This is a genomic window from Paenibacillus pedocola, from assembly GCF_031599675.1.
Classification (GTDB): Bacteria; Bacillota; Bacilli; order Paenibacillales; family Paenibacillaceae; genus Paenibacillus_AQ; species Paenibacillus_AQ pedocola.
Genome location: NZ_CP134223.1, coordinates 3,805,381 through 4,036,066 on the forward strand (window position 1 = coordinate 3,805,381; position 230,686 = coordinate 4,036,066).

General features: G+C 48.8%; 229 protein-coding genes, 1 tRNA gene and 2 pseudogenes (2 of these 232 running past the window's edge). 35 read left to right on the forward strand and 197 right to left on the reverse strand.

The genetic code is table 11. From position 1 onward, the window contains the following. From QU597_RS16700 to QU597_RS17180, 97 genes are all read right to left on the reverse strand, one after another. Nucleotides 1-1,223: the 5' portion of a DEAD/DEAH box helicase gene (locus QU597_RS16700; protein ID WP_310829044.1), read on the reverse strand. The gene continues 370 nt to the left of window position 1, outside the view; 1,223 of the gene's 1,593 nt are visible here — the first part of the coding sequence; it begins with the start codon at nucleotides 1,221-1,223; the stop codon falls past the left edge of the window. A 232-nt stretch (nucleotides 1,224-1,455) separates the two neighbouring features. Continuing rightward, a complete protein-coding gene (gene pduL, locus QU597_RS16705; RefSeq protein ID WP_054941021.1) occupies nucleotides 1,456-2,028 on the reverse strand; it encodes a phosphate propanoyltransferase in 573 nt (190 codons plus the stop codon). 186 nt (nucleotides 2,029-2,214) lie between these two features. Next, entirely contained in the window at nucleotides 2,215-3,174 is a 960-nt protein-coding gene (locus tag QU597_RS16710; RefSeq protein ID WP_310829045.1) for a dipeptidase, read from the reverse strand. 149 nt (nucleotides 3,175-3,323) lie between these two features. After that, the gene (locus QU597_RS16715) at nucleotides 3,324-3,584 is read right to left on the reverse strand and encodes a stage V sporulation protein S (RefSeq protein WP_019910496.1); all 261 of its coding nucleotides are present in this window, start codon (nucleotides 3,582-3,584) and stop codon (nucleotides 3,324-3,326) included. A 200-nt stretch (nucleotides 3,585-3,784) separates the two neighbouring features. Then, a complete protein-coding gene (locus QU597_RS16720; RefSeq protein ID WP_054941023.1) occupies nucleotides 3,785-4,579 on the reverse strand; it encodes a TIGR00282 family metallophosphoesterase in 795 nt (264 codons plus the stop codon). Nucleotides 4,580-4,681: 102 nt separating this feature from the next. After that, on the reverse strand, nucleotides 4,682-6,223 hold the full coding sequence (gene rny / locus QU597_RS16725) for a ribonuclease Y (protein ID WP_054941024.1): 1,542 nt from the start codon (nucleotides 6,221-6,223) through the stop codon (nucleotides 4,682-4,684). Nucleotides 6,224-6,530: 307 nt separating this feature from the next. After that, entirely contained in the window at nucleotides 6,531-7,265 is a 735-nt protein-coding gene (locus QU597_RS16730) for a regulatory protein RecX (RefSeq protein ID WP_310829046.1), read from the reverse strand. A 109-nt stretch (nucleotides 7,266-7,374) separates the two neighbouring features. After that, the gene (gene recA / locus QU597_RS16735) at nucleotides 7,375-8,439 is read right to left on the reverse strand and encodes a recombinase RecA (RefSeq protein WP_279306737.1); all 1,065 of its coding nucleotides are present in this window, start codon (nucleotides 8,437-8,439) and stop codon (nucleotides 7,375-7,377) included. A 299-nt stretch (nucleotides 8,440-8,738) separates the two neighbouring features. Next, on the reverse strand, nucleotides 8,739-10,028 hold the full coding sequence (locus QU597_RS16740; protein ID WP_310829047.1) for a competence/damage-inducible protein A: 1,290 nt from the start codon (nucleotides 10,026-10,028) through the stop codon (nucleotides 8,739-8,741). Nucleotides 10,029-10,072: 44 nt separating this feature from the next. Then, a complete protein-coding gene (gene pgsA, locus QU597_RS16745) occupies nucleotides 10,073-10,660 on the reverse strand; it encodes a CDP-diacylglycerol--glycerol-3-phosphate 3-phosphatidyltransferase (RefSeq protein ID WP_206100543.1) in 588 nt (195 codons plus the stop codon). A 154-nt stretch (nucleotides 10,661-10,814) separates the two neighbouring features. After that, nucleotides 10,815-11,306: a YajQ family cyclic di-GMP-binding protein gene (locus tag QU597_RS16750; RefSeq protein WP_025704683.1), complete on the reverse strand. Its 492-nt coding sequence runs from the start codon at nucleotides 11,304-11,306 to the stop codon at nucleotides 10,815-10,817. Between the two features lie 220 nt (nucleotides 11,307-11,526). Next, a complete protein-coding gene (locus QU597_RS16755; protein ID WP_167347618.1) occupies nucleotides 11,527-11,688 on the reverse strand; it encodes a hypothetical protein in 162 nt (53 codons plus the stop codon). Nucleotides 11,689-11,770: 82 nt separating this feature from the next. Continuing rightward, complete coding sequence (locus QU597_RS16760; protein ID WP_310829048.1) at nucleotides 11,771-12,766, reverse strand: helix-turn-helix domain-containing protein; 996 nt, start codon at nucleotides 12,764-12,766, stop codon at nucleotides 11,771-11,773. 82 nt (nucleotides 12,767-12,848) lie between these two features. Further along, nucleotides 12,849-13,616, reverse strand: a complete 768-nt coding sequence (locus tag QU597_RS16765; RefSeq protein WP_082451853.1) for a DUF3388 domain-containing protein — start codon at nucleotides 13,614-13,616, stop codon at nucleotides 12,849-12,851. Between the two features lie 131 nt (nucleotides 13,617-13,747). Then, the gene (locus QU597_RS16770) at nucleotides 13,748-14,008 is read right to left on the reverse strand and encodes a DUF3243 domain-containing protein (RefSeq protein ID WP_054941027.1); all 261 of its coding nucleotides are present in this window, start codon (nucleotides 14,006-14,008) and stop codon (nucleotides 13,748-13,750) included. A 142-nt stretch (nucleotides 14,009-14,150) separates the two neighbouring features. After that, complete coding sequence (ymfI, locus tag QU597_RS16775; protein ID WP_310829049.1) at nucleotides 14,151-14,918, reverse strand: elongation factor P 5-aminopentanone reductase; 768 nt, start codon at nucleotides 14,916-14,918, stop codon at nucleotides 14,151-14,153. Beyond that, the gene (gene yfmH, locus QU597_RS16780) at nucleotides 14,918-16,198 is read right to left on the reverse strand and encodes an EF-P 5-aminopentanol modification-associated protein YfmH (RefSeq protein WP_310829050.1); all 1,281 of its coding nucleotides are present in this window, start codon (nucleotides 16,196-16,198) and stop codon (nucleotides 14,918-14,920) included. The genes ymfI and yfmH overlap by 1 nt, the downstream gene beginning before the upstream one ends. A 2-nt stretch (nucleotides 16,199-16,200) precedes the next feature. Next, on the reverse strand, nucleotides 16,201-17,439 hold the full coding sequence (gene yfmF / locus QU597_RS16785) for an EF-P 5-aminopentanol modification-associated protein YfmF (protein ID WP_310833343.1): 1,239 nt from the start codon (nucleotides 17,437-17,439) through the stop codon (nucleotides 16,201-16,203). A gap of 210 nt (nucleotides 17,440-17,649) precedes the next feature. Beyond that, nucleotides 17,650-18,504 carry a spore cortex-lytic enzyme gene (sleB, locus tag QU597_RS16790; protein WP_310829051.1) on the reverse strand — a complete coding sequence of 285 codons (855 nt, stop codon included), beginning with the start codon at nucleotides 18,502-18,504 and terminating at the stop codon, nucleotides 17,650-17,652. A 179-nt stretch (nucleotides 18,505-18,683) separates the two neighbouring features. Continuing rightward, nucleotides 18,684-21,335, reverse strand: a complete 2,652-nt coding sequence (locus tag QU597_RS16795) for an FtsK/SpoIIIE family DNA translocase (RefSeq protein WP_310829052.1) — start codon at nucleotides 21,333-21,335, stop codon at nucleotides 18,684-18,686. Between the two features lie 89 nt (nucleotides 21,336-21,424). Continuing rightward, the gene (locus QU597_RS16800) at nucleotides 21,425-21,640 is read right to left on the reverse strand and encodes a YlzJ-like family protein (RefSeq protein ID WP_310829053.1); all 216 of its coding nucleotides are present in this window, start codon (nucleotides 21,638-21,640) and stop codon (nucleotides 21,425-21,427) included. Beyond that, nucleotides 21,637-22,395: a ClpP family protease gene (locus tag QU597_RS16805; RefSeq protein ID WP_310833344.1), complete on the reverse strand. Its 759-nt coding sequence runs from the start codon at nucleotides 22,393-22,395 to the stop codon at nucleotides 21,637-21,639. Before QU597_RS16805 ends, QU597_RS16800 begins: the two co-directional genes overlap by 4 nt. A gap of 275 nt (nucleotides 22,396-22,670) precedes the next feature. After that, nucleotides 22,671-24,350, reverse strand: coding sequence for a ribonuclease J (locus tag QU597_RS16810; RefSeq protein WP_236330926.1), 1,680 nt, complete (start codon nucleotides 24,348-24,350; stop codon nucleotides 22,671-22,673). Between the two features lie 569 nt (nucleotides 24,351-24,919). Continuing rightward, a complete protein-coding gene (gene dapA, locus QU597_RS16815) occupies nucleotides 24,920-25,795 on the reverse strand; it encodes a 4-hydroxy-tetrahydrodipicolinate synthase (RefSeq protein ID WP_310829054.1) in 876 nt (291 codons plus the stop codon). Nucleotides 25,796-25,810: 15 nt separating this feature from the next. Then, complete coding sequence (gene dapG / locus QU597_RS16820) at nucleotides 25,811-27,031, reverse strand: aspartate kinase (protein WP_236330933.1); 1,221 nt, start codon at nucleotides 27,029-27,031, stop codon at nucleotides 25,811-25,813. A 134-nt stretch (nucleotides 27,032-27,165) separates the two neighbouring features. Then, nucleotides 27,166-28,059 (reverse strand): dipicolinate synthase subunit DpsA, encoded by an 894-nt coding sequence (dpsA, locus tag QU597_RS16825; RefSeq protein WP_310829055.1) that lies wholly within the window; start codon nucleotides 28,057-28,059, stop codon nucleotides 27,166-27,168. Between the two features lie 127 nt (nucleotides 28,060-28,186). After that, complete coding sequence (locus QU597_RS16830; protein ID WP_054941035.1) at nucleotides 28,187-28,783, reverse strand: dipicolinate synthase subunit B; 597 nt, start codon at nucleotides 28,781-28,783, stop codon at nucleotides 28,187-28,189. Then, complete coding sequence (gene dpsA / locus QU597_RS16835) at nucleotides 28,784-29,680, reverse strand: dipicolinate synthase subunit DpsA (protein WP_310829056.1); 897 nt, start codon at nucleotides 29,678-29,680, stop codon at nucleotides 28,784-28,786. 263 nt (nucleotides 29,681-29,943) lie between these two features. Beyond that, nucleotides 29,944-30,390 carry a dUTP diphosphatase gene (gene dut / locus QU597_RS16840; protein WP_310829057.1) on the reverse strand — a complete coding sequence of 149 codons (447 nt, stop codon included), beginning with the start codon at nucleotides 30,388-30,390 and terminating at the stop codon, nucleotides 29,944-29,946. Then, nucleotides 30,368-31,633, reverse strand: coding sequence for a M16 family metallopeptidase (locus QU597_RS16845; protein WP_310829058.1), 1,266 nt, complete (start codon nucleotides 31,631-31,633; stop codon nucleotides 30,368-30,370). The genes dut and QU597_RS16845 overlap by 23 nt, the downstream gene beginning before the upstream one ends. A gap of 81 nt (nucleotides 31,634-31,714) precedes the next feature. Next, nucleotides 31,715-32,701, reverse strand: coding sequence for a polysaccharide deacetylase family protein (locus tag QU597_RS16850; RefSeq protein ID WP_310829059.1), 987 nt, complete (start codon nucleotides 32,699-32,701; stop codon nucleotides 31,715-31,717). A gap of 257 nt (nucleotides 32,702-32,958) precedes the next feature. Next, on the reverse strand, nucleotides 32,959-35,061 hold the full coding sequence (gene pnp / locus QU597_RS16855) for a polyribonucleotide nucleotidyltransferase (RefSeq protein ID WP_310829060.1): 2,103 nt from the start codon (nucleotides 35,059-35,061) through the stop codon (nucleotides 32,959-32,961). 298 nt (nucleotides 35,062-35,359) lie between these two features. Then, nucleotides 35,360-35,629, reverse strand: a complete 270-nt coding sequence (gene rpsO, locus QU597_RS16860) for a 30S ribosomal protein S15 (protein WP_019910460.1) — start codon at nucleotides 35,627-35,629, stop codon at nucleotides 35,360-35,362. 149 nt (nucleotides 35,630-35,778) lie between these two features. Next, on the reverse strand, nucleotides 35,779-36,726 hold the full coding sequence (locus QU597_RS16865; protein ID WP_310829061.1) for a bifunctional riboflavin kinase/FAD synthetase: 948 nt from the start codon (nucleotides 36,724-36,726) through the stop codon (nucleotides 35,779-35,781). Nucleotides 36,727-36,764: 38 nt separating this feature from the next. After that, the gene (truB, locus tag QU597_RS16870) at nucleotides 36,765-37,679 is read right to left on the reverse strand and encodes a tRNA pseudouridine(55) synthase TruB (protein WP_310829062.1); all 915 of its coding nucleotides are present in this window, start codon (nucleotides 37,677-37,679) and stop codon (nucleotides 36,765-36,767) included. After that, complete coding sequence (locus QU597_RS16875) at nucleotides 37,676-38,653, reverse strand: DHH family phosphoesterase (RefSeq protein WP_310829063.1); 978 nt, start codon at nucleotides 38,651-38,653, stop codon at nucleotides 37,676-37,678. Before QU597_RS16875 ends, truB begins: the two co-directional genes overlap by 4 nt. A gap of 21 nt (nucleotides 38,654-38,674) precedes the next feature. Then, nucleotides 38,675-39,025, reverse strand: coding sequence for a 30S ribosome-binding factor RbfA (gene rbfA / locus QU597_RS16880; RefSeq protein WP_054941043.1), 351 nt, complete (start codon nucleotides 39,023-39,025; stop codon nucleotides 38,675-38,677). 18 nt (nucleotides 39,026-39,043) lie between these two features. Further along, nucleotides 39,044-41,719, reverse strand: a complete 2,676-nt coding sequence (gene infB, locus QU597_RS16885) for a translation initiation factor IF-2 (RefSeq protein ID WP_310829064.1) — start codon at nucleotides 41,717-41,719, stop codon at nucleotides 39,044-39,046. Then, entirely contained in the window at nucleotides 41,712-42,035 is a 324-nt protein-coding gene (locus QU597_RS16890; RefSeq protein ID WP_036724725.1) for a YlxQ family RNA-binding protein, read from the reverse strand. Before QU597_RS16890 ends, infB begins: the two co-directional genes overlap by 8 nt. Beyond that, nucleotides 42,028-42,336, reverse strand: coding sequence for an RNase P modulator RnpM (rnpM, locus tag QU597_RS16895; RefSeq protein WP_054941045.1), 309 nt, complete (start codon nucleotides 42,334-42,336; stop codon nucleotides 42,028-42,030). Before rnpM ends, QU597_RS16890 begins: the two co-directional genes overlap by 8 nt. 31 nt (nucleotides 42,337-42,367) lie before the next feature. Beyond that, nucleotides 42,368-43,465: a transcription termination factor NusA gene (gene nusA, locus QU597_RS16900; RefSeq protein WP_206100564.1), complete on the reverse strand. Its 1,098-nt coding sequence runs from the start codon at nucleotides 43,463-43,465 to the stop codon at nucleotides 42,368-42,370. 26 nt (nucleotides 43,466-43,491) lie between these two features. Next, nucleotides 43,492-43,959, reverse strand: a complete 468-nt coding sequence (gene rimP, locus QU597_RS16905; protein WP_038593427.1) for a ribosome maturation factor RimP — start codon at nucleotides 43,957-43,959, stop codon at nucleotides 43,492-43,494. A gap of 198 nt (nucleotides 43,960-44,157) precedes the next feature. Beyond that, complete coding sequence (locus QU597_RS16910; RefSeq protein WP_310829065.1) at nucleotides 44,158-48,489, reverse strand: PolC-type DNA polymerase III; 4,332 nt, start codon at nucleotides 48,487-48,489, stop codon at nucleotides 44,158-44,160. Nucleotides 48,490-48,647: 158 nt separating this feature from the next. Then, nucleotides 48,648-50,096 carry a proline--tRNA ligase gene (gene proS / locus QU597_RS16915; RefSeq protein ID WP_236330968.1) on the reverse strand — a complete coding sequence of 483 codons (1,449 nt, stop codon included), beginning with the start codon at nucleotides 50,094-50,096 and terminating at the stop codon, nucleotides 48,648-48,650. Between the two features lie 105 nt (nucleotides 50,097-50,201). Beyond that, a complete protein-coding gene (rseP, locus tag QU597_RS16920; RefSeq protein ID WP_310829066.1) occupies nucleotides 50,202-51,476 on the reverse strand; it encodes an RIP metalloprotease RseP in 1,275 nt (424 codons plus the stop codon). A 149-nt stretch (nucleotides 51,477-51,625) separates the two neighbouring features. Beyond that, a complete protein-coding gene (locus tag QU597_RS16925; protein ID WP_310829067.1) occupies nucleotides 51,626-52,765 on the reverse strand; it encodes a 1-deoxy-D-xylulose-5-phosphate reductoisomerase in 1,140 nt (379 codons plus the stop codon). 22 nt (nucleotides 52,766-52,787) lie between these two features. Beyond that, the gene (locus QU597_RS16930; protein ID WP_310829068.1) at nucleotides 52,788-53,591 is read right to left on the reverse strand and encodes a phosphatidate cytidylyltransferase; all 804 of its coding nucleotides are present in this window, start codon (nucleotides 53,589-53,591) and stop codon (nucleotides 52,788-52,790) included. A 21-nt stretch (nucleotides 53,592-53,612) separates the two neighbouring features. After that, nucleotides 53,613-54,386 carry an undecaprenyl pyrophosphate synthase gene (gene uppS / locus QU597_RS16935; RefSeq protein ID WP_236330980.1) on the reverse strand — a complete coding sequence of 258 codons (774 nt, stop codon included), beginning with the start codon at nucleotides 54,384-54,386 and terminating at the stop codon, nucleotides 53,613-53,615. Nucleotides 54,387-54,465: 79 nt separating this feature from the next. Further along, nucleotides 54,466-55,020 (reverse strand): ribosome recycling factor, encoded by a 555-nt coding sequence (frr, locus tag QU597_RS16940; RefSeq protein ID WP_054941051.1) that lies wholly within the window; start codon nucleotides 55,018-55,020, stop codon nucleotides 54,466-54,468. Further along, nucleotides 55,020-55,748, reverse strand: coding sequence for a UMP kinase (pyrH, locus tag QU597_RS16945; protein WP_054941052.1), 729 nt, complete (start codon nucleotides 55,746-55,748; stop codon nucleotides 55,020-55,022). Before pyrH ends, frr begins: the two co-directional genes overlap by 1 nt. Nucleotides 55,749-55,856: 108 nt before the next feature. Then, nucleotides 55,857-56,507 carry a translation elongation factor Ts gene (gene tsf / locus QU597_RS16950; RefSeq protein WP_054941053.1) on the reverse strand — a complete coding sequence of 217 codons (651 nt, stop codon included), beginning with the start codon at nucleotides 56,505-56,507 and terminating at the stop codon, nucleotides 55,857-55,859. Nucleotides 56,508-56,637: 130 nt separating this feature from the next. Further along, entirely contained in the window at nucleotides 56,638-57,339 is a 702-nt protein-coding gene (gene rpsB, locus QU597_RS16955) for a 30S ribosomal protein S2 (protein WP_036692565.1), read from the reverse strand. A 200-nt stretch (nucleotides 57,340-57,539) separates the two neighbouring features. Next, a complete protein-coding gene (locus QU597_RS16960; RefSeq protein WP_310829069.1) occupies nucleotides 57,540-58,166 on the reverse strand; it encodes a hypothetical protein in 627 nt (208 codons plus the stop codon). Further along, nucleotides 58,163-58,729, reverse strand: a complete 567-nt coding sequence (locus QU597_RS16965; RefSeq protein ID WP_310829070.1) for a hypothetical protein — start codon at nucleotides 58,727-58,729, stop codon at nucleotides 58,163-58,165. Before QU597_RS16965 ends, QU597_RS16960 begins: the two co-directional genes overlap by 4 nt. A gap of 34 nt (nucleotides 58,730-58,763) precedes the next feature. Beyond that, on the reverse strand, nucleotides 58,764-59,075 hold the full coding sequence (locus QU597_RS16970) for a hypothetical protein (protein ID WP_310829071.1): 312 nt from the start codon (nucleotides 59,073-59,075) through the stop codon (nucleotides 58,764-58,766). Nucleotides 59,076-59,153: 78 nt separating this feature from the next. Beyond that, a complete protein-coding gene (locus QU597_RS16975; RefSeq protein ID WP_310829072.1) occupies nucleotides 59,154-60,557 on the reverse strand; it encodes a flagellar assembly protein A in 1,404 nt (467 codons plus the stop codon). Nucleotides 60,558-60,585: 28 nt separating this feature from the next. Beyond that, nucleotides 60,586-61,374, reverse strand: coding sequence for a FliA/WhiG family RNA polymerase sigma factor (locus QU597_RS16980; RefSeq protein ID WP_054941058.1), 789 nt, complete (start codon nucleotides 61,372-61,374; stop codon nucleotides 60,586-60,588). Nucleotides 61,375-61,449: 75 nt separating this feature from the next. After that, a complete protein-coding gene (locus QU597_RS16985; protein WP_310829073.1) occupies nucleotides 61,450-61,704 on the reverse strand; it encodes a hypothetical protein in 255 nt (84 codons plus the stop codon). A gap of 158 nt (nucleotides 61,705-61,862) precedes the next feature. Beyond that, nucleotides 61,863-62,360, reverse strand: coding sequence for a chemotaxis protein CheD (locus QU597_RS16990; protein ID WP_236330998.1), 498 nt, complete (start codon nucleotides 62,358-62,360; stop codon nucleotides 61,863-61,865). Next, the gene (locus QU597_RS16995) at nucleotides 62,353-62,979 is read right to left on the reverse strand and encodes a chemotaxis protein CheC (RefSeq protein WP_310829074.1); all 627 of its coding nucleotides are present in this window, start codon (nucleotides 62,977-62,979) and stop codon (nucleotides 62,353-62,355) included. Before QU597_RS16995 ends, QU597_RS16990 begins: the two co-directional genes overlap by 8 nt. Before the next feature lie 3 nt (nucleotides 62,980-62,982). Next, nucleotides 62,983-63,444 (reverse strand): chemotaxis protein CheW, encoded by a 462-nt coding sequence (locus QU597_RS17000; protein ID WP_310829075.1) that lies wholly within the window; start codon nucleotides 63,442-63,444, stop codon nucleotides 62,983-62,985. A 27-nt stretch (nucleotides 63,445-63,471) separates the two neighbouring features. Beyond that, entirely contained in the window at nucleotides 63,472-65,547 is a 2,076-nt protein-coding gene (locus QU597_RS17005; RefSeq protein ID WP_310829076.1) for a chemotaxis protein CheW, read from the reverse strand. A gap of 34 nt (nucleotides 65,548-65,581) precedes the next feature. Next, on the reverse strand, nucleotides 65,582-66,973 hold the full coding sequence (locus tag QU597_RS17010) for a protein-glutamate methylesterase/protein-glutamine glutaminase (protein WP_310829077.1): 1,392 nt from the start codon (nucleotides 66,971-66,973) through the stop codon (nucleotides 65,582-65,584). A 35-nt stretch (nucleotides 66,974-67,008) separates the two neighbouring features. Continuing rightward, nucleotides 67,009-67,890: a MinD/ParA family protein gene (locus QU597_RS17015; RefSeq protein WP_310829078.1), complete on the reverse strand. Its 882-nt coding sequence runs from the start codon at nucleotides 67,888-67,890 to the stop codon at nucleotides 67,009-67,011. After that, nucleotides 67,887-69,284, reverse strand: a complete 1,398-nt coding sequence (flhF, locus tag QU597_RS17020; protein WP_310829079.1) for a flagellar biosynthesis GTPase FlhF — start codon at nucleotides 69,282-69,284, stop codon at nucleotides 67,887-67,889. The genes QU597_RS17015 and flhF overlap by 4 nt, the downstream gene beginning before the upstream one ends. Further along, the gene (gene flhA / locus QU597_RS17025; RefSeq protein ID WP_370656272.1) at nucleotides 69,281-71,263 is read right to left on the reverse strand and encodes a flagellar biosynthesis protein FlhA; all 1,983 of its coding nucleotides are present in this window, start codon (nucleotides 71,261-71,263) and stop codon (nucleotides 69,281-69,283) included. The genes flhF and flhA overlap by 4 nt, the downstream gene beginning before the upstream one ends. Before the next feature lie 71 nt (nucleotides 71,264-71,334). After that, nucleotides 71,335-72,429 carry a flagellar biosynthesis protein FlhB gene (flhB, locus tag QU597_RS17030; protein WP_310829081.1) on the reverse strand — a complete coding sequence of 365 codons (1,095 nt, stop codon included), beginning with the start codon at nucleotides 72,427-72,429 and terminating at the stop codon, nucleotides 71,335-71,337. Between the two features lie 22 nt (nucleotides 72,430-72,451). Continuing rightward, entirely contained in the window at nucleotides 72,452-73,237 is a 786-nt protein-coding gene (fliR, locus tag QU597_RS17035) for a flagellar biosynthetic protein FliR (RefSeq protein WP_310829082.1), read from the reverse strand. A 10-nt stretch (nucleotides 73,238-73,247) separates the two neighbouring features. Further along, nucleotides 73,248-73,517 carry a flagellar biosynthesis protein FliQ gene (gene fliQ, locus QU597_RS17040; protein WP_038593488.1) on the reverse strand — a complete coding sequence of 90 codons (270 nt, stop codon included), beginning with the start codon at nucleotides 73,515-73,517 and terminating at the stop codon, nucleotides 73,248-73,250. Nucleotides 73,518-73,539: 22 nt separating this feature from the next. After that, on the reverse strand, nucleotides 73,540-74,307 hold the full coding sequence (gene fliP / locus QU597_RS17045; protein ID WP_310829083.1) for a flagellar type III secretion system pore protein FliP: 768 nt from the start codon (nucleotides 74,305-74,307) through the stop codon (nucleotides 73,540-73,542). Continuing rightward, nucleotides 74,304-74,831 carry a flagellar biosynthetic protein FliO gene (locus tag QU597_RS17050; RefSeq protein WP_310829084.1) on the reverse strand — a complete coding sequence of 176 codons (528 nt, stop codon included), beginning with the start codon at nucleotides 74,829-74,831 and terminating at the stop codon, nucleotides 74,304-74,306. Before QU597_RS17050 ends, fliP begins: the two co-directional genes overlap by 4 nt. 9 nt (nucleotides 74,832-74,840) lie before the next feature. Further along, nucleotides 74,841-75,206 carry a response regulator gene (locus tag QU597_RS17055; protein WP_019910416.1) on the reverse strand — a complete coding sequence of 122 codons (366 nt, stop codon included), beginning with the start codon at nucleotides 75,204-75,206 and terminating at the stop codon, nucleotides 74,841-74,843. A gap of 26 nt (nucleotides 75,207-75,232) precedes the next feature. Continuing rightward, the gene (fliY, locus tag QU597_RS17060) at nucleotides 75,233-76,537 is read right to left on the reverse strand and encodes a flagellar motor switch phosphatase FliY (protein WP_310829085.1); all 1,305 of its coding nucleotides are present in this window, start codon (nucleotides 76,535-76,537) and stop codon (nucleotides 75,233-75,235) included. Next, nucleotides 76,527-77,525: a flagellar motor switch protein FliM gene (gene fliM / locus QU597_RS17065; protein WP_206100590.1), complete on the reverse strand. Its 999-nt coding sequence runs from the start codon at nucleotides 77,523-77,525 to the stop codon at nucleotides 76,527-76,529. Before fliM ends, fliY begins: the two co-directional genes overlap by 11 nt. Nucleotides 77,526-77,564: 39 nt before the next feature. Then, nucleotides 77,565-78,032: a flagellar basal body-associated FliL family protein gene (locus QU597_RS17070; RefSeq protein ID WP_054941073.1), complete on the reverse strand. Its 468-nt coding sequence runs from the start codon at nucleotides 78,030-78,032 to the stop codon at nucleotides 77,565-77,567. Beyond that, nucleotides 78,029-78,253 carry a flagellar FlbD family protein gene (locus QU597_RS17075; RefSeq protein ID WP_206100591.1) on the reverse strand — a complete coding sequence of 75 codons (225 nt, stop codon included), beginning with the start codon at nucleotides 78,251-78,253 and terminating at the stop codon, nucleotides 78,029-78,031. The genes QU597_RS17070 and QU597_RS17075 overlap by 4 nt, the downstream gene beginning before the upstream one ends. A gap of 119 nt (nucleotides 78,254-78,372) precedes the next feature. Next, a complete protein-coding gene (gene flgG, locus QU597_RS17080; RefSeq protein ID WP_206100592.1) occupies nucleotides 78,373-79,191 on the reverse strand; it encodes a flagellar basal body rod protein FlgG in 819 nt (272 codons plus the stop codon). A gap of 124 nt (nucleotides 79,192-79,315) precedes the next feature. After that, nucleotides 79,316-79,699, reverse strand: coding sequence for a TIGR02530 family flagellar biosynthesis protein (locus QU597_RS17085; RefSeq protein WP_310829086.1), 384 nt, complete (start codon nucleotides 79,697-79,699; stop codon nucleotides 79,316-79,318). Continuing rightward, nucleotides 79,696-80,190, reverse strand: a complete 495-nt coding sequence (gene flgD / locus QU597_RS17090) for a flagellar hook assembly protein FlgD (protein ID WP_310829087.1) — start codon at nucleotides 80,188-80,190, stop codon at nucleotides 79,696-79,698. The genes QU597_RS17085 and flgD overlap by 4 nt, the downstream gene beginning before the upstream one ends. A 26-nt stretch (nucleotides 80,191-80,216) precedes the next feature. Next, nucleotides 80,217-81,725, reverse strand: a complete 1,509-nt coding sequence (locus tag QU597_RS17095) for a flagellar hook-length control protein FliK (RefSeq protein ID WP_310829088.1) — start codon at nucleotides 81,723-81,725, stop codon at nucleotides 80,217-80,219. 24 nt (nucleotides 81,726-81,749) lie between these two features. Then, nucleotides 81,750-82,691 carry a MotE family protein gene (locus QU597_RS17100; protein ID WP_310829089.1) on the reverse strand — a complete coding sequence of 314 codons (942 nt, stop codon included), beginning with the start codon at nucleotides 82,689-82,691 and terminating at the stop codon, nucleotides 81,750-81,752. 18 nt (nucleotides 82,692-82,709) lie between these two features. After that, complete coding sequence (fliJ, locus tag QU597_RS17105) at nucleotides 82,710-83,153, reverse strand: flagellar export protein FliJ (protein ID WP_310829090.1); 444 nt, start codon at nucleotides 83,151-83,153, stop codon at nucleotides 82,710-82,712. 6 nt (nucleotides 83,154-83,159) lie between these two features. After that, the gene (gene fliI, locus QU597_RS17110) at nucleotides 83,160-84,473 is read right to left on the reverse strand and encodes a flagellar protein export ATPase FliI (RefSeq protein ID WP_054942108.1); all 1,314 of its coding nucleotides are present in this window, start codon (nucleotides 84,471-84,473) and stop codon (nucleotides 83,160-83,162) included. After that, the gene (locus tag QU597_RS17115; RefSeq protein ID WP_054941081.1) at nucleotides 84,466-85,314 is read right to left on the reverse strand and encodes a FliH/SctL family protein; all 849 of its coding nucleotides are present in this window, start codon (nucleotides 85,312-85,314) and stop codon (nucleotides 84,466-84,468) included. The genes fliI and QU597_RS17115 overlap by 8 nt, the downstream gene beginning before the upstream one ends. After that, nucleotides 85,307-86,323, reverse strand: a complete 1,017-nt coding sequence (fliG, locus tag QU597_RS17120) for a flagellar motor switch protein FliG (protein WP_206100600.1) — start codon at nucleotides 86,321-86,323, stop codon at nucleotides 85,307-85,309. Before fliG ends, QU597_RS17115 begins: the two co-directional genes overlap by 8 nt. A 4-nt stretch (nucleotides 86,324-86,327) precedes the next feature. Continuing rightward, complete coding sequence (gene fliF / locus QU597_RS17125) at nucleotides 86,328-87,917, reverse strand: flagellar basal-body MS-ring/collar protein FliF (RefSeq protein WP_310829091.1); 1,590 nt, start codon at nucleotides 87,915-87,917, stop codon at nucleotides 86,328-86,330. 34 nt (nucleotides 87,918-87,951) lie between these two features. Next, nucleotides 87,952-88,260 (reverse strand): flagellar hook-basal body complex protein FliE, encoded by a 309-nt coding sequence (gene fliE, locus QU597_RS17130; protein WP_054941084.1) that lies wholly within the window; start codon nucleotides 88,258-88,260, stop codon nucleotides 87,952-87,954. A 29-nt stretch (nucleotides 88,261-88,289) separates the two neighbouring features. After that, nucleotides 88,290-88,742 carry a flagellar basal body rod protein FlgC gene (gene flgC, locus QU597_RS17135; protein ID WP_310829092.1) on the reverse strand — a complete coding sequence of 151 codons (453 nt, stop codon included), beginning with the start codon at nucleotides 88,740-88,742 and terminating at the stop codon, nucleotides 88,290-88,292. 6 nt (nucleotides 88,743-88,748) lie between these two features. Next, on the reverse strand, nucleotides 88,749-89,156 hold the full coding sequence (flgB, locus tag QU597_RS17140) for a flagellar basal body rod protein FlgB (RefSeq protein ID WP_310829093.1): 408 nt from the start codon (nucleotides 89,154-89,156) through the stop codon (nucleotides 88,749-88,751). Nucleotides 89,157-89,536: 380 nt separating this feature from the next. Then, nucleotides 89,537-90,937 (reverse strand): ATP-dependent protease ATPase subunit HslU, encoded by a 1,401-nt coding sequence (gene hslU, locus QU597_RS17145; RefSeq protein WP_310829094.1) that lies wholly within the window; start codon nucleotides 90,935-90,937, stop codon nucleotides 89,537-89,539. 33 nt (nucleotides 90,938-90,970) lie between these two features. Further along, nucleotides 90,971-91,513, reverse strand: coding sequence for an ATP-dependent protease subunit HslV (gene hslV / locus QU597_RS17150; protein ID WP_054941088.1), 543 nt, complete (start codon nucleotides 91,511-91,513; stop codon nucleotides 90,971-90,973). Between the two features lie 126 nt (nucleotides 91,514-91,639). Beyond that, nucleotides 91,640-92,998, reverse strand: coding sequence for an FADH(2)-oxidizing methylenetetrahydrofolate--tRNA-(uracil(54)-C(5))-methyltransferase TrmFO (gene trmFO / locus QU597_RS17155; protein WP_206100607.1), 1,359 nt, complete (start codon nucleotides 92,996-92,998; stop codon nucleotides 91,640-91,642). 23 nt (nucleotides 92,999-93,021) lie between these two features. Further along, nucleotides 93,022-95,118, reverse strand: a complete 2,097-nt coding sequence (gene topA / locus QU597_RS17160; RefSeq protein WP_206100608.1) for a type I DNA topoisomerase — start codon at nucleotides 95,116-95,118, stop codon at nucleotides 93,022-93,024. Nucleotides 95,119-95,234: 116 nt separating this feature from the next. Then, a complete protein-coding gene (gene dprA / locus QU597_RS17165) occupies nucleotides 95,235-96,353 on the reverse strand; it encodes a DNA-processing protein DprA (protein ID WP_310829095.1) in 1,119 nt (372 codons plus the stop codon). Nucleotides 96,354-96,580: 227 nt separating this feature from the next. Then, on the reverse strand, nucleotides 96,581-97,510 hold the full coding sequence (sucD, locus tag QU597_RS17170) for a succinate--CoA ligase subunit alpha (protein ID WP_310829096.1): 930 nt from the start codon (nucleotides 97,508-97,510) through the stop codon (nucleotides 96,581-96,583). Nucleotides 97,511-97,558: 48 nt separating this feature from the next. Further along, on the reverse strand, nucleotides 97,559-98,716 hold the full coding sequence (sucC, locus tag QU597_RS17175; RefSeq protein ID WP_054941092.1) for an ADP-forming succinate--CoA ligase subunit beta: 1,158 nt from the start codon (nucleotides 98,714-98,716) through the stop codon (nucleotides 97,559-97,561). 349 nt (nucleotides 98,717-99,065) lie between these two features. Next, complete coding sequence (locus QU597_RS17180; RefSeq protein WP_310829097.1) at nucleotides 99,066-99,530, reverse strand: MarR family winged helix-turn-helix transcriptional regulator; 465 nt, start codon at nucleotides 99,528-99,530, stop codon at nucleotides 99,066-99,068. A 149-nt stretch (nucleotides 99,531-99,679) separates the two neighbouring features. Here QU597_RS17180 and QU597_RS17185 point away from each other — a divergent pair, with 149 nt between their 5' ends. Beyond that, nucleotides 99,680-100,108 carry an organic hydroperoxide resistance protein gene (locus tag QU597_RS17185; RefSeq protein WP_054941094.1) on the forward strand — a complete coding sequence of 143 codons (429 nt, stop codon included), beginning with the start codon at nucleotides 99,680-99,682 and terminating at the stop codon, nucleotides 100,106-100,108. 153 nt (nucleotides 100,109-100,261) lie between these two features. On the opposite strand, the gene QU597_RS17190 is transcribed toward QU597_RS17185, so the two are convergent. From QU597_RS17190 to QU597_RS17240, 11 genes are all read right to left on the reverse strand, one after another. Then, entirely contained in the window at nucleotides 100,262-101,953 is a 1,692-nt protein-coding gene (locus QU597_RS17190; protein ID WP_310829098.1) for a YifB family Mg chelatase-like AAA ATPase, read from the reverse strand. A gap of 190 nt (nucleotides 101,954-102,143) precedes the next feature. Next, nucleotides 102,144-102,653 (reverse strand): phosphoesterase, encoded by a 510-nt coding sequence (locus tag QU597_RS17195; RefSeq protein ID WP_310829099.1) that lies wholly within the window; start codon nucleotides 102,651-102,653, stop codon nucleotides 102,144-102,146. A gap of 104 nt (nucleotides 102,654-102,757) precedes the next feature. Beyond that, nucleotides 102,758-103,171 (reverse strand): hypothetical protein, encoded by a 414-nt coding sequence (locus QU597_RS17200; protein WP_054941097.1) that lies wholly within the window; start codon nucleotides 103,169-103,171, stop codon nucleotides 102,758-102,760. Between the two features lie 136 nt (nucleotides 103,172-103,307). Then, entirely contained in the window at nucleotides 103,308-103,694 is a 387-nt protein-coding gene (locus QU597_RS17205) for a YraN family protein (RefSeq protein ID WP_310829100.1), read from the reverse strand. Then, nucleotides 103,691-103,996 (reverse strand): EscU/YscU/HrcU family type III secretion system export apparatus switch protein, encoded by a 306-nt coding sequence (locus tag QU597_RS17210; RefSeq protein WP_310829101.1) that lies wholly within the window; start codon nucleotides 103,994-103,996, stop codon nucleotides 103,691-103,693. The genes QU597_RS17205 and QU597_RS17210 overlap by 4 nt, the downstream gene beginning before the upstream one ends. Further along, the gene (locus tag QU597_RS17215) at nucleotides 103,993-106,254 is read right to left on the reverse strand and encodes a TP0910 N-terminal domain-containing protein (RefSeq protein ID WP_310829102.1); all 2,262 of its coding nucleotides are present in this window, start codon (nucleotides 106,252-106,254) and stop codon (nucleotides 103,993-103,995) included. The genes QU597_RS17210 and QU597_RS17215 overlap by 4 nt, the downstream gene beginning before the upstream one ends. An 80-nt stretch (nucleotides 106,255-106,334) precedes the next feature. Further along, nucleotides 106,335-106,961 carry a ribonuclease HII gene (gene rnhB, locus QU597_RS17220; protein ID WP_310833345.1) on the reverse strand — a complete coding sequence of 209 codons (627 nt, stop codon included), beginning with the start codon at nucleotides 106,959-106,961 and terminating at the stop codon, nucleotides 106,335-106,337. 181 nt (nucleotides 106,962-107,142) lie between these two features. After that, on the reverse strand, nucleotides 107,143-108,003 hold the full coding sequence (gene ylqF, locus QU597_RS17225) for a ribosome biogenesis GTPase YlqF (RefSeq protein ID WP_310829103.1): 861 nt from the start codon (nucleotides 108,001-108,003) through the stop codon (nucleotides 107,143-107,145). Nucleotides 108,004-108,038: 35 nt separating this feature from the next. Continuing rightward, nucleotides 108,039-108,659: a signal peptidase I gene (gene lepB, locus QU597_RS17230; RefSeq protein ID WP_310829104.1), complete on the reverse strand. Its 621-nt coding sequence runs from the start codon at nucleotides 108,657-108,659 to the stop codon at nucleotides 108,039-108,041. A 226-nt stretch (nucleotides 108,660-108,885) separates the two neighbouring features. Continuing rightward, nucleotides 108,886-109,230 (reverse strand): 50S ribosomal protein L19, encoded by a 345-nt coding sequence (gene rplS, locus QU597_RS17235; RefSeq protein WP_036688590.1) that lies wholly within the window; start codon nucleotides 109,228-109,230, stop codon nucleotides 108,886-108,888. A gap of 145 nt (nucleotides 109,231-109,375) precedes the next feature. Continuing rightward, nucleotides 109,376-109,672 carry a hypothetical protein gene (locus tag QU597_RS17240; protein WP_310829105.1) on the reverse strand — a complete coding sequence of 99 codons (297 nt, stop codon included), beginning with the start codon at nucleotides 109,670-109,672 and terminating at the stop codon, nucleotides 109,376-109,378. A gap of 273 nt (nucleotides 109,673-109,945) precedes the next feature. On the opposite strand from QU597_RS17240, the gene QU597_RS17245 reads away from it, so the two are divergent. Beyond that, nucleotides 109,946-110,950, forward strand: coding sequence for a hypothetical protein (locus tag QU597_RS17245; RefSeq protein ID WP_310829106.1), 1,005 nt, complete (start codon nucleotides 109,946-109,948; stop codon nucleotides 110,948-110,950). A gap of 62 nt (nucleotides 110,951-111,012) precedes the next feature. On the opposite strand, the gene QU597_RS17250 is transcribed toward QU597_RS17245, so the two are convergent. Then, nucleotides 111,013-111,261: an LSm family protein gene (locus QU597_RS17250; RefSeq protein WP_206100624.1), complete on the reverse strand. Its 249-nt coding sequence runs from the start codon at nucleotides 111,259-111,261 to the stop codon at nucleotides 111,013-111,015. A 282-nt stretch (nucleotides 111,262-111,543) separates the two neighbouring features. On the opposite strand from QU597_RS17250, the gene QU597_RS17255 reads away from it, so the two are divergent. After that, on the forward strand, nucleotides 111,544-111,732 hold the full coding sequence (locus tag QU597_RS17255; RefSeq protein ID WP_206100626.1) for a hypothetical protein: 189 nt from the start codon (nucleotides 111,544-111,546) through the stop codon (nucleotides 111,730-111,732). A gap of 74 nt (nucleotides 111,733-111,806) precedes the next feature. Here the strand turns inward: QU597_RS17255 and QU597_RS17260 are convergent. The 9 genes from QU597_RS17260 to QU597_RS17300 all read right to left on the reverse strand — a co-directional run bounded on the left by QU597_RS17260 (nucleotide 111,807) and on the right by QU597_RS17300 (nucleotide 119,128). Beyond that, nucleotides 111,807-111,880, reverse strand: a tRNA-Pro gene (locus QU597_RS17260). A gap of 738 nt (nucleotides 111,881-112,618) precedes the next feature. After that, on the reverse strand, nucleotides 112,619-113,425 hold the full coding sequence (gene trmD, locus QU597_RS17265) for a tRNA (guanosine(37)-N1)-methyltransferase TrmD (protein ID WP_310833346.1): 807 nt from the start codon (nucleotides 113,423-113,425) through the stop codon (nucleotides 112,619-112,621). After that, the gene (rimM, locus tag QU597_RS17270) at nucleotides 113,425-113,949 is read right to left on the reverse strand and encodes a ribosome maturation factor RimM (protein ID WP_310829107.1); all 525 of its coding nucleotides are present in this window, start codon (nucleotides 113,947-113,949) and stop codon (nucleotides 113,425-113,427) included. Before rimM ends, trmD begins: the two co-directional genes overlap by 1 nt. Before the next feature lie 89 nt (nucleotides 113,950-114,038). Further along, nucleotides 114,039-114,269: a KH domain-containing protein gene (locus tag QU597_RS17275; protein ID WP_019910364.1), complete on the reverse strand. Its 231-nt coding sequence runs from the start codon at nucleotides 114,267-114,269 to the stop codon at nucleotides 114,039-114,041. Between the two features lie 22 nt (nucleotides 114,270-114,291). Then, nucleotides 114,292-114,564: a 30S ribosomal protein S16 gene (gene rpsP / locus QU597_RS17280; RefSeq protein WP_054941109.1), complete on the reverse strand. Its 273-nt coding sequence runs from the start codon at nucleotides 114,562-114,564 to the stop codon at nucleotides 114,292-114,294. Between the two features lie 429 nt (nucleotides 114,565-114,993). After that, nucleotides 114,994-116,382 (reverse strand): signal recognition particle protein, encoded by a 1,389-nt coding sequence (ffh, locus tag QU597_RS17285; protein WP_236331102.1) that lies wholly within the window; start codon nucleotides 116,380-116,382, stop codon nucleotides 114,994-114,996. A 21-nt stretch (nucleotides 116,383-116,403) separates the two neighbouring features. Continuing rightward, nucleotides 116,404-116,760 carry a putative DNA-binding protein gene (locus QU597_RS17290; RefSeq protein WP_236331104.1) on the reverse strand — a complete coding sequence of 119 codons (357 nt, stop codon included), beginning with the start codon at nucleotides 116,758-116,760 and terminating at the stop codon, nucleotides 116,404-116,406. A 147-nt stretch (nucleotides 116,761-116,907) separates the two neighbouring features. Then, complete coding sequence (trhA, locus tag QU597_RS17295; RefSeq protein ID WP_310829108.1) at nucleotides 116,908-117,555, reverse strand: PAQR family membrane homeostasis protein TrhA; 648 nt, start codon at nucleotides 117,553-117,555, stop codon at nucleotides 116,908-116,910. A gap of 55 nt (nucleotides 117,556-117,610) precedes the next feature. After that, entirely contained in the window at nucleotides 117,611-119,128 is a 1,518-nt protein-coding gene (locus QU597_RS17300; RefSeq protein ID WP_310829109.1) for a carboxypeptidase M32, read from the reverse strand. A 208-nt stretch (nucleotides 119,129-119,336) separates the two neighbouring features. Between QU597_RS17300 and QU597_RS17305 the strand changes: the two genes are divergently transcribed. From QU597_RS17305 to QU597_RS17320, 4 genes are all read left to right on the forward strand, one after another. Beyond that, nucleotides 119,337-119,756 carry a GNAT family N-acetyltransferase gene (locus QU597_RS17305; protein WP_310829110.1) on the forward strand — a complete coding sequence of 140 codons (420 nt, stop codon included), beginning with the start codon at nucleotides 119,337-119,339 and terminating at the stop codon, nucleotides 119,754-119,756. A 372-nt stretch (nucleotides 119,757-120,128) separates the two neighbouring features. Further along, nucleotides 120,129-120,707, forward strand: coding sequence for a beta-class carbonic anhydrase (locus QU597_RS17310; RefSeq protein ID WP_310829111.1), 579 nt, complete (start codon nucleotides 120,129-120,131; stop codon nucleotides 120,705-120,707). 173 nt (nucleotides 120,708-120,880) lie between these two features. Beyond that, nucleotides 120,881-121,315, forward strand: a complete 435-nt coding sequence (locus tag QU597_RS17315) for a hypothetical protein (protein ID WP_206100635.1) — start codon at nucleotides 120,881-120,883, stop codon at nucleotides 121,313-121,315. Then, nucleotides 121,315-121,602 carry a YxcD family protein gene (locus QU597_RS17320; RefSeq protein WP_054941114.1) on the forward strand — a complete coding sequence of 96 codons (288 nt, stop codon included), beginning with the start codon at nucleotides 121,315-121,317 and terminating at the stop codon, nucleotides 121,600-121,602. Before QU597_RS17315 ends, QU597_RS17320 begins: the two co-directional genes overlap by 1 nt. Before the next feature lie 59 nt (nucleotides 121,603-121,661). On the opposite strand, the gene QU597_RS17325 is transcribed toward QU597_RS17320, so the two are convergent. From QU597_RS17325 to QU597_RS17335, 3 genes are all read right to left on the reverse strand, one after another. Further along, entirely contained in the window at nucleotides 121,662-122,678 is a 1,017-nt protein-coding gene (locus QU597_RS17325) for a S66 family peptidase (protein WP_310829112.1), read from the reverse strand. 191 nt (nucleotides 122,679-122,869) lie between these two features. After that, entirely contained in the window at nucleotides 122,870-123,223 is a 354-nt protein-coding gene (locus QU597_RS17330; RefSeq protein ID WP_310829113.1) for a hypothetical protein, read from the reverse strand. A gap of 137 nt (nucleotides 123,224-123,360) precedes the next feature. Then, nucleotides 123,361-124,200 (reverse strand): DegV family protein, encoded by an 840-nt coding sequence (locus QU597_RS17335; protein ID WP_310829114.1) that lies wholly within the window; start codon nucleotides 124,198-124,200, stop codon nucleotides 123,361-123,363. Between the two features lie 240 nt (nucleotides 124,201-124,440). Here QU597_RS17335 and QU597_RS17340 point away from each other — a divergent pair, with 240 nt between their 5' ends. Continuing rightward, entirely contained in the window at nucleotides 124,441-124,662 is a 222-nt protein-coding gene (locus QU597_RS17340; protein WP_310829115.1) for a hypothetical protein, read from the forward strand. A 147-nt stretch (nucleotides 124,663-124,809) separates the two neighbouring features. Here QU597_RS17340 and QU597_RS17345 read toward each other — a convergent pair whose 3' ends face one another. The 8 genes from QU597_RS17345 to QU597_RS17380 all read right to left on the reverse strand — a co-directional run bounded on the left by QU597_RS17345 (nucleotide 124,810) and on the right by QU597_RS17380 (nucleotide 134,834). Then, a complete protein-coding gene (locus QU597_RS17345; RefSeq protein WP_310829116.1) occupies nucleotides 124,810-125,796 on the reverse strand; it encodes an aldo/keto reductase in 987 nt (328 codons plus the stop codon). 132 nt (nucleotides 125,797-125,928) lie between these two features. After that, entirely contained in the window at nucleotides 125,929-127,503 is a 1,575-nt protein-coding gene (locus tag QU597_RS17350; protein WP_310829117.1) for a glycoside hydrolase family 43 protein, read from the reverse strand. Nucleotides 127,504-127,958: 455 nt separating this feature from the next. Next, complete coding sequence (locus QU597_RS17355) at nucleotides 127,959-128,861, reverse strand: dienelactone hydrolase family protein (RefSeq protein ID WP_310829118.1); 903 nt, start codon at nucleotides 128,859-128,861, stop codon at nucleotides 127,959-127,961. Between the two features lie 19 nt (nucleotides 128,862-128,880). Next, a complete protein-coding gene (locus tag QU597_RS17360; protein ID WP_310829119.1) occupies nucleotides 128,881-130,239 on the reverse strand; it encodes a glycoside hydrolase family 28 protein in 1,359 nt (452 codons plus the stop codon). Next, entirely contained in the window at nucleotides 130,223-131,380 is a 1,158-nt protein-coding gene (locus QU597_RS17365) for a glycoside hydrolase family 88/105 protein (RefSeq protein ID WP_310829120.1), read from the reverse strand. Before QU597_RS17365 ends, QU597_RS17360 begins: the two co-directional genes overlap by 17 nt. Before the next feature lie 37 nt (nucleotides 131,381-131,417). Continuing rightward, nucleotides 131,418-132,344 carry a pectinesterase family protein gene (locus tag QU597_RS17370; RefSeq protein ID WP_310829121.1) on the reverse strand — a complete coding sequence of 309 codons (927 nt, stop codon included), beginning with the start codon at nucleotides 132,342-132,344 and terminating at the stop codon, nucleotides 131,418-131,420. 85 nt (nucleotides 132,345-132,429) lie between these two features. Then, nucleotides 132,430-133,932, reverse strand: coding sequence for an extracellular solute-binding protein (locus QU597_RS17375; protein ID WP_310829122.1), 1,503 nt, complete (start codon nucleotides 133,930-133,932; stop codon nucleotides 132,430-132,432). Nucleotides 133,933-133,976: 44 nt separating this feature from the next. Further along, nucleotides 133,977-134,834: an ABC transporter permease gene (locus QU597_RS17380; protein WP_310833347.1), complete on the reverse strand. Its 858-nt coding sequence runs from the start codon at nucleotides 134,832-134,834 to the stop codon at nucleotides 133,977-133,979. Nucleotides 134,835-135,217: 383 nt separating this feature from the next. Here QU597_RS17380 and QU597_RS17385 point away from each other — a divergent pair, with 383 nt between their 5' ends. Further along, nucleotides 135,218-136,102 carry a carbohydrate ABC transporter permease gene (locus QU597_RS17385; RefSeq protein ID WP_310829123.1) on the forward strand — a complete coding sequence of 295 codons (885 nt, stop codon included), beginning with the start codon at nucleotides 135,218-135,220 and terminating at the stop codon, nucleotides 136,100-136,102. Between the two features lie 132 nt (nucleotides 136,103-136,234). Here the strand turns inward: QU597_RS17385 and QU597_RS17390 are convergent, their stop codons facing one another. From QU597_RS17390 to QU597_RS17410, 5 genes are all read right to left on the reverse strand, one after another. After that, on the reverse strand, nucleotides 136,235-138,481 hold the full coding sequence (locus tag QU597_RS17390) for a helix-turn-helix domain-containing protein (RefSeq protein ID WP_310829124.1): 2,247 nt from the start codon (nucleotides 138,479-138,481) through the stop codon (nucleotides 136,235-136,237). 542 nt (nucleotides 138,482-139,023) lie between these two features. Continuing rightward, the gene (locus tag QU597_RS17395) at nucleotides 139,024-139,815 is read right to left on the reverse strand and encodes a PHP domain-containing protein (RefSeq protein WP_310829125.1); all 792 of its coding nucleotides are present in this window, start codon (nucleotides 139,813-139,815) and stop codon (nucleotides 139,024-139,026) included. 29 nt (nucleotides 139,816-139,844) lie between these two features. After that, nucleotides 139,845-140,681 (reverse strand): energy-coupling factor transporter transmembrane component T family protein, encoded by an 837-nt coding sequence (locus QU597_RS17400; RefSeq protein WP_310829126.1) that lies wholly within the window; start codon nucleotides 140,679-140,681, stop codon nucleotides 139,845-139,847. Continuing rightward, nucleotides 140,665-142,416 (reverse strand): ABC transporter ATP-binding protein, encoded by a 1,752-nt coding sequence (locus tag QU597_RS17405; protein ID WP_310829127.1) that lies wholly within the window; start codon nucleotides 142,414-142,416, stop codon nucleotides 140,665-140,667. Before QU597_RS17405 ends, QU597_RS17400 begins: the two co-directional genes overlap by 17 nt. Next, nucleotides 142,409-143,293 carry a DUF8171 family membrane protein gene (locus tag QU597_RS17410; protein ID WP_310829128.1) on the reverse strand — a complete coding sequence of 295 codons (885 nt, stop codon included), beginning with the start codon at nucleotides 143,291-143,293 and terminating at the stop codon, nucleotides 142,409-142,411. Before QU597_RS17410 ends, QU597_RS17405 begins: the two co-directional genes overlap by 8 nt. Before the next feature lie 181 nt (nucleotides 143,294-143,474). Here QU597_RS17410 and QU597_RS17415 point away from each other — a divergent pair, with 181 nt between their 5' ends. Beyond that, the gene (locus QU597_RS17415) at nucleotides 143,475-144,308 is read left to right on the forward strand and encodes a MurR/RpiR family transcriptional regulator (protein WP_310829129.1); all 834 of its coding nucleotides are present in this window, start codon (nucleotides 143,475-143,477) and stop codon (nucleotides 144,306-144,308) included. Between the two features lie 101 nt (nucleotides 144,309-144,409). Here the strand turns inward: QU597_RS17415 and QU597_RS17420 are convergent, their stop codons facing one another. Next, entirely contained in the window at nucleotides 144,410-145,099 is a 690-nt protein-coding gene (locus tag QU597_RS17420) for a metal-dependent hydrolase (RefSeq protein ID WP_310829130.1), read from the reverse strand. Nucleotides 145,100-145,550: 451 nt separating this feature from the next. Between QU597_RS17420 and QU597_RS17425 the strand changes: the two genes are divergently transcribed. Further along, entirely contained in the window at nucleotides 145,551-146,336 is a 786-nt protein-coding gene (locus QU597_RS17425) for a PaaX family transcriptional regulator C-terminal domain-containing protein (RefSeq protein WP_310829131.1), read from the forward strand. 77 nt (nucleotides 146,337-146,413) lie between these two features. Here the strand turns inward: QU597_RS17425 and QU597_RS17430 are convergent, their stop codons facing one another. The 4 genes and pseudogenes from QU597_RS17430 to QU597_RS17445 all read right to left on the reverse strand — a co-directional run bounded on the left by QU597_RS17430 (nucleotide 146,414) and on the right by QU597_RS17445 (nucleotide 149,922). After that, entirely contained in the window at nucleotides 146,414-148,531 is a 2,118-nt protein-coding gene (locus tag QU597_RS17430; protein WP_310829132.1) for a thioredoxin domain-containing protein, read from the reverse strand. A gap of 211 nt (nucleotides 148,532-148,742) precedes the next feature. Next, nucleotides 148,743-149,018, reverse strand: coding sequence for a hypothetical protein (locus QU597_RS17435; protein ID WP_310829133.1), 276 nt, complete (start codon nucleotides 149,016-149,018; stop codon nucleotides 148,743-148,745). 280 nt (nucleotides 149,019-149,298) lie between these two features. Continuing rightward, nucleotides 149,299-149,528: pseudogene (locus tag QU597_RS17440) on the reverse strand (DUF255 domain-containing protein); the annotation flags it as partial. 226 nt (nucleotides 149,529-149,754) lie between these two features. Then, nucleotides 149,755-149,922 (reverse strand): hypothetical protein, encoded by a 168-nt coding sequence (locus tag QU597_RS17445; RefSeq protein ID WP_310829134.1) that lies wholly within the window; start codon nucleotides 149,920-149,922, stop codon nucleotides 149,755-149,757. 209 nt (nucleotides 149,923-150,131) lie between these two features. Here QU597_RS17445 and QU597_RS17450 point away from each other — a divergent pair, with 209 nt between their 5' ends. Then, a complete protein-coding gene (locus QU597_RS17450) occupies nucleotides 150,132-150,851 on the forward strand; it encodes a class I SAM-dependent methyltransferase (RefSeq protein ID WP_310829135.1) in 720 nt (239 codons plus the stop codon). A 280-nt stretch (nucleotides 150,852-151,131) separates the two neighbouring features. After that, entirely contained in the window at nucleotides 151,132-151,944 is an 813-nt protein-coding gene (locus QU597_RS17455; protein WP_310829136.1) for a YybI family spore inner coat protein, read from the forward strand. Nucleotides 151,945-152,439: 495 nt separating this feature from the next. On the opposite strand, the gene QU597_RS17460 is transcribed toward QU597_RS17455, so the two are convergent. After that, nucleotides 152,440-152,994, reverse strand: coding sequence for a GNAT family N-acetyltransferase (locus tag QU597_RS17460; protein ID WP_310829137.1), 555 nt, complete (start codon nucleotides 152,992-152,994; stop codon nucleotides 152,440-152,442). A 439-nt stretch (nucleotides 152,995-153,433) separates the two neighbouring features. On the opposite strand from QU597_RS17460, the gene QU597_RS17465 reads away from it, so the two are divergent. Both QU597_RS17465 and QU597_RS17470 read left to right on the forward strand, forming a co-directional pair. Further along, entirely contained in the window at nucleotides 153,434-155,320 is a 1,887-nt protein-coding gene (locus QU597_RS17465; RefSeq protein ID WP_310829138.1) for a PAS domain S-box protein, read from the forward strand. A gap of 144 nt (nucleotides 155,321-155,464) precedes the next feature. Continuing rightward, complete coding sequence (locus QU597_RS17470; protein WP_310829139.1) at nucleotides 155,465-155,923, forward strand: hypothetical protein; 459 nt, start codon at nucleotides 155,465-155,467, stop codon at nucleotides 155,921-155,923. Between the two features lie 108 nt (nucleotides 155,924-156,031). On the opposite strand, the gene QU597_RS17475 is transcribed toward QU597_RS17470, so the two are convergent. The 5 genes from QU597_RS17475 to QU597_RS17495 all read right to left on the reverse strand — a co-directional run bounded on the left by QU597_RS17475 (nucleotide 156,032) and on the right by QU597_RS17495 (nucleotide 161,364). Further along, on the reverse strand, nucleotides 156,032-157,405 hold the full coding sequence (locus tag QU597_RS17475; protein WP_310829140.1) for a hypothetical protein: 1,374 nt from the start codon (nucleotides 157,403-157,405) through the stop codon (nucleotides 156,032-156,034). Nucleotides 157,406-157,566: 161 nt separating this feature from the next. Continuing rightward, complete coding sequence (locus tag QU597_RS17480) at nucleotides 157,567-158,490, reverse strand: SDR family oxidoreductase (protein WP_310829141.1); 924 nt, start codon at nucleotides 158,488-158,490, stop codon at nucleotides 157,567-157,569. A gap of 288 nt (nucleotides 158,491-158,778) precedes the next feature. Next, a complete protein-coding gene (locus QU597_RS17485; protein ID WP_310833348.1) occupies nucleotides 158,779-159,237 on the reverse strand; it encodes an OsmC family protein in 459 nt (152 codons plus the stop codon). 70 nt (nucleotides 159,238-159,307) lie between these two features. After that, complete coding sequence (locus tag QU597_RS17490) at nucleotides 159,308-159,757, reverse strand: oxidoreductase (protein WP_310829142.1); 450 nt, start codon at nucleotides 159,755-159,757, stop codon at nucleotides 159,308-159,310. A gap of 113 nt (nucleotides 159,758-159,870) precedes the next feature. Then, nucleotides 159,871-161,364, reverse strand: coding sequence for a serine hydrolase domain-containing protein (locus QU597_RS17495; RefSeq protein ID WP_310829143.1), 1,494 nt, complete (start codon nucleotides 161,362-161,364; stop codon nucleotides 159,871-159,873). Nucleotides 161,365-161,579: 215 nt separating this feature from the next. Here QU597_RS17495 and QU597_RS17500 point away from each other — a divergent pair, with 215 nt between their 5' ends. Beyond that, entirely contained in the window at nucleotides 161,580-162,095 is a 516-nt protein-coding gene (locus QU597_RS17500) for a GNAT family N-acetyltransferase (RefSeq protein ID WP_310829144.1), read from the forward strand. A gap of 99 nt (nucleotides 162,096-162,194) precedes the next feature. On the opposite strand, the gene QU597_RS17505 is transcribed toward QU597_RS17500, so the two are convergent. Genes QU597_RS17505 through QU597_RS17525 form a run of 5 tightly spaced genes read right to left on the reverse strand, consistent with a single transcriptional unit; the run spans nucleotide 162,195 to nucleotide 165,401 of the window. Next, entirely contained in the window at nucleotides 162,195-162,653 is a 459-nt protein-coding gene (locus QU597_RS17505) for a DUF2691 family protein (RefSeq protein ID WP_310829145.1), read from the reverse strand. Between the two features lie 41 nt (nucleotides 162,654-162,694). After that, the gene (locus QU597_RS17510) at nucleotides 162,695-163,078 is read right to left on the reverse strand and encodes a hypothetical protein (protein ID WP_310829146.1); all 384 of its coding nucleotides are present in this window, start codon (nucleotides 163,076-163,078) and stop codon (nucleotides 162,695-162,697) included. Nucleotides 163,079-163,132: 54 nt separating this feature from the next. Further along, a complete protein-coding gene (locus tag QU597_RS17515) occupies nucleotides 163,133-164,146 on the reverse strand; it encodes a phosphotransferase enzyme family protein (RefSeq protein WP_310829147.1) in 1,014 nt (337 codons plus the stop codon). Nucleotides 164,147-164,166: 20 nt separating this feature from the next. After that, on the reverse strand, nucleotides 164,167-165,009 hold the full coding sequence (gene coaW, locus QU597_RS17520) for a type II pantothenate kinase (protein ID WP_310829148.1): 843 nt from the start codon (nucleotides 165,007-165,009) through the stop codon (nucleotides 164,167-164,169). Further along, a complete protein-coding gene (locus tag QU597_RS17525; RefSeq protein WP_310829149.1) occupies nucleotides 165,006-165,401 on the reverse strand; it encodes a MerR family transcriptional regulator in 396 nt (131 codons plus the stop codon). Before QU597_RS17525 ends, coaW begins: the two co-directional genes overlap by 4 nt. Before the next feature lie 75 nt (nucleotides 165,402-165,476). On the opposite strand from QU597_RS17525, the gene QU597_RS17530 reads away from it, so the two are divergent. Beyond that, entirely contained in the window at nucleotides 165,477-165,758 is a 282-nt protein-coding gene (locus QU597_RS17530; protein WP_310829150.1) for a hypothetical protein, read from the forward strand. 49 nt (nucleotides 165,759-165,807) lie between these two features. Here the strand turns inward: QU597_RS17530 and QU597_RS17535 are convergent, their stop codons facing one another. The 3 genes from QU597_RS17535 to QU597_RS17545 all read right to left on the reverse strand — a co-directional run bounded on the left by QU597_RS17535 (nucleotide 165,808) and on the right by QU597_RS17545 (nucleotide 167,669). After that, on the reverse strand, nucleotides 165,808-166,287 hold the full coding sequence (locus QU597_RS17535; RefSeq protein ID WP_310829151.1) for a DinB family protein: 480 nt from the start codon (nucleotides 166,285-166,287) through the stop codon (nucleotides 165,808-165,810). Between the two features lie 84 nt (nucleotides 166,288-166,371). Then, a complete protein-coding gene (locus QU597_RS17540) occupies nucleotides 166,372-167,028 on the reverse strand; it encodes a hypothetical protein (protein WP_310829152.1) in 657 nt (218 codons plus the stop codon). A 20-nt stretch (nucleotides 167,029-167,048) separates the two neighbouring features. Further along, nucleotides 167,049-167,669, reverse strand: coding sequence for an HAD family hydrolase (locus QU597_RS17545; RefSeq protein WP_310829153.1), 621 nt, complete (start codon nucleotides 167,667-167,669; stop codon nucleotides 167,049-167,051). Nucleotides 167,670-167,776: 107 nt separating this feature from the next. Here QU597_RS17545 and QU597_RS17550 point away from each other — a divergent pair, with 107 nt between their 5' ends. After that, nucleotides 167,777-168,595 (forward strand): hypothetical protein, encoded by an 819-nt coding sequence (locus tag QU597_RS17550; RefSeq protein WP_310829154.1) that lies wholly within the window; start codon nucleotides 167,777-167,779, stop codon nucleotides 168,593-168,595. A gap of 39 nt (nucleotides 168,596-168,634) precedes the next feature. Here QU597_RS17550 and QU597_RS17555 read toward each other — a convergent pair whose 3' ends face one another. From QU597_RS17555 to QU597_RS17565, 3 genes are all read right to left on the reverse strand, one after another. Then, nucleotides 168,635-170,191 carry an ABC-F family ATP-binding cassette domain-containing protein gene (locus QU597_RS17555; RefSeq protein ID WP_054941172.1) on the reverse strand — a complete coding sequence of 519 codons (1,557 nt, stop codon included), beginning with the start codon at nucleotides 170,189-170,191 and terminating at the stop codon, nucleotides 168,635-168,637. A gap of 186 nt (nucleotides 170,192-170,377) precedes the next feature. Further along, nucleotides 170,378-171,748 carry an FAD-dependent oxidoreductase gene (locus QU597_RS17560; protein ID WP_310829155.1) on the reverse strand — a complete coding sequence of 457 codons (1,371 nt, stop codon included), beginning with the start codon at nucleotides 171,746-171,748 and terminating at the stop codon, nucleotides 170,378-170,380. Between the two features lie 35 nt (nucleotides 171,749-171,783). Continuing rightward, a complete protein-coding gene (locus QU597_RS17565) occupies nucleotides 171,784-172,818 on the reverse strand; it encodes a zinc-binding alcohol dehydrogenase family protein (RefSeq protein WP_310829156.1) in 1,035 nt (344 codons plus the stop codon). Between the two features lie 505 nt (nucleotides 172,819-173,323). Between QU597_RS17565 and QU597_RS17570 the strand changes: the two genes are divergently transcribed. Both QU597_RS17570 and QU597_RS17575 read left to right on the forward strand, forming a co-directional pair. Next, nucleotides 173,324-174,790, forward strand: coding sequence for a glycoside hydrolase family 5 protein (locus QU597_RS17570; protein ID WP_310829157.1), 1,467 nt, complete (start codon nucleotides 173,324-173,326; stop codon nucleotides 174,788-174,790). 237 nt (nucleotides 174,791-175,027) lie between these two features. Continuing rightward, nucleotides 175,028-176,893 (forward strand): LTA synthase family protein, encoded by a 1,866-nt coding sequence (locus tag QU597_RS17575; protein ID WP_310829158.1) that lies wholly within the window; start codon nucleotides 175,028-175,030, stop codon nucleotides 176,891-176,893. Between the two features lie 119 nt (nucleotides 176,894-177,012). On the opposite strand, the gene QU597_RS17580 is transcribed toward QU597_RS17575, so the two are convergent. The 4 genes from QU597_RS17580 to QU597_RS17595 all read right to left on the reverse strand — a co-directional run bounded on the left by QU597_RS17580 (nucleotide 177,013) and on the right by QU597_RS17595 (nucleotide 180,546). Continuing rightward, the gene (locus QU597_RS17580; protein WP_310829159.1) at nucleotides 177,013-177,333 is read right to left on the reverse strand and encodes a hypothetical protein; all 321 of its coding nucleotides are present in this window, start codon (nucleotides 177,331-177,333) and stop codon (nucleotides 177,013-177,015) included. Between the two features lie 262 nt (nucleotides 177,334-177,595). Then, entirely contained in the window at nucleotides 177,596-179,161 is a 1,566-nt protein-coding gene (locus tag QU597_RS17585; RefSeq protein ID WP_310829160.1) for a DNA-binding protein, read from the reverse strand. A 203-nt stretch (nucleotides 179,162-179,364) separates the two neighbouring features. Then, nucleotides 179,365-179,742: an iron chaperone gene (locus QU597_RS17590; RefSeq protein WP_310829161.1), complete on the reverse strand. Its 378-nt coding sequence runs from the start codon at nucleotides 179,740-179,742 to the stop codon at nucleotides 179,365-179,367. Nucleotides 179,743-180,006: 264 nt separating this feature from the next. Beyond that, a complete protein-coding gene (locus QU597_RS17595; RefSeq protein WP_310829162.1) occupies nucleotides 180,007-180,546 on the reverse strand; it encodes a GNAT family N-acetyltransferase in 540 nt (179 codons plus the stop codon). 84 nt (nucleotides 180,547-180,630) lie between these two features. On the opposite strand from QU597_RS17595, the gene QU597_RS17600 reads away from it, so the two are divergent. Continuing rightward, entirely contained in the window at nucleotides 180,631-181,494 is an 864-nt protein-coding gene (locus QU597_RS17600) for a hypothetical protein (RefSeq protein WP_310829163.1), read from the forward strand. An 11-nt stretch (nucleotides 181,495-181,505) separates the two neighbouring features. Here QU597_RS17600 and QU597_RS17605 read toward each other — a convergent pair whose 3' ends face one another. From QU597_RS17605 to QU597_RS17670, 14 genes are all read right to left on the reverse strand, one after another. Beyond that, nucleotides 181,506-181,754 carry a hypothetical protein gene (locus QU597_RS17605; RefSeq protein ID WP_054941180.1) on the reverse strand — a complete coding sequence of 83 codons (249 nt, stop codon included), beginning with the start codon at nucleotides 181,752-181,754 and terminating at the stop codon, nucleotides 181,506-181,508. Between the two features lie 347 nt (nucleotides 181,755-182,101). Then, nucleotides 182,102-183,058, reverse strand: a complete 957-nt coding sequence (locus tag QU597_RS17610; RefSeq protein ID WP_310829164.1) for an ABC transporter ATP-binding protein — start codon at nucleotides 183,056-183,058, stop codon at nucleotides 182,102-182,104. Continuing rightward, on the reverse strand, nucleotides 183,048-184,037 hold the full coding sequence (locus tag QU597_RS17615) for an ABC transporter ATP-binding protein (RefSeq protein ID WP_310829165.1): 990 nt from the start codon (nucleotides 184,035-184,037) through the stop codon (nucleotides 183,048-183,050). The genes QU597_RS17610 and QU597_RS17615 overlap by 11 nt, the downstream gene beginning before the upstream one ends. 1 nt (nucleotide 184,038) lies before the next feature. After that, on the reverse strand, nucleotides 184,039-184,938 hold the full coding sequence (locus QU597_RS17620; RefSeq protein ID WP_310829166.1) for an ABC transporter permease: 900 nt from the start codon (nucleotides 184,936-184,938) through the stop codon (nucleotides 184,039-184,041). A 41-nt stretch (nucleotides 184,939-184,979) separates the two neighbouring features. Continuing rightward, entirely contained in the window at nucleotides 184,980-185,942 is a 963-nt protein-coding gene (locus QU597_RS17625) for an ABC transporter permease (protein WP_310829167.1), read from the reverse strand. A 74-nt stretch (nucleotides 185,943-186,016) separates the two neighbouring features. Further along, complete coding sequence (locus QU597_RS17630) at nucleotides 186,017-188,170, reverse strand: peptide ABC transporter substrate-binding protein (RefSeq protein ID WP_310829168.1); 2,154 nt, start codon at nucleotides 188,168-188,170, stop codon at nucleotides 186,017-186,019. Between the two features lie 529 nt (nucleotides 188,171-188,699). Then, the gene (locus tag QU597_RS17635; RefSeq protein WP_310829169.1) at nucleotides 188,700-189,917 is read right to left on the reverse strand and encodes a hypothetical protein; all 1,218 of its coding nucleotides are present in this window, start codon (nucleotides 189,915-189,917) and stop codon (nucleotides 188,700-188,702) included. A 61-nt stretch (nucleotides 189,918-189,978) separates the two neighbouring features. Then, a complete protein-coding gene (locus QU597_RS17640) occupies nucleotides 189,979-190,692 on the reverse strand; it encodes an AAA family ATPase (RefSeq protein ID WP_310829170.1) in 714 nt (237 codons plus the stop codon). A 43-nt stretch (nucleotides 190,693-190,735) separates the two neighbouring features. After that, nucleotides 190,736-191,398 (reverse strand): hypothetical protein, encoded by a 663-nt coding sequence (locus QU597_RS17645; RefSeq protein WP_310829171.1) that lies wholly within the window; start codon nucleotides 191,396-191,398, stop codon nucleotides 190,736-190,738. Further along, nucleotides 191,395-191,664, reverse strand: a complete 270-nt coding sequence (locus tag QU597_RS17650; RefSeq protein ID WP_310829172.1) for a hypothetical protein — start codon at nucleotides 191,662-191,664, stop codon at nucleotides 191,395-191,397. Before QU597_RS17650 ends, QU597_RS17645 begins: the two co-directional genes overlap by 4 nt. Before the next feature lie 156 nt (nucleotides 191,665-191,820). Next, on the reverse strand, nucleotides 191,821-192,180 hold the full coding sequence (locus QU597_RS17655; protein WP_310829173.1) for a GIY-YIG nuclease family protein: 360 nt from the start codon (nucleotides 192,178-192,180) through the stop codon (nucleotides 191,821-191,823). Between the two features lie 75 nt (nucleotides 192,181-192,255). Beyond that, the gene (locus QU597_RS17660; RefSeq protein WP_310829174.1) at nucleotides 192,256-192,735 is read right to left on the reverse strand and encodes a DUF6530 family protein; all 480 of its coding nucleotides are present in this window, start codon (nucleotides 192,733-192,735) and stop codon (nucleotides 192,256-192,258) included. Nucleotides 192,736-192,936: 201 nt separating this feature from the next. Next, nucleotides 192,937-193,749 carry an ABC transporter permease gene (locus QU597_RS17665; protein WP_310829175.1) on the reverse strand — a complete coding sequence of 271 codons (813 nt, stop codon included), beginning with the start codon at nucleotides 193,747-193,749 and terminating at the stop codon, nucleotides 192,937-192,939. Beyond that, nucleotides 193,733-194,770 (reverse strand): ATP-binding cassette domain-containing protein, encoded by a 1,038-nt coding sequence (locus QU597_RS17670; protein ID WP_310829176.1) that lies wholly within the window; start codon nucleotides 194,768-194,770, stop codon nucleotides 193,733-193,735. Before QU597_RS17670 ends, QU597_RS17665 begins: the two co-directional genes overlap by 17 nt. 259 nt (nucleotides 194,771-195,029) lie before the next feature. Here QU597_RS17670 and QU597_RS17675 point away from each other — a divergent pair, with 259 nt between their 5' ends. Continuing rightward, entirely contained in the window at nucleotides 195,030-195,494 is a 465-nt protein-coding gene (locus tag QU597_RS17675; protein WP_310829177.1) for a MarR family transcriptional regulator, read from the forward strand. A gap of 7 nt (nucleotides 195,495-195,501) precedes the next feature. Beyond that, on the forward strand, nucleotides 195,502-196,338 hold the full coding sequence (locus QU597_RS17680; protein ID WP_310829178.1) for a DUF6544 family protein: 837 nt from the start codon (nucleotides 195,502-195,504) through the stop codon (nucleotides 196,336-196,338). 3 nt (nucleotides 196,339-196,341) lie between these two features. On the opposite strand, the gene QU597_RS17685 is transcribed toward QU597_RS17680, so the two are convergent. Further along, nucleotides 196,342-196,899, reverse strand: a complete 558-nt coding sequence (locus QU597_RS17685; protein ID WP_310829179.1) for a GNAT family N-acetyltransferase — start codon at nucleotides 196,897-196,899, stop codon at nucleotides 196,342-196,344. A gap of 154 nt (nucleotides 196,900-197,053) precedes the next feature. Between QU597_RS17685 and QU597_RS17690 the strand changes: the two genes are divergently transcribed. Next, the gene (locus QU597_RS17690) at nucleotides 197,054-197,635 is read left to right on the forward strand and encodes a LysE family transporter (RefSeq protein ID WP_310829180.1); all 582 of its coding nucleotides are present in this window, start codon (nucleotides 197,054-197,056) and stop codon (nucleotides 197,633-197,635) included. 18 nt (nucleotides 197,636-197,653) lie between these two features. Next, nucleotides 197,654-198,427 carry a helix-turn-helix transcriptional regulator gene (locus tag QU597_RS17695; protein WP_310829181.1) on the forward strand — a complete coding sequence of 258 codons (774 nt, stop codon included), beginning with the start codon at nucleotides 197,654-197,656 and terminating at the stop codon, nucleotides 198,425-198,427. A 69-nt stretch (nucleotides 198,428-198,496) separates the two neighbouring features. Here the strand turns inward: QU597_RS17695 and QU597_RS17700 are convergent, their stop codons facing one another. Beyond that, nucleotides 198,497-199,375 (reverse strand): AraC family transcriptional regulator, encoded by an 879-nt coding sequence (locus tag QU597_RS17700; RefSeq protein ID WP_310829182.1) that lies wholly within the window; start codon nucleotides 199,373-199,375, stop codon nucleotides 198,497-198,499. Between the two features lie 180 nt (nucleotides 199,376-199,555). Further along, complete coding sequence (locus QU597_RS17705) at nucleotides 199,556-200,101, reverse strand: NAD(P)H-dependent oxidoreductase (protein ID WP_310829183.1); 546 nt, start codon at nucleotides 200,099-200,101, stop codon at nucleotides 199,556-199,558. Nucleotides 200,102-200,341: 240 nt separating this feature from the next. On the opposite strand from QU597_RS17705, the gene QU597_RS17710 reads away from it, so the two are divergent. Then, on the forward strand, nucleotides 200,342-201,250 hold the full coding sequence (locus tag QU597_RS17710) for a LysR family transcriptional regulator (RefSeq protein WP_310829184.1): 909 nt from the start codon (nucleotides 200,342-200,344) through the stop codon (nucleotides 201,248-201,250). A 7-nt stretch (nucleotides 201,251-201,257) separates the two neighbouring features. Here QU597_RS17710 and QU597_RS17715 read toward each other — a convergent pair whose 3' ends face one another. Next, on the reverse strand, nucleotides 201,258-201,815 hold the full coding sequence (locus QU597_RS17715) for a hypothetical protein (RefSeq protein WP_310829186.1): 558 nt from the start codon (nucleotides 201,813-201,815) through the stop codon (nucleotides 201,258-201,260). 198 nt (nucleotides 201,816-202,013) lie between these two features. Here QU597_RS17715 and QU597_RS17720 point away from each other — a divergent pair, with 198 nt between their 5' ends. Both QU597_RS17720 and QU597_RS17725 read left to right on the forward strand, forming a co-directional pair. Continuing rightward, complete coding sequence (locus tag QU597_RS17720) at nucleotides 202,014-202,289, forward strand: DUF2087 domain-containing protein (RefSeq protein WP_310829187.1); 276 nt, start codon at nucleotides 202,014-202,016, stop codon at nucleotides 202,287-202,289. An 88-nt stretch (nucleotides 202,290-202,377) separates the two neighbouring features. Next, nucleotides 202,378-203,193 (forward strand): alpha/beta fold hydrolase, encoded by an 816-nt coding sequence (locus QU597_RS17725; RefSeq protein ID WP_370656194.1) that lies wholly within the window; start codon nucleotides 202,378-202,380, stop codon nucleotides 203,191-203,193. Between the two features lie 160 nt (nucleotides 203,194-203,353). Here the strand turns inward: QU597_RS17725 and QU597_RS17730 are convergent, their stop codons facing one another. The 4 genes from QU597_RS17730 to QU597_RS17745 all read right to left on the reverse strand — a co-directional run bounded on the left by QU597_RS17730 (nucleotide 203,354) and on the right by QU597_RS17745 (nucleotide 207,702). Next, on the reverse strand, nucleotides 203,354-204,235 hold the full coding sequence (locus tag QU597_RS17730; protein WP_310829189.1) for an alpha/beta hydrolase: 882 nt from the start codon (nucleotides 204,233-204,235) through the stop codon (nucleotides 203,354-203,356). Between the two features lie 13 nt (nucleotides 204,236-204,248). Then, complete coding sequence (locus QU597_RS17735; RefSeq protein ID WP_310829190.1) at nucleotides 204,249-204,860, reverse strand: histidine phosphatase family protein; 612 nt, start codon at nucleotides 204,858-204,860, stop codon at nucleotides 204,249-204,251. A gap of 149 nt (nucleotides 204,861-205,009) precedes the next feature. Then, nucleotides 205,010-206,950 (reverse strand): FtsX-like permease family protein, encoded by a 1,941-nt coding sequence (locus QU597_RS17740; RefSeq protein WP_310829191.1) that lies wholly within the window; start codon nucleotides 206,948-206,950, stop codon nucleotides 205,010-205,012. Further along, on the reverse strand, nucleotides 206,947-207,702 hold the full coding sequence (locus tag QU597_RS17745) for an ABC transporter ATP-binding protein (protein WP_310829192.1): 756 nt from the start codon (nucleotides 207,700-207,702) through the stop codon (nucleotides 206,947-206,949). Before QU597_RS17745 ends, QU597_RS17740 begins: the two co-directional genes overlap by 4 nt. 423 nt (nucleotides 207,703-208,125) lie before the next feature. Here QU597_RS17745 and QU597_RS17750 point away from each other — a divergent pair, with 423 nt between their 5' ends. Then, entirely contained in the window at nucleotides 208,126-209,061 is a 936-nt protein-coding gene (locus tag QU597_RS17750) for an amidohydrolase family protein (protein WP_310829193.1), read from the forward strand. Nucleotides 209,062-209,070: 9 nt separating this feature from the next. Here QU597_RS17750 and QU597_RS17755 read toward each other — a convergent pair whose 3' ends face one another. After that, nucleotides 209,071-210,075, reverse strand: a complete 1,005-nt coding sequence (locus tag QU597_RS17755; RefSeq protein WP_206100703.1) for a sensor histidine kinase — start codon at nucleotides 210,073-210,075, stop codon at nucleotides 209,071-209,073. After that, nucleotides 210,072-210,761: a response regulator transcription factor gene (locus QU597_RS17760; protein ID WP_310829194.1), complete on the reverse strand. Its 690-nt coding sequence runs from the start codon at nucleotides 210,759-210,761 to the stop codon at nucleotides 210,072-210,074. The genes QU597_RS17755 and QU597_RS17760 overlap by 4 nt, the downstream gene beginning before the upstream one ends. A 553-nt stretch (nucleotides 210,762-211,314) precedes the next feature. Between QU597_RS17760 and QU597_RS17765 the strand changes: the two genes are divergently transcribed. Further along, a complete protein-coding gene (locus QU597_RS17765) occupies nucleotides 211,315-212,166 on the forward strand; it encodes an AraC family ligand binding domain-containing protein (protein ID WP_310829195.1) in 852 nt (283 codons plus the stop codon). Further along, nucleotides 212,163-213,083, forward strand: coding sequence for a DMT family transporter (locus QU597_RS17770; protein WP_310829196.1), 921 nt, complete (start codon nucleotides 212,163-212,165; stop codon nucleotides 213,081-213,083). The genes QU597_RS17765 and QU597_RS17770 overlap by 4 nt, the downstream gene beginning before the upstream one ends. 152 nt (nucleotides 213,084-213,235) lie before the next feature. Here QU597_RS17770 and QU597_RS17775 read toward each other — a convergent pair. From QU597_RS17775 to QU597_RS17785, 3 genes and pseudogenes are all read right to left on the reverse strand, one after another. After that, nucleotides 213,236-213,451, reverse strand: a pseudogene (locus QU597_RS17775) (GNAT family N-acetyltransferase); the annotation flags it as partial. Nucleotides 213,452-213,691: 240 nt separating this feature from the next. Continuing rightward, nucleotides 213,692-214,111 (reverse strand): YhfM domain-containing protein, encoded by a 420-nt coding sequence (locus tag QU597_RS17780; protein ID WP_206100709.1) that lies wholly within the window; start codon nucleotides 214,109-214,111, stop codon nucleotides 213,692-213,694. A gap of 146 nt (nucleotides 214,112-214,257) precedes the next feature. Next, nucleotides 214,258-214,821, reverse strand: a complete 564-nt coding sequence (locus QU597_RS17785) for a polymer-forming cytoskeletal protein (RefSeq protein ID WP_206100710.1) — start codon at nucleotides 214,819-214,821, stop codon at nucleotides 214,258-214,260. 412 nt (nucleotides 214,822-215,233) lie between these two features. On the opposite strand from QU597_RS17785, the gene QU597_RS17790 reads away from it, so the two are divergent. Continuing rightward, nucleotides 215,234-216,187, forward strand: a complete 954-nt coding sequence (locus QU597_RS17790) for a serine hydrolase domain-containing protein (RefSeq protein WP_310829198.1) — start codon at nucleotides 215,234-215,236, stop codon at nucleotides 216,185-216,187. Between the two features lie 701 nt (nucleotides 216,188-216,888). Here QU597_RS17790 and QU597_RS17795 read toward each other — a convergent pair. From QU597_RS17795 to QU597_RS17805, 3 genes are read right to left on the reverse strand one after another with little or no spacing between them, the layout of a single operon-like run. Then, nucleotides 216,889-217,650 carry a CPBP family intramembrane glutamic endopeptidase gene (locus QU597_RS17795; RefSeq protein ID WP_310829199.1) on the reverse strand — a complete coding sequence of 254 codons (762 nt, stop codon included), beginning with the start codon at nucleotides 217,648-217,650 and terminating at the stop codon, nucleotides 216,889-216,891. Next, entirely contained in the window at nucleotides 217,650-218,201 is a 552-nt protein-coding gene (locus QU597_RS17800) for a hypothetical protein (protein WP_206100714.1), read from the reverse strand. Before QU597_RS17800 ends, QU597_RS17795 begins: the two co-directional genes overlap by 1 nt. A 58-nt stretch (nucleotides 218,202-218,259) precedes the next feature. Continuing rightward, nucleotides 218,260-219,384 carry a copper amine oxidase N-terminal domain-containing protein gene (locus tag QU597_RS17805; protein WP_206100715.1) on the reverse strand — a complete coding sequence of 375 codons (1,125 nt, stop codon included), beginning with the start codon at nucleotides 219,382-219,384 and terminating at the stop codon, nucleotides 218,260-218,262. 236 nt (nucleotides 219,385-219,620) lie between these two features. Between QU597_RS17805 and QU597_RS17810 the strand changes: the two genes are divergently transcribed. Beyond that, the gene (locus QU597_RS17810) at nucleotides 219,621-219,974 is read left to right on the forward strand and encodes a hypothetical protein (protein ID WP_232380874.1); all 354 of its coding nucleotides are present in this window, start codon (nucleotides 219,621-219,623) and stop codon (nucleotides 219,972-219,974) included. Between the two features lie 103 nt (nucleotides 219,975-220,077). On the opposite strand, the gene QU597_RS17815 is transcribed toward QU597_RS17810, so the two are convergent. Further along, nucleotides 220,078-220,275: a hypothetical protein gene (locus QU597_RS17815; RefSeq protein WP_206105360.1), complete on the reverse strand. Its 198-nt coding sequence runs from the start codon at nucleotides 220,273-220,275 to the stop codon at nucleotides 220,078-220,080. A gap of 264 nt (nucleotides 220,276-220,539) precedes the next feature. Here QU597_RS17815 and QU597_RS17820 point away from each other — a divergent pair, with 264 nt between their 5' ends. Then, the gene (locus tag QU597_RS17820) at nucleotides 220,540-220,968 is read left to right on the forward strand and encodes a PH domain-containing protein (RefSeq protein WP_206100716.1); all 429 of its coding nucleotides are present in this window, start codon (nucleotides 220,540-220,542) and stop codon (nucleotides 220,966-220,968) included. A 90-nt stretch (nucleotides 220,969-221,058) separates the two neighbouring features. On the opposite strand, the gene QU597_RS17825 is transcribed toward QU597_RS17820, so the two are convergent. From QU597_RS17825 to QU597_RS17840, 4 genes are all read right to left on the reverse strand, one after another. Continuing rightward, nucleotides 221,059-221,898 carry an alpha/beta hydrolase gene (locus tag QU597_RS17825; protein ID WP_310829200.1) on the reverse strand — a complete coding sequence of 280 codons (840 nt, stop codon included), beginning with the start codon at nucleotides 221,896-221,898 and terminating at the stop codon, nucleotides 221,059-221,061. A 145-nt stretch (nucleotides 221,899-222,043) separates the two neighbouring features. Continuing rightward, nucleotides 222,044-222,601, reverse strand: a complete 558-nt coding sequence (locus QU597_RS17830; RefSeq protein WP_310829201.1) for a hypothetical protein — start codon at nucleotides 222,599-222,601, stop codon at nucleotides 222,044-222,046. Between the two features lie 24 nt (nucleotides 222,602-222,625). Beyond that, entirely contained in the window at nucleotides 222,626-223,468 is an 843-nt protein-coding gene (locus tag QU597_RS17835; protein ID WP_310829202.1) for a GNAT family N-acetyltransferase, read from the reverse strand. Next, a complete protein-coding gene (locus tag QU597_RS17840; RefSeq protein ID WP_206100720.1) occupies nucleotides 223,461-224,414 on the reverse strand; it encodes an MBL fold metallo-hydrolase in 954 nt (317 codons plus the stop codon). Before QU597_RS17840 ends, QU597_RS17835 begins: the two co-directional genes overlap by 8 nt. Nucleotides 224,415-224,697: 283 nt before the next feature. Between QU597_RS17840 and QU597_RS17845 the strand changes: the two genes are divergently transcribed. Next, entirely contained in the window at nucleotides 224,698-225,735 is a 1,038-nt protein-coding gene (locus tag QU597_RS17845) for an asparaginase (protein ID WP_206100721.1), read from the forward strand. A gap of 92 nt (nucleotides 225,736-225,827) precedes the next feature. On the opposite strand, the gene QU597_RS17850 is transcribed toward QU597_RS17845, so the two are convergent. Together QU597_RS17850 and QU597_RS17855 are read right to left on the reverse strand one after the other, a co-directional pair. After that, on the reverse strand, nucleotides 225,828-227,261 hold the full coding sequence (locus QU597_RS17850) for an amino acid permease (RefSeq protein ID WP_310829203.1): 1,434 nt from the start codon (nucleotides 227,259-227,261) through the stop codon (nucleotides 225,828-225,830). Nucleotides 227,262-227,396: 135 nt separating this feature from the next. Further along, nucleotides 227,397-230,686, reverse strand: the 3' portion of a protein-coding gene (locus QU597_RS17855) for a diguanylate cyclase (RefSeq protein WP_310829204.1). 2,134 nt of this gene lie beyond the right edge of the window; 3,290 of the gene's 5,424 nt are visible here — the last part of the coding sequence; the start codon falls outside the window, past its right edge; it ends in the stop codon at nucleotides 227,397-227,399.

Here is a 230,686-nt window from a genome sequence, read left to right on the forward strand (position 1 = left end):
TTGCGCGGCGGATTCGTTTTGGATTTTGCTGCCGGTTTAGCCGGTGCTTTAGCCGGACGGTCATTCAGCAGCGCCAGAGTGCTTTTGGACATCGGATAGTCATGTTCCTTGATTTCCGGAATCGTCTTTCCGATCAGCTTCTGGATATCCTTCAGGTAAGGAATCTCTTCCTCTTCACACAGGGAAATGGCAACTCCGCTCATTCCCGCACGGCCGGTACGGCCAATACGGTGGACATAGGTTTCCGGAATGTTCGGCAGGTTAAAGTTGATGACATGGGACAGCTCATCAATATCGATCCCCCGGGCAGCGATGTCAGTTGCCACAAGCACGCGTGTCGCCCCGCTCTTGAAATTGCGCAGCGCATTCTGGCGGTCATTCTGCGACTTGTTGCCGTGAATCGCTTGAGCCGTAATATTGATTTTGGCCAAATCACGGGTCACCCGGTCAGCGCCGCGTTTGGTGCGGGTGAAGACCAGTGCCGACACAATCGATTGGTCCTGCAGCAGGCGGTTCAGCTGATTCTGCTTATTGCCGTTCTGCAGCAAATATACAGACTGTTCGATACGGTCTACCGTGGAAGATACCGGCGTAATTTCGATTTTCACCGGATTCACGAGCAGCGTCTTGATCAGCTGAGAAATCTCGGACGGCATCGTCGCGGAGAAGAACAAGGTTTGCTTTTTGCTCGGCATCTTGGCAATAATCCGTTTCACGTCATGAATGAAGCCCATATCCAGCATCCGGTCGGCTTCATCCAGCACCAGAATCTGCACATATTGAAGGTCCACATGCTTCTGAGCGATCAGATCAATCAGACGGCCCGGTGTGGCGATCAGAATGTCCGCTCCCTGGCTCAATGCCCGCTCCTGTGCCTTTTGCGATACACCGCCGACAATGGCTGTAGAACGGATACCGGTGAATTTGCTGTAGGCCTGGATATTTTCATAGATTTGCAGCGCCAGCTCCCGGGTAGGAGTGAGAATCAGCGAACGAATGCGGCGTTTCCCGCCGGTAACGGCCGGTTGCTGGCTTAACAGCTGGATGATCGGCAAAGAAAAAGCAGCGGTTTTGCCTGTTCCAGTCTGTGCGCAGCCCAGTACGTCTCTGCCGGCCAGAGCTGCAGGTATAGCTTCTTCCTGAATCGGTGTTGGGGATGTATAGTTTTCCAGGCTTAACGCCTTGAGAATCGCTGGGTTTAATTTGAGCTCATTAAAAGTCATGTATGTCTCCTTAGTTTCTAATACATATATTTTCAGATCACCCGGCTTTGCGGGATTACGTTTATTCCTGCGTTTCCACATAGCGCAGAGCTAAGTCATAACACATAATGATACCACAGATCCGGATATAAAATAACCCCGCAAAATCGAATCCCGGAATCGGACTCAGAAAACATCCCATAAAAAAGGAGCGGAGGACTGTTCCCCCGCTCCTTACTGTATAAATGTAAGACTAATCTACAATTTCAGCTGTGTCGCCGTTGTTGGCACCTGCAGCATTGGCTTCGTCGGTGTCGATGTGCATGTCAAGCTTAAAGCTGTCAGATACACGTGCAAGCACGTTCTCCAGCACCAGGCCGCGTTCACCGCCAAGGCGGACTTTCAGCATTTGCTTGTCGGAAATGCCCCAAGCTTCTGCTTCGGAAGTATGGAAGTGAATGTGACGGGCTGCAATAATAACACCTGTTTCCAGTTCAACTTCACCGGCTGGTCCTTTAAGAGTAATGCCTGGTGTACCTTCAATATGTCCGGATTCACGGACAGGTGCTTTCACGCCGAGGCTGAAAGAGTCTGTACGGGAAATTTCGAGTTGCGATGCCGGGCGGACAGGTCCAAGAATTCTTACTTTGTCGAACTTGCCTTTGCTGCCGATAACCGCTACTTGCTCATTTGCTGCGAATTGTCCTGTTTGGGAGAGCGGTTTGAACTCAGTCAATTGATAGCCTGGGCCAAACAACGCTTCCACATGCTCCTGCGTAAGGTGAATATGTCGGGCCGACACACCTACGGGTACAGTCTTGCTCATTGTAAAGTCACTCCTTGTATTTTCTCTAGTATCTGTACAAGCCACTGAACATTATACCTCTTCTTACCCAAAAATAAAAAGACCCTCTTCACAATGAGTGTCTTTTTTTCGATATTCCACTACTTTTGAACCTTAATGCGTCACGGTTTCGCCATTTAATCTACCTTGTTCAGAAATGAAATGACTTCAAGGCCTGGGTGGTAAATGCCCGCTTAAAAAACGTAATGCATTATCATACAACCAGCCCCGCACCTCATCCTCCGGATAATATTTTACCAGCAGCTCGGCAAACTCCGCATATTTCCCCGGATGCTCTAATCCCTTTACCCACGCATCAATGCCGTCAAAATCCGAGCCGAACATCAGCTGTCTTGTACCTCCCAAGCTGCAGACATGCTCAATATGTCTCCGCACATCATCACGGTCCGCTCCGCCTCCATCACGGACAAACCAGGGAACGAAGGTAAGGCCCATCCGCCCGTCCATGGCGATCAGCGCCTTGATCTGGTCATCACTCAGGTTGCGGGGATGGCCGCAAATGGCCGCAGCATTGGAATGCGAAGCTATAAACGGATGTTTACTACGCTCGGTCAGCTCCCAAAATCCTGCTGGCGCCAAATGCGACACATCCAGGAGCATTCCGCTTCTGTTACACCACTCGATCAGTTGCCGGCCTTTTTCCGTAAACCCGCCGTTTCTTGATTCCAGCACGCCGTCAGCCGCCCAGTTAGCATAATTCCACGTTATTCCGAACAATCGCACTCCCAGCTCAAAACACAGCTGCGCATAGAACAGATTGCCCTCCAGACCGTCTACCCCCTCCAGAGAGAGCACTCCCCCGGCCGTTGCCGCCGCAGTAACTTCTACTGCCTCCTCCTTCCAGCGCAGCCACTGCAATTGCTCAGAGCCAATGATCTTCTCCCGGAACAAATCGAGCTGGCCGAGCACACTTTCAAAGCTTGGTCTTCCTCTAGCCTCAGACAAAAAAATCGCGAAAACCTGCAGTCCTACATTTCCCGCAGCAAGCCGCTCCATAGTAACATCCAGCCGGCCGTCATTTTTAAAGCTGATCCCTGGACTTGCCTGCAGCTTACTCAGTACGTCACAATGAAAATCCGCTACTTTAAATCCGCCTGCTGCCTTCATCTGTCCCCCCGCTTTCAACACCGTTTGCTGAAGTTCTGCCTCTGGCCACATTATCATCATAGTCTATGCGTATTATGATCAGCTTTTTCCTGCACAGCAAAAAACCTGTTTACTCGAAGTAAACAGGCCCATCAGAATAAGTCCATTAATTATCTGGGTTCAACAATCAGTTTAATCGCCGTCCGATCCTCTCCATCAATCACGATGTCAGTGAAGGCTGGAATGCAGATCAAGTCGACACCGCTTGGCGCGACAAATCCCCGGGCGATGGCAACAGCTTTGACTGCTTGGTTCAGCGCTCCTGCTCCAATAGCTTGCAGCTCGGCCGATCCACGTTCACGAAGAACACCCGCTAATGCGCCGGCAACGGAATTTGGATTGGATTTAGCTGATACTTTTAATACATCCATAGTAAGTACCTCCCCTGGGAAAATGATGGTGTTCTTCCACTACTGTAGATGTTATTCGCGGGAGAAGAAATAATTCCTTCTTTTTGCGGACTACTCTGGAGAAAATAGTACAAAAGATACTCTTTTTCGATATAAAAAATATCACACTTTACCCAAAATCGGCGATTTTTCCCGAATTACCTACACCCAGTTGTCCAGATTTAGCTCATGATCCATTCATCTTCACGCAAGCGAATTTTCTCCAGACGTGTGGCTTTTCCCGTAGCCTCGTCAATCTCCGCGAATAACCCGTGTAACTGCCATTTGCCTTCATCAACCACAAACCGGGCCGGAAGCTGGGTCGTGAATTTATAAAGGACCGCATCCTTTTCCATACCCAGAATTCCTTCTCTTGAACCAACCATCCCGGCATCGGTTAAGTAGGCGGTACCGCCAGGCAGGATCACATCATCATTGCTCTGCACATGCGTATGGGTGCCGACTACTATCGAAGCCAGTCCATCCATAAAATAACCCATTGCAATCTTTTCGGAAGTTGCTTCAGCATGAAAATCAACGAGGATGCATTTGTGATTCCGGCGCAGCTCCTCCACAATCTCTTCACCTATGCGGAACGGATCATCAATTGCCGGCAAAAAGGTGCGGCCCTGCAAATTCACAATCGCCAGCTGTTTACCGTTGCCCTTAACGACCGTATACCCTCTGCCTGGGGTTCCCGGCGGAAAATTGGCCGGTCGGATCATCCGCGGCTCGTCGTCGATAAATTCAAAAATATCCTTATTGTCCCAGGTATGGTTGCCCAGCGTAATGCCGTGAACCCCCCAGTTAAAAAACTCATTGGCAATCGCAGATGTAATCCCTCTGCCGGCTGCAGCATTCTCGCCGTTAACGATAATGATATGCGGCTGATATTTACTCTTCAGTGAAGGCAGCATTTCACGCAGTGCTTTTCTGCCGGTATTGCCTACTATGTCACCTATAAATAAGACTTTAATGTCGTTCTCCTCCTAAAAGCATACTGTAAAGCTATCCTCCGCTTACATTTACCGAATCTGTATGAAAGAAAAAAGGCCCCGCACGGGGGCCGATTTCCTTGCTTATTTAGCGTATTCAACAGCCCGTGTCTCGCGGATAACGGTAACCTTGATGTGACCCGGATAATCCAGCTCACTCTCGATCATCTTCGTTATGTCGCGTGCCAGACGGAAGCTTTCTGCATCATCGATTTTCTCAGGCTGTACCATTACACGAACCTCGCGGCCCGCTTGGATAGCATAAGACTTCTCTACGCCTTCGAAACTTTCGGAAATCTCCTCGAGCTTTTCCAGACGTTTGATGTAGGTTTCCAGTGTCTCACGGCGTGCGCCAGGGCGTGCTGCCGACAAGGCGTCAGCCGCTCCAACCAGCATCGCAATAACCGAAGTCGCTTCGCAGTCCCCGTGGTGGGACGCGATACTGTTAATAACAACCGGATGTTCCTTGTATTTCTTCGCCAGTTCAACGCCAATCTCAACGTGTGAACCTTCCACTTCATGATCCAGTGCTTTACCGATATCATGGAGCAGCCCGGCACGTTTAGCAAGCACGATGTCTTCCCCAAGCTCACCGGCCATAAGTCCAGTCAAATAAGCAACCTCCATGGAGTGCTTGAGTACATTTTGACCGTAGCTCGTGCGGAATTTCAGACGGCCGAGAATTTTGATCAGATCCGGGTGCAGACCGTGAACGCCAACCTCGAAGGTAGCTTGTTCACCGTATTCGCGAATCCGCTCATCCACTTCTTTGCGGGATTTCTCCACCATTTCTTCAATCCGTGCCGGATGGATACGTCCATCAGCAACCAGCTTCTCAAGTGCCGTACGGGCCACTTCGCGGCGAATCGGATCAAATCCCGACAAAATAACGGCTTCCGGCGTATCATCGATAATGAGATCAATACCAGTAAGAGTTTCCAGTGCACGGATATTACGGCCTTCACGGCCGATAATCCGGCCTTTCATCTCTTCATTCGGAAGTGTTACCACAGACACGGTTGTTTCAGCAACATGATCAGCTGCACAGCGTTGGATAGCCAGTGTAATGATTTCGCGGGCCTTCTTGTCCGCTTCCTCCTTGGCCTGCTGTTCAATTTCTTTGATCATCTGCGCAGTCTCGTGGCGAACTTCCTGCTCTACATTGCTTAGAATGATACTTCTGGCATCATCGATGCTCAAATTGGAGATGCGCTCCAACTCGGTAACCTGATTCTTGTAAATAACATCAATTTGCTGTTGCGTTTCGTCAATTCGTTTCTCTTTGTTAGCTACTTGTTCTTCTTTTCGTTCAAGCGATTCCATTTTTTTATCCAGAGATTCTTCCTTTTGCAGCAAACGTCTCTCTTGCCGTTGGATTTCATTCCGACGTTCACGAGTTTCTTTCTCAGCCTCAGTACGGATTCTGTGGACTTCGTCCTTAGCTTCGAGTACCGTTTCCTTCTTCAGCGCCTCAGCCTCTTTCTTCGCGTTCTCCACGATGACGACGGCTTCTTTCTCGGCACTTGAAATTTTAGCTTCTGCAAGGGATTTACGAATAAAATAACCGAATCCAAAGAATATTGCAGCTACAACGAGAACGATTATGACCCAGATTGCAGGATGCATCTGTTCACCTCCTCGTTGGTTCCTCCAAGGAACAAGCCTTGGGAATTGTGCAGTTGTTAAACTATCCGTTCATCACCATACAAAAAACCGGTAATACACCGATTGCCATACTGCACATGCTGCACATGCACACTGCCCGCCTTATCCGGCGATTACATTTCATATGAGTTGTACGCGAACCGGTACCTAAGAGTCAGCTTTTTGGGAAGGAAAAAGGATTCTTAGTTTATGCCGATTCATGTTATATTTTATTATTTATAAAAAGACATTGTCAAGAGAGTCGATAACGCCATTAAAGTCAAGAGAATCAGTCAGGATCGTAAAACTCTTCATCTTCACCTGCAAAATCCTCTTCCTCACGTAAAATATTCATAACCTGCCGGACCAAATCACCGGAAAAGCCGCGCCGCATCAGGAAAGCTCCTGTCTTTCTGCGTTTGTCGTTAACATCCCCGCGGATCATATTCCATTTCTTCCTTCCCGTCTGCAGAGCGCTCTCCAGCTCCTCTTCAGGCGAAATATTCTCAAGCGCTTCCGAGATCAGCAATTTATCGATCCCTTTCTCACGCAGTTCCTGACGAATCCACAGTTTGCCCTTACGCTGATTCATAATGCGCTGTTCTGCCCATTGCTTGGCATATAATGGATCATCAATGAGACGTTCCTGCTGCAACCGCTGCAGCACTTCGGCAATAATAGTCTCCCCTATTTCCTTCTCCCTTAAACGGCGGGCCATTTCCTGCGCCGTCCGCGGTTTGCGTTCCAAATATCGCAGACCCTCAACGTACGCCCGCTGGCGTTCGTCGGCCACCACTATTTCCTCTAAATCATCTTTCATAAACGAACTGCCGGAAATCATCCGGTATTTAATCATGACATCCTCATGCACTGTCATGTTGTACTCGCCGAAATGTATGATATAGCGGTGATCCGATTTCTTTTGCCGCTCTACTTTCGTTATAACAAGCAGTTCACCTTCCGGAAAATCGGACAGTGCCTGTGCTTCCTGTTCTTCAGGTTCGGGATTCAGTTGAATGACCATCGTGCACTATCACCTCATGCTATTCCTTATATATAGATTGAACATATGGATTATTTTTTATAGAAAAGCGCCCTGCTACAACATTCACAGGGCGCCCTTAGCTAAAGTACTATTCGATTTCGAGCAGCAAGTTTTCTTCTTCCTCTTGTTCTGCCGCAACCTCTGACTCTGATGGCGCAGCTACAATCGTAGTTAAATTGCTTGCTTCACGGATCTTATTCTCAATCAGCAAGGCAATATCCTGATGTTCTTTCAGGAATTGCTTGGCATTCTCGCGTCCTTGACCCAGACGTTCACCTTCATAGGAATACCAGGCACCGCTCTTGTTGACGATATCCATTTCCGTTCCGATATCTACAAGGCTTCCTTCCTTGGAGATGCCTTCACCGTACATAATATCAACATCTGCCTGTTTAAACGGAGGCGCTACTTTGTTCTTCACGACCTTGATCTTCGTACGGTTACCAACCACATCATTGCCCATCTTGATGCTCTCTACACGGCGTACATCAAGCCGTACCGAAGAGTAGAATTTCAAGGCCCGGCCGCCAGGCGTTGTTTCCGGGTTACCGAACATCACACCAATCTTCTCACGCAGCTGGTTGATAAAGATAGCGATTGTATTCGATTTGTTGATTGCACCTGACAGCTTACGCAAAGCCTGGGACATCAAACGAGCCTGCAAGCCGACGTGGGAATCCCCCATATCGCCTTCGATTTCCGCCTTCGGTACCAGCGCTGCTACAGAGTCTACAACAATAATGTCTACGGCACCGCTGCGGACCAGGGCTTCAGCGATTTCCAGCGCCTGCTCACCTGTATCCGGCTGAGACAGCAGAAGCTCATCAATGTTTACGCCAAGAGCATTGGCATATTTAGGGTCCAGAGCATGCTCTGCATCGATGAAAGCTGCTTGTCCTCCAAGCTTCTGTACTTCTGCGATGGCATGAAGGGCAACCGTTGTCTTACCGGAAGATTCCGGTCCGTATACTTCAATGATGCGGCCTTTGGGAAGTCCGCCAATACCCAGTGCAATATCAAGTGCTAAGGCTCCACTAGGGACAACTTCCACTTTCATATGAGTGGATTCTCCCAGTTTCATGATCGAACCTTTACCGAATTGTTTTTCTATTTGACGAAGCGCCATATCAAGCGCTGCACGACGATCTGACAATCAGACCACTTCCTTCACTTGTTTATAGTAATATAATAACGTGTTTTGGAGGTCTTGCCAAGCTTTTTTTCGAACATACATTCGTTTTTTTTGTTTCCCTTAGGGATACTCCCTTTTATTGTAAGCCTCCTTCCGGTTTGATGCATCCTACACAATCATTAACCAGCCGGAGAACAAGACTCACATACAAAGGAGCTGCCGGCAGGAAAACGCCGCAGTTATAAAAACAAAAAACCGCAGCAAATGGTTCACAATGCCACGGTTCTTCCGTATAGAGAATTATATAACGTTAATGCCGGTTATTGCAAGGCCGAACCTTCCAGAGGCGTCTCCACCTTGCGTTCCTCCAGCCTGCGCCAGAGACGGTACAGCAGCGCTTTGACAGAGCGCAGGCGGATATTCTCACGTGTGCCTTTAAGGTTAAGCTCAAAGACCTCGGTCTTCTGTCCGCGTTCCGCCAAACCAACGAATACAAGTCCTACAGGCTTGCGTTCCGAATATCCCGGTCCCGCTACCCCGGTAACGGACAATCCGAAGTCGCTGTCAGCCAGCATCCTTACTTGATCGGCAAGCACCTCTGCCACCTCTCGGCTTACAGCACCAACTGCATCAGCACCTTCCAAATAAGAGGCAGGCACATTCAGCAGCTTCTTCTTCAGTTCATTGGAGTAACAGACAACGCCCCCTTTAAACATAGACGCGCTTCCTGGTATGTTCGTAATACTCTCCATCAATAAACCGCCGGTACAACTCTCCGCCGCACTAAGTGTCAATCCGGCGTCTGCCATCCAATCCACAAGAAGCTGTTCCAGCGGCACATCAATATTGGCATACATATGCTCGGGAAGAATCTCTTTGATAGTCTGCTCCAGCACATCCAGCTTCTCCATTGCTTCACGCTCAGAGGGCGCTTTAGTTGATATCCGTACCGTCACTTCGCCTTCCTTGGCATAAGGGGCTATCGTCGGATCACTCTGACCCCGAATCAGATCAATCAGCTTGTCCTCGAGCAGTGATTCACCGATACCGGCGAATTTAAGCATCTTGGAGTAAATCGGCATTTCATTCGTGAGCGCATGCTGCAGCAGCCATGGCTTGGCTTTGTCAATGAACATCGGTTTCATCTCCCGCGGCGGGCCGGGAAGCACGATATAGTATTTATCCTCATGAGCAAATGCAAGACCCACTGCCAGACCGATTTCATTCGGCAGCGGCGTTGTTCCTTCGATAATGAGTGCCTGCTTGCGGTTGTTCTCAGTCATGACAATTTTGCGGTCATCGAAAAATCTCTGCACATGGTCCATCGCAAGCTGGTCGATATGAACCGTACGGCCCAATGCTGCCGCCAGCGCTTCCTTAGTAAGATCATCTTCGGTCGGGCCGATTCCGCCGGTGAACAGGATAATGTCTGCACGGCTCTTGGCAATTTCGATGGCTTGCTGAATACGGCTGCTGTTGTCCCCAACCACCGTTTGAAAATAGACGTCTATTCCCATCGCGGCCAGCTCTACCGATAGAAACTGCCCGTTGCTGTTTACGATTTGTCCAAGCAAAAGCTCTGTGCCCACGGCAATAATTTCTGCTTTCATAGCTGGTTTCTCCTCCTGGCTATAGGGTGGATGAGTAATTTAATCTAAGCATTATGCAGCTCCAGCAATTCCTTGTTTTTCACGAAGTAATCAACCCCGGAGTAAATCGTGATGATAGCTGCAGCCCAAATGGCGATATCATCCAGCGGGATGCTGACGAACTGAAACGGGAAGTTGTTGAGCAGCAATAGCGAAATAGCGACAATCTGTGTTACCGTCTTAATCTTGCCCCATTTGCTGGCAGCCACCACCTTGCCTTCAAGCAGTGCCACCTGGCGCAGTCCGGTTACCGCAAACTCGCGGCTGATGATTACGATCGCAATCCAGGAATCGCATCTTCCCAGCTCTACAAGCGAAATCAGTACTGCGGAGACCAGCAGCTTGTCCGCGAGCGGATCGAGCAGCTTGCCAAGATTGGTGACCATGTTATACTTCCGGGCAATGTAGCCGTCTATCCCGTCCGTGCTGGCGGCAAGAAGGAAGATCACAGCTGCAATCAGATGATTAACCGACAGCTGAAATGACCCCCAATGGATGGGCTCCGGATAAAACTTAAAATTCACCAGTAAAAAAAACATCATAATCGGGATAAGACAAATACGTGCGAGCGTAATGCGGTTGGGTAAATTCACTGAAGTTCCTCCCCTGATCCTTACAAATTACGAGATTCCACAATTTTCTTCAAAACTGCTTAGGCTAGTATATTATAGCCATATGTAGGTGTCAAAAAAACTGAAAGCACCCCGCAAGGATAGGTGCGTAAGCACTGCGGGGTACCTCATTAGCTTACTTTAAATTGTTAAACTGCAAATCAAGCGGCAAATCGGCTTTTCGTAAAATTTGGATAATCTGCTGCAGATCATCCCGGCTTTTGCCGGTTACGCGGATTTGATCGCCTTGAATCTGGCTTTTCACCTTCAGCTTAGAATCCCTAATGAGGATATTGATCTTTTTGGCGTTCTCCTGATCAATTCCCTGTTTAAGGCCCAGACGCTGACGGACCGTTCCCAGTGAAGCCGGCTCCACTTTGCCAAAATCCAAATTTTTGAGTGTAATCCCGCGTTTAACCATCTTGGACTGTAAAATATCAATAACAGCATTCAGCTTATATTCATCCTCAGAGGCAATAATAAGCGCGTCCTTCTCCAGCTTAAGACTACTCTTGCTGTTCTTGAAGTCAAACCGGTTATCGATCTCCTTCTCAGTCTGGTGAACAGCATTCGTTAATTCCTGCATATCCATCTTGGATACAATGTCAAATGAACTTTCCGAACTCATTATTCCACGTCCTTTGCTACAATTATTCTTTTCCTATTATATGAGAAAGGGCAGATGAAGTCTATTTATGGAAGCTGCCCGGCACGCAAGAAGAAACGGCCGTGCTACTCTTATAAGGAGAGCACCCGTTTCTGTGAAAAAAAATTGTTTGTTCAAGGCTCCGCAGGCACAAACACGTCCCCCGGCAAACGCTCTTCCGGGAGACGCTGAACAGGCACCTTTATCTGCTGCGTGCGGGAGCCCGGAACATATCCAGAATCCCCAGCACAATATGCGCCAGTCCAAAGCCCAGAATTCCATAGCCCCAGGCGCTCGGTGTCAGATAATACCCGAGGAGACTGACGATAATGCCAAGCCCTGTTACGATCCAGCTAACGGTCATGAGTGAATACACCTCACTTTGGCGTAAGAACTGTAATTCACTCTTAGGTTCTCCAGATTACCAAAATCTATACTCTGCTGCCTTATTCACCTGTATTGCTGCTGTCACCTTCAGTAGCGCCATCCGTTCCTGCGTTTGTAGCCTCTGCATTATCAGTGCCGGCGGAGGTGCCGTCATCCAGTTCCAGCAGCAGCCGGGATGAGGTCTTGCCGTCTGTAATTGCCTGTCCATTCACCGTAATACTTGTCGCAGGAGAATATCCGGATTTGATATACATTCCTTCGGTACCAAGTGTAAAGCTCATAGTGTCGCCTGCAGCGGTATTCCCGAAGCTGAGTTTCTCACCTTTGGAATTCTCGCCTTTGTATACTTCAAGCCAGCTTACACCGGTAGCAGCAATCTCTACCTGTACAGCACTGCCTGTAGGAGCAGTCACTTTAAAAATCGTCGTTTTGCCCGATTTGCGGTCCTCCGTAACCGTAACCGGCAAATTAGACGGCGAAGGAATTGGTGTAGCTGTGGGAGCTACAGTAGCTGTGGCTGTCGCTTCACCCGCCACGGCACCATCCGAAGCCGTAGGTTCGCCCCCGACAATCCCGCCGCCCGCTGCCGTTGGCGAAGGCTGAATCTTGGAAGGATCCGTCTGCTCATTCGTCAAATTAGCTGAATCCACCTTCTCAGGATCAGCCTTGTCCATGTTGGAAGAGGCATACAAATAAATCACTACGATAATCAACACGGGGAAAGTCCACATCAGAACTGTCGGCAGCCACTTCGCGTTCCGTTCGGTTTCAGGTCTGCGGCTGCGTTTCTGAATAACAGTCTCCATCGTTGTATCCACAGGAGCCGCCGGCACATTGCCGTGCTCCTCCATCAGCTCGTCCGGATTGACTCCGACCGCTTCCGCGTAGGTTTTGATAAATGCCCGGACATAAAAACTTCCCGGGAGCACCTTATAATCCCCCGCTTCGATGGCTTCTAAATATTTCTTACGGATTTTCGTTACTTCCTGGACATCGTCAAGACTCATCCCTTTTTGCAGACGTGCCTCCTTCAAATGCCGGCCCAGTTCCGACATACCATCACCTCCTGAATGTTTGGTCTTCCTTGATGAGCTTCGTACAAAACTCACTCCGGAAGCACATGCTTAGTTTTTGAAGTTATAGATCATCACTGTAGCTCGTCGTAAACGAGTCGTACAATATCTCTTCCGCAGGGTTGTTGCGCAGCTCGATAATGATATCGAAGTCGTCAAAGGTATACTCGGATTCCCGTACAAAAATATCCGGATGCTCAATCACCTTCGTGCTCGGCATACCCATAACCTGCTGCAGCAGATTGTAATGCTTCTCGTTAGAGCGGATTGTGCTTACAATGCCGTCAATAATGAAGACATTATGCGGATTCATTTCATCCTCAGCCAGCTGGCTGCGCACAGTTTGACGCAAAAGGGTCGAAGATACAAATGTCCAGCGCTTCTGTGCGCAGACACTGCCGGCGATTATAGATTCTGTCTTACCTACACGCGGCATACCCCTTAGTCCTATAACCTGATTGCCTTCCCTTTTAAACAATTCGCCAAGGAAATCCACGAGCAGCCCCAGCTCATCCCGGGTAAAGCGGAATGTCTTGCGGTCATCCGAATCCCGGTCAATATATCGTCCATGACGGACGGCAAGCTTATCCACAAGACGTGGAGAACGCAGCGCCGTAACCGTAATATTATCCACTTTTTTGAGCATTTCACCCATCAGCATAATCTTTTCATCATCGCTTGTTTCAAGCAGCATTCCGCGGGTTTTGCCTTCCACACCGTTAATGGTCAGGATATTGACTTCCAGCATTCCGAGCATCGAAGCGATATCTCCAAGCAGACCGGGTCTGTTCTTATGTATCTTGTACTCCATATACCACTGTTTATATTCCACTGATTTGCACCTCATAGATTCCTTTTCCCGTCACGGGTCATGTTAATGATATATAAAATGAAAATGAAAGGCAAGGTCACTGCTGTAATAATTGCAGAAAAGCTCCCGCGAGGGGAGCTTGTTCCGCATGCCTATGCGTTTTTCTTCGCCAGCTTGACCATGAGCCCAGCAATGGTGTGCTTCTCATCGTCCGTACCGACATCCCACAGCTCTTTGATCGCACGGTTAGAGTAGTTGCCCGGATCGACTTTTTTGTCGAGGAATTCCCCGATTTCAAAAGCCAGCTTGGTGATGGTTTCATCGCTCATCCCCATTTTTTCAGCCTGAATGACCCGTTCACCCAAAAAGCTCTTCCATGTATCAAAGTTCTTCACTACGGTTTCTGTTGACATCTTAAATCCTCCTTCATGTTTACGGTCCGCCCGCCTGATTCAGGTGACAGCCGCCTTACGTGATGATTTAAAAGCAACAGTATTAATATGTCTCGTACGTATTCTTCTTATGCTGGAGCATTTCTCCAACCCAAGCCGGGTATTATGTAATCCAGCCGCCGTTCGGACTAATTACCTGACCCGTGATATAGCCGGATTCCGGAAGGGCAAGAAAATAAACAAGCGAAGCCACTTCCTCCGGTGAAGCCAGACGGCCAGCCGGGATTTCATCCTCCAGCATCCGCAGCTCATCTTCCTGCAGATTGTTCAGCATGGCTGTGTTGACTGCTCCGGGAGCCACAGCATTCACCGTTACCCCTGATGGAGCCAGCTCCTTGGCCAGCGCCTTCGTAAAAGCATTCACTCCGCCCTTACTGGCGGAATAAGCCACCTCACAGGAAGCGCCGGATATCCCCCAGACGGAGGATACATTGATAATCCGGCCGTACCGCTGGGAGATCATGTAGGGCATAAAGATCTGGCTGCACAAAAAAGTCCCCTTTAAGTTGACCGCCATAACCTCGTCCCATTCTTCCTCCGTCACATCAGCAAGCATGCCATAATGCGCCTTTCCGGCATTGTTGACTAGAATATCCGGAAGCATGCCGCTGCTTTCCAGCCTTTCAGCCATACGCAAAAGCTGGCTGCGGTCTTTCATGTCCGCAGCCACTGTCATTACCTTGGCTCCCAGCGCCAGACAGCGCCGGGCTACATCATTTGCCGCTTCATGCGAATGCATATAATGAATGACAATGTTCATCCCGACAGAAGCAAAGCGTTCAGCGATTGCTCCGCCGATCCCCCCGCTGCCCCCTGTAATGAGCACTGTCATTTCCCCTATAGGTTTGCTGCTCTCTCCCGGTAAGGCCATTAAGGACTCACCACAAGCGACACGGCAAGCTGTTCCCAGTCCACATGGTCATGCAGACGGGTATTGACCTCATCCAGCGTAATTGATTCATAGATTGGAAGCACTTCGAACAGGTCGCCGCCGCGGAACTGGTAACGTGTGAATTCGTGGGCAATACTCTCCGGTGAATTCAGCATCCGCAGATATCCGCCGATTTTCTTTTTGCGTGCCCGTTCAAAATCCTTCTCTGCAAATCCGGATTCAAGAACCGCATTGATTTCTTCTTTGATCCGCTCCAGGAGCAGACCGGGGTCTTTGGTATCTCCGCCAATCGCTGAGAAAGCATACTGCGGGGAACTGTTAAATTCATGCCCGAAGCTGTCGGAGATCAATTCTTCATCATACAGCTTCTGATATAGCGCTGTGCTGCTTCCAAGCAGCAGATCGAGCATCAATTTGGTAATCAGGTCACGCCGTACCGCCGCTTCCCCGGTCAAGCCTTCCACCTTTTCTTTAAATCCGAACAGGCATTTCGGCATGGACACTGCAAGCCGGCTTTCTTGATGCTTCTCCGCAACCTGGACGGGTTCTTCTTCGAAAATACGGGTGATTTCGCCCTGCTTATCGTAAGACTTGGCTGCCTGGTTGTTGCGGATTAGCTCAAACACCTGTTTAGGATCTACACCGCCAACAACGAAGAGCAGCATATTGCTGGGATGATAGAAGGAGTTGTAGCACGTATACAGGGTTTCTTTGGTGATGGTAGCTATCGAATCGATTGTACCGGCAATATCAATATGCACCGGATGTTTAGCATACATCGCTTCGATCAGACCGAAGTATACGCGCCAGTCCGGATTATCTGCGTACATATTGATTTCCTGGCCAATGATCCCCTTTTCCTTCTCCACATTTTCATCCGTGAAATAAGGGCGCTGCACGAAATCAACCAGCGTAGTGAGATTGGTTTCAATATTTTCGGTAGCCGAAAATAAATATACGGTCTGATCAAAGCTGGTAAAGGCGTTTGCCGATGCGCCATTAGAAGCAAATGTGGCAAAAATGTCGCCTTCCGGCTCCTCAAACATCTTATGCTCCAGGAAGTGGGCAATACCGTCAGGAACAGTTGTCTCTTCCCCGCCAGCCACTTTGAAATGGTTGTCTACCGAGCCGTATTTAGTTGCAAACGTGGCGTAGGTTTTTTTGAAGGCTGGCTTAGGAAGCACATAGACCTGCAGACCGTTATCCATAACCTCGTGATAAAGCGTTTCTTGCAGTTTATCGTAATGGATTTCTTTCACTGCTATTCCCCCTTCCCTGTCAGGAAATAAATCGTATCAAGCTGGAAGGTGTCGGCAGCCGCCTTCACTTCTTCCGCGCCGATGCCGTCCACCTCTGCAAGCAGCTCCTGGGCAGAACGGTCTTTTCCGGACAATTGGCGGTTGAAATCGAACGAGATCAGTTCAAATGCGGAGTCTTGAATTTCAGACAGCAGATTACGGATCATCGCCTTAGTCTGACTCAGCTCGAGGTCACTGATATTTCCTGCTTTCAGCTCATCGAGCTGCTTACGGATAATGTCAACGGCCTTCCCGTAATTTTGGGTTTCAATTCCCGACTGGATGGTACCGATGCCCTTATGCCCGTCATATCGGGACGAAGCATAATAGGCCAGACTCTCTTTCTCACGTACATTGACAAAGAGTTTGGAGTGCGGATAACCGCCCAGGATCCCGTTGTACATCAGTGCAGAAGCATATCTGTCGTCTTTGTAGGTAATTGAGGTACGAAGCCCCATGTTCAGCTTGCCTTGATTAACGTCCAGCTTCTCTTCCACCGTACGGACTTCCTGTACAGTAACCGGTTTAAAGTTAGAGGTATAAGATTCACTCTGCTTGTGGGCACGACCGAAATGGAGGTTAACCAGCTTCTCGACTTCTTCCGGCGTTGTATCCCCGACCACATATAAATCAAGAATCGCACCGTTTAACCACGCAGTATACGACTCATACAGGTTCTCTGGAGTGATTCCGTCAAGATCCGCTCTCTGTCCAAGCGGATGCAGACGGTAAGGCTCCTTATTGCACATTTCCTCAATGCAGCGCTCGGCGGCATAACGGATTTTGTCGTTTACGATCGCTTCCAGCTTCTTGCGCACGGTTTCCCGCTCTGTTGCAACATAGGAGGCACGGAAGCTTCCATTCTCCAGCAGCGGGCGGGTCAGCACCTCGCCGAGAAAAGCAAACGATTCACCAAGCAGACTCTCCTTGCTCTGCACAAACGAATCATTGATCGTATCCATCCGGAACTGGACAATCTGATAGTCCCCCCGTTTGTAGATGTCGAAACCGAATCCGGCTCCGTACAGCTCCTCCAGCCGCTCACGGAATTGTGTCGTTTCCGGATATGTAGCCGTACCTCTACGTAGGACAAAGGGGGCGAGTGCCGTTGATGTCACCGTGCTCTCGTCAAGCGGCACACCGGCATAGAGAGAGATGGCGAATGTCTTAAACGCCTTTGTCGGCAATACGTGGATACGCATACCGGCAGCGTTGCCATGTTGAAATCCATTATTTGTCAAGTCCAAAACTCCTTTACGGCGTGGATAGATGCTTTACAACAAGTTTATGAAGTATTATCCATTCTAAACCATTCCAAAGTAAGGAAGCAACCGGAAGAAAGCGTACCGGTTGCTCTTGGTCGGTTTATGCATTGTGAACAGCTAAGGGTGGGCCTGCATCTGCTTCAGTTCCTACATGCAGAAAATATGCTCTCCGATTGTTTTGACCTGCGGACGGGACCAGATCCATTTTGAGGTAGCCGTTTTAGGATTAAAATAATACAGGCATCCGCCGGAAGGGTCCCAGCCGTTAAGCGCCTGCTGAACTGCTTTACGGGCCTGCTCATTTGGTTCCAGATAGATTTGACCGTCAGCTACGGCCGTAAAGGCTCCAGGCTGGAAGATTACGCCGGAAGGCGTATTCGGAAAGCTAGGAGATTTCACCCGGTTCAGAATAACCGCAGCAACCGCCACCTGGCCTTCAAACGGTTCACCCCGGGATTCACCATATACAGCATTGGCCATAATCTTCAGGTCATTTTCGGATAAGCCCATCGTATTGCCTGAAGACAGCTCTGCTGTTGTATTCTTTTTACCGGAATCGGCTGCCGCTGTGTTGCTGTTGGCAGCATTCTTTTTAGCTGTAGTGGTTGAAGGCTCTGTCGGCTTCCAGGCTTTGGTGGCATTGTACAGCTTCAGCTTTGTTTTTGCCCCGACTACACCATCAGCTTTAATTCCAAATTTCCACTGGAACCAGGTAACCGCATTTTTCGTCTTTGTACCAAACTGGCTGTCTATCTTGCCTGCGTAATATCCCAGGTGCTTCAGTCTTCCTTGCAGTTCATAAACATCTTGGCCTGATGAGCCTACCTTCAGCGGGGTAGTTCCAAAGGCCGGAAGTACCTCTTCCTCAGAAACAGTCATAACAGATGCAGCTTGCTGGGGATTGGCATAAACGCCTTGATCCTTAAAGAATAACCCCGCAAACGGTGCGGCTGCCAGTGCCAGGGTCAGTAAGGCAAAAATCCACTGATTATGTTTTCTCATTGGGGTCGCTCTACCTTTCTCTTGTAAGTTCAACATGGATGGCTAAAGTTATTATGAGGACTGGGAGGACATCCTATGCATCAACTGGCCGGAACGGTAATTCTGCGGGTGAACAAATCTTCGCCACGCAGCAAAAAAGCACCCTTTCCGCAAAGGAAGGATGCTTTATCTAAAAACTGTTATGAGCTGATCCGGTTATGCTGATACTGTTCAAGTGACATCAGCACTTCACGCGGCTTGCTTCCCTCGTAAGGACCGATAACCGAACGGGCTTCCATGGCATCAATAAGACGGGCAGCACGGGTGTAGCCTACACGCATACGGCGCTGGAGCAAGGATACAGAGGCTTGCTTCGCTTCCAATACGATCTGAACCGCCTGTTCATACAATTCATCCTGCGGCTCCTGATCTTCTGAGATCATTTCATCCACCTCCGGAACAAGGGATTCGTCGTATTCGGCTTCTCCCTGGCTGCTGACGAACTGCACAATCGCTTCAACTTCCTGATCACTCATGAAGGCACCCTGTACCCGGACCGGCTTGGAGGCGCCCATCGGCAGGAAGAGCATATCGCCGCGTCCCAGCAGCTTCTCAGCACCCGGCATATCCAGAATCGTCCGTGAATCGACGTTCGAAGATACCCCGAAGGCAATCCGAGAAGGAATATTGGCTTTGATCAGACCTGTGATAACATCAACTGACGGCCGCTGAGTGGCAATGATCAGATGAATCCCTGCGGCACGCGCCATTTGCGCCAGCCGGCAGATGGCATCCTCTACATCGTTCGCCGCAACCATCATTAAATCGGCAAGCTCGTCCACAATTACGACGATATACGGCAGAATGGCAGCCGGGTTGTCCTTCATCAGATTGTTATAGCCTTCGACATTACGAGTCCCCGATTTGGAGAAGAGCTCATAACGTTTCTCCATCTCCACTACAATCTTCTTCAGGGCCAGACTTGCCCGCTTGGGATCCGTGACAACCGGGGCCAGCAGATGCGGAATACCGTTATATACATTAAGCTCAACCATCTTCGGGTCAACCATCAGGAACTTAACCTCATCCGGTTTAGCTTTATACAAAATACTGGTGATAATTCCATTAATACAGACGGATTTACCGGATCCTGTCGCACCCGCAACCAGTAGATGGGGCATCTTAGCGAGATTGCCGACGATCGTCTGACCGGAAATATCACGGCCGAAGGCAATCGACAAGCGCGATTCGGCATCCTGGAAAATTTGGGTCTCCATCACCTCACGCATCGTGACGATGGAGACTTCAGGGTTAGGCACCTCGATGCCGATCGCCGATTTGCCGGGAATCGGCGCTTCCATACGGATATCCTTGGCAGCAAGCGCAAGAGCGATATCATCGGTCAGGTTGACGATCCTGCTGACCTTCACACCGATGTCAGGCTGAATCTCGTACCGTGTAACAGCCGGTCCGCGCACCACTTCGAGCACCTTGGCCCGGACACCGAAACTTTCCAGTGTGGCTTCCAGCTTGCGGGCAGTCTGCATATAATCGTTCTGGTCACCCGCTTTACCGCCGCTGTTCGGTTTGGCAAGCAGCCGGAAAGGCGGAAGCTTATAGGGCTTGGGCGGCGGCGGAAGCGGCGGTGCCGGAACCGGTTCGCCACTCTCAGCCGTTGCAAGCAGCCCGTCAAGCTCAACAGTCACATCTTCCTCTAGAACCTCACCGGAAGCAGGCTGAACTGTTGCCGGACTTCCCTGCATCCCAGGACTCCGGCTACTGCTGCGGGCGGCCGGAGAGAATTCGCCCCATTCATCCCGTTCCTCTTCGCTTAAGCCTTCTGAACGGATATGTTCGAAGAAGTCACGGATAATAGGGGTAACCGGCTCCAGATCATCCTCCGGAAAATCGGGCCCGAGATCATCGGAATGAGCGTTTCTTCTGTCCGCTTCCAGTCCTGTAATAACCGGAAGACCAGGCGAACCTGAACCCGACAAAAGAATACCGGATGACTCGTCCTCCTGATTCTCTTCCCCGTGATTCTCAGTCCGGGAAGTCCCGCTAAGCCAGCCTCCGATTCTCTGGAAGAATAGCGGCTGGCTTCTTCTCGGCAGTGACGGCTCGTCCTCTTCATCATCCTCATCATCCGCAGGTGGCGGTAACGCTGCTCTGCCGGTTCTGGAAGAACGGGGCGGAACCGGAACCGCTGCGGGACGGTTAGCGGCCTTCAGCCTTATGCCCTCCACCAGCTTCACCGAACGGATCCGCAGCAGCGCAAACAGCTCGACATAGGAAAGATTCGTTACAAGCATGAAGCTGATTGCCAGCATCACGATCATGATCAGCTTAGCACCCAATGTCCCGAAGAGCCACAGCAGCGCCGCGAACTCCAGTGCCCCGATGTAGCCCCCGCTAATGTCCTTGCCCAGCATATAAACGCTGCTGTCGCTGGATCCAGGCTTCAGTGCCCCGGAAAGATCATTATGTATTTGTGACAATACATTGCCGGGATGCAGCATCGATATGGGTCCCAGCTTCTGCTGCATAGCTGAAATCGAGCTCATAAGGCATAACGACAGCACAAGCAGTACTGCACCTGTATAACGGCTGTTCCAGCCGGACGGCCATTTTCGGTGGATCATCACCATCAGACCATAAATAATGCCGAACAGCGGCAGCACAAAATAAAATCTGCCCAGCAGATATCCTGCCATACTGGACAAAGAACGCCCTACAGCCGCTTCGCCGGATAAGGCAATTACGGAAATCGTAATAAGCATAATACCGTAAATCTCATATTTTAAAACGCTGCCGAGCAGCGCTTTTTTCTTTTTCTTCTTTCGTTTAGCCACGCCAGCCACCCCCGGCAACATTATACCATATAATGGCGTGGCGTACCTATGTTCTCTTTTGTCAAAAAATACATCTTTTTGGTTATCGGTTATTTACTAAAATCTATAACTGTTCCAGGAGCAAAAGCCGGATCAAGATACTTCTCTAAGGGACAACCAAGCAGTCTTACAATCCGTGCCTGGCCGCTCTCAAGCTGCTCAACTTGCATTAACATTCCCTGAATGGTCACTTCCATCGTCGGCTGAGCAGTGCTGATAGCCCCCTCGAAAATCTGCTCCAGCGGCAGCACTGTGTACAAGGTCATTGAGTCAGCCCCCCCTGCATCAGCTCACCGGATACATTCGAAGCAGACGTGCCGGCAATCATAGTATTAAGATGGGCCAGGGCAGCCCCTATCCCGCCTACCTCATCCATTAAGCCGTATTTAACGGCATCATACCCACCAACTGCTGTACCGATATCGCGGTTAAGCTCACCGGTTTTGAACATCAGATCCTTAAATTGCTGTTCACTGATCCGGGAATGAGAGGTGACAAACCGGACCATCCGCTCCTGCATCCGCTCCATATACTCAAACGTCTGCGGTACACCGATCACCAGCCCGTTCATACGGATCGGATGAATTGTCATCGTGGCGCTCTCCGCAATGATCGAATAGCTTGAGGCTACAGCGATAGGCACACCGATGCTATGACCGCCGCCGATGACCACAGTTACAGTAGGCTTGGATAAAGAAGCTATCATCTCGGCAATTGCCAGCCCTGCCTCCACATCGCCCCCGACTGTATTGAGAATGATCAGAAGACCTTTGATGTTCTTGTTCTGCTCCGCCGCAACGAGCTGAGGAATGATATGCTCATATTTGGTGGTCTTATTATGCGGCGGCAGCACGAAATGCCCTTCAATCTGGCCGATAATTGTCATGCAGAAAATATCCGGCTCCCCGCTAGGGACCACCGTCTGCCCCAATTCTTTCAGTACCCCGACCGTTCCGGGAAGAATTGGTTCTTGAGAGGCAGGTTTTACCTCCTCCGGCTGAATTCCCTCGTTATTGCTCATATTTGATCCATACGTATATTCCAATGCAGCTCACCCTTTCCGCTTGCAGCTTCTAGCCGCTGCAGCCAGCCATACTAACTTTTCTTAGTATGACATTCTGAGGGACCCCCTTATGCAGACACCCCCGATAAAATGTCCGCCTGAACACCGTCTTGAATTAGCTGATTTCAATAATGTACCAAAAAGCCCCTCCGCCCCAGGAAACCGTCCAATATTTCCGGGGTAGAGGGGCTTGGAGGCCCTGCTTATTTATGTTTTGAGAAGAAGCAAGCTTCTTACACTTCCATGATAATTGGCAAAATCATCGGTCTGCGGCGTGTCTGTTCATACAGGAAACGGCCGAGCGAATCTTTTACGCTTGTTTTGAGCGAAGCCCATTCATTGACCTTCTCGCTCATCAGGCGCTGAAGCGTGCCGGAAACAATCCGGTTAGCTTCATCCAGGAGCCCTTCGGACTCACGGACATATACAAAGCCGCGGGAAATGATATCCGGTCCGGAGACAATGGCTCCGTTCTGCTTGCTCAGCGTTACAACAACCACGAGGATACCGTCCTGGGACAGCAGCTTACGGTCACGCAATACGATATTACCGACATCGCCTACACCCAGACCGTCGATCAGCACGTTGCCTGCTGTAACCTTACCGGCTCTGCGCGCTGCTCCGCCCTGAATTTCAACAATTTCACCAATTTCTGTGATGAAAATATTACTGGATTCTACCCCTACGGATTCTGCCAGCAGTGCATGTCTGCGCTGCATCCGGTATTCACCGTGGATCGGAATGAAGTATTTCGGCTTCATCAGGTTAAGCATCAGCTTGAGCTCTTCCTGGCTGCCGTGACCGGATACGTGAACACCGGAATTGGATCCGCTATAAATGACGTTGGCCCCTAGGCGGAACAGTTCATCAATTGTACGGCCGACATATTTCTCGTTGCCCGGAACCGGAGTTGCCGCAATGATAACAGTGTCGCCCGGCAGAATGTCCACCTTGCGGTGACTGGAGCGTGCCATGCGGGTAAGTGCCGACATCGGTTCGCCCTGGCTGCCTGTGCAAAGCACAACCACGCGGTTGCCAGCCATTCTGTTCATTTCTTCCGGTTCAATCAGCATGCCGTCCGGCACGTGCAAATATCCCAGCTCGGAAGCAATTGCGACAACATTCACCATACTGCGTCCGATTACTGTAATCTTGCGTCCAGTGGATTCAGCGGCGTTCACCACCTGCTGAATACGGTGTACGTTCGATGCAAAAGTAGCAACTACAACGCGCTGATCGGCTTTGCGGAAGATATCCTCCAGCACGATGCCGACATTTTTCTCTGATGGTGTGAAGCCCGGTTTCTCGGCATTGGTACTGTCGGACATAAGTGCAAGCACACCTTTTTGCCCGATTTCCGCCATCCGGTGCAGGTTAGCAAATTGACCGTTGACTGGTGTATGGTCAAATTTGAAGTCTCCTGTATGAACGACATTGCCTTCCGGTGTCTCGATGCATACGCCGACTGAGTCAGGAATACTGTGGTTGGTTCTGAAGAACGTAACCCGCAGGGAAGTTCCCAGTTCAATCTCAGAATCTTCATTGATCAGAATCCGCTTGGTTTCGCCAAGCAGATTGGCTTCCTTGAGCTTGTTATCAACAAGGCCCAATGTAAGTCTTGTCCCGTACACCGGAACATTCAAATTCTTCAGCACATACGAAAGACCGCCAATGTGATCTTCGTGTCCATGAGTGAGTACAATACCTCTTACTTTGTCACGGTTCTCCGTCAAGTACGAGATATCAGGGATAACAATATCAATACCGAGCATGTCCTCTTCCGGGAACTTCAGTCCCGCATCCACGACCACAATGTCGTTTCCGTATTGAACTACATACATGTTTTTCCCGATTTCTCCGACTCCGCCCAAAGCGAAAATCATCAATTTATCGTTGTTATTTTTTTTGGACAAATGAATCTAACCCTCCTATGATGTTGGACGTCATACTTTTATTTACAAATAATTAAGCTCCATATTTCAGCGGCGCTGAACACATAGTTCAAATTGCCGATAGCTTCCAAATCCACAGGGATATTCCGCCTAAGTCTGAAAAATTGCGCAATGCGAAAAATCCCGAAACCCGAGCAGTGAGTAGCTTCTTGAAACGGATATCACCCGTCAACCTTCACTGCCGCGCCCCTCGCGCGAAAAATCGGCAGCAATAGCACAGACTTATACAAGGACCTATCCTGTCTCACAATGTAAAAAAACATTGACGGAAGATTACCGCATATTTAATTAACCGCACCCAGTCACTTAAGAACATTATACATGATTTTTTTGGCAAAAGACAAGTCATCGGCTTCGTAACGTTATTCTTTCCTTAAAATACAGGCATTATTTGAGGAAAAGTTTGATCGGGGAATGAAGAAAAAGAGGCTTTGAGGTCATTTAGGTAACCTTAATTATTCATTACAAAAAACCGGCAATCCCTCCGGGATGCCGGTCTAATGCATAAGTTCTTGCTATACATACGAAGCCTAATTCAGCAGGGCCTCAATAAATGCGGCCTCTGCTTCATTCGGCCCCACCAGGGGGAGCCGCACAGAGCCTACATCGATTCCGCGCAGTCCGAGGGCGTATTTCACAGCAGCAGGGTTAGGCAGCGGCTGAGGACATTCAAACAGCCCCTTGAACACCGGAAACAGCTGACGGTGCTTCGCGCCTGCGCGCTGCACATCGCCGGAGAGAAAAGCATTAATCATCTCTGACATTTGCGCACCGATCACATGGCTGGCCACGCTGATAATACCATGTCCGCCGACGGCAAGTGTAGCCAGGCCTGCAGAATCATCACCGGAATACACATGAAAATCATCAGGACAAGATGTTGCGATCAGTGTAATCTGATCCACGGATACACATTCCTTCGTGGCAACGATATTCGGAATCTCAGCCAGCCTCAGCGTTGTTGCAGCGCTCATGCTAACACTTGTACGGCTGGGAACATTATAAAGAATACAGGGCAGCGAAGTATCCGCAGCAATTGCCGAGAAATGCTGATACAGCCCCTCCTGATTCGGTTTGTTGTAGTAAGGAACGACAAGAAGCACTCCGTCTACGCCGAGTTTCTCCGCTTCCTTCGTAAGATGTATGGAATGTCTGGTGCTATTGCTGCCCGTTCCGGCGATGATCTTACAGCGTCCGTCCGCTTTTTTCAGAACATAAGAGAACAGCTGCAGCTTCTCCTCTTCGGTTAAGGTGGGTGATTCCCCGGTCGTTCCGCAAACCACCAGTGCTTCGGATTTCTGCTCTTCAATCAAATAATCCACTAACCGGGAAGTTGCTTCCCAGTTGATTTCTCCATCCCCGTCAAAGGGTGTTACCATCGCAGTGATTAGTCTACCGAAATCCACTTTGAATTCCTCCTGTCAGCGGTGCAATTCAAATTTAGCATGCAGCGCACGCAGCGACTGCACCATATCTTCCTTCTTCACAAGAACCCAAATAGTGGTATTCGAATCTGCCGACTGCAGAATCTGAATATTTTGCGAGCTCAGTGCTTCAACGATCCGGGCCATGATTCCGGGCACACCGTTAATACCGCCGCCGATGACCGATACTTTGGCACAGCCGGACAGGCTTTTGGGCCGGAGTCCCAGCTCCTGGAGCGCAGCGATCGCCTGCTCTGATTTGTCGTCATTTACAGTATATAGTGCTTCCGACGGCGTTACATTGATAAAATCCACACTGATACCGCTGTCGGCCATACTCTTGAAAATCTGCAGCTGCACTCCCGTGCCGTTCCCATCAGGACATTCCACGGATATTTGCGTAATATTGCTTACATAGGCGATACCCGTCACAAAACGGTCTACAATGCCGTGGGAAACGTCACTGAACCCTTCAGGATGGGTGACCAGTGTTCCTTCCGCTTCGGAGAACGTAGAGCGCACACGGACCGGAACCTGGGCCTGCATGGCAATCTCCACGGCACGCGGATGAATGACCTTAGCCCCCTGGTATGCCATATTACAGATTTCAGTATAACTGACATAGGTCAGCGGCTTTGCATCTTCCACAATCCGCGGATCAGCCGTGAGAATTCCATCTACATCGGTATAAATATCGACCATATCCGCACGAAGTGCAGCTCCCAGGGCCGTAGCCGAGGTATCGCTGCCGCCTCTTCCAAGAGTTGTGAAATCCCCGGCTTCGGTCTGACCCTGAAACCCGGTTACTATTACTACTTTATGCTCACGCAGTTCCCGTAGAATCCGTTCTGTGCGCACATCCAGAATTCTTGCATTGCCGTAGCTGCTGTCAGTCAAAAAGCCCGCCTGAGCCCCTGTCAGCACGGTCGAACGGATGCCTTCCTGCTCCAGCAATCCGCATAGTGTAGTTGCAGAGATGATCTCTCCGCAGCACATCAGAAGGTCCTTTTCTCGGTCCGGCAGCGAATTTCCGTTCTGCACGGCCCAGTCCAGCAACGTGTCAGTAGCATAAGGTTCGCCTTTGCGACCCATGGCTGACACTACAACAACAAGGCTGAATCCGCTGGCAAGTTCCCGTTTGACATGGCGGATAACATGCTCTCTGGCCATCGGAGTGGAAAGTGAGGTACCGCCGAATTTTTGCACTAAAATACCCATTATATAATTCCTCCATTACTTCTCTAAGCAAGCACACTGATGATGCGCAGAAGAACTGTCTAAATCCAAAGAAACGGCTCTTGTTACGCCAGGTCTATACTTTGATACACAGAATAAACTGCCAACCTTACTATTTACAGCCGGTTATGCAAAGCCTCGTCCGATATTGACTGTACCAGTGCACTCCCTATAATCATTCCAGCTGTTCTCGGAGCAACAATACCCGGAAGTCCCAGTGCAGGGATGGCCTTGATCCCATGCTGCTCTGCATACCGGAAATCACATCCCCCGGGGGCAGAGGCCAAATCAATAATGATGCAATGCTTAGGGATTCTCGATAGCACCTCAGCTGTAAGGATCATACTCGGTATGGTATTAAAGATGAGATCAGCTTCCTTCACCTGCTCCAGCAGTGCATCAGTCCTAAAGGGCTTCCAGCCCATCTCCTCTGCGCGCGCGTATTGCTCCGGCTTGCTGACTCCCATCTTGACACGGGCTCCCAGTCCCTGCAGCGTTCTGGCCATCGTAAACCCGATTCTGCCCATGCCAAGCACCACCGAGCACGAACCATGAATGGTAAAATCGGTATTCTGAATGGCCACAACCAGCGCGCCTTCTGCGGTCGGAATAGAATTGTAGATTGCCACATCATCCCGGCTCAGCAATTCAACCAGTCTCAGCGAATGGCTGGCGCACAGGCTGCGCAAATAGTTTTTGGCTATACCAGTATACACCGTACAGCCTGTTGGCAGCGCTGCAAAATGTTCCTCCAGCAGCCGAATGGGGCCGGAAGAAAACGCCGCGGTCAGGTTCCCCTCTTCGTCACAGCCCGCCGCCGGCAGCACGAGTACATCCGCGCAGCCCAGCAGTTCCGGCGAGAGCGGCTCCAGCTTGACATCTGGAATAGGGGTTTCCCATTTTTCAAACCCGGCGGCATAGACGATAGCATCCATTTCGACACATTTGCGGATCACTTCAAGCTGTCTTGCGTCCCCGCCCAGGAACACGGTCCTGATGCCAGTCAGCATAGGGATGACGCTCCTCTCAAATTACCATTCCATTTCCGGGATTGCTGAAAAAAGTGTTGAACCGCCCCCAGAATGAGGACGGCAGATTGGAAGCCTATGATCAGGTCTGCTCTGGCAGACTTTCATGCTATGCTGAATGAAACCGTTCGATAATCATCGGCTGCAGCTGTTTGCCCTGCAGGGCAGCGTAGCAGGCCTCGGGAATGAGTTCCATGCGCGCTACAAGCGAATTGGGCTTGCCTTCGGGGTTATCCTGGCCGAACGGTACAAAATAAATATGTTTGGCTACCAGAAGCTTCGCAATATTCGCTGCGTTCAGGCCCAGACCGTCATTGGTGGAGATCGCCAGCACGAGCGGACGGCCATTACGCATCTGCGATTTGGCTGCCATCAGTACAGGGCTGTCAGTCATCGCATTAGCCAGTTTGCTCGTTGTATTCCCTGTGCAAGGAGCTATGGTGAGCACATCGAGCAGCTTGGATGGACCCAGCGGTTCCGCTTCAACAATTGTAGAAATGATATCATTCCCCGTTATATCTTTCAACTGTTTTAGCCAATTTTCCGATGTGCCGAAGCGTGTGTCCGTGTTCAGCACTGATGCCGAAACAATCGGCACCACATTGGCCCCTCCGTCCATAAACCGCTGAATCTGCGGCATCACCTCAGCAAACGTGCAGTGTGAGCCGGTGATGGCGTAACCTACTGTTTTTCCATGCCAATCCATTTATTGGTCCCCCTTGTTTAAAGTCTCCTCCGAGATCGACTGTACCAGCGCACTTCCCATAATCATCCCGGCACTTTTCGGGGCTACGATCCCTGGCAATCCGGGTGCAAGCATAGCCTTGATTCCCCGCTTCTCCGCATACCGGAAATCACAGCCGCCCGGAGCTGAGGCCAAATCAATAATGACGCAATGCTTAGGTATTCTGGAGAGCACCTGCGCCGTGATAATCATGCTCGGTATGGTATTAAAGATCAGGTCGGTATCCGTCACCTGCTGCAGCAGCTCACCGGTCATAAAGGGCTTCCAGCCCATCTCTTCCGCACGGGCATAGTGATCCTGCTTCCGCACACCCACTTTTACAGTAGAGCCTAATCCCTGCAATGCCCTTGCCATCGTAAATCCGGTCCGGCCCATGCCCAGCACCATCGATACGGAACCATGGATCGTAAAATCGGTATTCTGAATGGCCATGACTAGTGCGCCTTCCGCTGTCGGAATGGAATTATAGATCGCTACATCATCCCTGTTCAGCAGCTCTACGAGCTTCAAGGAATACTTAGCGCACAGACTGCGCAAATAACTTTTGGCCATACCGGTATATACGGTTGAGCCCTGCGGGAGTGCTGCAGCATGCTCATCCAGCAGCTGCAGGCGTCCGGTGGAGAACAGCGCGTTGATATTCCCTTCCTCGTCACATCCTACCGTAGGCAGCACCAGTACATCCGCACTGCTGAGCAGCTCGGGTGACAGCTGTGCCAGGTTCACCCCCGGGCTAGGGGCTTCCCATTTTTCGAATCCGGCGGCGCTTACCGTCGCATCCATTTCCACGCATTTTCGAATAACTTCAAGCTGTCTCGCGTCCCCGCCCAGGAACACGATCCTGATGCCAGTAAGCATAGGGATGACGCTCCTTTCCACATACACTATCGACTATAGAGCATCTTATGCCGGGTCCGGCGGATGGGTGATGAGCGGAGAATAATTCCTGGGCGAATATCCCGGGTAGCGTGCGGGAGGGCAAACCTAGAAGCTGCAGGATTGCCGGAGCAGATGTGTATGAAGGTACATCCGTCCGAAAATAAAAAAAGCTTGCGGATTGCGCCCGGTTTGGGGCGGATGATCCGCAAGCTTTTAGTATAAAAATTTAGAACTGCATCACTTTACTTCCCTGTATGACCAAAGCCGCCGGCACCACGCTCGGTTTCAGACAGCTCTTCAACTTCGACCAGTGTCACAGACGGAACAGCCTGGAAGACCATCTGGGCAATCCGCTCATTGCGGGCAATCGCAAAAGGCTCCTGACCCAGGTTAATCAGCAGTACCTTGATTTCCCCCCGGTAATCAGCATCGATGGTGCCCGGTGTGTTCAGGCAGGTGATGCCATGCTTAAAGGCCAGGCCGCTGCGCGGGCGGATTTGTGCCTCCAGCCCGTCCGGCATCGCCAGGGCGATTCCCGTAGGGATCAGTGCACGTTCACCCGGAGCAAGCACCACCTGCTCGGCTACAGAGGCATACAAATCATACCCGGATGCCTGCTCCGACATTTTGCGCGGCAGCAGCACATCCTCATTTCCCGGAAGCTTGTTAATTTGAACGTAATAAGACAAGATCATCTCTCCTAACATTGGCAATCGCTTTATCTGTGGAGCCGACCATCGCCAGTGCGAGAGGTTCAGCAAACATTTGATCCAGCAGCTGGTTCACATCATCCATCGTTACACGCCCGATTTTGTTGATCATGTCATCCAGTGTATCATGTCTTCCAAGCATCAGCTCGTTTTTACCGATCCGGTTCATCCGGCTGCTGGTGCTCTCCAGGCTTAGAATCAGACTGCCTTTGAGCTGCTCCTTGCCTTTTCTCAGCTCATCTTCGCTGATGCCCTTTACAGCAAGCTCATGCATCATTTCCTTGATCAGCTCCGTAACCTCTTTGGTCTGCTTCGGCGCTGTCCCCGCATACACGGTGAACAGGCCGCTGTCCGCCTGGGAGCTATGATAAGAATACACGGAGTAAGCCAGTCCGCGCTTCTCCCGGATCTCCTGGAACAGGCGTGAGCTCATGCCACCGCCAATAGCGTTGTTTAAGAGCACCATCGGATATTGCAGCGGTCCGCCGCTCTGAACTCCCGGCAGGGATATGCAGATGTGGTTCTGCTCCGTTTTTTTGCGGTGGAACAGCAGCTCTCCATGGAATTCAGGTGCTGTCAGCGCAGCAGCCTCGCCGTGATTGTCAAAAGAACCAAAATGACGCTCCAGCAGCCCGGTCAGGTTATCATCGATGTTGCCCGCTACGCTGATCACCGTATTTTCGATAGTATACTGAGCCTTCATATAGGCGCGCAGATCATCGGGCGTCATTGCCAGCAGGCGTTCCTTAAGACCAAGAATTGAATACGCAAGCGGGTGTTCCCCGTAAGCGGCTGCGCACATCAGGTCATGGACCAGATCGTCCGGCGTATCCTCGCACATGGAGATCTCCTCGAGGATAACATTCTTCTCCTTCGCCAATTCTTCGGCGTCCATGCGTGAACGGAAGAACATATCGGAGAGAACATCCACAGCAATCGGGAGATGCTCATCCAGCACTTTTGCGTAATAGCATGTATATTCCTTCGAGGTGAACGCATTGACGTTGCCGCCAATCGCATCAAACTGCTCGGCAATATCCTTGGCGCTGAAGCGGTCAGTGCCCTTAAACAGCATATGTTCAATAAAATGAGAAATCCCGTTATTCAAGGGGTTCTCATTGCGGGAGCCTGTTTTGACCCAGATTCCAAAGGAAACGGATCGGCCGGTGGGAATTTTCTCTGTCACCACTCGCAGGCCGTTTGATAATACGATTTTTTCCAATTCTAAGTCCTCCTGGCACAGCCTTGTTTCTGTCCTGTAGATTTGTTAAGCGCGACTCTAATCCTACCAGAAATTAACGACTCACTCAACTTCAGAGGGCATCAGCCGCTCAGCTGACAACGTCTGGCTGACTGTTCCAAGCTGCAGGCCCTTTGCTCTGATCGCCCGTATCATGCCCTTCAGTGCCTTGGAGGAAGATGCCGTCGGATGCATCAGTATCAGCGTTCCCGGCTCTGTCTTGGCACTTATCTTAGCAATTACTGATTCCGGGGAAGGATTCCGCCAATCGACCGTATCCAGCGTCCACAGCACTGTTTTCAGCCCCAGGGATGCAGCTATGTCCACCGTTTCCTGATCAAAATCGCCTGAAGGGGGAGCGAACCACTGATTCGTCACTCCCAGGCTCTCCTTGAGGAGGATTTGTGTCTTCTGGATCTCCGCTGCCGCCCGCGCCCGGCTTAATGTACTCATATTCGGATGAGTATAAGCATGATTCTCCATTTCGTGACCACGCTTCTGCATCTCTGCAGCCAGTTCTTTATTTTTACTGAGCCAGCTGCCATCCAGAAAAAAGGTCACCTTCACCTTTTCCTCATCCAAAATGTCCAGCATCGGTTCAATATACTGATTGCCCCAGGCCACGTTGATCATCAGCGAGACCATGGGTTTGGCCGGATTGCCCCGGTAGATCGGATGCGCCCCGAGATCATTTAAGGAGACCTTGGGCCGGATTTGGCGGTAAACCAGCTTAAGGCCGTCCCCCGGACCTTTTAGCAGTGCATTGCGGTACGTTGCTTCTACATCTACCTCCAGCCCGTTATAGCCCGGAATGGCTTTCCAAATGCGGTCTACAGTGGCATCTACAGGTGCTGCATTCAGCTTGGCTGCCTCGCTCTGAACCAGTAAACGCAGCTCTTCATTTTGTTCCTTGGGATGATTAGCCATTACGGCCAGTCCATCCTCCGGCTTAAGCTGGGCCAGCATTTCCTTCACGGGTCTGTATGTGCTGCCAATACCGATTACAACAGCAATACAGGCCAGCACAAGCGCTGCCTTGTCCGTCTTCATGACGTTTTTCCTCCCCGCGCACAGTTCGTACAGGACTCTTTGTCCCAGACTATGAATCACAGGAGAAAAATATGCTTCTTACCCGGCTTAAGCACACCAAAAAGAAACGGAATTACCGCCCTTTCCGGGAAGAAATCCGTTTCTGCAAATAATCTGAGAATATAACCTATTTAAAAAAAGAGCCAGACGCAAATGCTTCTGTCTCTTCTTAAAAATATCCGTAAACCCTGCTACAAAAAGCAATGTGTAGCTTACGCTTACGCTTTCGCTCCGGCTTCCGAAGTCAATACCGCTTTGCGCGACAAGTTGACACGGCCCTGCTGGTCAATTTCGGTTACTTTTACAGTAATCGTATCGCCGATAGCCACAACATCTTCTACTTTCGCTACGCGCTCTGTGGACAGCTGGGAGATGTGTACCAGCCCATCTTTGCCGGGAATCAGTTCAACAAAAGCACCGAACTTCTCGATGCGGCGAACCGTACCTACATAGATTTCACCAACTTGGACTTCCTTCACAATGCCCTCGATGATGCCGCGAGCTTTTTGGATCATGGCTTCGTCGGAAGAGCCGATAAATACGCGTCCATCCTGCTCGATGTCGATCTTTACGCCGGTTTCTTCGATGATCTTGTTAATGATCTTACCGCCGGCACCAATAACATCACGGATTTTGTCCGGATTGATGTTAATGATAATGATCTTAGGCGCATATTGGGACAGGCTAGGTCTTGGCTCAGAGATAGCTTCCATCATTTTTCCGAGGATGAACAAACGTCCTTCTCTGGCTTGCTCCAACGCTTCCTTCAGAATCTTGCGGTCAATACCGGCAATCTTGATATCCATCTGAATTGCGGTTACACCTTCTGCAGTACCCGCTACCTTAAAGTCCATATCACCCAGATGATCTTCCATACCCTGGATGTCTGTCAGAATGGAGACATGCTCTCCGTCTTTAATCAGACCCATAGCTACGCCGGCTACAGGAGCCTTGATAGGTACCCCTGCATCCATCATTGCCAGGATACTGGCGCAGATACTTGCCTGGGAAGTCGAACCGTTCGATTCAATCGCTTCCGATACCAGACGGATCGTGTACGGGAATTCAGTTTCACTAGGAATAACCTTGGAAAGGGCGCGTTCACCCAGTGCCCCGTGACCGATTTCGCGGCGTCCCGGTGCTCTAAGCGGGCGGGCTTCCCCTACGCTAAACGGCGGGAAGTTGTAATGGTGCATGAAACGTTTGGTTTCAGTCGGATCGATACCGTCCAGAATCTGCACATCACCAAGCGCACCAAGTGTACATACGCTGAGAATTTGTGTTTGTCCGCGGGTAAAGAGCCCGGAACCGTGTGTACGCGGCAACAGTGCCGTATCACATTCGATCGGACGGATTTCATCCAGCTTACGGCCATCCGGACGCACTTTGTCATGCGTAATCAGGCGGCGCACTTCATCCTTGACGATGTCATGCAGTACTTCCTTAACGTCTTTCAGAAGCTCTGGTGTCTCTATGTATTTCTCAACGAAATACTCCACCGTTTCGCTGTTGATCAGATCGATAGCATCCTGGCGTGCATGCTTCTCGGCAATCTTGACAGCTTCTACCAGGCGGCTCTGCGCAAAAGCACGAACCTCTGTGTTCACGTCAGCATTTACCGCGTGCAGCTTTACAGCCATTTTTTCTTTACCGGCAACTGCTACCAGTTCTTCAATCACTGCTACGATCTTGCGGATTTCTTCGTGCCCGAACATGATTGCTTCCAGCATCACGTCTTCCGGCACTTCGTTCGCTTCCGCCTCAACCATCATGATGGCATCTTTCGTTCCGGCAACCACGACATAAATGTCGCTGGCTTCCTGCTGGGCAACGTCAGGATTAATGACGAATTCGCCATTGATCCGTCCAACCGCCACTCCGCCGATCGGCCCGTCAAACGGCACATCAGAGATGCTCAGGGCAGCAGACGTACCAATCATTGCCGCGATGTCCGGGGCACAATCCTGATCCACACTCATGACCATGTTCAGTACTTGAACGTCGTTACGGAATCCTTCCGGAAACAACGGACGAATCGGACGGTCAGTCAGGCGACTGGACAGAATAGCTTTCTCACTCGGTCTGCCTTCCCGCTTGATAAATCCGCCTGGGATTTTACCTACTGCATATAATCTTTCTTCATAGTTAACCGTAAGCGGGAAAAAATCCAGATCTTTAGGCTCACTGGAAGCTGTAACCGTACACAATACTGCAGTATCTCCGTAGCGTACCATAACGGCGGCATTTGCCTGTTTGGCAAGGCGGCCGGTCTCCAGCACCAGGCGTCTTCCGCCAAGCTGCATTTCTACACGTTGTTCCATAAAACCCCTCCTTGAATAGTAGTAAGCCCGCTATCGAACCGCAGGCTGTAGCGTAGTTCTTCATGAACCGTATGCCTGTCCGAGGTTATCAGATCACGCACCGGTTCTGTATGTTCTACAAGCAAAAACGGCTTGTCCTCTGAGAGAGGTGAAATAGCCGTTTGTGCGAATCATATCCATTTGCCACTGTAAAAGTTTTCCCTAAATTTTCAAAAAGCAACCCGGCTGTCCCGCTGTCGATCGTAAGAAGGACATACGGTATACAACCAGGCTGCTTTAAGGTTACTCTTATGGGAAATTAACGACGCAATCCCAGTTTCTCGATCAGGGCGCTGTAACGTCTGATGTCTTTGTTCTTCAAATACGCCAGCAGTTTACGACGTTGTCCAACCATCTTCAGCAATCCGCGACGGGAATGATGATCCTTCTTGTGCGTACGCAAGTGGTCAGTCAAATTAACGATGTTCTCCGTAAGGATAGCAACTTGCACCTCAGGGGATCCGGTATCGGATTCATGAGTTTTGTGCTCGTCGATCAATTGGTGTTTACGTTCTTGAGTCAATGCCATCCTGTTCACCTCCTTCATTATAATCGCCAGTAGCCTCGTCGCCGTCGGTGAGAACGTGCAACCAAGCTAAGGTTATGATGCTGTCATTCCAGCAACGTTAATCAGTATAGCATCTTCGAAGACAAAAGTAAACGCATGTCCAAAGAAGATTATGAAGGATATCCCAGCAGCGCTTTGGCTGTCTCGGCATCCTTGGAAATTTGCGAGATCAGGGCATCAATGGACTCGAATTTCCGTTCAGGACGGATAAAGCCTTCAAGCTCTACCTTAAGCTCCTGTCCATAGATATCTGCGGCAAAATCGAACAGGTGCACTTCAAAACTCGGTGCCACCATCCCGTCATGGAATGTGGGCTTGACCCCAACATTCATCACCCCGTACAAGACTTCTTCCTTATAGAAGACCTTAACTGCATAGACTCCCTTGGCCGGAATGACATACCGGTCTTCCAGCTGAAGATTGGCGGTTGGGAACCCGATGGTGCGCCCGCGCTTCTCACCATGTCCGACGATTCCGCGCAGATGATAACAGCGTCCAAACCAGCTATTCGCAAGGGCCAGATCACCGCTCTGCAAGCTCTTTCGGATTCCGGAGCTGCTTACTTTCTCCCCTTCAAGCAGGAACGGAGGAACCGTCTCCACACTCATTGCCCCAAGCCCCAGCTCACGGAGCATGTCCGCATCGCCTTCGCCCAGGTAACCAAAGCGGAAATCAAACCCGACTACTGCAGTTATAATCTGCAGCGGCAGCAGCATAATGGAGACAAAATCCTGCGGGCTGACTCGGGAAAGCTGCTCATTAAAATCAATTATATACAAAATATCGACGCCCATACCGGACAGCAGCTCCTGCTTATCCTTCGGCGGGGTCAAATATCCATCATAGTCGCCTTTGCCCATAACATCCTTGGGATGAGGATGAAAGGTCATCACTGCAGCTGGTACACCTTGTCTCCGGGCCAGAGCTACAGCGGATGTAATGACGCTGGCATGTCCGCGGTGCAGTCCGTCAAACTGGCCCAGTGCAGCTACTTGCGGCTGTGCCCACTCGGCTGCTGTCTCCGGCGGCATTGGATAGCTTAAGGTTACGGTTCTCACGCTGTTTCTCACCTACATTCACAAATGAAATAAATAAATTAAGCTTGTGCGAAGACTTTAACAGGTGCAATAGCACCCGTATCCTCCAGCTTGTAAATACCCAGGAATTCTCCCTGAAGATCGTAAAGCCGGAAGTCTCCGCTCTGCTTCACTTCGGGTGCCACATACCGGATCGAAAGACGTTGTCCCTGCATGGCAGCCTTCTTCTTCTCATCGATCACGGAGTGCCGCGGCAAATGGGAAATGGCCTCGTCTGCCGCAATCAAATGCTGCTCAAGTGTGCCTGCTTCCTTATGTTCGGCAATCTGCTCGAGTGTCAGACAATGGCTGGCAGAAATCCCGGCAGACATCGTACGCGTAAGCTCGACCATTACACCGGGAAGTCCAAGCGCACGGCCAATATCCACACATAGTGTACGGATATAGGTGCCCTTCGAACACAATACACGGAAAGTAATATCAGGATAATTGCCGTTCCAGACCATATCCGTCATTTCAATTTCATAGATCTCCACTTCGCGGCTTTTGCGTTCGACAGTTTTGCCTTCTCTGGCCAGCTCATAAAGACGCTTACCGTCAACCTTGACCGCCGAATACATCGGAGGAACCTGGGAGATCACTCCTTTGAACGAGTTCAGCACCTCAAGTACTTCGGCTTCGGTAACATGAACTTCATCCACCGTCTCCGTAATCGTACCGGTCATATCTTCTGTATCACTGGATAAGCCGAGTCTGAGGGTCGCAACATATTCCTTGGGCAGCTCCTGGATATATTCCACTACCCGGGTAGCCCGTCCGAGACAAAGCGGAAGCACTCCGGTCACCTGAGGATCAAGTGTACCCGTATGACCGATCCGTTTCATTCCGAGAATCCGCCGGGCCTTGGCTACAACGTCATGCGAAGTGTATCCTGCAGGCTTATAGACCGCCAAAACACCTGTGAGTTCACTCATAGATGACGTCTGACCTCCTCAAGCACCAGCGGAATAGCCTGTTCCAGTGTTGCATCAAGACGGGCACCGGCAGCACGGGTATGACCTCCGCCACCAAATACTTGCGCAAGTGCCGCGACATCAACTTTGCCGGCTGAGCGTAAGCTTACTTTCACAGCATACTCATTGATTACTTTGAAAAGAATACCAACCTCAACCCCGCGGATATTACGGGGATAATTCACTATGCCTTCCAAATCTTCATTGGCTGCGCCACAGTCAAGCATATCCTGCGGCGTTACATGCACCCAGGCAATATCACCTTCGGGAGACAGCTGTAGTGTATTCAACGCACGGTTCAGCACTTTCACCTGAGGCAGGGTCATTTCCTCCAGCAGGTTCTCCGCCAGTTCAGGACCGTTTACCCCCATAGCCAGCAGTTCAGAGACCGCCGCCATCACTTTGGGTGAGGTATTGGTATAACGGAATCCGCCGGTATCTGTCAGCAGTCCCGTATAAAGCGCCGTGGCAATATCGAGGTTCCATTCCACCTGAAACGTCTTCAGCAGGTCGAACAAAATTTCCGCAGTCGCAGCAGCATCCGGCTTAATGAGCGTCACGAAACCATAACCGTTATTGGTAGGATGATGGTCAATATTCACGATGAGCGCATCACTGGCAAAATAGCGCTGGGTCAGCCCCACACGCTGAAAATCAGCACAGTCGACGCAAATTACATTGCTGTATTGGCGCTGCAGCTCACCTTCCGCCAAATTGACAATTTCACCGGCATGCCATAAGTATTCCATCCGCTGCGGAATCGGACCTTCATTCAGCATAGTATATTTTTTGCCCAGACATGAGAGAAGCCAGCCCACCGCGAGGGTGGAGCTGACTGCATCTCCGTCCGGCTGAACATGCGACACTACAAGATAATCGTCGTGTTCCAGCAGAAACTTACGGGTCTGCTGGAGACTTTGTTCATAGCTCTGCATTCGCCGTCTCCTTTATGTTTCCTAGCTTTCTTCGTGCTTGATCTCGCCGAGCAGCTTCTCAATATGACTTCCGTATGCAACGGATTCATCAATTTTGAAGATCAGCTCAGGCGTATGACGCAGGCGGATCGCCTTGCCAAGCTCAGAGCGGAGAAAGCCGTTAGCTTTCTCAATCGCTTTGAGTGAGCCTGACTGCTGCTCCGCATCCCCGAACACGCTCAGGTATACTTTGGCCTGAGATAGGTCGTTCGTCACGTCTACCCCGGTTACGGTAACGAAACCAATGCGCGGGTCTTTCAGTCCGCTTTGGATAAGCTGGCTCAGCTCTTTCTTAATCTGCTCGCCAACCCGTCCGGCTCTGATTTTAGACATCTGTATTCACCTCTTTGCTTAGCGCTCAACCTTTTCCATGATGAACGCTTCGATGATGTCGCCCTCTTGGACGTCATTATAGCGTTCCAAAGTTATGCCGCATTCATAACCCTGCGCCACTTCTTTGGCATCGTCTTTAAAGCGCTTCAAGGTGTCGATCTTACCTTCGAACACGACGATTCCGCCGCGGATCAGGCGCATTTCGGCATTGCGGGTGATTTTGCCGTCTGTAACCATACAGCCTGCAACGCTACCCACTTTGCTGATTTTGAAGACGTTACGAACTTCGGCATGCCCAATAACGTTTTCTTTGAAGATTGGATCTAGCATGCCCTTCATGGCACTTTCAATCTCTTCAATGACGTTATAAATGATGTTGTGCAGACGTACATCTACTTTTTCTTGTTCTGCAGCGGCTTTAGTCTGGGCGTCCGGACGAACGTTAAAGCCGATTACGATCGCATTTGATGCTGCCGCGAGTGTAATATCGGATTCCGTAATCGCACCGGCACCGCTGTGGATAATCTTCACGCGTACGCCTTCGACTTCGATTTTGGCCAACGAGCCTTTAAGCGCTTCGACCGAACCCTGTACGTCACCTTTGATGATAACGTTCAGATCTTTGATCTCGCCGTCTTTGATGTGCTTGAACAAGTCATCCAAAGTTACACGGGTATTTGTATTCAGCTCGGATTGACGCTGTGACGTCGAACGTCTGTCAGCGATCGCACGGGCTTTACGCTCATCTTCGAAGGCCATGAACGGATCGCCCGCCTGCGGCACTTCAGTCAAACCGGTAATTTCCACTGGTGTGGAAGGTCCGGCTTCCTTGATTTTGCGTCCCTTGTCATTGACCATGGCGCGTACGCGTCCGAAGCAGTTACCTGCGACAAAAGCATCTCCGACTTTCAGGGTACCGTTCTGTACGAGAATACGGGCAACTGGCCCGCGGTTCTTATCAAGCTCAGCTTCAATCACGGTACCGCGTGCCCGTTTGTCCGGGTTCGCTTTGTACTCATTAACTTCAGCCACGAGCAGAATCATTTCCAGCAGTTCTTCCAGGTTAATACGCTGTTTAGCGGACAGGTTGACGAAAATGGTGTCGCCGCCCCACTCTTCCGGAACCAGCTCATAGTTGGTAAGCTCCTGCTTCACACGGTCTGGATCTGCGCCCGGCTTGTCGATTTTGTTGACTGCAACAATGATCGGAAGTCCGGCAGCCTTCGCATGGTTGATCGCTTCCACCGTCTGCGGCATAACACCGTCATCGGCAGCTACGACGATAATCGTCATATCTGTAACTTGGGCACCACGGGCACGCATCGCGGTAAACGCTTCGTGACCCGGTGTATCCAGGAACGTAATTTTCTTGTGGTTGATTTCGACTTGATAAGCACCAATATGCTGAGTGATCCCGCCGGCTTCGCCGCCGGTTACGTTCGTCGAACGAATCGCATCGAGCAATGTTGTTTTACCATGGTCAACGTGACCCATGATCGTGACAACCGGTGGACGGGTCATCAGATCCTCTTCGGAATCATTCTCTTCCACGGTTTCGAAGCTGTCTTCATCGACTGGAATCTTCACTTCTACTTCTACCCCGAATTCACCGGAGAGCAGCAGAATGGTGTCGATGTCAAGCTCCTGGTTAATGGTGGCCATAACACCCATCAGGATCAGCTTCTTGATAACTTCCGAAGCATCCTTATGCAGCAATTTGGCTGTTTCGCCAACTGTCATGCTGCCGCGGACAATGATCTTTTTCGGTGTGTTGTCGATCTTCTCACGGTGAACCATTGGCTGGTTTCTGCCGCCACGGTTGTTCTTGCCGCCACGGCCGCGGAAATTCCCGCCCTTACCGTCTTCAAACCGTTTTTGGCTGCCGTTGTTGTTCGGTCTGCCGCCGGTAGTGTTCTTCTTGGGACCTCTGTCTCCGCCACGGGAGAAGTCTCCGCCGCCGCCTTGACCTTGTGGACGGCTGTCTGTACGCGGAGCGCTTGAGCCTTGTGGACGGTCACCAGTACGTGGTGCACTGCCTTGACCTTGCGGACGGTTGCCGCCGGTGGAGCTGCCTTGCGGACGGTTGCCGCCGGTGGAGCTGCCTTGCGGACGGCTGCCGCCGGTGGAGCTGCCTTGCGGACGGCTGCCGCCGGTGGAGCTACCCTGCGGGCGGTTGCCGCCGGTGGAGCTGCCCTGCGGACGGTTGCCGCCAGTGGAGCTGCCCTGCGGGCGGTTGCCGCCAGTGGAGCTGCCCTGCGGCCGGTTGCCGCCGGTGGAGCTGCCCTGCGGGCGGGAATTCTGTGTGGAGCCTGTTGTAGTTCTGCGGGAATCTTGTCCGCTTTGGGGCCTTGGGGACGTCGTCGATTGGTTGTTGTTTTGGTTACTGTTCATACCTACCTGCTTTTCCGGTTGATTTTTGTTGGCATTCTGAGCACTCTGCGGTTCGGCTGTTACCGTTCCGGTAGTTACCGGACGGCTGCTGGTGCCGGTGTCACGCTTGGCTGCAGCGTTTGATTTGATATCCTTAAAGAATTGCTCCACTTTCGTTACCGAGCTATTCTCCATCACACTCATATGATTATTCACAGGAACATTCAAACGCTTCAGAATTGTAATGATTTCTTTACTGCTCATGTTCAGAGATTTCGCGTATTCATACACGCGCAGTTTATCCTTATTGTCTTCTTTAGTCAATAACTCCACCTCCGACAGTATCTCCAAGCGTTCTGGAGATCATTTCCGCGAATCCTTTATCCGTAACGGCCAGCACTACGCGCTGGTCTTTACCAATACTTGCACCGAGTTCATCCCGGTGAAATGCGATTACTAGTGGAATATCGTAGGTCCCGCATTTATCACGGAACTTTTTTTGGGTATTATCTGAAGCGTCACCTGCAAGGACGACCAGCTTCGCCTCCGATGACCGTACTGCCTTGAGTACAGCCTCGTCGCCGGTGACAATCTTGCCTGCTCTCATGGCAAGCCCTAAATAAGAAAGTGTCTTACTCATTGTCCTCACTATCCTTTGCTGCTAAAAACTCTTCTTCCACGGATGCAAAATCCCTGGCTAGCTGAGCATAGATTTCAGGACTCACTTGACATTTTAATGCACGGTCAAGCGCTTTGTTCTTTTGTGCCAGTTTAAAGCATTCCAGTTTACCGCAGATGTAAGCACCCCGGCCTGACTTCTTGCCTGTCAGATCGATCAGCACTTCGCCCTCAGGGGTGCGAACCACGCGAATCAGCTCTTTTTTGGGCATCATCTCCTGGCTGGCCACACATTTGCGCAGCGGTACCTTTTTTTGCTTCATCCTAATCGCCTCCCGTCAGTCAGCAGCTTAATTAATCAATGGAGACGGAATCCTGATGCATTTCATCGCTAATTGTTTTCGGTCTGCCGTATTCCTGCTCCGCTTGAGTTTCGCTCTTGATATCAATTTTCCAGCCGGTAAGTTTGGCCGCAAGGCGGGCATTTTGCCCCTTGATGCCGATTGCCAGTGACAATTGATAGTCAGGAACGATGACACGGGCCATTTTCTCAGCTTCAAAGACTTGAACCTCAAGCACTTTGGACGGGCTGAGTGCATTAGCCACATATTCCTGCACCGCATCAGAATAACGCACAATATCAATTTTCTCGCCGCGAAGCTCTGTAACGATGGTCTGTACGCGTGTACCTCTTGGGCCAACGCAGGAGCCGACCGGATCCACCTCTTCGTTACGCGAGAATACAGCGATCTTCGAACGGAAGCCTGCTTCGCGCGCCACCGAACGAATCTCAACAACGCCGTCAAAAATCTCAGGAACCTCCAGCTCGAACAGACGCTTCAGCAAACCCGGATGACTGCGGGACAGCATAATTTGCGGCCCTTTGGTCGTATTCTCCACTTTGGTGATATATGCCTTGATCCGCTCGCTCTGCTTGAACTTCTCACCCGGCATCAGCTCGCTCAGCGGCAGAACCGCTTCGATTTTGCCAAGATCGACATAAATGTTCCGCATATCCTGACGCTGTACAAGGCCGGTAACAATATCATCTTCCTTGTCAATAAAAGCGTTATAGATAAGGCCCCGCTCTGCTTCACGAATACGCTGGGTTACGACCTGCTTGGCGGTTTGCGCCGCAATCCGGCCGAAATCACGCGGTGTTACTTCAAGCTCGGCAACATCTTCCAGCTGGAAATGCGGGTTGATCTCTCTTGCTGCCGGCAGGGAAATTTCGGTCCGGGTATCCAGAACCTCCTCGACAACCAGCTTACGGGCGAATACTTTGATTACGCCTGTGTTGCGGTTCATGTCCACACGCACGTTCTGCGCCGCATTGAAGTTGCGTTTATAGCTGGAGATCAGCGCAGCTTCGATGGCTTCAAACAGCACATCTTTGCTGATGCCTTTCTCCCTTTCCAGTTCATTCATAGCTTCGATAAAATCCATACTCATGAAATTCCGGTCCCCCTTTCAAGACGTTAAAAAATAATGGCCAATCTCGCGCTGGCGACTTTGGCATACGGCACTACATGTTCTTTTTTGCCCGCGGAGATGAGCAGTTCCTCGTTCTCGAACGAGAGCAAACGACCTTCGAATTCTTTGAGGCCTTGAATCGGCTCATAAACCGTTACATATACGTCCTTGCCTACCGCTTTGGCGACATCTGCCGCTTTCTTGAGCGGGCGTTCTGCGCCAGGAGAAGAAACCTCCAGGAAATAGGCTTCAGGGATAGGATCATTCTCATCCAGCTTTGAACTGAAATATTCGCTAATGGCACCGCAGTCATCAATATCAATGCCGCCTTCTTTGTCTACGAATATGCGCAAAAACCAGTTGGAGCCTTCCTTCACGTATTCAACGTCCACCAGTTCGAAACCATTGTCCTCGAGATAGGACCCGAGCATCTGCTCTACCGTTTGTTTAATTTTGGATTTGGGTGTGCTCAAAAGAAAATTACCTCCACGAACTTGTCTTTTGCTATATACCAAAGATAAAGAGTGGGTTTCCCCACTCTTTACACAACGGACTTATCTCATTATTACCAAAAAAATTATACCATAGTGCATCTGCACTGACAAGTGCTAGCCCTTGACTCCCCATTTGGAGAGGCTGTCCAGGCGGTTCAACTCTAATATGTGGGGCTGTTAAAACAGGGAAAGCTGATTGCTCTCCGGTAGTCCCCGGAAGCAGCCCATGCCGGTCAGCAGCTCAATCACAGTCTTGCTCGCTTTGGATTTCTGCTGGAAATCCTCAATCGACAGGAACTCTCCCGCATCCTTAGCGGCAGCAATATTAATGGCGGCATTATCACCGATTCCCGCAAGCGAGGAAAACGGCGGAATCAGGCTGGTGCCGTCAACGGTAAACTTCGTGGCATCGGAATGGTACAGATCAATATTTTTAAAGGTAAAGCCGCGTGCGGTCATCTCCAGCGCCATTTCAAGGACAGGAAGCATCGCTTTTTCCTTAGGCAGAGCCTGGAAGCCCTTACCTTCAATCTCCACGATCTGACGGTTGATCGCTTCGTACCCCTTACAGCAGAGTTCAATATCAAAATCGGCTGCACGGACCGTGAAGTAGGTCGCATAGTATTCAATTGGATGATAAAGCTTGAAATAGGCGGTCCGTACCGCAGAAATAACATACGCTGCGGCGTGGGCCTTCGGGAACATGTACTGGATCTTCAGGCAGGAGTCAATGTACCACTGCGGTACCTTACACTTCTTCATCTCCTCAATCCATTCCGCGGACAAGCCTTTACCCTTACGCACACTCTCTGTAATTTTGAAGGCAAGCCCCGCATCCATCCCCGCTTTGTAGATCAGGAACAGCATGATATCATCACGGCAACCAATTACGGTCTTGATGTTACAAGTGTTATTCTTGATCAGCTCCTGGGCATTACCAAGCCATACTCCGGTTCCGTGAGACAATCCCGAGATCTGAAGTAAGTCGGCAAAGCTGGACGGCTTTGACTCTACGAGCATCTGGCGGACAAACTTGGTCCCCATTTCCGGTACCCCATAGGTTGCTACAGGCGTCCGGATCTGATCCGGGCGGACCCCAAGCGCATCGGTGGAATTGAACATGCTCATTACCTTCGGATCGTTCATCGGTATGGTTGTCGGATCCACACCGGTCAGATCCTGCAGCATCCGCATCATGGTCGGATCATCATGACCCAGAATATCCAGCTTAAGCAGGTTGGCATCAAAGGCATGATAGTCAAAGTGTGTTGTCTTCCATTCTGCTGTGACATCATCCGCCGGGAACTGAACCGGGGTAATATCTTCAATCTCCATATAATCCGGCAGAACAACGATACCGCCCGGATGCTGGCCGGTACTGCGCTTAACGCCTGTGCACCCGGCTGCCAGACGTCCTACCTCGGCTCCGCGCCAGCGTTTCTGGTGGTGCTCTTCATATTTCTTGGTGAACCCGAAGGCCGTCTTCTCTGCCACAGTACCGATGGTTCCTGCACGGAATACATTATCCGGCCCAAACATCGTTTTGGTAAAGTTATGGGCATTCGGCTGGTATTCCCCGGAAAAGTTAAGGTCGATATCGGGAACCTTATCCCCTTTAAAGCCCAGGAAGGTCTCGAAGGGAATATCCTGCCCTTCCCCCTTCAGATTGCCGCCGCAGTTCGGACAGGCTTTGTCCGGCAGGTCAAACCCGCTCGGCACACTGCCGTCGAGAAACCACTCACTATGGCGGCATTCCGGATTGGTACAAATATAATGAGCCGGCAGCGGATTAACCTCAGAAATCCCGAGAAAGGTCGCTACGACTGACGAACCTACTGAACCACGTGATCCTACCAGATATCCGTCCTGGTTCGACTTCTTAACCAGACGTTCAGAGATCAGATAGTTGGCGGAGAAGCCGTATTTAATGATTGGTGCGAGTTCCTTCTCCAGACGGGCCACGACAACCTCCGGTAATTCCTCCCCGTAGATCGACTTGGCGGTGTTGTAGCAGGTGTTGCGGATTTCATCGTCTGCGCCTTCAATAATTGGTGTAAACAGCTGATCAGGAAACAGTTCGTATTCCTCAAAGCGGTCAGCCAGTTCAACCGTGTTCGTGACAACGACCTCCATCGCTTTTTCCGCGCCCAGGAATTCGAATTCGGCAAGCATTTCATCCGTGGTCCGGAAATGGGCATCCGGCTTGCGCTGGTCCTTCAGCGGGCTGAAGCCGGTGATCCCGTGAATTGTAATGTCGCGGAACAGCTTGTCCCTCGGCTCCAGATAATGCACATTGCCTGTCGCGATGACCGGCTTGTTCATCTGCTCGCCGATTTCACAAATCTTGCGTACCACATTGCGCAAGTCCTCGGCGCTGGCCACAAACCCTTTATCTACCAGATGCATGTACATCGTCAGCGGCTGAATCTCCAGGATATCATAAAACTGGGCAACCTCTATAGCTTCCTCAACCGTCTTGTTGAGCACTGCTTCAAAAAATTCGCCTCGTTCACATCCGGAAATCACGATCAGTCCGTCACGGTGCTCTTCAAGCTTGGATTTAGGGATACAGGGCACTCTTTTATAATATTCTGTATGCGACATCGAGATGAGCTTGTACAGATTCTTTTTACCGACTGGATTCAACGCATAAATTCCGCAGTGAAACGGCCGGACGTTCGACAGATCATTGCCTACATAGTCATTTAGCCGTTCCAGCCGGGTTAGCCCCTTCAGCTTCTCGGCATCGGCCAGCAGGCCGTTCAGAATGCCCCCCAGAGCCACTGTATCATCTACCGCACGGTGATGACTCTCCAGCAGGACTTTATATTTGTCGGCGAGTGTGTTCAGCCGGTGATTCTTCATGCTCGGGTAGAGCAAACGTGCCAGCTCCAGCGTATCGAGTGAAGGATTCGGCAGCTCAGGTTGTCCCAGCTTACGCAGGGAAGCCTGTATAAAGCCCATATCGAACCGGGCATTATGGGCAACCAGAATGCTGTCACCGACAAAATCAACGAATTCTTTGAGCACCGGTTCCAGATCAGGAGCATCCTTGACCATCTCATCCGTGATATTGGTCAATTGCTGGATATGGTACGGGATTTTTTCGTGCGGATTGACAAAGGTCGTATAGCGGTCAAGCTCCTTGCCCTCGCACATTTTGATGGCTGCAAGCTCCGTAATATTGTTGCGGGTGATCGACAAACCGGTGGTCTCGATATCAAACACGACATAGGTAGCAGTCTTAAGATCCATCGGCTGAGCATTCTCCACTATGTTTACCGCATCATTTACGACGTTGGCTTCGACACCATAAATCATTTTGATCTTATTCTTGTGTGCAGCATGGTTCGCATCCGGGAAGCTCTGTACGTTGCCGTGATCGGACACGGCAATCGCCGGATGGCCCCATTTTGCGGCTGTTTTGACATATGCGGTTATGGGCGCCACGGCATCCATCGTACTCATTGTCGTGTGCAGATGAAATTCAACCCGTTTTTGCTTCGCGGTATCTTTGCGGGCCGGAGGTGCGTTTACTTCTGATAAATCCGAAGGAATCATCACCAGCTCGGGAATCTGCATAAAGCGGTCATATTCCACCTTGCCCCGGGCTCTAACCCATTTACCGTTGGCAAGCTGCCCCATGATCTTCAAATCTTCTTTCGTTTTCGCGAACATCTTAATCTGCAAGGAGTCAGTGAAGTCTGTGATGCAGAAGGTGAACAATGTATTGCCGTTGCGCAATTCCTTGCTTTCGAGTCCGAAGATTGTGCCCTGAATCGTAATCTTTTTCTCTTCATCCTGAATTTCCAGAATCGGCACAGCCTGCTCCTTGATCTCATATCCGATCTGAAGCTTTATGACTTCATTCGGATCGCTCTCATCCTCAGGTTCCTCCGGTTCACTGGCCATCATCATCATTTCAACCAGCTCACGCTGCTCCTGCTGCAGCTTCTGCTGGAATTCTTCAAAGGCATCTGCTTTGCTGCTCTCATCCTGAGCAATCTGAAGTTTGACCTTCAGTGAAAGCGCAAAATACTTATCGTAAAATTTAACAATTGCGCCTTCAATTCCTTTTTTACGGGCCAGCTCCAGTGACATCGTGTCACTCAGGCTAAGCACAAGTGTATTGTCTTGAAGCTCTTGCGTAGAGCGTGTAAGCCAGCCGTTCACTGAAGGAATCTCCCGCTGTGCCCACTCCAGAAACAATCCCCAATATTCCTGTACAAGCTCCTGCCTGCCGACGGTTTGTTCATCATATAGGAACAGGAAGCTGACCTTGGCAATATGCTGCAGCTTCTCACGCATTCTCACACAAAATGCCCGGTATGTCTGTGCCGGAACAAGACTTTCTTTGGCAATGACAATGTGCCAGTCTTTATTTCCGCGGCTAATCTCTACACGTTCGATCTGTCCATCCAAAAAATAGGGATCAATCAACGCTGGCGGAATTTCCCCCTGCTTCATCAGGAGCTCGAACCTTCTTCTTCTCTCCGCATTCTGTTCCATGCTTTCCCCACCTAACTTACGTAAGAGTTAATCTCGTAGGCTTGCCTGCTTGAATTGTAAAAAGCTTCCGGGTCGAAAAAGCATTGGGTTCTTTCGGCCCGCCGACTCCTCTCGCCAGAAGCTACATTCACATACTCACTATTATAATAGGTTCGAGCCTAGTACGCCTTGGCAAAAACAACCGTATGCTGGGCAGGCTTGCCGCAGCAGATGCAGGTCGTCTTCTGCTCAGCCGGATTAAACGGAATATTGCGGCTGCCCGCTCCCGTCTCTTCTTTTACTTTATCTTCGCACTCTTCGGTTCCGCACCAGCCTGCCAGGGCAAAGCCGCGTTTCTCCTCCATCGATGCTTTCATTTCATCCAGCGAATCTACCGAATAGAAGTGGTCTTCACGGAACTTCAGCGCACGCTCAAACATTTCGTTATGAACCTGCTCGAGCATTGCCTGGATCTCTTCCACAAGATTGTCCTGCTGGACGATCTTCTTCTCCCCGGTAATACGGGATACCAGTACGCATACACCGTTCTCCATGTCACGCGGGCCGAGTTCCAGACGGACAGGCACACCGCGCATTTCATATTCGTTAAACTTCCAGCCTGGAGTAACATCGGCACGATCATCCACACGTACACGCACTCCGGCGTCCTTAAGCTGCTTAAACAGCTCGTCTGTCCGTCCGATAACCGCTTCACGGGTCTTTGGAGGTCCGATCGGAATCATGATGACCTGAGTCGGAGCTACTTTTGGCGGCAGAGCCAACCCGCGGTCATCCCCGTGCACCATGATCAGCGAACCGATCAGGCGTGTCGTTGAGCCCCAGGAAGTCGTATGGACATATTCCAGGGAATTCTCACGGCTTAAATATTGAATGTCAAAAGCGGTCGCAAACTTCGTTCCCAAATAATGAGAAGTCGCTGCTTGTACGGCCCGTCCATCCTTCATCATTGCTTCAATAGAGTAGGTATCGACAGCTCCGGCAAAACGCTCAGAAGGTGTCTTCTGGCCGGTAACAACCGGAATCGCCAAATAGCTCTCCACAAAATCACGATAGTTTTCCAGCATCCGCATGGTCTCTTCACGAGCCTCAGTTTCGGTCTCATGCGCCGTGTGGCCTTCCTGCCAGAGGAATTCCGTCGTCCGGATAAACGGCAATGTGCGTTTTTCCCAGCGGACCACATTGGCCCATTGGTTGATCAGCACCGGAAGGTCGCGGTAGGATTGAATCCATTTGGAGTACATGTGGCCGAACATGGTCTCCGAAGTCGGACGGATCGCCAGACGTTCTTCCAGCACATCGCCGCCTGCTTCAGTTACCCATGGAAGCTCCGGATTAAAGCCCTCGATATGATCCTTCTCTTTCTGGAAAAAGCTCTCCGGAATGAACACCGGGAAATAGGCATTGCGGTGGCCGGTAGCCTTAAGGCGGCGGTTCATTTCCTCCTGGATGTGCTCCCAGATTTCGTAGCCTTCCGGTTTGAAGACGATACAGCCGCGGACCGGTGAATAATCCATCAGATCCGCCTTCTTGATTACATCGATATACCAGCGCGAGAAATCTTCGCTCTGTGGCGTAATTTCCGTTACGAACTGCTTATCTTTAGCCATGTAATGAAATCCTCCTAAATTGCCCTGCAAAATGCAGCCTGGCTACGAGCCATTTGGTCTGTCTTTTGCGGGGTCCGCCATAAATCTGATTGCATCAATTAAAAATCAGCCTGTGATCAGGCGCAGTATATCATTATAGGTTACAGCGATCATGACCAGGAACAGCAAGGCAAATCCGACAAAATGCACCATGCCTTCGCGGCCCGGATCTACAGGTTTGCCGCGCAGCGCTTCCACACCGAGGAATACCAGTCGGCTTCCGTCTAGCGCCGGAACCGGCAGCAGATTGAAAATCCCCAGGTACAAGCTAAGAATCGCCGCCCAATAGGTCAGATACTGAATCCCCTGCTGGGCAATCTGGCCGGTCATCTTCGCCGTTCCTACCGGACCTGAGATGTCATCCATATTGAAGTTGTTGATCAATTGTTTGAATCCGGTAAAGATCAGTTTAGTCGTATCTACCATGGCCGTACTCGACTTGGTAATCGTCTCCCCAAAACCGGCTCGGCGAGTCTGCAGGTCAGGAGTGATCCCCACCTTGCCGCCTTCTTCACCTTCCATACTGCGGGGAATCATGGTTACCTCATAGGTTTCATCGCCACGCTGAAGGACCCAGTTCATCTCTTTGCCTTTGGATTCGGAGGTTAGCTCAATCATCTTCAGATAATCCCCGCCAATCTTCTCTCCATTAACAGAGACTACAATATCACCCTTTTGGAGCCCCGCCTCCTGCGCCGGCATTCCCTCGCTGATATCCCCAACCTTCACAAAGGTAGGATTCTCCACCGGGATTCCTGCCATCTGCAAATGAATCGCAAACAGGACAAAAGCAAGAATAAAGTTCATTACCGGTCCGGCAACAATCGCTAAAGCACGTTGTCCGACGGTTTTGCTGCCAAATTGACGGTCTTTCGGTGCAATCTGTGTCTGTTGGCCGCCTTTGATCATCATCGCCTGCGGATGTACATCATAGGTAGTGACTTCACCATCGACATCAAGCCGGATTGTCAATTCATTCTCCAGATCGGTATACTGCGCCTCGCCACGGATCACATTTCTGCGGGTGTCGAGCGAATCGAGATAGATATTTTTGACTTTATTGTCTTGTCCCAGCCTGACGGCGATCATCTGCCCCTGGCCGATTTCAATGATTTCAGGATCTTCCCCGGCCATCCGCGCATATCCGCCGAAAGGCAGCAGACGGAGTGTGAACTGCGTTTCACCGCGTTTATAGGAAAACAGTTTCGGGCCGAAACCGATAGCGAATTCACGTACAAGAATACCGGCGCGTTTGGCGAAATAATAATGTCCCCATTCATGGACGGTCACCAGAACAAAAAACATAAGCACCGTTAAAAAGACGACTCTTACCATTTCCATCCGTAACATTCCCCCTTTAGGTGTAAGACCGAAGTATGTCCTCTTAATTTATCATTATTCCAAGGCCCGGCACAAGAGAATCAACAGTCTCCGCCTATTTTTCAGGGTAACGCAAATTTCCCAGCTTAAGCAGCACAAAATTCTTATTATTACAGCTTGGATGCAAGCTCACGGGTAGCCGAATCACAGTGTTCTATCTGCTCTAAATCGGGATTAACAACATTTTCATGCTGCTGCAGTACTTCTTCAATAATCTCCTCAATACGCAGGAATGAAATCTCATGACGCAGGAAGCGGGCAACAGCGATTTCATTGGCTGCATTAAAAGCTGTGGTTGCCGTTCCTCCCGTTTTCCCGCATTCGATCGCAAGCCGCAGGGCCGGATAACGGATATAATCCATTTCGCGGAAGGTCAGGCGTCCGATCTCAGCCAGTGACAAACGGGCTGCTGGCGAAGACCAGCGGTCCGGATAGGTCAGCGCATACTGGATCGGAACGCGCATATCAGGAGTACCGAGCTGTGCAATGATACTGCTGTCGCGGAATTCCACATAGGAGTGAATAATGCTCTCCGGGTGCAGCAGCACATTCACCTGCTCATAGGGCAGGCCAAACAAATGGTGGGCTTCAATCACCTCAAGTCCCTTATTAACCATGGTTGCCGAGTCTATGGTGATTTTGGCACCCATACTCCAGTTCGGATGACGCAGCGCGTCCTCCACGGTAACATGCTTGAGCTGATCGCGGGTATAGTCACGGAAAGAGCCGCCTGAGGCGGTAACTGTAATGCTTGCAACATCGGCGCGGTTTTCACCGTTGAGACATTGAAATATTGCCGAGTGCTCGCTGTCTACCGGCAGCAGCTTTACCCCTTTTCGTTCAGCCAGCTCTGTTACCAGATGTCCAGCTGTTACAAGTGTTTCTTTATTAGCCAGTCCGATATGCCGTCCGGCTTCGATAGCAGCAAGCGTTGACTTCAGTCCCACACTGCCTACCACAGCGGTCACAACCGTATCAGCATCTCCCCCGGCAGCGATTTCAACCAATCCCTCGCCCCCGTAGAAGAGCTCCACACCGGATGGCAGGCTCGATCTGATGTCATCCGCAAGCTGCTTAGTGGATACAGACACACGCCGCGGCTGGAACCGGCGCACCTGTTCTAATAATAAGGCAGTATTGCTGCCTGCAGCCAGCCCATCAACTTCAAAGGCTTCCGGATGCATCGCAACGACATCAAGCGTCTGCGTGCCAATGGAACCGGTTGAGCCGAGAATACTAATTTTTTTCACCGTTGTACCTTCTCCCCGTCGTTTAATAGTAAGGCATCAGCATTACGATATGTACGAAAGGAAATACGATAATCCAGCTGTCGCAGCGGTCAAGTATGCCACCATGACCAGGCAGCAGAGAGCCTGAATCCTTAATACCGTACACCCGTTTATAGGCAGACTGTACAAGATCTCCAAGCTGACCGAGAACAGCACAAGAAATACCGATTAGCAGTGCTCTTCCGATAGTCAGCAGATCAGGAACAAATAATGCGAAAATAATTGAAATCACAACGGAAATGAGAACCCCGCCAAGAGCGCCTTCAACCGTCTTATTGGGACTGATCGCCGGCCAGAGCTTATTCTTCCCGAAGCTTCTGCCAACGAAATAAGCGCCTGCATCACTGCCCCAAATGCAGCAAAGCAGTAGCAGCGTCCAAAAGAGGCCATGTTCATCACCCGCAGCACGGGCTGTACCCATATAGGAGAAACCCATTCCTATGTAAACAATCCCTGTAAACAGAAGTGCAGTGATCTTAATATCCTGTTTATTTTTAGTGAATACTGTCACGAGCAGGAACAATAACAGCATCAGCCATATGCCCTGTTCCCAGGACAGCCAAGGGGTGACACCAAGCAATCCCCAAGGGATCATGAAACAAACGATCGAGGCATACCCCAGCAGGGAAGTGCTACTGAATGGAGAGAGGCCCGTCATTTTCACAAATTCAAACATCCCGATGAGCGCCATGGCAGTCAGCAGGAGCTGATAGGACCAGCCCCCTAAAGCACATAGGCCCAAAAACACTGCTCCGGCAACAATTCCGGTAATCAATCGTTGCTTCAAAGGTTTCCATCTCCCATCAGGCTACTTCAATCCGCCATAGCGGCGTGTACGGCGCTGATACTCGGCAACAGCCTGCAATAAATGCGATTTGTCAAACTCCGGCCAGTACACATCCGTAAACCACAGTTCACTGTATGCGATCTGCCAGAGCATGAAATTGCTCAGCCGCATTTCTCCGCTAGTGCGGATCAGCAAATCGGGGTCAGGCAGACCCCCGGACAATAATCTGCTGTCAATCAGTTCAGATGTAATCTCCTCTGGAGAGAGCCGTCCTGCTTTTATATCATTGCCAAGTTCGCGCATACAGTCTTCTATCTCTTTACGGCTCCCATAGTTCAGCGCAAAATTTAAGATTAGTCCAGTATTGTGCTTCGTCCGTTCAACTGCCTCTTCCATCGCTTTGCGGGTATGATTGGGCAGCGCATTACTATCACCCATTACACGTACCTGTACATTTTTCTCTATCAGTTCATCCAGTTCAAGCGCAAGAAATTCCACAGGCAGACGCATCAGGAAATCCACTTCATCTTTAGGCCGCTTCCAGTTTTCCGTAGAAAAAGCGTACATCGTCAGGAATTCTACTCCCAGATCATTTGCGGCTATGGTTGCGCGTTTTACTGCTTTCATCCCGTTTTGATGACCGACAATGCGAGGAAGGCCGCGGCGCTTAGCCCAGCGACCATTGCCATCCATGATTACCGCCACGTGCCGGGGAATATTGTCCGGTGAAATCTCGACTGGCTGTTCTTCCTGCCTGTCTTTACGGCTAAGCCATGCTTGAACCCGTTTGATCATTTCCGTTTCCTCCAAGCTCATATCAGAAAGAGACAAACCCCACCATATAAGGAGGGGCCTTGAGGTCTCTTGATTATCATTATACTTCCATAATCTCTTTTTCTTTGGACAAGAGCACCTTATCGACTTCAGCTATGAACTTATCCGTTGATTTCTGAATATCTTCCTGGTGTCCACGCGACTCATCTTCCGAAATGCCGTTCTTTTCCATCTTCTTGATGTCATCGTTAGCATCGCGGCGGATGTTGCGGATGGCTACCTTCGCCTCTTCACCGAACTTCTTGGTGAACTTCACAAGTTCAGTACGGCGTTCCTCAGTCAGCGGTGGAATGGATAGGCGGATGATCGTACCGTCATTGGCAGGTGTTAGTCCGAGATCAGACTTCATAATCGCCCGTTCAATGTCGGCTACCGACGATCGGTCCCAAGGCTGGATCAGCAGTGTCCGGGAATCCGGTGTACTGATATTGGCCAGCTGGTTAACCGGTGTAGGCGCACCGTAATAATCAACTTGAATGCGGTCCAGCAGCGCTGTCGATGCGCGTCCTGCCCGCAAGGTAGCCAAATCGCGTTTTAGGGAAGAAATCGCTTTTTCCATACGCTCCTCGGCATTTTTCTTAACTGCCTGTGGCATTAATCTACACTCCCTTTAACAATCGTCCCGATTTTCTCACCGAGAACGACACGTTTAATATTGCCTTGCTCTGTAATAGCAAACACAATGAGCGGTATATTATTATCCATGCACAGCGAGGAAGCGGTAGAATCCATAACTCCAAGGTTTTTGTTCAGGACTTCCATGTAGGTCAGTTGCTCAAACTTCTCGGCTGTAGGGTCCTTGAAAGGATCCGCAGAGTAGACACCGTCTACTTTGTTCTTCGCCATTAGAATGACTTCTGCTTCAATCTCAGCTGCTCTAAGCGCTGCGGTTGTATCCGTTGAGAAGAACGGATTTCCTGTGCCTGCGGCAAAAATAACAACCCGCCCCTTCTCCAAGTGACGGATCGCCCGGCGGCGGATGTACGGTTCGGCAATCTGCTGCATGGAAATGGAGGTCTGCACCCGCGTTGGAACATCGATTTGCTCCAATGCATCCTGCAGAGCAAGCGAGTTCATAACTGTGGCGAGCATCCCCATGTAATCGGCTGTTGCACGGTCAATGCCGCTTGCACTGCCGGCGATCCCGCGCCAGATATTTCCGCCACCGCATACAATGGCAACCTGAACGCCAAGCTCGACCACTTCTTTCACTTGCTCCGCGATGGAAATAATCGTCTCAGCATCAATGCCATATCCGTTTTGTCCTGACAGTGATTCCCCACTTACCTTAAGGACGACTCTCTTAAATACCGGCTGTTCCAAATGTATACCCTCTCTTTCTTACAAAAGACGGAACACTACGTGTATGTGTTCCGCTCTTTTGATGCTTGCCATTATTCAGTTCAATGAAGCTGTAATTAAGTTTATCTATTATTGATTAACTTGTGCCATTACTTCTTCAACAAAATTGTCAACTTTCTTTTCCAGACCTTCGCCCAGCTCGTAACGAACAAAACGACGGATAGAGATGTTTTCACCGATCGTGCTGATTTTTTCGTTCAGCAATTGGGAGATCGTTTTGTCAGGGTCTTTAACGAAAGGCTGTTCAAGCAGGCAGTATTCTTCGTAGAACTTGCTGATGCGGCCTTCAACCATTTTTTCAACGATTTTCTCAGGCTTGCCTTCGTTCAGTGCTTGGGCTTTCAGAATTTCTTTTTCTTTCTCTACAGCTTCAGCAGGAACTTCTTCACGGCGAACATACTGCGGGCTAGCTGCAGCGATCTGCATTGCGATATCGCGTGCGAATTCTCTGAAGGAATCGGTTTTACCAACGAAGTCAGTTTCGCAGTTGATTTCCACCAGTACGCCGATACGTCCGCCAGCGTGGATGTAGGATTCAACAGTACCTTCAGTAGCGATACGTCCTGCTTTGTTTGCTGCTGCGGAAAGACCTTTTTCGCGGAGCAGTTCAGCGGCTTTAGTGATATCGCCATTTGCTTCTTCAAGTGCTTTCTTACAGTCAAGCATACCTGCGCCTGTTCTTTCACGAAGTTCTTTTACGGATTTTGCATCTACTGCCATTGTTATTCCCTCCAGATAATTGTCGTTTAATTCCATTTAAGGCCATTATCCTAAAAAAAGGGTAGTGAGAGGTTATCCACCTGCCAACCACCCTTTTCATTTAAGTTCTAGTTTAAGTTCCGGTTGCTACTTAAGCAGTAGTTGTGTCTTCGCCCTGGTGAGCTTCAACAACAGCGTCTGCCATTTTACCAGTCAACAATTTAACGGCGCGGATAGCGTCATCGTTACCTGGAATTACGTAGTCGATTTCGTCCGGATCACAGTTAGTATCAACAATAGCTACGATAGGAATACCCAATTTGCGAGCTTCCGCAACAGCGATACGCTCTTTACGCGGGTCAATGATGAACAGCGCGCTTGGCAGACCTTTCATGTTCTTGATACCGCCCAGGAATTTTTCAAGACGATCTTTCTCTTTGCGGAGAAGGATAACTTCTTTCTTAGGCAGAACTGCGAAGGTACCGTCTTCTTCCCAAGCTTCCAATTTCTTCAGACGGTCAATACGTTTCTGAATAGTCTGGAAGTTAGTCAGGGTACCGCCCAGCCAACGTTGGTTGATGAAGAACATCCCCGAACGTTCAGCTTCTTCTTTCACGGAATCTTGAGCTTGTTTCTTTGTTCCTACGAACAGGATTGTGCCGTTGTCGCCAGCGACGCTTTTTACAAAGTTGTAAGCTTCCTCTACCTTTTTAACCGTTTTTTGCAGGTCAATAATGTAAATTCCGTTTCTTTCAGTGAAGATATAACGATCCATCTTTGGGTTCCAACGACGAGTCTGGTGACCGAAGTGTACCCCAGCTTCGAGAAGCTGTTTCATGGAGATTACTGCCATCTTCACACACCTCCTAATTTTGGTTTATTGTGTGTCTCCTCCGCCGCGCGTCATTTTTCTACAAGACTTTCTTCTGAAGAAAGCACCCCTTGTCGAAATCAACCGGCGTGTGTTTTAACACCGTCAATTACTATACCATAATAAAATAATGTATGCAACGATTCATGAAATATTTTGTGATTTTCTGCCTTAGTGTAAGTTCATTTCACTGTGATCAGCTTCTCAATTATGGAGTTTACGCTTTCCCCTTTGGTGAAATTGTAGCTTCCATATTGAATTTTTGCATTAATTTTGCGGCTGATGGCAGTCTGAAGAAACTCGGTCTGCTCCTTTATAACCCCGGCCTTTGTCAAAAGCTGTGCAGTTTCTGTAAGTGTGCTGCCAGCCGGAATGCGTACAGCAACAACCCCGCTTACTGCGGCCTGTGGAGTTGCCGGTGCCTCCGGGGCTGTTCCTGCGCTTTGTATCGGCTCGGAAGGGACTGCCGGCTCTGTGGGCGCAGCAGCAGCACTAGGCTGCACAGCTGCCTCCGGTGACGCTGCAGCGGATGGAACTGGAGATGGAGTGCTGGCGGCATCGCTTGCCACCGTTGTGTCCTTATCATCAGTCTGACCGGCAGGATCAGCAGCTTGCGCCGCTGGCTCCGGACTCGCTTGGGGATCAGCCGCCGGATCTGTTAGTGTCAGATTCAGTTTAGCTGCTTGCTGGGCAAGCTCCTCTTTTGTTAAAGATGGAGCTGCCCCGCCGGAGATCATCAGCTGAAGGAGAAGAGCCCCTGCGATCAGGCCGGTTCCCAGACCGAACATAAACGAGCGGTTCTTGATCATACCGACTCCTCCTGCTTCGCCAGCTGCAGAATGAGCTGGACTTCACCGCGCTGAAGTCCAGCTGTTTTGGCAATGGAGTCAATGGACTTGCCCTGCTCATGCAATTCAAACAGCCGCGGATAACGAAGCTTGATCGAACTAATAGGCTTTACCTTTGGCTCAGAAGTCACAGTGTCGACAATTCCCGGAGGAGTCTCTGCAGTAATCTTACCTGCATTGTCTTTAACAAGGGCCGTCAGCTGAAGCAATCCCTTTTCTTCTGCGGTTATCCTGGAATCAAGCAGCATCATATTTTTTTGCAATTCGGCGACCTGCTCCCGGAGTCCGCCAATCTCATCCTGCAGAGCCGCTTTGGTGTTCTGGGACTGCTGCTTAATGCTGCCGACGAGCTGTATCATTTCATTGTTCTCACGCTCGATGTCGGCCATATAAAGTTCAAGTGCTGCTTCAGTATCTTTCAGGCTTTGCTTCTCGGCTGGGTCTGATTGTCCGCGCGCCGGAAGCCTAAGAGCATAGACAATAGCAACAGCACCTACCAACACGATGTATACCCATGGTTGCAAATGCTTTATCTCCTTTGTATATCATTTGAACATCTCAGAGACTGAGATCAATGCGGCGGCCTTTATAGGGATGTTCTGCATCATGAACGGCGTCCTGCTTGCGCTCCCCTTGGTCAGATGACTGATTACCCCGGCCATTCCCCCGGCCGCTGTCATTACGAAGCTTCGCCTCCGCAGATTCATCAACCTCTGTTGTCCGCTGGGCCAGCTCAGCGCTATGCTTCACATTCTGTGCAGCCAGCTGCTGCTGATCAAGCACAGGACGATGCAGGTGCTCATTCTGAACCTTCCCTGCATCCGTTGTCCGAGGCAAGGCAATTTGTAATTCAACCGGTTTCAGGCTCATGGTAATCCCCTTCCCGAAAGACAACTTGTTGATTCATAACATAAAACAATGGCCGGCTGCCTTACGCCGCCCGCCTTGTTAAATATACGGGGTTAACGAAATATCGCCTTCCGTATAACGAAATACAACCCGTTCCGTCGGATCTTTGACGAATCTGGTATATCTGCCGATTACAATTTTAGAACCGCCATAGATCGTTTTGATCACTTCTACTTTAGCTCTAGTCGTATCTTCAAGCATTTTCTCAATTTCCAGCACACGTTCTTTAATCCGCTTTTCCTCACGCATATGGGACTGTTTGGTAGCGTTCAGTTTCACTCGAAGCGCCACTTTATCAGGTGACAGCTGGCCGTTGTTCGCAAGCTGATTTAACAGATAAAGCGCCTTGTTGGTTTTGTCCTCATTTTCCAGCAGCTGTTTGAGTTCATGACGAAGCTCATTAATCTCATTACGCAGCTCAGGAACTACTCCCACTTCAATTGCCGTGGCGGTTGACATCGTATTCCCGATAGTCCGGGCTACAACTTTTTCCCCCGCCTGCACAATTCCGCCTACGATAAGGCCCTTTGACCCATTGCACAAAACATCATGCCCTGCGCGAATATTCGAATGCATTATACTCTGGGACACTATCACATCTTCACCAGCAACTACATTCCCATCCTGAATAAAGGAGACCTTAACATTTTTGCCGGCACTGACCAGGCCTTTATTGTAGCCAATAATTCCCCCGGTAATTTCTATCGAACCGCCGGAAATCAACTCCGCGCCTTCCACGCCTCCGACAACACGAATGTCCCCTGCAGATTTCACAGTAAACCCGGTCAACACGTTCCCGCGGATAACTACTGTGCCTACAAAATCAATATTGCCTGTGCTGTAGTCCACATCACCATTGACTTCGTATACAGGAAATACATTGATTTTCCCTTTGTCTGTAAGCGTAACTAAGCCGTCAATTGCCGCGTACATCGCTGTTTCGCTCTGATCGACCAGTACGTTCTTACCAACTTTGAAGCGGGCTTCTTTCCCTGCTCTGAAAGGAATCTCCTCTCCGGTGACTGTTTTCCCCTTCTGTCCGGGTACCGGCGGAATCGTTTTCCCGATGATTTGTCCCTTCAAAACATTATGCAGACGTACTAGATCTTTGTAGTCGACCTTACCGTCTTCCTTTTCCAGCGGTTTGCGGTCCTCTTCAAGATCCACGGTAAGAACGACCTTTCCGTCAACACCATGCACCGGCTCATCACCAATTGCAATGGGTACTCTGCTGAAAAAATACTCTTCAGGGTTGCTGCTGATCCGCTTCACAATATCCCGCTGTATACCGTAACGAACCTCATGACTGTGCAGGAAGCTCTCCAAATCTTCGAAGGAACAGGTAAAATTCTCATCCTTCTTGGAGAACTGTAGGTAGGCAATCCCTTTATCCTCAGAAAACGTAATACTTACGTATTGATCCAAAGCATAATGACCGATCAATATTGCTCCCCCTTGTCACCGTCTCCGGTTAATCATTCTGCATGAGAAGGTCGCGATTTTTCTCAAGCGTTCCCCTCAGGCGCAAAATCGCCTTTGAATGAAGCTGCGAAATTCGAGAAGGAGATAATGACATCACCTCAGCGATCTCGCTTAAAGATAAATCCTCATAATATAAAAGGGACACTACGGTCCGTTCTTTCACCGTTAATTTTTCGATGCCTTTGGTGAGTGTATCGCGCAAGTAAAATTCATTCACTTTACGGTCTGGATTCTTAGCTTTATCGTCCACCAGGATGGACATCCGTGTCTCTGACTCTTCTTCACGAATAGGGTCTTCCAATGAGCAGAGCGACATGACCGCAACATCCTGCAGCATGTTCTGAAACTCCGGCTCAGAAATATTTAAATATTGGCTCATTTCCTCGTCACTGACTGATCTTAAATATTTCTGCTCCAGCTGCTGGTAGGCATCCTCGATTTTCTTGGCTTTTTCACGAACAGATCTGGGAACCCAATCGCTTTGGCGTAACGAGTCCAGAATAGCACCGCGTACACGCCAAGAGGCATAGGTCTGAAATTGCAATCCGCGTTTGTAGTCGAATTTCTCAATCGCATCAATAAGACCCATTACACCATTACTGGCCAAATCGTCTTTTGATACATTTTTGGGCAGTCCGACAGCCAACCGGCTGGACACGTAATCTACAATATGGAGGTAATTCTCAATCAGCTTTTTTTTGGCTTCAGGATCACCGTGTTCTTTCCACCGTTCCCAAAGCACGTCTGTTACCGATAGAGAAGCTTTATGCTCGTTCAATGGCTTTCACCCTTCCCAAAGTTTAGTCAGCGGGCATTATGCGGGAATGATAGTCGTTTGGCCGCAAGCACTCGCTTATTCTTCTTTCAGGTGACGAACGGCCTTGGCCAATTCTTCAGGATCTTTCATGGAGACCAGCTTGGGCGGCTGCAGCGGTGTAAAGCCTTCACTGCCTCCGCTTCCTTCTGCCGGCTTTGGTTTCAGAAGGTTGATTAATTCCTCATCCTCGTCCGGAGTACTGAGATCAAGCTTAGTACCAAGCATATCATCTTCCGCGGCATTTTCTCCGGTTATATCTGGCGCCTGGGACTGTTTAACAATAAAACCCAATACCCATCTCAGGAGGAATGCAAGCACAAACCAGATAATAAATCCATAAATCCCCCGAATTAGACTCGTCCCAAGTAAATTATGCCCGTAATTCGTAAGAAAGGTAAATAAAAAACCAATTACTCCGGATAAAATGCTTAGTAATATTTTTCCCATCATTATATTTCCTTAGAGCCTTTTTGCACACTGCGGATGTAAAGCACTCCTGTGCTGCAGGCAATTTCTATCGTACGCCCAAAATTTCCGCCTGTGTCTTCGGCAATTAAAGGGATGTTCAAAGCCTCTAGAGCAAGCTTACAGGATTCCACGTTACGAGGCCCGATCCTCATGGTGTCATTCCCCCCGGCAAAGGCAAACATTTGAGAGCCACCGGCCATCTTGGCTACGATCCGGCTGCGAACCGCTCCAAGCGCCAGTAAGCGGGACAACAGCTCCGGCACTGCGGTATCCGCAAACTTGGCGATGTTCATTTGACCCTCGCGTGCGATCTCCGACGAAGGCAGCATCACATGCGCCATCCCCGCCAGTTTCTTCCCGGGATCAAACATTGTAAGACCAACGCAGGAGCCAAGTCCAGTGGTGCGGATAAGACTCTCTTGGCTGCCTACATTAAGATCTGCCATTCCAACTTTAATAATGCTTTGCTCTTCAATCATTATCAAACGGTACTCCTAATGATTTGAAAATTTTCGGGAATGATTCGGGATCAGGAATAAGGAAAAATTGTCCTTCTATTTCATTCTTGCCTTCCAGGAACGTCGTATCAATGAGCAATGCATCATCCCCCATTTGGCCGAACTGCAAGAGTCCATAGCCCAGGATCGCCCCGGCCATATCCATCGCGAGAGCAGGTACAGTTGGATACATTGAAAGTGACGTGAAGTCTGCAAGGGATGAAAGATAAGAGCCGGCCAGAATATTGCCGATTTCACTCAAAGCGGAGAGCTCCATTTCACCCAGTTCCTGATCAGGAGAAATCTCAATACCTGCGACGCGGTTAAGAAGGTTCATAGCCGCTTCCGGTGTTAGAATGAAAAACAGATTGCCGGGGGCCTCACCTTCAACTCGCAGAAACACTGCGTAAACCAGTTCTTCCGCTCCGCCGACCTTGTCAGTAATTTCTTCAAAGCTCAGGAGCTGCACTTTAGGTACAGCCATATCAATTGGCTTATTCAGGAGCTGGGATAAAGCGGTGGCAGCGTTACCTGCTCCAATATTACCGACTTCCTTTAAAACATCCATTTTAAAGTCCTTGAAGTTTTTGAACAGCTCCATAAACTAGCCCTCTAGGCTTTCCAGTTGCACGATTTCACTCTTATTCAGCACTTCAGTCAAGTTGAGCATAATCAGCAGCCGATCTTCCCCGATTTTGGCCACCCCATCCAGATATTTCGCCTTGATACCGCCCACTACATCCGGTGGAGTATCGATGGAATCGCGGTTTAAATCAATGACATCATTAGCGGAATCAACAATAAATCCTACTTCCATCTCATTCACATTAACGATAATAATTCGGGTCTGATCCGTATGTTCTGCTTCTTGAATTCCGAAACGGCCGCGCAGATCAATTACCGGAATGACTACACCCCGTAAATTAATGACTCCTTTGATAAAGGAGTAGGTCTTCGGCACACGGGTAATCGGCATCATACGTTCAATGGTTTGGACTTTTTCCACTTCAATCCCGTATTCTTCAGTGCCAAGCTTGAATACTATTACTTTGATATCATCAGCCATGGAATGAACCTCCCTGTTCTATCCTAATTATTTTATAAATGCATTCGGATCAATAATAAGTGCAACCTGCCCGTCACCAAGAATAGTCGCACCGGAAATGCCTTGAACCTCAGGCAAATATTTACCCAAATTCTTAATTACAATTTCGTTTTGTCCGATGAAGTCCTGCACAGCCAGTGCAACTAGACGTTCGCCCTTGCGGACAACGACGATTTCTGTTTCTTCTTCCGTGCTTTCATCAAAATCAGGTACTGCATAGAATTTGCTTAGTGAAAGCAGCGGAATATGGCTGTTGCGGAACTCAATCATTCTGTTACCATGGATTGTGCGGATCTGGGTATTCTTCACAATTCCGGTCTCTACAATCGATGAAAGCGGAATTGCATATTTTTCAGAACCAATCTTTACTAGCATGGCAGCAATGATAGACAGGGTCAATGGCAGCTGTACCGAGAAGTTCGTGCCTTTGCCCGGGGTCGAATAGACAACCACATTTCCGCCAAGCGAAGTGATCTTGGATTTTACAACGTCCAGACCTACGCCGCGTCCAGAGACATCGGAGATGACTTCTGCCGTGCTGAAGCCCGGTGCAAAGAGAAGTTGAATCGCCTCGTCATCTGAATAAGCAGCAGCTTGTTCCTGAGTAATAATTCCTTTTTTGATTGCAGATTGCAAGATTTTCTGCGGCTTGATTCCGGCACCATCGTCCTCAATCTCAATAAATACGTGATTGCCGCTATGGAAAGCCCGCAGATTAACTGTACCGGTATCCGACTTTCCTGAGGCAAGCCGGTCTTGAATCGACTCTACACCATGGTCAACAGCGTTGCGCAGCAAATGGACCAGCGGATCTCCGATTTCATCAATTACCGTGCGGTCCAGTTCCGTTTCCGCACCTGTAACCACAAGATCAATTTTTTTGTCCAGGGATTTGGCGAGGTCACGAACCATGCGCGGGAACCGGTTAAATACCGTATCTACTGGTACCATCCGCAGTTTCATAACAATGTTCTGCAAATCGCCGCTGACACGTCCCATATGCTCAACAGTCTCAGTGAGGTCACCGTTCTGCACTTCAGAAGCAAGCTGCTCCAGACGGACACGGTCGATCAGCAGCTCGCTGAACAGGTTCATTAGCACATCCAATCGTTCGATATCTACGCGGATCGTTCTTGAAGGTGCTCCGCCAGTTCGTACAGGCGCTGATTTACCGTTCTCCTCTTTCGCTGCAGACGCTGCTGGAGCTGTTGCAGGGGCAGATGCCGCAGACTCTTGTACAGGGGTCGCAGGAGAAGCTTCGGCAGTAGCAGCAGACATCTCCTGGGCCATCTGTGATAAGGACTCTTGGTCAAGGGCTATTGCAGTAACCTTGTCAATCTCCGACAAGTTCAAAATCATTCTCTGAATCTCACTAGCGTCCTTTTGGGTTATGTAATAGAGAGAGAATCCATAGTCGAATTTCTCCTGCTCTATGTCCTGAACCGAAGGGAAGGATTTGACCACTTCTCCTGAACGCTCCAGGAGATCAAAAACCATATAAGCCCGTACCGCCTTCAACTGACAATCCTTACGGATTGCTACGTCGACATACAGCACCTGATGTCCTTCCTGCAGCGATTGTTCCAGAACAGAGTACTGGAATTCATCCAGAGATATTTGGGCATCGCCAGTGGTTGCAGCCGCAGCTGTTACTTCAGCAGCAGCACCCGCCGCAGCAGGAACTTCACCCCGAACGATAGCCTGAAGCGAAGATACGATAGCAGTAACATCGGCTTTACCTTCTCCTCCACCCGTAATATCTTCTACCATGGATTCCAGGGCATCCAAGCTTTTGAACAATGTGTCAAAAATAAAATCCTGCATCCGCAGTTTATTATTGCGAACCAGATCAAGTACATTTTCCATCTGGTGGGTTAGGGAAGCCAAATCCTCAAACCCCATTGTAGCCGCCATACCCTTTAGGGTGTGCGCCGAACGGAAAATCACCTGCACAATACTAATATCTTCAGGATTTGCTTCCAGCCCCATCATGCTCTCATTCAATGACTGCAGATGATCATTTGACTCATCAATAAACATGGATAAATATTGGTTCATGTCCACTAACGAGCACCTCCCCTTCGAGTTCGCTATTCCTTTATTTTACACTTTGTACCAGCCGTGGTGCGATTTCTTGCAACGGCAGGACATATTTAACACACTTTAATTCCACTGCCGAACGCGGCATTCCATAAACAACGCAGGTTTCTTCACTCTCAGCAAATGTTGAGGTGACCCCTGTATCGTAAAGGGCCTTCATCATCTTTGCTCCGTCGCTGCCCATCCCCGTCATAATAACCGCATGGCGCTCCAGAGCTGTCAGCGGCAGCAGTGATTCGAACATTGTATCTACGGAAGGCCGGTGGCCGTTGCGTGATTCTTCATTCGTAAGCTCAATAGCATATTGTCCTCCGGATGCCGGAACAACCTTGAGGTGAAATCCGCCAGGGGCGATATATGCCGCTCCCGGACGCAGGATCATGCCATGTTCAGCTTCCGACACCTCAAGCGGACTAAAGGTGTTCAGCCGCTGGGCCAGCGATTTAGTGAAATTGGGCGGCATATGCTGCACAATAACAATCGGCGCCGGGAAATCAGCCGGTATATTCTCCAAAAATGTTTTGAGTGCCCGGGGACCGCCCGTAGAGCAGCCTACTGCAACCAGCTTACGCAGCCCTTTGGTTCCTAGTTTTCGGTCACTCCCTGAAACAGGCGGCTCGTTAAACGAAACGGAAGGCGATTCAGGTATCGAACGGCTTTCTGGCAAAGGGGGAGCGGATTCTTTCTTACCCCGGGTTTGCAGTTTCTCGGGAGCAGCAGGCTTAGGAGGGACCGCCAAAGGCTGGGACAAATTCCGGGTTGTCCCGCTGCCGGCAGAAGTCTTGTCGGGCAATTTGTTCATCTGCCTCTCCGCCGGTTTCGGTTGGTCTCCAGCAGGCTTAACAGGAACTTCTGCAGCTCTCTTTGGCTGAACAGGCTTCCGTACACTAGTCTCCGGTACAACTGTTGGACTTACAGCCGGCGTACGGGCAGTGTCTGACGCCATAACCTCGGCGTTGTGGGACGAAATTCTCGCTTCACGCTGCTCACGGGCCAGCATAGCACCCTTCATCTGCTCCCTTAGTGCTATCCCTACCGCCGTAATATCCTGGGAATTTGAAATCGACGGCTTACGGATGAAATCGAAAGCACCCGATTCAAGTGCAATGATGGTTTCCCTCATGCCTTCTTCATTGATGCCTGACAGCATAATTACCGGCAAGGGGTGCTCGGCCATGATCACTTTTAGTGCCTCCAGGCCGTTCATCTCCGGCATTTCCACATCCATAGTCACCAGATCCGGATGAAACTCATTCACTTTCTCAATCGCTTCCCGCCCGTTTGCAGCAGTCGCGGTAACTTTGAAGTTAGGTTCGTTTTCAATTAAATCGGAAATGATCTTACGCATAAATGCAGAATCATCCACAACTAATACTTTATATGGCCTCATAGCATTTCCACCTCTGTCCATCTAATTCTGAACAATTACTGTTTTCGCTTCAACCACTTGTTGATAAATCCCTTGATGCCCTGCACCTTGGTTGTATCCGCCGAATCGGCGGCCAGGTAATTGAGGGCAAGCCGTTGCACGTCTTTGGCTGCTGCACTGTTCGGAAAAGCCACTGAGAATGGAACTTGTTTTTTGACTGCCTGAACCACATGCGCATCACTGCTGATAAATCCCAAGAAAGAAATGTCCAATTGCAAAAAGCGGCTGGCCGCCATGCGGATTTTATCGCTGGTGCCTCTTGCTTCCCTTTCATCCCCCGCCTGATTAACTATCAGCTTAAAGGAGACATTAGGATAAGAATTGTGCACAACCTTCATCAGTGCGTATGCATCCGTTATTGCGGTTGGCTCCGGTGTAGTCACCACCAGACAATCATCTGCTGAGGTTATAAATTTTAGCGTCTCCTTGGAAAGCCCCGCCCCCGTATCGAACAAGATGAAATCCATCGTGTCGGCGATTTGTGCAATTTGGGTTGTAAAGTAATTCAGGTCGGTTTCAGAGAGGGAAAAAAGCTCATCCATACCCGAACCGCCTGCAATAAACGGCAGATCGCCAGGTCCAATCTGGATAATCTGTCCGATATCCGCTTCTCTTTTTAACAGATGGTACAGATTGTATTTAGCCGATACTCCCATAAGCACGTCGATGTTGGCCATCCCGATATCGGCATCGAACAATAGCACCCGCCTACCCATCGCCTTTAGAGCTAAAGCAAAGTTAAGCGTGAAATTCGATTTTCCGACACCGCCTTTCCCGCTGCAGACGGTAATGATCCGGGCGGAGGCTCCGCCACCGGACACGCGTTTGGAGTCCTGGCTTGATACCAGCTGTCTCAAAGATTGCGCCTGATCCATCAAGACCCTCCTGTCCCCAGCAGCACTCCACTGAGCTGTTCTTTGGTAGCCATTAGCAGATCATCGGGAACATTTTGCCCATTAGTCATATAAGACAGCTTAAGCGGAAAGTCATTTAAGACATTGAACAAGGGCCCGTAGCTTCCAGTCTCATCCAGCTTGGTGAAAATGACCTTGTCGAGCTGATAACGGCCAAAATGCTCTACAATCATTTTCATATCACGGCTTTTTGAAGTCATGCTTAGTACCAGGAAGGTCTCACTTTTCAGCTCTTTGGCCAGCAGACTTTGCAGCTCGGCGACAAGCATTTCATTGCGGTAATTACGGCCTGCCGTATCCATTAATACCAGATCGCAGCTTTCTAAGCGGAACAGTGCTCTCTGCAAATCCCCAGGCGACTGTACAACCTCCAGAGGGATATTCAAAATAGCGGCATATGTCCGAAGCTGCTCAACCGCAGAGATCCGATAGGTATCAGAGGTAATTAACCCCACCTTTCTGCCTTGCTTGAACAATTGCTCAGCGGCCAGCTTGGCGATTGTTGTCGTCTTACCAACGCCGGTAGGACCAGCGATGTAAACAATACGCGTATCCGGTGCGATTCCGGTAGAAATCCTGCCGGCAAGGAATCCATTCACCTGTTCTTTTAACATTTCATCAAAGTGTTCCGATGTCCAAGTCCGCCCTTCGTCATTCCAGCGGTCAAAAACATTGCCGATCCATTCATCTACAAGCACGGCATCCGTGTCCTGTTCGATTAATCGGCGCTTAAACTCATCGAGAATCTCAGGCAATTCAATTCCGCTTGAGGAGAAGCGGGCAATCCGCTCCATCCAATGCTTCATATCCCTGATCTCCCGGAGCACATCGCTTTCCAGCATTGCGGGAACCGGCTGCTCCAGATCTGTATTAAGTTTATCGTAGAGGGCCGATAATGAGGTGCTTTCTTCCTTTAGAGATACTGCCGGTTGTGAATCAGCCGGCTTGTTCTCTGCTAGTTGGATCGGCTCCTCATCCAGATCAAGAGATGGAAGAACAGCTACAGCCCCTCTGGCCTCCTGCGCTTCAGTTAATGCAGCAGCAATCTCTGCAAAGGACTCGGCAGCACGTTCTTTAAGCGGCATCTGTGACGCAGAGGCTGCTTTTTGATAAGCCTGCGGCACAGCGCTTCGCGGAATATTTACCGGAGGTGCTGTTGTGGTATTACTCGGTGCAGCTGGCTTCCGCGTTTCCTCAACTGCAGCTACCACTTCAATCTTCTTCTTTTGGAACATTCCCATAAATCCGCCGATTTTAATCTCTTTGGTGCTTAGGATGACTGCATCGCTTCCCAGCTCGCTGCGGATGGAATGCATCGCGTCAGGCATCGTATCGACCACATAACGCTTCACTCTCATAAGTTCACCACCCCAACGCTTTGAATTTCAATATTAGGCTCCAGTTCGCTATAAGATAACACTGGAATATCCTGCATCGTCCGTTCAATGACCTGCCGCAAATACATCCGGATGGTCGGGGATGTCAGCACAATCGGCTGTTGTCCGGACTGAAGCAGACGGTTAATCTGCTCTGTAAGACGTTGATATACCGTTTGCGTCGAAACCGGATCGAGTGCCAGATAGCTGCCCTGCTCCGTCTGTTGAACACTTTCGGAAATCTTTTTCTCCAGATTAGGCCCGACTGTAATGACCCGCAAAGTCTCTCCCGCCTGGGAAAATTGCTGGGTAATCTGCCTGGACAATGACTGGCGTACATACTCGGTCAGAATATCCGGATCTTTTGTATAGGTGCCGTAGTCTGCCAGTGTCTCGAAGATCGTAACCAGGTCACGAATCGAGATCTTCTCACGCAGCAGCTTGCCAAGAACCTTTTGAATGTCGCCGATGGCAAGTACTGAAGGAATAAGTTCATCAACCAGAACAGGATAATTCTCCCTGAGGTTGTCGACCAGTTGTTTCGTCTCCTGGCGTCCAAGCAGCTCATGACCATGACGTTTGATCAGCTCTGTTAAATGGGTAGCCACAACGGAAGGCGGATCTACTACGGTATAGCCGGATAACTCCGCCCGTTCTTTAACTGAATCATCAATCCACAGTGCCGGCAGTCCAAACGATGGTTCCACCGTTTCTATGCCATTAATCGACTCATCATCATACCCGGGACTCATGGCAAGATAGTGATTAAGTAATAATTCACCGCCGCCAACGTTATTTCCTTTAATTTTGATGACATATTCATTCGGTTTTAGTTGAATATTGTCGCGAATACGTATAACAGGAACAACAAGACCCATTTCCAGTGCACATTGACGTCGAATCATGATAATCCGGTCAAGTAAATCCCCGCCCTGACCTGTATCCGCCAGCGGAATCAGTCCATATCCAAACTCGAACTCTATCGGATCAACTGTCAGTAAATTGATTACACTTTCCGGACTTCGTACTTCTTCTATCTGCTTCTCTTCCACCAGCTGCTCCTCGGCAATCAGCTTTTTATTAGCCTTTTGGCCCATACTGTAAGCTGCATAGGCCATAAGCCCTGCCAGCGGCAAAGTGGACATTACCGTAATCGGTGTGAAGAACCCGAGAAAAGCGATGGTTACAGCCACTATGTACAGCAGCTTCGGATAAGACAATAATTGACCTGTGAGATCTTCTGCGAGATTGCCTTCCGATGCTGCCCGTGTAACAATCAGACCAGAAGCAGTTGAAATGAGCAGAGCCGGTATCTGGCTGACCAGACCATCCCCAATTGTTAGTACGGAATAAGTCGAAAGCGCATCCTGGAATGAATAACCATGAACAGTCATTCCGATAATAAAACCGCCGATCAGGTTGATCAGCAGGATGATAATGCTGGCAATCGCGTCACCCTTGACAAATTTACTTGCTCCATCCATGGCTCCGAAGAAGTCCGCTTCACGTTCAACATTACGGCGGCGTTCCCGCGCCTGTTGTTCATTGATCATGCCGGCGTTCAAATCCGCATCGATACTCATCTGCTTACCTGGCATCGCATCCAATGTAAAGCGAGCACCAACCTCAGCAACTCGTTCCGAACCTTTGGTTATTACTATAAACTGGACAACGACCAGAATCAGAAACACAATGAATCCGATGGCAATTTGCCCTCTGGCGATCCAGCTACCGAAGGTTGCCACAACCTCACCGGCATGACCATCCGAGAGAATCAATTTGGTAGTTGAGATATTTAGAGCAAGCCGGAATAAGGTCGTGATTAAGAGCAATGAAGGAAATATTGAAAATTGCAGCGGGTCCTTCGTATTCATTGCTACCAAAATGATGGTTAACGCTATTGAAATATTGACTATCAGCAGTACATCCAGAAGCCACGCCGGGATAGGCAGAATCATCATAAGCACAATACCGATTACGCCCAGTAGAACTGTTAGATCTCTAGCTTTCAATGTCCTTTTCCTCCCCCGGGCTATTTCCTCTTGCCTTTAAGCTTATATACATAGGCCAACACCTCGGCAACCGCCTGGAACAGATCTGCAGGAACCACATCACCGATCTCTGTCCTTTGGAATAATGCCCGTGCCAGCGGCTTATTCTCCATAGTCATAACACCATGCTCCTTCGCCAGCTCTCTGATTCGGAGCGCCACATAATCTTGGCCTTTGGCAATAATCTGCGGAGCTTCCATTTGGGATCCATCATATTTTAGGGCAACTGCAAAGTGCGTTGGATTCGTAATGATTACGTCCGCTTTGGGGACTTCCTGCATCATCCGCTGCATAGCCATTCTGCGCTGGCGTTCCCTGATTTTCCCCTTGATGATGGGATCGCCTTCCATCTTTTTGTATTCATCCTTAATTTCTTGTTTCGACATTTTCAGGCTTTTTTCATGTTCATACTTTTGGTATATATAGTCGAGGACCGCCATGATGAAGAGCACAGCCCCAATTTTTATTCCAAGATTCATCGTCAGCTTGGCTACGAACTGGAAAACACCTTCTGCATCAATATGTGATAGAGAAGCGAAACTCTCTTTTTCACCCCAAAGAGTGCTATATACCAGATATGCGATTAACACCAGCTTAAAGATCGATTTAAGGAATTCCACAAATGAACGCATGGAGAAAATATTTTTGAATCCTTTAATCGGGTTAATTTTACTGAACTTAGGTGTTATTCCTTCCCCGGTAGCCATAAATCCGACTTGGGCAAAATTTACAACCAATGCCAGCAAAAAAGTAATTCCAAGCAACGGGGCAAGCAGAATCAAAATTTGCAGACCATACTCGTTAAACATCTTTGAAACGTTCTCAGCGGTAACCTCCATCATCATTCGATTCTGAAAAATGTCCAGAAAAAGCGACATGAACCGTTCTTTCATGAAGCCCCCGAACATAGTCAGGCTGAGAAGTGCCGATAACAACACAACTGCTCCGGATATTTCAGCACTTTTGGCTACCTGGCCCTTTTTTCGGGCATCCTGCCGTTTCTTAGGAGTTGCTTTTTCAGTCTTATCTCCCCCGAAATGCTGAAGATCCAGTTTATAGCGTTTGGTGTTCGGCATGTTACTCTCTCCCAACAGCCATCTAAGGGCTTTTCCCGATAAGATTCAACAGATTTTGCATAGACTCAAACATAATGTCGAAGAGATTCTGGAACAGAACGGCCAAACCCGGCATCAACAGTACGAGCAATGCAAGACCTATAATGATTTTGAGTGGAACCCCGATGACAAATACATTATATTGTGGGGCGGTTCTCGCCAGAAATGCCAGACCCACATCGGTAAGGAACAATGCGGCCACGAGCGGCGCCGACATTTGAAAGGCCAGCGTAAAGGATTGGGCAAACGTGCGGACTAGAAAATCCGAAAGGCTGCCATCCTGCATTTTGACCAAAATATCATTGTTCAACGGTACCCATTTATAACTGTAGATGATTGCATTCAGCAGATAATGATGGCCATTCATCGTTAAAAACATCAACAGAGCGATCATATACTTGAAGTTGCCGATAATAGGAGCAGAAGCGCCAGTCATCGGATCAATTACGTTCGCGATCCCAAAGCCGATTTGTATGTCGATAAAAGAGCCCGCTGTTTGAATAGTCATGAACATCAGGTAAGCGATAAAACCAAGCAGTAACCCTATTAACACTTCTCTTATAATCAGTAAAATATAAGTAAGATCCTGTGTAACAGCAATCCCCGTTCCCCCCGCGCTAAAAACGACTAATGCAACAAAGAAGGACAGTCCGATTTTGAACGTTGTCGGTACGCTTTGCGAAGAGAATACAGGAACTACAACAAAAAAGGAGGTAATTCGACAAAAAATCAACAAAAAGACGGGAAAACTTTGCAGCAAGGTCTCCATATCCATCATCTTAACCGATATACATATAGAGACTGCCCAAAATTTGGCTGGTGAAGTCCACCAGTTTGGTGATAATCCAAGGTCCGAACAGCAGTAAAGCTAGCAATACGGCAACAATTTTCGGAACGAATGCCAAGGTTTGCTCCTGAATCTGTGTTGTTGCCTGAAATATACTGACTATTAGTCCTACCACCAGACCAAGAATCAGCATGGGGGCGCTTGTTTCCAGCACCAAATATACGGCTTGGCCCGCTAGACCGATAATAAACTCCGTATTCATCCCTTATGCCTCCTCTTAAGTGTCAGGTGTTAAAACTTAGCAGCAGTGATTTAACGACTAAGTACCAGCCGTCTACCAGTACAAAGAGCATTATTTTGAAAGGCAATGAAATCATAACCGGGGGCAGCATCATCATCCCCATGGCCATCAGTGTACTTGATACAACAATATCAATAATCAGAAAGGGAATGAAAATCATAAAACCCATTGTAAAGGCTTTTTTCATTTCCCCGATTGCAAAGGCCGGCACCATCACTGTAAGCGGTATGTCGCTGTAAGTAGCAGGTTTTACCGAAGCATTATTGCCGGTGTAATTCATAAACAACAGCAGATCTTTGGTGTTTGTCTGCTTGAACATAAATTCCTTCATTGGATCGGCTGCTTTGGCAAGCGCCTCGGACTGGGTGAGTGTCCCCTTCATGTAAGGCTGAAGTGCCTGCTCATTCACCTGTGAAAGTGTAGGTGTCATGATAAATAGGGTAAGGAACAAGGCAAGTCCCACCAGCACCTGGTTCGGAGGCATTTGCTGTGTTCCTAGCGAAGTTCTGACAAAACCCAGCACGATGACGATCCGTGTAAAGCTGGTCATAAGTACTAAAAAAGACGGGGCCACACTCAGAACTGTCACAAGGAGCAGTATCGAGATGGAACTGGTCCCTCCGCCTGCGGAACCGTCATTATCGCCGACCTGAATATTAATATTCGGAATAGGATCAGCGTGAATCGGATGCAAGAGCAGAATACTAAACATACCGAGCAACAGAAAAGAAAGAATCAGCTTTTTTTTCATAAATCCCTCGACTCATCCTTAAGACCATCATCCCGTAGAAGCTCTTCCATTTTCTCTTTACGCTCAGGTGCAAGCGCAAGCTTGGATTGCAACGTCTCATAAAAAGAGGATGTTTCATTAAGTTCGATTTCCTGAGAAGGCACCTCTCCGCGCACCTTGGCTTTGATCTTAGCTATAAGCGGCAATAGAAAATTATCCTGTCCTGATGCCTGATCCTCAAACCGAGAAATAATAAGTGCTACTTCAGCAGGGTCAGTGATTTTATCCAGTATCGAAATATTCTCACCAACCCCGATCAAGTAGAGGCTGTCGCCGATTTCAACAATCTGCACAGACTTATTGGGACCCAATCCGAGCGCACCAAGCGTACGGATCGACTGCCCACTCATTAATGTCTGATTGCGGCGCCCTAGGAACCGGATAAGCAGCACTATGAGGATGATAATGATGGCAAGGACAAAAATAACTTTTAGTAAACTCAGCAGGGGACTACTATCTCCGAGCGTTCCGGAAGCGGATAACATGCCTCGTGCCTAGACGCCCAGCGTTTTGTTAATAGCTTCGATAACACGGTCTGCCTGGAAAGGCTTCACAATGAAATCTTTGGCACCTGCTTGAATAGCGTCAATTACCATAGCCTGCTGACCCATGGCTGAACACATGATGACTTTGGCGTTGGCATCCACTTTTTTAATTTCTTTAAGGGCGGCGATTCCGTCCATTTCAGGCATGGTAATATCCATCGTGATCAAATCCGGACGCAGCTCCTTAAACTTCTCAATAGCCTGCGAACCGTCCTGGGCTTCACCCACTACCTCGAATCCGTTTTTCGACAAAATGTCACGGATCATCATTCTCATAAATGCTGCATCGTCCACGATTAGAATTCGGTTAGCCATTTTTAAAAAATCCTCCCTAAGTATGCTTATTGTAATTTTTGAATTCGGTCCCACTGGCTGACGATATCCGTAACGCGAACTCCGAAGTTTTCGTCGATAACCACGACTTCCCCTTTGGCGATCAGCTTGTTGTTAACCAGAATGTCGACTGGCTCACCCGCCAGCTTGTCCAGTTCGATGATCGAACCTTGTGACATCTCTAAAATATCTTTTATCTGCTTCTGGGTCCTTCCTAATTCTACGGTTACTCTCAGTGGTATGTCCATCAATAAATTTAAATTGTTTTCATCAATGTTGCCAAAAGCTCCAGCACTCAGGTTAGCAAACTGTACAGGCTGTACATTCACATTGCGATTTGGAGGCGGAGTCTGCGGCGGAGTCTGCGCATATGGCATACCTTGCGGTGGCATTCCATAAGGCGGCATTCCGGGCATTCCATAGGCAGGCATGCCTGCTGGAGGATAATAATAGCCTCCTTCCATCCCCGGGTAAGGGGGCATTCCCTGCGGCGGATATTGCGGCGGATAACCTCCGGCCTGCGGCGGTGCCTGCTGCGCAGGAGGAGCTGCTGCCGGGGCAGGCTCTGGAGCGGATGGTGCTGCTGCGGGCGCTTCAGTCTGCGTAGCAGCCGTCTCCGTGTCTGCCTGGCTGACGTCTCCGATGAGCATCGCAACCATATCTTTGGCAAACTGCACTGGTAAAAGCTGCATGATCGTAGAATCTATCAGCTCTCCAATTTTCAGGCGGAATGAAATTTGAATCAGGGTTTCATCATTCGGCAGGCTGCCTACACCTTCACCGCTGGACATATTTAGAATATCGATACCAGGAGGCGAGATATTGACAAACCGGTTAAAGATCGTAGACATGGAGGTTGCAGATGAGCCCATCATTTGATTCATCGCTTCCTGCACGGCGCTGATATGAATTTCATTCAGCTCTTCATCTTTAGGATCACCTTCACCGCCCAGCATTAAATCGGCGATAACCTGTGCATCCCTAATTTTGATAACCAGGGAGTTAATCCCCTGAAAACCATCTACGTACTGTACGTGTACTGCTACGTGTGGTTTGGGAAAAGCTTCCTCAAATTCGCTGCGGGTAATAATCGATACCTTAGGGGTAGTTATATCTACCTTCTTGCCAAGCAACGTGGAAAGTGCTGTTGCTGCACTGCCAAATGTAATATTACCGATTTCTCCTAAGGCATCCTGCTCAAACGGGGTTAAGAAGTCCTCCACCGTCTTCTCCTGTGGGGCCAAGGATCCTTCCGCAGATTGTCTGAGAAGAGCATCGATTTCTTCCTGGGATAAATAATCTTTACTCGTCAAACTCTTCAACTCCTTCACTGACAATCTCGTCTATTTGCACAGCCACACGATCTTTTATCATCCCTGGACTTCCGACAAATTTCAGCTTGTCCCCTACTTTGATCGACAATCCGGTATCGACAGTCTTGTTGAGAGATATTACGTCGCCGACGCTAAGCCCGAGAAATTCAGCAATGGATAACCTCGATTCGCCTAGCTCCGCCACAATTGGCAACTGTGCCCTATTAACTCTAGATCTAATAGCTTCTAATTCAACCTCATCGCGAACCTTTTTCTCGGAAACAAACCATTGATGAACGGATAGTCTTGTCATGATCGGTTCCAGAACAACGTGAGGTATACAAAGATTGATCATCCCGGTCGTATCGCCAATTTTGGTGCTTAATGAAATCAAGGCAATAGTCTCATTGGGTGACACAATCTGCATAAACTGCGGATTGGTCTCCAAGGCTTCCATCCGGGGATTAATGTCAAGCACGGTCTTCCAGGCTTCCTGCAGACTTTCAAAACATCTGCTGAAGATCCTCTCCATAATGGTTGTTTCAATTTCGGTCAGTGCACTGATTTTGCTTGGGGCAGTTCCAAACCCGCCAAGCATTCTATCCAGCATTGCAAAGGCAATGTTCGGATGCACTTCCATAACCATCCGGCCTTCAAGCGGTTCGGCTTCAAAAATATTCAATATCGTCATCTTCGGAATGGAGCGGATAAACTCATCATAAGGGAGCTGCTCTACTTGAACGACATTTATCTGCACGAAGGTGCGCAATTGGGCCGAAAAGTACGTCGTAAGATAGCGGGCAAAGTTATCATGAATCCGCGTAAGGCTGCGGATATGATCCTTAGAGAAACGTACGGCCCGTTTGAAATCATAGGAGCGGATTTTTTTCTGGGTTTCTTCTTTTTTAAGATCGTCGGCATCCATTTCACCGGATGAAAGTGCAGCAAGCAGAGCATCAATTTCGTTTTGTGATAGTACATCAACCAATTTTATCACCCCCCCAACAAGGAATTATCCTTACAGCAGCTAAATAGAAGTCATGATGAAGTTAGTTACTTCAATCTGGGTCAGCTTGCCTTCAGTCAAGGTCTTGTTAATCAGATTTACCAGTTTGCTGCTCAGCTGATCCTTGCCGTTCGCCCCGTTAAGTTCCTCCGGCTTGGTATCGGCAAGCGTCTTGATAATCAGCGGCTTAATCTTGATATCCTTGATCTTTTCGAATTCCTCCTTGGACTTAACAGCATCCAGCTGGAACGCGAAATTTATTAAAACGATATAATCGGGGTCGGCAAGATTAGTTTTGATGTCGGTGATTTCCGTCGTCAGCTCAACGATTTCATCAGCGCTAAGACTCTTGGCTTCCACATTCTGGACAGCCGCATTCACATCATTAGTATCGCTCGGAAAAATCTTATCCATTAGTAAAAATGCGGCAACTACAATAAGTGTAATCGCCAGTAAAATCGTAATGAGCCACGGCAGCATCTTTTTCATGAAAGCTCCTCCATTGATTGGACTTTAATGGTGGCAGCATATGTGCCTATGTCCCTGTTATAATCCCGAATCTTACTGATTACCTCATCGGCTTTTTCAAGCACGATCAATCTTTTGCCTGTTACAAGTGTTATATAAGTATCTGGACTTTCTTCCACCATTTCTACGAGCAGGGCATTAAGCCACATGGGCGCCCCGTTCAATCTTGTTACCGAAATCATAACAGGCCTCCTTACAATAAATAGGGGGAGGAGTTCCCCCCCATGACTTGGCAATAACGGTTCCGTCAAAAGGCGAAACGTTATTATTATACAGCTTGCTTGTAATAATGGTCAGAAAATTAACGCTTCAGATTAACAACTTCCTGCAGCACTTCATCGGAAGTGGTAATAATCCGTGAATTCGCCTGGAAGCCACGCTGGGAAACGATCATTTCGGTGAACTCGCCGGTCAAATCAACATTTGACATTTCCAGCTGGCCCGCCACAATAGCCCCTGTACCAACTTCTGTATTGTTGGCTGTTGTAGGTGTAAGTTCACCATCAGCATTGGCATTGAGCGTCATGCGGAACAGATTGCCGCCGATTTTCTCAAGGCCCTGCGGATTGCTCACTTTAGCTACAGCGATTTGTGCACCGGCTTCAGTCGTGCCGTCTGCCATAGTCTGTACAATGGTGCCGTTGCTGGAAATTGAGAATGCTGTTACATCCTCACCCAATTGAATGGACTCACCATCAGCATTCAGTACATGCAGTCCGTCAGAGGTAATAAGGTTGCGGCTTGCATCCATATGAAAGTCCCCGGCACGGGTCAGGAACGGTGTTTCCTGATCATCCGAAAGCTTAACCAGAAAGAACCCGTCACCGTCAATCCGCAGGTCAGTTGGATTGTTCGTTGTCATTGCACTTCCTGCCAAATGCAAGGTATCCACAGAACCGATACTTACACCGAGGCCGATTTGTTTAGCATTCACCCCGCCTTGTCCGCCATCCACCGGTGCAGAAACACCGGATACCGTCTGGCTCATAATGTCTTTGAACATTACACGGCCGGATTTGAAACCGATCGTATTCACGTTGGCAATGTTGTTACCGATAACATCCAGCTTCGTTTGGAAACCGCGCATACCTGAAACTCCTGAATACATTGATCTTAACATTGTTAAAAGCCCTCCCAGATTGTAGAGTCCAAGACTCTTCATTTAGTATTAAAGATTGTTCTTTGAGCTATGGCCGCGTCAGTCGGTCGACGGTCATTCCGGCTCTCCGGTTAGGACCGGCCGGTTAAGAAATAATAACTGCACTGTCAATTTGCGTAAATACATTGTCCTTCATCGAACTTCCGTCCACTGCTGTCACTACGGTTCGGTTTGGCACACTTACAATTAAGGCCATGTCCTTCAATAAAATCAAAGATTCCTTGCTGCCTTTGGCGGCTGCCTTGTCCACAGCGGACGAAATCTGATCCAATTGGCTGCTTCCGAGTTCTATTCCCCGTTGCTCCAGGCGTTTGGCTGCGTGATTGCTGAACTTAAGCATATTCTTTTGCAGCACGCTCTCGAATGATGCTTCTGCAGCAGCAGAATTTTTAACTGCCTGTGTTCTTTGCAGCACTTGTGGATGAACACTTGCGGGATATAACTGGCCTATAGTCAGCCGTTCGCTCATGTCGTCACCCCGTTCTCCCCACCATTTTCAGATGTCTCACTGTTACTGACGTTATCAGCTTTAGGAGCAGCATTTTGAATCTGTGTAATATCAGTCAATGCAATACGCTCACTGCCTACGACAGCATATTGCACACCACTACTAACTACGATCGACTCGACATTGCCGGTCTTCGGCAGCTCTGTTGCAGCGTCTGTCCAAGTGATATCCTTACCGATCAAACCTGATACCGAGCCTAGGGACTGATTCAACGCTGTCAGTTGGGTCGATATGTTCATAAGCTGTTCAACTGATGAAAATTGAGCCATCTGAGCAATAAATTCCTTATCCTCCATCGGCTGCATGGGATCCTGATTCTGCAGCTGGGTGATCAGTATTTTCAGGAACTGGTCCTTGCCTAGCGTGGAGTTGCCGGTTGTTTTGGATGTAGCCGAACTATTAGAGACGTAGTTCCATTGCTCACTGTTTGACACTGGATTTGTCGTTGCCATTTCATTTCACCTCGCTTTTCATAGAGCTAAGCCTTGGCTGAGAAACTTCCTTCTTGGTTTGGATTGTTCTGTTTGGTCTCTGCAACCCAGTCCTTCCATTCACCATTCAGTTCTGCTGCAAGTACCGCATCTCCGACTTCTTCACGTCGTTCCTTGGAACGACCGCCCTGCTGGCCGCTCGAACCTGGCTGCCTTCCTTGCTGTCCATTAAACTGTGAGAAAAGCGGTGTATTATTCTGTGTAACCTCCAGCTTCTCTACTTGAATTCCCTGGGACTGAAGCGCTGCCCGCAATTGACTCATCTGCTGCTCCAACATATCCTTGGCACCGGAATGCGCAGTATTGAATTGAGCAATCAGATTACCGTTTTGCATCGTAATTTTAACATCGACTTGTCCCAAATTTTCCGGAAACAAAGTGATGGTTGCTTCTGCTACTCCGCCTTTTTTGACGATTTCCAGCTTACCGGTAATAAAAGTATCCATTTGCTGAGCAAATTGACTAACCGGTACCGGAACTGACTCAGCCTTCAATGGTGCTGTTAGACCGTCTCTGATCGACAATTGACCGGCAGTCACAATGTCATGACTTCCTTCAGCTGTCTTCATTTCAGGAAGCGGCTCTTCTGTGAAAGCAGATTTCAGTGTTTCTGCGGCGCCTGCCGTTTTGGTCGCTTGTGTACCGATCACAACTGCACTCACCTCTACTACTGCAGTTGCAGCAGTGGCAGCTGTTTCTGTTTGGGTTGTTGTAGTTACAATAGAGGGTTTAACCAGTACTGGGACAGTGGTATCAGTAGCTTTAGGCTTAATGTTGCCCTCTGTTCCGGCCTGCTTAGCCGAAGCTGCTGCTATGTCAGTAGTATTTGTTCCTTTAGCCTTCACCTTATTGTTCTCAGGAGTTACTACCTCAGCCATTATGGCCGAGAACTGGTTGAGAAGTTCAGCCCCTTTAACGGCTGAGGCTTCATTTCCCTTTGCTGCCGCATCCTTTATCAGGCTGACGAGACTGTTAAGCTCATCCTGAACAGCAAAACGTATCGTCTCAGGGTTCTGTGCAAGCGGCGACAATACTGCTGCCGCATCCGTATTGCCTTCACTCCCGCCGGACTCTCCTGCAGCATTATTCCCAGATAGCAGAGCAGAAACTTGAAGCAGCCATCCTTGTAGAGCTGCCAATAAAGCAGGATCAGCGCTGATGTTTTCATCCAGCTTTTCAACATCTTCTGTAAGACTTTTTAATAAATCTGCACTTTGGACGTTTGCAGCATTGCCTGGTTCTTCACCAGTAGTCTGCACAGCGTTCATCAACCCCTGAAGCAGCGATGCCAGATTGCCAAGCAGCGGTGTCTCTGCACCCTTTGGTATGCTTCCTCCCATGGTCTGAACAAGCGTCTGGGCAAAAGGCATTGCTGTTGTCCCTCCACCTGCAGCCGCCGCAGTTCCAGCCGCAGCTGTTGTTCCGCCAGCCGTCGCAGATGTGCCATTTGTCGGCACCATATTTCCGCCGGATAGTGATGATAACACTAAACTCATCTATTTTTCACCTCCTCTCAAGTCTTATTTACCGCCCATCAGACGATTTACAATTTTGGCACTCAGCGTACTGTCGATTTTGGTGATTTCACCCAATATCGAGGATCTCACACTATCACTAACCGTATTCAGGATCGTGATGACCTTATCCGGGCTGATTGTGTACATCGAACCTAACAGAGTAGCTGCGTCAGCAGCAGGCATCGTGGTAAAGGTCTGACTGAGTTCATCTTGATCCAAGTTACCGGCAGCTGATGTTGCAGGTGTATCTGTCTGACTTTGCTTGAGTCTCGATTGAAGGGCTGCAATAGCCATATCGGTAGAATTCGTTGTTTCTTTTAGCTTTACTGACACTTCAGCAGCCTTTTTAGGATCCATTTTTTCGAGAATTGCTGTTTTGCTGGTGTTATTCATTGCACTGAATATCTGCACCATTTCCTCAGTAGTCAGATTCTCCATAATCGGTGCCGCTTTGGAAGCCTTCATGCCCGCGTAAAGCTTGGCTAACTCGGTCACTTTCTCCTGATATGGATCCACTGTTTCCTCAGTGCTAGCAGCCGCAGCCTCTTCTGTCATGGTGTCAATCTGCTTCTGCAGAGCCTCTACCCGTGTTTCCTGTGCAGTTTTATCTTCATTAGCCTGCTTCAGCTGGGCTTCCTGTGCAGCAAGCTGGGCCTTCAGCTCTTTAATCGTTGATTCGGAGCTTGCAGCCTGTTCTTCGCTTTGTGCTGCCTCATCATCTGTGGGTTCACTGGATGGATCAGAAGCAGGATCTGGAATCCACTTATCAACTACCGGGATCTTATTTGCAATTTCCAGTACGTTGTTACGGATGTCCATATTAAAAAGAGTCAGTAAAACACCAAGCAGTACGAGTGTAAATATGATTGGTATCATCAGAAATAAAAAACGCTCGAATTTGCCTGCTGACTCTTCATTTTCAAGTTCCATATCATTTTTAGCCACTAGCGGAAACCTCCCGGGTTAGAGGGATTTCATCGCGAAGCGGACGGTAGCCATCTCATCCAGTTCGTTTTGTTCCCGTAAAATCATATTCTGCTGAAAGATCGTCTGTGCCTTGTCTTTGGCCTTCAGCCAAACCTTCTCATCCAACATTTTTGTGCTGAGATGGTCCTGCTTGTGCTGAACTTCCTGATGCGCCCGCTTGATGTCAGAGTGCTTACGGGCAATACAGTGGTCCAAATGCTCCAAATAATTCTGCATCTCAATGATCTTCACCATTGGCGTTTTTTGCTCCGCCGCACTTTGTAGCGACAGCATCAGCGAATTCCGCTGAGCCACCAGTTCATCAAGGCTCTTCTCCTGGGCTTGCAGTTCTCCGAGCGCGCTTGAGAGCATCCACTCTGCCTGTGTTTTCTCGTTGCCTTTCAAGTCCACAACTTTTTGAAAAGTATAATGGAACCTCATTGCTAATCAACTCCTCGAGAACTGTGAAATTAAAGCTTGCTGAACTTCTGCCAGGGTTACTTTCTCGTTCACCTTTTGCTTAGTAAAGTCCCATATGCTGTCAATGTAGTGCATGGACTCATCGATCTGGGCATTGGAACCGCGCTGATAGGCTCCGATATTTATCAAGTCTTCCGAATCCTTGTATACCGCCATAAGTCTCTTTACATTCTCAGCAGCCGCAATCTGCTCCTCGGGAGCTATATCCTTCATTACACGGCTGATGCTGGCAAGCACATCAATCGCCGGGAAATGGCCTTTGTTGGCAATATTACGATTTAGCACAATATGCCCGTCCAAAATCCCCCGCACAGCATCGGCGATCGGTTCATTCATATCATCACCGTCAACCAGAACTGTATAAAATGCGGTAATGGAGCCAGTTGGCCCGGTTCCCGCCCTTTCAAGCAGCTTAGGCAAACTAGCAAACACGGATGGTGTGTAACCTCTCATTGCTGGCGGTTCTCCCACCGCTAGTCCAACCTCACGCTGCGCCATTGCATAACGTGTGACAGAATCCATCATCAGCATGACGTTCAAGCCCCGGTCACGGAAATACTCTGCTATCGTTGTTGCTATCAGCGCACCCTTGATCCGGATTAGTGCCGGCTGGTCTGACGTTGCGACAACGACTACGGAACGCTGCAGGCCTTCAGGCCCCAAATCACGTTCGATAAAATCCAGAACCTCTCTGCCACGTTCACCAATCAGTGCAATCACATTGACATCTGCCGAAGTATTTCGGGCAATCATTCCCATCAGGGTACTTTTGCCGACCCCGGATCCGGCAAAGATCCCAACCCGCTGCCCTTTGCCGATTGTCAGAAGTCCGTCTATGGCCCTGACTCCAATACTGATAGGCTCGTGTACACGAGGGCGATTTAATGGATTAGAAGGGATATTAAAGGTTGAGCTGTGTGGCATCCGCGCGGGAATAAGTGATCCGTCCAGCGGCTGGCCCAATCCGTCCAGCACCTTGCCCAGCAGTTCAGAACCGACCTGAACACTTAACGGTTTACCAGTGCCAACCACATCGCAACCCGGCCCTATCGCCTGAAGTTCACCAAGAGGCATCAGTAGCACCTTATTGTCCCGAAAACCTACCACTTCAGCCTGGAGCGGCTTATTGCCTTTTGCCGGATAGATATAACACACATCTCCAATGCTGGCATCCGGCCCTTCTGACTCGACCATCAGTCCGATAACCTGAGTAACCTTCCCGTTGATTCTAACCGGGTCGAAATTACGCAGTTGTTCTTTATATCGTCTACTGTCAAGCATCGCCTTCCCCATTTCTGTGCTCCTCGGTGTCCAATGCGATCCTTACCAGTTCTTTTTTGATCTCAGCAAGCTGGGTGTCAATCCGTGCATCAATGCTGCCAAAGGAAGAACGGATCACGCAGCCCAGATCTTTGACTGTCGAATCGGGCAGGATTTGCAGCTCTGCTTGGGAGTCCACCGCCAGCGACAGCTCCTCTCTCGCCGAGTTAACAAAAGCGAACTGAGCAGGTGATACGCACAAGGAGATTAATCCCTGCTCCCTTTTACGTGCCAGATTCTTACGAATCAGATCCATAGCAAACTGCGGTTCCACAGTCAGCTGCTTGTCCACGATTTTTTCTGCGATTCCACAGCTTAACTCCACCAGAAAAGGTTCGGCTTCCTGAATAATTACATCTCTTGCCCGGTATGCTTCCTGAAGCACATTCCGCGCCTCTTCCATCATCTCGGCCATTTTTTGAGCCATATCATGTTCTGCCTGTGTCAGGCCTTCCTGGTATCCTTGCTGGAACGCCTCGGATTTGACGGCCTCGACCAGATGCTCATCCTGCTCTCTGCGCTGCCGCCACCATTCCTCTGCCTCCGTCCGTGCCGATTCCACAATATTTTCAGCTTCCTGTGATGCATTCCGGACCTGACCTTCAGCGAATTCCTGGGCATCCTTCAGCATTTGCCTGCGGGTTTGCTCTGCCTCTTCACGGGCGGGATCATGATAATGAACCTCACCTGCCGCATCTTCTGCAGCAGGCTCTTCAGCAAGGCCGGCATGCTGCCTGGCCTGCTCCAACCGTTTAAGCACATCTACCGGAACATATTGGGAGTGTTTAATCAGCCTAGACAATTATGTCATCTCCTCCACCACGGGCGATGATAATTTCACCTGATTCTTCAAGTCTACGGATCGTACCTACAATGCGTGTCTGAGCCTCTTCAACATCACGCAGCCGGACAGGACCCATATATTCCATTTCTTCGCGGAAGGTTTCGGCCATCCGTTTGGACATGTTGCGGAAAATAACATCCCGCACTTCCTCGCTCGCAACCTTGAGTGCAAGCTGCAGATCCGCATTTTCGATATCCTTGATAATGCGCTGAATCGAACGATTGTCCACATTGACAATATCCTCGAACACGAACATCCGTTTTTTGATTTCTTCGGCCAGCTCCGGATCCTGAATTTCCAGGGAATCCAAAATTGTACGTTCTGTTCCGCGGTCTACCCCGTTCAAGATCTGAACAATAGACTCGATACCGCCGGCATTGGTGTAATCCTGCGTAACCGTTGCGGAAAGCTTTTGCTCAAGTACACGCTCAATTTGCGTAACAACCTCTGGTGAGGTGCTATCCATGATCGCGATTCTTCTGGCAACCTCAGCCTGCTTTTCCTGTGGTAGAGAAGAAAGGATCGTGGCTGCTTGTTCAAATTGCAAATAAGATAAAACTAGTGCGATTGTTTGTACATTTTCATTCTGAATGAAGTTTAAGATCTGATTAGGATCAGCCTTACGGGCAAAGTCAAAGGGTCTAACCTGCAGCGTTGCCGTCAGCCGGTTGATGACTTCAAGAGCCTTGGCTGAGCCCAGGGCTTTCTCAAGAATCTCCTTGGCGTAGTTGATACCGCCTTGCGAGATATACTCCTGAGCGAGACATATCTGGTGAAATTCGGACATAATCGACTCTTTTTCTACACTGTCCACCTTGCGGACATTGGCAATTTCCAGAGTGAGCTGTTCAATTTCCTCGTCTCTTAGATGTTTGAATATTTGCGCCGATACCTCGGGCCCTAGTGTGATAAGCAGGATTGCCGCCTTTTGGCGGCCGCTGAGACCCTGCTGGCTAGCTTTTGCCATTAGTTCACCTCTGTTCGTCTGCAAGCCATGTGCGCAGCAGATTTACGAATTCATCCGGCTTCTTCTTCGCCAGACTTTCCAGTTGCTTGCGAACCTGACTTTCATTCGTCACGCTCTCCAAGTTAATGGATGGGAACTCGGTAGGAACCTGCAGCGGAATATCTTCTTCCACTTCTTCTTCTTCCTTCTTCTTGCGGCTCCGGTAAATAACGAATCCGCCACCCGCACCGATCAGCAGCGCCCCTGCTGCAATCGCCCAAATCATCCATGTCGCAAGTCCGCCGGAACCGGCAGCCGCTTCATTGCTTCCGAATTGTTGCGAGTATACCGAAACTTTTTTGGTTAAATCAGCGTCTGTATAAGTGACTCCTGAATCTGCCAATGAAGCGCGTACGATATTAACCAGAATGTTCTGAATTGCAGCCGAAGTTGCAGCATCTAAAGTTGTTTGTCCGGTAGGTGGTTCAACAGCAACATTTATGGTTAAATCTTTAACAGTATATGGGCTCGCGATGATATCCTTGGTGATCCGGTTAACTTCATAGTTCCTAGTTTCCGAAGATTCTTCAGAAGTAGAAGTGCCAGTATCTGTTCCAGAAGGATAACCGAAGACATCTTCCGATCCTGTACCCGCAACTCCCCCGGTAGTGTTTCCCTGACCCGAATAGGTGTTGCTGATAATTTGTGAACTAATTTCAATCCCTTTCATATTCTCCGTATCCACCGGTGTGACTAGATCTTCCTTCCGATTTTCCTTATCAAAATTCAGCTTAGAGAAGACCAGAACATCCACCTTATCGGGACCAGTGAGCGTACTAAGAAATTGTTTTACATCCTTTTTGACTTCTTCTTCAAATTTTTTCTGAAGAGCAAAGTTTTCTTCCACCTGGCTGGAAACCCCGGTTTGCCCGCCTCTAGCGCTCGGCATCAATTCGACCTCGTTATTGGCGATCGTAATGTTATCTACCGGCAAATTCGGCACAGCGGTCTTCACAAGATTGAAGTATCCGTCAATATTATCTTGAGAGGGTCTAAATCCCGGATCAAAAGTGAGCACTACAGAAGCGGAAGCCTGTTCCTGATCCTCCTGGGAAGCGAAAACCGTTTCTTTTGGAAGATTGATCAGCACCTTGGCATCCTTGATGCCTTGCATCCGTCTCATCAATTGTTCAACTTCACCATTCAAAGCATTGTTATATTTGACATCGAACTCACTGTCCGTTGTACCGATCATGGACGAGGACTCATCAAAGATTTTGTATCCGATTGAGCCTCCCTGCACGATACCCTGCGAACCGATATCCACCTTAATACGGGCTGCCTCTGTGCTTGGTACTGAGATGCTTTTGCCATCCGGGCTCAATCGATAAGAAATCCCGGCGGAATCCAGGTAAGTCATGACACCTGCTGAATCTGTACTATCTAAATCTTGAAAGGCTACCTCGTATTCCGTCTTCGAAAGCTGCATGGTCAAAACTACGATTATTATTATGATGATAAACAGGGTAGAGAAAAATAGAATTTTCTGTTTACCGCTGAATCTGTTCCAATACTGGGTTAACTTCTCCCTGTACTGGGCAAATCTTTCATTCACAGTGTCACCCCATCCGAAACTAAGCTAGGATTATTTAGATCTGAGTTCTCATAATTTCCTGATAGGCTTCAATCACTTTGTTCCGGACTTGTGTAGTCAGCTGCAAACTCAGCAATGCCTGTTGCGAAGAAATCATCGCCTCATCGATATTGACTTCTCCCAATACAAATTTATTACTCATATCCTTGGCTTGTTGCTCCTGGCCAGCCACCTGATTCAAAGCATCTTCCAGATAAGATCCGAAGCTTTGTTTGGAACCGGTTACTTCCCCAGACTCGACGGCTGCAGATTTCATAGCAAGCGGTTGGATAGCCTGTGTCCCGATAGTTAAATTTTGTATCAACGATTACCCTCCTAAAATGTCAGTTCATTTTAATGTCCGATTTCGAGCGCTTTGCTGACCATAGCTTTTGACGCATTCAGCATTGTTACATTCGCTTCATAAGAACGGGAGGCGGACAGCATATCCACCATTTCTTTAGTCAGATCCACATTAGGCATATATACATATCCGTTGGTATCCGCATCCGGATGACTCGGGTTGTAGACTGGCTTCAGTGGTGAAGAATCCTCAATGATTGACTGCACTTTAACGCCTTCACTACCATTCTCACTACCCATTTTCGAATTCAAAATGTTTGAGAAACTGTTATTCTTCTCTGTTTCCAGCACAACAAGCTTACGCCGGTACGGAACGGCCTTACCATCCACGACAGAGGCTCTTGTTGTCTCAGCATTGGCAATGTTAGAGGAAATCACGTCCATTCTGAGCCGCTGGGCAGTTAAGGCTGAGGCGCTTATTCCAAAGCTGCTACCAAAATTCACTATTGCTTACCCCCCCTGAATGACTGTGCGCATCATCGTGATTTGACTGTTCAACTGCTGGACATAAGAGTTATACCTGAGCTGGTTCTCAGCACTGAGCGCCATCTCCCGGTCCATATCCACATTATTGTCGTTGTTATTCATCGAGGTGGTTTCATCTGTGCTAACGACCGCAGACGGTACAGCAGACACATTACCGAATTGGAAGTGGCGAGAATCCGTTACCTTCGCACCGAGCGTCGGCTTCAGTCCACTTTCCTGTGCGGCAAGCACACTTTCAAAAGAAACGTCTGAACGTTTAAATCCGGGTGTGTCGGCATTTGCTACGTTATTGGCTAAAACACTTTGTCGCTTGTTGGCGGCTTCAAGGCCTCCCTGTAATCGTTGAAAACTGACACTATTCAGCAAACCCATGGAAATCCCCCTTCCAAAGCTATCATAATGAAAAGAATTCCACAACTTCCTTACGAACTCCTGCTTGATTCGACAAAAAAAGCTAATTTATTTGCTATTTTTTTCAAATCAAGGTCGAAAGGTGTCGATGGTTGATTCTATTGGCAATCTCATATACTTTGATTCTCGTAGAATTTGTATATTATTACAATAAGAAATAAGCCCTATCTTTTCTGAAAAGAGAGGGCTTAAAGCATGGTTTTTCAATTTTTTGACATTCTAAAGCCATAATATGCATTTATTTAACAATTTATTACATGATTTATTCTTTTTCAAGGATTTTTATGCACATCACTAATTCTAAATACCTAAATTTAATGGAATCTCCGAAGACAACCGTTTTACAAAATATATTGACTTAAATCCCGATCCTGCGCGATTCCTGACAGTTTTTCGCGAACATATTCGGGTGTTATCACCATGGTTTCCAGTGTTAATTCTGGCGCTTCAAACGAAAGATCCTCCAGCAGCTTCTCCAGAATGGTATGAAGACGCCGGGCACCGATATTCTCCATATTCTGATTCACTGATGCAGCAATTTTGGCAATTTCCTGATTTGCCTCCTTCTGAAACTGAATTTCGATATTCTCAGTCTTCAGTAAGTTGACATATTGCTTCGTCAGCGCATTCTCCGGTTCCGTCAGAATAGACACAAAGTCCTCCAGTGTAAGACTGCTCAGCTCCACACGGATCGGAAAGCGTCCCTGAAGCTCAGGGATGAGGTCAGAAGGCTTAGCAATATGGAAAGCTCCCGCCGCCATGAAAAGCACGTAGTCGGTCTTCACAGGGCCGTATTTGGTCATCACCGTAGAACCTTCTACGATTGGCAGAATATCACGCTGTACCCCTTCACGGGAGACATCCGGTCCAGAACCTTTACCTTGGCTGGCTACTTTATCGATCTCATCAATAAATATGATGCCGGACTGTTCTGCACGGGTTATTGATTCCTGAATAACGTCATCCATATCAATCAGTTTGGCTGCCTCATCCTGAATCAGCACCTTACGGGCTTCCTTAATCGGAAGCTTACGTTTCTTGGTCCGCTTAGGCAGCAGATTTCCGAACATTTCCTGCATGTTCATCCCCATCTGATCATTCCCCTGGCCGGCAAACATATCGAGCATGGTTGGAGCCGTATCTTCAACATCGATCTCAATAATGTCATCTTCCAGCTGCCCTGCAAGCAGCTTGAATTTGATATTGCGGCGGCGTTCACTCAGGCTTCCGTCCTCTGCTTCCTCCTTGCTGTCCTCGGAACTTGCATTGTTGCCTCCGAAGATCATCTCAAAAGGATTGCGCTGTGATTTGTTCTTCGAAGACGATGGTGCCAAAATCGATACGATACGTTCATTGGCAAGCTCTTCAGCCCGATCCTTCACTTTCTCGGTCCGTTCCAGCTTGACCATACGGATTGAAGTCTCCACCAGATCGCGAACCATGGATTCCACGTCCCGGCCCACATATCCAACCTCGGTAAACTTGGTAGCCTCAACTTTGATGAACGGTGCATTAACCAGCTTGGCCAGACGCCGGGCAATCTCCGTCTTGCCTACACCGGTTGGACCAATCATCAGAATATTTTTGGGAACAACTTCATCACGCAGCTCCTCCGGGAGCAGGCTGCGCCGGTAACGGTTACGCAGAGCAACCGCTACCGATTTTTTGGCCTGCTTCTGGCCTACGATATATTTATCAAGTTCAGCGACGATTTGACGGGGTGTGAGCGATTGATTCACCATTGCGACTTCCTCCCTCTTTCTGTGGCACCGTGCCTACAATTGTTCAACAATAATATTGGAATTGGTATATACACATATCTCCGAAGCGATCTGCAGCGCTTCTTTGGCAATTTCTGCTGCACTAAGGTCCGGAGCATGGCGTTTGAGCGCGCGTCCCGAGGCCAGGGCAAAATTGCCTCCGGAGCCGATGGCCAGCACATCATCATCCGGCTCAATGATTTCGCCGTTGCCCGAGATCAGCAGCATACCTTCCCTGTCCATCACGATCATCAGCGCCTCCAGCTTGCGCAGGATGCGATCCTGCCGCCAGTCCTTAGCCAGTTCTACTGCGGCCCGCTGTAGATTACCGTGATGCTCCTCAAGCTTGCCTTCAAACTTTTCAAACAAAGTTATCGCATCGGCTACGGAACCCGCAAAACCGGCGATTACTTGTCCTCTGTACAGGCGGCGGACTTTTTTGGCCGTCGTCTTCATGATGACGCTCTCGCCAAAGGTAACCTGTCCATCGCCCGCTATCGCAGCATGGCCATTATGTCTAACCGCACAAATTGTAGTTGCATGAAAGCTGGGTAACATAAATTTAGCAACCTCCTAGAATAAACTTATTTCTTATTAATATGAACTTTAAGAATACTGTATAGTAAGCAGCATCCTTAAATTCATGCTATATAAATCATAAGCTTATGCTGAGTAAACTTCAAATTATGACAGTTTGGGTTCCGCGGGCTCCGGTTCTTTGTAAGCAAGGCCTGTTCGGGTCGCGAATTCTGCGATACTGTCGAGTGCCCGGTAGGCGAGAAGTTCATTCTTTTCTTTTTTGCTGCGGATTTTCTTCTCGAGCTTCGGAAGCAGTCCAAAGTTAGCATTCATCGGCTGGAAATGCTCCGGATCGGCGGAAGTAATATATGCAGGCATACTGCCCAGCACACTATCCTCAGGAAATACGATGCCTTCTTCACCAAGCGCAGCTCTGGCTGCATTGATTCCCGCAATCAGTCCGGATGCCGCAGACTCCACATAGCCTTCAACGCCTGTCATCTGTCCGGCGAAGAATAATCTTTCCCGGCCCTTCATCTGATAAGTAGGGTGCAGCAGCTTGGGAGAATTAATAAATGTATTACGGTGCATTACACCATAACGGACGTACTCCGCATTTTCCAGACCCGGAATCAGTGAGAATACCCGCTTCTGTTCACCCCATTTAAGGTGAGTCTGAAAGCCAACCAGGTTATAGAGTGTTCCGGCAGCATTGTCCTGGCGCAGCTGAACGACAGCGTAAGGCAGTTTCCCCGTATGTGGATTCATAAGTCCCACCGGTTTCATCGGCCCGAATAACGCTGTCTGCTTGCCGCGCTTCATCATAATTTCAATCGGCATGCAGCCTTCGAAGTAAATCTCTTTCTCAAAATCTTTGAGCGCAGCAGTCTCAGCCGAAATCAGCGCATCATAAAAACGGTCAAATTCCTCTTCGGTCATCGGGCAATTCAGGTATGCCGCTTCTCCTTTGTCGTACCGGGAAGCCAAATATACCTTACTCATGTCGATAGTATCCTTCTCCACAATCGGTGCTGCAGCATCATAGAAATAGAAGTATTCTTCACCCAATAAAGCCTTTATCTCAGCAGATAATGCCGGAGAAGTCAGAGGTCCTGTCGCGATGACAACAATCCCGTCCTCCGGTATATGCGTCAGTTCTTCATTTATGACTTCCACTAGCGGATGTTCGTGCAACGTCCGGGTGATCTCACCAGAGAATCCGTCCCGGTCAACAGCAAGTGCTCCGCCCGCAGGAACTGCATGACGGTCAGCTGCTCCAAGGACCAGCGAGTTCAGCCGCCGCATCTCTTCTTTTAATACGCCCACTGCATTTCCCAGTCCATTAGCCCGGAGCGAGTTGCTGCATACCAGTTCGGCGAATTGATCTGTGTGATGAGCAGGTGTTTTAACTGCGGGTCTCATTTCATATAATCTGACCGGCACCCCGCTTGAGGCAATTTGCCAGGCAGCCTCGCTGCCGGCGAGGCCCGCTCCAATTACTGTTACTTTAGCTGTTTCTGTCAATTTCCTTTCCTCCTGAAAACTATTTATTCTGCTAATTCTTCGCCCTCAAGTACAGCCTCAGTGTGGTCACAAGAGGTACATTGCAGCTTCGTGCCTTGCTTGTTGCGCTTCTCCACCATCCAGGAGCCGCAAACTGGACAAGGTTTAATTGAAGGACGGTCCCAGGAGACGAAATCACAACCAGGGTACTGATCGCAGCCATAGAATACGCGTCCTTTCTTGCTGCGACGCTCGACGACCTTCCCTTCATGACACTTCGGACAGCTTACTCCGATATCCTTCACAATCGGCTTGGTATTGCGGCAGTCAGGGAATCCTGAGCAGGCCAGGAACTTCCCGAACCGTCCCAGTTTATAAACCATCGGCTTCCCGCATTTCTCGCAGAGCTCATCGGACACTTCATCTTCAATCTCAATCTCTTTCATTTCTTCTTCAGCAAACAGCAGGCGCTTCTCAAAAGATTCATAAAATCCGGCCAATACTTTTACCCAATCCTCCGCGCCCTCTTCCACATGGTCAAGATCCCCTTCCATGTGCGCAGTAAATTCCACATCGAGAATTTCCGGGAAGAATTGTTCCATTTGCTCTATTATCAGCTCGCCTAGCTCAGTAGGCATAAATTTCTTCTCTTCAATCGCTACGTAGCCGCGTTTCTGGATTGTCTCCAGTGTAGGTGCATACGTACTCGGGCGGCCAATACCCAGCTCTTCCAGTGTTTTAACCAGACGTGCTTCAGTATATCTCGGCGGCGGCTGGGTGAAATGCTGCTTAGGCTCAATGTCCTGCTTCACCAGGTCATCCCCGGCTTTCAGCGGCGGCAAAAACTTCTCTTCGTCAGTCGTACCGTCATCATTACCTTCTACATACACCTTCATAAAACCAGGGAAAGAAACCTTGGAGCCGACTGCTCTGAAGATTGCAGTTCCTGCAGTAATATCCACGGAGAGTGTATCAAGTAGAGCAGAGGACATCTGACTGGAGACGAAGCGCTCCCAGATCAGTTTATATAAGCGGAATTGATCACGGCTCATGAATTCTTTGACCATCTCAGGTTCGCGCAGTGCAGAGGTTGGACGAATCGCTTCATGCGCATCCTGGGCTCCTGCAGCTTTTTTGGAATATTGGCGCGGTGATTCCGGAATAAACTTCTCTCCGTACTTGGCCAAAATCAGCTCCTTCGCTTCTTCCTGAGCGGTAGCGGAAAGACGAGTGGAGTCGGTACGCATGTAGGTGATCAAACCGACCGTGCCTTCCTTGCCAAGCTCTACGCCTTCATACAGCTGTTGAGCCACAGACATGGTTTTGGCAGCACGAAAGCCCAGCTTGCGGGCTGCTTCCTGCTGAAGTGAGCTTGTGGTAAACGGTGCCGAAGGATGTCGCTGTCTTTCCTTCTCCTTCACTTCCCGCACCTTGAAATCAGCATTCTTGATGGCTTCCAGCACTTCCTGAACTTCGCTTTCCCGGCCCAGCTCTTTCTTTTCACCATTCAGCTTGTGAAACTTGGCTTCAAAGACGGAATCGCGGATGCCTAGCTTTGCGGTAATACTCCAATATTCAGTCGGTTCAAAAGCGGAGATTTCATTCTCTCGGTCCATGATAATCTTAACAGCAACCGATTGCACCCGCCCGGCCGACAAGCCCTTTTTGACTTTCTTCCATAATAGTGGACTGATTTTATAACCGACGAGCCGGTCCAGAATCCGCCGGGCCTGCTGAGCGTTAACCAAATCCATATTAATTTTGCGCGGGGTCTTAAAAGCATCCTTTACAGCCTGCTTCGTGATCTCGTTGAAAACAACCCGGCACTCCTCTGTGTTATCCAAATCCAGCGCATGCGCCAGATGCCAGGCAATAGCTTCACCTTCGCGGTCCGGGTCAGCCGCCAGATAGACTTTTTTTACTTTTTTGCGGGCATCTTTTAGTTCCTTGAGAATCGATCCCTTACCGCGAATCGTGATATATTTGGGATTGAAGTCATTCTCTACCTCGACGCCAATCTGGCTTTTCGGCAGATCTCTGATATGTCCCATAGAAGCCTTTACAATATATTTACTGCCTAAATATTTGCCGATTGTCTTCGCTTTTGCCGGCGATTCGACAATGACTAATGTATCTGCCATAGGTTGTTCCTCCTAAAAGTATTGTGAGCAGTTATTTCCATGAATTAGACCGTTCAAATCTTGCTCCGGAAGCATACACTCTTCTTGAGAATACGCTTAAGTCTGTTCCTTCTATATTAAATTACCTTATAAATTGCACCCGGCAATTGTGTTACCGCTTTTTTTATGATTAAAGATAACAGAACTGAATGCAAATGTCCAAAATCCCACCTTGTTCTAAACAGCAGCTCATCCAGACTAAACGGGCCTTGATGCAGTATATGGTATAGGTGAGACTCCTCACTTGTCAATTTCTTTTCGATCAGCCCATCCCCATTCCCCAGCTCAAAAAGGGGGTTTAAGCTCTCTCTATCAGCCTTTACAGGTATAAAAGAAATATATTCTTCCACAATATCTTCTGCAGAGGTTACAAGTTTTGCCCCTTGTTTGATCAGATCAAGCGCTCCGCGGCTTTTGGGAGAAGTAACCGGTCCGGGAACCGCAAACACATCTCTTCCCGCTTCCAGGGCGGCATCAGCCGTGATCAAGGAACCGCTGCGGGAGTCAGCTTCGACAACTAGCGTCCCTAAGGTCAGACCGGCGATAATCCGGTTGCGCTGCGGGAACAGGCCCGGATGACTCTGGGTGCCTAACGGATACTCACTGAGCACCAGCCCTTTTTGTGAAATCTCCCGCTCCAGCTCCCTGTTCTCGGGCGGATAGACCTTGTCGAGACCAGTAGCAACAACAGCGATTGTAATTCCGCCGCAGGCTAATGCCGCTTCATGGCACACGCTGTCGATTCCCCGGGCCAGTCCGCTGACTACCGCAAGCCCTGCCGTACTCAGCTGCTCCGAGAGCATCTCTCCTACTTTGCGTCCATAGGCAGTAGGCACACGTGTACCCACCATCGCTATTGCAGGACGGGAAGCATATTCCAGAGATCCCCTGTAATAAAGCACCCATGGCGGCTGTGCTGTTTCCTTCAGCAAAGCAGGGTATTGCTCATCCAGAACAGTAACCATGGCTACTCCGCTTTCTTCCATTAAAAGACGGCGTTTAAGAATCCATCCCGCATCAAACGCTTCAGCCAGCCGCTGTGCAATTTTTGCCGGTAATCCGGCCTTTTGCCAATCTTCCGGACTGCAAACAAACGCTCGCTTTGTCAATAACCCTGCCTGGCGGATTCTGTCGATGCTTTTCCAGCCGATCCCCTCCACTTCATTCAGTCCAAATAATAAGTCACGTGTTTCCATATGTATTCTCTCCCTTAGGATGGAAGGGTCAGCCTTCCCTATTTTGTGGTACTTGCGTTAAAAATGCAAGTTACTGCTGCGAAGCTGGTTCCCTGGCACCAGAACTATACGCAAAAAAGCAACCTTTTCCCCTGTTGCACAGGAATAAAAGGTTGCTTACCTATAACAAATCATACACTATGGCTGATCCCAGCACAGTGACTTTTAATAGAAGAATTATTTCATGATTAATGTGTTGTAAAAGCTCCCAGAATGCCGCGTTCCTCAAGTACACTCACAAGCGTTGAGCCCATTTCAGCCGGTGTCGGTGCAACTTTAATTCCACAGGATTCCAGAACGGCAATTTTTTCGCTGGCAGTCCCTTTCCCTCCGGAGATAATAGCCCCGGCATGACCCATGCGTTTGCCTGGAGGTGCAGTAACGCCGCCGATGAATCCGACAACAGGCTTTGTCATATTCTCTTTAATCCAGAGAGCAGCCTCTTCTTCAGCGGTTCCGCCGATTTCACCGATCATAATGACAGCCTTTGTACCCGGGTCATCATTAAACAGCTTCAGAATGTCGATGAACTCCGAACCTTTGACCGGATCACCGCCGATTCCGACTGCCGAGGACTGCCCGATTCCGCGTTCTGTCAGCTGATGCACCGCTTCGTAGGTAAGCGTTCCGCTGCGGGAAACCACGCCTACATATCCGGGGGTATGAATATAGCCCGGCATAATGCCAATCTTACACTCTCCCGGTGTGATGACACCCGGACAGTTAGGCCCGATCAGGACCGTAGAACGGCCTTCCATGTACCTTGATACTTTAACCATATCCAGCACCGGTATACCTTCAGTAATACAGATGACAAGCTCCATCTCCGCATCCACAGCCTCCATGATAGAGTCAGCGGCAAAAGCCGGCGGTACATAAATCACGCTGGCAGTTGCCCCGGTTGCGGCTTTGGCGGCGACTACCGTATCAAATACTGGCAGGCTGACCTCCTTACCGTTCTCCAGCGTAATCGCAACAGAGGTTCCCCCTTTGCCGGGTGTCACTCCGCCGACCATCTGTGTGCCATAATCCAGCGCACCTTTGGTATGGAACAGGCCCGTTGAGCCTGTAATCCCCTGTGTGATGACTTTCGTATTTTTATCTACAAGAATGCTCATCGTTTTGGTCACATCCCTACTTAGTTTGTCGAATACGAGATACTTGCGTTACACAAGAGATACAATCTTACGGGCACCGTCTGCCATGGAATCTGCAGCGACGATGTTTAGTCCTGAACCGGCGAGGATCTGTTTCCCCAGCGCCACATTGGTTCCTTCAAGACGCACAACGAGCGGTTTGGTCAGGCCAAGCTGCCGGGCTGCTTCTACCACACCTGTAGCAATCACGTCACAGCGCATAATTCCGCCAAAAATATTAACAAAAATACCGTTCACTTTATCGTCAGACAAAATAATTTTAAAGGCCTCAGTAACCTTCTCGGTCGTCGCACCGCCCCCTACATCCAGGAAGTTGGCCGGCTCGCCGCCGTAATATTTGATAATATCCATAGTAGCCATCGCTAGTCCCGCACCATTAACCATACAGCCGATATTACCGTCAAGGGCGATATAGCTGAGATCATATTTGGAAGCTTCAATTTCCTTCTCGTCCTCTTCATCCAGGTCGCGGAGTTCTTGAATATCCTTATGGCGGAACAAAGCATTGGAGTCAAAGTTGAGCTTGGCGTCGAGCGCCATCACATTGCCGTCAGCTGTAACTACCAGCGGGTTAATCTCCGCGATAGAGCAATCTTTATCCACAAAAGCCAAATAGAGCGCTTGCATGAACTTGACCGCTTTATTCACCAATTCTGTCGGAATAGCGATGCTGTACGCTAATTTGCGTGCCTGGAAAGTCTGCAGTCCTACTGCCGGATCGATAATTTCCTTAAAAATCTTCTCCGGATGACTTGCAGCCACCTCTTCAATTTCAGTGCCGCCTTCTTCAGAGGCCATCATGACTACGCGGCCGGAACTGCGGTCTACCACGATTCCAATGTAATATTCCTTCACAATCTGACAGCCCTCTTCAATGAGCAGCCGTTTCACCACTTTGCCCTCAGGTCCGGTCTGATGGGTAACCAATGTCTTGCCAAGAATCTCTCCGGCATAGGAGCGAACCTCGTCAAGCGATTTGGCAACCTTAACCCCTCCTGCTTTACCGCGTCCGCCTGCATGAATCTGCGCTTTAACTACCACCACCGGTGTGCCGAGTGATGATGCAGCTTCTACCGCTTCCTCCACTGTATAAGCTACTTTTCCGTTCGGTACGGCAACGCCGTACTTCTTAAGTACTTCTTTTCCCTGATACTCGTGGATATTCATACCGGAAGCCTCCTAAAGTGTTGCGGTGGCCTGTGCAGGCAGCCTGCAGCCAAACCGCATTCCGTTTTGATACTCCAAAGCCGGGTCCAGACCGGTAAACATTTATAAATATTCCGGTACAAGCAAGAATCCAGCCGAATTCCAAAGAAAACGGCGGGTTCTCTGCCTGAGACATACGGCGAAATACAGATTTGCATCTCTATCTACCTATATGCCATAAAAGGAAACCCAGAATATTGTAACATGATTCAAAAGGGCTTACCTTAAAATCTTTCACTATTTATACATATATTTTCGCTTGATTTCATGCCGGAATGCGAACGATTACATTGACATAATGTTTCTAGAGCTATTTTGTCGCAGCTGTATTCGCTTCATGAACACGGGCAAGCAGGCTTTTGAACTGGCCCAGCAGATTTACAAACTCCTCAGCTGAGAGCATCGTCCCTTCCGCCATCTTTCCAGGAATGCAGACTGCTTCACTCTGCAGCGCCCAGCCCTTGTCTGTAAGCGAGATGAGCACCTTCCGTTCATCCTGCAAGGAGCGTTCACGGAGGATAAGGCCCGCAGCCTGCAGCCGTTTCAACAACGGAGTCAGCGTCCCTGAATCCAAAAAGAGGGCTTCGCCAAGCTCTTTAACTGTACACTGCTGTTTCTCCCACAGCACAATCATCACCAGGTACTGTGAATAGGTGAGGCCAATCTTATCCAGGTGAGGCTGATACAGCTTCGTAAATTCACGCGAACAGGCATAAATAGTGAAACAAAGTTGATTTTCAAGCATCAGCTCAGGGGATGTGGTTGTTTTTTGCATATCTTCTTCACCTGCCTTTGTGACATTATTTTATCACAATTCATCCGAAATATCATGTTAATAGCAAAAAATATATTGACTATTATTAATATTGTGTTAAATTAAATTGTGTACAATACATTTTCGTAAACGAACGGGAGCGATTAATTATGATGACAATTCAACAAAAAATGTATGAAACTACAGTTAAAGCGGTTGGCGGAAGAAACGGATACATCGAATCGGAAAGCCCTAAACTCAACCTGACGATCAGCACTCCCCGCGAAATGGGCGGAGCCGGCGGAGAAGGCACCAACCCTGAGCAGCTCTTTGCAGCCGGATACTCCGCTTGCTTTGACAGCGCCCTGAATATGGTTGCCCGGATGGGTAAAGTGAAAATTGAAGGCAGTGAAGTAACTGCTACTGTGAGCTTCGGCAAAGTTGAAGATGGCGGCTTCGGCATCGCAGTCAAGCTTGATATTCTAGTCAAAGGTGTGGACCGTGAAACAGCCGCTAAGCTTGTTGAAGCTGCACATGGAGCATGCCCTTACTCCCGCGCTACCCGCGGAAATATCGAAGTAGAGCTGAACGTACTGTAACTCATTAAAATAGATCGGCAACTAAGAATAATCTCAGTATGAGAACGAACAAGCCGTCCGGAGCAGCTCCGGACGGCTTTTTTCATATGCACGTTTATGCAGCAAATAATGGGAGATATATATAATGAAGAAAAAGATTTATCCTTCCTTCATTCATTCCTCCGTGAATACCTGCCGGTCCAGATTCCGGTACTGCACGGCTTCTGCCAGATGAGCAGAACTTATTGCAGAAGCACCAGCCAGATCAGCGATGGTACGGGCCAGCTTAATAATACGGTCATGTGCGCGCATGCTTAGACCGAGACTTTCCAGTATTCCGTGCAGCAGCTGGCTGCTTTCTTTATTCATATAGGCATAGCGGCGAAGCGCTGCTCCGGACAGCTCGCTGTTCCACGAGATCGGCAGGTCTTTGTAACGTTCAGCTTGAATGAGCTGGGCCCGGTTCACCTCAGCACGCATCTCAGCCGATGACATAGAAGGCCCCTGCTCATTCCATTCCTTAGGGCGGGGTACGTCCACCTGCATATCAATACGATCCAGCAGCGGGCCAGAGATTTTTGCCCGGTACTGGGCAATCCTGGCCGGGCTGCAGGTGCATCTCTGGTGGGTTCCCGCGTTTCCTAAATAACCGCAGCTGCACGGATTCATCGAACACGCCAGTAAGAAACGCGCAGGGAATGTAAATGCTGCACGGGCACGGCTGATTGTCACGAGGCCATCTTCCAACGGCTGCCGCAGTACTTCCAGCACATTGCGGGAGAATTCCGGCAATTCATCAAGAAACAGAATGCCGCGGTGTGCTAAGCTCACTTCCCCGGGCTTCGGAAGGCCTCCCCCTCCGATAAGACCGGCTCCCGAAATTGTGTGATGCGGGGAACGGAACGGCCTGCTGCGCAAGAGACCGCTATGGGCATCCTTTAGCTTACCGGCTGCACTGAATATTTTGGTAACCTCCAGTGATTCACTGTCGCTTAAGCCTGGAAGAATTCCCGGCAGCCGCTTGATCAGCATCGTCTTGCCCGTCCCTGGAGGGCCCATCAGAACGATGTTATGCATACCCGCTGCCGCAATTGTCAGCGCCCGCTTCACATGATTCTGACCCAGTACATCACTATAATCCTCTTTCATCAAACCGTCCGCAGCAGGAATAGCAGCAGCATCCGAATATCTCGGTATATATTTCAAATGCTCCAGATCCTCCGCTAATACCGGGGGCTTGTCCTGCGCTGCAGTGCCGGTACCGACAATCACCGGAAACGGAAGTACATGCTGCAAGGGAGCAGTATTTGATAGTGATGCTAAATGTTCCCCTGGCTCAGAAGCATCGCATCCCCCTGTTCCCTGTTCTTTCTGCTTCAGCTCCTGCAGATGATCCGCAGCATACACGTTCATCCCACTTATCAGCGCAGCCTCGGCCGCATTCCCGCGGGGCACCAGCACCGCCTGAAAACCCGCGCGTCGGGCAGCCTCAACCATCGGCAGCACACCAGTGACGGGTCTAAGACTGCCGTCCAGTGCCAATTCACCGATCAGCAGCATTTTTTCGGCTGCCGGCATTATCAGCTGGGCACTGGTCGTCAGAATTCCAAGTGCAATAGCCAGATCGAATGCTGATCCCTCCTTGCGCAGATCCGCCGGAGCGAGATTGATCGTGACCCGCTGCTGGGGATAGCGGTAGCCGCAATTTTTGACAGCAGCCCGCACCCTTTCCACAGCTTCGCGAATGGCCGAGTCGGGTAATCCAATGATGTTCGTCTGTGGCAACCCGTTGGCCAGATCAATTTCGACCCCAATCATAACGCCTTCAATTCCGTACAGGCAGGCACTGTGCATTTTTCCGTACATAACAAAAAACACCTCTTCTCCTGAAATACGCTCACGCTCAAGCGCTATAGCATCAAGAAAAAGGGTGCTTCCTCAATTTCCGCAGTATTAATAACAGTATACAAATGATCCTCTATTATAATCAAGCATTGGCAAAGGAAAAGTCAGCCGGACATAATTGCACATTTATGCAAATGTTGTTTTTTTGCAGCTATCCTTCTTCACTGCCCGCAACTGCATCCCGGATTTGCGCAAACGACAGCGGTTTATAGCCCCAGTGCTCCACACAAATGTTGAAATGGTTTTTGCCTTCGTATTTCTGTCCATGGATATGACCGTGCACATTTACGTAAGGCATATGCTTGTTCATGTACATAGGTTCATGGGAGAGCATGAAAAAGTCCTTATAGATCAGCGGGTATTCACTGACCTCATCAAAACCCGCCTCCAGCCACCAGTTCCGCCCCCGTCCGCGGTCGTGATTGCCGAGGATAAGTATTTTGCGGCCGTTCAGGCTGCTGACAATCCTCCGCGTCGCTTCAAGGCCCAAAAAGGAGAAGTCTCCAAGATGGAATACGGTATCCCCGTCTTCCACCACGGAATTCCAGATCTCAATCATTACCTTATCCATCTCCTGCGCATTAATGAAGGGGCGCGACTCAAAATCAATAATCAGTTCATGCCCGAAATGGTGGTCCGAAGTAAAATAGACATTAGACATCTCCTGCACACCTTTCTTTACATAAAGCTTTATTGTGCCGCATTTTTCATCAATGCGAAATCCCTCAAACAACTCCCCCAACATGAAAAAAGGAGGGCCGCCGATTATTTTTGCCAGTCGCGTTTGCTGGACCGCTGATGAACATCCAGATGAATCAGTTCAGCCAAAGGCGGTATTTCCTCATGCTCAACGAGCCATTTGCGCATTTCCTTAATTGCTTCGACTTGACCATTTCCTTTATCACGCCAGGTCAGCAGTTCGATTACTCTGATAACCAGCGACATCAGGCTGCTATGGCTGCTTTGACTTTTTTCCGCCCTGATTTTTTGGATCAGCGCCTCGTTCTCCCAGTCAATCAATATCTCTTCAGCTATAGCCGGCCTCATGACCGTAAAGCTCTTATTGCAATTGCTGCAGCAAATGACCGCCAAGGGCTCCGCACCCAAATCCACATCGATCTTCTGCTCACAATGTTGGCAAGCAAAGCTTACCTGTATATTAACCGGTTGATTACTCACGGGGACAGCCTCCTCTGGTAGCATTAAAAAGACACAATAATGTTTACCCATTTCCTTGGAGAAATGACCCATGCATGCAGTCTGTGTAAGGCCAGGCATTCGTTGCCCATCCGGAAACGGCTTATCGCTATACTTCTTAAAAGGCCTCACGAATGTGCCGGAGTCCGGCAATGCTCAAATCCTCATTCAGCTGGATGCTGATCACATCGAAGGATATTCTCCGGTCCTCCTGCCCCTTCATATGCAAATAGACCTCTGCCGTACTGCGTACCTGGCGGATTTTGCGGATATCCACCGACTCCTCCGGTGTTCCCTGCAGCGGACTGCCGCTGCGGCTCCGCACCTCAATAAATACGAGGTCTCCCCCGTGCTCGGCAATCAGGTCCAGTTCACCGCTGCGGCAGCGCCAGTTAGCCTCCAGAATAACGTAACCCTGCGAGGACAAATACAAGGCTGCCGCTTGTTCCGCAGCCGCCCCTTTTAGCTTGCGGCTGAAATGCTGACTATTGTAGGATTCCCTCACTTCGGTCTCCGTTCCCCGGCAGAACGGTCGCTTTGATAGACAAAGCTGAGTATTTCGGCCACGAGATTATAGAGCTCCGGTGGAATTTGCTGATTCAGATCCAGCTGGGAAAGCACCTCCACGAGTGCAGCATCCTCCTGTACAGCTACTCCATTCTCTTTGGCTTTCTGCAGAATCAGATCCGCGACTACACCCTGGCCTTTAGCGACAACTACCGGAGCTTCGGTTTTCCCGGGTGTATATTTCAAGGCAACAGCCTTTTTCATTCTGTAGGTAAGCTCTTCATTACTCTCTTCACTCATATGCGGTAATCGACTCCTTTATAGGAATCCGGAACATAATCGGCCAGCTTCGCCGCAGTTTGTGCCGATGCGGAAGCCAAATTCGCTTCCGGTAACGGCTCTGTGCGCAGGCTTGACAGCTGGTAACCGATGGATTCCACTGCCGCCGCTACATCATCCCGCCGTTCTTCCAGCAGCTCAAGTACCCAAGGATCATTGTTATGCAGCTTCAGGTTAACGATCCGGTCCACAACCTGAACGTCGACCATTGTCTGGCCCAACTGCTTCATGTCGAGATCAAACCAGAGCCGGCAATTCGCCGCATCCAGTTCCCCCTTGCGGCCCCGCCGCGACTGAATATGAACGGATGCCGTCTCCTGCCCATCCGCACCCCGCAGCGGCAGGAACAGGGTCACCTGCGCGAAAGGCGCCGTGCGGTCCGTATTCAGCAGCAGCTGCTGGCCCGTTAGCTGCTGGATCAGCTGGCCCGCGGCTTCCTTGACCGCGGGCGGGGCTTCGCTGCTGCCAATCACCTGCAGCAGCACGCCCTTCAGCGTATCGGCAGTATCCGCCTCGCCGATGGCTGGCTGCAGCGCCGCCTGCGGCAGCGCTGCTTCGCGCACCCCCGCGGCCGCAGGCGCTGCCGCGGTGCGCACATCCGCGGCTGCCGGCGCGCCGCCGCGGACCGCCTGCTGCTCGTGCTCCGCACCGAGCAGCTTCAGCACCCGCCCCACCCAAGACTCCGTGTCTTGGGCAGGGGCGGGTGCCCCTCCCGGCTGCTGCGCTGACGCAGCCGGGCTATCCCCGCGCGGCGCGCCAGCCGCGGGGGCCAGCTCCTGCCCCGCCGCAGCAGGCGGGGCGTTACCGGCAGCAGGCTGGGCGTTACCGGCAGCAGGCTGGGCGGGTGCGCCAGCCTGCTCTGTGAGCTGCGGCAGCGTGCCGCGCAGCTCAGAGAGGACGCCCTGCAGCTTCGCGAGCAGGGCACCCCCGGTGGCCTCCGCAGCCACCGGCCTCGCGGCACTCCCCAATGCTTCGGGAGCTGCCCCCTTCACTGCATTCCCATCAGCCTCCGCTAGCGCGGTATTGCCCGCAGCCCTTGCAGCATCTGCAGCCCCCGGCTTGGCAGTAGCTCCTGCTGCCTCTGATCCGGTGCTCCCCGCCGTATTTCCTTGGATCCCTGCAGCGGAGACCGTTCTTGCCGTATCTGCAGTTCCTGGCTTAGCGGCAGTTCCTGCTCCCCCGGCTTCAGCACTTCCCGTGATATTCCCTTGAGCACCTGCAGCAACAGTTCCGGATAACGGTTGTTCTTTACCAGTGCCTGTTTTGAAAAGTATAGCGCTACCGGCGGATTCCCCTTCAGCCGGCACTCCGCTTGCCACAGCACCTTCCGGCTCCTGATCGCCTATTCTTATCACTGCTGCTCCGCCAGCCTGCTCAGATTTCCCTGCGGAAGCCCGCTGCATATCTGTGTGCTGTGAAGCTGACTTCGTGCCAACCGCAGCATCATCTGTCACGGAAGTCCCACCAAAACCTTTGCCGGCTGCCAAGCGGACATCTTCAGGATCATTTCCGGAAGCATGATCGATAGCCGCTCCGGCACCTGCAGCAACGCCAGCACCACTAGTAGTGGCCTGCTTATCCGGACGAGTGACTGCATTCCCGCCGCTGCTGTTGTCTTCCTCCTGCTGAACCCATGCTCCAAGCTCTGTTTCGAGTTTGGCCAGCAGCTCATGCAGCTTCGGTCCAAAAACGGCCTGCTGAATTCCCTTCACACTCTCCGTAGTAACCGGAAGACCCCGTTTCACCGAGATGACGGCAGACTCCAGCCATTCTGAAGTCGGAACGCCCTGTGGCTTAGCATTCATAACAGCGTCCAACTTTGCAGCCGTCTCTTTGGTCAGTGGCAGGCCTCCTGACAGTATCGCCCGAATGATTTCCTTCCCTGCCTTAGAGTCCGTAAGACCGAGCGACTCCAGGGCTTCACCCATCATTTGCGGGGATGACAGTGTAGCATCACTAAGGGAGACCGGCTTAAGGACCGGCAGCCCTCCCTCGCCGGGAGGTGCAACCTGCAGCGTCATCGTCTGTCCGGGCTGCAGCGGAGTTTCCAGCTCAGCGCGGACAGATGTGCCTTGAATTTGTACTACCGCTTCCTTGCCGGTGTCTGATACGCTGAGGACTAGACCGCGGACGACCTGTCCTTCCTTTAGTTCCAGCGCTTTGGCTTCACCCGGCTTACTGTCTCCGAGCAGCCCGCGAATTAAAGATCCGATATTCATGCCGTTATCCCTCCCTTCCTGCTTGTTCTCTTATTCATATATATCGACATTTTCAAGCATTTCATGAAAGAGAAACCGTTCTAAAATAAAGTCTGCTGTTCCGCCAGGATTCTTCCAATAAAGCTGCGCCGGTGCAATGGAGTAGGCCCGAGTGACATAATCTGCTCCCGGTGCAGCTTAGTGGCATAGCCTTTATGTATTTTAATCCCGTAGCCAGGATATAATTCCTCCCACAAGCCTTCACACAACCGGTCACGGGTTACTTTTGCAACAATGGAAGCCGCTGCAATAGACTGGCTGTTGGCATCCCCTTTGATAATCGCCTGCTGCGGCTGCGGCACATCAATTTTCTCGGCATCAATCAGCAAATAATCCGGGGTATGGGCAAGTCCCTCAACCGCTTTTTTCATCGCCAGCCTTGAGGCTTGCTTAATATTTATCTCATCAATAACTGTAGACTCCACATGGCCGACGCAGACTGCCAGCGCCTGCTCCATAATAATTTCATACAAGGCATCCCGCTTCTTGGCGGTTAGCTTCTTAGAATCGTCCACACCGTCAATAATCAGCCCTTCCGGCAAAATCACCGCCGCTGCAACCACATCGCCGAACAGGCAGCCTCTGCCCACCTCATCAACACCGGCAATCCGGCGGTAGGATTGTTCCCATCCCGCTTTTTCAAACTTCAGCATATCAATCGTACTCATCATTTCTCCACCGCCATATCCATTTATCAGGTCATCTACTAGCCAGCTTATCACAAGAAGACTTCCGGAGGCATCCCTCTTTTTGTGTATAAACCCAGCCTTCTACCGGCGGACCCGGTATGAAAACACAAAAAAAGCCACCCAAACTTTTGGATGGCTCATTTACGAATACTCTCCGTACTTAAGGCATTTCCAGCGTAAACGTCCCTAGTTTGCCTGCACGCAGCTCATGAAGCAGAGTCCGGGAAGCTTTTTCCAGGTCCACCCGTCCGCCGCTGATCAGACAACCGCGCTTGCGCCCCACCGCTTCCATGACCGCCACAATTTCATCCGGATTCTCCAGATCCTCAGGCAGCTTCTCAATCCCGAAACGCTCCTTGAACCTGGAACCGTAATCCTTGATCAGATATTTAACCGCATAGAAGGCGATATCCTCAACGTTAAGGACCTCTTCTTTGATAGCTCCGGTAATGGCCAGACGGTAGCCCACTTCCTGATCTTCAAATTTCGGCCACAAAATTCCGGGGGTATCCAGCAGTTCCAGATTTCCGCCCGTCTTAATCCATTGCTGGCCCTTGGTCACACCAGGACGGTCACCGGTTAAAGCAATACTCCGGCCTGCCATCTTATTGATCAGCGTGGATTTGCCTACGTTTGGAATGCCTACGATCAGAGCCCGGCTCGCCCGCGGATTCATTCCCTTGGCAATTTGCCGGTCGATTTTCTCTTTAAGCAAAAGCTTAACCTGCTCAGGGATGTCCTTAATACCTGTTCCGGTAGACGCATCTACAGGATGAGCAACATGGCCTTCAGCTCTAAAATAGGCCAGCCATTTGCGCGTCGCCTCAGGATCAGCCAGATCGCTTTTATTGAGAATGATCAGCCTTGGCTTATCCCGCAAAATATCGTCAATCATCGGATTGCGGCTGGAAAGCGGCAGACGGGAATCGAGCAGTTCTATTGCAACATCAATCAGCTTCAGCTTGTCCTCGATTTGCCGTCTAGCCTTCGTCATATGACCGGGGAACCATTGAATGGCCATTGCCGTCACCTCCTTTGACTTTGTGTCAGCTTATTTTAATGATTAATTACAGTAATATCTTTGACCGGCCAGAAGATCAGATCGGCACGGCCGACAATATCCCCCAGCGGCACATAGCCGATCATCCGGCTGTCTGTACTGTCAGAGCGGTTATCTCCCATTACAAATACATGTCCTTCCGGTACAGTACCATCCGGCAATTCTTCATTCGGGAAATCCTTATTATTATAGAGAGCATTGTTATTATGCGCTGCATCAATCGCATCCTGAATATACGTTTCGTCTACAGGTTCGCCGTTAACAGTTACGACATCCCCTTCCACCTTCACCGTGTCTCCAGCTACCGCAATGACCCGCTTAATAAAATCTCTGCCTTCCGAAGGCACATGGAATACAATTACCTCACCCCGCTGCGGAGAGCGGATGTCATACAGGATCTCATTCACAATTACCCGTTCACCGGTGTGGAAATTCGGCTGCATGGATGGTCCATCGACAATAAACGGCTTAAACAAAAGCCAGCGTATCAAGATTACCAGAACCAATGCAATGGCTATCGCTTTTATCCATTCAAGTACTTCATTTTTCTGCTTTCGAGGGTTCTGGCCGCCTGGTTCAACAGTCTCGCCTTGTCCCTGCTGTAAATCCTGCTGCATAGTTCACCGTCCTCTCTTTATGTTACTCTCACTATACAACCACTATACAACAAAAAAACTCCTGCCAAAAACTCCTCCACGAATTACTCCTTCAGGAGGCCTTTTCGGAGAAGCTGATCCTAAGGCATATATGTTTAAGTTCAATGTTTGCATCACAAAAAGAAACGGTTCTGCCTGCAAGAAAAAAGAAAAGGGCTTGAATTCAAGCCCCTTCTTTGTCACTATTCTAGCGACGGATTTCTTTAATTCTTGCAGCTTTACCGCGAAGTTCACGAAGATAGTATAGCTTCGCACGACGAACTTTACCACGACGAGCCACTTCGATTTTCTCGAGCTTAGGCGAGTTGATTGGGAAAGTTCTTTCCACACCAACACCGTAAGAAATTTTACGAACTGTAAAAGTCTCACTGATTCCACCGCCGCGACGTTTGATTACAACGCCTTCGAACAACTGGATCCGTTCACGAGTTCCTTCGATAACTTTTACGTGCACCTTCAAAGTATCACCTGGACGAAAACTAGGGATATCTTTACGAAGTTGCTCTTGCGTAATTGCTTGTAGGATATTCATTTAGGACTTCCTCCTTCCGTACAGGTGTTCTTGCCTCTTCCGGAGAGACCTTTGCTCTCCCTCATTATCCGCAGCGGACCACCGTATTCCACACAACAGAAATAATATTATCATAAAAGATAGGCTATTACAACATAATTTTTGATTATAGCGGCATCATATCCCGTTTTTTCGCCTTCACCTTACAGTCCTTGCATAGTCCGACAACGCTTCCATTGTCCTGGGCATAAAATATCAGCTTGCCGTTCTTCTTCTTGCAGGAGGAGCAAGGCTGCTCGACTGTGCTATGCTTTGCTTTACGATGTCTGTCCATTGATATTACATTGCTGGCAGTACCCGCTCCCGGACTTTTGGGCTTGCTGCTACGGCTCCGGGATACAAAAGAAACAGCAATAATAACTAACACTACCATCAGAACTGCTGCATATACCATTTGGCTCATCCGCTCCCTTGACCTTTCACAGTGAAAATAGTAAATAGACCGCCCTTAAATGATGTCTGAGTGACGGTCTGTTCCCGCTGCCAAGCTCCGCTGCATAAGACAGCTAATCTTTAGCCCATTTTACCATAAATACGGATCAAATTACAGTGACACCAGGCATCCTGGACTTTAGTCCAGCACAGCAACCCGACCGCAGCCTGTTCTTCAATTATTTACCATAATATATACTGTTGATACTACATAAGCAGACAAGAATTTTTGTGGGAGGTAATAATGTTGAGAAAAAAACATAGCACAGCAATAATCGCGGCAGCCACCGTCTTCTCGATGGTGCTGCTGGCCGGCTGCAGGGAACTTCCCGGCAAGGAGGCTGCTGATAACCAGCTTGAGGAGAGCTTCTCCGGTAATAACGGTACTCCCTTTCTGGAATCACTTAATCTCGACCTCAGTGAGGCCGCAGACGATGTAAGCCAAGACATCGAGGAAGCTGCCGGTAATATACAGGAAGCTGCTGGCAGTGTAAAGGAAGCCGTCCAGGAAGCAGCAGCGGAGGTAGCAGACCAGATTAATGAGAACGGACTAAGACAAGATCTTACAGTGTCATTGAAAAGCGGGAATTCAACAGAGCTTATTCTGGACAATGCAGTCGGCAAAATCGAAGTCGTCTCGGTTGAAGGAGATACCGTTCATGTATCAGCATCTGTTATCGCACATAACCCGGTTACCAAAGCAGTTGACCAGAAGATCCTGGATAATGCCGAGGTTTCAATCGAGAGCAGCAGCGGCAAGCTTATGGTATCCGCTCATCCCAAGGACAGTCCCAAAAAAGACCTGTGGACCTGGGCGCAAAAGAAATACAAGCATTCCGATTTCAGCATCAACTATGTAATTGAAGTTCCGGCGGGCATCACCGGATATGAGATAAATAATAATGTGGGTTCGGTTCAACTGAGCGGCCTACAGGGCAACTTCAAGATTATCAGCGATGTCGGAAGCATTTCTCTCCAAGATGTTCGAATTACCGGCAAGTCCATTGTTCAAACGGATACCGGGAGCATCTCCCTTGGACTAGGCAGTATGACCAGCGGCAGCAGCCTTACAGCCAGCAGTGACGTAGGCGCTATAAAAACAACACTCGCCAGAGGTCTTAAATGCACCGTGAAGGCTTCCAGTGAGCTTGGCGCGATTAGCGGTGTATCCAAAGGCAAACAGGACTATTATGGAGGCGGACCGCTGCTCGCCCTCTCTACAGAGATCGGCGCCATTACCGTCCGGTAATAGAAGAACATTCAATAAAGCGGGCTGTCCCAAATCAACTTGGGAAAGCCCGTTTTTTTCATTTAAATAAGTGCAATTGCCAGCAGTGTAAACAGACTCAAGGTTAGAATTTCGCTGCCGTATCCGTAGTACCCGCCATAATAGCTTCCAGGATAAAAAGCAGATGTCTTCATGCGGCCGTTTCCTTTGGTTTTCAGATACACGTTATTTCTGTCGACGTCGACAACAATTCCCTCGTACCGCTTTCCGTCCGTAGTCATAATCCGCACCCTTTTATTTTTGCAGTGCAGACAGTTGTAATAAGCTTCCACCAGAGTATCCCTCCTCCTTCGTTTGCTGTATTTTATGAGGTCCGTGATAAAGCGGCAACGGCAAGGGTACAGAGATGCGGAAGCTGGGCTTAATAATTTTCGGCCTACCTCACGGTGAATTCTTTGTGAATTTAATGCACCATGTGAAATTATTGTGAAATAAAGTACTTGTGAACAAAGTGTGTCTTTTTCTAAAGAAAAGGTTTATAATGAAAACAAATAATACAAACGCTTTCGGGCTAGTTTATCAACCAATATAACTAATTTGAGGAGGCAGCAATCATGAGCACAGCAAGCAGAAGATTTATGAATGAAGGGGTCCTTCGCATCGCCATATTCATCATGTTCGCGTCCCTCACCTACTCGGTACGTCACTATACATGGGCAATTGTAGCGCTTCTGGCCGTAGGAACGTATTCGCTGGTTACCGGCCTCTTCCAGCTCAAACGCAGCAGGGATACGGTAGAATAACCAACCATTCCAAACGTCAAAAACCGCTTTCCGCAAGGATTCCAGAATCCTGCAGAAAGCGGTTTTTTTGGTTATCGGAGTAACAGGATTTGAACCTGCGACCTCACCCACCCCAAGGGTGCGCGCTACCAGGCTGCGCCATACCCCGACGGATAAGTATAATGTATCTATATTTATATATACTCCAGAAAATGCTTACATTCAAGCGGAAATTTATTTAAAACTATTAATAAATTTTTATAGATTTTCGAGAAAGGCTGTGCTATACTCTTGGCACAAGGAAAGGAGGTGCGTTCACATCAAGCATGACATGCTGAACGTATCCCTTACCCGGACCAACGGCTGAACTTAAGTCTTGGTGGCGCGGGATACGGATCAAAGTAACAAAAAGCGCCTCGGGTAGAGAGACCGTCTTCGGACGGTCTTTTTTTGTGCCTTCTGCTATACATCAGCACAAAAAAACTTTAAAGCTGCACCCGCCGGGTACCTCTTTAAAGTTTCTTTGTGCCATCCTATTGTAAGTTACGATTTACGATTAGTATAAAACTCGATGATATCGTTAACGGTGCGGAGCGGCTCCGCTTCCTTGTGGACAGTGTCCACGTCTGGCTTGAGTTGTTCATGCGTATTCGTAGTCACTTGTGTTCATTCCTTTCGATTGTTGAGCTAGCTGCGTCTAAGTTGAGAGTGTTTTTGCGGCACCTCTATTCATTACCCTAAAATAAGGATACCAACGCACATTTGCTCGTATTTTTTTGTGATGTTTCTGTGTCTAGCTTTTCTCTACTGAGATTTATATAACCATCTGGACATAACAAAAAACGCCTCCTCAACGTAATATACGTTAAAAAGACGTCAGATATGACAACTTCTATAAAAAATAGGCTCAAGGCTGTCCCAGCTGCTCTCTGAGTATATCGAGCGTCTTCCGGTCCTTTGCCGTAAGCCCGGCGGTATCCAGCAGATCCGGCCTGCGCTCCAGCGTACGCTTAAGCGCCTGCTCGCGCCGCCAAAGCTCGATATTGGCATGATGTCCGCTGAGCAGTATATCCGGCACCTTCCAGCCGCGGAATTCCGCAGGACGTGTATAATGCGGATACTCCAAGAGGCCTGTACTGAAGGAATCCGTTATGGCCGAGGTCTCATTTCCAAGCGCTCCCGGCTGCAGCCGGACCACCGAATCAATAACGGTCAGCGCAGGGAGTTCTCCGCCGGTCAGTACATAATCCCCGATGGACAGCTCATCTGTCACCAGATGCTCTCTGATCCGCTCATCATAACCTTCATAATGGCCGCAGATAAAGATGAGATGCTTTTCCCGGGCCAATTCCTCGGCGATCTGCTGGTTATAGGTCTGCCCTTGCGGGCACATCAGGATAATCCGCGGCTTCACCGGGTCAGCTGCAGCAGGTTCCTCTACTATCTCTGAATCCTGGCCCTTCAGACTGCTCTCTTCCTGCACACTCTCCAGAACATGCTCCACCGCCGCAAAAATCGGATCCGGCTTCAGCACCATGCCTCCGCCTCCGCCATACGGCGTATCGTCCACCGTATTATGCTTGTTGCCTGAGAAGTCGCGGAAATTGACCGCGTTCAGTGAGACGATCCCTTTTTCGCGCGCTTTGCCAAGAATGCTTGTGCTAAATACGCCCTCACACATATCCGGGAAGAGCGTCAGCACATCAATTCTCATCATGGCAGCAGCCCTTCCATCAGGTGAACGGTGATCTTTTTGGCGGCGATATCCACATCCAGCACGACATCATTGATCACCGGAATCAGAATGTCCTGGCCCTTAGCAGGCTTTACTACCCAGACATCATTCGCCCCCGGCTGCAGGATATCTGTAATCGTACCTAACGGCTTGCTTCCGTCTTCATCTGTGTAGACTTCACAGCCGACAATGTGATGGAAGTAATATTCGTTCTCCGGAAGCTCCACCAGATCGTCGCCGGGAACCTTTAGCAGGCTGCCTTTGTACTTCTCAATCTGATTAATGTTGGTGTAACCCTTCAGCTTGGCAATATACATCCCCTTGTGCTCTTTCGCTGATTCTACAATAACCTCGAATTTCGGGCTTCCATCTGCCGGAATAAGCAGCAGTTTTTTACCGGGTGCGAACCGCACGTCCGGAAAATCGGTATGCGACAAGATTTTGATCTCCCCGCGAATGCCATGCGTATTGACCAGCCTGCCTACCGTAAGTTCTTCCGCCATTTTACCCACTCCTTTATCTATTCACTTCTATATTTGAACCAAAAAGGAGCCGGGATATACTATCCCTAGCCCCTCATTGTGCGCATCGATTAAGATAAAATATCTACGGTCACGCGTTTATCGCTCTTGACTGCTGCGGATGTAACTACTGTGCGGAGTGCCTTGGCGATCCGCCCCTGCTTGCCGATGACCTTACCGACATCATCAGGATGTACAGAGAGCTCATAAACAATCAGGTGATCCTTCTCCACAGTCCGCACCGTCACATCTTCTGGATGATCCACTAAAGCCTTAGCAATAACTCCAACTAATTCTTCCATAGAGGACCCTCGCAATCAGTCATTATTTCTGTTGCTTCGACTCATGGAACTTCTTCATCACGCCTGCTTTGGAAAGCAAGTTGCGGACGGTATCAGATGCTTGTGCACCTGTTTGAAGCCATTTAAGAGCTTTTTCCTCATCGATCTTAACTACTGCCGGTTGTTCAATCGGATTATAGTAACCGATTTCCTCGATAAAACGACCGTCACGAGGGGACCGGGAATCGGAAACCACTACACGGTAGAAAGGCGCTTTATGTGCACCCATTCTTTTCAAACGAATACGTACTGCCACGAAATTCACCTCCTTAAAAAAGTATCGAAATATTGGGAAGAAGTTTAGGGTAAACCTTTTTTCGATCCCTCCCAAACCCTCCCTTCCAAGGGAGGGCCCCAAGGGCCTTGCCCTCTGGACACCCGCTTAAGTGCAACTGGCGTAAGTGTTCAGACTGGCGGGATCTTGGGATGATGGAGCAGGATCGCTTTTCGTCCCTAACGGGACCCGCTTAACTACGGCGGTACCTGGGGACTGGTTTAACACAAACTTCTACTTTAAAGATTAAGGACTTAAGGTCAAAAGATTAAGATCAAAAGCGTCTTGATCATCTGATGTTGTACTATGTCTGATCTAATGAAACATTAAGACCAAAACCTGTTTGATCATCTGATGTTGTACTATGTCTGATCTGGTAAAGATCAAAAGATTAAGATCAAAACCTTAGGATTAACGGAACGGGAACTTCATGCCGCCCTTACCGCCAAGACTCTTAAGCTGCTTCATGGCGTTTTTCTTGCCGCCCTTGCCTCCGCCGCCCATCATGCCGGAGAACTGCTTCATCATCTTGCGCATCTCATCGAATTGCTTGATGAGGCGGTTAACCTCGGCGACGTTCGTTCCGCTGCCGGCAGCAATACGCTTGCGGCGGTTGTGGTTAATGATCTCGGGCTGGGCTTTCTCGGCTTTGGTCATGGAATGAACAATTGCCTCAACGCGGCCCATCTGCTTGTCGTCAACCTTGAGGTCCTTTACGCCCTTGGCTTTGTTCATGCCAGGCAGCATATCGAGAATCTGGTCGATCGGTCCAAGCTTCTTAACCTGATCCATCTGCTCCAGGAAATCATCGAACGTAAATTCCGCATTGCGCATCTTACGTTCCATTTCCTTCGCTTTTTCGGTATCGATATTGGCTTGAGCCTTCTCGATCAGGGAGAGCATGTCGCCCATACCGAGAATCCGCGAAGCCATCCGCTCCGGATGGAACGGCTCCAGCGCGTCGATCTTCTCGCCCAGTGCAGCGAATTTGATCGGACAGCCGGTTACGGCCTTGACGGACAACGCCGCACCACCGCGGGTGTCGCCATCGAGCTTCGTCAGTACGACACCGGTAAGCTCAAGCTGCTTGTTGAAGCTGTCGGCTACGTTGACGGCATCCTGACCGGTCATGGCATCGACTACAAGCAATACTTCATCCGGATTAACAACCGTGTGGATCTGCTTCAGCTCATCCATCAGTGCTTCATCAATATGCAGGCGGCCTGCGGTATCGATGATGACATAATCCAGGTTATTGTCCTTTGCATGCTGGACAGCTTGTCTGGCAATCTCTACCGGACTAACCTGATCCCCTAATGCGAATACAGGAACCTTAATCTGTTCGCCCAGCACCTGCAGCTGCTTGATCGCAGCCGGACGATATATGTCGCCAGCTACAAGCAGCGGGCGGTGATTGCCCTTCTGCAGCAGCTTGGCCAGCTTGCCTGAAGTGGTCGTCTTACCGGCCCCTTGCAGACCCGCCATCATAATCACGGTCGGCGGCTTGTTCGACTTGGCCAGCTTCGCCTGGCTTCCGCCCATCAGCTCGGTCAGTTCCTTATTAACGATGTCGATGATAACCATGCCGGGAGTAAAGCTGTCCATTACTTCCTTGCCAATGGACTTCTCCTTCACCTTGGACACGAAGTCCTTGACTACTTTGAAGTTAACATCGGCTTCCAGAAGCGCCAGCCGCACTTCGCGCATGGCTTCGTTTACGTCATCTTCGGATACTTTACCTTTGCCGCGCAGCTTGCTGAACACATTCTGCAATCTTCCGCTTAAACCTTCAAATGCCATATGCGGCTGTCTCCCTTCATGCTACTCTAACCTCTGCAGACGATCCACGAGCTCCGTGAACCGCTGATTATATTGCTCAGGCAGCATTCCATTATCCGGCAGTCTGCGCAGTTCTTCTAAATATCGGTTACGGTCTTCATGTTTGGCTAATAGGCCAAGTTTCTCTTCATAATTCTCCAGCACCTGCTCGGCACGTTTGATATGCTCATACACGGCCTGCCGGCTGATTGCAAATTCCGCAGCGATCTCTCCCAGGGAGAAATCATCGTGGAAATAATATTTCAGAAACGTTTGCTGTTTATCAGTAAGCAGCCGTTCATAGAATGCGAATAACAGGTTGATCCGGTTTGTTTTCTCGAGCCTATTCTCCTGACTCATTAAGGGCACTCCCTTCGTCAAGGAAAAACACTTTACAGCTTCACAACGTCCCTTATGATACCGAAAACAAAGAAAGATGTCAAGCCTTTTTGCTTGTCATCTTTTTTTGTGTGCAAAATGTATCATTTAGAGGCTATTTCACTGCAATTAGCGGATCGGCAGCAGGTATATCAGGACAGCGAAGAAGTGAGTCACACTACCCGCAAGCACGAAGATATGCCATACTGCATGATGGAACGGAAAGCCTCTCCATACATAAAAAACTGTTCCGAGCGTATATAAGATCCCCCCGGCCATAAGCAGCGTCATGCCGCCTCCGGCCACAGACGCCGAGAGCGGATTCCAGGCGATGACGATCAGCCAGCCCATGGCGATGTAAAAGATCGTAGACATGAACAGAAATTTTTTGACGAAGAAAGCTTTGAACAGTACTCCGAAAAGTGCCACACCCCAGACGATGCCGAATAAGCTCCAGCCCAGTGTCCCCCGGATCGCCACTAGCAGGAAGGGCGTATAGGTGCCGGCAATAAACAGATAAATCGAGGAATGGTCAAGGAATTCGAATAAATCCTTAGCTTTGCCCTCCCGCAGACTATGCACCAGTGTGGAATTGAGATACAGAAGCAGCATCGTCGTCCCGTAAATGGAGAAGCTGACCACATGCCAGGCCGTTCCCTTCAGGCTGGCAAAAACAACGAGCAGGACAAGCGCAGCTACACTGAGTACCGTACCGATACCATGCGTAATTGCATTCGCTACCTCTTCCCTGCGGCTGTAAGTATAAGTATTTGCCATCACAAAAATCCTTCCGTTTGCGTTTCCTTCTATTATAACGTGTTTGGCAGCCGGATTACAGTTTGTAGAGCTCCGTATATTTCGCTTCCAGATAATCGGCCAGATAATCCGGGTTCAGCGGCTCGCCGGTTACCTGCTCGATAATTTGCGAAGGGGTCAGGCTTTTGCCGAAGCGGTAGATTTTTTCCGTCAGCCATTCCTTAATTGGCAGCAGATTGCCTTCAGCAATCAGGCTGTCAAACTCCGGAAGCTCTTTGCGGAGCGTATTCAGAATCTGTGCCGCATACATATTCCCCAGCGAGTAGGAAGCAAAATAACCGAAGTCGCCGCCGGACCAGTGAACATCCTGCAGTACGCCCAGTGCATTGGAAGGCGGGGTGATACCCAGGTATTCCTGATATTTGGCATTCCAGACCTTAGGGAGATCCTTAACCTCAAGGCCTTCATTGAAAATAAGCTTTTCAATTTCATAACGGACAATGATGTGCAGGTTATACGTCAGCTCGTCAGCTTCAATCCGGATAAACGAATTCGCTACACTGTTGATCGCGCGGTAAAACTGCTCCACTTCAACATTCGCCAGCTGCTCAGGGAAATGCTGCTGCAGATCACCATAGTAACGCTGCCAGAAAGCACGGCTGCGGCCGATCATATTCTCCCACAGTCTCGACTGGGATTCATGGATTCCCATGGAGGTGCCGGTAGCGAGCGGAGTACCAACCAGATCCTTGCTGATATTTTGCTCATACAGGGCGTGTCCGCCTTCATGCAGCGAGCTGAAAATCGCGCTTGTTACATTATCGAGCAAATAATTGGTCGTAATGCGCACATCGCCCGGATTGAGTCCGGTAGCGAACGGATGCACACTTTCATCAAGGCGTCCTGCTTCAAAGTCATAGCCCATCTGCTCCAGTACGAACAGGCCGAATTTCTCCTGCTGCTCTTTGGCATAGATTTGGCTCAGAAATTCGGTATCAGGCTTGTTAGGGGAAGCACTAATCGCCTCTACGAGCGGCACCAGGCGGGCGCGGAGGCGGCCGAAGATTTCATCTACTTTGGCGACAGTCAAATCGGGCTCGTACATATCAAGCAGCGTATCATAGCGTGTATCCTTGACACCCCAGTAATCAATAAATTCCTGTTTGAAGGCGACAATTTTGCTTAAATAAGGCTCAAAGGAAGCAAAATCATCATTTTCCTTGGCTTCTTCCCACATGCTCTCGGAATGGGCTGCCAGAACGGAGTACTCCTCGAATTTTTTGGATGGAATGCTCTTGCTGCGTTCATATTCCTTGAGGCAGTCCTTAACGATTTTGTTCTGGGCATCACTTAACTGGTTCGCAACGTCAGGACGGCTGAAAAATTTAGTGAACTCGCCCATCTCCGATGATGTCTCCAGTCTGAACAGTTCTCCGGAGAGCATGCCGATCGTTCCCGAACGGACCTCTACTCCCTTTCGCGGCGCACCTGTGCGCAAATCCCAATGAAGGAGTCCGATAGCTTCGTTATAGCCGCTGATTTTGGATAAAAGCTCCTGAAATTTCTCCCATTCTTCTTTTACTGCTTGTTCCATTCCTACGCACCTGCTTTCTCTGTTTTGCTGACTCCTCTTGATGATACTTTTTTAGATCAGTATAATCAACCGCGCCTGGTACCTGGAGCAGCATGAAGTGTCTTTCCGACCAGAAGACCCAAAAATCAAACAGTCGTGGTACTGGACTCCAAATTTACAGAGGGCTATAGTAATGCTAATTCTGGGAAGCAATATAAGGAGTGAGGATATGATCAGACACGCACGGGTTGAGGATTCGAGAGAGATATCTGAATTGTTGGATCAGCTGGGCTACTCAAATACCGGGTCCTTTATTAAAGAAAATATAGAAAGGCTGCTTGCTCATCCTGATGAAATGCTGATGGTTTATGAAGATGAAGGACGCGTGGCTGCCTGTATTTCGTTGCATTTTATTCCCCAGTTAGCACTTATAGGGGATATTGCCTGCATAAGCTATCTTATCGTTGATGAAACCACAAGAGGTAAAGGAATCGGCCAAAAAATTGAAGAGTATGCCAGCAGGGTCGCTAAACAAAGAAACTGCGACAGAATTCAGGTTCATTGTCATTCCCGCAGAAATGACGCGCACCGCTTTTATGACCGGCAGGGCTTTTCTGAGTCTCCAAAATATTTTTCAAAGATGTTATAACGATCGGCATTATGAAGAATCTAGGAATATTCGGGGATATTGACGTGTGTTAATTATAATCCGTATAATCATTTCAAAGCATTCAGCTTCAAATTTGAAATATTTCATCTAATCACTCATACTCAAGGAGCGTGAACAGAACATGAACATTCAAGTTACGCCGCTGGCAGAGAGGAAGCTGAAGGAGAGGCTTGACGGCACCTGAGTATCCTCAAGTCCTGCAGGAAGTAGCTGCGAAACAACAGCCCGTTAGACCTTACGTACATACGTTAAGGCTCAATAAATACTTTTAAGTGTACGCTTTTGAAGCGAGTTGTGTAGGAAGTACGCTAAAGAAGATACACACAAAAACTTTTAGGAGGAAGAATGATCATGACTCAAATATCGGATATTTTGAATTTTAATAAGAACTTTGTAGAGAAAAAGGAATATGAAGCCTATCTGACCAGCCGCTTTCCGGATAAAAAAATGATCATCATCACGTGTATGGATACACGGCTGGTAGAGCTTTTGCCGAAAGCGATGAATTTCAAAAATGGTGATGTCAAAATCATCAAAAACGCCGGTGCGATCATCTCCCAGCCTTTCGGATCGGTAATGCGCAGCGTAATGGTTGCACTGTACGAACTGGATGCGGATGAAGTGGTTGTGGTCGGACACCATGAATGCGGCATGGCTTCACTGAACGCGGACAAAATGATCAATTCGATTAAGGAACGCGGTGTTTCCGAAGAAGTGCTGTCCACTCTGGAGAACTCAGGAATTAAACTAACCAAATGGCTGCGCGGGTTTGACAATGTGGAAGAAGGGGTAATTCAGACTGTGGAGCTGATTAAGCGCCATCCCTTACTCCCCCCAAACATTCCTGTGCATGGCATGATCATTGATCCGGCTACCGGAGCGCTTGAACTTGTCTCGGACGGGTATGTGGAGAACAAGGCAACTCTCTGAAACTGCTGTTTGCGTGGACCTCAGTCCACGCACTTTTTTTGTCTAAACTGACTTCAGGTGCGTATTAATTCGTAGTAATTTTAATTAAAATTGAAACCTCCTAGGGCATACTACGTATTACTGGACAGAACCACAAAAATTCAAGACAACCTTTAGGAGGGTACTTGTACTAAATGAAATCCATGAAACGTGTAATGATGATCGTAATGGCTTTTACCCTGTTCTTTGCTGTTACCGTTCCCGATTTCGCAGATGCGAGACGCGGAGGGTTCAAATCCGGAAGCCGCGGCTTTACCACGACTCCCAAAAAATCAACTACGGACAACGTGAAAAAAAGCGATAGCACCAAAGGTACTACGGCAGGAACTGCCGGTTCCACTGCAAAACGGGGATTCTTCAGCGGCGGGAGCTTAATGAAGGGGTTAATGATCGGCGGACTCGCCGGCTTTCTCTTCGGCAGCATGTTCGCCGGGATGGGTGCCTTCGGTAATATTCTCGGATTCTTGATTAATATGCTCGCCATCTACCTTGTCGTGGTGCTGATCATGTCCTTCTTCCGCCGCAGAAGAGAAAGACGCAGATTTGAAGAAAGGAACAGCCGCTACTAATGCCAACTACCGTTCTTAGTATGGATGAAATCATCAATGCCATCTGCCTGCATATGGCTGAGCGCAAAGCGGTACGTGTCCAGGACGTGCAGGTGGAGCTTAGCTGGGAGGAAGATACCGGCTACACCGCCGAAGTCTGGATCCAGGGGCGAAGCCAGTATCTTGTAGAGTCTAATATGATTGAAGCCATTCTCCGCTACATGCATAGTGAATACGGCATCCGTGCCTACCGGGAAGATGTGCGGCTGGACCTGGATGAGGAAATCACCGCTATTGTGAATACGTAAATCCACAGCAAGCTCAGCAAAGAGACAGCCCGCCGGGCTGTCTCTTTGCTGTATTTTCACTATTCGCGGAAATATTGCTTTAGGGTACCTTGGCCGTTCACTACCTCTACCTCGGCATAGGCACCATTAATCAGCGTCATCTGCGGAGGGACATGTCCGAAATCCATCTCATGAATGACCGGCAGCTGCAATTCTTCCGAAAGATCACGGTAGAGATCTTCTGCCGTATAATTATCAACCGGCTGATTGCCTCCGCTGCGCCCGAACAGAATTCCGGAACAGTTATCGAACCAGCCTGCATGTCTCATTTGAACAAGTGATCTGCGGACATCCACGGTATTCAGCTCACAGTTTTCCAGATACCAGATTATAGGCTCTCCATGAATAATCTCCTCGCTGAAACGCTTAACATCGCCGTATGGCGTCCCGATGATATGTCTGATAATATCTATGCACCCGCCGAGCAAACGCCCTTTTATCGCTTCGTCTTTTCCTGATACCGTCTTCCATTCGGTCTTTGCATTCAAATGAAAAACATAAGGGGAAGGTCCGTCCGGCTCCTCTTTTCCCTGATGCTTCTGTGAAGAATGCTGGAGAATGGAGCCGCCGGACGGCGTAGCGAGCACCTTTTGCCACATCGCTGTTGTCTCGTCCGTCTGCTGCCCTCGCAAATCGCCGAAGCTGGGTCCATGTGCGGTTGCTATCCCCGTTCTTAAGGTAATGGTGAGCAGCAGCAGGCTGATATCAGAAAATCCCAGAATCCACTTTCGCTGTACCCGGTCATAATCAATGAACTCCAGCATTTCAATCAGCAGCTCCCCGCCCCATGGCGGAATGATCAGGTCGACGGCTTCATCCAGCATCATCTGATTGAACTCTATTCCCCGCTCTTTGCCCGGCGCAGACTTCGCTTTGTTCTGCTTGTACACAGTCTGTCCGAGCATCACCTGATATCCTCTTTCTTTCATCCGGGCAACTGCCTCGCCAAACGTCTCCCGGCCCCCTTCCCCTACTCCATAAGACGATGCAGTCACACCGATTGCCGCTCCTGGTTTGAACTCCGGGTATGTAATCATTCGGATCCCCCTTCTTCTGGTCAGTCTGCTTTCTTCCCAGTTTAACATCTTGCGGGTCCTGTCAGAAATAGCGAGTTTAAGACGGGCAGATGAACCCTTTACAAACACAAACAGACATGACCGGTCATGCGGCACACAGCCGCTGAACCGGTTCATGTCTATTTTCTGAGTGGTCTGTGCCGTCAATTCGTTTAGATCAAAGAAATCGCGAGCAGTTCGAACAGCACCAGCGGCAAAATAACGTTGTTGTTTATAGGTCCAGGGAATGGATATCCCGTTCCCGGATACGGATGGTAGTACGGGTTATAGAACCCGCGTGCCGTCTCGGTAGTAACTGTAACCATCAGGTACATATGTTTGCTGTCCATACCGGCAATGATTCCCTCATGCATCATTCCGTCAATAGTCTGCACCTTCACTTTGTGGTTTAAGTAGGGCTTGCAGGAATGGTGCAGGGATTCGCGCACACCGTGCAAATGCTGGACAACCGCTGGATCAGCTTGATAAATAACCGTTGATGGCTGACCCGTATTATATGTCGGCATAAGGTTTGACCTCCGTAAATGGATTTGCTCCATTCTATGCAGATGCCTATATGATAGTGTCTAATCGCCCAAAAAAACCGTACAGCGGCAGGTGGCCAGGTACGGTTTGAAGAGGATTATATTGGGGTGGCAGCAGCCTAAAAAGCCACTCCGATCCCGCCTTCACCGGCATAAGTGCCCATCACCGAGCCCATGCTGGAGAAAACAATCTCTTTGAAGGGGTGCTTTTCAAGAATCCGGCCTTTGATTTCCAGCGCCAGCTTCTCGCAATTACTGTGGACGATGGCAATGGCCGCTTTCTCATAATCGAATGACTTCTCATCCAGCTTTGCCAGCAGATGATTCAGCGCCTTTGGCAGCCCGCGTGTTTTTTCCACGACCTCTACGATACCCTCATCGCTGATTTTGAGCAGCAGCTTAATGTTCAGCACGGATGCTACGGCACCCGACAAACGGTTCAGCCTTCCGCCTTTAATGACATTTTCCAGTGTATCCAGTGTGAAGTATGCCGTTGTTTCCCGGATTTGGGTAAGCACCATTTCCTTTAGTTCTGCCATACTGCTGCAAGTGAGCGACAATCTCGCCGCCGTTGCCACAATAAGCGACAGGCCTCCGGAGAATCTCTTCGAATCTATAATTTCAATTGCGTTCGGAAATCCTTCTTCTTCGTACATTTCCTTGGCAATCATTGCGGTCTGATAAGTACTGCTGATATTAGAGGACATGCAGATAACCATGATATCTGTGCCTGCTTCCACTTCTTTGAACTTTTCGAGGAAACTCTGCGGACTTGGACTAGCCGTAGTCGGCAGCTCCTTGGAGTTAACCATCTTAGCATAAAAATCTGTGGTCGACGTGTTCTCAGGCATTAGTTCATCCCCGAAATGAACCGGCAGATGTACGATCGTTACACCATACTTCTCAACATACTCAAGGGGTAAATCGGAACCGCTATCAGTAATAATCTTGATGGGCATCAGGGTACTCTCCTTTCAATTCTATCCCATTATAGGCACGGGTACAGGATATCAATAGTACATTTTATAACTTGTCAAAAAATCGTTTTTATGCTTCCACTACTAAAAAAGGTATATTCCCCTTTTTCTCCCTATTTAATTCGTGTTATACGCTTAATTACCCGGTTTAACTGGTTCTTTCATCACTTTCCTTATTGTGATATGGTTGATAAATCAGCATATAGAAATGGAGTGTAACGTGTGGGCAAGAACAGAGTATGGAACAAAGGCAAGCATAACGGCGGGGGTCTGGCGAAGCGGAGCAATCCGGAAAAGGGCTCCGCAGAGGCGGAGACCTCTACTGCAAACATCCAGGAAGAGTCTAATCCGCGGATTGATACTGTAAAGCCGATGAACCGCAGCAACTGGGTCGTCCGTCCGGCCAGAGTGTCACCGAAAGATAACGACCATAAAAAGCAATAGTGCATAGCGACAAGGTTGTCTCTGGCAAGCCGTTAACGGCTGATCGAGGTACCCTTGGCTTGTCAAACATGAAAAGCAGCGCTCCTCCATAACAGGGGGAGCGCTGCTTTTCATGTTTTGTCGAATGTTCAACGTCTGCCTGCTGAATTACAGGCTTACACTTTTCATCCCCTGCTCCGGATAGCGGGTTCCGGCGGCAGCCCCCTTCGGAGCAACTTCGTTAATCCGCTGCAGATCCGCTTCACTCAGCCCGATAGCCAGTGCTCCAACATTCTCTTCCAGATACTTCGTCCGCTTGGTGCCGGGTATCGGCACAATATCTTCACCCTGGGCAAGCAGCCAGGCTAATGCCAGCTGTGATGGCTGAACCTCTTGCTCTGCAGCAATCTGTTTGATCCGCTGCACAAGCTCTAGGTTCTTGTTGAAATTGTCGCCCTGGAAACGCGGGGAATTCCGGCGGTAATCATCCTCTGCCAGGTCTTCGAACGAACGGATCTGTCCGGTGAGGAAGCCTCTTCCGAGCGGGCTGTAAGGCACGAAGCCGATTCCGAGCTCGCGGCATACCGGCAGGATTTCATCCTCCACATCCCGGCTCCAGAGCGAGTATTCTGTCTGCAGCGCAGACACCGGATGTACACTATGCGCCCGGCGGATCGTTCCCGCTCCGGCTTCGGATAAGCCGATGAAGCGGATTTTGCCCGCTTGTACCAAATCTGCCATCGCGCCGACGGTTTCTTCAATCGGGGTATTCGGATCCACCCGGTGCTGGTAATAGAGATCGATATGATCGACGCCCAGCCGGCGGAGACTGGCATCACAGGCAGACTTCACGTATTCCGGCCGGCCGTTGATCCCGAGCATTCTTCCGTCCTCGCTGCGCACGTTGCCAAACTTGGTAGCGATAATGACATCGTTACGGCGGCCTTTGATTGCTTTGCCGACCAGCTCTTCGTTTTTGCCTACACCGTACATATCTGCAGTATCCAGGAAGGTAACGCCCAAATCAAAGGCGCGGTAGATCGTGCGGATTGACTCCTGATCATCCCGCCCGCTGTAGAAATCGGACATGCCCATACAGCCAAGTCCAAGTGCCGATACCTGCAGCCCTTCACGGCCTAGTATTCTCGTGTTCATCTTCAATTCCGCCTCTCCTAAAGAATAATCTTTTAATTAACTTCTCAATTATTCACATTACTCCGCTAATCAGTAAAAAGCAAAAAGGATGACCGGCGCATCCACCGTTCATCCCACTGCTATTCGTATGTTCTATTGATCTTTGCCTTCATACCGGAAACGGGAAAAATCGGCGTAGCTTCCGGCGAATTGCCCCATGTCATGCGCAGCAATGCCGACGAAATTGCCGGTAAATCCGCCGGAGAGGAAGCCGAGCTCCTGCTTCGAGTACAGCGGGGTCCACTCCGCTTCATCACCGGTACGATAGTAGAATTGCCCGGCAGCGCCCTCAGCCGATACAGCCAGATGAACCGGCTTATCTCCGGTAAGCGGGATAGCTTCGGGTTCATAGCTGAAGCTATCCGCAGCGCATTTCATCAGCCGCAGCACCCGGCCCTGCTCCTGCTCGTATGTTACATAGGCATAGAGATAATTCTCGTCATTTAAATACAGCATCAGTCCGGCCATCTGCAGATAATTGCGCGGTTCATATTCAAGTGTCGTCTCTGCACGGAAGCTGATATCACTTTGCCGGATGGCCAGGATATGATGCCTGAACAAGCTTTGCACCGATTCTCCTGCCGTGATCCGGAGATAACCGGGCCGCTCCTTCAGCGAGCACCAGCTGTCGTCTGCGAGAATCCGCAGTGTATTCCACTCTTTCTTCAGCTGCGGACCGTCAAAGCTGTCTTCAAACAATTTTGCTCGGACCGGTTCTTTCGCGGCGTTCACGCCGTCCGGTGCCGGAAGCTCCAGCTGCGGCTCATTGCCGCCGGCGCTGAGCCGCAGCCAGCCCTCTTCGTCCCAATACACCTGCTGCAGCGCAGTCTCACGCCCCAGAATGGCATATTTCCCGTCCACCGGACGGGTACAGAGGTGAGCCATATACCACTGCCCGCCCGGCGTCTGCACCAGGCTGCCGTGCCCGGCACACTGCAGCGGCAATTCAGGATTATTCCGCGAGGTGAGCATCGGATTAAGCGGATCTACTTCATAAGGGCCAGCAAGCTCCGGGGAACGGGCCACGGTTACCGCATGACCTGAACCCGTTCCGCCTTCGGCGGTGATCAGGTAGTAGTAGCCGTTTTGTTTGTAAATATGCGGCGCCTCGGTCTTCTTCAGCGGTGTACAGTCGAACAGCTTGACCGGCTGGCCGGTCAGCTTCTGCTCCGCAGGGTCATACTCCTGCATCACAATACCGCTGGATTTATTACCTTCTAGAATGCGGTAATCCCACAGGGCATTCAGCAGCCATTTGCGGCCGTCAGTATCATGGAACAGGGAAGGATCAAAACCGCTGCTGTTCAGATAGACCGGCTCCGACCACGGGCCCTCCATAGAAGGTGCCGTCATCAGATAATTGTGGCAGTCTTTGAACGGGCGTTTGGTACTCTTAACATCCGTATACAGCAGGTAGAACAGATTATCATGATAGCTGAGCTGCGGCGCCCAGATGCTGCCGTTCTTCGGATTCCCCCTCAGATCAACCTGTGAGGTAAGAATATCTGTACAATGCTCCCACTCTGCCAGATTGCCGGACTGGTATACCCGGATTCCGGGCAGCCACTCAAACGATGAGACAGCAATATAATAGGTCTCCCCGACACGCAGGATACACGGGTCCGGATTAAATCCGGGCAAGACCGGATTTCTGATAATAGCAGTCATTTTATAGTGCCCACCTTCCAAAATTCTTGTATAGCAATTTCTTTTGTAAGGAAAACGATATTAATAGTACATAGAGTGAATAATCTAAGTGGAATTTCTCCACTTCGTTCTCTCTCAAGCACCAGCATCAAGAGGTTAGTTGGAAAATCTCCATTTAATTATTCCGAATTCACCTATTGAGCAGGATATGAACCGAATTAAATGGAGAAAATCCATCTAAAACCTCTAAATCATCATAATTTCTTAAATTAGGTGGACGAAATCCAACTACCTGCTCGGAAATACTTTTCTGAAGCGTAATGAGGATGAAAACCTTTAGTTTCAATGAATGTTAAGGACGATAAATTCATCAAGCCGTTCAATCAATAACATCCCTATTTATCCCAATCCCGATCATGCTTCCCCATCAATTTCCGGAAGCTACCGAAAGCTTTCGGGCTCCTCCATAAGTTCCCCTACAGATGCTCCGCCAAAAAAGACTGCCAGGCCACACGCATTTCCAGTGTCTCCATATGGCCTCCGGTAGCCGTAACATTCTGCCAGTGCTCCGGATGCCCGGCCTTCCGGTATGCTTCGGCAAGGCCATCCGCGAGCAGGCTGACCCCCTCGGCTGGACACATCCGGTCGCTCCTGCCGTTCAAGCTCATCCGCGCCCGCGGAACAATCCGCTGCTGAATGTCCAGGGTCGTATAATACTTAAGCAATCCGGGGACGTAAGAGTAGAAGCCGTGATGATCCAGCCCCCGCTTGGCGATTAAGGTCTGGGCATCTACCTGCCCGCAGATATCGACCGTTACCTTGATCCGTTCATCCAGTGCAGCCAGCCACCAGGCCATAAGGCCGCCCATGGACATGCCGACCGTTCCGATTCTGGAAGCATCGATGTCGGGGCGGGAACACATATAATCCAGCATCCGGCGGCTGTCGTACAGCATCATACCCCACAGGACTTTCCCCTGCCAGAGCATTTCCTTCACCAGTTCGCTTTCACTCTTGCCGCCGCGCTCATTGAAGCCCCACATGTCAATGCAGCAGACCGTGTACCCCATATCCGTTAGTGTCTTGGCAAACGAAGGCTGCTGCAGATACGGGCTGCTGCGGACCAATTCCTTGCGGCCATTCGTGTAGTCCCCGCCATGCGAGTGATTGAACAGCACAAGCGGAAAGGGGCCATCCCCTTCAAGCGGCTTCGCAACAGAAGCCGGTACCCGCTCTACTCCGTTCAAATCAAGCAGCAGCGATTCCAGGCGGTAGCCTTCATGAACCTCCTGTTTCAACAGCACCGAATTAATTGGTCCTGGTCCGGGCTCAGGCAGATCACCAAGCAGAGCTTCTAAGGACACTTTTTCACCTGTCATATAATCCACCATCCTATCCTTATAAATTCAGATCAGCTTGGGAGAGCGTTACCCGTTCCACCAGCTGCTCCGGCTTGCATGTATTTCGGGACTGGCAGTGAATAAGCTCCACCTCGTCCCCGTTCTCAATATAAAAAGCGGGTCCTTCATGATTCTCTACCGTAACTTGCTGAAACTTCACTTCCCGCACATTGCCGAGGTAGAAGCCGCGGTTCTTCATACTCTCCATGCCGGTCATCATATCCGGGTGACCCGGGACCGCTTTCTCTGCCATAGAAATATCCACGTTGCAGAAAGTAACTTCGGAAACATACTGCTCTGCCAGGCCGTACAGAAAGCCGGCGGAGGCGTGTACGTTCCGTGCAGTAATATTGGCAAAATGTATCCGCCGGAAGCAAGGTGTCTCATCGGTTACCGGGTACGGGTTCTTATCCCAGACGTACTTCTCCTTGCCGCGCGGCCCGCAGAAATAATACAGGTTCATCGTAAACGGACAGAGTACTTGGTCCATAACAATATTAGAGATGCGAATGTCTTCGATGATCCCGCCCCGGCCGCGCCGGGACTTCATGCGGATGCCGCGGTCTGTCTCTTTGAAGATGCAGTTGCTGATCACAACATTGCGGATATCTCCGCTCATCTCGCTGCCGAGTACTACACCGCCGTGTCCATGGGCCATCGTACAATTTGTAATCGTAATATTCTCACAAGGAATCCGTTCCTTCGTATCCTCGGTTCCGGCCTTAATGGCAATGCAGTCATCCCCGACGTCAATACTGCAGTTGCTGATGCGCACACCAGAGCAGGACTCCGGATTGATGCCGTCCGTATTCGGAGAATCCGCCGGATTCAGAATGGAAACATTGTCCACCGTAATATTGCTGCACTCTATGGGATTAACCGTCCAGCTGGGTGAGTTCTGCAACGTGACGTCCTTAATCGTTACCCGTGCACAACGGTCGAAGCTGATCAGCTTGGGGCGGGGATACTCCAGCTCCTGGCGGCGGTTCCGGAACAAATCCCACCATGGCCCGCCGTTGCCTTCAAGGATTCCGCTACCGGTTATCGAGATATTAACAAGGTCGCTGCCGTAAATACAGGAAGCATAGACCTGCTGGCGCACACCTTCCCATCTGGATTCTACAACCGGATAATCGGCCGGATCGGTACTGAAGGAGAGGATCGCGCCGGGACTTAAGTTCAGCTCAATGTTGCTCTCCAGCAGAATCGCGCCGCTCAAATAACGTCCTGCCGGAATATACACGGTCCCGCCCCCGGCCTTACTTGCCGCCGCAATTGCCTCATTAATCGCTGAGGTCGCCAGTACTTCATTGTCCCGCTGCGCTCCAAAATCTGCAATGTTATATACCTGCTGCATGTGATCCTCCCTTTTCCGCAGCCAGCCGCCCTGCTCTTAAATGCTCATATTCACCGCAAGCCTGGAGAAACGCACCCAGACCCTTCTGGTCATTGGTAATAATCGGCTCACTGATATAATAGGAGTACGTTCCGTCTCGTCCGTCAGCACCGCCCAGCCCGGCGACCTGGCAGTTTTTGTTCAGGTTGACCCAGCCTTCTTTGGTCTCCAGCACAAATTCCGTAATAAGTCCTGCATAAGCACGATCCAGCACAGCATTCCAGTCCGCATCCAGTACGCCTAAACGGATACCTTTGCCGATTGCATACACGATCATACTGGAAGCCGATGCTTCCAGGTAGTTGCCTTTACGCTCTCCGAGATTAACCACCTGATACCACACACCGGCTTCGACATCCTGGAATTTCTTCAGGGCGGTTAAGGTATCCCGCAATATGCGTACCAGTTCAGCATAGTCTGCATGATTCTCCGGCAGCATCTCCAGCACATCCACCAGCGCCATCAGATACCAGCCCATAGAGCGGCCCCAGAAATTCGCAGACAGCCCCGTTTCCGGATTGCACCAAGGCTGCACCTTCTGTTCATCCCAGGCATGGAACAACAGCCCGGTTGCGTGATCTTTGGTATGCTTTTCGCACAAAATGAACTGCTTCGTCACATCACTCAGGTCCCCGCCCTCTTCAAAAGCCAGCAGATACTGCAAATAGAACGGAGAGCCCATGTACAAACCGTCCAGCCAAATCTGATACGGATAGATGCTCTTATGCCAGAATGCCCCCTCGCTTGTCCGGGGATGAGTCCGCAGCTGCTCCCGCAGGGAATCTGCCGCAAGCCTGTATTTCTCGAGGCATGTCTCCGTATACAGCGTGAACAGCAATTTGCCGTTGTTGATATGGTCGATATTGTATTCGTCCTGACGGTATCCGCGGATGCTGCCGTCCTCCTGAATGAAGTAATTCATATTGTCAGCGATGTAATTGAAGTATTTACGATCGCCGGTCTGCTTCCACAGCAGCTCAAAGCCCTTCAAAACCACTCCGTAATCATAAGACCATTTCCCGTTGTAGCCTTTATCCTGATACAGCCTCGGCAGACGTTCCATGATCGATTCCGCCGTTCTGACAGCCCACTGTTCGCTCATCTGCTTACCTCCTTAATATCGTAAAAATAGAAAATACTCAGCGCGTCCAGTCCGTATCTCCGCCGAAGACAGCCTCCAGCGAGAAACTCCCTGCCTCATGCTCCAGCAGCTGCTTAGACCAGGAAACACGGGCATTCGTATCCGCGCCGGGTCCGTCATTGCCATACTCGGCATAATGTACCGTATGATTCACACTGGGCTTGCCCCAGTCGTCCCAGCCCTCGCGGCGGATATGCCCGCCCATCCAGCAATCCATAAATACCGTCCGCGCATAGTCGCGCCAGGGTCTTCCCAGATACACACTGTTTGCAGCTGCATCACTGACCATCCTGCACCGGTGAAACACAAAACCTGCTTCTTTATCCTCCGGCGTAGCGGCTGCGGTAATATAGCCGTTGATTTCCTTTTGCACATTCAGACTGATGATTTCACATTCCTCAAAATACGCTGTTGCCGAGCCAAAAATAAAATCGATATCGCCGGCAATCCGGCAATGCTCAAAATAATTACGTCCGCTTCGGTTCTGCTTCTCTTCCTTCGGTTTTGCCAGATACAACGTATCCTGGGCCGCCAGGAACGAGCAATTCTTAAACACAGCTTTGTCGGCATCCACATACAGCGCCACCGCCTGGCCAACCTTGCCGCTCTCCCCCGCTGTATTCTCGAAAATAATATTTTCCACCCGGATATTGTCACCGGTAATGTAAGTGCTGCACGAGGCATATGTCCCCATCGGCGCACCGTCACTGCCCGGCTTCGGCGCATAGTCGTCATAAACCAGTCTAACTTCACCTACACCATACAGACGTAAGTCCGGTTTATGAATCCGGAGCTTCTCCTTATACACTCCCGGTTCAATGAACAGAACTGTTTCCTCTGCAGCCCCCTCCGGGATGCTGTCTATTGCTGCTTGAACAGAGGTGAAGTCTCCTCCGCCGCTCTTGCTGACCCAAATCGTTCTCATCTCTTCCCCTCCAGGAACACATGCCGCTTCTCCGTCAAAACGAACCCACCTGTGAAGGGTGGGCCCGCCTGTACCAGCGTAATGCTTACTTCTGGGTCAGCTTATATGCCGCTTCGTACTCTTCAGTAATTTTGGTACCGCCCGAATCCTTCCAGGTCTGTACCGCTTTCTTGAAGTCCGCTTCGGTCGCTTGTCCCATAATGTATTTGAACGTAGCATCGGTGATGATCTTCGCCAGCTCTGTTCCTTGTTCATTGTTCGTGGCCGAATCCAGCGGAACCGTAGGATCGAGGACAGCAAACTTGTCATTTTCACGGATCAGCTCATTCGCCAGCTGCTTCTCCGGATTGGCATCCTTGAGCGTGTAAGCAATTTCGCTTGGTCTGCTGGAGGAGAAAGGCTGAACATCGGCCTGCCATAGCTCGGTATTCAGAATTTTATAAGCGCCGTTCTCATCATATTCATAGTGTGTGCCTTCAATACCGCCGGTCATCAGCATAAATGCCTCTTCATCGATCAGGTCATTGACGAACTGCAGCAGCCGTTTCAGCTCCGCTTCGGTTTTGACTTCCGATTTCGGGAATGCCATCAGACCGCCAACCCCGCTGCCTTCTGACCAGATGTGATACTGTCCGTCACCGTTCGAAATTTTGTTCACCGGCACGAGTTCAAGACCTTTCTGCAGATCCTGCGCCAGCGTTCTCAGACTGGAAATATCGACCATACCAGTGTAAATTCCGGTTTTACCTTGGGCGAACTGCTGCTGCTGGTCGGTTTTGGCGGTAACGGCGAAGTCCTGGGCCAAGTATCCGTTTTCATACAGCTTTTTGGAAAAATTCATCGTTTCAAGATATTCCGGAGTATCAAATTCCGGTGTGAACTTGCCGCTGTCATCCACTTTCCAGCCGTTTGGTGTGCCGAAGTACGAACTGAGTGTTTTGAAGCTGCTGTATCTGAGGTCAGATCTGTCGCCGAAGCCAGTCGTGTCGTCAATGCCGTTACCGTCCGGATCATCTTCCGTGAAGGCCCGGGCAGTTTCGTACACTTCATCCAAGGTTGCCGGAACAGGCAGTCCAAGCTTATCCAGCCAGTCTTTGCGGAAAATCAAGCCGGAGCGCGCCAGATTCTTCTGAAACGGAACCCCGTACAGCACCCCTTCGATGGACGCCGCAGCGCGGATTTCCGGTGCGATTTTGGCCAAGTTGTCATAGTCTTCGATGTAAGGGCCGACATCCCAGAACAAGCCCGATTTCAGGGAGCTTCTCACCGAGGAGTTCGTCATCATCGTCAAGGTTACGATATCGGCAAGCTCGCCGGAAGCCAGCGCTGTAGTAATCCGTTCTTCCTTGGAAGCGTCGGGAACCCAGTTGAAGGTGAGCTTCGTATTAGTGTATTCCTCAAGCAGCTTCTTAATGGTATCTGTAGGAGGTGAAGCCGTGTGCAGGATATTCAGCCAGGTTATCTCCAGTGGCTTAGTTTCATCCGCTACAGCAGCATTTTTGGCCGTTTCTTTATCTCCACCGCACCCCGATAGCACCGTGGTAAGTAAGGTAACACTTGCAAACAGACTGACCCATCTTTTTGTCATAACACTTCTCCTTTGAATAAGTTAGTAGATTCATAGACACTGCCTTAATATACGCCGTCTTCGCCCATTCTTTTAGCCAGCCTGTTGGAGGCCATGACCAGGATTAAACCGACCACACCTTTGAACAGCCCTACCGTAGTGCTGAAGCTTAATTGTCCGTTCTTCAAGCCCGCCGTATAAATGTAGGTGTCAAAAATTTCGGCCACTTCGCGGTTCAGCGAATTGAGCAGCAAATACATATGTTCAAAGCCAAGATCCAGCGTGCTGCCGATTTTGAGAATCAGCAGGGTAATAATGACTGGACGGATGGCCGGCAGTGTCACATGCCATGTTTTGCGCAGACGGGCAGCGCCGTCCATTTCAGCAGCTTCATATAGCTGAGGGTCAACTACGGTAATGGCGGCCAGATAAATGATGGTGGACCAGCCGAGCTCTTTCCAGATGATCTGCCCGATATAGATCGTGCGCAGCCATTCCGGGGAGGTCAGGAAGCTGATTTTTTTGCCGCCGAGACTGGCGATTAATTCATTGATGACGCCGCCGTCCACAGTCAGGAATACATAGGTAATCGAAACAATGATAACCCATGACATGAAGTGGGGGATGTAGACAATCGTCTGAATCCAGTTTTTCAGGTGGCGGTTCCTAAGCTCATTCAACATTAACGCCACGATAATTGGCAACGGGAAGAAAAGCACAATGTTCATAGCGAACAATATCAGTGTGTTGCGCAGCAGCATCATAAAGGTAGGTTCGGTGAACAGCCGGATGAAATGCTTGAACCCGACCCATTCGCTGCCCGTAATTCCGAGGAACGGCTGATAATCCTGAAATGCAATCACCAGCCCGCCCATGGGCATGTACTTAAATACGATGAAGTACAGCAGCCCGGGCAAGATCATCAGATATAAGAGCTTGTATTTCTTTACTGCAGACAGGACCGCTGTGCTTTTCCTCTTTTCCAGGTGCAGATTTGCTGGTGCGGTGATACTTGAAACTTTCACTTGTCAGCCTCCTTTGGTCATTCGGGGATTACGCTCTCTAGACTACGGAACTCCAGAGATTACGTATATAATCATTATGTGATTAACATGCCCCGGACCCTTTTGGCTGCAGTGTTTGCGCTTTCTTGACCTCCTGTGATGATTACGGCCGAAGATAATGATTATGTGCGGATTCAGGCGATCTGTAAGGCTGTGCGGCGAACACCTCATGCCCGGATTATATACGTAATTTGGCCCTCTTGTTACGATTGAGAGGTAACCGATTACGAGGAGGATATGAAATGAACCACAGCTCACGAAGAAAAGAATCGCTCGGCAGCCGCGTATTTTCGATTGCGAACGCCACCCTATTGATTCTGATCGCCCTTGCCTGTCTCTTACCTTTTGTAAACATTATCGCCAGTTCCTTCGCGACCACCCAGGAAGTGATTGCGAAAAAATTCATTCTGTTCCCGACTACCTTTTCACTGGATGCCTACCGCTATATCCTATCAACTCCGACGATCTTTAAAGGTCTGGGCGTGTCCGTAAGTGTCACCATTGCAGGTACGATTGTAAGTATGATCCTGACTGCACTGATGGCCTACGGCCTGTCCAGAAGGTATCTGCCGCTCCGCAACACCATTAACTTCATTGTCGTGTTCTCCATGCTGTTCAGCGGCGGGATGATCCCTACCTTTCTCGTTGTCAAATCTGTCGGGCTGATCAACTCCTACTGGTCCCTGGTTTTCCCGGTCGCAATCAATGCTTTCAATATGATTATCATGCGTAACTTCTTCCAGGCCCTGCCAGACAGTCTGGAGGAATCGGCCAAGATTGACGGAAGCAATGACTTTGGGATTTTCCTGAAAATCATGCTGCCGCTGGCCCTGCCGTCCATTGCGACCATCTCCCTGTTCTATGCTGTAGCTTACTGGAACACGTACATGAACGCCATTCTCTACATTAATGATTCGGTAAAATGGCCGATTCAGGTACTGCTGCGCCAGATCGTTATCGTCTCCAGCGGGATGCAGGCCGAAGGAACATCGGTCGACATTATCCCTCCGGCCCAGACCATCAAGATGGCAGTCATTGTCGTTGCCACGGTCCCCATGCTGATCGCTTATCCTTTCGTCCAAAAGCACTTCACCAAGGGTGCCCTGATGGGAGCTGTAAAGGGTTAGGATTTCATCTCACATAAGTTCATCCATATAGTTATAAAAGAAACGGTACCGCCTTATCCTAAGGACGATACCGTTTTTGTGTTACCGGGCGAACTGTACATCCACATCCGCTTCTGCTGTGGACAGCCTGCATTACGCCCCCTGCTGTAGCTTGCGGTAAGTGCCCGGAGTCACCTGTTCTTTCTTGCGGAAGGAACGGATGAAATTCTGCGGGTTATGATACTGCAGACGCTCGGCAATCTCTTTGATCGTCATATCTGTCTCTGAGAGCCACTTCTTCGCCATCTCCAGCCGGTAGTTCATCAGATACTCACTGAACGCTGTTCCGTATTCTTTTTTGAAGATGCTGCTCAGATAATTGGGGTTATAATGCAGCCGCTCACCGATGCTCTCCAGCGTAAGCTCGCAGTCATATTCGGCAGCAACGATGGCGGTGATTTTATCAGACAGGCAGCGGAATTGCTTGCTCATCTTCTCTTTCATGGTATAGGTCATCGGATAGATAACCTCCTGGACCAGCAGGCGTTCAATCTCTTCCGGATTGCGGATATCCAGTACCCGGTGGTACAGCTTATTGTTGTCCTGGGTCAGCAGGACCTGGATGCCCAGATGCTGCTCCAGCTGAATCAGGTTGTTCACCAGACGTACCAGCATGACCTCAAAGTTCAAGGTGCTTTTGTTCTTACCGATCAGCTGGGCCAGGAAAGGATAGAGCGCCTCGGCAACCTGCTCTTTATCCCCCAGGCGGATGGCGTTAAACAGCTGCGATTCCAGTTCCGCCGGATAGTGGAGCAAGACCGGACCGGAAACGACCATGGAGATATCTTCATAAAAGATGATCGATTCCTTGCCGAGATTCAGACGCTGATGCAGCGCCTGCTTGCCCATCTCACAAGCCTCCTTGCTCATCAACAAATCTGTATAAGACTTGCTGATGCCGATGCTGATCGGGACCTTGAGATAATTCCGCACTGCCTTCAGCAGTGCAGTCGCATAGTCCAACAGCTCTTTGTTCAGCTCCTGCTCGCTCTGCTCCCGGAAAGTTAGTATCGTAGCCTGGGTATCATCGTTCAGAATGATAGGCAGCATCCGCATCTGCTTCGGAATGACTTCCTCTACCATTTTGTTGATCGCCAGCAGCAAGATGTCTCTATTAGTGGTCCCTTGCTCACCCAGGCTGTCCAGCTGTATCAGCATCGCGGCATACTTCCCGTTCCCGTTAGGCGCATAACCAAACCGCTGCAGGTTCTTCTCCAGCCCCTCCGGGGTGACGCGGCCCCTGAACAGGTTAAGAATCAGCTGGGTCTCCAGCTGCGGCATTTCAGCTTCAATCAAGCTCTCAAGCGACTCCTTCTCCGAAAGAATGGTATCGATGGAATGCATAATGTACTCGATCTCATTCTTGGCGGTATCCGCCTGGGGAACGATGGACAGGCTCCGCTTAATCTGCTGGATGGGCTTCGTAAAATATAACGCGATTAAATAAGCTACAATCCATATCAGGAGAATCGATAACAGCCCCAGGGCATAAAGTCCGTACTTTGTCATTTTGAGCGTGCCGGCAATCTCGTCCTGGTCCAGCACCGTGAGATAAATCCAGTTATTATAGGAGGACTTGGCATAGAGCAGCTGAAGTGGATGAGAGTTTCCTGCATCCAGCTTGACTCTGCCATTCTCTTCGCCGGAGGCAATCGTTCCGCTGAGCTCCTGGAACTGCCCGGCAGTCAGGCTTTCCGCTCCCGGCCCGGATTGATACAGCAGCTCTCCTGATTTATTGAGGATATAAACCTGCGAGCTCTCCTCGGTCTTAATAATGTTATCCAGCGTATATTTCGAAATATCGGATAACGCGATCGCCTGCTTTTTACTGGAGAACACCGGGAGCGTGTTGACGAAGCGGATGCCATTGTCGGTCTTGATCCAGAACAGGCTCTGATCCTGATTGTCGATGTACTTCTCACGCAATTGCTCGACATCCGCTTCTGTCAGGCTGGTGAGCCGCTCATTCATAATCTGCCAGTTCTGTTCCAGACTGATCAGGGAATATTCCGTGCCCTCCGCAGTCATGGAAGCGATATAATTCAGCTGGGAATTGACGTTACGGTAAGCCACGAAGTCTTGAATCGTAATCGGATTCGTAACTACCTCCTGAAAGGAGCTTGTTGTACTATAGGTGTTGAAGGCATACTCAATACTCTGGATTTTATGCTCCAGGTTGTTCTTAATCTGCTCAATATAGCTTTGTTTGCTGCTTGAGAACTGACTGTCTACGGATTGGATCGTACTGATATAAATATAGCTGCCGAAGCTGGCAACCAGCCCTACACCAAGGATAAGGATCGGAATAAAAATCCCGTAAAACATTCTTCCTTTTCTCATAGCGTTTCCCCTTTAGTTTATACTCCATGCTAATAATTATAGCGCTTTCATAGAGGGGATTCCATGATTTTTTTAACGTGTGCATCAAATCACACCTTGTATATCCTGTTTGCATGCTCTTATTGGTAACGTTAACAATCGGGGCCTATGCTTCTCTTCATCGGGAATAACACCTTATCAATATTGGCTTCATTCGATCAGGAAATTTGCAGTTCATCGCTTAAAGACTACAGAATTCCCATTAAATCCAGCGATTGCTTGTTCATTACTAATGAAGACTCATAGAAGTAAGGCAAAATCATTGTTAACGTGTTCTATCTTAATAGACAAGCGTGAAAATCATGTATTTCAACCAATTCATCCATTATATTATTATAAATACGTTATATAACAATCGGTTCCTAAATCTATTAAAAAGCAGCAAAGCCGCGGCTTCCCCCGTTATCGGAGAACCGCGGCTTCATCTATAGGATGTACTATGAGCTTCTTCTGCGCCCTTTGCTCCTGCTAATCTCGGCTTCGGGATACTGAACGTCAATCTTCTAGGCGCTATACTCCGCTTCCTCGTCCCTTGATGGAGCCTCGCCGTGCATTTGCTTGAGCAGCTTCTTCATCATGATCGAGCCCTTCACCTTTGTGTGCAGGCAGGGTGAGACTTCGATCGAATATTGTCTACGGTTTACCGCTGCTTTCAATTCCTCAACAGTGGAGCAGTCCAGCTCCAGCCGGTTCACGACACTGCCGTATTGCAGGCATTGGTGGCTGTCACTGCCGGCAATGACAGGAACCCCAAGTCTATGGGCAAACGGCTGAATAAGTGCCCGGTACGTGTCCGCCCCCTGCATATAAATATCTTTGGCATTCATATCAAAAGCGTCCAGCCGGGCCAGCAGCTGCGGTTCCAAATGGTGCAGAGGCGTAGAGGTACGGAACGGATGGGCACCGATTTTCCATAATCCGTGGCGGTCCGCAAGATCCAGCAGCTCCTCAAAAGGGATGAATTCCCCTTCCCGGGTGTGTCCCTCCAGCGCGGAACGGACAGACAGGATATCCTCCTTCAGCCCGATCAGCAGAATATGTCCGGTCTCGGCGATATCCACTTCCATCCCGGGAAAAATGCGGAGGCCATCCGCCTCATAATAGTGGCCGTTGTAGGGGTACAGCCTATCCAGTGTCTCATACATTCCGAAGAAATTCGATGTATTGAAATGCTCGGTCAGCGCCAGTGCCTGGAGCCCGTTCGCCATAGCCTCGCTGACCATTTCGCGGAAATATTCTACTGAGAAATCGGATTTTTTCGACAGCTTGCCATGGGTGTGCAGATCAATATTCATAAATGGATGACACTCCTTAGTTCCTGGGATTAGTAGATCAGATTGGGAAACACGGTCCCCAAAGGAAACAACAGGCCGACATATACAGCGGAGAATGCGGCGAACAGCCAGTCTCTGCGCTGCATCGCCAGGTAGGACAGGCGCAGCTTTTTGACCTGCGGATTATTGACCGCATAGGTGTAGCCTCTGGTCTCAAGCGCTTCTACGGTGGTCCGTGAGCGTTTGGCCGTATTCAGCATCAGCGGATAAAAGACCAGCACGAGAATCCGCAAATAATAGGCGGCGGTGCGCATGTAGAGGAAACCGTGCTTGAGCGGCCTTTGGCCTCTAAGCCTGAACGAGAGCAGGATCTGATGAAATTCCTCCAGCAGCGTAGGCAGAATACGGTATCCGTAAGACAGGCTGAAGGCAAAAGCATCCGGGACACCCAGTGCGGACAGTCCGTCGCTCAGCCGTTCGGGGTCGAGACTGGAGAAGACGGTAATGCTCGCCAGTGAAATAACGGAGAGCTTGAGCGTAAGCGTCAGCATCGGCAGCAGCGATTCCGCCCCTCCCCCAAAAAAGAGCGACAACAGAAACATCCAGCCGATCTGGCTGACCAGACCCAGACAGAGGATAAACACAATGTAGGGGCTGACCCGCGAGAGTACCGTAGTTACCACCATAAATACAAACATGCCAAGCAGAATGGTCCGGTTATACACAAACCATGGGGTAACGGCGAAGAACAAATACCAGATCAGCAGCATACGGGGATCAAGCCTGCCCAGAAAAGTACTGCTGCTGTTATAGGCTGTACCCAGAAGTTCCAGCTTGATCTGCTCCACCGATATGCGGTTAAGCGCCCGTTTAACGGCTTCCACCATGTACAAGCTCCTCCTTCCTCCATTCGGACCGGGCAACGAACTCCTCCAGGCTGCAGCAGATCCGCGGCAGCTCCAGCAGCCGGCTCATTTCCATCAGCTGGGTTTCAGCCAGCCCGGCACGCCGCAGCAGCTGCCCGTCGGAGAAGATTTCATCCTTACCGCCGTCGGCAAGGATTCTTCCTTCGCTCATCACGATAATCCGGCTGGCCCATTCGGCCACCAGCGCCATATCGTGTGTCGCAATGACAACTGTCTCGACATGGCCGCGCAGAGCCTTAAGCACCCGGGTCATCTCCTGCTTCGTTGATATGTCCAGATTGGCCGTCGGCTCATCCAGCAGCATGACTGCCGGACGGACGGCAGCACCAATCGCCAGCGACACCCGGCGCTGCTGCCCTCCGCTGAGCAGCCGGGCATCCCGCCCGGCCAGCTCCTGGAGGCGGAAGGCCTCCAGCATGGCCTCTACTCTTTCATCCCTATCCGTTAGTCCTCTGGCCTTCAGATAATAAGCGATCTCACCGCGTACCGAATCATCAATAAACATATCTTCAGGGTTCTGGAACACATAAGAAGCGATGCCTGCCAGCCGTTCCGGGGGCAGGCCGTTGACAGTGATGCCTTTGACCTTCACCGTTCCGCCTGTAGGAGCGGTAATTCCGGCTATCAGCTTCATGAGCGAGGATTTGCCCGCCCCGTTATTGCCGATCAGTGCCACACGCTCCCCGGAGTACAGCTTCAGGCTGATTCCGTTCAGCACAGGATGGAGCGTTTTGTGGATCGTCCGGTAAGACAGCCGGATATTCTCCATGTCTACAACCGGCTTCGCCTCAGGGGGAGCAGACTGTAAGTCACTTATCTGCGGCAGCGCCGATGTTGCCTGGATATCCGCCGGAGACAAGCGGCGCGTGAAGCAGCGCCGTCCTTCCTCGCTGCTCAGCGGATAAACAGCTGCAGCCTGCAGGTCCGGCTGCAGCAGCCAGGCCGCCCGGGTGACATCGGGCGGGTAGATGCCGAGGCTCAGCAGCTCCTCAACTGATCCTAGCGCTTCGCGCACCGGCTTCTGCCAGCGCAGCATCCCCTCATCCATCAGCACCACCGTGCGGCAGTATTCCGCAATGAACTCGGCATGATGCTCGATGACGACAATCGTCTTGCCGTGCTGCTCGTTCAACCGGCGCAGAATGTCATAAATCTGCCGGGCATGCTGCGGATCAAGCTGGGCCACCGGCTCATCGATGACGAGAATGTCCGGGTCCATGGCCAGCGCTCCTGCTAATGCCAGCAGATGTTTCTGCCCTCCGCTGAGCTGCCAGATGAATTCACGGCCCATGCCGTGAAGCCCCGTCAGCTCCAGCGCCTGCATTCCCCGTTCCCGGTAATCGGGCAGACCGTAATTCAGCGGTGTAAAGCACACATCATCCATCACCGTCGGACGAACCAGCTGATTCTCAAAGTCCTGGTAGACATAGCCGATATGCCTGGACAGCTCGCTGACGCTTTTCCCCTCCGCTGACTCTCCCAGCAGCATAACCTCCCCCTCGAAATCGCCGGTGTAGTAATGCGGGATCAGACCGTTGAAGCATTTGCACAGCGTCGATTTGCCGGAGCCATTGCTGCCGATGACGGCAACGAAATCCCCCTTCTTGAGGCTGAAGGATACCTCCTGCAGCACCGGCACCTCCGCGCCGGGATAGGTGAAGGATACATTCTTCAGTTCCAGTACCGGCTTATCCATCCAGCTGCCCCGCTTCCTGCCGCCTGCGCGAGGCACGGCGCAGGGTGAAGACGATGGCCAGTGCCGCAATCAGCGCCGCAGCCAGCATACTGACCCAGATCAGACTGGCTTCATGGGATTCTGCTCCCGGCAGCTCAAACTCGCCGATGCTCCAGCCCGATTCCGACAGCAGCTCTGCACCAAGGGCTACCAGGGCCAGCAGGATTCCGCCGGCTGCCAGCTTCGGAGACAGCCGGTTTCCACCGCCTGATGCATACTGCATATTCCGTTCGCGCGGCTTCATGCCAAGCAGTGGTTCGATTTTGCCATACAGCCGCGGCACCAGATACATGGTCGGAAGCAGCGCGAACAGTATACCTGAGAACAGCACATCGTTCAGGAACCCGACACCCTCGATAATCACAATACTTTCCGCCAGGCCTTTAACCGCTTCGAGCTCCTCCACACCGACCCACACCTTGACAATGTCGATCACAGAGCTGCAGAACTGGTGAATAGCTACCCCGCTGATCGCAGCAATCCCGACCTGTCTGCGGTTCTTCGGATCGGATACCATCCGGCCAGCGATGTACATTGCCAATGAGAAGGTAATGAATTTCTCCAGCTCCCCCAGCCCGCCGAACTGGCCCAGCATCAGCTCGCCGAAGATGACTTCTCCGACCGCCGCCCCCACGGCAGCATACAGCGGATGAAACAGCATACACAGCGTCAGCGGAATGAAGGCAAAATACTCAACCGACAGCTCAACCGGCCCCAGCTGCACACTCGGGATCAGCTCCGTGAACATGTTGGACAATCCGTAGAGTGACATGGACAGCACAAAAATCATCATTTTCTGCGACTGGGTAAGGGTATAGCGCTTTTTCAAGGTACTCATTACTTCGTAGCCCCCTTCAGGAATTTAACTTAAGTATAGGGAGAGCATGTCAGGGCAGCTTTTTCCGTTTGTTAACAGGGTGTAATCTTTTTTCCATGATTTTTAACGCTGTAAAAATATTTACATCATACTGGCAGGTTATAGTGAAGAAGCATCTTTATGTTCAGGAGGTCAACAGCCTATGTACAAGGATTGGAACCGCCGGCCTTTCTCGCCGAACCAGCGGATCATTGCCGATTTCATTCAAAAAAACGAGCTGCGAGTCCTCTATATGACCGAGCAGGAAATGGCTGACGAGCTGCATATAAGCATCGCTTCGGTGTCCCGTTTCTGGAAGGCGGCCGGCTACCGCCATGCCAAGGATTTCAAGAACAGCCTGCGCTTCCGCTTCGAATCTACCCCTTCAGAGAAAATGCGCGATGCCATGCAGCGGACCGGCGGCAGCTCCCTGCCGCAAATGCTGCTGGATGTCGCTTCCCACCACCTGCAGGAAACCAGCCGCTATCTGAATGAAGCGCTCCTGCAGCGCGCAGTAGTCGCTTTATCCAGCGCCAAGCATATTTATATCTATAGCCCCGGCCCCTGCGTGGGTCTTGCTGAGCTGATGGCCTACCGGATGGCCAGATATGGTCTCAACCTGAAACGGATGGCGCCAAGCGGGCATGAGCTGATGGAAACCCTGATGCATGCCGGTAAAAAAGATGTTGTGCTGGTGTTCGGTTTTGTCCAGCTTTTGCCGGAAACGGAGGTGATTCTCGACTATGCGCGCGAAGCGGGCTATCTCGTCATCCTGATTACTGACAGACTGGTCTATCCCCGCTCGCAGGACGCCGATATTGTGCTCTACGCGGGGCGCGGCGAGGTGTGGGAATTTCATTCGATGGTCGGACCGACCTATATTATCGAGAACCTGATCCTCGGCGTCGGGCTGGTCAACAAGGACAGTAGTCTGCGCAAACTGGAGAAGCTTCAGAAACTGCGGGCACAGTATGGCGGTAAGCTGCCGCGGAGCTGAGCACATTTACAGCAAAAAGACGCCTAACGCAGGATTTTACGTCCCGTCATAGGCGTCTTTCTTTATACAATCCACTCTGTTTCATTCACATATGCTGAAAATTAAAGTTCCAGACTTTCTCCATATTCAAGCGCTGTTCCGGCAATCCCTTCCTTGCCCAGGGCATCAACAAAGCTAGCTACATCCTGGCGGATTGGCGGGAATGTATTGTAATGAACAGGCAGCACGTGCTTGGCATTCAGCCATTTGGCAGCAATCAGCGCATGCTCCGGCCCCATCGTGAAATGTCCCCCCATCGGGAGAATGGCCAGGTCGATGTTATACAGCTCGCCGAACATTTTCATGTCACTGAACAGCCCGGTGTCGCCCGCATGCAGTACGGTCTTACCTTCCGCTTCAATAATAAATCCGGCAGGCATGCCGCCGTAAAGGATCTGCTGCTGATCATCCAGGGTAATACCGCTGGTATGGAACGCATGAATCATCGTCGCCTTAGCGAAGCCGAGATCCACCGTCCCCCCGATGTTCATCCCGATCGTCTGCGCACCCTTCCATCCGATATAGGCAGCCAACTCCACAGTAGCAACCACCGGAACGTTATTGCTGATCGCAATCGGCGCAGCATCCAGAATATGATCCATATGCGAGTGGGTGAGCAGAACCGCATCCGTCTTAATGTCCTCAGGCTTCGTTACCGCAGCCGGATTGCCGCTAATAAAGGGATCGATAATCAGCGACTTGCCGCCAACCTCAATCTGTACACAGGAATGGCCGTGGAAAATGATCTTCATTCGTTATCTCTCCCTTTCTACTGTATAGATTGAACTAGTGATTCTTCTATTTTGGATTAGCCGTGACTCCAGAGAATATTTGGACTTCCGGCCGCTGTTGTCTTCAAATTTCTTATTTTCAACCGCTATTAGCAGTAGAAATTTGAAGACCGCCTATGCTTCCGATGCTAGCTTTCCTGCGGAAAGCTTTTAGGCGGACGCTACCGCTCCTACAGTTCCAAAATTCCCTTCCGCCACTTCTCCAAAACGAGTATTTTCCTGTTCAATCAATATGGACTTACCGTGCAAAGGCATAAAGTTTACGTTACAATGACAGGGTGAGTATTATGATATCCGCTGTAGTTCTGAAGGCTTCAACACTGAATTTCACCATTATACTTATTTTTATCACGAACGTATAAATTCATAATATATTTATCATCATTACCTGTCAAGAGAGGCGTGAGGACCGTTGCTGTCCGTTGAAAAAACCATGCTCTTCCTGCTGTCCCGTGTGGACCAGATGGGCGCCCAGCAATTCGTGGAAATCTACGAACAAAGAGGGTATACCTCTACCTATATCCGAAACAGCTTGTCCCGCCTGAAAAAAGAGGGCTACATCGCCTCACCATCCCGTTCCATATACCAGATCACGACTTCCGGACGCTCCTACATCAAATCCATTAACAGCAAACCCGCCCGTTATCATCAAACGTGGGACCACACCTGGGACGTCGTTATGCTGGAAGTGCCTGAACACGAACGCAAAAAGCGCGATGCCTTTCGTGCGGCGATTCTGCAGCTTGGCTTCGGACTGCTATATAACAGCGTCTACATCTCTCCCTGGAATTATCGCCAGGAAGTAACGGAGTATATTCAGAGTCTTGGTCTTACAGGCAACGTATCCATCCTTCGCGGAGAGTTCGCAGAGGGTTCGATCACACCGGCCAAAGCCTGGACCATCTGGCAGCTCGACAAGGTGGAAGCAGTGTATCAGGACAAATGGAGCTGGTCGCAGACCGAGTTCGCGCCTCTTGTAGACGAAGCTGTGCGCGACGGGCAGGCGTTACGCCTGTTTCTGCTGTATCTGCAAATCGGCGAAGTGCTGAGCGGACTGTTTATGGTTGACCCCTCGCTGCCGGATGAACTGCTGCCTGCGGACTGGTCCGGCAAAACCGTTCTCGCAGAGCTTCAGGCGCAATCGCGCAGACTCGCCGAGGCGATCCCCCGTGATTCCTTCTACGCTCTGTTCACATAGCAATTTCTATACCAGTTATCACCATACACTACGAAAAAAGGGGCAGCCTCTCTTAGGCTGTCCCTTCTATATTCCTTCTAGTCTTGCCGCATGCCCGTAGCCAGAAGCTCCTTGACCGCTTCGAGACTGCTAAGTGGCGCACGGCAGGCAAAATTCCGGCATTCATACGCCGTCGCCCGGCCATCCACAGCCGGTTTATCGGCTAGATGCGGCAGTAGGCGATGCAAAGCTTCACCCTCACTGCCGGACCAGTTGACGATCAGCGAAGCGTCCGGCAGGTAGGCCTGCTGGACCTGAGCCAGCATTCCATGCAGCGCCGGATCCTCCGGCTTCCCGGACAACACCCATTCACGGCCGCCGGAGATCAGCGCCAGATGTGCCTGCAGATACATCGCATATCCCGGCGGGTATTCCGCCGCCGCAGAGGCCAGCACCGCAGCGGTCCGCTCCGCAACTGCCTTCAGCTCCACATCCTGCGAGATCACCGACAGCTTCAGCAGCTGCTTCACTGCAACCGAATTGCCGGACGGCAGCGCCCCGTCATACAATTCCTTGGAGCGGATCGGCAGCTCTTCCCCGTCCAGGCCAGTGAAGAAGAAGCCACCGCCTTCTTCATCGCTGAACAGCGCAAGCAGTCCATCCTTAAGCTGCAAGGCCCGCTCCAGATACACGGCTTGACCTGTAGCTTCATACAACTCGGTCAATCCCCAGATCATAAAGGCATAATCATCGACATATGCTGGAATCGCCGATTCACCGTCACGGTAGCGGGCCAGCAGCCGGCCGTCCTCACGCCGGCGCAGGTTGTCCCAGATGAAGTCTGCCGCCGCTGCTGCAGCTTTGGCGTACTCCGGTTTCTGCAGCGCTTTGGCCCCTTTGGCCAGCGCCGCGATCATCAGGCCGTTCCAGGAGGTCAGCACTTTATCATCTTTGGACGGATGAATCCGCTGCTCCCGGTAAGCGAACAGCGTCTCGCGCCATTCCTCCATCCGCGTCTTCAAGCCAAGCGGATTCATGCCCGTACGTTCGGCCATATCCTCCGGAAGCCCTTGCAGCAGATTCGGAATATTGGCCCCCTCAAAGTTGCCTTCCGGTGTAATTCCGTACACATGGCAGTAGGAATGCATGTCCTCCAGACCCAGCGCTTCCTCAATCTGTTCGCGGGTGAAGACATAGAACTTCCCTTCTACCCCTTCGGAATCCGCATCCTCCGCTGAGTAAAATGCACCCTCCGGCGAAGTCATATCCCGCCGCACATACGTAAAGATCTGCTCCGCAATCTCCGCATACAGCGGCTTCCCGGTAATCTGGAAAGCTTCCAGATAGGCAATAGCCAGCAGCGCGTTATCATAGAGCATTTTCTCAAAATGCGGCACAAGCCACTCCCGGTCCGTGGAGTATCGGGAGAACCCGAAGCCTACATGGTCATACATCCCGCCGCGGTACATTGCATCCAGCGTCTTCTCCACCATCCGCAGCGCTTCCGGCTGCTGGTAAGCCTGGCTGTACGCCAGCAGGAACGACAGGTTATGCGGCGAAGGGAACTTCGGTGCATTGCCGAACCCGCCGTATTCCTCATCGAACTGGCGTCTGTACAGCTCAAAGGCCTCATGCAGCAGCTCTTCGCCCGGCACAGCACCGCCGCTGGCTCCGGTAAGCTGCGCATTCTTGCGGTCCAGCGACTGGAGATCCGCCAGCAGCTCGTCACCGAGCTTACTCAGCGCATCGCCATCCTGCTCCCACTTCGCACTGATCTGCTCCAGCACATCCATCAGCCCGATCCGCCCGAACATCTGCCGTTTCGGGAAATACGTCCCCGCATAGAACGGCTTCTTATCCGGCGTCAGCAGCACCGTCAGCGGCCACCCGCCGCTCCCGGTCAGCGCCTGACACACCGACATATACAGCGCATCAATATCCGGCCGCTCCTCGCGGTCGACTTTGATTGCAATATAGTTATTATTAAGTAACTGCGCGACCTCAGCATCCTCGAAGGATTCGCGCTCCATTACGTGACACCAATGGCAAGTCGAGTAGCCGACGGATAAGAAAATCGGCTTGTTCTCTGACTGCGCCTTCGTAAAGGCATCATCTCCCCATGGATACCAATCCACGGGGTTATATGCATGTTGCAATAGATATGGGGATTTTTCGTTTATTAGTCGATTAGGCTGTTGGCCTTCTATTATATCCATTTATGTAACCTCCTTGAGCACGAATGTTGCCATTTTTATTATTACCCATTGGTGAATAAAAAGACACTAACCCTCGTTAGTGTCTTTTTTATAAAGTATTGCTTGATTCAGCTACCGAAACTTAACCAGGACCTATGACAACCCTGGCTCTTTGAATAGACTTTAATATATGAGGTAATATGTCAGCATTCAAAAACTTCTCATCACCTCTCTAACATCTTAAAGAAGCGCTAACACATACTTCTCTTATTATTTCATACGTTTTCTGCTCATCAGAATGAAATGGTGTTAATACAAATACATAAACTTTCAGTGAGGTTAATTCGATAGCTGTAATTCCAGCATTAAGAGATAGGTCTGCTCCACCTCGATCAGGTTCCGTTACAGAAATTAACGAGCTCGCTACTTTTGGGGCAGCCCCTTTTTTTGTAGCATCCAGTCCATTAAAACCATGATATTTTCGGATTGGATTGTTGCGTTTAAGCAATAGAAAAAGGAGCCCTTTTACAGGCTCCCCCTTCGACGGTGTTTGATCGTTCGAGTATCTTTAAAAGTCACACTTCACATCATTAGAAATACTTGGGCACCGCTTGTTCACTTTCCGTTTTAAAGGAATGCTACTAGGCGTGTGTGTTCAGAGATGCTCTGCGACACAACCCCTCGCTTTCAGTTGACTTAGTGATTAGTTAAATTCCTCTTGTAGCCCTAGCACCAAATGGTCCAACGGAACCACACCTCTCTTCACACCGTCAAATATATCTTGCACAGATTTCAAGCTTCTTATACATCGTACACTCAAACAATTTCCACCAATGACAGGTGGAATAACCGACAGAGAGGAATATCAGCATATTTTCTGACGTCGCGCTTTAGCAAAGGCTTTTACTCCCCAAGGATACCAATCCACGGGATTATGGGCGTTTTGGAGTAAGTAGGGTGATTTTTCGTTTTTTAGTCTATTGGGTTCTTTGTGGGTTGTCACGGGGCGTCCCCTCATTTCGGCTGTTTTGGGTAAAGTATTGTCTAGGGTTAATTTACTCAATATCGTGGAGGAAGGCTCAGGTAGAGAAAAAAGGTAACTCCTAAAGAAAAGGGTATCTTAAATTGGGTTGAACTGAAGGCGTTGGTTTCCATCCTTGTTCAATTGCTTCTAAAATAATGATGGCAACCTCTTTGGGTTTGACTACCTTTAAGTTCAAATCATCGACATGAGGAAACTCAACTCAAAGTTCGTTAATATCTGATTGAATTTGGACTTCAATTCTTTGCCCTTTTTCCTTCCCATGTTCCACAATTAAAACAAAACGTCCTCTTGTTGTTGCGGAGATAGTCCATCTGTATTCTACATTTCCAACAACAATTTTCCTGGAACCCTTTTTGCTAAGTGTCAAATATTAACCCTCCGCACTTGTTTCATTTACGAAAAATTGAATATCACCCAATGCACTAGTCGCATGACCAACTACAAAGTCATTGGAATCACGAAGTGCAGTTCAAAAGCTCAAATCCTCCGTATGTCAAAAAAATCCGACACTGCGGTGCAAAGTTAATTTTCTTACATATTATAAGTTAAAACCTGCGGTGAAAGGAATTTTAATACATGGAATATTTCGACATGCTGGCCAAATTAGGTATTGGTAATGCTCATCCTGGAGGATTCTCTGCAACGTTAAAGCAATTTGAACAATACCCCCTACCCGCCAGATCCAGAATTCTAGAAGTGGGTTGTGGCACAGGCAGAACATCTTGTTATTTAGCTGCTCAAGGACATGATGTAGTAGGGATAGATATTCGCCCAGATATGATTGCAAAAGCAAAAATGCGGGCTGAAACAGAAAATCTAACTTTAAAATTATTGGAAGGAGACGCAATTTCACTGCCCTTTCCTGACGAATCATTTGATGTCATTCTAGTCGAGTCTGTATCCATATTCACGGACACAGGGAAGGCATTATCGGAATACTACAGGGTTCTGCGGTCTGGAGGGCAACTTTTTGACAGAGAAATGATCCAACGAAAACCCATGCCTGCTGAAATCAATCAAGAAATTACTGAATTTTATCACGTTGATAAGCTATGGGACATTAAGGATTGGTCAGCCTTAGTACAAACGATAGGATTTATTCGTTCACAGATAGAAGGTCCCTTCATGTTTCCGAAATCAAGTCTGGATCTGTTTGAGCAACCAGATGATCATCAACAAATTGATGCAGGTTCCTTTCTCGACCACTCCATGTGGGAAGTAATCAGTAAGTACAATAATATAATGGACAGTTATGAAGAATATATCGGATATATTCTTGTGATTGGAACGAAATAAATAGCTCACCACACTACACAAATAAGAACAAGAGCCTAGCAGTATAGGCTCATGTTCTTGCTTAATACGCTTTACTAGGTCTGGATACTAAACAAAGAAACCAGCAGACAAAATGATTACGAGCAAAATATAAAGAACCAAAATCGCAGCCGTAGAAGTATATCCGTGACTAACTTCAGGACATCCCATTGATTTCCCCTCCTCATTGCTTTCTAACACATGATATGCGCCTTCCTTTCTGAGTGTATGGATTATAACCCAATTACATGGAGGAATTTAAATGTTTAATTGTAACCGGCAAATGATTAACCTTGGGACTCCGTTCCAATATTCAAACCAAATATACCGGGACCGAGGGTATGGTAGCCTGACTCTTTCCAGAAACATCACTTTACTGGATATGAAGCAGGCCGACGTAAATGGGGACAAAACGATTGATAACATCTATTTATTCGGTAATAAACCAGAAGGAACTGGAGACTTTGCTGATCAAATCACACTTGTGATCCAAGATGGGTATTCTAAACAAACTACAACGGTATATCTTCAATACAACGCTGGATATAACGCGAGACTTTTCCTGGGGGATTTTTCTAAGGATAGCGTAGCGGATATTTTAATAAGTATTGATTCCGGAGGAAGCGGCGGATATGGCATATTCTATATGTATTCCTTTAAGGATAACCATCTGCATGAGATGTTTAATGTTGAAAAATACAACACTGTATATAAATTCAATGTAAACTATGAGGATTTTTACAAGGTAAGCGTAGGGAGTCCCCAATTTAACGTGCTATTCACTATCGACATTAGCAACAAGGGCAACGAATATTTATCACAATACTACAACGAAGATGGCAAACTAAAACAACCCGTAAAAGGAGAGGTTCTTGCTTTAGGTGCGTTATACCCCATTGTTACAAACGAAAAAAGTAATAGTTATGATTTACTTGCTATGCAACGTATTATCGGCACTACTAATTCAGATACATTAGGGTACGTAGAAAACCTTTTGACATGGGGTGGTACCGGATTTATTTCCTCAAGATTGTCAGTAGCCATACTTGGCTCTAATTTAATTTCTCATTACTGAGCAATCTTATCGTTTGCCGTTCACCGATATGTATTTAAGCACAAAGTAAGATTTAACCATAAGATAAACATCAGTTTATAAAGACTAAACCACACCTAACAATGGTGTGGTTTCTTTGGATAGAGCCTCCATATTACTGCTACTCCCCTCCTTACATTAATGAGGTGATGGATGAAATCCATAGATTTATTTATCGTTTTCGATGAAGTGTTCGTAAGGAAGACCTCTTCTGTCATGCTCTGGCTCATTAGGTTCAAACCAATCTTTATGCCCCTTATCTGCTTCCATCCTAAAACATTTTCCGAAGAGGAACCCGCATGTTCCATTATCTAGCCAAAAAAAGCAATACTTCCTTGGACAGTACATTGTCCGTATGCCTTTACTCATTGACTTACCCCTTACAATAAAATCGTGCATCATTCTATTATGTAAGTTCAAAAGTGAGTATTATGCTATTTCCATCAACTACCTCCTTAGTGTTACTTTCAGTGTTTTTTACTTAATGTATTTAATTAGACTTACTCGCGTTATTTCATCCCAAATAGGCCCACGTCTTACTTCTTTGTATCCTAACTTTAGGTTTAGATCAATTACATGCTGATTACTTTCCTCGGTATGGGTATATACCAGGTTTACTCTATGTCGTATTGCTTCATCTTCAACAAATCTCTTTAATTGCGTTCCATATCCATGCCTGCGGTAACCAGAATCAATCCATAATTGAAAAATTTCCAGAAACCTTCCATCTTCCTGAAAAATTTCTCGATCAAGTTCATGATAAATTGTCTTCCATGGATATTCCTTATCCCTGCAAGATATGCAATACATAATAGTACCTATTCTTTGTTTCGTTTCTATGTTCTCTAAAATAAGTGCTCCTCTATCTTTATCATCAATAAATGTCTTTATTTTATCGTAATGTGCTTCTAACTCAGTCTTAGATAGCTTTTGTTCTTCTAACTGAGTTATACCTTCATCAAGTAAATCAACGTATACTAAAAAATCAAGATCTTCTATATTTGCTTTTCGTTTTCTTATACTATGTTTCATTGAGCTATCCTCCATTAATAGTTTTATTGTATTACGGGGATTTCTTATAACGTTATATTCACGAAACTTCGTGAAATTACCAGCTTCCTCTCAATATTTAATTGTACTTCGGTTAAACGGCTCGATGAACTATAGTTCTATTATACTATTAAATGTAAAACACGATTACTACTCCCCCATTCTTAAGCCATACTACGAATCCCCGACTGAAAGAATATGTGATTCGTTAGGGTTCCTAAAACGGGTTGAACTAAAGGTGATGTTCTCAAGCTGTTTATAATGAAAGAATTTGGATTGTTTCGACAAGCATTAAATGGGTAAATAAACTTGAAGTTACATTCATTTAATTTTTAAATTTATTGATTATCTATATTGATATGACCTTCAATTAGGAGGTCTATTTTTTCGTGAAAATATTACTTACCCAATGGAGGCCGCCATGCATCGCGTTAATCTAAACCAGGATCAATTCTACCAACAAGTGTTTGATCATGCTTCCTTTGGGATCGCACTTATTACACCAGACGGTATGATTTTGTCAGTAAACTCCGCCATGGAACGAATCTTTGGCTATTCGAAAGCAGAGTTTGACGGCATGAGGTTAGAAGACCTCTCCCATGATAAGGATAGTATCAGAAATATTAGCGATCTAAAGGCACTCATGGGTGATAACACGGAAGTACAGCTCGAAAAGCAGTTTCTCACAAGGATGGGCAACAAAATGTGGGGATTGCTCTCCCTCAAGCTTTTCACCGATGAGGCAAACCAACCGACGTATTACATCTGCCAAATCATTGAAATTACAAGGCAAAAGGAATCCGAGCAACGTCTTCAGGAATCCGTTGAGCGGTACACGTCACTTAAAAAATATAACCATGACAGCGTCATCTCCTTTGGCCTAGACGGCCGGATTATTAACGCCAACAGTATGTCGGAAAAGATAACACGCTACTCCATCGAGTCTGAACTGATCGGTATGGAGCTTGCAGAGCTAATCGGTCAGGAGAATGTCCAGAACATTCTGGATAGGGCACTGTACGATAATTCGGTTGAGCAGCACATAAACACAATTATCGCCAAAGACGGCGAAGTCATCGAAGTGCTTACCAGTATTGCACCAATTTTTGTGAACAATCAAAATATCGGGTTCTATCTCATATGCAAGGACATCTCCGAGCAGAAACAGTTGTTGCTTGCGAAGGAGACCGCCGAATCCACGAACAAAGCTAAAAGTGAGTTTCTAGCCATGATGAGCCATGAAATCCGCACCCCCATGAACGGGGTCGTGGGTATGACGGATATTCTGCTTGACCATACGGAGCTTAATGAAGAACAACGGGGCTATGTGGAGATCATCCGTAAAAGCGGGGACACTCTGCTCAATATTATCAACGACATCCTTGATCTCTCTAAGATTGAGGCAGGCCGAACAGAACTGCAAGAGGATACATTCGAACTGCGCAAATGCATTAATGAGAGCTTCGCCGTCATTTCCCTGAGAGCCGAGCAAAATCACTTGGAGCTCTCCAGCACGATAAATCACGGTGTTCCTGACTACATTTACGGTGACGCCGAACGTTTAAAACAAGTGCTCATAAACCTGCTCGGCAATGCCGTAAAATTCACGTCCAAGGGAAGCATATCGGTAAAGGTAAAGCTTGGAGAGCAGGATCCATCCCTGCTGGTATTTACGGTAACCGATACGGGTATTGGGATTGAACCCGCGCAGCTTAACAAAATATTCGAACCGTTTGCACAGATTGACAGTTTTATGGCGCGCAGGCATGAAGGCACTGGCCTTGGGCTTGCCATCAGCCGCAGAATTATCGGGTTGATGGGCGGTGAGATTTACGCGGAGAGTGACGGTAAGAGTGGCTCGTCATTTACTTTCACAATCAGGCTCAAGAAATCAGTCGCACCCCAGACACAAGAGAATCACCTGCATAAGCGTCAAACGGTACGAGAAGCGAGCATTTTGATTGCTGAAGACAACCATATCAATCAGCTAGTGTTGACCAAAACACTAGAGAAAATGGGGCACAAGGTTACTACCGTCACAAACGGCATAGACGCGGTTCAAGCAACGCAGAGCAAGCGGTTTGATCTCATTTTAATGGACTTGCACATGCCGATTATGAACGGCTTCGATGCTATGAAGATGATTAAAGAGGAACTCAAGGAGAAAAGCCCGCCCATCATTGCGGTCACAGCCAATGCTTTGAAGGGTGATCGGGAAAAGTGCCTTATTGAAGGAATGGATGAATATATCAGTAAACCTATAAAGCGTGACGTTGTCCAAAAGCTATTAAACCAGTTTGTAAAGTAAACTGCCTTTTTGAAAGATCGCGCACTGTAACGCCACATCAATCATCCAAAAGGTTGTTTCTCCAAATTGTCCTATTAAATACTGGATATGGTTCTGTGTGAGGTTTGTCACAACAATAGATCAATACAGAAACGGAGTGAACACATGATTCATAATCGATGGAAAATCGGTAAGCTGATTCTTATGACGACTGCGCTGGCCTGGGTCCTGGGGGCCTGTTCCGCCAAGGATTCCGCCGCAACTGAAGAACTGGAGAATCAAGCAGCTGCCGTTCAGGTTGAGGAAACAGAAAGACCGGAATACTTGCCAAAGGACTTTCCACTCCCGGATGATGCTGAAGTAACCACTTCTCACTCGGAGCAAAACAACGGCAAAAAATCGGTTCTTTTAATTTTCAAATCCCAAGAAAAGCTCGACAAGCTGGCAGAAACTTATAAACAGTACTTTCAGGATCAAGGGGTCACAGATACAGCAGAAACCATTGACGAGAAAAACCTCATCCTTCAAGGAGATACAGATACGGAAAGCTGGTCACTGATCGGTGGTCAGTTATCCACGCAGGAAGATACGGTGGAGCTGACCTTAACCTGGTCTGGGTTGTAATTTGTTAGAGAGTACTATGAAGCGATCTTGACAAAGAGCTGTTAAACAGCTTTTTTCAAGATCGCTTTTCTTAAGGAATGGCAGAAACAGTGGATTCAGCTGTAACCTCTAAAGGAATGACAGCCGCCCGCCAATTTGCCGGATATGGTTCTCGTCGGCCCACAGGATAAAATAATTGTAGAACGTATCTCCAATTTGGACTGGGCGGGGGTATCTCACGATGAGGGCGGCCTGCCGGTTCATCTCCACGGGTTGGTCGGCCGACGGAAAAATGAAGCAAGCCTCTTGGTCTTGTATCATCATCATGACAATCCTAGGAGAAGAGCCGTAAGGCATTAATGGATGAAAAGCTTCGGAGTTACATACATCTGCAATCCGGTTGCCCGCTGAAATCGCAGATACCTGAAAAAAACCGTCAGGCCCTTCGTACCTCTCTTCGCTGACCCGGTGCCAGTATGCGGGATACGGAAAGGATACTCTGTACACGGAGTTTGTGTATATGTTTTCCGGAAGCCTTCTGACGCGGGGAGACCACTGCAGTGCAGTAATCCGGCCGCCGCTGAGGACATTCACCGGCATCTCCTTCCTGAGATCAACAATCCAGAGCTGACTTGCGCTTTCTACATCTGAACATCCCGATAAATACGCAATTTTATCACCGTCCGGCGACCAGCTGACGGGAGTAGCGAAACAGCCGGAGGCCGAGAGTGTCCTTTGATTCTTACCGGTACGGCTGTCGATTTGGATGAGAGAATAATAATTCGGCTCCTGATAGGCGGTTGCGCTGTAGGCGATGCTCTGGGAGTCAGGGGCCCATGCCGGAAAATAATTTTTGGCTAGCGGTCCGCCTTCCAGCGTATAGATGGTGCCGGTGGCCAGATCCACCGTTGAAATAATAGAGATGCTTGCACCGGGGAACGTATATAGAGCAAACGTTCCGTCCGGGGAAATCCGAACGTTATGGAGCGGTCCGTCCGTATTTTGCGTGATTTGTCTCCGGTTTGTGCCATCGGTCCGGATGCGGAAAAGCTGGGTGTTGCCGCTGACATCCGGAGCCGCGAACAGAAGCTCTGTACCCGAAGGGAACCACTGGATATCGCTGGCGCCCGGCTCCGGGATAGCATAGCTGATATGAGAGAACGTATTATAAATGACGATTCTCCCGTTTTTGACATACGCGAGAATACGGCTGTCCGGGGACCAGTCCAACAACGTGTAGGGTTCGATTTGGTCAATCCGGGCAACGGTGAGCGTAACGGTATCCAACACGTGGACCACGTTACCAATACCGATAAAAGCAATTCTCCTGCTGTCTGGAGACCAATAAGGAACGGAAAACTCCGCACCAAGCCCCTGTGTAAGTTGAAAATTATAACCGTCCTGCGGCCGGTACAACCAAATATCGAACGTTCCGCCACGGTCCGATGTGTAGGCGATCCATCCTTGAATGAGATTATGAGAAACAGCTTGCACAGCCAACATCCTCTCCTGAATCATTTATACTTCAAATGTATTCAGTGAGAGTCGGTTAGGCGACAGCCCGGGACTCAGATTAATGCCGCTTCTTTATTTTACATGTGAAAGAAGCCGTCTATATCTCATGTTAACTTGAATTCATGATGTTTGATTTATGACGTCCGGCATCAGCGGAATTTTGGGATTACGTTAACATCTTCGCAGTTCCAGCCATGTTTCGCGATAAGTCCCCAGCAATCCGGCCGTGATCCATCGATATCAGTGACATTATAGAGGTCGGCAAGTTGGCGGGCTGATAGTATGCTTCCTGAAAAACGCGAATTCTCCGGGTCGGCTGCCAGTTTTGCAATACCACGGGCAACATAGGTTGGCGATTCAGAAATCGCAAACCCAGGGTTGGTTCGACAGGCTTCCAGCCATGTTTGTTCAGTCACACCGAAATTTTGAAGCATGGCTTCCGATCTAAGCCATCCTGGCGTGACTCCAAGAGCTGTCACGGGAGAATTGGCTAAGTCGTAGGTAAGCCCTTTCACGATACGTCCGACGTTTGTTTTTACTAAATCATAATATAATCCTACATTTTGACGGAATTCCGTGTTTGCCTCCGCTGTTCCATCGGTCATTTCAATTACGATTCCTTTGTCTCCCCGAAGCATTAATGGCAAAGCATAGTACAGAGTGATTAAATGCGTGTCGATACCCATGCGCATCATTTTGAGTCCACCGTTCAAGTCATGCTCCCACAGCCGTTTATCCCACTCCGCATATCGATCACCGCCAAAAATATCGTTAACTAAGATGTCGAGACGTTGGTGCCGATCGTCAATCTGCCCGATAAGCGAACGAACTTCTTCAGGGTTTAGATGATCAGTCCGGATAGCAAGTCCCTCTCCCCCTGCACTTCGGATCAAATCTTCTGTCTCTTCGATTGTTTCCGGACGATCCATTTCTGAAAGACCCTCTTTGCGGCTGCTTCGCCCTGTGGCATAAACAAAAGCCCCTGCTCGGGCGAGTTCAATTGCAATCGCACGACCCGCACCTCGAGTGGCTCCAGTTACCAAGGCTATTTTATTTCGCAAAATTTTTCCCATCCTAAATTCCATCCCCTTTCGTCATTAAACAAATTTAACTTCATTGGGATATTCAAAGTATTATTCTCACAATCATAACCTGAAATAGGACAGGCACACTGCAACAAATCTTATGATATCAACAGCAAAAAAACTCCCACCAACTTTAAGGTAGAAGCTTCTAAGTATTGATTAATCAACATCCCGTCAGTACAAGTGGAATAGCCGAAGGATAGACCGATCGGCTTGTTTTCCGCTTGAGCCTTGGCAAAGCTTGGGCGTGTTGGAGTAAGTATAGTATTGCGTGCATCACACCGCATTAAGCCCTGCTCTAACAATAGTAGGCAGTGTTTCTATGGTGACATTACCCGCTACAGCCCTCGAAATCATACAGGACTTCTCAGCCATATGTGCCAGCCGTTCTATTTTCGTAAGTTCTGCTTCGGTTGCATCCGCTTTGAGTACAATCCGTGGTTTGTGCATGATCCGTTCGTACGTAAACACGTTATTGGTTACATCCACAATCGCTTCAGACTCCATAGTCAAATCCTGAGGTGTAATATCGGAACGCTCAAGCATTGCTGCCAGCGTAATCAGATAACAGGTCGATGCGGCCCCCAGAAGCATTTCGTCAGGATTGGTACCTGTTCCCGGTCCTCCCATCTCCTGAGGAATTGAAATTGTCGTTTTTAGCCCGCCAGTATCAATATGTCCTTCACTGTTACGTCCGCCATTCCAAACTGCTTTTAGATGAAAAGGATGTTTCAACTCACTCATTCCTCCCGTTTTTCTCCGTTACAGATCCGGATACAATATAAAGATTGTTCACTTTATCTTATCATAGTGCTTCTCCCGCTGTTCCAAACGTACCATATATTACACTTTTATAGTTCTCCCAATTGAAATAAAAGGAGCCTATAGGTATACGTTTATTGTCAGGCTCCAGCATAAAATCCTTCCATATAACCGTATCTGCTTCCCTATCAATTTTAACTGAGATAAAACCGCATTCTTCATCCCCGCACCAAGGACAGACTAATATTGGATATCTGTAGTACATATACTCATGCCGTTGTTCCAATAAGAAATAGTCAATCATAAGTCGTTGATGATTTGCACTCCCCCATCCCAAGGATGGAACCATATCGTATTTCTTGAGCCTCTGGTAAAGTGATTTCCCATCAATAATCAGATCAGCGAACTCAGTGTTTCTATTTCCGTCTTGAGCAGGATCGAATTCATCATATCGCTTCGCTGGCCTCGTTTGTAAGTGATTTATTGTAGCCATGGTTTCTCCTTATTAGATGAAATAACGATGTTAAGTCCAATCCGTATTATACCATGTAATGGAAAAACGCAGCCTTTATAACTTACTCAACGTACATCCAGACGATTTAATGACTACCGGCTCCTAAACGCCGCCATTCTTTTCAGATTCAATACCATCGCCAACACGCAGCTAATCGCCGCAAGTCCTATCCACGCAATAACAGAATACGACATCCACACGCTAATCATATAGTAATTGTAGTGAATCAGATAAGGCCAGATCAGTATCAATACGAGCAGCAGCATTCTAATGATCAGATGGATGCCCGCTCCAATTCTTTTCCTGCGTCCTGACCGTTCATTGAGTAAGCTTGATCTGCTCCCACTCATTAGTTTCAATGCCTTATGAAATACGCTAATGGCTGCCAGTAGGACTAAGAACGAAAACAACCAATCCATTAAAATATTGCTATCATCATATTGAAAGGTAGTCATCGGCTTTCCGTTCATGTTGCCGTATAGGTTCTGTGCAATTAGCGATGGAGCGGTTGAATTCAGATTAGCCAGTACAAATACGGCTTCCTGCTGTTTCAGATCGATAATGACCTGTGAGGAAAAATTCGGATTCATCCCGATGTGGCTGATCAGCTGCTTCTCCGGATCGATATCCCACCCGTAGGCATAGTACAAATCCTCAGCTTCATATCCGGCAGTCTTCAAGTTAACCTCATGAGATTGCTCTATAGCATGCTTCAGATTATCTGGTACATCTCCTATCCCCAACTGGGCATTAAGCCAGTGCTCCAAATCCTTAAGATTCGTCACCATATAACCTGCAGCCATATTCCCGTAATATCTGGGAGCATCATATTCTAAGCTTTTGCCAAAAAACACGCGGTAACCCTTACTAAGCTGATCGGGCTTCGTTTCCTGGCCTGTTGAAAAATAACTGTCTGTCATGCCCAGCGGAATCAGAATATGCTGAGTTACATAATCCTGATAGCTTGAACCTGTAACTTGTTCGATAATCATCGCCAGAATATCATAATTAATGGTTGCATATTGATATTCTGTACCCGGATATGTATCCAAGGCAATGTCTGAAATCTTATGTATGGTTTGTTTAAGGGTATCTGCTGTAGTCCCTTCAGGAATTAACTTTATCGTCCACGACGGAATCCCGCTTGTATGAGCCATCAGCTGGCTAATCGAGATATCCGCTTTCCCCCCTCTATATGTGGGGACAAATTCAGGAAGATAATCGGAGACATCATCGGAGTATGCTAACCTTCCCTCTTCTTCCAGCAAAATGATAGCCAGAGCCGTAAACGCCTTAGTAGTCGATCCCAATTCGAAGAGCGATTCGTCGGTGACTTGCTGTTGCCCTTCAACATCTGAATATCCGTACGCCTTATAATCCGTCTTTCCCTGCTTGGATGATACCACAGCTACACCTGGCGTGGCTGTTTTGGCCATGATCGTCTGAACCATTTCATCGGCACTGCCATATTCCCCTGCTGTAAACAAAGTTCCAAGCTGATGCCAACAAGCAACTGTAGTGATGATAACGATGAGCAAGATTGCACTCCCTAGTGCCATTCCTTTTCTTCTAAATAATTTCTTCATAAGTTTCATCCCCCGTATTAATGCCAGCTCATACTCGCCTACTTTATCTAGTTTGACGTTCCATTCGTTCACTTCCCTGCGGCTATGTACCGGAACTGTTGTCCCCGTGTGCATTAGCGATCGAAGAATTGTCATAGACATGGTTCCATCAACAAAACATAATAGCTGTATGAATAAGGTAACTTAAAAGAAAAGAAAAGAGGTTGTTCTCCCGTATGCACTTATCAGAACCTTTTCAAACTAAACGACTGCAATTCCGCTTGCTGATTCTAGATGATATCGATGCAGTATTTAGACAATTCTCCGACCCGGATATGTGCAGATATCTCAGTGAACCTCCCTGTGATCTGGAAGAAGCAAAGGAAATCATTGCTCATTACAAGAATCCAGAGGGAACAGATCATCTGCGTTACGGAATGTTTGATATAGAAACAGGGGCATTTATTGGCACATGTGGCTATCACTATTGGGATCATAACCTTAAACAAGTTGAGGTCGGTTATGATATCTGGAAGGATTATTGGAGACAGGGCTATATGTCGGAAGCATTACCAGCACTCCTGAATATCTGCTTTGAGCATCTTGGCGTTGATTGTATTTATATTCTTACCCATCCACAGAACCAGGCATCTATAGCAAGTGTCGCCAGATTTGGATTTGAGGCCTGTGAACCTTGCAGGAAAGTTGATGAGGAACCACAGATTTGTATGAAATTGATTAGAACTACTTAGCGAACACGTGGTAAGCTGGAATACTTGGTTTCGTTATCAACGAATATTACAGCAAAAAAGACGCCACATGAGCAGCGTCTTCTTATCCTGATCAATCTGCTACCACACAGATAACCTTGTTCTGTAATCGTTATCGTCTGTAGTATACTCTACGTCACTGAATCCTAGAGAAAGTGCATTGTGATATAAGTCCGCCAGCTTCTCCTGATCCTTACAATAAATCGTGATATAGGTACAGTCGACCACCAACAGTACGAATTGACAGTCACTTGTTAAATACTCTTCGTACGTACGAACATCTATAACCTTTTTATCCTTCGGATAAGCCTTGAGATCTGCAAAAATGACGTAATAATCATAATTTTCTAAAATCTCTTTCAGCAGAATACCGTCCATCCCAAAGGTCTGTTCAGGGAAAAGCGGCTCTATTACGCCTGAGAAGTATGCCTCCTCTCCCCCGTTATACCAATGAAATGCTGCCACATCTAAAGGCTTCAAGATCTCTCCAAGAATACGTCCATGCTCATTCGGAATCTCGAAAGTAATCCCTCTTTTCATTCTCCACCTTCCTTTTTAGTGTAGATAAGCTTCCCCTCACGTTATCCAATAGCCACGATTAGACTGGTTATAAGCATTAACACTGCTACCGGAGCCCATATTCTTCTCTCCCAGACACTTCTTGTGATGAGATTTAGAATTGTAGAAAGCACTGAAAAAGCAACTACAAACCAAATCGCCACATTTGCAAATCCGTTCCAGCCGGGAAGGATACTCCCCGATTGACTGAGCACGATGACTGCCAGAAAAGCTAATATGACGATCTGAATCAGGCAGGCTGCACGCATTGGAGCCGGAAGCTTACCGGGATATTTCCCGCCCATCGCATACTCACCCCACGGGAAGCCGACAGCTAATGCTGCCTGAAAAAGTATTACAATAGCAATGAGTATTGCAAATCCTACAGATGAAATGAACAAGATCATGATTTCGTTCCCCGCCTTCATGAAGTAGTAGCTTCTATAATATTATTCAGAGTTCTACCACACATTAACAATAGGAACGTTATTCTCTAATCTGTCTCTGCTTTCTCTGATCCAATCCTTGAACCATTGATTATCTGATGTACTGAATGTCTCATCACCGTCAAAATTCCGAAATGCCCCGATGTATACAATTAATTCCCGCAGCTTTAGGAACAGAGGGATTTGCTTTATCCAATATCCATCTAAGGTGTTCTCCTGCCTGTATCCTTTCATGAAATAATGCATAAACCGGAGAGCCTGCTCTTCACGGCTTGCTCTACCCTCTTCCCCTCCGTATACGTAGACTAGATAATATATCTGAATGGCGATATCCTCTATAAACCAGCTGTATTGCGCCTCATCGAAATCGAATAACGTAATCCCGGCTTGCTCACTCACATGAAAATTACCAAAACCCATATCACCATGAATAAGTCCGTAGGCGTCTTTATCCATAGGCAACTTTTTGAGGGTATCAATGATGCTGTAATAACTTTTCTTTACACGATCATGCGAGACAGGCAGAATGTCTATATTCTGCAAATAATAATTCAAATTCCAATCATGTCTTCGTAAACCGGCGTCCTGCTTTTTATATAGCTTGGAGAGCGCATGCATCTTACCCGTGATTTGGCCCAGCTGTTCATATATAGTGTTATCTTTCAGGCACTCCGGATAGGGAATCTTATTTCCCTGAGCTTTTTCAAAGCAGACAGCAATAAAGGACATCTCCGGTGCTTCTATAACCTCAGCCCAAGCATGATTGACCGAAAGGATAGGTAGAGAGGCAGCAATTCCGTTTCTAGCCAGATACATAATCCAGTCCAGCTCTGCTTTTACCAGATTAGCCGAACGATGTTTATCCGGAGTAACTCTTAATATGTATGATCTATCATTTTGCTGATATTCGTATACAAAATTCTGAAACCCGCCAAGGTAAGACAACTCTTCCTTATTGATTCCGTAGCGGTTCGCTGCAATGTCTATAACAGGATGTGTATTCAATATGTTCTTAATGGCATTCTCCACTTGATACTCCTCCGCCCAACTTACTCTATCGATAATAGCGCCCCAATTGCACCACTGTACTCCCCATTCTTCAAAATTAATGGGTGTGCCCCGCGTAACAACGTGTAGTCAGCAACAACCTTGGCAAGCGCATCATTCCCTATAAAAGATGAACCAATATATACAATCGTCGATAACCCATGCTGCATAGCAGCGTGTACACTCACTGTAGTGACCGTTTCTCCGACCAATCCGATTACGGAGGCCAGGTAGTCAGGTGTTTCGATGCCGGATGAAGTTCCGGTGATGTTGCCGAAATTACTGGCTGTCAAATCGCCGGAAATAGGCGGCTCGGAGCCTTCATATATATGACTGACCTTCAAGTCCACTCTGTCCCGTACTCCTTGCGGCGCTAGCTGGACAATATCGTCATAATCACTGACATCTGTCAGCAGTCTGGATAAACCAAGCAGGGTCCCGCCTCCGACACCAGTACCGCCGATCCGAAAATGGCCGTCTGGCTTTACGATATGAACGGAAGTTCCAGTTCCAACGTTAGTCAATACAAATTCCTGAGGCATGTCTTCTGTTTCCCTCAGTAAATAAAGAACTCCCTTGCAGGTGGCTTCGAACTCGGCCATTTTCAAGACGCTCTGCTGTAAGAGTCTCTGAAGTACGTCACTTTTACCTCCGGTCACACAAAACCTGGCAGAGGGGAATTTTTTTAGCAGCCAAGTGACGGTAAAAGACATTTGACTGGACGGGAACTTGACCAGCTCAACCTTCCCGTGATTCAGATAAGCAATTTTAATAAGTGTGCCTCCGGCATCTATTCCTACTTTGGTTAAAAGCGTCAGAGCTACCCCTCCTAAATAATATATCAATCATTCAACGTGCCCGGACCCGCCTCTCGCATCCTCTTCAGCGCCTGCTCCACCTCGGCCAGATTCTCCAAAACCCCGTCCCGCTGCCTGCCAAGCCCGGCCATTGCCTCGTCTATTGCCTGCACCCGTTCCTGCAGCATATCACGGGCAAAGACAAGCACCCCATCCGTCCCGCAGCCCGATCTCAGCTTATAATCGAACAGCTTTTGAATATCCTTCACCGCAAAACCCCACTGCTTCAGTTGTACGATCGCCTGGAAATCCCGGATCTCCTTCTCGCCAAAGCAGTAGCGGCCCCGCTCAAGCTCCGGCTTGAGTAAAGCCAGCTCCATATAGTAACGTACCGTATCCGCTGTCGTTTCCATCTCTCTGACAAAGGCTCCAATCTGCACCCGCCTGCCCCCTTGCCATGGGGTTAACCCCATATGTTTAACTCGTATTATATCCTAAAAACAAGGAGGAACAAGATGATCTATTTTCTAATTGTCCTGTATGCACTGATCATGGGAGCCGCCGCAATCGTCAACCGCCGTAACCTGGGCCTTACGCTTACAGCTGCCAACCTGCTTGGTTCATTTTCGCTGCTGTGCACACCGTTTCATCCGCTTTTTCTGTTACTTGGACTCATCGGGTTACTGGGCAGCGCCCTTGGTAACGGCTATGTGCTGCAGGGTCGTATCCGCCCTTTACACGTTGCCGTCCGGTGCGGAATTTCAATTGCCTTATTTATTTGCTATATCTTCTTATAAACAAAGGCCACCCTTACAGGATGGCCCTTACACACCATATTAACTAATATTAATTCCTGAAAAGCCCTCTGCCAACCAAGTTTGCAGTAACCGGCTCTTTCCCTATTTCCCGTGACCAGACAGACAATTGCCCGATGTGGTGGATCTCGTGAGCGATCACATGCCGCAGGACTTCACCATAAGGATGGGCTTCCTGTGTTCCATCATCCAAGATATCCATCATAATGCGGTCTTCAAGGCTGTCGTCCCACGCATAGACAAATGGAGCTACTTCCGTGTGGCAGCGGGCAGAGAAATCCTTGATTTGCTGCAGACTGGCGACCTCTTCGAACGGAGGGATATTAATATGTCTCTCTTGAATTCCACCGCAGATCCAGCCATATTCGACAGCTACTATATGATAGAGTGTGGGGAGAATGTATCCTATACCACCTATGCGGTGTTTCATCAGCTCTTCCCGGCTCACCGTTTGACACCAGTCGAACCAGTCATTACGGACTTGCCAGTTGTATTCGAATAGTTTGATCATGCTCTCGACCTCCTGGATTATTCTACTCAATTTGACTAATAGTAAAATACACCTCAGCAGTGTATTCCAACTGCACGGCTAGCTCTATATTTCTCGGCTTCCTTCTACTACGCCCGCTTTGCCTATCATCCTCACACCAACAAATACATACCACAACACGGAAGCAGCCTGACATACAAAAAACACTGCACTTCCGGTCAGCCACGGAAAAGCTCCGATAAGGTCTAATAACGCGACCACAAATCCGACAATAGCCACAGACTTGCCGAGTACACTTTTTCTAATAACAAGACTCAAAATGATAGTTGCAATGCACAATATGATCGCTACTGTGTGCATGCCTCCATAGTAGATGCTGAGAACCAGCTTATAGATGTCCGGTGAAAGCTCAATATCATAGACGGGATAGACCAGCCGTCCCAGGATGCTGTCGAGAATGATGTAGACCGGGACCGTTACTGCCAGCAGACCGCATCCCAGCAGAGCCTGGATCTTATTCACCTGCACCAAAATTCTGTACAATCCAACAATGGAAGGGATAATCAATAATGCGGCAAAAAACAGCAGCTCGTCCGCCATCGAGATATTGAACTTCCACTCCTTCAGCCAGTTCATCAGTTCCGGATCCGGCAGCGGGGGGCGAGGCACCGGGAGAAGAAACAGAGACACACCCAGGAAGAGAATTCCCGAAAGAATAAAGGCAAATCCGCCAAATTTAACAATTCCGATTTTTGATTTCATGGTTTCAACTCGCTCCGGGGTTAGTTAAACAACTCTACCAGATCTTTTAAACGATTAATCGTATAATCCGGCCGGCTGACCGTCCCGAATCCATAGCTTGCAAAGACGAAAGGAATTCCGGCAAACGCAGCCGCCTTCTGATCCCCTTCCGTATCTCCCACATAAACCGGGTTCGCTAAGTTGTTTCTTTGTATAATCAGCTTAATATTCTCCCCCTTGGAAAGCCCGGTTCTACCCGGATTCTCAAAATCAGTGAAATACTTATCCAATTTATGATACTTATAAAAAGCTTCAATATATCCTGCCTGGCAATTGCTTACGATGAACAGCTTATATTTTGAGGATAATGCCTGGAGCACGGCCTCCAGCTCTTCATATAACATTCCGCCTTGCTCGGCAAGATACTGGCACTCCATTGCACAACATTCACTCAAAATCTTTTCTTGGATGTGCTCCTCTAAGCCAGGGAACAGTTTTCTGCCAACCTCTGCAACTTGGAGGCCCATAATTCCTTTTAAATCATCCTTAGTGATTTCATTGCCGATCTCTGTGTAACTACTTAATACGGAATTCCAGCCCACCACTACTACTTCCGTAGAATCCCAGAGGGTTCCATCCAAATCAAAAATAATGCTATCCATGCAAGCCCCGCCTTTGGTTGTAAAATATTCATCGCTCTGAATCCTGTTTCACAAATATGATATCATTTCCAGCCTTCCTTTTGCACTGCTGGTATAATTGGGGGGATATGCAAATTACCCAGAAAGGGTTGAGTTCAATCCGAACTACAATACAGGCAGCGGGCGCGATTCTTGCGCTGAGCTTGCTGCTAGGCTGCAGCAGTCAAAAAGCACCCAACTCTGTTACTGCAACTTTTGAAGCAGCTCCGTCTACTTCACCAACTTCAACTCCTTCTGCTTCATCTGCCGCGACGGACCAGGCAAAGATTCCAGCACATACAGAAGGTATCACCAGCCAATTTCCACTGGAGGGTCTGGCCAGTTCTGTAATTTTAGATTCTGTTAATGGTGCTCAGACCATTCGGGCGAGAACAGCAGCGGGGCAAGGCGAGCTGCTGATGATCTCCAGCGGTCCTGAAGAGCGGGGACATCTGAATGTATCCAGCAATTACGGTTTGGAAGGTGAGCAGACTTATCAGGCGGATTACTCCATCGTGTACCGGAAAGGAAACCAAGATCAGGAACTATTGAAACTGCCTGCTTTTTTATTCGTGCAGCCGACAGACCGTATTTTGGATTTTGCAAGGGTAAGCTTTAAGGAGGCAGAAATGTACCTGCTAACTCCCCAGTATAAGTCCGGACATGGACTGGTCGGGTATGCCTTTGCTATTGACAAAAGGAGCGGAGAGGCAATTCCGCTATCCTTCGTACAGAACGGTATCGTACAAGATACGCTTGTCTACGCCGAACTGCAGCCGGCACCAGTCAACGATAATGAACAGTTGGTCGTATTCTCTCCGGTTGGCGCGGGGGGCGATCCGGAACTGGGGCCAAGGGTATACACATTGGATCTGGTGAACCATCAATTTGTCGCCCGCAAAATATAAAAAAAGGCTGCCTCATAGAGGCAGCCCGGTGATGACAGTTTAGAATACTTTCGTTGTCCACGATTCGCAGTTCCACGTATCAGTTACGATATCACGGTAAAATTCAGGTTCATGGGAGATCAGCAGAATGCTGCCCTTATATGCTTTGAGGGCACGCTGCAGCTCTTCTTTGGCGTCTACATCAAGGTGGTTCGTCGGCTCATCCAGTACGAGCAGATTCGTCTCGCGGTTGATCAGCTTGCAGAGGCGGACTTTAGCTTTTTCGCCACCGCTTAACACTGCGATCTTGCTCTCGATATGCTTCGTCGTCAGACCGCATTTGGCAAGCGCTGCGCGGATTTCAAACTGCGTGAAGGACGGGAACTCACTCCAGATCTCTTCGATACAGGTATTGTAATTGGCATCCTTAATTTCCTGCTCGAAATAGCCGATTTCCAGCAGGTCGCCGAGTCTGGCTGAACCGGAAATTGCCGGAATCTGTCCGAGAATGCTGCGGAGCAGTGTGGTTTTACCGATACCGTTCGCACCGACTAGAGCGATCTTTTGTCCGCGTTCCATACTCAGATCCAGGGGTCTGGACAATGGAGAGTCATAGCCGATGACAAGGTCTTTGGTCTCAAATACCACCTTACCGGAGGTACGTGCAGGCTTGAAGTTAAACTGCGGCTTCGGTTTTTCCTTGGCGAGCTCGATCACTTCCATCTTGTCCAGCTTCTTCTGACGGGACATCGCCATATTGCGCGTTGCCACGCTGGCTTTGTTACGGGCCACGAAATCCTTCAGATCCGAAATTTCCTGCTGCTGGCGTTTAAAAGCAGATTCAAGCTGCGACTTCTTCGCCTCATACACCTGCTGGAAATATTCGTAATCGCCCACATAACGCGACAGGGACTGATTCTCCATGTGATAGATCAGATTGATGACACTGTTAAGGAACGGAATGTCGTGCGAGATCAGGATAAAAGCATTCTCATATTCCTGCAGATAGCGCTTCAGCCAGACGATGTGCTGTTCATCCAGATAGTTCGTAGGCTCATCCAGCAGCAGAATGTCGGGTTTCTCCAGCAAAAGCTTAGCCAATAGTACCTTTGTCCGCTGTCCGCCGCTGAGATCATGAACATCCTTATCCAGGCCGATGTCCGTGAGTCCCAACCCGCGGGCGGTTTCATCGATTTTGGCGTCGATCATGTAGAAATCCTGGTTCGTCAGTGTGTCCTGAATCGTACCGACATCCTCCAGCAGCTGCTCCAGCTCCTCCGGAGTGACATCGCCCATTCTGCCGTACATATCATTCATCTCTTGTTCCATATCGAACAGATACTGGAATGCCCCGCGGAGCACATCCCGGATCGACTGTCCCTTAGTCAGCACAGCATGCTGGTCGAGATAACCTACCCGCATACGTTTGGCCCATTCAATTTTACCTTCATCCGGCTGAAGCTTGGACGTGATGATATTCATGAAGGTAGACTTCCCTTCACCGTTAGCACCGATCAGACCAATATGTTCACCCTTCAGCAGGCGGAAAGATACATCAGTGAAAATAGCACGGTCACCAAAGCCGTGACTCAGCTTCTCTACATTTAATATGCTCATGAATTTAACACCTTTTCCTTTACAAAGTATACTCGTCATATTATAAAGGTTTTGGCTCCGCAACTCCATACAGATTACAAAAGAAATGATGTTTTTTCTTTCAGCTGCAGACCAGGCTATTGCCTTACGAAAAAAGCACACAAAAACTGCCGGAAATTTCCCGGCAGTTCTCTAATCAAATCACAGTCAAATTTGTGACAACACATCATTCAGCGCTTCTGCCATGGTCGGATGTGTGAAGATCGTATCCCTCAGCACCGTGTATGGCTGGCCGGAGTTCATGAAGACCGATACGATGTTGATAACCTCGCTCGATTCGGCTGCAAACATGGTGAACCCCAGCAGAAGATCAGTATCTGCATCTACGATAGCCTTCAGGAATCCATCCGTATTTTTCAGCTGACGGGCTCTTGGGATGGCAGCAGCTGCCCATTTCCCTACCTTAACCTTATAGCCTTGTTCCTTAGCTTCCGCCTCGGTAAGTCCGACATGGGACAGCGGCGGGTCGATGAAAATCGATGACGGAATGAATTTGCGGTCTTTCGTCGAGCGCAGCTTCCGGCCATACAGCTGATCCTTCACGATGCGGTAATCGTCCAGCGACACATAGGTAAACTGTGGTCCGCCGTTCACATCCCCAAGTGCCCAAATATTCGGGACATTGGTTCTGAGCGTCTCATCCACTTTTATGAATCCGCGCCCGTTAAGCTCGATACCCGCAGCTTCTACATTCAGGCCCTCTGTGTTCGGCTGTCTGCCGGTCGCCACCAATATAACATCGGCTTCCAGTTCTTCCGCAGAACCCGGAGACAACAGGGACAGCTTAACCGTCCCAGCTTCGTCTGTAATCCGTTCCACTATAGTTTGCAGACGAATCTGAACCCCTTTGTTCTCCAAGATCTGTTGTACCGCCTCAGCAACATCCCGGTCTGCCTTAGGCAGAAAATTTCCGCCCTGCTCAATCAGCGTCACTGCGGTACCAAAGCTGGCGTAGATCGAAGCAAATTCCAGCCCGATCGGACCGCCGCCAAGGACAGCCAGCCGCCGCGGCAGCGAGGCTAAATCCAGCATTTCCGTGCTCGTATAGACCTTTTCACTTTGGATTCCCGGTATGTCCGGGATAAATGGCTTGGCTCCTGTATTCACAAAGATCCGCTCAGCTTCCAGGACTATGCTGCCATCCTCTGTCTCTACGCGGACTTCATGCGGGGAGAGAAAGGAAGCTGTACCTGTGATCACCTCGGCACCCGGCTGGTTGCTGACATTATCGAAGTTTTTGGCTCTCAGGAAGGTGACCAGCTCGTCCTTCTCCCGGATCGCTTGTTCATACATCCGGCTCCGCACCTCAGAATCGGCAACCTTGAGCTCGGAAACCAGCTGCGCCTGATGCGCCAGCACTTTGGTTGGGATACAGCCGATGTTAATGCACGTGCCTCCATACATAACCGGGGACTTTTCTACTACAGCTACTTTAAGCCCCTGACTCGCCAAAAAGGGCGCCAGCGTCTTCCCCCCTTTGCCGAATCCGATGATCATGGCGTCTACGTTCTTTCTCACCTGTACTCCCCCTCTCAGTACTCTATCCTAATGTTTTATTCGAAGCGTTCCAGTACTACTTTGCCAACGGTACGGCCCGATTCCAGCATGGCATGTGCCTTACGCAGGTTCGCGGCATTGATCGGTTCCAGCTTGTCGGTTGTAGTCGTGCGAATTACGCCTTCGTCAACGAGCCGGGCCACCTCATTCAGCAGCTTATGCTGCTCAATCATATCCGGAGTCCCGAACATGGAACGGGTGAACATGAGCTCCCAGACAAACGTGACGCTTTTGTCCTTGAGCAGGGTCAGATTCAGCAGTTCATCCGTCTCGACAATCGAGCAGATTTTCCCTTGCGGTGCGATAACCGCGGCCATGCTCTTCCAGTGCTTCTCCGTACTGTTCAGGCAAAAAATATAATCCACCTGAGCAAATCCGGCGGCCTGCAGCTGTGGCAGAAACTCCTCAAAATGATTGATCACATGATCCGCTCCCAATCCCTTCGCCCATTGTGCTGATTCCGGACGGGAAGCTGTACCGATAACGGTCAGTCCTGCATGTTTGGCAAGCTGAATGGCGATTGAACCGACACCGCCTGCTGCTCCGATGATCAGAAGCGTTTTGCCGGCATTATCAGCCTTGCCTGTGGAAATCCCCAGCCGGTCAAACAACCCTTCCCACGCCGTGATGGACGTTAATGGAAGAGCAGCAGCCTCTGCATAAGTCAGTGTCGCCGGTTTCGAACCGACGATCCGCTCATCCACCAGATGATACTCACTGTTTCCACCCGCACGCTTAATGCTGCCTGCATAGTAGACCTCGTCACCAGGACGGAATAATGTGCAATCCTCTCCGACCTGTTCTACCACACCTGCAACGTCCCATCCGAGCACTCTGGGAGCTTCCTCTACCCGGCTTTTTGGGGAGCGCACTTTGACATCTACCGGATTTACAGAAATCGCTTTAACCTTTACCAGAATGTCTTTGCCTGTTGGGACCGGCTTCTCCAGCTCCACATCAATCAGGCTCTCCGCATCATCGATTGGCAAGTATTTGATTAAGCCTACTGCTTTCATTGTTTCTTTGGTCATGGGTTCGCATCTCCTTATCATAACTGTAATGTACTTAAAATTAGTTAGTACAGTAAGTATAGTTTATACATGCACTTCCGTTAAGAACGCACATTAATGTGAGATAGTATCATTTTGTATACTGGACTCCATATCAACAAGTCCTTCATCTCACATCCAGCTGACTCTTCCGGTTCTTCATTCGCATGAATTAATAACTTTATAATAACTAAAATAGATTTTTAGTAATACATTTTGAATTTTTTCATTTATTTAGCTGATATCTATCTTCCCACACACAAAAAAAGATAATAAGTACCTTTTTTAGGTAAAATGCATAAAATAATTATACATAATTTAAATAACAAAATGCTAATATATAACCATCCATTAGAACCAATCAAACATTTGAAAGCGTAACCAAGTATGTCACCCTCATTCAATAAAAATTCTGGAGGTGAACCGCTAGGCATTGTCTACAATCCATGAGGGTCTACATAAATACAATTCCCGGGGTGGTTTTTTGGTGATTTTACGCAAGTGGTCAAGAGCAATAGCGGTATTCCTTCTGGTATTCTCCTTAATTGGACAGGCTCCTAAAAATGCGCATGCTGCCAGCGGATTTTATGTAAGCGGAACCAAATTGATGGATTCTACCGGACAACCTTTTGTTATGCGCGGAGTCAATCACGCGCATACATGGTATAAGGATCAGCTCTCAACCGTGATTCCTGCAATTGCTAAAACGGGTGCTAATACGGTCCGAATTGTATTATCAAACGGTTCTAAATGGTCCCTTGACGATATGAATGCCGTTAATAGTATTCTCAGCCTCTGTAAGCAAAACAAGCTGATCGCCGTTCTAGAGGTGCATGATGCCACAGGAAGCGACAGTCTCACAGATTTGAACACTGCCGTAAATTACTGGATAGGCATCAAAAATGCGCTTATCGGCAAGGAAGACAGCGTGATCATCAATATCGCCAACGAGTGGTATGGCACATGGGATGGGGCAAATTGGGCTAATGGCTATAAGCAGGCAATCCCGAAACTTCGCAGCGCCGGTCTGAATCATACACTGATAGTCGATTCGGCAGGCTGGGGGCAATATCCGTCTTCTATTGTCAATTACGGAACTGAGGTGCTAAATGCAGATCCGTTAAAAAACACAATGTTTTCTATCCACATGTATGAATATGCCGGCGGTAATGCGAGCACTGTCAAATCAAATATTGACAGTGTGCTGAATAAGAATCTGGCATTAATTATTGGTGAGTTTGGCGGACAGCACACTAATGGCGATGTAGATGAAGAGACCATCATGAGCTATTCCAAGGAAAAGGGCGTTGGCTGGATGGCCTGGTCATGGAAGGGTAACAGCAGTGATCTGTCCTATCTAGATATGGCAAATGATTGGTCAGGCAGCTCACTTACCTCATTCGGCAATACCGTTATAAACGGAAGCAACGGTATTAAGGCTACATCCGTCTTATCCGGGATTTTTGGAGGCGGAAACACAGACCCTGGGTCCGGAAATACCTCTACCTTGTATGATTTCGAATCAGGAACTGTGAGCTGGGCTGGCAGCAATATTACAGGCGGCCCATGGACGACCAGCGAATGGAAGTCTGCCGGAACATATTCTCTCAAAGCAGATGTGAACTTATCCTCCAACTCCAAACACAGCCTGTATATTGCCGCCAGTCAAAATCTCTCGGGAAAAGCAAGTCTCAAAGCAACCGTAAAACATGCAGCCTGGGGCAGCTTCGGTAATGGTATCTCTGCCGTTCTGTATGTGAAAACCGGTTCGGGTTGGACTTGGTACGACAGCGGAACTACGCTGATCAATTCGAACAGCGGCACCACTTTGACCTTGTCACTCAGCAACATTCCGAACTTGAATGATGTCAGAGAGATTGGAGTCGAGTTCCGGGCTTCTTCGGGCAGCAGCGGCCAATCTGCTATTTATGTGGATAGCATAACTGTTCAATAACCGTTTAAGCACGTTAAATATCGTTAAGGAATCGATTAGGCTCATGTCACTGACATGGGCCTTTCAAGCGTCTGCATTCAATTCAGCAGTTTCCTCTGCTGGCATCTTTTGTCCATTAATTGTTCATCTTTACTTCATATGAATTTTCATCATTTTCAGGTAATCTAATGTAGTTGATTTTGAAAGCCCCGGTGTAATAGAATGAATTAATTAAATAGAAAAGGATGCGCATAACCCATGCGATTGAAGGAACCGCGTACACTCAGTAAAAGATCCATACTCTTTTTCTCCATTATCATGCTTGCGAAAAGCTATTTCGCCTGGTATTACTTGTTCGAAGACGGGCCGACCTGGAGTACATTGTTCAAAGAACTCCCCTTTGTCCTTATCATATTTTGTCTGATTGAGTGGTTCGCCACAAAACGGAAGATTGCTATCTACATGCTCGTTAATCTGTTAATTACTGTTCTATTCTTTTCCCTGATAGTCTACCATAATCACTTCGGGATAATCGCCACTTCACAGGTGATCGGTCAGGCGAAACAGGTGGGAGCGGTCAAAAAGAGTATTTTTGCCGTCATTCATCCGCAGTATATGCTGATTTTCCTGGATATCATTATTATCAGCCTCATTATGCTAAGCCGGAAGAAAGCGCTGGCCTGGAAAAAAGCCATGTCGCGCCAGAGCAACCGCAAGGTAGTCGCAGTCCTCTTCTGTATCTCCCTGGTAATCTGCATGATGAATATCTTCCCCAACAAAGCCAGTATGAATGAGACAGTCCAAGCTGAGCAAATGGGGATTCTGAATTATGAGGCCTATGCCCTGCTTGCGGATCAGGAGGAAGAGGTCATCGACAGCGCCCAGATTACTCAATCGGTGATCGATCAGACCAAAGGTATTCAGGCCCAGACTAGTCCTATACTGTACGGAGCCGCAAAAGGCAAGAATCTGATTATCATTCAGATGGAATCCTTTCAGAACTTCTTAATTCATTTATCGATAGACGGACACGAAATCACACCGAACATGAATAAGCTGGCGGACAGCAGTATCTATTTCCCGCGCTTCTTCCAGCAGGTTGGTCAAGGCAACACCTCAGATGCGGAATTTATCGTAAATACTTCCTTTTATGTTCCGCCGGATGGTCCGGCAACCGAAATTTACGCTCCCAAAGAGCTGCCAAGCTTACCGAAACTGCTGCAGGCTCAAGGCTATGACACCGCCACCTTCCATACGAACGAAGTTGATTTCTGGAACCGCGGTGAGCTCTATCGTGCACTTGGTTTTAACCGTTATTATGACAAAGCCTTTTTCGGTGAAGACGACACCATTTTTTATGGTTCTTCTGATGAAGTCCTCTATTCGAAGACCTCATCTGAGCTGGCCCGGATGAATGAACGCAGTGAACCTTTTTATTCACATGTCATCTCAATGTCTTCCCATAACCCCTTCTCAATTCCGGAGAACAAATATCAAATGACCTTGCCGGAACGATATGAAGGTACCTTTGTGGGTGATTATATTCGTGCCCAGAACTACGCGGATTACGCGCTGGGACAGTTTATTGCCGAGCTCAAGGAAAATGGAGTCTGGGACGACAGCCTGATCGTGCTGTACGGAGATCATCGCGGACTGCCTATTTTCTCGCTGAAGGAAGAGGATAACGTTTTACTCGAGGAAATACTTGGTCATGAATATAACGAGCGTGATCTGATTAATATTCCGTTAATTATTTCCTCAGCCGGAGTTCCGGCTCCAAGCGTACAGAATCAATTAGGCGGACAGGTGGATATTTTACCGACAGTAGCGAATTTGCTGGGTGTGTCTGTGGAGAATCATATTCATTTTGGACAGGATTTATTAAATCAGACGGCCTACAATCTGCTGCCTCAGCGTTATTATCTGCCAACCGGATCGTTTGTAAATAACGAAGAGCTGTTCTTATCCGGCAGCGGGTACGAGGACGGCCAGCATTACACGCTGTCTGGTGACGGCAACAAGCCGCTTCTCTCCACTGAGGATGAGTTCGACCGTGCACTGAAGCTCCTTCAGCTCTCAGATAGTTATGTGTCGCAATTACCGGATAGGGAAGTCTTGGAATAAGACGGATACAAGTACGCTCATGTAAACAGCCACTCCAGCTTCGCAATTGTCGAAGTAGGGGTGGCTGTTTGTAATTAACCTTACGCGGAATTACTATTCAAAAGACGTAAGCCTATATATTAGGCTGTTGTGTACCATATGAAAAGATAGTAATCATTTTCATTTTCCCCAAATAGCTCATAAAGGTTCCAGTCATCGTAGATAACTAAATTCTTTGAATTGCTTATGAGAATATCTTTGTAATTTATTTCTATATCCAATTGATTAATTCTTTGAGATGCTTCATCACTGCTCACTACTCTAAAATCTCCATTCTCTATACTGTAATGAAGAATTTGATTTAGTATCCCAATTCTATTTTGAATCACAGACTTCTCTTCCCATAACAACTCATCTTCGCAATATTTCAGTCGCTCTTGCAGTAATATATATCCTTCCATTTCAGATTTAACTTCTGATTTTTCAATCGAGAGCAGATAACAATAAACTTCGTCACGTAGAACTATGTATTCTTGTATTTGAAAATTAGACTTAAACGGGAGATGTATATAGACACTTGGACTTCTATTATCCATAAAATCTTGTTTGTTTAAAATAATTACCAGCTCCTCACAGTAATAACTTTACCGGCGATTGCGCTAGATTCCCCAAACACAAGAAACAGCCGGGAAATACCCGGCTGCTCTCGGTTTACAGCAAGAATTACTCGACCGGTACGTTCGCAATCGTCACTGGCTCTGTATATTTTGCCGTACTGTTCAATCGAAGACGCATACTGGCCGCGCCGGTGATGTTCGGATTGATGGATACGGTTAATGTTTTGGAGGCAACACCACTAGAATCAGCCGTAAGCGAGAAAGCCGAACTGTAGCCATAGGAAGACGGCCAGGAACCATCGCTGTTCTTGATCTTCGCAACCTGCGTTCCCGAGCTGTTGTAGATGCCAAGGCTGTAGCCGGAGGTCGTTGAGTTGGCTGTCAAACCTGACAGGATGACATTCACCTGGAATTCATATTGATTAGGAAGTGTCGCCTGATGTTCAAATATATAAGCCGGGTTGGTGGTTGATGGTGCAGCTACACCATAAGAACCGCTCTTAAACGTAGAAGGGTCATACCATTTGTATCCGGAAGCCGGAGTTGCCCAAGGCTCTGCCACCGGCTGCGTGGAGTTCGCGGGTATTTCCCAGCTGGACAGCGTAGTGGCTGTATCCAAGGTAAGCCCGGGTACCGCAGAAAGTGAGGTATAGCTTTCCTTCGTTGCTAGCCAGTTGACCATGTTGAGCAGCAGGGTGGCGTCGTCCTCTTCTTCATAGCCGTCATATGTGGTTTTGGCACCACCTGTCTCTTCCTTCTTGTATTTAGGCGAAGCATCTTCTACCGCCGAGGAATCTCCGATAAATGCTGCTTTGCCTGCACTTACCTTAGCCACAGCGACAAACGGCCCTTCCGCAACTCCGCCGCCGTTATATACCCCGGCATCCACTGCGCTCGGCCAGGCCGTAGCTGTCGTCGGCACATAGACGATCCCTTTCGCCTTGGCAGGATTGGTAATAGCAAGCGTTGAACCGGCGTGAACGGCAACTGTGGATACTCCGCTTGTAATATTGAAGGCTTGGGCCGGGGCCACAATGTTGTTGGCTACGACATCACCGAGTGCGTTGTAGCGGAACCTCACCCCAAAGTTAGTGGACAGCCAATCCGAACTGGCAACACCAGACATGGCGGACGAAGCAGCTTCCTCCGTACTCATGCCAAGTGCAGGATTACTCCAGGCACCTCTCCGGTAGCCGTTAAAGACCTCTGAGGCGTCCCAACGGTTTTTATTCCGGTCCGCATTGTAATGATCGCTGATAAAGAAAATACTCCCGCCGGCGTTTACATAGCTGAGCAGCGCCGCCTGCTCGGATGTCTTATAAGGAATGTTAGCTTCCGGAATCACAAACACGTCGTAGCCGGACAGATCCGCCAATGTAATCGCAGTGCTTTTACGCAGTTCCTTCACATAATAGCCAGCACCCGCTAAACCGCCTGCAAAATCTGAAAAGGCGCCATCGATGACCCAATCCGCTGCACCCGCGGTCTGGGCATGCGAATTATCGAATAGAACCTTCTTGCCGTTCGCTGTAGCCGGAGTGATACTGGGAGCAGGATCGGACGGTCCTTCGGCATTGACCTTCAGGGACGGGATTCCTAAAGCCGCAGCCAGAACAGCGGCAATGGCCAGACTCGTCCAGGTTTTGCGCAGACGCGGAAAGCTATGAAGCATTAACATTCCTCCACTCTATTCTTAGGATATGACCAATGGCGGTCGCAACTAGAATAGCATAGAAGAATCTGGCAAAGGATATAATTTTACTATTTTTACAATTTTAATATATATTTGTGAAAGACGCACAATATATTAACATACTATTGATCTAAATCGCTCTAAAACCTGAAAGGAAAGAGCACTTGATAGCGTATCCGCCTTCACTTGGAATTCCGCCAAAACGTTGAACAGTCTGCTTTATCCTGAATATTGAATTCGATCATTTCCTTCAGCAAGGAATAATCCACCGGTTTTTCCCAGCGGATGCGTACCAGCTGCTTCGTGTGATCATAGCCGGCCTGCACAATTTTATTAGAGAAATGATTAATCCCTGCCAATTCAGGAGCAACCGCTATATGCTGTTTGGCTACGCTAAAGCCAATAATATACGTGCCGTGATCGGTAAACATGGGCTGATTCCAGGCAATTTTGGGCATCAGACCGGGAAATGAATCTGTGACCCAAGCCAACACTTCTTCCATGCGGGCCAGATGTTCCGGATGATCAATCTTGGCTAAATACTCTGCAAAAACTTCCATGTAGTTCCTCCTTAAAGAATACGGCTTATTATTCCTTGTACTTATTCCAATCCACTATCTCTATCCATTCTCTAATGTCTACGTCTTCCAAGGTTCAATCCGTTATGCATTCCTACTCAAACGGTATAACCCTGATTACCGGCCGCAATACCTTATTAGTTGATTTGAATACCAAAGTAGAATGCAGCTGTATTTCTTACATCCCACACCGTCGATAAAGTATACGTATAATAGCCAGGCTCATCGGGTGTTATGTAGCCCATGTCATCTCTTATACTCATGTTCAAGAATCGAATACAGGTAAGAGTCATGCCATCCACCCTTATGCCACATATGTTCACGCAAATGGCCCTCGTAAGTCATACCGATCTTTTGCATCACTTTCGCAGAACCGATATTGTCCGGGCGGCAGGTCGCGTAAATCCGGTGCAGTCCAAACTCACGAAAACCCAGCTTCAGCAGAGCTTCCGCTGCCTCACTCGTATAGCCCTGCTTCCAGAACAGCGGATTAAAACAATATCCGATCTCCCCCTGCTTCGGGTCACTAAGATGAAGTCCGCATCCGCCCAGCAGCTGATTCGTTGCTTTCAGTACCACTGCGAATTCAAACCCCCGGCGGGGAGATTGCTTTTGCATATCAATAGTTAATTTAAGATAATCTCTTGTCTCCGCTTCAGAGTTCGGGCCCCAGATCATATATTTGGCCACTAACGGATCTGACGCATAGGCATGCACTTCTTCCAGATCTTCGAGCGTGAATTCCCTAATGATTAACCGGTTCGTCTCAAGCTTAAAAGTGTTCATCTATAGCCCCCTTTCTTGTAAGAAACCCAATCTTCCATTATTCTAGTAGTCAATAGATCCCGTATGGCACAGGAGGAATTGCTAATGGACAAAAAAACGCTGGCTGCATTAAAGAAGCTGTACCGTTATGACAATTCCGGGTATGATGCAGAGCGCGGTGTCAGTCTGTACCGGTTGGAGAGCTTAAGCCTTGAAGAGCGCAGGCTACTTACGCATTATGGATGGGAAGCAAATGAACTGGAATGGATCACCCATGATGAAGGGAACCGGATGCTGATGGCCCTTCAATCGGATGAGCGGTTGTCATGGTCAGGGATAGCGGGAGCATTCATAGCAGGTGTTGGCGGAAGCTTTCCTAGAGGCATATCTCCACTAATGAGCTATCACAGGATGCTCCAGATGAAGGAACATGAATATGTTCAAGCAGAGCACTTCATTTGCTGCAAAACCTGCGGATTTCATAAAGACCAGTGGGTGAATATCTCTTACATCCGTTATGCCCTCCACTTAGGCAATGTATATGGCAGCACTACAGGAGCATACGCTGATTTAACGGAGATCGCGGAGCTGCTGGAGCACAGCCCTATTGTACCGGCAGCAGCAGATATTGAGCTTTTCAGACAGCTTATCGAAAGCCTTGATTCAGCACCACCTGACGAAACACCCGGTCAATTTGAGAAACGGCTGACTTCCTCCCGGCTGATAAAAGGTACTGCGGGTACACGCCGGGGTATTCTGCAATCGCTTGCTGCGCTGGGTGTGCTGCCGAATCAAATCTTGACGCTTACTCCCGCTCAATGGACGAATACAGAAGAAATTTTGAATGGGGAGCTTCATTTGAACAATACCCGGGGACGCTCCGATATGGAGATGCCATGGGCCGGCTGGCAGGGTAAGCTTGGTGTTAATACAGCAGTTCTGAACCAGTTGTTCGGAGAGTTCCTCTGATATCCCTCAGGTTAATTCAGTTCCTTGCTCTTAATCGTAAAGCCGCGGACCTTCATCCACTTCCCGGCAACCGATTCATCGACGGTTCCTGTTTTGGTTCTGACGCAAAATTTATGCGACGTCCCTCTGTCAAAGCCGGATGCCTCATAGAGCAAATCGTCACCCGCCTGACCCTTGAAATACACCTGCTTTAGGCCGAGCCGGCTTAGCAGCTCCTGCTTTACACTTTCAATATACATGCGCGAATATTCTTTAGACATTGTTGTTCTTTCCTCCTGCAGTGTTCATTCTCTTGTCCATTATACCATTCTCTTGTGGGAGGTGATTTAATTGAACTCGAGAAATTCTATTATGGGATTGAACGTGACTGCAGAGAATGTTTGGACTTCCGGCCGCTGTTATGTTTGGATTTCCTGATTTAATCGCTGAGCACGGTTGAAATCCAAACATAAAGGCGGACGCTATCGCTCCGTAAGGCTCAAACTTCTCTTCCGCCACTTTTCCCTAATTGTATATTTTCAAATTCCATTTATATAGTGGGCTAGAAGCAAAAAGCAGCAGTCCTCCACGATCTGGAGGACTGCTGCTGTATTGAGACTGTATTTACCTATTCAACCAGGTGGCACGTTGCAAAATGGCCTTCGGCTACCTTCCTCTGTTCCGGCTTTACCACCTTGCATGTATCCAAAGCATAAGGACAGCGAGGATGAAAGGTGCAACCGCCAGGAGGATTAAGCGGTGAGGGGATCTCTCCTTGAATCGATAACATCTCTTGTTTATTTTCCGGCTTATCCGGGATTTTCAGAATCGAATTAAGCAGCACCTGAGTATACGGATGGGTTGGTGTCTTGAATAATTCATCTGCCGGAGCCTGCTCAACGACCTCTCCCAAATAAAGAACAGCAATATCGTCGCTCAAATACTCAACAACCGCCAGATTATGCGAGATGAAAATATACGTAAGGTTGAACTCTTCCTGTAAATCACGCAGCAGCTGAATGACCTGAACCTGAATGGACACATCCAGTGCCGAGACGGGTTCATCACAAATAATCAGCTTCGGATTCAGCGACAGCGCCCGGGCGATGCCGACACGCTGCAACTGCCCGCCGGACAATTCATGCGGATATGCATACTGAACCTCATCCGGCAGACCGACACGCTCCAGCAGTTCGACCGCCCGTTCCCGCCGGCTCCCCTTTGTTCCTATTTTATGGATAGCCATTGCATCTTCGATGGCCTCCCCTACAGTCATCCTCGGATTGAGACTCGCCTTGGGATCTTGAAATATAATCTGCATATTCCGGCGCAATTCACGCAGCTTTTTCTTGTTGATGCTGGAGAGGTCATTTCCCTCAAAAAGAATTTTACCCTTGTCAGATTCCAGCAAACGCAGGACCATCCGTCCCAGTGTTGATTTTCCCGAACCGCTCTCCCCGACAAGCCCCAGCGTTTTTCCGGCTTCCAGGGTAAAGGATACATTCTCGATAGCATGCAGCTTCTTGCCTTGTACGCGAAAGGTTTTGGAGACATTCTCTACCTGCAAAAGTGGACTAGACGGCATAGGAAGCTACCTCCTCGGCATGATGACAGGCAATTTGATGATCTATGCCAAATGTGCGGAGCTCAGGCACCTCATGGTGGCACCGCTCCGTTTTGTAGGTGCAGCGTTCGGCAAACGGGCAGCCGGCAGGAGTCTCGGTAAGCGTCTTTGCCGACTTCGGAATGGAAATAATCTCTTTCCCCTTATGGCCAACCTCAATAATAGAGCGTTTTAACCCGATGGAATACGGATGTGTCGCCTTGCGGATGAACTGATCCGTCGTCGCCATCTCCATGATTTTCCCGCCGTACATCACAATAATTTTGTCGCAAAAATTGGTGGCGAGGCCAAAGTCATGCGTTACCATCACTACGCTCATCCCGTGTTTTCTGCGCAGGTCCTGCAGCAGTGCGAGAATCTGCATCTGAACCGTCACGTCAAGCGCTGTAGTCGGCTCATCGGCAATCAGGAGCTGAGGTTCACAGGCCAGTGCGATGGCGATCATGATCCGCTGGCGCATCCCGCCGGAGAATTCATGCGGATAATTTTTGAATCTGGATTTCGGATCGGGAATACCCATTTCGTGGAGCAGTTGAATCGTCCGCTCAAAAGCTTCCCTGCGGCCTGCATATTGATGCGTCAGCATAGCCTCCATAATCTGATCCCCTATGCGCATAACCGGGTTCAGGCTGGTCATCGGGTCCTGAAACACAACGCCGATATCGCGCCCGCGGATATCTTCTAACTGTCTCGGCCGTAATTTGAGTAAATCCTTCCCCAGAAAATTAGCCGTTCCCGAGGTGATTTTCCCATTTTCACGGAGCAGTCCGATGGAAGACATTAAGGTGACGGATTTGCCTGAGCCGCTCTCGCCGACGATTCCCAATGATTCATTGGCATTTATCGCAAAGCTGACACCGTTAACGGCAAAAACCTCATCCTCACTTCTGGAGAATTTGACATGAAGGTTATCAATGGAGAGCAACGGTTGTTCTTGCATGTTAATTTCCCCCTTTCGGACTGAACGCTTCCTGAAGCCCGTCTGCAACAAACAGAAAAGCCAGCAGTGTCAGGGCAAAGATGCCCGCCGGAAAATATAACAGCCACGGAAAGCCGAGAATATTGTCACTGGCTTGGGCAATCATATTCCCGAACGAAGGGATTGGCGGCTGAAGCCCCATACCAAAGATGCTCAGTCCAGCAATCTGTGTGAGATCGCCGGGGATTCCGAAAGCAAGGGCAACCCCCATGCTGCCAATAACATTCGGCAACATATAGCGTCTGGCAATATGTGCCTGGGAAGCCCCCAGGGCTCTTGCCGCTTCTACCATTTCACCATCCCGCATCCCCAGAACGAGACTGCGGATCAGTCTGGCATAACCCGCCCAGCCGGGAATACCAATAGCAAGAATCAGCGAGGTATACCCTCGTCCTAACAGAATAACCAGAATCAGGGCAAAAAGAAATCCCGGCAGCGTCATCATGAAATCCACAGCACGCATAATAATCATATCTGCGATCCCGCCGCGCAAGCCTGCCCACAGGCCCAGGATAATTCCAATCACGAAGCTGACTACTGTTGCTCCAAAGGCAATAATAAGCGCACTGCGGACACTGTACAGAATTTGGCTGAACATATCATGCCCGACATTATCGGTACCAAAGATATGCTGCCATGAAGGGCCTTGGTTAATCGCCAGAAAATCTCCGGTGCGATAGTCATAAGGGGCCACATAAGGTCCAATAATCCCGGCAATCAAAAAAAGGACAACCCAGACCATACCGATAACCGCAAGCTTATGGTTTTTGAAGCGTTTCCATCCCTGATAGAATGGAGACCGATGAAAGGTTCTTTTCTTTACGACAGCATCTGATTTCTTTATTACAGCTGAGCTTGCCAATTGCCCGCTCCCCCTCCTAAGATCGTATGCATTCCATTGGTTTATAATTTGACCCGGGGGTCAATCAAGGCATAAACAATATCCACCAATAAATTGATGACCATAATCATGGAACCGAGCAAAAAGACTGAAGTGATCGCAAGCGGATAGTCGAAACTGGTGAACGCCGTCTGCATCACCTGTCCGAGCCCCGGAATGGCAAAAATCTGCTCAACCCAGATCGTTCCCATGACCGTAAATGCAAACTGGGGTCCAATGACGGTAATCATCGCTGTCAGCGAATTTTTAACACCATGCTTGAAAACCATCGGCCAGTATTTCACTCCTTTGGCTTTCGCCGTCCGGATGTAATCCAGCCGCAAGGTTTCGATCAGGCTTCCCCGCATGTATCTGGCCACCACACCAATGTTCCCCGCAGCCAGACAGATCACCGGAAGAATGACATCCTTCCATGTCCCCCAGCCAGTTACAGGCAATATCCCTTGAAAAACAACCCCGAACAGCAGAACCATAATTACCGCGAGAACAAACGCAGGGATGGCTTGACCCGCGAGTGAGATTGTACTAACTACATAATCAATCCATGTATTCCGTTTCAAGGCGGCTATAATGCCGAGCGGAACACCAATAATTACGGACAAAAGCACTGAACCAAAGGCTAAAAGTGCACTGATCGGCAAAGATTGCTTCAGCTGATCTGCAATTTTCAGGGAAGGATTCTGCATCGAATTTCCGAAATTGAAGGTTAATTCATGCCAAATATACTTTAGGATCTGTCGCCAAAGCGGCAAATTCAAACCATACCGGCTTTCGAATTGTTCCATGATTTTATGATAAAGAACAGGGTTTTGTCCTTGCAGCGGAGCAAGTACCGTAGCCATAATATTGCTGTTCATGAAGCCGCCTGGCGAGTAATACATCATAATATAGCTGACTGTGATGACAAGCATCAATGTGATAATGATCTGAACTATGCGCTTTAACACAAACTTTGCTACAGTCATTCCCGAGCCTCCCTTACCGGTCAGAGGGCACCGGAAGAGGTGCCCCTGATTGGTGACTATTCAGTTTTCTTTGACTATTTTACCGATAAGAAGTGCAGTCCGTAGAAGTTACCCCATGCCCAAGGATTCGATTGCACACCCGTAATGCCCGGCTTCACCAGGAAGAACTGCTGCTGATAGAACAGCGGGATGGCGTAGGCATTGTCAATCAGGTTATTGATAACCTTAGCGGCAAATGGTGCTGCATCTTCAACAGTCAATGCATTGACGAACTCTGCCTGCCACATTCTCAAGTCTCTTAAATCATCCGATTGTGTCTTGTTATAGTACACCTGAACATCCAGCGCATTCTGATTCAGTTTTCCGCCCGGCGCATTCGGGGCAATAAAGGTCCAAGCACTCACAAAAGCGGCATGTTTCTCATCATTCGTCTTCGCATTTTTCCATACATCCACGATCTGTTGCCACTGCTCGGCGCGTGTTGGCACTCCCTTAGGATTCAGATAAGGCTGCCACTCTGCAGGCTGTTTCGCAGTCCATTCATCCAAATAAGCGATATCTTCTTTGGCCGCCTGTTCAAGCTTAGCCCAATCGCTCCATTCCACGCCAACCTTCGCGTCATTAGGATCTCCGTATTGTTCAATAGCAGGTTTATAGTAGACTTCCTTGCTCCAGTTCACGAAATTCTGCGTAGCCTCCAGCGGTGCATCCAGTGTACCGATGGAATACAGCTGCTGCGTTGCACCCATATCCAGACTTCCCGGTTCGCTCCAGTTCGTTGCCCCGGAAGCCAGGATAAATCCTGGTTCGGCATCCGCTTGCGGGCCGTTATATTGATAGGCATTGAATTGGGTTTCGTTCAACTGTTTGATTTCCGTTGTAATTCCGAGTCCCTGCTGCAACTCCTGACCAAGCGCCAGGGCAATGGATTCCCCTTGCGGATCCACTTGCTTAACACCAATATAAAGAATTAGCTTCGGCAAACCTTTGCCGCCTTCAAATCCGGCATCCTTGAGCATCTGTTTAGCTCCATCCAGATCCTCTTCAATTCCTTTTTCAAGCTTCTCCGTCGGCCAGCCTGGTGATGCGAACACATTGGTTACTCCGCCCATACCATTCAGAACCGATTCTACAATCGGTTTACGCTGGATGGCTTTGGCAATCGCCTGACGGACTTCCTTCTTGTCGTACGGGGATTCCGTAGTCGGGTTGGACCATTCCAGGTACTTGATGGCATAGTTTGGTGCTGTGAACAGCTCTGAATTCAGGTCATGTGACTTCACATACTGCAAATCCGATGTGGTCTGTACCAGTGCTACCTCGGTTTTACCAGCCATGTAATCTTCTACCGGTACGGTTGTGGCCGGGAGCACATGGATCGTTTCCACATTCCCGCGGTTCAGCTGATCCTTCACACCCACATAATTAGGGTTGCTTACCATTACAAGCTCTCCGTTAGGTGTGAATGATTTGACCATATACGGACCGTTGCTGACAAAGTTCTCTGGTGCAAACCAGTCACTCGGATGCGCGTCAACAACCTTTGGATTCATCGGCATCGCCCCGGCCAGCACCAGATCTCCCAGAATCGCATGAGGCAGCGTAGTAGTAATCTCTAAAGTATAATCATCAATTACTTTGAGTCCGACTTCTTCTTTACTTACCGAACCTGCGTGATAAGCGTAAGAGTTCTTTACAAAATTAAGTACGCTAAGCCACAGCTGTGCGGTCGTATTTTTAGGATCCAGCTGGTACATGTAGGAATAATAAAAATCATTGGCAGTAACCGGATCACCGTTGGACCATTTGGCATCCTTTCGGAGTGTGAACGTCCAGGTCGTTTTATCCTCAGAGACTGTATATCCTGTAGCAATCTTAGGGACAATTTCATTGTTTTGATTGTATCCATACAGGCCTTCGAGCAAAGTACCTTGTTCAACGAGAATCTGGCCCTGCCACTGCGTTGGATCCAGTGTAGGCATCTTCGGATTGAAAACAGTCACCGAGCTTCCTGCCTTAATCTCTGGATCAGAAGCGCTTTCATTTTTAGGAGCGGATTCTCCTGAATTATTCTTCGTGTTAGACGCACTATTGGTGCTGGCCGGCTTGCTCCCATCATTGCCGCTGCCACTATTGCCGTTAGCATTATTTGAGTTGTTGTTGCATGCAGTCACCGAAAGCATAGCAAATGACAGAATAAGCGCGAGAATAGCATTCTTCTTTTTCATCCTCAAGCGATCCCCCTTAAATATGTTACTCAAAATAAACCTAACACGTTATCACTTCGTTATCATTTATACTATCAATATGATACTTCCGCATACTCACCTCCTAAATTAATCGCAAACACGATTTGACAATAATAACACACAACCTAACATTTATTCCCGTATAATACCTATGTAACCGCTTCAATTGTAATTTTATTACTGTTTCATGTCAAGAAAAAAATGGAATTCAATTTCCGTTAGTATAACTATTCATAATAATTTTAGACTAACAAAATTTACGTTTTCGACAAATTATCAACTTTTTTCGTTAAAAATCATATAAATTAAACTAACTTATTTCTGTTTTTTTCAAAACCTAAGGAAACTTTATGTAGCAGAAACACCGGCCAGCACTAAATCTACAGGGTCAGATCATAGGCTAACCAGGTAAATTGCCGAATCCGCATAAAAAAAGCCGCACTGCGCGCGGCTTTTATCAGAATTATTTTCGTTTATGAACTATAAAGGATAAGTAAGGGAAGCTTTATTAATAGGTATACCAGGCAGGGGCTTCACCATATAATTCATCTATTTTTGGTATAAGATCCAGCTCCAGATTATGATATACAGCCGCCATATTCTCAACAATCTCCTCCACATCGGTCTGCTTATTTAAATAGACATTTAAATACCAGTTATTCGAACAGGGAATATTCATCTGATGTTTCCATAACGGGCCTTCAATACTGCATTCACAAGATAATGAGTGTCCCCACTTATCAACTGTAAAAGTTAACATGATCCGGTTATAGTTTCCCGTCTTTTTAACCATCGTATTCCGTCCATGACCGCTATACTTTGGAATATATGCGAAGCCTAGCCGGCTGAAGTTATGTATAACAGCTTTCTTTACGGAAATGGGTCCTTCCCTGTGAATTTGAAGAGACAGGCCCGCCAATGAGTGAGGGTACTGGAATTGGGGAAGATGGCCCTGATCTGAATATTTGCTCTCAATCCATTGCTGCCCTATAAGGAGTTTGTCCTTTATAATTGTACTCTCTGCGAGCGTAGAAGGAACCGCAAACGGCGCTTCATACTCTATTTCCCCCAGATTCTTAACAAACGTACTTGTCTTCGCTTGAAGACTGTCTGCCCCTTCAGGAATATCTTCTTCGTCCAGTTCAACAATAGCATACAGAAAGTTCTGCCTCCCTGTAATCCACCAATTGCTCTGTAAAATAATGCATGGTGAGGGATATGTATTAAGGTTAACTGGAGAACCCGCATAAAATCGGCAGTCCGTTCTAAAATCTCCTTTTGCGTGATAAGGAACCGGACGGGTTGCAGCCTTCTCTGGGGACGACCGCAGAATGGAAAGACTGTCTATAATGAAAGTCGCCTCATTTATAGGAAACCGCCGGGGTATCCCATTAATAATCTCAACCATCAGTTCTGGCGACAGCGGGTCCGTGCAGCCATTCAAATTACAGCTGTCCCAATCCTCAGACAAGTTAGACATAGCATAAGGGGGTTCAAACCTCTCTGGTTCACTTGGTACCGGAAACTTATATTTATTAAGCATAGGTGCATGTTTTAGCACTCGTTCTATTCCAGAAGCACTCATAGAAGATGAATCGGAGAGATAAAATTTAATATCCGCCGTCTGCTCACCGTGTTCCCTAAGTGTTTCGAGTACTTTTGCAGCCAGCACTGGCGGTGTGTCTTTTTTGGACAGTCGAAACATGATTAGCTTGTACAGCTTCATCCTCAGCCTCCTATGCGTTATTGATGGGTCTCATTCGTTTGCTGTATAACATTCCTCCGCCCTATTCATCACTAAACAGCTCCCGCAATACTGCCTTCCGGTTTTCGAGAAAACGTCTAGTAAGGATGTAGTGCAGTGTGTCTTCATACTGAATCTCTGAAGCAGGCTGACTGTCAAAGTTCAGGATTTGGGCATCCGGATAGCCCAGCAGAATCGGGGAGTGCGTTGCGATGATAAACTGGGCTTCTTTCTCCAGATCCTTAATGATTCGAAGCAATGACAATTGCCGGGCTGGTGATAGCGCAGCTTCGGGTTCATCCAGCAGATAGATCGCCTTTTTTCCGAAACGGTGCTTAAAAAGCGACAAAAACGCCTCACCATGGGACTGTTCATGTAATGACTGCCCCCCATAATACCTTAAACTTGAAGGCATTGTATCGATATGTGAAGCAAAGTGGTAGAAGGTCTCCGCCCTGAGAAAGAAACCGTCGGTTACCTTGGGCAGCCAGGATAAACGCAGGTGATCCCCCAGCGCCGAATGAGAAGCATCTACCTCGTAAGTATTGTTCCTGCCTCCGCCTGCGGTATTAAATCCGCACTGATAAGCGACTGCCTCGAGCAGGGTGGACTTTCCGGATCCGTTTTCGCCAACCAGAAAGGTAACATTCGTCTTGAATTCAAGACGGTGCAGATTTTTCAGGGCTGATATGGTAAATGGATAGCGGGAAAGATCCGTATCATTTTTCGGTAGAATCTCCACACTTCGCAGGAACATGTAATCATCTCCAAACCTATGTTATGAAAAGGCAGTGTCCCGGTTACTTCACGTCTACAGCTTCATAGAACAGCTGATTATTCTCAAGGAAGAGAACGCTGTCCTGCTTCAGCTTCATCGATTGAATATCCTTTTTCGATGGGTATTTCAGCAGAGCCTCGTTCACGTCCTGTTTATTCTGCTTGTTATCAATCTGATAAGCAATTATTTTGCGGCCTTCCCGCTTCAAAATTAAATCTTCGGTGCGGAAGCCTGTATGTTCGTTTTTACTCCGGATGCCTCGTTCACTCATCGTGCTTAAGTCCATACAGGAAACCAGCGAACGGTGAATTCCGGACCCGAAGGAATAAGCATACACGAGATCCATGGTCCCGTCATTATTGATATCGTAAGGCACAACACTCGTTACCCCATAAGCACCGAACCCATTTCCCAGCACCGCAGCCTTCCCTTCAGCGACAACAAAGGTTTCTAAGCTGCTGCTGTCTTTAAAAATCTGATGTTTAGTCTCTGACCAGACCTCAGGAGGTGTAATCTCATTCAGCTCACTAACCAGACTGGCTTCCTGCTGACCCAGCAACTCCTGAATAATTGTTTCAGCTTCCTTAACGGACAGCTTTTCGGACTTGGAATCACATGCGGTGAACAGCAGGATTACCGATAGTAAACACGCACCGAATCCGGCAAATTTGCGCTTGCTGTTCATGTCCGCACCTTCTTAATGTCTTTGTTGAACCAATGAACATACCCGCAGCGGTCGCAGGTCAATATATTCGCTGAACGGTTAGCGAAATCAAGATTCAAGAAACTTAGTAAAGCTGTATTCAACTGCGCATAGCCATGATCGAATTTATCATATTGACAGTGCACGCAGATCACACGCAGACCATTCACCTGATAGGGGGCTGCTGCTGTTAACTCTTTCATATTTTTGGAAAAAATCTTAAAAAACCTTTTTGCCCCGTTTGCCATTCCCGATGCCTCCTTCTAGCGCCTTTCCCATTAATACGCCTCCTAAATTTGGAAGTTTCGGTATATGCTGAACTATCTCATGTATGAGTGTTGGAGTGTAGAATAAAAAAACGGCCGCTGGTGTTCCCGGAGGAGCCCTTACAGCCGTTTTACCTATTATCTCTGCAGCGGTTTATTGTAGCCTTTGTCTTCATAGGGCTGCAATTTCTCCAGCCACCGTTTCAGCATCACCTTACATTCCCATTTCACATCGGCGATTTCGTCAGTTTCCTTCTCCTCCAGCACTTCATAGCCGAAATTCTCTGCCCCAAGTTCTTTCCAGTCCTTTTGCAGCTCTGCATTTGCGAACCGGCCCATATCCAGCTGCATCTGGAGGGTAAGCCATTTGTTCTTCAGGTTGGAAAAGGTATCAATGTAGATTTTACCGCTGAGCTTATTGGTGATTTGGATGGCACCCATGTATGTTTTAATCTGCTTGAATTCCTCTTGTAGCTCCTTACGCTTGCTCTTGTCCACGTTATTCTCTCCTCAAAGTTTTGTCGGGATTACTTCTATAACCAGGCTTCAGGCTTAAGTTGGTCAGCGGATGTCCTAATAGCCCATCTCCTTCAGTACCCGGGATAATACACTTAGCCGTTCACCTATCATTTCACCGTCTTCGCCAAGCGCTTGGGCAAACAGCTTAATATCATTATCAATCATTGGATTATCGGTACACACAGCCACATTCATGGCATCTCCCTGCAGACCTATACGGTCAATCGTCGTGTCCTCCGGGTCATACATTTTGGGCATACGGTAAGCATCCTGGAAATATAAGCTGCTTCTGCAGATCAGGATCGCCAGATCCAGCACACGGTGCATCGGCAGCTCTTCCGACTGTCTAGACCACTTCTCCCCTGTATGTCTCCATACTTTAGCTGAGATATCGACCTTTCCCCGGTCATTCCACTGGGCTAAGCCGAGGGACAGCCCCTGGGCATCAGTATTGCCGGCATAACGGCCGTCTACCTGCTCATAATTTTCGGATACGATCACAGGTTTATGTTTTAAGGTAGTTGGAATTTTCATCTCTACACGCTCCATTTGTATTTACTAATTTACTAAATTACTAATTTACTAAATCCAAAATCATAATACCCCTCATTCCATCATCTGTCAATCCCGCAAAAAAAAGCTTCTGCAGCAGATGCTGCAGAAGCTTTTTGGAGTACCTCTGAGTGTTGTCGTTACCTTTGCTTCTAATTACCGCCTCTGGATGGCCATTGAAAATTAGGTGCGGCGCATGTAAGCGCGGACGGTGATGGGTGCAAAGATAGCCACAATAACCGCAGCACCGACCAGGGAGAAGACGAGATCCGAACCTGCTGTTCCGTTATTGGTTAACTCACGGACAGCCGTTACCAGGTGGGAAATCGGGTTGATATTGACGAACCACTGGAGCCAGTCAGGCATAGTATCGACCGGCACAAAGGCATTGGAGAGGAACGTAAGCGGGAACAGCACGATCATGGATATCCCCTGCACACTTGAAGCTGTACGGGCGATTACACCGAAGAACGCGAAGATCCAGCTGATAGCCCAGGAGCAGGCGATTACCAGCAATGCAGCAACCGCAACATAACCGATCCCGCCCTCAGGACGATAGCCCATGAGATACCCCATAACGAAGGTCAGCACCGTTGCGATGGTATAGCGGACCGTATCTGCGAGCAGAGCTCCCGCAAGTGGTGCAATCCGCGAGATCGGAAGTGATTTGAAACGGTCGAACACTCCTTTTTCCATGTCCTCACGCAGCTGCACGCCAGTAACGATGGAGGTGGTGATGACCGTCTGCACCAGGATTCCTGGAATGATTACCGGCAAGTAGCTAACCACGTCACCAGAGATCGCTCCGCCGAAAATATAGGTAAACATCAGGGTGAAAATAATCGGCTGAAACGTTACGTCAAACAACTGCTCAGGGGTACGCTTGATTTTTAACAACCCCCGGTAAGCCATGGTCAGGGAATTGCGGACCGCCTGGCCGAAGCTGGAGTGATTCTTCAACTGGCGCTCAGCCCCCGGCTTAATTAATGTGCTCATATTGTTGTCCCCCCGCTTTATTATCTTTTCCTGGTACCTGTGCTGCACTATCCTCTACACCATGGCCGGTCAGGGACAGAAATACTTCGTCCAGGGTCGGCTTCTGTACACTCATTTCGGATAAGGGGATTCCCGCTGCACGAAGGGCGATCAGCAAATCGGTTACCTCGTCCGCATTGCCCATCGGCGCAGTAATCTTGGCGGCTTCTGCGGATACAGCGGCCTGAACCCGCAGCACCCGTTCAACAGTCTGCCGGGCAACTATAATTTGCTGCGGATTCTCCACTCTTAAGTGCAGCGATGAGCTGCCGACAGAGGATTTCAGATCATCAACGGTACCTTCGGCGACCACTCTTCCGTGGTCAATAACCGCTATCCGGTCTGCCAGCTGATCCGCTTCCTCCAGATACTGTGTGGTCAAAAGGACCGTTGAACCCGAGCCCACCAGCCGGCGGATCGTATCCCACATCTGGTTGCGGGTCCGCGGGTCAAGCCCCGTAGTCGGCTCATCCAGGAAAATCAGCGGCGGCTGGGCGATCAGGCTTGCGGCCAGATCCAGCCGCCGGCGCATCCCGCCGGAGAAATGCTTGAGCGGACGCTTGGCGGCTTCGGTCAGTCCGAATTCCTCCAGCAGATCCGCTGCTTTACGCCGGGACTCCGCACGGCCCAGTCCAAGCAGCCGGGAGAAAATCACCAGATTCTCGGTTGCGCTGAGCGACTCATCGACGGACGCGTATTGTCCGGTTACCCCAATCAATTGCCGTACGATCTGCGGCTCCTTCACCACATCATGCCCGAAGATTCTGGCGGATCCGCCATCCGGGCGCAATAAGGTAGCCAGCATGCGGATCGCTGTCGTTTTCCCGGCCCCGTTAGGCCCGAGCACCCCGTAGATGGAACCGGTGGCTACCTTAAGATCCACCCCATCTACCGCACGGTTGTCTCCGAACACCTTGACCAGCCCCTGAGCATCGATGGCTAATTCTGCTTGCTGCGGCGCTTTTTTGGTTTGTTGACTCATTTGCTACTCCTCCTACACAACTAATATATAAGGATCATAAATCCCTTATTTAAACTGAATATAAACGTGTATGTATTCTTCGGCCCATCAGTCCTGTTCATTATAAGCCTGATTACTGAGCTGCTTAACGGTCTGCAAGACCATTTTGCCCTCCGCCCCCGGACGTAGAAAACGGAATAAATAACTATAGACAAAAAGGTAACCTGTTACATATAATAAATATGTAACAGGTTACCTTTTATGAAAGGAGAAATACCTAATGGACGAACAAGAACAGCAAGCTTACATCCTCGGCGCCTTCCTTACGCTCGCCAACCGTCTTCAGGTGCTGGGTGATAAGCTGGATGAGAAGATCACAATGAAACAGTGGCTGCTGATTGCTGTTATTTTAAAGAGCGGTTCACCAGCACCCGCCTTAAGCGATCTGGCTGCGATGATCGGCAGCTCCAGGCAGAATGTCAAGAAAATGGCCCTTCTGCTGGAGAAGCAGGGATTTGTGGTGCTCTCGAAGGATGAAAAAGATGCACGGATTCTGCGTGTACGGCTTACCGAAGAATGTATGGTTTATTTTGCGGGTAGAAACCGGGAGGAAGAACAGTTCATGGACGATTTGTTCCAGGATTTCAATGCCGAACTGACTGGCGGACTGTTCACGGGTCTGACCAAGCTCACTGATAACATTGCCCGGATGGAAGCTGGATCCCCAGATGAAGAAAAGGAGTAAAACAATTATGATCCTGCTGATCATTATTTTTGTCTGTCTCGTTACCGCTATAGTTGTCTTTTGGCATATTCCCTACTCCAAAACCAAGGCTGAATTTCAGAGGTTAGCCTCCGGGTTGCTTGAGGGTACACCAGCTGTGCCGGATAAAGTATTCACCAAGGAGGATTGGGCTGTGCTGCCGCCGCCTGTCCGGAAGTATTTTGAAACTGCCGGATTTACCGGAATTCCCCAGATGTCCTCGATGAAGGCCGATTTCCGTAAGGTTGATTTCATCCTGAGTCCGCGCAAAACTCCTATCAACATAGATTATACTCAATACAACTTTGTAGAGCTGCCCGCCAGAATAGCTTTTATTGACACTTCCATGTATGGTGTTCCTTTTCAGGGGCTTGATTCCTATGTAGGGGGTGAAGGCGGCATGAAGGGCGTTCTCGGCAAAACGTTTACTCTGTTTAACCAGCGTGGCGGTGAAATGGATCAGGCAAGTCTGGTCACCTTTCTGTCAGAGGTTATGCTGCTGCCTAGCGCTGCACTGCAAAGCTACATTACCTGGAAGAGGGTAGACGATCTGCATGCGGAAGCTATTATCTCCCGTTACGGCATTACCGCCAGCGGAATCTTCAGTTTTCGTGAGAACGGGGAATGCAGCTCCTTCTCGACGGAAGACCGCACGGCTATCGGGATGGACGGCTCTAAACACAAGGTGAAATGGACCGCCTATATGGATGATTATAAAATTACTGGCGGCATCCGGCAGCCCACGCACCTAAAAGCGGTATGGCATTATGAGCAGGGAGATCTTGTGTACTTTGACAGTGACAATCTTCAATTAGAGTATCGTTGATTGCTATTCGGCAGTCTCTGTAAAGTCCTTCACTTTGCATAACCATATCATATGATCATTACCACGGCCCCAGTAGTGCTGAACCGTCTTATACGGCACCCCGAACTTTCTGAGCCATCGCTGCTGCGCGCGCTTATAGCCGCTGTCCAGGCAAAACTGCTGTATCCCTTGCCTCCTAAGCCACGCAGCCATGCTTTTAATCAGCGCTGAGCCCACACCCTGGCCCTGAAACTGCGGCAACACGTATAAACTGCCCAGCTCACCTGTATCATTCAGCTCACCGCCTGTACACCCCCGGATATCCTCGCCGCAGGGACCGAAGGAAATAGTTCCGGCAGCTGTACCGTCCAGCTTGGCAAGCATAAAAAAGTTGTCCGGGTTGTCACCCGAGAGCGAGCTTAGCACAAGCTTGTTTTTCCACTCAATTTCGTTTTGAATATCCTCGTACAAATCGCCAAGCCCCTCTTGTTCAAAGGCATCCGTAATTGAAATTTCAAAAATCCGGGTTGCCGCCTCTTTATCCTCAGGCGTTAGCCTGCTTATAGTCAGCTTCATATGCATTTCTAAGACACCTCTAGACCAGATTAAGCTGCTGCTTAAGGTAAGTGTACACAAAATGATCTGGTGTGTGGAGTAGATATTCTGCAATAATATACTATAAGCCTCCAGGCGGGAAGGTGTACGATTCTTGTTGACTATCAATCAGGAGGTCAGCATGAATCTAACCGCTTTTCTCGTTTACTGTATTATTGTTACTTTTACCCCCGGGCCCACCAATATCGTCATTCTTTCATCCGTCCAGCATTACAGCATGAGGCAGGCAATGAATTATGTGATCGGTGCGACGATGGCCTTCGGCCTGCTGCTTGGCGTTTCCGCCATCCTGAACCGGATGCTTGCCGGTATCCTGCCAAATATACTTAGCATCATGCAGATCGTTGGCTGTCTGTACATGCTCTATCTGGCGTATCAAATCTGCCGGATGGGTTCGGCGGAATCCCGGGAGCAGCATCCGTCCAGCTTCGCTTCCGGCTTACTGATGCAGTTTGTCAATCCCAAGGTTATCTTATTTACCTTAACCGTGATCCCGAGCTATGTGCTGCCTTATTACAGTTCGCCGCTTATCTTGACTGTATTCGTTATTATTATAACTGTTATCGGATTTTTGGCTTTTGTAGCCTGGCTTATGTTCGGCTCATTATTCAGATCGTTTCTGCTGAATCACCAGCGGGCGGCGAACACGATTATGGCGCTTTTTCTGGTATACTCGGCCTTAATGGTTTCGGGGCTTCTATAGCGATTGGAGGTGCACGCAGTGGAACAGTTTATTTATAAAAAATCGGAGGATATCCTGGCTCTGTCCGCCAGCATGAGCGACTTCACCTATAAAAAGCACTGCCACGAAGAATATGCAGTCGGTGTGACCTTACGCGGCATCCAGCAGTACAATCTGAGCGGCAGTTTTCAGTCTTCGTACCGGAATGGCGTTATGCTTTTCAACCGTGAGCAGTATCATGACGGCAGCGCTTATGACCGGGCCGGCATTGATTATGTCATGCTCTATCTTAGGCCCGAATTGGTCTCAGAGATACTCGGAAGTAAGGAGCTCCGGTTCAACACCCCTATTGTATATGACCGGTGGTTAGCGCGCTGCATCTGCTCGCTCGCGGAAGCCGTCCAAACCGGCCAAGAGGAGTCCTTATGCAGTGAACTGCTGCTCTCCCTTGTTGAGCGTCTAGCCCATACGTCAGCAGATACAGCTCACAGAACGGATAACCAGTTTGTCGAACGGGCTAAAGAGATGATGATGGGCAGCCTTAACCAGGTGCTGAAGCTGGAAGATCTCAGCAACGAATTCGGCATATCCAAATTCCAGTTTATCCGCGGTTTCAAGCAGCATGCCGGCATTTCGCCTTATCAATTTTTTCTGAATTGCAAAGTAGAATACGCTAAGCGCTCCATCGAACAAACCAAAGATATCTATGCAGCTGTAGCGGAATGCGGGTTTTTCGATCTAACCCATTTGAACAGGCATTTTAAAAGCATGTTCGGCGTTACCGCGTACGAATATATGTCACAGCTTAACTAAACGGTATTCTTAGCGGTAACCAGCAGAAGCTCCCGGGATCAACGGATCATCCGGGAGCTTCTATTTGTGCTACTCAGTTTTTTTCACTACAGGGATCCAAATCTCGCTTCTGTATGCGGGTGATGATGTATCTTTACTTTCATTCCATAAAATCTCCGGCCCTTCCACCAGCTCATAATGTGAGGAAGGGAACCACTCAGAGTAGATTCTTCCCCAAACATTTTGCAGTGTATCCGGAAAAGGACCCACGGCTTCAAATACAGCCCAGGTAGCGGCAGGCACCTCCAGCTGTGAGAAGGGCTCCGGACAATCCAGTGTCGTAGCCACGCCGATATAATGATCCAATTCTCCCTTTTCCTCCATCCGGCCCTCTGAGAAATTCACAGAAGCACTGATCATTCCTTGGGGTACTGTGTTGGAGAGAGCTTTAAGCTGGCTGATCATCTCCATATTCAAACTACCCCACATGGCCGCAATTTCCGGATTCACGCCCTCGAAAATAATCGGCACTCTTTTATGAAGACCTACAATGCGGAATGCTTCCTTCTCTTCCATACGGTAATTCATTTCATTTCCTCCCTGGACTGTTAATTGAAACGTCATCCGAGGAAAGGCCTTGAGCAGCTGACCGGTCACTCTGGCTTCGGAAGGCGTTACTCCATGAAAGAGCTGAAAAGCCTTGGTAAAGGCATCGGGTGAACTGTAACCGTAATTGACAGCGATGTCGATGATCCGAAAAGAACTATGCTGCAGTTCAAAGGCTGCCAGCGTCAAGCGTCTGCGGCGCACATATTCAGACAGCGGGATTCCGGCCAGAAAAGAAAACATCCGCTTAAAATGATACTCCGAGCACATCGCCCGCCTTGCTGCTTCCTTATAGTCAACTTCACCCGACAGCTGCTCCTCAATATAGGCGAGCGCTTTATTCATATCCTCCAGCGGATTCATGCAGCTTCCTCCTTTCCTCAAGTCCAGATTAACAAAATCAAGCCGCTCGACTCCGATAGTTCGTGCACCGTATTGACGGAATTGTCTTGGATATATGATTCTATCGCATTCTGTAAGACTACATCAATACTATTTATGACTTCTGGTTCGATCTATAAAAATAGTGACGGTACGGAGATTTTATCTTAACTCAGCATGTAACGGCTGAACCTCAGCAAGATGCTGTAAATAGGCAGCTGAGCTAGCCAGCAGCTGTTCATCTGTCACATTACGGGCGTCATGCAGGACGAACGGCGGAAGGTAAACAGCACTGACATAGTTGGCAAGTGCCGCTACCGGCTTAGTTATATCCTGTATGGTGAACAGGTTGGAGCCTTCAGGCTGATAAGATGCCGCAGTACCGGCAGTAGAGATAGCGACGCCGATTTCTTTATTCTGTAAATGATCTCCACCGATTCCAAATGCCCAGCCATGCTCCAGCACTTCATCGAACCACTGCTTGAGAAGTGGAGGGGTGCTGTACCAGTAGAGCGGATATTGAAAAATAATCCGGTCATGGCTGTCCAGCAGCTGCTGCTCCCGCGCAACATTGATTTTACCGTCAGGATATACGCCGTAAAGTACATGTACGGTCACATCCTCCTGTGCCTGCAGCGCTTGGGTCCAGGCCTGATTAATTCTTGAATCCCCCAAATTCGGGTGGGCAACGATAACTAGTGTTTTCATTTTCATCTCTCCTCGCTTTTTTTGAGAACAATCATTCTACTAATGATAAAAATCAATACTCTCTAAATAGATACCTTACCTTCATCCACCTTAGTGCGCTTTGGCCAGGTATTCTGTAACTGCCAAGGATTTGGAGGACTGTGTCTTGATTATTAATTTACAACATAACAAGCATCACGTAAAATGATTATAAATGATTCTAACATTCATAAATAATGATACATCGAAGGAGCTGAGAGGATGGAAAGCAGTGAATTGAGAATTTTCCGTGCTGTCGCGCTTGAGGGCAGCATTACCAAAGCCGCCTTAAGCCTGGGCTATGTCCAATCTAATGTTACCGCCAGAATTCAGCAGCTGGAGGCTGAGTTGAAGACACCTCTCTTCTACCGGCAGCGCGGAATGATTCTGACACCTGCAGGAGAGATGCTGCTGACCTATGCCGGGCAGATTCTGCATCTGCTGGATGATGCGGGCAGAGCCCTTAGCGAAACCGCCGGCCCTTCGGGCAGTCTGGCCCTGGGCGCTTATCAAAGCATTTCTTCCCTGCACCTCCCGGAAGTTTTAGCTAAATATCATAAAACTTATCCTGAAGTGGATTTGTCACTCTTCACCGGGTCAACCGATGAGCTGCTGAATAAGGTTCTTCGTTATGAGTTGGATGGCGCTTTCGTGAAGCTTCAGGCCATTAACGACGACAATATCATCAAAGAGCTTGAAATAAACGAGGATTTGGTGATCGTCGCCCGGCCGGAATACGAAAATATAGAAAGCCTGCTCACCAAACCGTTCCTGATGAATTCCTCCGGCTGCCCGAACCGGGGCCAGTTGGAAAGCTGGCTCAAATTCAAGGGAGTCGGCAAGGTACGGTTCATGGAATTTAACCATTTGGATTCGATCATCCACGGGGTGCTTGCCGACCTTGGCGTGTCGTTCATCCCCCATTCGGCTATACAGAATTATGAAGAAAAAGGGCTGCTGAAATCCTTTACTGTACCTGTCCAATTCGCTTCTACCAAAACCATTTTTATCCGCCACAAGGCTTCGCTGAAGACCAGCGCCTTGTCTAAATTCATTGAAGTCATTCAGGCGAACACCTCCTATCACGCCCCGCTTCCGCTTGAGGCGCAGTGGAATGAAGTGAATAATTAAGCTCGGCTCACTGCCGGCTGACCGGTTCCTTCAGCGAAATCTTGTTCAGGAGATCAATGAACTGCTGTTTGCTCTGCGGATCTTTATCCAGATTCGTAAACTCCAGAATATATATCACTTTATCCTTGATGGTTACAATCCCGTAGTATGTATTATGAGTTCCGGTCGCACCGGATGCTGCTGGCCCGTTATCAGCATCCAGAGTAATTAATCTGCATACTCCCGCAGGCAGGTTTATCGTTTCATCGTTAATGACCGAGCTGTGATTGGGCAGTGCGTGCTTAAATTCAAAATCAGCTACATATGGACTTGAAGAGATTCGCCCTACTTTTTCACCCCGGTCATTTATTAGCAAATAATTCATTTGATCTCCCGTATCCAGCTCCCAGTCAGCAGGCAGCTCCAAGGCAAGAGTAGATAAGTCATACTCCTGAACAGCAGCAACCGTAGAGCCAACTTCCTGATGATCCGCCTGAACGTCCCCCTCCACTCCGAAATTAGAACACCCGGTCAGACTTAACACTAAAGCAATGGTTACAACCATTGTTTTATTGGCTATCCGCATTCCTTTCATCCTCCATTGCTTGTTCTACTTAGGATAAGTATCCCATATGAACGTGTGTAGTGCAGCTAAACATTCATGAAGTCTACAAAAATTTAATTTTTAACTATGCCAGGAAAAATACATTTGCTTTATAATTAGATGTATATATAATTAGATTATAATAAAATTAAATATTGATTAAAATGGAGGAACACAATCATGAAGAGTAAACTGGATAATTTTTTGGACCGTGACCGCAAGCTGCGCAGTTGGCCCGCCAAACGTACCAATCAAAGAATCGTTGTGGAGTATTTGAGTTCAAATTTTGCAGAAGGTGTGGAGTATACCGAGGCAGAGATCAATGAGATTATCAAAGACAATCACACCTTTAATGATCACTGCTTTTTACGGAGAGAGCTGGTTGACAACCACCTTCTGGGCAGAACCTCTGACGGCAGGAAGTACTGGAAAATTCCCCGGCCGGAAGAATCGTGATCAAAGCGGCTTCCGGTTGAAAGAGAGTACACGCACCTATCCGCCTATTCCAGCATACAAAATTGGAAGATAGAAGGGCGGGATGCAGGTGGGCAACAATATAACCTTTGAGCAGCGGGCAACCTTTCTGGCGGCTGTATGCAGTCAGACCTATGAGCAATTCAGTAATCCCGACGGATCATTCGTAGTGCCGTTTAATTACTCGCTGCAATATACAATTATGGCCAAGTCAGTAGGAAACATCTGGGAAAGGTTCGGGTTCATCCTGGAATCGCCAGAGGAAATTATTATTGCCTTTCGGGGAACCAGCTCGACCACCAACTGGATATCCGACATCATCGCTTCGCAAAAGAGGTTCAAATATATCAAGGAAGACTGCCTGACCCATCGCGGGTTCACCGACATCTATTCTTCAGCCAGGAGTGAGATCATCTCAGTGCTCGCCGGATTGCCACCCGGCAAAATCTTAATCATCACCGGCCACAGCCTCGGTGCAGCACTTGCTACCCTTTGTGCAGTCGATGTTGCAGCCAACACTGTCTTCTCTTCACCCTTGCTGTACACCTATGGTTCACCCCGTGTCGGTGATCCGGCCTTCAAAAAAGCATTCACTATGTATGTACGCAGCAGCTACCGTATCGCCAATACCTTTGACGCCGTAACCTATGCTCCCCCGACCATCTATAAGCTGCCCAAACGGGAAAAACGTTACTACTACAGTCATGTTCCGGCGCTCAACACGCTCACCTTCCAGAATGGCGCTATCGGCCTTAATCACATCATCAGCAGCTATTTTGCAGAGCTCGCCAAGCTTGACCCGGAATTCACCCGGCAATTATGTCAGTCCAGCCCCGGATTCTGTCCGGTTGCTGTTCCGCCCCCGGTAACAGTCCCTTTATCCTGAAGAGCAAACCTGCCAAGCTGCCTGGCCGGATAAAAACTGATCAGACCAAGGCTTGCCAAATAACCGTTGAAGGGGAGCTGTGTATTGTATAAAATCCGGATTGCCTGATCCACATCAGCCTTATTTATTGCATTCTTCAGAAAGCAATCCGGTTTCCAGATCACATGTTATATTTACTGATAAATTTCAATGCCGCTTGACCCGCTTCATCCGGCTGCATCAGCCAGACATAGGCATGCTCAGAGTTTTCTATACATTCAATCTCATACCGGTCGAGCAGCCCGGCAAAATAATAGAGACTGCTTCGTATTTGCTCATTCGCCCACTCTTTCTCACTGGGAAGAAACAGTACAGGGCATTTTACGTTCTGGTAGTAGTCTTCGAACTTCACGTCCCAGTATTTTTGAACATACTCGGTTCGCACATGGTTCTTATAGCAGCAGGTATAACTTCCGTCTTCCCGCTGCTGCAGACTATTTTCGAAGAATATCTGAAAATGTTCATTCCAAAACCCTTGCTCTGTCAGTTCTGCACGCTCTCCGCCAATATACTCCTCTATGGTTGAAAATACGCGTTCCTGCCTATCCGACAACCCGGCCAGCATCAGCGTTTTCTTCTGTTCAATCTCTGCTGCGGTTCCGTTAAATAATCCGTACTTACCAAATTCATTATAGATAGCACCCTCGCAGATCAGCGACTGCACAAGTTCCGGATGTGCCGCAGCCAGACTGAGACCAACCTCAGCCCCCATCGAGCTTCCTATGATATGACAGTGCTCAACCTGCAGCAGCTTCAGTAACAACCATAAATCATGAGCCATATCATCGATATGATATCCGGTCTCCGGCTTATCCGATTTGCCGTGTCCGCGAAAATCAGGTGCAATGATGCTGTACTTCTCTGCAAATTGCGGGATAATCCCATTCCACATATGCAAATTACCGCCGCTAAAATGAAGAAGTACTACGACTTCTTTATCTTCTTGTAACGAATATCTGACGTTTATGCCGACAGAGCCGAGCTGGATCATTTCCTCAATCATGCCTGTGTTCCTCCTATGTATTTCTTTCTTGATGCGCTAATTCAATCTCCCATTTCCCACTGCTGTGCTCAATTTTATGAACGCTGGTGTACGAAGACGGGAATTCTTTGGACAGATTCGTCCACTCCAGCTCCCGCACCAGATGATAAACCACATTGATTACACCGCCATGGGTTACGACTAATACATTTTCACGATGAAGCTGCTCCTCCTGCTCCCGGCGCCATCGTTCGAAAGTATTCTTAATCCGTGTATAAAATTCAAGCGGACTCTCCCCGCCTGCATAACGTTCATCCATCCGCAGCCCTGCAAAATATAGACCGGGATACCGCTTATCGGCGATCTCATTTGGCATACCTGCAACAGCCCCGTTATTGGCCTCTCTCCAATCACTGTCCCGCTCTACCGAAAGTCCGAGCTTCGCAGCAATCTCGCCTGCTGTATCCAGCGCCCGGCTGAGGTCACTGCTGACAATCCGGTGTATATTATAGAGTTGCTTATTTTCCTTTAAATAGATCCCCAGCCGTTCCGACTGCCTGTACCCTTCCGCATTCAATCCCCGCTGACTCCAGCCTCCCCGGTAACCTTCATCATCCCTGCCATGTCTAACCAAATAAATGGACATCTCTCATCCTCCAAATTCTGCATGCTTGTCTTCGTAAAGATATGTAATTACTGGAAATATGTCTATGATATTTGCCGCCTCTGTGACATAAAAAAGACAGTCCAAAAGCGCCCTAAGCGTTCTGAACTGCCCTTATTCACCTCACATATTTACAACGATTCCCGGATTACCCGCTTGTAATAGAGTACGGATAAGAATCCGAAAATCGAATACAACACCGTATACAGCAGCATTACCAGTATCATCGGTGTGAGCATCTCGGTTCCGAAGAAGAACCATCCCGATTTGACTGCGAAATAGCTGTGGCACAGCCCGATGACCAGCGGAATGCCGAAGTTGAACAGCTGCTTATACTGGATTCCGCGCAGGAGATCACTCTGGGTGAAGCCCAGCTTGCGCAGAATGGTATACCCGCTTTTTTCCTCTTCCCCTTCGTCCATCTGCTTGAAGTACAGAATACAGCCGGAGGTGATCAGGAAGGTCAGTCCGAGAAAGCCGACAATGAACATAATCATTCCCATATTGGTCCGCTGGTTCAGCGCATATTCATACTGGGAGAAGGCTGGTGATTGCGGTTTCTGGTCCATATAGATTTGATTCGCGGTATCGATCTGTGAGCGGTTGGTCAACTCAATGCCGTAATAATCCGCCACCTCCTGCTTTTTCTGCAGCTTAGGATCCCGCACTTGCTCCAGTTCCTTAAATACAGTCTCATCCACAATGAAGATTCCGCCGCCTTCCCCATAATAGAAGGGCAGCACCGGCGTCTCGGATATCCCGTTAAGCTGCTGCTTGATCGTGTCATTAACAGTCCGGAACCCCACCTCACCGGTTTTACTGAGTGACATGAATTTTTCCAGCGCACCGCCGTAGCCGACTATCCGGGTTTCACCCGGTTTCAGATCCAACCCTTCGACATCACTGTCACTAACCACAGAAGTCGTAAGTATATTATCCCCCGGAGCTGTAAACTCCGAATGTTCCATAATCTTTGAAGCATCGACTTCCATCCGAACCGGATGCATGTCTATCTCTTTGTACTCAATATGCTGCGCATCCAGGGCCTGTACAAACTTTTCCTTCACTGCTGCCCTGGCAAAACCGAAATCATGCGGTGAGCTTTGTTTGGCAGTTGCCTCTGCTGAATAATAGGATATGTAGCTCAGGGAGAGCAGACCAATCGCCAGCGCCGATACCGTAGTGATAATGGTCAGCAGCAGCGCGTTTGATTTCATCCGGAACATAATCGAGGAGAGTGACAGCACCTCATTGATCGAGAGATAACCCTTTTTGCTCTTGCGGATGGCATTGAACAGGAAGCTGACCGAACCTTTGTAGAACAGATACGTACCGATAATCACAAGAGCGAGGATGACAATCATCGCAGTCATGAGTTCGGACATTTCCTTAAATTTGCCGCTGAAGAGCTGAGTTGAAATATAATACCCCACAGCAATAAAAGTGATGCCCAGGAGACCGAGAATGATTTCCCACAGCGGCATTTTGCGGACGCGTGTCTGGGTCGTTGCGCCCGCTTTGAACAGGGATAAAATACTCTGCCCTTTGATGAACAGATAGTTCATAAGCATAATCAGCAGGTAGATCGCAGCAAAGACGACAATCGTCCGCACCAGTGCATCAGGTGAGAACCGCAGCTTCGCCATAGCTTCGATCTCCAGGATTTTGAACAGGACCATCAGAATCAATCGTGAAACAGCAAACCCGGCAGCAATACCGAGAATCATTGATCCGAAATAAAGCATCAGATTCTCAGCGCTCAGCAGTCTGAAAATCTTCCCTTTGGTAAGTCCGATCAGCTGGAACAGCCCGATCTCCCGGCTGCGCCGCTTGATAAAGATCGTATTGGCATACAGCAGGAAGATTGCGACGATCCCCACCAGCAGCACCGAAGACGTGCCGATGGCTGCCCCTCCTTTGACCGAACCCTCAATGTCATCCAGCGCAGGATCGAATTGCAGCGTAACGAAGGAGAAATACAGCGCCACACTAAAAATCAGGGCAAAGACATACAGGTAATAGTTTTTAAGATTCTTTTTCAGATTACGGAAAATGATATAGTTCAGGCTCATTGCTGAACACCACCCAATACACCCTGGGTTTTGATAATATCATTGAAGAAGGACTGGCGGGATTCTTCACCCTTGTTCAGCTGTGTGTAAATCTGTCCGTCGCGGATAAAAACCACCCGGCTGCAATAACTAGCCGCTACAGGATCATGGGTAACCATGATGATCGTAGCCTGGCGCTTATTATTCATGTCGGCAAGTTTATTCAGCAGGTCCGAGGCGGATTTGGAATCCAGCGCTCCCGTAGGTTCATCTGCAAAAATAATGCTCGGCTCATGCACGAACGCCCGCGCCGCCGAGGTCCGCTGCTTCTGCCCCCCGGAGATTTCCGCCGGATATTTGTTCTGTAGCTCGAAAATCCCCAGCTCCCCGGCCACCTGCTCAAACTTCCCATGCGCTTCCTTCTTGGAGATTCCGGTAATCGAGAGCGGCAGCAGCACATTTTCTTTGACCGTCAGGGTATCCAGCAGATTATATTCCTGAAAAATAAATCCGAGATGATGCTTGCGGAACTCCGCCAGCTGCTTTTCCTTCATCCCCGTAAATTCCTTACCTTCGATCTCAATCGTCCCCTGGCTGACCCGATCAATAGAGGATAGAACATTCAGCAGAGTCGTTTTGCCTGACCCGGAAGCTCCCATAATGCCGACGAACTCACCTTTGTTCACCTGCAGATCAATTCCCTTGAGCACTTCCTGCTTGTTAAATTTATTTCCGTAGGTTTTGTAGATTTTATTGGCTTGCAAAATGACCATGTTCACCCACTCCTTTTCTGTAATTTCATCATAAGCGGGATCAGCTTTCTTTTCCTGCGATTCGCCGAACAATATGAACAGGCATGTGACATTATTGTCACATGCCCGTTATCTAAATAAGGTGGGGAATGGGCATACGCCGTAACTGCGGAGAATGATTGGACATCCGGCCTCTGTTGTTCACAGATTCCTTGATTTGAATCGCCATGCGGTTAAAATCTGTGAACAGTTTATGCTTTCGATGCGAGCTTTCCTCCGGAAAGCTTACAGGCGGTCGCTATCGCTCCTCCAGCTCCAAACTTCCCCTCCGTCACTTCTGCCCATTCAGGTAAGGTCAAGTTCCACTAATATAGCTGGTGTGCTATATTCAAAATGTCACATCCTAAATTTACCTGTTAGCAAATCTAATCTTAGGAGGTTACAATGAAAAATCAATTCATTGATGCTCTAGAAAATCATTCGCTGGATGAGCTGCGCAGAATCTCCAAAAGCGACTTACATAACCACGCCGGGCGCGGAGGCAATATCAAGTATATCGGAGACTGGGCGAATACCACTATCCTGCCGCCTTCCTCCAAATTCGGATCTTTGGGTGAGATGCAGGAGTGGTTCGTCAGTAATGTAAAAAGCCTTTGCCCGGGTATCCAAGGCTATCTGAAACGAATTGAGGCTTCCTTCGTCCAGGCTGCTGATGACGGGATTGAACGCTTGGCCCTGAGCTACGGGATAGATGAAATTGATGCCCTCGGAGGTATGGAGTCATTCATACATACAATGGACGGCTTGAGTCATCATTATGCGCCGCACACACAATTCCTGCCGGAGCTGGCATTTGACAGCCGTGATAATGTTGACGAAGCATTGGACAGATTGGATGAAATCCTGTCCTATCACTGGTTCAAGTCCGTTGATATCTGCGGTCTTGAGCTGGCCCAGCCGATAGGAAATTTCCGCTCTCTCTATCGCCGGGCCAAGGAGGCCGGGCTCATTCTAAAAGCTCATTCCGGTGAATTCGGCACAGCCGATGATGTAATGGAAGCCGTCGAAGAGCTGGAGCTCCAGGAGATTCATCATGGAATCGCCGCAGCGCAGTCTCCCCAAGTCATGAACTGGCTTGCCGGGCATAACATTACCTTAAATGTGTGCCCGACCAGCAATGTGATGCTCGGCCGGACAGATAATTACTCCACCCATCCCGTCCGGGCCCTGTATGATGCCGGAGTACCCGTAACTATCAATTCTGACGATATGCTGATCTTTAATCAGAGTGTTTCCGAAGAATATCTGAATCTGTACAGCTCCGGGTTAATGTCGGCGAATGAGCTGAATGATATCCGTGAAACCGGACTCCGAAGATAATGCCTGCAATCAGTGGCCGGCAAGCCTCACGAAATCATTCTCCCGCGGAAAGGTCAGTGTAAATGTTGTGCCTTTCCCGGGTGCCGACTCCGCCCGGATGCCAATCAGCAGCGGCTCCGCCACCTGCTTCGTCAAATAGAGGCCCATGCCGGTAGCCGCCCCTTCCTGCCTGCCCAGTGTGGAGGTGAAGCCCTTGTCAAAAATACGCGGCAGATCCTTGGGATCGATCCCTCTCCCCTGATCTTCAATGACCAGTACAACATGTCCATCCGTTTCCCAGCTCCTAACTGCAATATCCGAAGCTTCACTGTATTTCACGGCGTTCGTCAGCAATTGCCGGAGCATGAACCCGAGCCACTTCCCGTCAGTAAGCACCGTTTTCGCCTCTAGCGACACATCGAACCCGATTCCTTTGGGAATGCACCAGGACTTCAGCGCCCGGATCTCTTGATTAAGGATTGGTTCAAGTCCGGTGTCCTCAATGAAAAGATCATTGCGCATAAACGGAATACGCTTCTGATGAAGCTGCTGGTCGAGCAGATGATGTATCCGCAGCCATTCGTACATGATCTGGCTCCGCAGCGTTTCATCCGGAAGGCGTTCAATCATCAGCTGCATCGCAGTGAGCGGGGTCTTCACCTCATGGATCCACGACAGGAGGTCATCCTTCTCCTGCTCCAGCAGCCGGAAGCTCATAGAGGATTCCCGGCGGTAGCGTTCTGTCTGGGCGGTTACTGCCTCCTGCACAATCTGTTCAAACGGACTGTCCGCTTCGTCAAACGCCTCAAGATCATATACCTGGTCCCAGGCTTTGACGGCCCTGTAGAACCGGGTCTCCTTTTGAAATCGGATGAACACAAACGCCGTACAAACCAGCACATTCAGCAGAACAATATAGAGAAGCGGCAGAAAGGGTATGGAAGCATCCACGAAAGCAACAAACAGGATCATCACTTGAATCCCGGCAAGCAGGCAGAGCCAGCTCCGCTTCTCTTTTATGTATTTGGTGATCATAACGCCGCCTCTTCGGTCGCCATATAACCTTGCCCGACCTTGGTTTCAATAAAAGCGTCCAGCTCCAGCGGCTCCAGCTTTTTGCGCAGCCTGTTCACATTCACAGTCAGCGTATTATCGCTCACGAAATGCTCATTGTCCCAAAGGTTTTTGATCAGTTCCTCACGGTCGACAATCTGATCCTTACGCTCCACCAGTATTTTTAGAATGAACATTTCATTTTTGGTGAGCAGAGCGGCACCGAGGCTATTTGTAACTGTATTTTTCACATATTCAATCGTCGCCCCCCGCCATGTCTTCAGCTCCGTCCGTTCGCTGCTGTAGTTGTACACCCGGCGCAGGGTAGCCTGGATTTTGGCGATCAGCACCTCGAAATGGAACGGCTTCTGCATGAAATCATCCGCGCCAAGCTGCATGGACATAACCATATCACTCGGGTGATCGCGGGAGGAGAGAAAAATAATCGGCACATTGGAATGCGCCCGGATCATCCGGCACCAATGGAACCCGTCATATAGCGGCAGCTGGATATCAATGATGACAAGCTCCGGTTTAACCGCCGTGAACTCCTGCAGTACTTTGGAGAAATCCGTGATGCCGTATACCTCATAGGACCATTGGGATAAGCGCTCCCTTATCTCTTTAAATAAAGTAACATCATCTTCGACCAACATGATTTTGAACAAAAAAGGCACCCCGTTTCGAATCTCAATGCATGATTAATAATACTGATTATGAATCTATTTTTAAAGCCATCGCATAAACCGCTTATGGGATACTTTGATTTTCCTTTGCTCCGCCCATTCCGTCAGGTCTTTTATGTAATTATCATTTTCTAAACGGAAACAATTCTTGTAAGGCACAAGTAAATTCCCCTTAGGTCTAATACCGATGACAGGCACGAAATAACCTTTTACAAACACAGTCTTGATGTCACTGGCATGCAAAAGCTAAGTGAAAATCCCAAGCGCCGATAATGATAAAATAGCTCCATAACCCCATACTCAAACTTAATCCTATCAGCAGCGATATTTACGAGGGACGTCTTGCTTTGTATACGGTTGTATTCTCCATAATTCCTCCTGTCAAACAATACGATCCCGATAACTCCCATCATTATACTATAATCTGGTAAATAACGGACGATGTCCGCTCCCCTTCAGCGCAACATCATTCAAGAACATCCATAAAATTCGTATTATAATAGCTATACACTATCGGAAAAGAAGGTGAACACAGTTGGCTCGTGAAGTCCGGACCGTCGTTTTTGATACAGAGCTTACGCTGGAGGCATACCGTTTTGAAGGAATTATGCAGAAATTCCCCAATCATTTTCACGACTATTACGTTATCGGGTATATTGAACAAGGTAAAAGATATCTGCTATGCGGCAATGAGGAATATATCCTGAACAGCGGAGATGTAATCATCTTCAACCCGCAGGACCCCCATTCCTGTGAACAGGTGGATGGAAGAACCCTGGATTACCGCTGCATCAATGTCCAGCCTGAGATTATGCGCCAGTATGTGCAAGAGATTACGGGAAAAGACTATCTGCCGCGGTTCACACAGGCGGTACTCTTCCAGAGTGAGCTGGCTTCGCCGCTGCATGATCTGCATCAGATGCTTCTGGACGAACAGGCGGATTTTCAGAAAGAAGAATTGTTCCTGTTCCTATTGGAGCAGCTGCTGCGGGAATATTCGGACGCCGGTACACCTATTCCCGCTACGGAGCTTACGACAGAAATCAAAATGATCTGCCAATACATAGAGGGTCATTATACTGAAAATATTACACTAAATCAGCTGACAGAATTGACAGGTCTGAGCAAATATCACCTGCTGCGGTTGTTTACTAAGCAAAAAGGCATCTCCCCGTACCGTTATCTGGAGACGATTCGTATTAACCACGCCAAACGGCTGCTGAAGCAAGGGGTTTTGCCGATGGAAGTCGCCCTGCAGACCGGGTTCAGCGACCAGAGCCATTTTACGAATTTCTTCAAAAAATTGATCGGCTTAACGCCCAAGCAGTATCTGCGGATATTTACACAACAGGCGGAAGAGAAAACATCGGAGGTCGCTTCATCATGAAAAACGAACACACTGCGGCCACCGGACATATGCTTGCCTTCCTAACAATTATGATCTGGGGAACCACCTTTATCTCGACCAAAATATTGCTGACTGACTTTACTCCGCTTGAAATCTTGTTCTTCCGGTTTATTCTGGGGTATTTGGTCTTGTCCCTGCTTCATCCGCACCGGATCCGGACAAAATCCATCAAAGAGGAAGTTCTGTTTATTGCCGCCGGGCTATGCGGAGTCACGTTGTATTTTCTGATCGAGAATATTGCCCTGGTCTACACGCTGGCCTCCAACGTCGGTGTAATTGTGTCGATTGCCCCGTTTCTGACCGCGGTGCTCGCCCACTTCCTGTTACACGAGGAACGCTTAACCCCCTCTTTCATCACAGGTTTTCTGATTGCGCTGAGCGGAATTGTCTGCCTCTTACTGAACGGAAGTTTCCGGGTGGAGCTGAATCCGCTCGGCGACCTGCTGGCCTTAGTGGCTCCTGTGGTTTGGGCTATTTATTCAGTATTGATGCGCAAAATCAGTGCACTGCAGCATAACACTATCGGCGTAACCCGCAGAGTGTTTTTCTATGGACTGCTCGGAATGCTGCCTGCTTTACCCCTGATGGATTTCCAGTTCCGTCTGGACAGATTATATGATGCAGCCAGTCTCATGAATCTTCTGTACTTAGGTCTGGGAGCTTCAGCATTATGCTTCGTGACTTGGAACCGTGCTGTCGGCATTTTGGGAGCGGTCAGAACAAGCGTATATATCTATCTTGTTCCGGTCATAACTGTGGCTGCCGCTGCGTTGTTTCTGCATGAACAGCTCACTTGGGCCATCCTGATCGGTACCCTGCTCACGTTATGCGGCTCTTATATCTCTGAGCGCAAACCAAAAACGACCCCCGGCAAGGGGATCGCTGTACAAGAATAATATTAATTAAGCCGGTGCACCAGCTCATATTGATTACCGCAGGGATCGGCGAAATACAATGCATAATACGTCGGGCTGATCGGAAACAGCCGGGGGCCGCTGTTAATAGTTCCGCCAAGTTCTTGAACGAGTAATGGCAAAATAAAGTTTATTCATGCTCTCTTTACCTCTTTTAGCAACACCGTTTCAGCACTTGTAATATAGCCACTTGCTTGGTATGTCTTCAGCGCCGGATTGTTAGTTTTGCCGGTTAGAATCTTAACACTGGTGACACCTTGATAGCTTAGCTCCTGTTCTAAAAAAGCAATCAGCGCTGTCGCAGCGCCTTTCCTTCGGCCAACTTCTGATACATACATTTCAGTAATCTCCCCGTATGCACCGGGATAACAGAAAGACCTCTAGCTCTGTGCGCACCCAAATGCTACAACTTCATCCAGCATTAGAGCTACTGCGACCAATTCCTGATTGCTCCTTAAGCTCGCTATTATATCCTGACATAGCCGTGGCTCCCCGCCGTTAAACTCAAAGTTTAGCCTGGCCAGGTCTTCGGCATCGTCAACTGTGGCTCGTCTCACTACAATTGTCACATCTATTATCCTTTCTCAGCATTATTTCCGGTAAATCAGCTCTCTCAGTTCCTCATGAATCGCTGCCGGGATCTCATAACCTTGCCCGCTATCTTCAGTATCGACCAGCAGGCCTCTAATCCCCTTTTGACCGGAATCAGAAATATTCAAGACATAAGTCTTCTGGCTGTCATCTTCATAGGACACATACATCAGAAAATAAGTCCCGTAATCCAATACCCCGCTCATTTTGACCGACTTATCGATGGCACTAACGAAGGTTCTAATTTCATCTGCTCCAGTATACGTTTTCTCTGTAAAGGGTACGGTAGATTGCTGATCACTGGTACATAAATCCACACACTCCAGCCGTATCTTATCCACCTCTCTCACTTTAGGTTCACTGCAGCCCAGAATTCCAAATAACAGCATACAGGAGAGCAGAAACATCCATATTCGCACCCTAGTTCCTCCTTATCTTGGACTCTGATGGATAACCTTTCCATATATTTCTGCAGAGACAAGAAAAAAGCCTGCTAACTCAACCTCCTAGTATAGGGATTAAGTATGCAGGCTCTATTTATTCTACCTTGCGGAGTGTGAAGTAATTATTTAACTTCAGTTGCTCCAGTCACTTTACCTTCCATAACAGCGGATGCTTGTACATCTGCATTTGCAAAGTACAGGTTACCGTCGATTGTAGCATCTTTATACAGGTTGAAGCCGTTAGCTTCTACGTAAACGTCACCTTTGATCGTTCCGCCTTGCACTCTGAAGTTTTCACTTTGAACAGTCACTTTAGGTGCAGTAAGAGTGTAGCTGGCTGTAACTTTGTGGTCAGCATCCTGAGCATACAGGGCAAGCTTGCGGTAAATTGCATTTTCGGCAGCGCCTTTATCATGGAATTCCCCGGCTACAACAACATCCTGATCTACTGTCAGGTCATTAAGGATCGCTACGATCCAGTTACCTTCTGCGCTTACTGCTTTAAGGAATGGATCTTGTTCTTTAACAATGGATGCTGTAGATACTGCATCTGTCTGTGCAGCAGCTGTAGGAGCAGTTGTAGCTGTAGCAGCCGCTTCATTTCCTTCATTGTTACCATTCGAACCGCAACCTGACAACAATGCAGCAGAAACACCCGCAACCAGCAAAACTTTAACAAATTTCATTTTTAAATCCCCCTATTTCTTTTTAATAACCATATTATATATTAAAATTTGAAAAATATCACGTGATGTTTTTCACAAATTTGTGTCACTACATGAAAGCGCAAAAAAAGCGTGTAAAAATATCCATGCAGAGCTAAAATATACCATTTATCCGTCCGGACTGACGCCTGATTAAGTCACATATGAGACATAAGGTTCTATCCCCAATCCATCCTTTTCTGGTCCACTTTTCCAGTTCAGCCTTAGGAACAATCATTGAATATTCCTTAATCAGCCCCAAACTCAGATCATGATAGGGGTATTTCACCTTGTTATTTCGCTTTTTCCCATGCGGACTGGTACACTCTTTATCAGATATGTACAATGAAACGAAAAAGACAGCAATCCAACGGCATAAGAAAGGAATTCCGCAATGAATATATCTCAACTGTCCGCAGCACTTGCGCCGCAGAATTTACGCAGCTGTCTGATCAGCCGGGAAGGCCGGCTTATATATGAACAATATAGAGAGCCTCACACTGTTACCCAGATTGCCAAAATCAACTCCTGTACCAAAAGCATTCTATCCGCGCTGATCTGCATCGCTATCGGGCAGGGCTTGCTTCCACAGCCTTCTACTCCCCTGTCGCATTTCTATCCCCAACTTCAGCTGGACACAGATAAGCGTAAGGCAGCAATCACCCTGGAGCAATTGTTAACGATGTCCGCAGGGTTCAACTGGACTGAATTTGGCGGACAGAACTCTTTTCCCCGGATGACCCGGTCAGAGAACTGGACGAATTTCGTGCTGCAGCAGAAGCTGTCGCATAATCCAGGGGAGCATATGGAATACAACTCCGGTGTCTCACAGCTGCTGTCGGCTATTCTGGTACAAGGAACAGAGATACCCACTGCCCGGTTTGCTGAGTTGCACCTGTTCGGGCCACTTGGAATTGAGCAGTATGAGTGGGAGCAGGATCCGCAAGGGATTCATACCGGAGGATTCGGGCTTCGCCTGCGGCCATCCGATCTGCTGATGTTTGGGCAGCTCTACTTGCAGCAAGGGAATTGGGCGGAGCGGCAGCTGATTCCTTCAGAGCTGATCACCCGCTCCACGCAAACCGCCATACAGGCGGAAGCTCCCCGGCGCGGCGGCTACGGCTGGCATTGGTGGACAGACAGCTATGCTATTGCAGCAGGCGGTACAACAGGATCTGAATTGCACTATTATTACGCCAGAGGGTATGGTGGGCAATTTGTTTATGTACTTCCTGCGCTTGAGACAGTTGTTGTTCTAACACAAGATCACCAGGGCAAGCAGAAGAAACCTCCTGTAGATGTGTTCCGCGAATGGATCGCTCCGCTGCTCAGTGAAGGATCCCTCTGAGAAAGACCCTCACCTATAAAATTCAGCCGGAAAATGCATAAATCCCCGTCTACCTTATAAACCTAGGTAACGGGGACTTATGTGTCCAATCCAATATTCAATTCAATCATTTCCTCCAGCAACAATCCATATCCCTGACATGGTAATTGTTAATTCATATTCGGTATTTCCCGTTCGCTCCGTAATCGGAGTATTGCTCCATGTCCTGCATATGGGATGAGTTCCCCGCGTACACGATTACACGAAAAACGTTTTCACGGACGTTTTCCCTACTGTGTCAACCGCAGTTGTACGCTTCGCTAACCTGCTTCAACGGAATCACGCTCCTTCGACTGCAAGATGTGTCTTGCCTGAAAAGCTTGTTCCTTGTTCATGGTTTCTTTGGGAATCTCTCCTTCCTTCAATTAATCACCTGCAAGTAAGCTTCTAAAAAACATGTGTTGCAGCTACTTGTTGGTGATGACACTATCTTAGCGCATAACCGCTGGATTTTAAACATTCATAATTTTTCATATTTTGTCGTATTTCCTGGAAAAGCCTATTCCCGGAGATATGGCCGCCATAGCCTAAGAATTGCTCCTTTTTTTGTGGTTTTACGTGCAATTTACAATGTAAAAAAATATTAAGCCGCAAATGGTGCTCCACTTTTATTTTCAGCTTTAACACGGTTATGTCAGCTAAAATTTTATGTTGCATGAATCCTATTCCCCCGGAGCTGTATTCAGCTTCTTACGTCTCCGCAAATTGTAAACCAGGTAAATGCCATACACCAGATATAAGAGGTTTAATATAATAACGGCCAGGAGTTCTTTGTCCGAATTCTCCTTTGTCATAAACGCTAAGGCATCATACACAAAATGAAAAGCAATCAGCGGAATAATATTGCCCGTTGTTTCAATCAGCAGGGCGAGAATACAGCCGAGCAGCAGCGCATTGATAACCTGCATCAGAACATGTGCAAGGTCGTTTCCGTTTAAAGCATTAGACATATGTAAGATTCCAAAGAAGATCGACGAAAACACGATGTAGAATACGGAGCCTTTGAACTTTAGCTTGTCTCTGATAATACCTCTGAATACCGATTCCTCCGTAAAACCAACCAGCAGAGTGAACACCAGGTAGAACAATACCTCAGCTGTGGTCAGCTTCACGTTTATACCGCCTATAAACGGCTGAACCAAGGCAATGATCAGCAGGGGGAGATAGTAGAGTGCATCTTTGGAAGAGGCTCCCTCCAGCGGCTTGAACCCGAACTGTGCTAAGCTCCTGCTGCCTCTGGTCATGTATACGGTAACGATCACAGCCATGACTAGAAAGGCTCCGGCCTGGGCAACCAATATCCCGTTGTCACTTAATTCCATAATGCTTGCGGCTGCCGAAGCTATGGAAATCAATAACGTCAGCAGGATACCAAGCATAAGCGAGAATATAACGGGATGACTCTTTTTACGGGTGTTTGTCATTACTTCTCTCCTTTAATTCTACTTATTTGCAGAGGTTCATCGTCCCAGACCTGCACTTCAATATACCTTTCCGGACCCTTTGTACCCTCTTTGTTCCAGACCTGAGGCAGACCATATTTATGTATAAGCTGTACCATTTCTTTATATGTATAAATATTTCCGCGATACTCCTTGCCGTCGTCTACCTTCGGGCTGAAGGTCGGAAATAAATCTCCATACGAGAAGGATAAAGTATCGGTGTTAAAACTGGAGATATGGATTTTCACTGCTGCGCCTTCCTCATACCAGCTATTCAGCCATTCACATTCGCCGACTACCATATAATGCGGGACTTTTCTGACCGGCTGCCCTCCTTTGGCAATGAACATCGCTCTGGCCAGCTGCTCCAGCTCGTATCTTCTTTTCATATATCCTGCAGCTCTGCGCCCCGCCATAACATCCTTATTGTGTTTAATCGAGTCAAGAACTTCTGCGGCCTCATCCGCCGGCAGATCTGACAGATTTCGAAAAGGTCCGATTGCCTTCTCATAGTAATGATATAAATAATCCAATTGGAATACCACCTTTCTATAAAGGTTCTATCTCTACCATGCCTGTAAAAAACTCAGCCTAAGGCTGAGTCTTGGAAAGATCATATTCGTAGATCCGGCCGTCGCGGACTGCCTGGTTCTTGAACAACAGCAGATTGCCTTTGCGTTCAACAAATTCAAGCTGATCCCCATAGAAAGGAATATCATTCGTTTCAGCATAAAGTTGCTGGTCTGCATCCAGTAATGCTTTGTACAACAATGTTTTGGCGCCAGTCTTGCGGTCGATCAGGGTAAGCAGGCCTTTTTGATTAGGACGAATCAGCAGGAAATCCTCATCCATTCCTTCAATCAGATACTTATCGTCTACACCGCCAAGCTTGGTTAAATCCATCGTCTCTGCTACTTTGCCTGTCCCATCTTCGATTATCCGCAGAGTCTTGCCATCCGTCAGAATCAGTTTGTTTCCATACATGTTCACATTATCTCCGAACCGGATCCAGTACCCCACGCTTGCCTGCCGGATCACCATACCGTCCTTAATAATCAGCGTATACCATTTATTGTTGATATGCGGCTCTCCGTAAATATCTGATATGGTCAGATATATTAAGCCTCCGGCTGTCTTTTGAAAATCGAAAGTAACCATGTCATATAGCTCTGAGCCCAGATTGGCAATCAGCCGGGGCCGACCCGCGGGAGTAGAAGCATATAGCTTCCCTGTTTGTTTATCAACCGTATAGTTCACACCCGCATAGGAAGCATTGGTACTGGCGAAGGTCTGAATACCTTTAGCGGTATAAACTGCACTTTTGGCATTCCAGCTTACCGATTCGCCTCCCAGAGCATAGACCATAAACCGGGCAGGAAGATATAATTCATCCTTGTATACAAAAGGCGTTCCGCCCAGTTGTACAGTTTTCTCGTCCAGCTTCCCCGTCTTGCTGCCTACTGTGATCACTACCGACTTCTCCCATCCGGTATAAGTAGCCTGACGGTGGGACTTATTCCAGGTAACCTGCAGGCCAGCCGATTCCAAAAAAGTAGCCCGGGCATAAACAGTACCATCCTTTAGCAGTGCTGGTCCGGTAGCATACCCCCCATTTTCCAATGTATAGCTGAAATAAGCGTTCGAAGCAGCAGACGAGACCGAAGCAAAAATCAGTGAAAAGGCCAGCAAAGGTAAAACAAGCCATATTTTTCGCATGAACGATCAACCCCTTCCTCTTATTTCCTGTTTTCATACATTTATTGGACTCAAAAAATAGAAAAAAGTTGCAGTCCCATTATTTAACATTCGGGGGTATTAAGACTTAGTCCGATTGAACTATCTTACCATAACTTCCAGTGGGAATACCTTGACTGACATGATATAATCGCTAATGGCTTTACCACGAAATTAAAACCCATTAATATTATGGGTTTGTAGGAGGATCTATCACCATGGACAGTCACATCAGAATTGTGAAAGTATCCGCGGCTATTGAAAAAGATGAATTTGACGTCAAGGTAAGTCATTGGAGACTGCTGCTGGAGACGAACCGCTATTACGAGATTAAAGGTGAGGATGGCCCGGTAAAGCGAATTTATAAAGAGAAGCTCAATACCGTGGTGGATGAATCCAAGTCATATACGGCTGGCCAGCTCTCCTGTTCAGCCTTTTGTATTGAAGACCGGATCAATGAGATGCAGATCGAGATTCTCCACAAGCTGCAGCTAAAAATCAACGATTATATGAACCAGCTTCATTTAAATCAAAAAGCGATCGAACGCCAAACGATCGTTCAAAAATCGTGACTGTCCGGAATACCTATTCACGAATCTGATTGACAGCACAAAGAGCCGCGATTTGCAGACCCTAAATTCTGCAGATTCCCGGCTCTTTGTATTAGCGGGCTGCTTATAGCAGTCCCGCGTTCTTCACAGCATGTTCCCAGCTTGGAAAATAATACAGTGCGCTCCGCATTAATTCCGGATCCTGCTGCTTAACCTGCTTCTTATTGACCGTTCCCCCACCCGATTGGAGCTGCTTGATCCGGTTAATGACCTCATCTGATCCCATTGTAATATCCAGCTTTGCCACTCCCTTCTTTATCATTCTTCCATATTTTTCACCATGCATTCAATTTATATACTTAAGCAGAATGAAAAAGGCACAAAAACCTGCGCCTGAACAATTCCATCACCAGCAGCAGTCTGCCTCTTCGTGAATATCCGGCATTCTAATCCCACGCTTAAAGTTATTGAGATAAGTTTAGCATTATAGTACAGCAGGATTATGTCGGTTTTTGGAGAATATTAACAGAGATTAATAAAGCAACAATACATCCACATCAGTATGTGGAACTCAGGAGGGAATAAAATGGCTAACTTGTTCGGCGGTTTACTTGGCAATTATTCGGAGGTGACCCTTCCGGAGCTGAAGAACCAGTATGGGGCATATCTAATGCCTGAAGAACAAATCCGTTCAGGCTTCAAACTGATCCGCGATGCTTTTATTATTACGGATGAACGTTTAATTCTGATTGATCATCAAGGTGTCACCGGCAAGAAAACGCGCGTGGCGTCAATCCACCTCAGCTCTATATTTGAAGTCACTATGGAGACTGGCGGCACCGGTTTTGATGATTGTGAAATCAATCTGCATTATATTACCTCCCCGTATCATAAAACGAATAATCTGCAGACGGCCGTCTATAAATTTGAATTTTCCAAAAAATTCAATGTACAGCCTTTGTACACCGCACTCATCAGCATCGCGCATGAGAACCACAAACGCCTGAACGGTTGATTAAAATGGTTTCACTATGCTGCAAAGTCCCCTGTGTTTCCGGCAGGGGACTTTGTGTTTATACTGTACATTCTCTTGTGCAATGAACTCTTACTTCTTCTCCAGTGCGAATTTCAGCAGGCGGCTGAGCGCAGCCGGCAGGACACTGACATGGCTTTCCTCCGGAAACTTGGCCCGGTTGACCTGCAGTCCCTGCTCCGATAGCGGCTCTAGCAGCAACGCCAGCTTCTCTGCATCCTGAACCATGTGGTCTAGCTCTTCAGCACCGATGGTAATAAGCAGCTTCCGCTGCAGTTGCCGCTGAGGGTAGTCTGCGGAGAAACGTTCCTGCTCAGCCAATACGGAGTAGTCCCCCCACCAGACCGAGGGGCTGCCTGCTGCATAGTGCGTAAACAGCTCTGGTCTGGTAAATAACGCATGCAGAACGAACAGCCCGCCTAAGGAATGGCCGAACAAGGCCTGACGGCTGACGTCTACCGGAAATAGACTTGAGATCATCGGCATGATCTCATCCTGCAGGACATCCAGGAAGCTGTCCGCCCCGCCATGCTCAGGCCAGTTACTGCCATCCGGACGTTTCGGCAGGGTCTGCTCGAGCACCGGTATAGTGAAATCATAACAGCGTCTTGTCATGTCAAAGGGCTCATCTGACGGGTAGCCGATGGCGACAATGACCACCGGATCAAAGCCGTGCGGCTTACGTGTCTGCAGCCGGGCAGCTTCAGCGAGGGTGTGAAATACGGCGTTGCCATCCAGGGCATAGATAACCGGATACCCTTCCGGCGGGGCTTCGCCGGAAGGGTGCGAGAGCAAAATCCGGTACTCCAGCTTACGCTCACCCGCAGTTATTACATATTCTTCACAGCCCTGATGCAGAATCGGTTCTCTGCTTCCGGTATCGTTTATATTCAGCGCTTCTATCCGGTCCATTGAAGTCTCCTCCATATCCGCTAACTGTTTTCGAACTATTGATAATGATAATCATTGTCTATAATATTTTCAATAAAAAAAAAGAACGCCCGGCAGCGTCCTTGTACTTGTAGATTAGCTGATTCATCCTTCTTCAATAGCACATCTATAGCCTCTGGCTGACTGACCCTGCGTCAGTTCTGAGCACAAAATAATATTCCTGCTTCTCCCCGCCACCCTGCTTCGTGAGCTTGAATCCGCGAATGGTGGCACCGGGCTCATAGTCCTTGGTATTTGAGCTTAAAAAAGCTGCCATATTCTCTTTAAGTACAAAAGAACCTGATCCGCTGCTAAATTCCATGACTATCGGCTTGTCTTCCGGCATTCTGTATTTATAGCCGCCGTTTTCACTCAGCAGCACATCACTCAGTTCATATACGGCAGGAGCCCCCTTCTCCAGCTGAATTTGAACAGACTCACCTAATTTCACATAAGGGATGCTGACTTTTGAATCTTCAAGAATAGCTCTGAACGGGGCTTCCCCGGATGTATTTGCAGTATGCCCTTCGGTTATGATTTGGATCATTGCCGGGATATTACTGCCGCCTGCTGTTACCGTGATCGAAGAAGATGCCGGTTCATCCTTATGATTCGAGAAGCTGCAGGCAGTTAAAGCACAAAGTATCAGCACACTCAACAGCCAAAGAAGTGGAATCCTGGGCATATACTAACCCTCCTCCCCGCATTTTTAATAGGCTAACCGATAATACGGAAGATTGAGTACCGGCACAAAGCCCAGCTTCTGCGCGAGATTATACGATCCTTCATTCTCCAGACGGCAGGCCCAGACGGGTTCCAGCCCGCGGTCCAGGCAGTAATCAATCAAGGCCGAGCTGACGGAGAATGCATAACCTTTTCCCCGGTATTTGTGCGCCGTCTCAATGCCAATCTCCAGCTGATTCTGTGCGCAGCAGGCTGAGAACGCAGTCGCGGCTATTTCGCCGTCCCGCAGCAAAGTGTATCCTATCCCCTCCGCTTCAAAATGTGCCGCATCCCGCCAGAAAAAACGGGGCACCACACCTTCTGCCAGCGCGCCAAACTGCTCTTTGGTGGTCTGTACGATCAATTCATCCTGCTTAAAAAACTGCTCCCTGGCAGTAAGGTAAGCCTGCCGGTCGAAGCGGAAATTAACCCTTGTATTCAGCTGAATGGCCCGGGGGTTACTGCCCTCCGGCAAGTCAGATCCGTTGACAAGCATACCATTATGCATAGTCCGAATAGAATCGGTTAGGCTGGTCCAGTCTCCTGCCGGATCTGCCTGCAGCCACTCCGCCGCCCGTCTGGTTTCGGATTTATTGGTCACGTAATCAAAGAGCGAGCGTTCAAAGGTTTCATCGCCTCTTTCTCCAAATAAAAGTGACATGCCATAAGAATGAACCACATAAAAAGCGCGGGGACTGTCTGCACAATCCGCAAACACCTTCCCGCCAATATTCTGCTCCAGGACGCTTCTGGCGAATAACGTGTTTATTTTTACTTGATCCAGCACCGGTAAGGCCAGGTAATAGTCCCTGCTTTTCAGTTCAATCATTGCCTTCTCCTCGCTTTTCGTTAACAAATTGTTTATACAGCCAACGGAAATTCCATTCAAAGACATGAGACATCTGCCACTCAGCAAAAGGTATAGGTATACCCCGAGCCATCCAGAAATCAGCTGATTCTCCGCTTGCTGCGGCTTGTTCTGCATAGATTTGAATTTCAGTAAGATAACTGATCATCTCACCAATGCTGCTGTGGTCTGTAACTTCCCCGTGGCCGGGAATCACCAGACTGAAATCAAGCTCTTGTCCGATCCGCTGCAGAATCTCTATCCATGCGGCCGGGAACCCGCTAAGCATAGCCGGATGTGATTTACTTAGTACCAGATCTCCGGCGATCAACACCTTTGCATCTTCAATGTATACAAAGGCATCACTATCCGTATGCCCGCCGCCAAAGGTCAGGAGAGTCAGCGAACGCGCAGTCCCATGAATCATTAGCTTGTCTGAAAAGGTTAGTGCCGCGGTCCTTCTACGGATGCCGGGAACGGCCGCCAGCAGTGCAGCTTTATCCGCAATTTCATAGGCAAATGCAGATTGCAGCCTGAGGTCTTGTGCCGCATGCATGCCTTTCGTTAATCCCTCGATTTGTTTCTGCAATCCTTCCTGCCACACTTCCACTTCCGGAGCACCCTCTTTAGTCAGAATCTCCCGGGTAAGGTCAGTAGTGATGATCAGACTGTCCGCAAACATCTGATTCCCGTAATGATGATCTCCATGAAAATGCGTATTGACTATGTACTTCACCGGTTTCCCGGTCAGCTCCAGGGCAGATTCCCGCAATATCCCAGCCGCTTCGGGAAGACAGAACGTATCTACTACAACTGTAATATCACCTAAATCAACTACCGCAGCATTCCCCAACGCTCCGCTGCCCGGAATAACAATTGCCGCCCACACGCCTGAAGCTACTGAATGCAAGGTGAAGAATTTGTTCAATCTCATTCCCCCAATGTGACAATAAAATTAACTGCCATTATACTATAAACTGGAAACTATTGAGCATTAGATTGTTCACAGTTCAAAGAGTGTTAGAAGACGGCTAGTTCCGGGACACAAGTATGAGTATGAATCCTGTCTCCCTGCCGGTTACAATCATCATCCTTTATAGATTATCAAGTGTTCCGCTGTAATATTTCCCTTTTAGAAAATTCTATTGACTTCTTACTTGATTTACGTTAGCTTTCTCACATATATAGTTTAGATTGAAAGGAAACTGCAGATGATTATTCCAACTCCGGAAGTGAATTTCGAAGCTTCTCCCTTTTATAATCCCAGCCTGAAAAATGTCGTCATTCTCGCCACCGGAGGAACGATTGCCGGCAGCGGAGAAGCCCATAAAACCTTAAATTATGAACCCGGCGCCCTCCCGATACAAGATCTGCTGGACAGTGTCCCCCACCTGGAGCGGTTAGCTAATTGCGCAGGAATTCAGGTAAGCAATCTTTGCAGTGCCGACATTACCAGCGATCACTGGCTGACACTTGCTTCAATCATTAATACCTTGGCCCTGCGGGAGGATGTCCACGGGTTTGTGATTACTCACGGAACAGATACTCTGGACGAGACCTCTTATTTCCTGAATCTGGTCATCAAGACGGATAAGCCGGTTATTATCACAGGCTCTATGCGCCCGGCCACGGCAATCAGTGCAGACGGACCGCTGAACCTCTTCCAGTCTGTTGCGCTCGCTGCCAATCCGGACGCTTCCGGACAGGGCGTAATGGTCGTGTTTGCAGAGGGGATCTACAGCGGCAGGGATGTTCAGAAGGTTAACACATTTAAGGCGAATGCTTTTGATGAACGGGATTTCGGCTGTCTCGGATATATGCGGGATGCCCAAGCCTTCTTTTACACCCGTTCTTTGAAAAAGCACACCATAGATGCACAGTTTGACGTCTCCTCCCTGACGGGACTGCCTGAGGTATCCGTCGCCTATTTCCATGTAGATGCCAACCCTGGTATTCTGGATTACCTGTCCACGGTTTCCAAAGGAATTGTTATCGCCGGTGCAGGCGGAGGGATATACAGCAAACCGTGGATAGATAAGGTAGGCGAGCTGAAAAACAACAATATCCCGGTGGTCCGCTGCTCGCGGATTTCCAGCGGGATAACGCTTAAAGATTCTTACATTGACCTCTCTGCTAATTCCATTCCCTGCAACAGTCTGGTGCCGCAAAAAGCACGGATTCTGCTCTCGCTGGCGCTGACACAAACCACACATTATGATGAAATCGCCGCTATGTTCAATGTGTACTGACAGGTAATGCATAAACCCGCCCGTGTGAGTCACGGGCGGGTTTCATTTCGTAAAAAGCTTGGCTGTGCTCAAATTTATTAGAGGCTTCCCGCTCACTCGGTATCTTTCTGTTCTTTTCCAAGCTCCTCCCCGGCCTCCATCTGTGCTCTCGCAGCTGTTGGAATCCGCAGCAGCGGCTTCCGCACTCCTTCTCTGCCTTTCCGGCGCAGTTTCCCTACCGTGTAGACTCCGGCAAAGAACACAACAAACATTACTCCTGCAGCCAGTCCGCCGCCCTGTCCCGGAATCAGCGGCATGCTTGCCAGAATGGCGAGCAGACTGACCATGGCAATCCATGAAGTATACGGATAACCGCGCAAGCCTTGCCGCTGGGTAAGCGAACTGCCCTGCCGTTTCCGCAGCCGGTAATGGCTCGCCATAATAATGAGATAGGAGAACAGCAGCGAGAAACCGCCGGAGCTGACCAGAAACAGGTATACCCCTTGCGGCAGCAGCATGCCAAGACCAAGACCGGCTAACATGGCTCCGCCGGAAATGAGGATCCCCCGGTAAGGGATATCTGTGCGGTCCCGCATCCAGGCCGGAGTGTGCCCTTCCTCCGCGAGTGAGCGGAGCATCCGGCCGAGGCCAAAGACGGAGGCAAGCATCGTCGAAAGAATCGCCGACACCAGCACTATGTTCATCACCGTACCCGTCCAGCCCAGGCCGTAGCGGCTCAGCGCTGTCACAAACGGGCTGATTTGTTCAGATACGGCTGCTGTAGGCAGCAGGAGGAACAAAGCCGTCATGGCCGCGATATATAGCCCTACCAGCAGCAAGAGGGTATAGCGGATCGCTTTCGGGATGGTCACACCCGGGTTCCTTGCTTCTGAAGCAGCGAGTCCGAGCACTTCAAAGCCGGCATAGGTGAACATGACCATCAGCATGCTTCCGGCAATGCCGGCCAACCCTCCCGGCATCCAGCTTTGGCTGCGCAGAACCTGTGTGCCGACTGCCCCCGCCCCCCTTGTCCCTATCCCGATTGCGATACAGACTGCAATGAGGATAAAGGCGGCGATGGCCAGCAGCTTAAAGGCTGCCAGACCGCTCTCCAGTTTGCTGAGCCGCTCTGCCCCCAATAGATTCAATAAGGTTACGCCGATAATGATTCCCGACCCCAGCAGCCCCAAAGGCAGAAACGGGAACCAGCTGCGCAGCAAAATAGACACCGCTGTAGCTTCACTGGACATTGCCAGCACAAGTCCTGTCCAGTATACCCAGCCTACGGTGAAGCCCGCTCCCTTGCCAAAAGCCTGCTCCGTGTAGGTGCGGAATGATCCGGCAACCGGATTGGCAACAGTCATCTCCGATAATGCCGACAGAATAAAATAGACCAGAATACCTCCGATCACATAGGACAGCAAGACAGAGGGTCCGGCTGCACGGATCGCCACCGAGGTACCGAGAAAAAATGAGCCCCCCACTACCGTTCCAAGCGCCAGCATAGTAAGCTGCCATACCGATAAACCCTTTTCCCCCTGTTTCATTAACACAGCCTCCGGTCTTTTTAGCAAAGTATCTGCAATACCCGGGGTTTTTACCCATGATACATCCTATGGTTGTAACAAAATACAACAAAAACCTCCGGTTGGAGGAGCGCCGGAGGGTTAAATTAAATATAGTTATTCAAACAGCGTTACACGGTTTCTGCCTTCCGCTTTGGATTGATAAAGCGCATTATCGCCGAGCTTGTAAATATCTTCTTCCCGGACATGCTCGACCCGGACTGCTGCAACACCAACAGATACTGTAATGATTCCAAACTGCGGGCTCATGGCATGCGGTATCTGCAAATCTTCAATGCTTCTGCGAATACCCTCTGCATAATCACGCGATTGCTTGGGAGTGAATCCGGTGACGATAATACCGAATTCTTCCCCGCCCAGCCGGATGGCGAAGCCATCCGCACGTTCAGCCAGCTCATGCAGCAGTTTCCCTACTCTCCGCAGCACCGAATCCCCTTCATAATGACCATAGGTGTCATTATATTTTTTGAAATAGTCGATGTCGAGCATCAGATAGGTCAGATACTTTTGGCCTGCGGCGGCTTTTTCAACTTCCTCCACGAATACTTTATTGAAATATCTCCGGTTGTAAAGTCCTGTTAATTCGTCGGTAATGGAAATCTGCTCGATTAAGCCAATATATTTGTTTAGCTCCTCGTTATTCAGCTCCAGCTCCTTCGTACGCTCCGCGACGAGCTCTTCCAGATGCTCTTTATGCCGTAAAAGCTCTTCTTCCGCATGCTTACGCATCGTAATATCTTTTACGGTCCCTTGTATAGCCGGCTTATTCATATAGTTGATCAGCGTCACTTTGTGAATCACAATAATCTCGTGCACCTGGTCTTTGTGCAGTAAGCGGGTTTCATACTCAAAGGGTGCAGGCTTGCTCTCCATTCTGCGGTCATAATAATGCATGACCTTTTCGCGCTCCGTCGGACTGAGGAAATTCTCAAACGGCTGCTCCAGCATCTCTTTTGCCTCATAGCCCAGCATCTTGGCCAATGCCTCGTTGGCATATTTACAGGTATAACCCTGGGTAATAAAGATACCATCCTGCAAATTGTTGACCAGCTCACGGTACTTTTCTTCCGAGCGTTCAAGCTCTGAATACAGGCTGGCATTTTCCAGCGAGAACACCATTTCCCGCGACAGCAGATTGATGATCTTCATCCGTTCTTTGGTGAATACGCCTGTTACCAGATTATTCTCCAGATAAATGACGGCAACGGTCTTATTCTGATTAATCAGCGGCATGCAGACCACGGACTTAGGGCGTTGCCTTACAATATAGGGATCATTCACAAACTGTGTTTCAGAGAAAGCGTCATTATAGATCAGTGTTTCTCCGCTCTCCTCTACCTGTCTCAAAATAGCTTCCGGGAGGTTGTCGTAACGTCCCTGGCTATACACGGCGATTGATATTTTACTTTCTCCGGGCTGATATTCACCTTCCACCAGCAAGCCCGAGCCTACTGACATCCGGATACAGCCCCTCTGCGCCCCCGCATTCTTGATGACAATCTCCATGAGTGCCTCCAGCAGGTTATCCAGCTCAATTTCCTTGGAAATCGCCTGGGATGCCATAATCATCGAGTCCAGATCAATACTCTCGGAGTATTCTGATACGCTCCGCCCGTACAGGAACTCTTTCGAATTGATCTTGCGGACGAGGTCCGGATAACGTTCATTAATGAACTCAATTTTCGCCTTTGCGCCCCACACTGAGTAATAATAAACGGATTGTCTGAGCAGATAAGCGGCAAATTCGTTGAAATGCTTACCGTTATAAAATTTAGAAGCCAGTTCGTTGGCAAGTGCCTTATATCTGACGAATTTCCCGTGCTCACTGGCCTGAATTGCCAGGTCATAATAGTATCCCGCCTCATCCTCCCGCCCGAAAATCCGAGACCACTCCGCCTTCATCAGCATTTCATGCTGCCTGAAGGTATCCGGAGCGTGCTTGGCCCATTTGCGGACCCGGCCGAGTTCCTTACGCATTCTGGCCTTTGCCTTCCTCCGTTCACTGGCACTCAGCTGCGGATAACTGTAAGCCAGATTAAGGAAGGTATAAAGGGCGAATTCCTCCATAAAAGCAGAACCGGAAAGTGCGCCAATAATCGGATAAGCTTTGTCGATATACACTAAAGCTTCTTTGTAGCTTTCATAGGTAAACAGCAGCTTCATTTTGTAAATATAGTAAATAGCTATTCCGGAGTTATATTTCGCGAGCTCCAAATCATGCAGCATGTTCTCTTCATTAAATGACTCGTCGCTGAGAGAGCTGCGGTCTTCCATTTCCCCCAGAAGATTGCGGTAATATTGCCGGACCAGCTGAGCTGTCGCCAGTGACTCTTTGTATTTAGTGTTCTCAATCATCGCGATCATCCGGCTGCTCTCCTGCAGATGCGTGACCAGATCCATCTCAGGATTCCATAAATTTACATAGAAACAGGAATGGGCAAGATAAAGTAAATTGCCGGTCCGAAAACTGGCTTCAATCGAAGTCGTAAACCAGTCATGCAAAGTGTCCCACGGCTCTGTCCAGACATGACTGAACAGGGTATATAGGACATGAACTGCACCTCTCCACTGCAGATCGTTGAACTTGTCATTGATCCGGATGCCCAGCCTGCCGAATTCAAAAGCTCCCTTCACGTCGCCGAACCCGGACAACAGCATGGAGTACCCAATAAAGGCAAGTGCCGATTCAGGAGAATTGCCGTATTTCAGGGTCAAACCAACTTGTTTAAGCACAACTAAGCCGAACAGCGAAGTTTCCCCGGAGATAAAGGCCGGCGGGATAAAGTTGATCAGCAGCCGCATGATCAGCAGCATATCCGGGTCTTCCATTTGCCGGGACGTATAAATATCCTCAGGTGTCTTTCCCCGGAGTGCGGCTTTAATCTTCACAAGCTCAGCCAGCACGGTAACCATCCCGACCAGGCGCGGAATTTGGATACCCATCACCTGCAGACCCTGTCTGCCGGAAGCAATCGATTCCTTCATCATTCCCAGATACATATAATGATTGGCCTGCATCTCATAAATTTGCGCGCGGTCCCGTTTATCGGATATATGCTCAAGCAGCACCGCGCATGCGGCATCTGCTTCCGCGATATGATGGGTTAAGTAGCCGCATTGTGCCAGCAGCGCGTAAAGCTCGGCTGCCGGAATGTCATTATTTTGCCAGACGTTGTCCGGCAGCTGCGGCAGCACCGTTTCCAGCAGTGTATAAGCTGAATCATAACCGAAGGCCGCCTTTGCTTTACGGGCTGCCTTCAGGTTAAGTCTTATCATCTCGTTCATTTCTGCCCGGTCACTGATTAATTCCAAGCCTTTATTCATATGAGCCGCTATATCAACGATAAACTCTTCCGCTTCCGACGGTGCCAGATTCTTCAGCATCA

What these genes read in the sequence shown, in the direction of transcription:
- pduL (WP_054941021.1), bottom strand. Translation starts at nt 2,028, where the DNA reads ATGAGCAAGACTGTACCCGTAGGTGTGTCGGCCCGACATATTCACCTT.
- QU597_RS16710 (WP_310829045.1), bottom strand. Translation starts at nt 3,174, where the DNA reads ATGAAGGCAGCAGGCGGATTTAAAGTAGCGGATTTTCATTGTGACGTA.
- QU597_RS16715 (WP_019910496.1), bottom strand. Translation starts at nt 3,584, where the DNA reads ATGGATGTATTAAAAGTATCAGCTAAATCCAATCCAAATTCCGTTGCC.
- rny (WP_054941024.1), bottom strand. Translation starts at nt 6,223, where the DNA reads ATGCATCCTGCAATCTGGGTCATAATCGTTCTCGTTGTAGCTGCAATA.
- QU597_RS16730 (WP_310829046.1), bottom strand. Translation starts at nt 7,265, where the DNA reads ATGGTCATTCAACTGAATCCCGAACCTGAAGAACAGGAAGCACAGGCA.
- QU597_RS16740 (WP_310829047.1), bottom strand. Translation starts at nt 10,028, where the DNA reads ATGAAAGCAGAAATTATTGCCGTGGGCACAGAGCTTTTGCTTGGACAA.
- QU597_RS16750 (WP_025704683.1), bottom strand. Translation starts at nt 11,306, where the DNA reads ATGAGTTCGGAAAGTTCATTTGACATTGTATCCAAGATGGATATGCAG.
- QU597_RS16755 (WP_167347618.1), bottom strand. Translation starts at nt 11,688, where the DNA reads ATGACCGTTAGCTGGATCGTAACAGGGCTTGGCATTATCGTCAGTCTC.
- QU597_RS16760 (WP_310829048.1), bottom strand. Translation starts at nt 12,766, where the DNA reads ATGTCGGAACTGGGCCGGCATTTGAAGGAGGCACGTCTGCAAAAAGGG.
- QU597_RS16770 (WP_054941027.1), bottom strand. Translation starts at nt 14,008, where the DNA reads ATGTCAACAGAAACCGTAGTGAAGAACTTTGATACATGGAAGAGCTTT.
- ymfI (WP_310829049.1), bottom strand. Translation starts at nt 14,918, where the DNA reads ATGGCCTTACCGGGAGAGAGCAGCAAACCTATAGGGGAAATGACAGTG.
- yfmF (WP_310833343.1), bottom strand. Translation starts at nt 17,439, where the DNA reads ATGCGTATCCACGTATTGCCGACAAAGGCGTTTAAGACATTCGCCATC.
- sleB (WP_310829051.1), bottom strand. Translation starts at nt 18,504, where the DNA reads ATGAGAAAACATAATCAGTGGATTTTTGCCTTACTGACCCTGGCACTG.
- QU597_RS16800 (WP_310829053.1), bottom strand. Translation starts at nt 21,640, where the DNA reads ATGACCTTGTACACAGTGCTGCCGCTGGAGCAGATTTTCGAGGGGGCT.
- QU597_RS16805 (WP_310833344.1), bottom strand. Translation starts at nt 22,395, where the DNA reads ATGAGCAATAACGAGGGAATTCAGCCGGAGGAGGTAAAACCTGCCTCT.
- dapG (WP_236330933.1), bottom strand. Translation starts at nt 27,031, where the DNA reads ATGGGTATTTTAGTGCAAAAATTCGGCGGTACCTCACTTTCCACTCCG.
- dpsA (WP_310829055.1), bottom strand. Translation starts at nt 28,059, where the DNA reads ATGCTGACTGGCATCAGGACCGTGTTCCTGGGCGGGGACGCAAGACAG.
- QU597_RS16830 (WP_054941035.1), bottom strand. Translation starts at nt 28,783, where the DNA reads ATGGATTGGCATGGAAAAACAGTAGGTTACGCCATCACCGGCTCACAC.
- dpsA (WP_310829056.1), bottom strand. Translation starts at nt 29,680, where the DNA reads ATGCTTACTGGCATCAGGATCGTGTTCCTGGGCGGGGACGCGAGACAG.
- QU597_RS16850 (WP_310829059.1), bottom strand. Translation starts at nt 32,701, where the DNA reads ATGAAGACGGACAAGGCAGCGCTTGTGCTGGCCTGTATTGCTGTTGTA.
- pnp (WP_310829060.1), bottom strand. Translation starts at nt 35,061, where the DNA reads ATGGAACAACGTGTAGAAATGCAGCTTGGCGGAAGACGCCTGGTGCTG.
- rpsO (WP_019910460.1), bottom strand. Translation starts at nt 35,629, where the DNA reads ATGGCATTGACTCAAGAACGTAAACACCAATTGATCGACGAGCACAAA.
- truB (WP_310829062.1), bottom strand. Translation starts at nt 37,679, where the DNA reads ATGAGTGAACTCACAGGTGTTTTGGCGGTCTATAAGCCTGCAGGATAC.
- QU597_RS16875 (WP_310829063.1), bottom strand. Translation starts at nt 38,653, where the DNA reads ATGCAGAGCTATGAACAAAGTCTCCAGCAGACCCGTAAGTTTCTGCTG.
- rbfA (WP_054941043.1), bottom strand. Translation starts at nt 39,025, where the DNA reads ATGTCTAAAATCAGAGCCGGACGGGTTGGCGAGCAGATTAAGAAAGAG.
- QU597_RS16890 (WP_036724725.1), bottom strand. Translation starts at nt 42,035, where the DNA reads ATGAGTAAGACACTTTCTTATTTAGGGCTTGCCATGAGAGCAGGCAAG.
- rnpM (WP_054941045.1), bottom strand. Translation starts at nt 42,336, where the DNA reads ATGAAGCAAAAAAAGGTACCGCTGCGCAAATGTGTGGCCAGCCAGGAG.
- nusA (WP_206100564.1), bottom strand. Translation starts at nt 43,465, where the DNA reads ATGAGTATGGATTTTATCGAAGCTATGAATGAACTGGAAAGGGAGAAA.
- QU597_RS16910 (WP_310829065.1), bottom strand. Translation starts at nt 48,489, where the DNA reads ATGGAACAGAATGCGGAGAGAAGAAGAAGGTTCGAGCTCCTGATGAAG.
- proS (WP_236330968.1), bottom strand. Translation starts at nt 50,096, where the DNA reads ATGGCTAAAGATAAGCAGTTCGTAACGGAAATTACGCCACAGAGCGAA.
- rseP (WP_310829066.1), bottom strand. Translation starts at nt 51,476, where the DNA reads ATGGAAATGGTAAGAGTCGTCTTTTTAACGGTGCTTATGTTTTTTGTT.
- uppS (WP_236330980.1), bottom strand. Translation starts at nt 54,386, where the DNA reads ATGATCAAACGGGTTCAAGCATGGCTTAGCCGTAAAGACAGGCAGGAA.
- frr (WP_054941051.1), bottom strand. Translation starts at nt 55,020, where the DNA reads ATGCCACAGGCAGTTAAGAAAAATGCCGAGGAGCGTATGGAAAAAGCG.
- tsf (WP_054941053.1), bottom strand. Translation starts at nt 56,507, where the DNA reads ATGGCAGTAGATGCAAAATCCGTAAAAGAACTTCGTGAAAGAACAGGC.
- rpsB (WP_036692565.1), bottom strand. Translation starts at nt 57,339, where the DNA reads ATGGCAGTAATCTCCATGAAACAGCTTCTCGAAGCTGGGGTACACTTC.
- QU597_RS16960 (WP_310829069.1), bottom strand. Translation starts at nt 58,166, where the DNA reads ATGATCAAGAACCGCTCGTTTATGTTCGGTCTGGGAACCGGCCTGATC.
- QU597_RS16970 (WP_310829071.1), bottom strand. Translation starts at nt 59,075, where the DNA reads ATGAGCCTGAAACCGGTTGAATTACAAATTGCCTTGCCTCGGACAACG.
- QU597_RS16990 (WP_236330998.1), bottom strand. Translation starts at nt 62,360, where the DNA reads ATGATTGAAGAGCAAAGCATTATTAAAGTTGGAATGGCAGATCTTAAT.
- QU597_RS16995 (WP_310829074.1), bottom strand. Translation starts at nt 62,979, where the DNA reads ATGGAGCTGTTCAAAAACTTCAAGGACTTTAAAATGGATGTTTTAAAG.
- QU597_RS17000 (WP_310829075.1), bottom strand. Translation starts at nt 63,444, where the DNA reads ATGGCTGATGATATCAAAGTAATAGTATTCAAGCTTGGCACTGAAGAA.
- QU597_RS17010 (WP_310829077.1), bottom strand. Translation starts at nt 66,973, where the DNA reads ATGAGGCCATATAAAGTATTAGTTGTGGATGATTCTGCATTTATGCGT.
- flhF (WP_310829079.1), bottom strand. Translation starts at nt 69,284, where the DNA reads ATGAGAGTGAAGCGTTATGTGGTCGATACGATGCCTGACGCGATGCAT.
- flhA (WP_370656272.1), bottom strand. Translation starts at nt 71,263, where the DNA reads ATGATGATTCTGCCTATCCCGGCGTGGCTTCTGGATGTACTGCTGATA.
- flhB (WP_310829081.1), bottom strand. Translation starts at nt 72,429, where the DNA reads ATGCCGAACACCAAACGCTATAAACTGGATCTTCAGCATTTCGGGGGA.
- fliR (WP_310829082.1), bottom strand. Translation starts at nt 73,237, where the DNA reads ATGGAGACCTTGCTGCAAAGTTTTCCCGTCTTTTTGTTGATTTTTTGT.
- fliQ (WP_038593488.1), bottom strand. Translation starts at nt 73,517, where the DNA reads ATGAATACGGAGTTTATTATCGGTCTAGCGGGCCAAGCCGTATATTTG.
- fliP (WP_310829083.1), bottom strand. Translation starts at nt 74,307, where the DNA reads ATGAAAAAAAAGCTGATTCTTTCTTTTCTGTTGCTCGGTATGTTTAGT.
- QU597_RS17050 (WP_310829084.1), bottom strand. Translation starts at nt 74,831, where the DNA reads ATGTTATCCGCTTCCGGAACGCTCGGAGATAGTAGTCCCCTGCTGAGT.
- QU597_RS17055 (WP_019910416.1), bottom strand. Translation starts at nt 75,206, where the DNA reads ATGGCTAACCGAATTCTAATCGTGGACGATGCAGCATTTATGAGAATG.
- QU597_RS17070 (WP_054941073.1), bottom strand. Translation starts at nt 78,032, where the DNA reads ATGAAAAAGATGCTGCCGTGGCTCATTACGATTTTACTGGCGATTACA.
- QU597_RS17075 (WP_206100591.1), bottom strand. Translation starts at nt 78,253, where the DNA reads ATGATTTCGGTAACAAGATTGAACGGGGCGCCCATGTGGCTTAATGCC.
- flgG (WP_206100592.1), bottom strand. Translation starts at nt 79,191, where the DNA reads ATGTTAAGATCAATGTATTCAGGAGTTTCAGGTATGCGCGGTTTCCAA.
- QU597_RS17085 (WP_310829086.1), bottom strand. Translation starts at nt 79,699, where the DNA reads ATGAGCGAACGGCTGACTATAGGCCAGTTATATCCCGCAAGTGTTCAT.
- flgD (WP_310829087.1), bottom strand. Translation starts at nt 80,190, where the DNA reads ATGGCAACGACAAATCCAGTGTCAAACAGTGAGCAATGGAACTACGTC.
- QU597_RS17095 (WP_310829088.1), bottom strand. Translation starts at nt 81,725, where the DNA reads ATGAGTTTAGTGTTATCATCACTATCCGGCGGAAATATGGTGCCGACA.
- fliJ (WP_310829090.1), bottom strand. Translation starts at nt 83,153, where the DNA reads ATGAGGTTCCATTATACTTTTCAAAAAGTTGTGGACTTGAAAGGCAAC.
- fliI (WP_054942108.1), bottom strand. Translation starts at nt 84,473, where the DNA reads ATGCTTGACAGTAGACGATATAAAGAACAACTGCGTAATTTCGACCCG.
- fliG (WP_206100600.1), bottom strand. Translation starts at nt 86,323, where the DNA reads ATGGCAAAAGCTAGCCAGCAGGGTCTCAGCGGCCGCCAAAAGGCGGCA.
- flgB (WP_310829093.1), bottom strand. Translation starts at nt 89,156, where the DNA reads ATGGGTTTGCTGAATAGTGTCAGTTTTCAACGATTACAGGGAGGCCTT.
- hslU (WP_310829094.1), bottom strand. Translation starts at nt 90,937, where the DNA reads ATGGTGAATCAATCGCTCACACCCCGTCAAATCGTCGCTGAACTTGAT.
- hslV (WP_054941088.1), bottom strand. Translation starts at nt 91,513, where the DNA reads ATGTTACCCAGCTTTCATGCAACTACAATTTGTGCGGTTAGACATAAT.
- topA (WP_206100608.1), bottom strand. Translation starts at nt 95,118, where the DNA reads ATGGCAGATACATTAGTCATTGTCGAATCGCCGGCAAAAGCGAAGACA.
- dprA (WP_310829095.1), bottom strand. Translation starts at nt 96,353, where the DNA reads ATGGAAACACGTGACTTATTATTTGGACTGAATGAAGTGGAGGGGATC.
- sucD (WP_310829096.1), bottom strand. Translation starts at nt 97,510, where the DNA reads ATGAGCATTCTTGTAGATAAAAATACGAAAGTCATCACACAGGGGATT.
- sucC (WP_054941092.1), bottom strand. Translation starts at nt 98,716, where the DNA reads ATGAATATCCACGAGTATCAGGGAAAAGAAGTACTTAAGAAGTACGGC.
- QU597_RS17180 (WP_310829097.1), bottom strand. Translation starts at nt 99,530, where the DNA reads ATGCAAAAAACAACCACATCCCCTGAGCTGATGCTTGAAAATCAACTT.
- QU597_RS17185 (WP_054941094.1), top strand. Translation starts at nt 99,680, where the DNA reads ATGATGACAATTCAACAAAAAATGTATGAAACTACAGTTAAAGCGGTT.
- QU597_RS17190 (WP_310829098.1), bottom strand. Translation starts at nt 101,953, where the DNA reads ATGTACGGAAAAATGCACAGTGCCTGCCTGTACGGAATTGAAGGCGTT.
- QU597_RS17195 (WP_310829099.1), bottom strand. Translation starts at nt 102,653, where the DNA reads ATGTCTAATGTCTATTTTACTTCGGACCACCATTTCGGGCATGAACTG.
- QU597_RS17210 (WP_310829101.1), bottom strand. Translation starts at nt 103,996, where the DNA reads ATGAGTGAAGAGAGTAATGAAGAGCTTACCTACAGAATGAAAAAGGCT.
- QU597_RS17215 (WP_310829102.1), bottom strand. Translation starts at nt 106,254, where the DNA reads ATGAATATCGGATCTTTAATTCGCGGGCTGCTCGGAGACAGTAAGCCG.
- rnhB (WP_310833345.1), bottom strand. Translation starts at nt 106,961, where the DNA reads ATGAGTACGATTGATATGCTGAAGTTTGAAAAAGCGGGATGGGAACAA.
- ylqF (WP_310829103.1), bottom strand. Translation starts at nt 108,003, where the DNA reads ATGGCCATTCAATGGTTCCCCGGTCATATGACGAAGGCTAGACGGCAA.
- lepB (WP_310829104.1), bottom strand. Translation starts at nt 108,659, where the DNA reads ATGCAGCAGGATTTACAGCAGGGACAAGGCGAGACTGTTGAACCAGGC.
- rplS (WP_036688590.1), bottom strand. Translation starts at nt 109,230, where the DNA reads ATGAATATCCTACAAGCAATTACGCAAGAGCAACTTCGTAAAGATATC.
- QU597_RS17240 (WP_310829105.1), bottom strand. Translation starts at nt 109,672, where the DNA reads ATGAGCCAAATGGTATATGCAGCAGTTCTGATGGTAGTGTTAGTTATT.
- QU597_RS17245 (WP_310829106.1), top strand. Translation starts at nt 109,946, where the DNA reads ATGTTGAGAAAAAAACATAGCACAGCAATAATCGCGGCAGCCACCGTC.
- QU597_RS17255 (WP_206100626.1), top strand. Translation starts at nt 111,544, where the DNA reads ATGAGCACAGCAAGCAGAAGATTTATGAATGAAGGGGTCCTTCGCATC.
- trmD (WP_310833346.1), bottom strand. Translation starts at nt 113,425, where the DNA reads ATGAGAATTGATGTGCTGACGCTCTTCCCGGATATGTGTGAGGGCGTA.
- rimM (WP_310829107.1), bottom strand. Translation starts at nt 113,949, where the DNA reads ATGGCGGAAGAACTTACGGTAGGCAGGCTGGTCAATACGCATGGCATT.
- QU597_RS17275 (WP_019910364.1), bottom strand. Translation starts at nt 114,269, where the DNA reads ATGGAAGAATTAGTTGGAGTTATTGCTAAGGCTTTAGTGGATCATCCA.
- ffh (WP_236331102.1), bottom strand. Translation starts at nt 116,382, where the DNA reads ATGGCATTTGAAGGTTTAAGCGGAAGATTGCAGAATGTGTTCAGCAAG.
- QU597_RS17290 (WP_236331104.1), bottom strand. Translation starts at nt 116,760, where the DNA reads ATGAGTCAGGAGAATAGGCTCGAGAAAACAAACCGGATCAACCTGTTA.
- trhA (WP_310829108.1), bottom strand. Translation starts at nt 117,555, where the DNA reads ATGGCAAATACTTATACTTACAGCCGCAGGGAAGAGGTAGCGAATGCA.
- QU597_RS17300 (WP_310829109.1), bottom strand. Translation starts at nt 119,128, where the DNA reads ATGGAACAAGCAGTAAAAGAAGAATGGGAGAAATTTCAGGAGCTTTTA.
- QU597_RS17305 (WP_310829110.1), top strand. Translation starts at nt 119,337, where the DNA reads ATGATCAGACACGCACGGGTTGAGGATTCGAGAGAGATATCTGAATTG.
- QU597_RS17310 (WP_310829111.1), top strand. Translation starts at nt 120,129, where the DNA reads ATGACTCAAATATCGGATATTTTGAATTTTAATAAGAACTTTGTAGAG.
- QU597_RS17315 (WP_206100635.1), top strand. Translation starts at nt 120,881, where the DNA reads ATGAAATCCATGAAACGTGTAATGATGATCGTAATGGCTTTTACCCTG.
- QU597_RS17320 (WP_054941114.1), top strand. Translation starts at nt 121,315, where the DNA reads ATGCCAACTACCGTTCTTAGTATGGATGAAATCATCAATGCCATCTGC.
- QU597_RS17325 (WP_310829112.1), bottom strand. Translation starts at nt 122,678, where the DNA reads ATGATTACATACCCGGAGTTCAAACCAGGAGCGGCAATCGGTGTGACT.
- QU597_RS17330 (WP_310829113.1), bottom strand. Translation starts at nt 123,223, where the DNA reads ATGCCGACATATAATACGGGTCAGCCATCAACGGTTATTTATCAAGCT.
- QU597_RS17335 (WP_310829114.1), bottom strand. Translation starts at nt 124,200, where the DNA reads ATGCCCATCAAGATTATTACTGATAGCGGTTCCGATTTACCCCTTGAG.
- QU597_RS17345 (WP_310829116.1), bottom strand. Translation starts at nt 125,796, where the DNA reads ATGAACACGAGAATACTAGGCCGTGAAGGGCTGCAGGTATCGGCACTT.
- QU597_RS17350 (WP_310829117.1), bottom strand. Translation starts at nt 127,503, where the DNA reads ATGACTGCTATTATCAGAAATCCGGTCTTGCCCGGATTTAATCCGGAC.
- QU597_RS17355 (WP_310829118.1), bottom strand. Translation starts at nt 128,861, where the DNA reads ATGACAGGTGAAAAAGTGTCCTTAGAAGCTCTGCTTGGTGATCTGCCT.
- QU597_RS17360 (WP_310829119.1), bottom strand. Translation starts at nt 130,239, where the DNA reads ATGCAGCAGGTATATAACATTGCAGATTTTGGAGCGCAGCGGGACAAT.
- QU597_RS17365 (WP_310829120.1), bottom strand. Translation starts at nt 131,380, where the DNA reads ATGAGCGAACAGTGGGCTGTCAGAACGGCGGAATCGATCATGGAACGT.
- QU597_RS17370 (WP_310829121.1), bottom strand. Translation starts at nt 132,344, where the DNA reads ATGAGAACGATTTGGGTCAGCAAGAGCGGCGGAGGAGACTTCACCTCT.
- QU597_RS17375 (WP_310829122.1), bottom strand. Translation starts at nt 133,932, where the DNA reads ATGACAAAAAGATGGGTCAGTCTGTTTGCAAGTGTTACCTTACTTACC.
- QU597_RS17380 (WP_310833347.1), bottom strand. Translation starts at nt 134,834, where the DNA reads ATGATCTTGCCCGGGCTGCTGTACTTCATCGTATTTAAGTACATGCCC.
- QU597_RS17385 (WP_310829123.1), top strand. Translation starts at nt 135,218, where the DNA reads ATGAACCACAGCTCACGAAGAAAAGAATCGCTCGGCAGCCGCGTATTT.
- QU597_RS17390 (WP_310829124.1), bottom strand. Translation starts at nt 138,481, where the DNA reads ATGAGAAAAGGAAGAATGTTTTACGGGATTTTTATTCCGATCCTTATC.
- QU597_RS17395 (WP_310829125.1), bottom strand. Translation starts at nt 139,815, where the DNA reads ATGAATATTGATCTGCACACCCATGGCAAGCTGTCGAAAAAATCCGAT.
- QU597_RS17400 (WP_310829126.1), bottom strand. Translation starts at nt 140,681, where the DNA reads ATGGTGGAAGCCGTTAAACGGGCGCTTAACCGCATATCGGTGGAGCAG.
- QU597_RS17405 (WP_310829127.1), bottom strand. Translation starts at nt 142,416, where the DNA reads ATGGATAAGCCGGTACTGGAACTGAAGAATGTATCCTTCACCTATCCC.
- QU597_RS17410 (WP_310829128.1), bottom strand. Translation starts at nt 143,293, where the DNA reads ATGAGTACCTTGAAAAAGCGCTATACCCTTACCCAGTCGCAGAAAATG.
- QU597_RS17415 (WP_310829129.1), top strand. Translation starts at nt 143,475, where the DNA reads ATGTACAAGGATTGGAACCGCCGGCCTTTCTCGCCGAACCAGCGGATC.
- QU597_RS17420 (WP_310829130.1), bottom strand. Translation starts at nt 145,099, where the DNA reads ATGAAGATCATTTTCCACGGCCATTCCTGTGTACAGATTGAGGTTGGC.
- QU597_RS17430 (WP_310829132.1), bottom strand. Translation starts at nt 148,531, where the DNA reads ATGGATATAATAGAAGGCCAACAGCCTAATCGACTAATAAACGAAAAA.
- QU597_RS17450 (WP_310829135.1), top strand. Translation starts at nt 150,132, where the DNA reads ATGGAATATTTCGACATGCTGGCCAAATTAGGTATTGGTAATGCTCAT.
- QU597_RS17455 (WP_310829136.1), top strand. Translation starts at nt 151,132, where the DNA reads ATGTTTAATTGTAACCGGCAAATGATTAACCTTGGGACTCCGTTCCAA.
- QU597_RS17460 (WP_310829137.1), bottom strand. Translation starts at nt 152,994, where the DNA reads ATGAAACATAGTATAAGAAAACGAAAAGCAAATATAGAAGATCTTGAT.
- QU597_RS17465 (WP_310829138.1), top strand. Translation starts at nt 153,434, where the DNA reads ATGCATCGCGTTAATCTAAACCAGGATCAATTCTACCAACAAGTGTTT.
- QU597_RS17470 (WP_310829139.1), top strand. Translation starts at nt 155,465, where the DNA reads ATGATTCATAATCGATGGAAAATCGGTAAGCTGATTCTTATGACGACT.
- QU597_RS17475 (WP_310829140.1), bottom strand. Translation starts at nt 157,405, where the DNA reads ATGTTGGCTGTGCAAGCTGTTTCTCATAATCTCATTCAAGGATGGATC.
- QU597_RS17480 (WP_310829141.1), bottom strand. Translation starts at nt 158,490, where the DNA reads ATGGGAAAAATTTTGCGAAATAAAATAGCCTTGGTAACTGGAGCCACT.
- QU597_RS17490 (WP_310829142.1), bottom strand. Translation starts at nt 159,757, where the DNA reads ATGGCTACAATAAATCACTTACAAACGAGGCCAGCGAAGCGATATGAT.
- QU597_RS17495 (WP_310829143.1), bottom strand. Translation starts at nt 161,364, where the DNA reads ATGAAGAAATTATTTAGAAGAAAAGGAATGGCACTAGGGAGTGCAATC.
- QU597_RS17500 (WP_310829144.1), top strand. Translation starts at nt 161,580, where the DNA reads ATGCACTTATCAGAACCTTTTCAAACTAAACGACTGCAATTCCGCTTG.
- QU597_RS17505 (WP_310829145.1), bottom strand. Translation starts at nt 162,653, where the DNA reads ATGAAAAGAGGGATTACTTTCGAGATTCCGAATGAGCATGGACGTATT.
- QU597_RS17510 (WP_310829146.1), bottom strand. Translation starts at nt 163,078, where the DNA reads ATGATCTTGTTCATTTCATCTGTAGGATTTGCAATACTCATTGCTATT.
- QU597_RS17530 (WP_310829150.1), top strand. Translation starts at nt 165,477, where the DNA reads ATGATCTATTTTCTAATTGTCCTGTATGCACTGATCATGGGAGCCGCC.
- QU597_RS17535 (WP_310829151.1), bottom strand. Translation starts at nt 166,287, where the DNA reads ATGATCAAACTATTCGAATACAACTGGCAAGTCCGTAATGACTGGTTC.
- QU597_RS17540 (WP_310829152.1), bottom strand. Translation starts at nt 167,028, where the DNA reads ATGAAATCAAAAATCGGAATTGTTAAATTTGGCGGATTTGCCTTTATT.
- QU597_RS17545 (WP_310829153.1), bottom strand. Translation starts at nt 167,669, where the DNA reads ATGGATAGCATTATTTTTGATTTGGATGGAACCCTCTGGGATTCTACG.
- QU597_RS17550 (WP_310829154.1), top strand. Translation starts at nt 167,777, where the DNA reads ATGCAAATTACCCAGAAAGGGTTGAGTTCAATCCGAACTACAATACAG.
- QU597_RS17555 (WP_054941172.1), bottom strand. Translation starts at nt 170,191, where the DNA reads ATGAGCATATTAAATGTAGAGAAGCTGAGTCACGGCTTTGGTGACCGT.
- QU597_RS17565 (WP_310829156.1), bottom strand. Translation starts at nt 172,818, where the DNA reads ATGACCAAAGAAACAATGAAAGCAGTAGGCTTAATCAAATACTTGCCA.
- QU597_RS17575 (WP_310829158.1), top strand. Translation starts at nt 175,028, where the DNA reads ATGCGATTGAAGGAACCGCGTACACTCAGTAAAAGATCCATACTCTTT.
- QU597_RS17580 (WP_310829159.1), bottom strand. Translation starts at nt 177,333, where the DNA reads ATGGAAGGATATATATTACTGCAAGAGCGACTGAAATATTGCGAAGAT.
- QU597_RS17585 (WP_310829160.1), bottom strand. Translation starts at nt 179,161, where the DNA reads ATGCTTCATAGCTTTCCGCGTCTGCGCAAAACCTGGACGAGTCTGGCC.
- QU597_RS17590 (WP_310829161.1), bottom strand. Translation starts at nt 179,742, where the DNA reads ATGGAAGTTTTTGCAGAGTATTTAGCCAAGATTGATCATCCGGAACAT.
- QU597_RS17595 (WP_310829162.1), bottom strand. Translation starts at nt 180,546, where the DNA reads ATGAACACTTTTAAGCTTGAGACGAACCGGTTAATCATTAGGGAATTC.
- QU597_RS17600 (WP_310829163.1), top strand. Translation starts at nt 180,631, where the DNA reads ATGGACAAAAAAACGCTGGCTGCATTAAAGAAGCTGTACCGTTATGAC.
- QU597_RS17605 (WP_054941180.1), bottom strand. Translation starts at nt 181,754, where the DNA reads ATGTCTAAAGAATATTCGCGCATGTATATTGAAAGTGTAAAGCAGGAG.
- QU597_RS17610 (WP_310829164.1), bottom strand. Translation starts at nt 183,058, where the DNA reads ATGCCGTCTAGTCCACTTTTGCAGGTAGAGAATGTCTCCAAAACCTTT.
- QU597_RS17615 (WP_310829165.1), bottom strand. Translation starts at nt 184,037, where the DNA reads ATGCAAGAACAACCGTTGCTCTCCATTGATAACCTTCATGTCAAATTC.
- QU597_RS17625 (WP_310829167.1), bottom strand. Translation starts at nt 185,942, where the DNA reads ATGACTGTAGCAAAGTTTGTGTTAAAGCGCATAGTTCAGATCATTATC.
- QU597_RS17630 (WP_310829168.1), bottom strand. Translation starts at nt 188,170, where the DNA reads ATGAAAAAGAAGAATGCTATTCTCGCGCTTATTCTGTCATTTGCTATG.
- QU597_RS17635 (WP_310829169.1), bottom strand. Translation starts at nt 189,917, where the DNA reads ATGAAGCTGTACAAGCTAATCATGTTTCGACTGTCCAAAAAAGACACA.
- QU597_RS17640 (WP_310829170.1), bottom strand. Translation starts at nt 190,692, where the DNA reads ATGTTCCTGCGAAGTGTGGAGATTCTACCGAAAAATGATACGGATCTT.
- QU597_RS17645 (WP_310829171.1), bottom strand. Translation starts at nt 191,398, where the DNA reads ATGAACAGCAAGCGCAAATTTGCCGGATTCGGTGCGTGTTTACTATCG.
- QU597_RS17650 (WP_310829172.1), bottom strand. Translation starts at nt 191,664, where the DNA reads ATGGCAAACGGGGCAAAAAGGTTTTTTAAGATTTTTTCCAAAAATATG.
- QU597_RS17660 (WP_310829174.1), bottom strand. Translation starts at nt 192,735, where the DNA reads ATGAAAATTCCAACTACCTTAAAACATAAACCTGTGATCGTATCCGAA.
- QU597_RS17665 (WP_310829175.1), bottom strand. Translation starts at nt 193,749, where the DNA reads ATGAGCACATTAATTAAGCCGGGGGCTGAGCGCCAGTTGAAGAATCAC.
- QU597_RS17670 (WP_310829176.1), bottom strand. Translation starts at nt 194,770, where the DNA reads ATGAGTCAACAAACCAAAAAAGCGCCGCAGCAAGCAGAATTAGCCATC.
- QU597_RS17675 (WP_310829177.1), top strand. Translation starts at nt 195,030, where the DNA reads ATGGACGAACAAGAACAGCAAGCTTACATCCTCGGCGCCTTCCTTACG.
- QU597_RS17680 (WP_310829178.1), top strand. Translation starts at nt 195,502, where the DNA reads ATGATCCTGCTGATCATTATTTTTGTCTGTCTCGTTACCGCTATAGTT.
- QU597_RS17685 (WP_310829179.1), bottom strand. Translation starts at nt 196,899, where the DNA reads ATGCATATGAAGCTGACTATAAGCAGGCTAACGCCTGAGGATAAAGAG.
- QU597_RS17690 (WP_310829180.1), top strand. Translation starts at nt 197,054, where the DNA reads ATGAATCTAACCGCTTTTCTCGTTTACTGTATTATTGTTACTTTTACC.
- QU597_RS17700 (WP_310829182.1), bottom strand. Translation starts at nt 199,375, where the DNA reads ATGAATCCGCTGGAGGATATGAATAAAGCGCTCGCCTATATTGAGGAG.
- QU597_RS17705 (WP_310829183.1), bottom strand. Translation starts at nt 200,101, where the DNA reads ATGAAAACACTAGTTATCGTTGCCCACCCGAATTTGGGGGATTCAAGA.
- QU597_RS17710 (WP_310829184.1), top strand. Translation starts at nt 200,342, where the DNA reads ATGGAAAGCAGTGAATTGAGAATTTTCCGTGCTGTCGCGCTTGAGGGC.
- QU597_RS17715 (WP_310829186.1), bottom strand. Translation starts at nt 201,815, where the DNA reads ATGCGGATAGCCAATAAAACAATGGTTGTAACCATTGCTTTAGTGTTA.
- QU597_RS17720 (WP_310829187.1), top strand. Translation starts at nt 202,014, where the DNA reads ATGAAGAGTAAACTGGATAATTTTTTGGACCGTGACCGCAAGCTGCGC.
- QU597_RS17730 (WP_310829189.1), bottom strand. Translation starts at nt 204,235, where the DNA reads ATGATTGAGGAAATGATCCAGCTCGGCTCTGTCGGCATAAACGTCAGA.
- QU597_RS17735 (WP_310829190.1), bottom strand. Translation starts at nt 204,860, where the DNA reads ATGTCCATTTATTTGGTTAGACATGGCAGGGATGATGAAGGTTACCGG.
- QU597_RS17740 (WP_310829191.1), bottom strand. Translation starts at nt 206,950, where the DNA reads ATGAGCCTGAACTATATCATTTTCCGTAATCTGAAAAAGAATCTTAAA.
- QU597_RS17745 (WP_310829192.1), bottom strand. Translation starts at nt 207,702, where the DNA reads ATGGTCATTTTGCAAGCCAATAAAATCTACAAAACCTACGGAAATAAA.
- QU597_RS17750 (WP_310829193.1), top strand. Translation starts at nt 208,126, where the DNA reads ATGAAAAATCAATTCATTGATGCTCTAGAAAATCATTCGCTGGATGAG.
- QU597_RS17755 (WP_206100703.1), bottom strand. Translation starts at nt 210,075, where the DNA reads ATGATCACCAAATACATAAAAGAGAAGCGGAGCTGGCTCTGCCTGCTT.
- QU597_RS17770 (WP_310829196.1), top strand. Translation starts at nt 212,163, where the DNA reads ATGAAAAACGAACACACTGCGGCCACCGGACATATGCTTGCCTTCCTA.
- QU597_RS17785 (WP_206100710.1), bottom strand. Translation starts at nt 214,821, where the DNA reads ATGAAATTTGTTAAAGTTTTGCTGGTTGCGGGTGTTTCTGCTGCATTG.
- QU597_RS17790 (WP_310829198.1), top strand. Translation starts at nt 215,234, where the DNA reads ATGAATATATCTCAACTGTCCGCAGCACTTGCGCCGCAGAATTTACGC.
- QU597_RS17795 (WP_310829199.1), bottom strand. Translation starts at nt 217,650, where the DNA reads ATGACAAACACCCGTAAAAAGAGTCATCCCGTTATATTCTCGCTTATG.
- QU597_RS17805 (WP_206100715.1), bottom strand. Translation starts at nt 219,384, where the DNA reads ATGCGAAAAATATGGCTTGTTTTACCTTTGCTGGCCTTTTCACTGATT.
- QU597_RS17810 (WP_232380874.1), top strand. Translation starts at nt 219,621, where the DNA reads ATGGACAGTCACATCAGAATTGTGAAAGTATCCGCGGCTATTGAAAAA.
- QU597_RS17815 (WP_206105360.1), bottom strand. Translation starts at nt 220,275, where the DNA reads ATGATAAAGAAGGGAGTGGCAAAGCTGGATATTACAATGGGATCAGAT.
- QU597_RS17820 (WP_206100716.1), top strand. Translation starts at nt 220,540, where the DNA reads ATGGCTAACTTGTTCGGCGGTTTACTTGGCAATTATTCGGAGGTGACC.
- QU597_RS17825 (WP_310829200.1), bottom strand. Translation starts at nt 221,898, where the DNA reads ATGGACCGGATAGAAGCGCTGAATATAAACGATACCGGAAGCAGAGAA.
- QU597_RS17830 (WP_310829201.1), bottom strand. Translation starts at nt 222,601, where the DNA reads ATGCCCAGGATTCCACTTCTTTGGCTGTTGAGTGTGCTGATACTTTGT.
- QU597_RS17835 (WP_310829202.1), bottom strand. Translation starts at nt 223,468, where the DNA reads ATGATTGAACTGAAAAGCAGGGACTATTACCTGGCCTTACCGGTGCTG.
- QU597_RS17845 (WP_206100721.1), top strand. Translation starts at nt 224,698, where the DNA reads ATGATTATTCCAACTCCGGAAGTGAATTTCGAAGCTTCTCCCTTTTAT.
- QU597_RS17850 (WP_310829203.1), bottom strand. Translation starts at nt 227,261, where the DNA reads ATGAAACAGGGGGAAAAGGGTTTATCGGTATGGCAGCTTACTATGCTG.